General features: G+C 32.7%; 221 protein-coding genes and 8 tRNA genes (1 of these 229 cut by a window edge). 100 read left to right on the top strand and 129 right to left on the bottom strand.

Annotated elements, in window-relative coordinates; translation table 11 throughout:
• The 4 genes in view from DKT72_RS01155 to DKT72_RS01140 are tightly spaced (at most 2 nt apart) and all read left to right on the top strand, a layout consistent with a single transcriptional unit that may run on beyond the window.
• Window positions 1–492, top strand: partial view of a TetR/AcrR family transcriptional regulator gene (locus DKT72_RS01155; protein ID WP_111306880.1) — the 3' portion only. 183 nt of this gene lie to the left of the window's left edge; only the last 492 of its 675 coding nucleotides appear in the window; the start codon falls outside the window, past its left edge; the stop codon is at window positions 490–492.
• A gap of 2 nt (window positions 493–494) precedes the next feature.
• The gene (locus tag DKT72_RS01150; RefSeq protein WP_111306879.1) at window positions 495–2,165 is read left to right on the top strand and encodes a peptidase domain-containing ABC transporter; all 1,671 of its coding nucleotides are present in this window, start codon (window positions 495–497) and stop codon (window positions 2,163–2,165) included.
• Window positions 2,158–3,519: an HlyD family secretion protein gene (locus DKT72_RS01145; protein ID WP_111306878.1), complete on the top strand. Its 1,362-nt coding sequence runs from the start codon at window positions 2,158–2,160 to the stop codon at window positions 3,517–3,519. The genes DKT72_RS01150 and DKT72_RS01145 overlap by 8 nt, the downstream gene beginning before the upstream one ends.
• A complete protein-coding gene (locus DKT72_RS01140) occupies window positions 3,516–4,913 on the top strand; it encodes a TolC family protein (protein ID WP_111306877.1) in 1,398 nt (465 codons plus the stop codon). The genes DKT72_RS01145 and DKT72_RS01140 overlap by 4 nt, the downstream gene beginning before the upstream one ends.
• 73 nt (window positions 4,914–4,986) lie before the next feature.
• On the opposite strand, the gene DKT72_RS01135 is transcribed toward DKT72_RS01140, so the two are convergent.
• Both DKT72_RS01135 and hemN read right to left on the bottom strand, forming a co-directional pair.
• Complete coding sequence (locus DKT72_RS01135) at window positions 4,987–5,820, bottom strand: universal stress protein (protein ID WP_111306876.1); 834 nt, start codon at window positions 5,818–5,820, stop codon at window positions 4,987–4,989.
• A gap of 15 nt (window positions 5,821–5,835) precedes the next feature.
• Entirely contained in the window at window positions 5,836–7,200 is a 1,365-nt protein-coding gene (gene hemN / locus DKT72_RS01130; protein WP_111307041.1) for an oxygen-independent coproporphyrinogen III oxidase, read from the bottom strand.
• 126 nt (window positions 7,201–7,326) lie between these two features.
• On the opposite strand from hemN, the gene DKT72_RS01125 reads away from it, so the two are divergent.
• From DKT72_RS01125 to DKT72_RS01110, 4 genes are all read left to right on the top strand, one after another.
• Window positions 7,327–7,896 (top strand): superoxide dismutase family protein, encoded by a 570-nt coding sequence (locus DKT72_RS01125; RefSeq protein WP_111306875.1) that lies wholly within the window; start codon window positions 7,327–7,329, stop codon window positions 7,894–7,896.
• Window positions 7,897–7,986: 90 nt separating this feature from the next.
• Window positions 7,987–8,517 carry an RNA polymerase sigma factor gene (locus tag DKT72_RS01120; protein WP_111306874.1) on the top strand — a complete coding sequence of 177 codons (531 nt, stop codon included), beginning with the start codon at window positions 7,987–7,989 and terminating at the stop codon, window positions 8,515–8,517.
• Between the two features lies 1 nt (window position 8,518).
• Window positions 8,519–9,322 (top strand): anti-sigma factor, encoded by an 804-nt coding sequence (locus DKT72_RS01115; RefSeq protein WP_111306873.1) that lies wholly within the window; start codon window positions 8,519–8,521, stop codon window positions 9,320–9,322.
• 458 nt (window positions 9,323–9,780) lie between these two features.
• On the top strand, window positions 9,781–10,599 hold the full coding sequence (locus DKT72_RS01110; RefSeq protein WP_111306872.1) for an alpha/beta hydrolase: 819 nt from the start codon (window positions 9,781–9,783) through the stop codon (window positions 10,597–10,599).
• Between the two features lie 176 nt (window positions 10,600–10,775).
• Here DKT72_RS01110 and DKT72_RS01105 read toward each other — a convergent pair whose 3' ends face one another.
• Window positions 10,776–13,010, bottom strand: a complete 2,235-nt coding sequence (locus tag DKT72_RS01105) for a TonB-dependent receptor (RefSeq protein ID WP_111306871.1) — start codon at window positions 13,008–13,010, stop codon at window positions 10,776–10,778.
• A 412-nt stretch (window positions 13,011–13,422) separates the two neighbouring features.
• On the opposite strand from DKT72_RS01105, the gene DKT72_RS01100 reads away from it, so the two are divergent.
• A complete protein-coding gene (locus tag DKT72_RS01100) occupies window positions 13,423–14,595 on the top strand; it encodes an LETM1-related biofilm-associated protein (protein WP_111306870.1) in 1,173 nt (390 codons plus the stop codon).
• A gap of 185 nt (window positions 14,596–14,780) precedes the next feature.
• On the opposite strand, the gene DKT72_RS01095 is transcribed toward DKT72_RS01100, so the two are convergent.
• Window positions 14,781–15,236, bottom strand: coding sequence for a hypothetical protein (locus DKT72_RS01095; protein WP_111306869.1), 456 nt, complete (start codon window positions 15,234–15,236; stop codon window positions 14,781–14,783).
• Between the two features lie 349 nt (window positions 15,237–15,585).
• Between DKT72_RS01095 and lpxD the strand changes: the two genes are divergently transcribed.
• On the top strand, window positions 15,586–16,581 hold the full coding sequence (gene lpxD, locus DKT72_RS01090) for a UDP-3-O-(3-hydroxymyristoyl)glucosamine N-acyltransferase (RefSeq protein WP_111306868.1): 996 nt from the start codon (window positions 15,586–15,588) through the stop codon (window positions 16,579–16,581).
• A gap of 59 nt (window positions 16,582–16,640) precedes the next feature.
• Here lpxD and DKT72_RS01085 read toward each other — a convergent pair whose 3' ends face one another.
• Window positions 16,641–19,409: a M16 family metallopeptidase gene (locus DKT72_RS01085; protein WP_111306867.1), complete on the bottom strand. Its 2,769-nt coding sequence runs from the start codon at window positions 19,407–19,409 to the stop codon at window positions 16,641–16,643.
• Window positions 19,410–19,619: 210 nt separating this feature from the next.
• Here DKT72_RS01085 and DKT72_RS01080 point away from each other — a divergent pair, with 210 nt between their 5' ends.
• From DKT72_RS01080 to DKT72_RS01045, 7 genes are all read left to right on the top strand, one after another.
• Window positions 19,620–20,384 carry a ParA family protein gene (locus DKT72_RS01080; protein WP_111306866.1) on the top strand — a complete coding sequence of 255 codons (765 nt, stop codon included), beginning with the start codon at window positions 19,620–19,622 and terminating at the stop codon, window positions 20,382–20,384.
• Between the two features lie 3 nt (window positions 20,385–20,387).
• Window positions 20,388–21,299, top strand: coding sequence for a ParB/RepB/Spo0J family partition protein (locus tag DKT72_RS01075; protein WP_111306865.1), 912 nt, complete (start codon window positions 20,388–20,390; stop codon window positions 21,297–21,299).
• Entirely contained in the window at window positions 21,289–21,903 is a 615-nt protein-coding gene (locus DKT72_RS01070) for a DUF5683 domain-containing protein (protein WP_111307040.1), read from the top strand. The genes DKT72_RS01075 and DKT72_RS01070 overlap by 11 nt, the downstream gene beginning before the upstream one ends.
• Before the next feature lie 5 nt (window positions 21,904–21,908).
• Window positions 21,909–22,613 carry a 4-hydroxy-tetrahydrodipicolinate reductase gene (dapB, locus tag DKT72_RS01065; protein ID WP_111306864.1) on the top strand — a complete coding sequence of 235 codons (705 nt, stop codon included), beginning with the start codon at window positions 21,909–21,911 and terminating at the stop codon, window positions 22,611–22,613.
• A 66-nt stretch (window positions 22,614–22,679) separates the two neighbouring features.
• The gene (gene lepB / locus DKT72_RS01060) at window positions 22,680–24,260 is read left to right on the top strand and encodes a signal peptidase I (RefSeq protein ID WP_111306863.1); all 1,581 of its coding nucleotides are present in this window, start codon (window positions 22,680–22,682) and stop codon (window positions 24,258–24,260) included.
• 405 nt (window positions 24,261–24,665) lie between these two features.
• Window positions 24,666–25,289, top strand: coding sequence for a WbqC family protein (locus DKT72_RS01050; RefSeq protein WP_111306862.1), 624 nt, complete (start codon window positions 24,666–24,668; stop codon window positions 25,287–25,289).
• A complete protein-coding gene (locus tag DKT72_RS01045) occupies window positions 25,289–25,597 on the top strand; it encodes a DUF6122 family protein (protein ID WP_111306861.1) in 309 nt (102 codons plus the stop codon). The genes DKT72_RS01050 and DKT72_RS01045 overlap by 1 nt, the downstream gene beginning before the upstream one ends.
• 8 nt (window positions 25,598–25,605) lie before the next feature.
• Here the strand turns inward: DKT72_RS01045 and DKT72_RS01040 are convergent, their stop codons facing one another.
• From DKT72_RS01040 to DKT72_RS01005, 8 genes are all read right to left on the bottom strand, one after another.
• A complete protein-coding gene (locus DKT72_RS01040; RefSeq protein ID WP_111306860.1) occupies window positions 25,606–26,631 on the bottom strand; it encodes an endonuclease/exonuclease/phosphatase family protein in 1,026 nt (341 codons plus the stop codon).
• Between the two features lie 3 nt (window positions 26,632–26,634).
• The gene (locus DKT72_RS01035; RefSeq protein WP_111306859.1) at window positions 26,635–27,504 is read right to left on the bottom strand and encodes a rhomboid family intramembrane serine protease; all 870 of its coding nucleotides are present in this window, start codon (window positions 27,502–27,504) and stop codon (window positions 26,635–26,637) included.
• Window position 27,505: 1 nt separating this feature from the next.
• Entirely contained in the window at window positions 27,506–28,324 is an 819-nt protein-coding gene (locus tag DKT72_RS01030; RefSeq protein WP_111306858.1) for a rhomboid family intramembrane serine protease, read from the bottom strand.
• Between the two features lie 3 nt (window positions 28,325–28,327).
• Entirely contained in the window at window positions 28,328–30,181 is a 1,854-nt protein-coding gene (gene mutL / locus DKT72_RS01025; RefSeq protein WP_111306857.1) for a DNA mismatch repair endonuclease MutL, read from the bottom strand.
• A 3-nt stretch (window positions 30,182–30,184) separates the two neighbouring features.
• Window positions 30,185–30,472, bottom strand: coding sequence for a riboflavin synthase subunit beta (locus tag DKT72_RS01020; RefSeq protein ID WP_111306856.1), 288 nt, complete (start codon window positions 30,470–30,472; stop codon window positions 30,185–30,187).
• Between the two features lie 18 nt (window positions 30,473–30,490).
• A complete protein-coding gene (locus tag DKT72_RS01015; protein ID WP_111306855.1) occupies window positions 30,491–30,727 on the bottom strand; it encodes a hypothetical protein in 237 nt (78 codons plus the stop codon).
• A 308-nt stretch (window positions 30,728–31,035) separates the two neighbouring features.
• Window positions 31,036–31,521: a 6,7-dimethyl-8-ribityllumazine synthase gene (gene ribH, locus DKT72_RS01010; RefSeq protein WP_111306854.1), complete on the bottom strand. Its 486-nt coding sequence runs from the start codon at window positions 31,519–31,521 to the stop codon at window positions 31,036–31,038.
• 1 nt (window position 31,522) lies between these two features.
• Window positions 31,523–32,293, bottom strand: a complete 771-nt coding sequence (locus DKT72_RS01005; RefSeq protein ID WP_111306853.1) for a tetratricopeptide repeat protein — start codon at window positions 32,291–32,293, stop codon at window positions 31,523–31,525.
• A 133-nt stretch (window positions 32,294–32,426) separates the two neighbouring features.
• On the opposite strand from DKT72_RS01005, the gene recF reads away from it, so the two are divergent.
• From recF to DKT72_RS00980, 5 genes are all read left to right on the top strand, one after another.
• Window positions 32,427–33,506, top strand: coding sequence for a DNA replication/repair protein RecF (gene recF, locus DKT72_RS01000; protein WP_111306852.1), 1,080 nt, complete (start codon window positions 32,427–32,429; stop codon window positions 33,504–33,506).
• Window positions 33,507–33,520: 14 nt separating this feature from the next.
• On the top strand, window positions 33,521–34,201 hold the full coding sequence (locus tag DKT72_RS00995) for a 2'-5' RNA ligase family protein (protein ID WP_111306851.1): 681 nt from the start codon (window positions 33,521–33,523) through the stop codon (window positions 34,199–34,201).
• A gap of 31 nt (window positions 34,202–34,232) precedes the next feature.
• Window positions 34,233–34,529 (top strand): DciA family protein, encoded by a 297-nt coding sequence (locus DKT72_RS00990; protein ID WP_111306850.1) that lies wholly within the window; start codon window positions 34,233–34,235, stop codon window positions 34,527–34,529.
• A 100-nt stretch (window positions 34,530–34,629) separates the two neighbouring features.
• A complete protein-coding gene (locus DKT72_RS00985; RefSeq protein WP_111306849.1) occupies window positions 34,630–34,821 on the top strand; it encodes a cold-shock protein in 192 nt (63 codons plus the stop codon).
• A gap of 116 nt (window positions 34,822–34,937) precedes the next feature.
• Window positions 34,938–35,129 carry a cold-shock protein gene (locus DKT72_RS00980; RefSeq protein ID WP_111306848.1) on the top strand — a complete coding sequence of 64 codons (192 nt, stop codon included), beginning with the start codon at window positions 34,938–34,940 and terminating at the stop codon, window positions 35,127–35,129.
• A gap of 94 nt (window positions 35,130–35,223) precedes the next feature.
• Here the strand turns inward: DKT72_RS00980 and DKT72_RS00975 are convergent, their stop codons facing one another.
• Window positions 35,224–35,643, bottom strand: a complete 420-nt coding sequence (locus tag DKT72_RS00975; RefSeq protein ID WP_111306847.1) for a nucleoside-diphosphate kinase — start codon at window positions 35,641–35,643, stop codon at window positions 35,224–35,226.
• A 180-nt stretch (window positions 35,644–35,823) separates the two neighbouring features.
• On the opposite strand from DKT72_RS00975, the gene DKT72_RS00970 reads away from it, so the two are divergent.
• The 6 genes from DKT72_RS00970 to DKT72_RS00945 all read left to right on the top strand — a co-directional run bounded on the left by DKT72_RS00970 (window position 35,824) and on the right by DKT72_RS00945 (window position 41,489).
• Complete coding sequence (locus tag DKT72_RS00970; RefSeq protein ID WP_111306846.1) at window positions 35,824–36,843, top strand: DHH family phosphoesterase; 1,020 nt, start codon at window positions 35,824–35,826, stop codon at window positions 36,841–36,843.
• Window positions 36,836–37,381 carry a gliding motility-associated peptidyl-prolyl isomerase GldI gene (gldI, locus tag DKT72_RS00965; RefSeq protein ID WP_111306845.1) on the top strand — a complete coding sequence of 182 codons (546 nt, stop codon included), beginning with the start codon at window positions 36,836–36,838 and terminating at the stop codon, window positions 37,379–37,381. Before DKT72_RS00970 ends, gldI begins: the two co-directional genes overlap by 8 nt.
• Before the next feature lie 3 nt (window positions 37,382–37,384).
• On the top strand, window positions 37,385–38,509 hold the full coding sequence (locus DKT72_RS00960; protein WP_111306844.1) for a peptidylprolyl isomerase: 1,125 nt from the start codon (window positions 37,385–37,387) through the stop codon (window positions 38,507–38,509).
• Window positions 38,510–38,515: 6 nt separating this feature from the next.
• Window positions 38,516–39,445 carry a prolipoprotein diacylglyceryl transferase gene (lgt, locus tag DKT72_RS00955; protein ID WP_111306843.1) on the top strand — a complete coding sequence of 310 codons (930 nt, stop codon included), beginning with the start codon at window positions 38,516–38,518 and terminating at the stop codon, window positions 39,443–39,445.
• 2 nt (window positions 39,446–39,447) lie between these two features.
• Window positions 39,448–39,936, top strand: coding sequence for a DUF192 domain-containing protein (locus DKT72_RS00950; RefSeq protein ID WP_111306842.1), 489 nt, complete (start codon window positions 39,448–39,450; stop codon window positions 39,934–39,936).
• Between the two features lie 251 nt (window positions 39,937–40,187).
• Window positions 40,188–41,489, top strand: coding sequence for a PorP/SprF family type IX secretion system membrane protein (locus DKT72_RS00945; protein WP_111306841.1), 1,302 nt, complete (start codon window positions 40,188–40,190; stop codon window positions 41,487–41,489).
• A gap of 15 nt (window positions 41,490–41,504) precedes the next feature.
• Here DKT72_RS00945 and DKT72_RS00940 read toward each other — a convergent pair whose 3' ends face one another.
• From DKT72_RS00940 to ychF, 5 genes are all read right to left on the bottom strand, one after another.
• Complete coding sequence (locus DKT72_RS00940; RefSeq protein WP_111306840.1) at window positions 41,505–44,180, bottom strand: DNA gyrase/topoisomerase IV subunit A; 2,676 nt, start codon at window positions 44,178–44,180, stop codon at window positions 41,505–41,507.
• A gap of 308 nt (window positions 44,181–44,488) precedes the next feature.
• The gene (locus DKT72_RS00935) at window positions 44,489–46,339 is read right to left on the bottom strand and encodes a DNA topoisomerase IV subunit B (RefSeq protein WP_111306839.1); all 1,851 of its coding nucleotides are present in this window, start codon (window positions 46,337–46,339) and stop codon (window positions 44,489–44,491) included.
• Window positions 46,340–46,529: 190 nt separating this feature from the next.
• Window positions 46,530–47,438, bottom strand: a complete 909-nt coding sequence (locus DKT72_RS00930) for a DMT family transporter (RefSeq protein ID WP_111306838.1) — start codon at window positions 47,436–47,438, stop codon at window positions 46,530–46,532.
• 74 nt (window positions 47,439–47,512) lie between these two features.
• Window positions 47,513–47,965 (bottom strand): SRPBCC family protein, encoded by a 453-nt coding sequence (locus tag DKT72_RS00925; protein ID WP_111306837.1) that lies wholly within the window; start codon window positions 47,963–47,965, stop codon window positions 47,513–47,515.
• 99 nt (window positions 47,966–48,064) lie between these two features.
• The gene (gene ychF / locus DKT72_RS00920) at window positions 48,065–49,159 is read right to left on the bottom strand and encodes a redox-regulated ATPase YchF (RefSeq protein ID WP_111306836.1); all 1,095 of its coding nucleotides are present in this window, start codon (window positions 49,157–49,159) and stop codon (window positions 48,065–48,067) included.
• Window positions 49,160–49,368: 209 nt separating this feature from the next.
• Here ychF and DKT72_RS00915 point away from each other — a divergent pair, with 209 nt between their 5' ends.
• A complete protein-coding gene (locus DKT72_RS00915) occupies window positions 49,369–50,850 on the top strand; it encodes a carboxypeptidase-like regulatory domain-containing protein (RefSeq protein WP_111306835.1) in 1,482 nt (493 codons plus the stop codon).
• Between the two features lie 51 nt (window positions 50,851–50,901).
• Here DKT72_RS00915 and DKT72_RS00910 read toward each other — a convergent pair whose 3' ends face one another.
• The 11 genes from DKT72_RS00910 to DKT72_RS00860 form a co-directional block, all read right to left on the bottom strand.
• Complete coding sequence (locus DKT72_RS00910) at window positions 50,902–51,357, bottom strand: SRPBCC family protein (protein ID WP_111306834.1); 456 nt, start codon at window positions 51,355–51,357, stop codon at window positions 50,902–50,904.
• A gap of 95 nt (window positions 51,358–51,452) precedes the next feature.
• The gene (locus DKT72_RS00905; protein WP_111306833.1) at window positions 51,453–52,550 is read right to left on the bottom strand and encodes a hypothetical protein; all 1,098 of its coding nucleotides are present in this window, start codon (window positions 52,548–52,550) and stop codon (window positions 51,453–51,455) included.
• Window positions 52,531–53,775 (bottom strand): DNA cytosine methyltransferase, encoded by a 1,245-nt coding sequence (locus DKT72_RS00900; protein ID WP_220628056.1) that lies wholly within the window; start codon window positions 53,773–53,775, stop codon window positions 52,531–52,533. The genes DKT72_RS00905 and DKT72_RS00900 overlap by 20 nt, the downstream gene beginning before the upstream one ends.
• Complete coding sequence (locus DKT72_RS00895; RefSeq protein WP_111306832.1) at window positions 53,768–54,106, bottom strand: helix-turn-helix domain-containing protein; 339 nt, start codon at window positions 54,104–54,106, stop codon at window positions 53,768–53,770. The genes DKT72_RS00900 and DKT72_RS00895 overlap by 8 nt, the downstream gene beginning before the upstream one ends.
• A gap of 268 nt (window positions 54,107–54,374) precedes the next feature.
• The gene (locus DKT72_RS00890) at window positions 54,375–54,812 is read right to left on the bottom strand and encodes a VOC family protein (protein ID WP_111306831.1); all 438 of its coding nucleotides are present in this window, start codon (window positions 54,810–54,812) and stop codon (window positions 54,375–54,377) included.
• A 27-nt stretch (window positions 54,813–54,839) separates the two neighbouring features.
• On the bottom strand, window positions 54,840–55,211 hold the full coding sequence (locus DKT72_RS00885) for a DoxX family protein (RefSeq protein ID WP_111306830.1): 372 nt from the start codon (window positions 55,209–55,211) through the stop codon (window positions 54,840–54,842).
• A 12-nt stretch (window positions 55,212–55,223) separates the two neighbouring features.
• The gene (locus tag DKT72_RS00880; protein WP_111306829.1) at window positions 55,224–55,640 is read right to left on the bottom strand and encodes a VOC family protein; all 417 of its coding nucleotides are present in this window, start codon (window positions 55,638–55,640) and stop codon (window positions 55,224–55,226) included.
• 24 nt (window positions 55,641–55,664) lie between these two features.
• Window positions 55,665–55,940 (bottom strand): DNA-directed RNA polymerase subunit alpha C-terminal domain-containing protein, encoded by a 276-nt coding sequence (locus tag DKT72_RS00875; RefSeq protein ID WP_111306828.1) that lies wholly within the window; start codon window positions 55,938–55,940, stop codon window positions 55,665–55,667.
• Between the two features lie 6 nt (window positions 55,941–55,946).
• Window positions 55,947–56,369 carry a VOC family protein gene (locus tag DKT72_RS00870; RefSeq protein ID WP_111306827.1) on the bottom strand — a complete coding sequence of 141 codons (423 nt, stop codon included), beginning with the start codon at window positions 56,367–56,369 and terminating at the stop codon, window positions 55,947–55,949.
• The gene (locus tag DKT72_RS00865; RefSeq protein WP_111306826.1) at window positions 56,369–56,812 is read right to left on the bottom strand and encodes a VOC family protein; all 444 of its coding nucleotides are present in this window, start codon (window positions 56,810–56,812) and stop codon (window positions 56,369–56,371) included. The genes DKT72_RS00870 and DKT72_RS00865 overlap by 1 nt, the downstream gene beginning before the upstream one ends.
• Before the next feature lie 49 nt (window positions 56,813–56,861).
• Window positions 56,862–57,311, bottom strand: coding sequence for an SRPBCC family protein (locus DKT72_RS00860; protein ID WP_111306825.1), 450 nt, complete (start codon window positions 57,309–57,311; stop codon window positions 56,862–56,864).
• A 139-nt stretch (window positions 57,312–57,450) separates the two neighbouring features.
• Here DKT72_RS00860 and DKT72_RS00855 point away from each other — a divergent pair, with 139 nt between their 5' ends.
• The 9 genes from DKT72_RS00855 (at window position 57,451) to DKT72_RS00815 (ending at window position 65,320) form a co-directional block, all read left to right on the top strand.
• The gene (locus DKT72_RS00855) at window positions 57,451–58,425 is read left to right on the top strand and encodes a GlxA family transcriptional regulator (RefSeq protein ID WP_111306824.1); all 975 of its coding nucleotides are present in this window, start codon (window positions 57,451–57,453) and stop codon (window positions 58,423–58,425) included.
• A 619-nt stretch (window positions 58,426–59,044) separates the two neighbouring features.
• The gene (locus DKT72_RS00850; protein WP_162623210.1) at window positions 59,045–59,251 is read left to right on the top strand and encodes a hypothetical protein; all 207 of its coding nucleotides are present in this window, start codon (window positions 59,045–59,047) and stop codon (window positions 59,249–59,251) included.
• A 118-nt stretch (window positions 59,252–59,369) separates the two neighbouring features.
• A complete protein-coding gene (locus tag DKT72_RS00845; RefSeq protein ID WP_162623209.1) occupies window positions 59,370–59,756 on the top strand; it encodes a hypothetical protein in 387 nt (128 codons plus the stop codon).
• Window positions 59,757–60,062: 306 nt separating this feature from the next.
• Complete coding sequence (locus DKT72_RS00840; RefSeq protein WP_111306821.1) at window positions 60,063–60,458, top strand: hypothetical protein; 396 nt, start codon at window positions 60,063–60,065, stop codon at window positions 60,456–60,458.
• A 227-nt stretch (window positions 60,459–60,685) separates the two neighbouring features.
• On the top strand, window positions 60,686–61,294 hold the full coding sequence (locus DKT72_RS00835; RefSeq protein ID WP_162623208.1) for a hypothetical protein: 609 nt from the start codon (window positions 60,686–60,688) through the stop codon (window positions 61,292–61,294).
• 333 nt (window positions 61,295–61,627) lie between these two features.
• Complete coding sequence (locus tag DKT72_RS00830; RefSeq protein ID WP_111306819.1) at window positions 61,628–62,971, top strand: MutS-related protein; 1,344 nt, start codon at window positions 61,628–61,630, stop codon at window positions 62,969–62,971.
• A gap of 335 nt (window positions 62,972–63,306) precedes the next feature.
• Window positions 63,307–63,882 (top strand): hypothetical protein, encoded by a 576-nt coding sequence (locus tag DKT72_RS00825; RefSeq protein WP_162623207.1) that lies wholly within the window; start codon window positions 63,307–63,309, stop codon window positions 63,880–63,882.
• Window positions 63,883–64,187: 305 nt separating this feature from the next.
• Window positions 64,188–64,706: a hypothetical protein gene (locus tag DKT72_RS00820; RefSeq protein ID WP_111306817.1), complete on the top strand. Its 519-nt coding sequence runs from the start codon at window positions 64,188–64,190 to the stop codon at window positions 64,704–64,706.
• A 20-nt stretch (window positions 64,707–64,726) separates the two neighbouring features.
• Window positions 64,727–65,320, top strand: a complete 594-nt coding sequence (locus DKT72_RS00815) for a GrpB family protein (RefSeq protein ID WP_111306816.1) — start codon at window positions 64,727–64,729, stop codon at window positions 65,318–65,320.
• A 52-nt stretch (window positions 65,321–65,372) separates the two neighbouring features.
• Here the strand turns inward: DKT72_RS00815 and DKT72_RS00810 are convergent, their stop codons facing one another.
• Window positions 65,373–65,726 carry a 4Fe-4S dicluster domain-containing protein gene (locus DKT72_RS00810; protein WP_111306815.1) on the bottom strand — a complete coding sequence of 118 codons (354 nt, stop codon included), beginning with the start codon at window positions 65,724–65,726 and terminating at the stop codon, window positions 65,373–65,375.
• A gap of 128 nt (window positions 65,727–65,854) precedes the next feature.
• Here DKT72_RS00810 and DKT72_RS00805 point away from each other — a divergent pair, with 128 nt between their 5' ends.
• The 8 genes from DKT72_RS00805 to DKT72_RS00770 all read left to right on the top strand — a co-directional run bounded on the left by DKT72_RS00805 (window position 65,855) and on the right by DKT72_RS00770 (window position 73,441).
• Window positions 65,855–66,913 carry an acyl-CoA reductase gene (locus tag DKT72_RS00805; protein WP_111307038.1) on the top strand — a complete coding sequence of 353 codons (1,059 nt, stop codon included), beginning with the start codon at window positions 65,855–65,857 and terminating at the stop codon, window positions 66,911–66,913.
• Between the two features lie 77 nt (window positions 66,914–66,990).
• A complete protein-coding gene (gene serC, locus DKT72_RS00800; protein WP_111306814.1) occupies window positions 66,991–68,055 on the top strand; it encodes a 3-phosphoserine/phosphohydroxythreonine transaminase in 1,065 nt (354 codons plus the stop codon).
• A gap of 125 nt (window positions 68,056–68,180) precedes the next feature.
• Window positions 68,181–69,131: a D-2-hydroxyacid dehydrogenase gene (locus DKT72_RS00795; RefSeq protein WP_111306813.1), complete on the top strand. Its 951-nt coding sequence runs from the start codon at window positions 68,181–68,183 to the stop codon at window positions 69,129–69,131.
• 97 nt (window positions 69,132–69,228) lie between these two features.
• A complete protein-coding gene (locus DKT72_RS00790) occupies window positions 69,229–69,870 on the top strand; it encodes a DUF937 domain-containing protein (protein WP_111306812.1) in 642 nt (213 codons plus the stop codon).
• 216 nt (window positions 69,871–70,086) lie between these two features.
• Window positions 70,087–70,524: a DUF6146 family protein gene (locus DKT72_RS00785; RefSeq protein ID WP_111306811.1), complete on the top strand. Its 438-nt coding sequence runs from the start codon at window positions 70,087–70,089 to the stop codon at window positions 70,522–70,524.
• 35 nt (window positions 70,525–70,559) lie between these two features.
• Window positions 70,560–70,862 (top strand): DUF6787 family protein, encoded by a 303-nt coding sequence (locus DKT72_RS00780; protein ID WP_111306810.1) that lies wholly within the window; start codon window positions 70,560–70,562, stop codon window positions 70,860–70,862.
• Window positions 70,862–71,200: a hypothetical protein gene (locus DKT72_RS00775; protein ID WP_111306809.1), complete on the top strand. Its 339-nt coding sequence runs from the start codon at window positions 70,862–70,864 to the stop codon at window positions 71,198–71,200. The genes DKT72_RS00780 and DKT72_RS00775 overlap by 1 nt, the downstream gene beginning before the upstream one ends.
• 57 nt (window positions 71,201–71,257) lie before the next feature.
• Entirely contained in the window at window positions 71,258–73,441 is a 2,184-nt protein-coding gene (locus DKT72_RS00770; protein WP_111306808.1) for a TonB-dependent receptor, read from the top strand.
• 39 nt (window positions 73,442–73,480) lie between these two features.
• Here the strand turns inward: DKT72_RS00770 and DKT72_RS00765 are convergent, their stop codons facing one another.
• From DKT72_RS00765 to msrA, 3 genes are read right to left on the bottom strand one after another with little or no spacing between them, the layout of a single operon-like run.
• Window positions 73,481–73,762, bottom strand: coding sequence for a hypothetical protein (locus DKT72_RS00765; protein WP_111306807.1), 282 nt, complete (start codon window positions 73,760–73,762; stop codon window positions 73,481–73,483).
• A 51-nt stretch (window positions 73,763–73,813) separates the two neighbouring features.
• Window positions 73,814–74,401: a GTP cyclohydrolase I FolE gene (gene folE, locus DKT72_RS00760; RefSeq protein WP_111306806.1), complete on the bottom strand. Its 588-nt coding sequence runs from the start codon at window positions 74,399–74,401 to the stop codon at window positions 73,814–73,816.
• A 3-nt stretch (window positions 74,402–74,404) separates the two neighbouring features.
• Window positions 74,405–74,950 (bottom strand): peptide-methionine (S)-S-oxide reductase MsrA, encoded by a 546-nt coding sequence (gene msrA / locus DKT72_RS00755; RefSeq protein ID WP_111306805.1) that lies wholly within the window; start codon window positions 74,948–74,950, stop codon window positions 74,405–74,407.
• Window positions 74,951–75,146: 196 nt separating this feature from the next.
• Between msrA and DKT72_RS00750 the strand changes: the two genes are divergently transcribed.
• Window positions 75,147–75,812, top strand: coding sequence for an ABC transporter ATP-binding protein (locus tag DKT72_RS00750; protein ID WP_111306804.1), 666 nt, complete (start codon window positions 75,147–75,149; stop codon window positions 75,810–75,812).
• Between the two features lie 11 nt (window positions 75,813–75,823).
• Complete coding sequence (locus tag DKT72_RS00745) at window positions 75,824–76,588, top strand: TIGR02757 family protein (protein WP_111306803.1); 765 nt, start codon at window positions 75,824–75,826, stop codon at window positions 76,586–76,588.
• Window positions 76,589–76,650: 62 nt separating this feature from the next.
• Here the strand turns inward: DKT72_RS00745 and DKT72_RS00740 are convergent, their stop codons facing one another.
• The gene (locus DKT72_RS00740) at window positions 76,651–78,543 is read right to left on the bottom strand and encodes a M61 family metallopeptidase (protein ID WP_111306802.1); all 1,893 of its coding nucleotides are present in this window, start codon (window positions 78,541–78,543) and stop codon (window positions 76,651–76,653) included.
• Between the two features lie 85 nt (window positions 78,544–78,628).
• Between DKT72_RS00740 and DKT72_RS00735 the strand changes: the two genes are divergently transcribed.
• The 5 genes from DKT72_RS00735 (at window position 78,629) to DKT72_RS00715 (ending at window position 83,905) form a co-directional block, all read left to right on the top strand.
• On the top strand, window positions 78,629–79,636 hold the full coding sequence (locus DKT72_RS00735; RefSeq protein ID WP_111306801.1) for a glycosyltransferase family 2 protein: 1,008 nt from the start codon (window positions 78,629–78,631) through the stop codon (window positions 79,634–79,636).
• Between the two features lie 96 nt (window positions 79,637–79,732).
• Complete coding sequence (locus DKT72_RS00730; RefSeq protein ID WP_111306800.1) at window positions 79,733–81,661, top strand: vWA domain-containing protein; 1,929 nt, start codon at window positions 79,733–79,735, stop codon at window positions 81,659–81,661.
• On the top strand, window positions 81,658–82,914 hold the full coding sequence (locus DKT72_RS00725) for a dihydroorotase (RefSeq protein WP_111306799.1): 1,257 nt from the start codon (window positions 81,658–81,660) through the stop codon (window positions 82,912–82,914). The genes DKT72_RS00730 and DKT72_RS00725 overlap by 4 nt, the downstream gene beginning before the upstream one ends.
• Complete coding sequence (locus tag DKT72_RS00720) at window positions 82,911–83,249, top strand: hypothetical protein (RefSeq protein WP_111306798.1); 339 nt, start codon at window positions 82,911–82,913, stop codon at window positions 83,247–83,249. Before DKT72_RS00725 ends, DKT72_RS00720 begins: the two co-directional genes overlap by 4 nt.
• Window positions 83,249–83,905, top strand: coding sequence for an alpha/beta hydrolase (locus tag DKT72_RS00715; RefSeq protein WP_111306797.1), 657 nt, complete (start codon window positions 83,249–83,251; stop codon window positions 83,903–83,905). The genes DKT72_RS00720 and DKT72_RS00715 overlap by 1 nt, the downstream gene beginning before the upstream one ends.
• Window positions 83,906–84,008: 103 nt before the next feature.
• Here DKT72_RS00715 and DKT72_RS00710 read toward each other — a convergent pair whose 3' ends face one another.
• The 14 genes from DKT72_RS00710 to DKT72_RS00645 all read right to left on the bottom strand — a co-directional run bounded on the left by DKT72_RS00710 (window position 84,009) and on the right by DKT72_RS00645 (window position 96,861).
• The gene (locus tag DKT72_RS00710) at window positions 84,009–84,257 is read right to left on the bottom strand and encodes a LysR substrate-binding domain-containing protein (protein ID WP_262510057.1); all 249 of its coding nucleotides are present in this window, start codon (window positions 84,255–84,257) and stop codon (window positions 84,009–84,011) included.
• 123 nt (window positions 84,258–84,380) lie between these two features.
• Window positions 84,381–85,082, bottom strand: coding sequence for a response regulator transcription factor (locus tag DKT72_RS00705; protein ID WP_111306795.1), 702 nt, complete (start codon window positions 85,080–85,082; stop codon window positions 84,381–84,383).
• Between the two features lie 5 nt (window positions 85,083–85,087).
• Window positions 85,088–86,659 carry a sensor histidine kinase gene (locus tag DKT72_RS00700; RefSeq protein WP_220628055.1) on the bottom strand — a complete coding sequence of 524 codons (1,572 nt, stop codon included), beginning with the start codon at window positions 86,657–86,659 and terminating at the stop codon, window positions 85,088–85,090.
• Between the two features lie 70 nt (window positions 86,660–86,729).
• Window positions 86,730–87,323: a dephospho-CoA kinase gene (coaE, locus tag DKT72_RS00695; protein ID WP_111306793.1), complete on the bottom strand. Its 594-nt coding sequence runs from the start codon at window positions 87,321–87,323 to the stop codon at window positions 86,730–86,732.
• On the bottom strand, window positions 87,320–88,219 hold the full coding sequence (locus DKT72_RS00690) for a YbbR-like domain-containing protein (protein ID WP_235841574.1): 900 nt from the start codon (window positions 88,217–88,219) through the stop codon (window positions 87,320–87,322). Before DKT72_RS00690 ends, coaE begins: the two co-directional genes overlap by 4 nt.
• 62 nt (window positions 88,220–88,281) lie before the next feature.
• Entirely contained in the window at window positions 88,282–89,289 is a 1,008-nt protein-coding gene (locus tag DKT72_RS00685) for a glycosyltransferase family 2 protein (protein WP_111306792.1), read from the bottom strand.
• A gap of 77 nt (window positions 89,290–89,366) precedes the next feature.
• Window positions 89,367–90,185, bottom strand: a complete 819-nt coding sequence (locus DKT72_RS00680; RefSeq protein WP_111306791.1) for an enoyl-ACP reductase FabI — start codon at window positions 90,183–90,185, stop codon at window positions 89,367–89,369.
• A gap of 92 nt (window positions 90,186–90,277) precedes the next feature.
• Window positions 90,278–91,930 (bottom strand): DNA repair protein RecN, encoded by a 1,653-nt coding sequence (gene recN / locus DKT72_RS00675; RefSeq protein ID WP_111306790.1) that lies wholly within the window; start codon window positions 91,928–91,930, stop codon window positions 90,278–90,280.
• 63 nt (window positions 91,931–91,993) lie between these two features.
• Window positions 91,994–92,884, bottom strand: coding sequence for a type IX secretion system protein PorD (gene porD / locus DKT72_RS00670; RefSeq protein ID WP_111306789.1), 891 nt, complete (start codon window positions 92,882–92,884; stop codon window positions 91,994–91,996).
• Window positions 92,877–94,088 (bottom strand): bifunctional phosphopantothenoylcysteine decarboxylase/phosphopantothenate--cysteine ligase CoaBC, encoded by a 1,212-nt coding sequence (coaBC, locus tag DKT72_RS00665; protein ID WP_111306788.1) that lies wholly within the window; start codon window positions 94,086–94,088, stop codon window positions 92,877–92,879. Before coaBC ends, porD begins: the two co-directional genes overlap by 8 nt.
• 8 nt (window positions 94,089–94,096) lie before the next feature.
• Entirely contained in the window at window positions 94,097–94,426 is a 330-nt protein-coding gene (locus tag DKT72_RS00660; RefSeq protein WP_100612303.1) for a DNA-directed RNA polymerase subunit omega, read from the bottom strand.
• 12 nt (window positions 94,427–94,438) lie between these two features.
• Window positions 94,439–95,254 (bottom strand): outer membrane protein assembly factor BamD, encoded by an 816-nt coding sequence (locus tag DKT72_RS00655; RefSeq protein ID WP_111306787.1) that lies wholly within the window; start codon window positions 95,252–95,254, stop codon window positions 94,439–94,441.
• Between the two features lie 207 nt (window positions 95,255–95,461).
• Window positions 95,462–96,340 carry a 4-hydroxy-tetrahydrodipicolinate synthase gene (dapA, locus tag DKT72_RS00650; RefSeq protein ID WP_111306786.1) on the bottom strand — a complete coding sequence of 293 codons (879 nt, stop codon included), beginning with the start codon at window positions 96,338–96,340 and terminating at the stop codon, window positions 95,462–95,464.
• Window positions 96,337–96,861, bottom strand: a complete 525-nt coding sequence (locus DKT72_RS00645; protein ID WP_111306785.1) for a DUF6913 domain-containing protein — start codon at window positions 96,859–96,861, stop codon at window positions 96,337–96,339. The genes dapA and DKT72_RS00645 overlap by 4 nt, the downstream gene beginning before the upstream one ends.
• Window positions 96,862–96,933: 72 nt before the next feature.
• On the opposite strand from DKT72_RS00645, the gene DKT72_RS00640 reads away from it, so the two are divergent.
• Window positions 96,934–97,692, top strand: coding sequence for a 5'-nucleotidase C-terminal domain-containing protein (locus tag DKT72_RS00640; protein ID WP_111306784.1), 759 nt, complete (start codon window positions 96,934–96,936; stop codon window positions 97,690–97,692).
• A 12-nt stretch (window positions 97,693–97,704) separates the two neighbouring features.
• Window positions 97,705–98,622 (top strand): bifunctional metallophosphatase/5'-nucleotidase, encoded by a 918-nt coding sequence (locus DKT72_RS00635; RefSeq protein ID WP_111306783.1) that lies wholly within the window; start codon window positions 97,705–97,707, stop codon window positions 98,620–98,622.
• On the opposite strand, the gene DKT72_RS00630 is transcribed toward DKT72_RS00635, so the two are convergent.
• Window positions 98,619–99,380, bottom strand: coding sequence for a hypothetical protein (locus DKT72_RS00630; RefSeq protein WP_111306782.1), 762 nt, complete (start codon window positions 99,378–99,380; stop codon window positions 98,619–98,621). The genes DKT72_RS00635 and DKT72_RS00630 overlap by 4 nt on opposite strands.
• Before the next feature lie 159 nt (window positions 99,381–99,539).
• Between DKT72_RS00630 and DKT72_RS00625 the strand changes: the two genes are divergently transcribed.
• Window positions 99,540–99,920: a DoxX family membrane protein gene (locus tag DKT72_RS00625; RefSeq protein ID WP_111306781.1), complete on the top strand. Its 381-nt coding sequence runs from the start codon at window positions 99,540–99,542 to the stop codon at window positions 99,918–99,920.
• Here the strand turns inward: DKT72_RS00625 and DKT72_RS00620 are convergent.
• The 4 genes from DKT72_RS00620 to DKT72_RS00605 form a co-directional block, all read right to left on the bottom strand.
• Entirely contained in the window at window positions 99,917–100,627 is a 711-nt protein-coding gene (locus DKT72_RS00620; protein ID WP_111306780.1) for a hypothetical protein, read from the bottom strand. The two genes, DKT72_RS00625 and DKT72_RS00620, sit on opposite strands and share 4 nt — an antisense overlap.
• Before the next feature lie 92 nt (window positions 100,628–100,719).
• The gene (gene ligA, locus DKT72_RS00615; protein WP_111306779.1) at window positions 100,720–102,717 is read right to left on the bottom strand and encodes an NAD-dependent DNA ligase LigA; all 1,998 of its coding nucleotides are present in this window, start codon (window positions 102,715–102,717) and stop codon (window positions 100,720–100,722) included.
• Window positions 102,717–103,577, bottom strand: coding sequence for a peptide chain release factor N(5)-glutamine methyltransferase (gene prmC, locus DKT72_RS00610; RefSeq protein ID WP_111306778.1), 861 nt, complete (start codon window positions 103,575–103,577; stop codon window positions 102,717–102,719). The genes ligA and prmC overlap by 1 nt, the downstream gene beginning before the upstream one ends.
• Window positions 103,574–104,065, bottom strand: a complete 492-nt coding sequence (locus DKT72_RS00605) for a GNAT family N-acetyltransferase (protein ID WP_111306777.1) — start codon at window positions 104,063–104,065, stop codon at window positions 103,574–103,576. The genes prmC and DKT72_RS00605 overlap by 4 nt, the downstream gene beginning before the upstream one ends.
• A gap of 22 nt (window positions 104,066–104,087) precedes the next feature.
• On the opposite strand from DKT72_RS00605, the gene ribD reads away from it, so the two are divergent.
• From ribD to DKT72_RS00590, 3 genes are read left to right on the top strand one after another with little or no spacing between them, the layout of a single operon-like run.
• Window positions 104,088–105,092: a bifunctional diaminohydroxyphosphoribosylaminopyrimidine deaminase/5-amino-6-(5-phosphoribosylamino)uracil reductase RibD gene (gene ribD, locus DKT72_RS00600; RefSeq protein WP_111306776.1), complete on the top strand. Its 1,005-nt coding sequence runs from the start codon at window positions 104,088–104,090 to the stop codon at window positions 105,090–105,092.
• A complete protein-coding gene (locus tag DKT72_RS00595; protein WP_111306775.1) occupies window positions 105,085–105,699 on the top strand; it encodes an HAD family hydrolase in 615 nt (204 codons plus the stop codon). The genes ribD and DKT72_RS00595 overlap by 8 nt, the downstream gene beginning before the upstream one ends.
• Before the next feature lie 4 nt (window positions 105,700–105,703).
• Complete coding sequence (locus DKT72_RS00590) at window positions 105,704–106,312, top strand: IMPACT family protein (RefSeq protein WP_111306774.1); 609 nt, start codon at window positions 105,704–105,706, stop codon at window positions 106,310–106,312.
• Window positions 106,313–106,314: 2 nt separating this feature from the next.
• Here the strand turns inward: DKT72_RS00590 and DKT72_RS00585 are convergent, their stop codons facing one another.
• Window positions 106,315–106,713 (bottom strand): acyl-CoA thioesterase, encoded by a 399-nt coding sequence (locus DKT72_RS00585; protein ID WP_111306773.1) that lies wholly within the window; start codon window positions 106,711–106,713, stop codon window positions 106,315–106,317.
• A gap of 188 nt (window positions 106,714–106,901) precedes the next feature.
• Here DKT72_RS00585 and dnaA point away from each other — a divergent pair, with 188 nt between their 5' ends.
• From dnaA to DKT72_RS00570, 3 genes are read left to right on the top strand one after another with little or no spacing between them, the layout of a single operon-like run.
• Entirely contained in the window at window positions 106,902–108,329 is a 1,428-nt protein-coding gene (gene dnaA, locus DKT72_RS00580) for a chromosomal replication initiator protein DnaA (RefSeq protein ID WP_111306772.1), read from the top strand.
• A gap of 11 nt (window positions 108,330–108,340) precedes the next feature.
• Window positions 108,341–108,793 carry a low molecular weight protein-tyrosine-phosphatase gene (locus DKT72_RS00575; RefSeq protein ID WP_235841572.1) on the top strand — a complete coding sequence of 151 codons (453 nt, stop codon included), beginning with the start codon at window positions 108,341–108,343 and terminating at the stop codon, window positions 108,791–108,793.
• Between the two features lie 54 nt (window positions 108,794–108,847).
• Entirely contained in the window at window positions 108,848–109,564 is a 717-nt protein-coding gene (locus tag DKT72_RS00570; RefSeq protein ID WP_111306771.1) for an SAM-dependent methyltransferase, read from the top strand.
• 11 nt (window positions 109,565–109,575) lie between these two features.
• Here the strand turns inward: DKT72_RS00570 and DKT72_RS00565 are convergent, their stop codons facing one another.
• From DKT72_RS00565 to dapF, 4 genes are all read right to left on the bottom strand, one after another.
• On the bottom strand, window positions 109,576–110,244 hold the full coding sequence (locus tag DKT72_RS00565; RefSeq protein ID WP_111306770.1) for a peptidoglycan-binding protein LysM: 669 nt from the start codon (window positions 110,242–110,244) through the stop codon (window positions 109,576–109,578).
• A gap of 771 nt (window positions 110,245–111,015) precedes the next feature.
• On the bottom strand, window positions 111,016–112,059 hold the full coding sequence (gene mltG, locus DKT72_RS00560; RefSeq protein WP_111306769.1) for an endolytic transglycosylase MltG: 1,044 nt from the start codon (window positions 112,057–112,059) through the stop codon (window positions 111,016–111,018).
• Window positions 112,060–112,584, bottom strand: a complete 525-nt coding sequence (locus DKT72_RS00555; protein WP_111306768.1) for a GNAT family N-acetyltransferase — start codon at window positions 112,582–112,584, stop codon at window positions 112,060–112,062.
• Entirely contained in the window at window positions 112,581–113,354 is a 774-nt protein-coding gene (gene dapF, locus DKT72_RS00550; RefSeq protein WP_111306767.1) for a diaminopimelate epimerase, read from the bottom strand. Before dapF ends, DKT72_RS00555 begins: the two co-directional genes overlap by 4 nt.
• A gap of 122 nt (window positions 113,355–113,476) precedes the next feature.
• Between dapF and DKT72_RS00545 the strand changes: the two genes are divergently transcribed.
• On the top strand, window positions 113,477–114,877 hold the full coding sequence (locus DKT72_RS00545) for a trypsin-like peptidase domain-containing protein (protein ID WP_111306766.1): 1,401 nt from the start codon (window positions 113,477–113,479) through the stop codon (window positions 114,875–114,877).
• Window positions 114,878–115,096: 219 nt separating this feature from the next.
• Window positions 115,097–115,717 (top strand): tRNA (guanine-N1)-methyltransferase, encoded by a 621-nt coding sequence (locus DKT72_RS00540; RefSeq protein ID WP_111306765.1) that lies wholly within the window; start codon window positions 115,097–115,099, stop codon window positions 115,715–115,717.
• Between the two features lie 88 nt (window positions 115,718–115,805).
• Here the strand turns inward: DKT72_RS00540 and DKT72_RS00535 are convergent, their stop codons facing one another.
• The 5 genes from DKT72_RS00535 to DKT72_RS00515 form a co-directional block, all read right to left on the bottom strand.
• On the bottom strand, window positions 115,806–116,006 hold the full coding sequence (locus DKT72_RS00535) for a hypothetical protein (RefSeq protein WP_162623206.1): 201 nt from the start codon (window positions 116,004–116,006) through the stop codon (window positions 115,806–115,808).
• A gap of 164 nt (window positions 116,007–116,170) precedes the next feature.
• Complete coding sequence (locus DKT72_RS00530) at window positions 116,171–116,857, bottom strand: peptidoglycan DD-metalloendopeptidase family protein (RefSeq protein ID WP_111306763.1); 687 nt, start codon at window positions 116,855–116,857, stop codon at window positions 116,171–116,173.
• A 30-nt stretch (window positions 116,858–116,887) separates the two neighbouring features.
• Window positions 116,888–118,342: a hypothetical protein gene (locus DKT72_RS00525; protein ID WP_162623205.1), complete on the bottom strand. Its 1,455-nt coding sequence runs from the start codon at window positions 118,340–118,342 to the stop codon at window positions 116,888–116,890.
• 11 nt (window positions 118,343–118,353) lie between these two features.
• Window positions 118,354–118,923 (bottom strand): hypothetical protein, encoded by a 570-nt coding sequence (locus DKT72_RS00520; RefSeq protein ID WP_111306761.1) that lies wholly within the window; start codon window positions 118,921–118,923, stop codon window positions 118,354–118,356.
• The gene (locus DKT72_RS00515; RefSeq protein WP_111306760.1) at window positions 118,907–119,458 is read right to left on the bottom strand and encodes an RNA polymerase sigma factor; all 552 of its coding nucleotides are present in this window, start codon (window positions 119,456–119,458) and stop codon (window positions 118,907–118,909) included. The genes DKT72_RS00520 and DKT72_RS00515 overlap by 17 nt, the downstream gene beginning before the upstream one ends.
• 178 nt (window positions 119,459–119,636) lie before the next feature.
• Between DKT72_RS00515 and DKT72_RS00510 the strand changes: the two genes are divergently transcribed.
• On the top strand, window positions 119,637–120,212 hold the full coding sequence (locus tag DKT72_RS00510) for a DUF2911 domain-containing protein (protein ID WP_111306759.1): 576 nt from the start codon (window positions 119,637–119,639) through the stop codon (window positions 120,210–120,212).
• Window positions 120,213–120,374: 162 nt separating this feature from the next.
• Window positions 120,375–122,351, top strand: a complete 1,977-nt coding sequence (locus tag DKT72_RS00505; RefSeq protein ID WP_111306758.1) for an LTA synthase family protein — start codon at window positions 120,375–120,377, stop codon at window positions 122,349–122,351.
• A gap of 6 nt (window positions 122,352–122,357) precedes the next feature.
• Here DKT72_RS00505 and DKT72_RS00500 read toward each other — a convergent pair whose 3' ends face one another.
• The 9 genes from DKT72_RS00500 to pyrG all read right to left on the bottom strand — a co-directional run bounded on the left by DKT72_RS00500 (window position 122,358) and on the right by pyrG (window position 133,125).
• Window positions 122,358–122,927 (bottom strand): phosphatase PAP2 family protein, encoded by a 570-nt coding sequence (locus tag DKT72_RS00500; protein WP_111306757.1) that lies wholly within the window; start codon window positions 122,925–122,927, stop codon window positions 122,358–122,360.
• A gap of 33 nt (window positions 122,928–122,960) precedes the next feature.
• On the bottom strand, window positions 122,961–123,188 hold the full coding sequence (locus DKT72_RS00495) for a DUF8828 family protein (RefSeq protein WP_111306756.1): 228 nt from the start codon (window positions 123,186–123,188) through the stop codon (window positions 122,961–122,963).
• A gap of 8 nt (window positions 123,189–123,196) precedes the next feature.
• A complete protein-coding gene (locus DKT72_RS00490; RefSeq protein ID WP_111306755.1) occupies window positions 123,197–124,573 on the bottom strand; it encodes an MATE family efflux transporter in 1,377 nt (458 codons plus the stop codon).
• Between the two features lie 255 nt (window positions 124,574–124,828).
• Window positions 124,829–125,770: an NAD(P)H-dependent flavin oxidoreductase gene (locus DKT72_RS00485; protein WP_111306754.1), complete on the bottom strand. Its 942-nt coding sequence runs from the start codon at window positions 125,768–125,770 to the stop codon at window positions 124,829–124,831.
• The gene (locus DKT72_RS00480; RefSeq protein ID WP_111306753.1) at window positions 125,770–127,380 is read right to left on the bottom strand and encodes a S8 family serine peptidase; all 1,611 of its coding nucleotides are present in this window, start codon (window positions 127,378–127,380) and stop codon (window positions 125,770–125,772) included. The genes DKT72_RS00485 and DKT72_RS00480 overlap by 1 nt, the downstream gene beginning before the upstream one ends.
• A 26-nt stretch (window positions 127,381–127,406) precedes the next feature.
• Window positions 127,407–128,594 (bottom strand): tRNA 2-thiouridine(34) synthase MnmA, encoded by a 1,188-nt coding sequence (mnmA, locus tag DKT72_RS00475; RefSeq protein ID WP_111306752.1) that lies wholly within the window; start codon window positions 128,592–128,594, stop codon window positions 127,407–127,409.
• 151 nt (window positions 128,595–128,745) lie between these two features.
• Window positions 128,746–129,402 carry a toxin-antitoxin system YwqK family antitoxin gene (locus DKT72_RS00470; RefSeq protein WP_111306751.1) on the bottom strand — a complete coding sequence of 219 codons (657 nt, stop codon included), beginning with the start codon at window positions 129,400–129,402 and terminating at the stop codon, window positions 128,746–128,748.
• Between the two features lie 109 nt (window positions 129,403–129,511).
• Window positions 129,512–131,407: a membrane protein insertase YidC gene (gene yidC / locus DKT72_RS00465; protein ID WP_111306750.1), complete on the bottom strand. Its 1,896-nt coding sequence runs from the start codon at window positions 131,405–131,407 to the stop codon at window positions 129,512–129,514.
• 77 nt (window positions 131,408–131,484) lie between these two features.
• Window positions 131,485–133,125 (bottom strand): CTP synthase, encoded by a 1,641-nt coding sequence (gene pyrG / locus DKT72_RS00460; RefSeq protein ID WP_111306749.1) that lies wholly within the window; start codon window positions 133,123–133,125, stop codon window positions 131,485–131,487.
• Between the two features lie 484 nt (window positions 133,126–133,609).
• On the opposite strand from pyrG, the gene DKT72_RS00455 reads away from it, so the two are divergent.
• Both DKT72_RS00455 and DKT72_RS00450 read left to right on the top strand, forming a co-directional pair.
• A complete protein-coding gene (locus DKT72_RS00455) occupies window positions 133,610–133,855 on the top strand; it encodes a hypothetical protein (protein WP_220628054.1) in 246 nt (81 codons plus the stop codon).
• 383 nt (window positions 133,856–134,238) lie between these two features.
• Window positions 134,239–135,096 (top strand): carboxylesterase family protein, encoded by an 858-nt coding sequence (locus tag DKT72_RS00450; RefSeq protein ID WP_111306747.1) that lies wholly within the window; start codon window positions 134,239–134,241, stop codon window positions 135,094–135,096.
• A 13-nt stretch (window positions 135,097–135,109) separates the two neighbouring features.
• Here DKT72_RS00450 and gldC read toward each other — a convergent pair whose 3' ends face one another.
• Together gldC and gldB are read right to left on the bottom strand one after the other, a co-directional pair.
• Window positions 135,110–135,445, bottom strand: a complete 336-nt coding sequence (gene gldC, locus DKT72_RS00445) for a gliding motility protein GldC (protein WP_111306746.1) — start codon at window positions 135,443–135,445, stop codon at window positions 135,110–135,112.
• Window positions 135,445–136,425 (bottom strand): gliding motility lipoprotein GldB, encoded by a 981-nt coding sequence (gene gldB, locus DKT72_RS00440; RefSeq protein WP_111306745.1) that lies wholly within the window; start codon window positions 136,423–136,425, stop codon window positions 135,445–135,447. The genes gldC and gldB overlap by 1 nt, the downstream gene beginning before the upstream one ends.
• Before the next feature lie 74 nt (window positions 136,426–136,499).
• On the opposite strand from gldB, the gene nadE reads away from it, so the two are divergent.
• Together nadE and DKT72_RS00430 are read left to right on the top strand one after the other, a co-directional pair.
• Window positions 136,500–137,288 carry an NAD(+) synthase gene (gene nadE, locus DKT72_RS00435; protein ID WP_111306744.1) on the top strand — a complete coding sequence of 263 codons (789 nt, stop codon included), beginning with the start codon at window positions 136,500–136,502 and terminating at the stop codon, window positions 137,286–137,288.
• 103 nt (window positions 137,289–137,391) lie between these two features.
• Window positions 137,392–138,018 carry a response regulator gene (locus DKT72_RS00430; RefSeq protein WP_111306743.1) on the top strand — a complete coding sequence of 209 codons (627 nt, stop codon included), beginning with the start codon at window positions 137,392–137,394 and terminating at the stop codon, window positions 138,016–138,018.
• Here DKT72_RS00430 and dnaG read toward each other — a convergent pair.
• The gene (gene dnaG, locus DKT72_RS00425) at window positions 138,013–139,971 is read right to left on the bottom strand and encodes a DNA primase (RefSeq protein ID WP_111306742.1); all 1,959 of its coding nucleotides are present in this window, start codon (window positions 139,969–139,971) and stop codon (window positions 138,013–138,015) included. The two genes, DKT72_RS00430 and dnaG, sit on opposite strands and share 6 nt — an antisense overlap.
• Window positions 139,972–140,272: 301 nt before the next feature.
• Between dnaG and DKT72_RS00420 the strand changes: the two genes are divergently transcribed.
• The 4 genes from DKT72_RS00420 to DKT72_RS00405 all read left to right on the top strand — a co-directional run bounded on the left by DKT72_RS00420 (window position 140,273) and on the right by DKT72_RS00405 (window position 143,966).
• Window positions 140,273–141,007: an acetylxylan esterase gene (locus DKT72_RS00420; protein WP_111306741.1), complete on the top strand. Its 735-nt coding sequence runs from the start codon at window positions 140,273–140,275 to the stop codon at window positions 141,005–141,007.
• A gap of 43 nt (window positions 141,008–141,050) precedes the next feature.
• Window positions 141,051–142,505 (top strand): family 43 glycosylhydrolase, encoded by a 1,455-nt coding sequence (locus tag DKT72_RS00415; protein ID WP_111306740.1) that lies wholly within the window; start codon window positions 141,051–141,053, stop codon window positions 142,503–142,505.
• Window positions 142,506–142,813: 308 nt separating this feature from the next.
• Window positions 142,814–143,593: a HipA family kinase gene (locus DKT72_RS00410; protein ID WP_111306739.1), complete on the top strand. Its 780-nt coding sequence runs from the start codon at window positions 142,814–142,816 to the stop codon at window positions 143,591–143,593.
• Window positions 143,583–143,966 (top strand): DUF3037 domain-containing protein, encoded by a 384-nt coding sequence (locus DKT72_RS00405; protein WP_111306738.1) that lies wholly within the window; start codon window positions 143,583–143,585, stop codon window positions 143,964–143,966. Before DKT72_RS00410 ends, DKT72_RS00405 begins: the two co-directional genes overlap by 11 nt.
• Before the next feature lie 183 nt (window positions 143,967–144,149).
• Here DKT72_RS00405 and DKT72_RS00400 read toward each other — a convergent pair whose 3' ends face one another.
• Together DKT72_RS00400 and argS are read right to left on the bottom strand one after the other, a co-directional pair.
• Window positions 144,150–147,548, bottom strand: a complete 3,399-nt coding sequence (locus DKT72_RS00400) for a ThuA domain-containing protein (RefSeq protein WP_111306737.1) — start codon at window positions 147,546–147,548, stop codon at window positions 144,150–144,152.
• A gap of 151 nt (window positions 147,549–147,699) precedes the next feature.
• Entirely contained in the window at window positions 147,700–149,475 is a 1,776-nt protein-coding gene (gene argS / locus DKT72_RS00395; protein WP_111307035.1) for an arginine--tRNA ligase, read from the bottom strand.
• A 462-nt stretch (window positions 149,476–149,937) separates the two neighbouring features.
• Between argS and DKT72_RS00390 the strand changes: the two genes are divergently transcribed.
• Window positions 149,938–152,007, top strand: a complete 2,070-nt coding sequence (locus DKT72_RS00390; RefSeq protein ID WP_111307034.1) for a tetratricopeptide repeat-containing sensor histidine kinase — start codon at window positions 149,938–149,940, stop codon at window positions 152,005–152,007.
• Between the two features lie 2 nt (window positions 152,008–152,009).
• Here DKT72_RS00390 and ctlX read toward each other — a convergent pair whose 3' ends face one another.
• The gene (gene ctlX / locus DKT72_RS00385; RefSeq protein WP_111306736.1) at window positions 152,010–152,945 is read right to left on the bottom strand and encodes a citrulline utilization hydrolase CtlX; all 936 of its coding nucleotides are present in this window, start codon (window positions 152,943–152,945) and stop codon (window positions 152,010–152,012) included.
• 108 nt (window positions 152,946–153,053) lie between these two features.
• On the opposite strand from ctlX, the gene lacZ reads away from it, so the two are divergent.
• Both lacZ and DKT72_RS00375 read left to right on the top strand, forming a co-directional pair.
• Window positions 153,054–156,173, top strand: coding sequence for a beta-galactosidase, LacZ type (gene lacZ, locus DKT72_RS00380; protein WP_111306735.1), 3,120 nt, complete (start codon window positions 153,054–153,056; stop codon window positions 156,171–156,173).
• Window positions 156,174–156,306: 133 nt separating this feature from the next.
• Window positions 156,307–159,045 carry a hypothetical protein gene (locus tag DKT72_RS00375; RefSeq protein WP_111306734.1) on the top strand — a complete coding sequence of 913 codons (2,739 nt, stop codon included), beginning with the start codon at window positions 156,307–156,309 and terminating at the stop codon, window positions 159,043–159,045.
• Window positions 159,046–159,096: 51 nt separating this feature from the next.
• On the opposite strand, the gene guaB is transcribed toward DKT72_RS00375, so the two are convergent.
• Both guaB and DKT72_RS00365 read right to left on the bottom strand, forming a co-directional pair.
• Window positions 159,097–160,569, bottom strand: coding sequence for an IMP dehydrogenase (gene guaB, locus DKT72_RS00370; protein WP_111306733.1), 1,473 nt, complete (start codon window positions 160,567–160,569; stop codon window positions 159,097–159,099).
• A gap of 71 nt (window positions 160,570–160,640) precedes the next feature.
• The gene (locus tag DKT72_RS00365) at window positions 160,641–161,504 is read right to left on the bottom strand and encodes a hydroxymethylglutaryl-CoA lyase (protein WP_111306732.1); all 864 of its coding nucleotides are present in this window, start codon (window positions 161,502–161,504) and stop codon (window positions 160,641–160,643) included.
• 226 nt (window positions 161,505–161,730) lie between these two features.
• Between DKT72_RS00365 and DKT72_RS00360 the strand changes: the two genes are divergently transcribed.
• Window positions 161,731–163,686 (top strand): T9SS-dependent choice-of-anchor J family protein, encoded by a 1,956-nt coding sequence (locus DKT72_RS00360; RefSeq protein ID WP_111306731.1) that lies wholly within the window; start codon window positions 161,731–161,733, stop codon window positions 163,684–163,686.
• Between the two features lie 2 nt (window positions 163,687–163,688).
• Here DKT72_RS00360 and DKT72_RS00355 read toward each other — a convergent pair whose 3' ends face one another.
• Window positions 163,689–164,729: a quinone-dependent dihydroorotate dehydrogenase gene (locus DKT72_RS00355; protein WP_111307033.1), complete on the bottom strand. Its 1,041-nt coding sequence runs from the start codon at window positions 164,727–164,729 to the stop codon at window positions 163,689–163,691.
• A 138-nt stretch (window positions 164,730–164,867) separates the two neighbouring features.
• Between DKT72_RS00355 and pepT the strand changes: the two genes are divergently transcribed.
• The 10 genes from pepT to DKT72_RS00305 all read left to right on the top strand — a co-directional run bounded on the left by pepT (window position 164,868) and on the right by DKT72_RS00305 (window position 174,353).
• Window positions 164,868–166,106, top strand: a complete 1,239-nt coding sequence (gene pepT / locus DKT72_RS00350) for a peptidase T (protein ID WP_111306730.1) — start codon at window positions 164,868–164,870, stop codon at window positions 166,104–166,106.
• 6 nt (window positions 166,107–166,112) lie between these two features.
• Complete coding sequence (locus DKT72_RS00345; protein ID WP_111306729.1) at window positions 166,113–166,748, top strand: MOSC domain-containing protein; 636 nt, start codon at window positions 166,113–166,115, stop codon at window positions 166,746–166,748.
• Window positions 166,749–166,811: 63 nt separating this feature from the next.
• A complete protein-coding gene (locus DKT72_RS00340; RefSeq protein ID WP_111306728.1) occupies window positions 166,812–168,995 on the top strand; it encodes a B12-binding domain-containing radical SAM protein in 2,184 nt (727 codons plus the stop codon).
• Between the two features lie 141 nt (window positions 168,996–169,136).
• Entirely contained in the window at window positions 169,137–169,598 is a 462-nt protein-coding gene (locus DKT72_RS00335) for a mobile mystery protein A (RefSeq protein WP_111307032.1), read from the top strand.
• Window positions 169,589–170,185, top strand: a complete 597-nt coding sequence (locus tag DKT72_RS00330) for a mobile mystery protein B (protein WP_111306727.1) — start codon at window positions 169,589–169,591, stop codon at window positions 170,183–170,185. Before DKT72_RS00335 ends, DKT72_RS00330 begins: the two co-directional genes overlap by 10 nt.
• A 41-nt stretch (window positions 170,186–170,226) precedes the next feature.
• Window positions 170,227–170,802 (top strand): Crp/Fnr family transcriptional regulator, encoded by a 576-nt coding sequence (locus tag DKT72_RS00325; protein WP_111306726.1) that lies wholly within the window; start codon window positions 170,227–170,229, stop codon window positions 170,800–170,802.
• A 66-nt stretch (window positions 170,803–170,868) separates the two neighbouring features.
• A complete protein-coding gene (locus DKT72_RS00320; protein ID WP_111306725.1) occupies window positions 170,869–171,309 on the top strand; it encodes a carboxymuconolactone decarboxylase family protein in 441 nt (146 codons plus the stop codon).
• 235 nt (window positions 171,310–171,544) lie between these two features.
• Window positions 171,545–172,393: a sce7726 family protein gene (locus DKT72_RS00315; protein WP_111306724.1), complete on the top strand. Its 849-nt coding sequence runs from the start codon at window positions 171,545–171,547 to the stop codon at window positions 172,391–172,393.
• Window positions 172,394–172,396: 3 nt separating this feature from the next.
• A complete protein-coding gene (locus DKT72_RS00310) occupies window positions 172,397–173,326 on the top strand; it encodes a sce7725 family protein (RefSeq protein ID WP_111306723.1) in 930 nt (309 codons plus the stop codon).
• Window positions 173,327–173,330: 4 nt separating this feature from the next.
• On the top strand, window positions 173,331–174,353 hold the full coding sequence (locus tag DKT72_RS00305; protein WP_111306722.1) for an RES family NAD+ phosphorylase: 1,023 nt from the start codon (window positions 173,331–173,333) through the stop codon (window positions 174,351–174,353).
• An 84-nt stretch (window positions 174,354–174,437) separates the two neighbouring features.
• Here the strand turns inward: DKT72_RS00305 and DKT72_RS00300 are convergent, their stop codons facing one another.
• The gene (locus tag DKT72_RS00300) at window positions 174,438–175,295 is read right to left on the bottom strand and encodes a bestrophin family protein (protein ID WP_111306721.1); all 858 of its coding nucleotides are present in this window, start codon (window positions 175,293–175,295) and stop codon (window positions 174,438–174,440) included.
• 120 nt (window positions 175,296–175,415) lie between these two features.
• On the opposite strand from DKT72_RS00300, the gene DKT72_RS00295 reads away from it, so the two are divergent.
• Entirely contained in the window at window positions 175,416–176,654 is a 1,239-nt protein-coding gene (locus DKT72_RS00295; RefSeq protein WP_111306720.1) for a DEAD/DEAH box helicase, read from the top strand.
• A 50-nt stretch (window positions 176,655–176,704) separates the two neighbouring features.
• Here DKT72_RS00295 and DKT72_RS00290 read toward each other — a convergent pair whose 3' ends face one another.
• Window positions 176,705–177,118 (bottom strand): hypothetical protein, encoded by a 414-nt coding sequence (locus DKT72_RS00290; RefSeq protein WP_111306719.1) that lies wholly within the window; start codon window positions 177,116–177,118, stop codon window positions 176,705–176,707.
• Complete coding sequence (locus DKT72_RS00285; RefSeq protein WP_111306718.1) at window positions 177,099–177,686, bottom strand: RNA polymerase sigma factor; 588 nt, start codon at window positions 177,684–177,686, stop codon at window positions 177,099–177,101. The genes DKT72_RS00290 and DKT72_RS00285 overlap by 20 nt, the downstream gene beginning before the upstream one ends.
• 142 nt (window positions 177,687–177,828) lie before the next feature.
• Between DKT72_RS00285 and DKT72_RS00280 the strand changes: the two genes are divergently transcribed.
• Entirely contained in the window at window positions 177,829–178,170 is a 342-nt protein-coding gene (locus DKT72_RS00280; protein WP_111306717.1) for a DUF6249 domain-containing protein, read from the top strand.
• Window positions 178,171–178,226: 56 nt separating this feature from the next.
• Here DKT72_RS00280 and DKT72_RS00275 read toward each other — a convergent pair whose 3' ends face one another.
• Window positions 178,227–178,892 carry a M15 family metallopeptidase gene (locus tag DKT72_RS00275; RefSeq protein WP_111306716.1) on the bottom strand — a complete coding sequence of 222 codons (666 nt, stop codon included), beginning with the start codon at window positions 178,890–178,892 and terminating at the stop codon, window positions 178,227–178,229.
• 780 nt (window positions 178,893–179,672) lie between these two features.
• Here DKT72_RS00275 and DKT72_RS00270 point away from each other — a divergent pair.
• Together DKT72_RS00270 and DKT72_RS00265 are read left to right on the top strand one after the other, a co-directional pair.
• Window positions 179,673–180,371 (top strand): DUF4369 domain-containing protein, encoded by a 699-nt coding sequence (locus tag DKT72_RS00270; protein ID WP_111306715.1) that lies wholly within the window; start codon window positions 179,673–179,675, stop codon window positions 180,369–180,371.
• Window positions 180,372–180,428: 57 nt separating this feature from the next.
• Window positions 180,429–182,735, top strand: coding sequence for a transglycosylase domain-containing protein (locus DKT72_RS00265; protein ID WP_111306714.1), 2,307 nt, complete (start codon window positions 180,429–180,431; stop codon window positions 182,733–182,735).
• Window positions 182,736–182,886: 151 nt separating this feature from the next.
• Here the strand turns inward: DKT72_RS00265 and DKT72_RS00260 are convergent.
• Together DKT72_RS00260 and DKT72_RS00255 are read right to left on the bottom strand one after the other, a co-directional pair.
• Window positions 182,887–182,960 (bottom strand) — tRNA-Thr (locus tag DKT72_RS00260).
• Between the two features lie 62 nt (window positions 182,961–183,022).
• Window positions 183,023–183,292 (bottom strand): hypothetical protein, encoded by a 270-nt coding sequence (locus DKT72_RS00255; protein ID WP_111306713.1) that lies wholly within the window; start codon window positions 183,290–183,292, stop codon window positions 183,023–183,025.
• A 434-nt stretch (window positions 183,293–183,726) separates the two neighbouring features.
• On the opposite strand from DKT72_RS00255, the gene DKT72_RS00250 reads away from it, so the two are divergent.
• Window positions 183,727–184,092, top strand: a complete 366-nt coding sequence (locus DKT72_RS00250) for a hypothetical protein (RefSeq protein WP_111306712.1) — start codon at window positions 183,727–183,729, stop codon at window positions 184,090–184,092.
• 90 nt (window positions 184,093–184,182) lie between these two features.
• On the opposite strand, the gene DKT72_RS00245 is transcribed toward DKT72_RS00250, so the two are convergent.
• Together DKT72_RS00245 and idi are read right to left on the bottom strand one after the other, a co-directional pair.
• Window positions 184,183–184,593 (bottom strand): 6-pyruvoyl trahydropterin synthase family protein, encoded by a 411-nt coding sequence (locus DKT72_RS00245; RefSeq protein WP_111306711.1) that lies wholly within the window; start codon window positions 184,591–184,593, stop codon window positions 184,183–184,185.
• The gene (gene idi / locus DKT72_RS00240; protein ID WP_111306710.1) at window positions 184,577–185,116 is read right to left on the bottom strand and encodes an isopentenyl-diphosphate Delta-isomerase; all 540 of its coding nucleotides are present in this window, start codon (window positions 185,114–185,116) and stop codon (window positions 184,577–184,579) included. Before idi ends, DKT72_RS00245 begins: the two co-directional genes overlap by 17 nt.
• 206 nt (window positions 185,117–185,322) lie before the next feature.
• On the opposite strand from idi, the gene DKT72_RS00235 reads away from it, so the two are divergent.
• Window positions 185,323–186,909 carry a peptide chain release factor 3 gene (locus tag DKT72_RS00235; protein ID WP_111306709.1) on the top strand — a complete coding sequence of 529 codons (1,587 nt, stop codon included), beginning with the start codon at window positions 185,323–185,325 and terminating at the stop codon, window positions 186,907–186,909.
• A gap of 77 nt (window positions 186,910–186,986) precedes the next feature.
• Window positions 186,987–187,223: a (4Fe-4S)-binding protein gene (locus DKT72_RS00230; RefSeq protein WP_111306708.1), complete on the top strand. Its 237-nt coding sequence runs from the start codon at window positions 186,987–186,989 to the stop codon at window positions 187,221–187,223.
• Between the two features lie 62 nt (window positions 187,224–187,285).
• Here the strand turns inward: DKT72_RS00230 and DKT72_RS00225 are convergent, their stop codons facing one another.
• The 24 genes from DKT72_RS00225 to DKT72_RS00110 form a co-directional block, all read right to left on the bottom strand.
• Window positions 187,286–187,603: a DUF3467 domain-containing protein gene (locus DKT72_RS00225; RefSeq protein ID WP_111306707.1), complete on the bottom strand. Its 318-nt coding sequence runs from the start codon at window positions 187,601–187,603 to the stop codon at window positions 187,286–187,288.
• Between the two features lie 88 nt (window positions 187,604–187,691).
• The gene (gene rpoC / locus DKT72_RS00220; protein WP_111306706.1) at window positions 187,692–191,993 is read right to left on the bottom strand and encodes a DNA-directed RNA polymerase subunit beta'; all 4,302 of its coding nucleotides are present in this window, start codon (window positions 191,991–191,993) and stop codon (window positions 187,692–187,694) included.
• Window positions 191,994–192,072: 79 nt separating this feature from the next.
• Entirely contained in the window at window positions 192,073–195,885 is a 3,813-nt protein-coding gene (gene rpoB, locus DKT72_RS00215) for a DNA-directed RNA polymerase subunit beta (protein WP_111306705.1), read from the bottom strand.
• Between the two features lie 123 nt (window positions 195,886–196,008).
• Window positions 196,009–196,389 carry a 50S ribosomal protein L7/L12 gene (gene rplL / locus DKT72_RS00210; protein ID WP_111306704.1) on the bottom strand — a complete coding sequence of 127 codons (381 nt, stop codon included), beginning with the start codon at window positions 196,387–196,389 and terminating at the stop codon, window positions 196,009–196,011.
• Window positions 196,390–196,455: 66 nt separating this feature from the next.
• The gene (gene rplJ, locus DKT72_RS00205; RefSeq protein WP_111306703.1) at window positions 196,456–196,977 is read right to left on the bottom strand and encodes a 50S ribosomal protein L10; all 522 of its coding nucleotides are present in this window, start codon (window positions 196,975–196,977) and stop codon (window positions 196,456–196,458) included.
• A gap of 19 nt (window positions 196,978–196,996) precedes the next feature.
• Window positions 196,997–197,686 carry a 50S ribosomal protein L1 gene (rplA, locus tag DKT72_RS00200; RefSeq protein ID WP_111306702.1) on the bottom strand — a complete coding sequence of 230 codons (690 nt, stop codon included), beginning with the start codon at window positions 197,684–197,686 and terminating at the stop codon, window positions 196,997–196,999.
• A gap of 20 nt (window positions 197,687–197,706) precedes the next feature.
• Window positions 197,707–198,144, bottom strand: coding sequence for a 50S ribosomal protein L11 (gene rplK / locus DKT72_RS00195; RefSeq protein ID WP_111306701.1), 438 nt, complete (start codon window positions 198,142–198,144; stop codon window positions 197,707–197,709).
• 75 nt (window positions 198,145–198,219) lie between these two features.
• The gene (gene nusG, locus DKT72_RS00190) at window positions 198,220–198,774 is read right to left on the bottom strand and encodes a transcription termination/antitermination protein NusG (RefSeq protein ID WP_111307031.1); all 555 of its coding nucleotides are present in this window, start codon (window positions 198,772–198,774) and stop codon (window positions 198,220–198,222) included.
• 10 nt (window positions 198,775–198,784) lie between these two features.
• The gene (gene secE, locus DKT72_RS00185) at window positions 198,785–198,982 is read right to left on the bottom strand and encodes a preprotein translocase subunit SecE (RefSeq protein ID WP_111306700.1); all 198 of its coding nucleotides are present in this window, start codon (window positions 198,980–198,982) and stop codon (window positions 198,785–198,787) included.
• A gap of 129 nt (window positions 198,983–199,111) precedes the next feature.
• Window positions 199,112–199,184 (bottom strand) — tRNA-Trp (locus DKT72_RS00180).
• Between the two features lie 61 nt (window positions 199,185–199,245).
• On the bottom strand, window positions 199,246–200,433 hold the full coding sequence (gene tuf, locus DKT72_RS00175) for an elongation factor Tu (RefSeq protein ID WP_111306699.1): 1,188 nt from the start codon (window positions 200,431–200,433) through the stop codon (window positions 199,246–199,248).
• 66 nt (window positions 200,434–200,499) lie between these two features.
• A tRNA-Thr gene (locus tag DKT72_RS00170) sits at window positions 200,500–200,571 on the bottom strand.
• A gap of 70 nt (window positions 200,572–200,641) precedes the next feature.
• Window positions 200,642–200,714, bottom strand: a tRNA-Gly gene (locus tag DKT72_RS00165).
• 154 nt (window positions 200,715–200,868) lie between these two features.
• Window positions 200,869–200,950, bottom strand: a tRNA-Tyr gene (locus DKT72_RS00160).
• A 33-nt stretch (window positions 200,951–200,983) separates the two neighbouring features.
• Window positions 200,984–201,057: transfer RNA gene (locus DKT72_RS00155), tRNA-Thr, on the bottom strand.
• A gap of 100 nt (window positions 201,058–201,157) precedes the next feature.
• Window positions 201,158–201,460 carry a ribosome hibernation-promoting factor, HPF/YfiA family gene (gene hpf / locus DKT72_RS00150; RefSeq protein WP_111306698.1) on the bottom strand — a complete coding sequence of 101 codons (303 nt, stop codon included), beginning with the start codon at window positions 201,458–201,460 and terminating at the stop codon, window positions 201,158–201,160.
• 27 nt (window positions 201,461–201,487) lie between these two features.
• Window positions 201,488–202,378 (bottom strand): tyrosine-type recombinase/integrase, encoded by an 891-nt coding sequence (locus DKT72_RS00145; protein ID WP_111306697.1) that lies wholly within the window; start codon window positions 202,376–202,378, stop codon window positions 201,488–201,490.
• A 118-nt stretch (window positions 202,379–202,496) separates the two neighbouring features.
• Window positions 202,497–202,694: a 30S ribosomal protein S21 gene (rpsU, locus tag DKT72_RS00140; protein WP_111306696.1), complete on the bottom strand. Its 198-nt coding sequence runs from the start codon at window positions 202,692–202,694 to the stop codon at window positions 202,497–202,499.
• Window positions 202,695–202,776: 82 nt separating this feature from the next.
• Window positions 202,777–203,943, bottom strand: coding sequence for an acyl-CoA dehydrogenase family protein (locus DKT72_RS00135; protein ID WP_111306695.1), 1,167 nt, complete (start codon window positions 203,941–203,943; stop codon window positions 202,777–202,779).
• Window positions 203,944–204,037: 94 nt separating this feature from the next.
• Window positions 204,038–204,901 carry a ComEA family DNA-binding protein gene (locus DKT72_RS00130; protein ID WP_111306694.1) on the bottom strand — a complete coding sequence of 288 codons (864 nt, stop codon included), beginning with the start codon at window positions 204,899–204,901 and terminating at the stop codon, window positions 204,038–204,040.
• Window positions 204,902–204,918: 17 nt separating this feature from the next.
• Window positions 204,919–206,598 carry an alanine/glycine:cation symporter family protein gene (locus DKT72_RS00125; protein ID WP_111306693.1) on the bottom strand — a complete coding sequence of 560 codons (1,680 nt, stop codon included), beginning with the start codon at window positions 206,596–206,598 and terminating at the stop codon, window positions 204,919–204,921.
• Between the two features lie 106 nt (window positions 206,599–206,704).
• Window positions 206,705–207,727 carry a potassium channel family protein gene (locus DKT72_RS00120; RefSeq protein ID WP_111306692.1) on the bottom strand — a complete coding sequence of 341 codons (1,023 nt, stop codon included), beginning with the start codon at window positions 207,725–207,727 and terminating at the stop codon, window positions 206,705–206,707.
• Window positions 207,728–207,732: 5 nt separating this feature from the next.
• Window positions 207,733–207,960 (bottom strand): PspC domain-containing protein, encoded by a 228-nt coding sequence (locus tag DKT72_RS00115; protein ID WP_111306691.1) that lies wholly within the window; start codon window positions 207,958–207,960, stop codon window positions 207,733–207,735.
• Window positions 207,961–208,051: 91 nt separating this feature from the next.
• Window positions 208,052–209,326 (bottom strand): DUF2851 family protein, encoded by a 1,275-nt coding sequence (locus tag DKT72_RS00110; protein ID WP_111306690.1) that lies wholly within the window; start codon window positions 209,324–209,326, stop codon window positions 208,052–208,054.
• Between the two features lie 114 nt (window positions 209,327–209,440).
• On the opposite strand from DKT72_RS00110, the gene DKT72_RS00105 reads away from it, so the two are divergent.
• Entirely contained in the window at window positions 209,441–209,845 is a 405-nt protein-coding gene (locus DKT72_RS00105) for a DUF2721 domain-containing protein (protein ID WP_111306689.1), read from the top strand.
• A 2-nt stretch (window positions 209,846–209,847) separates the two neighbouring features.
• On the top strand, window positions 209,848–210,402 hold the full coding sequence (locus DKT72_RS00100) for a DUF3237 domain-containing protein (RefSeq protein WP_111306688.1): 555 nt from the start codon (window positions 209,848–209,850) through the stop codon (window positions 210,400–210,402).
• 48 nt (window positions 210,403–210,450) lie between these two features.
• Here DKT72_RS00100 and DKT72_RS00095 read toward each other — a convergent pair whose 3' ends face one another.
• The 6 genes from DKT72_RS00095 to porV form a co-directional block, all read right to left on the bottom strand.
• Window positions 210,451–211,131 carry an SDR family NAD(P)-dependent oxidoreductase gene (locus tag DKT72_RS00095; RefSeq protein ID WP_111306687.1) on the bottom strand — a complete coding sequence of 227 codons (681 nt, stop codon included), beginning with the start codon at window positions 211,129–211,131 and terminating at the stop codon, window positions 210,451–210,453.
• Window positions 211,124–212,068, bottom strand: a complete 945-nt coding sequence (locus tag DKT72_RS00090; protein ID WP_111306686.1) for a M28 family metallopeptidase — start codon at window positions 212,066–212,068, stop codon at window positions 211,124–211,126. The genes DKT72_RS00095 and DKT72_RS00090 overlap by 8 nt, the downstream gene beginning before the upstream one ends.
• Window positions 212,069–212,169: 101 nt before the next feature.
• Window positions 212,170–213,819: a pyruvate dehydrogenase complex dihydrolipoamide acetyltransferase gene (locus DKT72_RS00085; RefSeq protein ID WP_111306685.1), complete on the bottom strand. Its 1,650-nt coding sequence runs from the start codon at window positions 213,817–213,819 to the stop codon at window positions 212,170–212,172.
• Between the two features lie 3 nt (window positions 213,820–213,822).
• Entirely contained in the window at window positions 213,823–214,821 is a 999-nt protein-coding gene (gene pdhA, locus DKT72_RS00080; protein ID WP_111306684.1) for a pyruvate dehydrogenase (acetyl-transferring) E1 component subunit alpha, read from the bottom strand.
• Between the two features lie 163 nt (window positions 214,822–214,984).
• Window positions 214,985–215,467: a cytidine deaminase gene (cdd, locus tag DKT72_RS00075; protein WP_111307030.1), complete on the bottom strand. Its 483-nt coding sequence runs from the start codon at window positions 215,465–215,467 to the stop codon at window positions 214,985–214,987.
• A gap of 186 nt (window positions 215,468–215,653) precedes the next feature.
• Window positions 215,654–216,901 (bottom strand): type IX secretion system outer membrane channel protein PorV, encoded by a 1,248-nt coding sequence (gene porV / locus DKT72_RS00070; RefSeq protein WP_111306683.1) that lies wholly within the window; start codon window positions 216,899–216,901, stop codon window positions 215,654–215,656.
• A gap of 622 nt (window positions 216,902–217,523) precedes the next feature.
• Here porV and gldJ point away from each other — a divergent pair.
• Entirely contained in the window at window positions 217,524–219,218 is a 1,695-nt protein-coding gene (gene gldJ, locus DKT72_RS00060) for a gliding motility lipoprotein GldJ (RefSeq protein WP_220628053.1), read from the top strand.
• A gap of 87 nt (window positions 219,219–219,305) precedes the next feature.
• A complete protein-coding gene (locus tag DKT72_RS00055; RefSeq protein ID WP_111306681.1) occupies window positions 219,306–220,586 on the top strand; it encodes a UDP-N-acetylmuramoyl-tripeptide--D-alanyl-D-alanine ligase in 1,281 nt (426 codons plus the stop codon).
• A 5-nt stretch (window positions 220,587–220,591) separates the two neighbouring features.
• On the opposite strand, the gene DKT72_RS00050 is transcribed toward DKT72_RS00055, so the two are convergent.
• From DKT72_RS00050 to DKT72_RS00015, 8 genes are all read right to left on the bottom strand, one after another.
• Window positions 220,592–220,666 (bottom strand) — tRNA-Val (locus DKT72_RS00050).
• Window positions 220,667–220,746: 80 nt separating this feature from the next.
• Window positions 220,747–220,821 (bottom strand) — tRNA-Val (locus DKT72_RS00045).
• Window positions 220,822–220,883: 62 nt separating this feature from the next.
• Window positions 220,884–222,101, bottom strand: coding sequence for a bifunctional folylpolyglutamate synthase/dihydrofolate synthase (locus tag DKT72_RS00040; RefSeq protein WP_111306680.1), 1,218 nt, complete (start codon window positions 222,099–222,101; stop codon window positions 220,884–220,886).
• 3 nt (window positions 222,102–222,104) lie between these two features.
• Entirely contained in the window at window positions 222,105–222,953 is an 849-nt protein-coding gene (locus tag DKT72_RS00035; RefSeq protein WP_111306679.1) for an energy transducer TonB, read from the bottom strand.
• A 118-nt stretch (window positions 222,954–223,071) separates the two neighbouring features.
• Window positions 223,072–223,467 carry an ExbD/TolR family protein gene (locus tag DKT72_RS00030; RefSeq protein WP_111306678.1) on the bottom strand — a complete coding sequence of 132 codons (396 nt, stop codon included), beginning with the start codon at window positions 223,465–223,467 and terminating at the stop codon, window positions 223,072–223,074.
• A gap of 1 nt (window position 223,468) precedes the next feature.
• Complete coding sequence (locus tag DKT72_RS00025) at window positions 223,469–224,170, bottom strand: MotA/TolQ/ExbB proton channel family protein (protein WP_111306677.1); 702 nt, start codon at window positions 224,168–224,170, stop codon at window positions 223,469–223,471.
• Between the two features lie 52 nt (window positions 224,171–224,222).
• Entirely contained in the window at window positions 224,223–225,620 is a 1,398-nt protein-coding gene (nhaD, locus tag DKT72_RS00020; protein WP_111306676.1) for a sodium:proton antiporter NhaD, read from the bottom strand.
• Between the two features lie 139 nt (window positions 225,621–225,759).
• On the bottom strand, window positions 225,760–226,824 hold the full coding sequence (locus tag DKT72_RS00015) for an anhydro-N-acetylmuramic acid kinase (RefSeq protein WP_111306675.1): 1,065 nt from the start codon (window positions 226,822–226,824) through the stop codon (window positions 225,760–225,762).
• 92 nt (window positions 226,825–226,916) lie between these two features.
• On the opposite strand from DKT72_RS00015, the gene DKT72_RS00010 reads away from it, so the two are divergent.
• Window positions 226,917–228,059: an acyl-CoA dehydrogenase gene (locus tag DKT72_RS00010; RefSeq protein WP_111306674.1), complete on the top strand. Its 1,143-nt coding sequence runs from the start codon at window positions 226,917–226,919 to the stop codon at window positions 228,057–228,059.
• Here the strand turns inward: DKT72_RS00010 and DKT72_RS00005 are convergent.
• Window positions 228,056–230,512, bottom strand: coding sequence for a helix-turn-helix domain-containing protein (locus DKT72_RS00005; RefSeq protein ID WP_111306673.1), 2,457 nt, complete (start codon window positions 230,510–230,512; stop codon window positions 228,056–228,058). The genes DKT72_RS00010 and DKT72_RS00005 overlap by 4 nt on opposite strands.
• Between the last annotated feature and the right edge of the window lie 174 nt (window positions 230,513–230,686).

The raw sequence follows: 230,686 nt of genomic DNA, 5'->3' as shown, positions 1-230,686 counted from the left end.
ATTTATCGCTATTTTGAGAGTAAACACAAACTACTTTTATATATATCTTCTTGGTATTGGGCATGGGTAGAGTACCAATTAGTTTTTGAAACTCATAGTATTTCTAATGACAAAGACAAGCTAATAAAAGCCATCGAAATTGTTTGTAGGACCATTAAAGAAGACATCATCTTTCCACATATTAATAAAGGTGCCCTAAATAATATTATAATAAATGAAAATTCAAAATCCTTTTTAACAAAAGAAGTTGATCAAGAAAATAAGGAGGGCTATTTCATTATATATAAGCGTATTGTAGAAAGAATAAAGGACATGATATTAAATGCTGCTCCAAATTATGAATTTGCATCTTCTTTAGCAAGCACAATTATAGAAGGTAGTTTACATCAGCATTTTTTAAAGGATCATTTCGCATCAATAACCAATTGCAACCAACATATAACCCCTTCTGTGTTTTTTATAAATCTTGCCATAAACACTTTAAAATTATAATTATGGGAGAACCTAAAACAACACCTTGGCAGCGTTTAATTGGATTAATAAAATTAGAAAAAAGGGATATTCTACAAATATTTTATTATGCAATTTTCTCAGGTATTGTTGCCTTATCACTTCCGTTAGGAATTCAAACAATTATTAATTTAATACAAGGTGCTCAAATATCCACATCATGGATAGTACTCGTGATTTTGGTAACCCTGGGTGTCGCTTTCTCTGGAGCTTTACAACTCATGCAACTGCGTATTATTGAAACCATACAGCAACGTATTTTTACACGCTCTTCCTTTGAGTTAAGTTATAGATTCCCGAAAATTAAAACAATAGAATTACGTAATTACTATCCCCCAGAATTAGCAAACCGCTTTTTCGATACTTTAACTATTCAAAAAGGGTTATCTAAAATACTTATTGATGTACCAACGGCTCTTTTGCAAATTTTGTTTGCATTAGTATTGTTATCGTTTTATCATCCTTTTTTTATCATTTTTGGGATATTATTACTTCTTCTGATATTCATAGTTTTCAAATTTACAGCCAAAAGAGGTTTAGAGACTAGTTTAATGGAATCTAAAAACAAATACAAAGTTGCTCATTGGATTCAAGAAATTGCCCGAAGTGTTACCAGTTTTAAACTTTCAGGAAATACAAGCTTGGCATTAGGCAAAAACGATTATTTGGTATCTAATTATTTAGAATCTAGAGAAAGTCATTTCAAGGTTTTAATGATGCAGTTTATTCAAATGGTTAGTTTTAAAGTAATTGTTACAGCAAGTTTACTACTAATTGGTGGAGCATTAGTTCTAAATCAACAGATGAATATTGGGCAATTTGTAGCCGCAGAAATTATTATCTTATTAATCATTGCATCTGTGGAAAAACTGATTCTTGGGCTAGAACCTTTCTATGATGTTTTAACATCTATTGAAAAATTAGGAGAAATAGTTGATAAAGACATAGAAGACCAAAAAGGCGAAAAACCAATTTTTAAAGGAGATATTAATATAGAACTAAATGAGGTTTCATATAGAGTTGCAGATAGAGATAGCCCTATACTTTATAATATATCTTTAAATATAAATTCAAAAAGTAGAATTTTAATTTTAGGCGAAAGTGGATCGGGTAAATCTACTCTATTGCGTCTTATTGCTGGTATTACAGAACCAACCGCTGGCTATATTTATATTAACAATCTATCCTTAAACAGCTTAAATTTAAATCATTATCGCGCAGAATTAGGCTTGTCGCTAACGGAAGAATCACCATTTGATGGTTCCATAAAAGAAAATTTAACTTTTGGAAACCCAAACATAACTGATGATGCCATTTTTGATGTTTTAAAGAAAGTTGGGCTCATGGACTTTATAAAAGAACAAACTAAAGGCTTACAAACAATTTTAAATGCTGATGGAAAACAGATGTCTCATACCGTATCTAAAAAAATTATTTTAGCCAGAGCTATTTTAAAAAAACCTAAATTACTTATTCTAGAAGATGCCCTAGACAGATTTAATCCAACTGAAACTAATGCTATTATAGATTATATATCACATCCAGACAGACCTTGGGCACTTATCGTAGTTAGTGGCAACGCTAGTTGGAAATCTAAATGCTCACAAATAATTCAATTAGAAAAAGGTGAAATTAAAAACATAGACTATGCTTAATATATCTCACAATACGATAAACCATCATGTGGATTTAGATAAATTTAAGTCTACCCAACATATATTTAACAAACCTTATTACAAACAATTCAACAAATTCTTACTAGCTATTGCTATTATTGTTTTAATCGTCCTTTTTTTACCCTGGACACAAAATATTACTGGGCAAGGTCAAGTAACGACTTTAAAACCCAATCAACGTCCACAAACCATACAATCTCAAATACCTGGCCGTATAGAAGAGTGGTTTGTAAATGAAGGTGACTTTGTGAAAGAAGGAGATACTATACTACGAATTTCAGAAATTAAAAGCGAATATTTTGATGAAAAATTAGTAGAAAGAACTAATGAGCAGATTATAGCAAAATCATCTTCTGTAGATGCTTATCAAGGTAAAGTACAAGCATTAAATAGGCAAGTTTCTGCTTTATTAAGTGAGCAAAAACTAAAGTACCAACAAACACAAAACAAGTTGATGCAAGCCCATTTAAAGGTAAAAAGCGACAGCATAGATTTTCAAGCCGCTAAAACAAATATAGAAATTGCAGAACGCCAATTCAATCGTACACAAACTTTGCAAGAGGAAGGTCTAAAAGCTGTTAAAGATGTAGAAGAAAAACGTCTAAAACTTCAAGAATCTCAAGCTAAATTAATCTCACAAGAAAACAAATATTTAGCAAGTAAAAACGAAATAATCAATGCACAAATTGAATTATCTAGAATTAACGCCGAATATGCCGATAAAATTTCGAAAGCACAAAGTGATATGTTTACAGCAAAATCTAGCGGATTTGATGCCCAGGCACAAGTTACAAAATTAGAAAACGAGTATACAAATTATACAAAACGAAACAGCTTATTATACATTACTGCGCCACAAAGTGGCTATATAAATAAAGCATTAACAGGTGGTATCGGTGTTAACTTTAAAGAAGGAGAAGCATTGGTAGGCATCATGCCTAAACAATTTGATTTAGCCGTAGAAACCTATGTAAGACCTATTGATTTGCCCCTTTTGCATATTGGAGAAAAAGTGCGTGTTCAGTTTGATGGTTGGCCTGCTATTGTATTTAGTGGTTGGCCCAACGCAAGCTATGGAACTTATGGTGCTAAAATAGTAGCCATTGAAAACTTTATCAGCAGCAATGGCAAATATAGAATATTATTAGCCCCAGATGAAACTGATTACAAATGGCCTGAAGCAATACGTGTTGGCTCTGGAGCGCGCACTATTGCACTTTTAGAGAATGTACCTATTTGGTTTGAACTATGGCGACAAATAAACAGTTTCCCCCCCAATTATTACCAACCCCAAGGCAATATTGAAACCACCTCTAATAAAGATAAAAAATGAGAGTTTTTTTATTAACTATATGCTTTTCTTTTAGCCTTTTCTCATTTGCTCAAAACGATAGTATATCTATAATTAGCCTATCGGAATATTTGGGTTATGTAAAGTCTTTTCACCCCATTGTAAAGCAAGCTAATTTACGTATTAATGAAAGTGAAGTCAAGCTTATGAAGGCTCGTGGAGCATTCGACCCCAAACTGGAAACAGATTATGATCGAAAAAAATTCAAGGATACCGAATATTATGATAAGTTGAATGCCACATTTAAAATACCTACTTGGTATGGCGTTGAACTAAAAGGCAGTTTTGAAGATAATAAAGGTGTTTATTTAAGTCGAGAAGCTACCGTTCCAGAAGGCGGTCTGTACAGTGCTGGTGTTTCTATATCATTAGCCCAAGGACTTTTGGCCAACAAACGCATGACAATTTTAAAGCAAAGCAAATTATTTGTAGAACAAGCCAAAACCGATAGGCAATTATTGGTAAACAGTATTCTATATGATGCTACTCTAACCTATTTTAATTGGCTTAAGACCTATAATGAAAAACGTGTTTATGAAGATTTTTTAGAAAATGCCAACATGCGGTTTAATGGCATTAAAAAGAATTTTGAAGTAGGAGAAATGCCTGCAATTGATACTTTAGAAGCACGTATAGCATTAAATAATAGAAAATTAAATCTTGAAAAATCAAACATTAAATATATCAAAGCCTCTTTAGAGCTATCTAATTATTTATGGGTTGATGACAATACACCTATTGAAATTAAGGACCACGTTATCCCCGATATTAACTCTTTTGAGACTATTGATGAAACACTTAATACATCCTTACTAAATATTGAAGATTTAGATTTCGAGAATCATCCAAAGCTACAATCCCTAAATTATAAAGTTAAAAGTTTGACTCTGGAAAAACGTTTACAATTAAACAATTTACTTCCTAAAATAGATTTGCAGTATAATTTTTTATCACAAACCCCTGAAGTCGGTCAATCCTTTAGTACCTCTGCCTATAAAACCGGTTTGAATATTAGCTTTCCTCTATTTCTAAGAAAAGAACGTGCTGATTTAAAATTAGCCAAGCTTAAATTGTTAGATACAGAATTTGAAATTTTATCAACTAAAATCAATCTAAAAAACAAAATAGATGCAATTACCCAAGAACTAAATTCATTTATCAAACAAAATAACTATACTAAAACCATTGTTGCAGATTATAACACTATGCTCAATGCCGAGGAACGCAAATTCTTTTTAGGCGAAAGCTCTCTATTCTTGGTAAATTCAAGAGAATCCAAACTCATAGATGCTAAACTAAAAGCGATAGAACTAGAATATGATTTTTTTAAAACAAAGGCTACATTATTGAATATATTAGCACCCCCTATAGAATAAAAAAGAGCTATTATATCTCATTTCATATAATAACTCTTTTCTCAAAATTAAATTAACTAACCAACAAGTTAATTTAAATCTTAAATGTCATAACGGGAAGTTTGGAATGGTTTGCAATATCTTCACCTATACTACCTTCAAAAAAGTTTGATAGTCCTTTTCTGCCATGGGTTGGCATAATAATTAAATCAGCTCCAATTTTGTTAGAAAAGTTTAAAACGCCTTCTTCAACCGTATAATCAGAAACATACCGAACATCGTTCATTCTATCTAGATTCCTATCAGCCTTAGTAAAAAAATTAATTACAGTTTTTTCTATTTCAGTCGAACTTTTAAAGCTATTGTTAGGTAAGTTTACATGAACCATATGAAGTTTACATTTTAGCTTTTGCATCATATTAACGGCGTTTAAATAAGGTTTTATTGCTTCTACCGAAAAATCGCAAGCTAAAACAGCGGATTTAAAATTCACATTCAATAAATCTTTTTTCACAACCAAAACAGGTACCTCTGCATGTCTTACCACACGCTCTGTATTAGATCCAACAAATAAATCCAAAACACCACTTGTTCCATGAGAACCCATAACTATTAAATCGGCATCATGGCTTTTAACGATCTCATTAACTTCACTAAACACTTTAAAATGCTTAATAATTGGGGTTATTTTTATGTCTTTTAAATAATCTTTTTTAAGAAATGTTTCAAACCGTTGTTCTGCCAATCTAAAAAAGTATATGGTTTTTTCATCTATGATACCTTCAGAAGAGGTTAGCATAACATCTGCCATTTCCAACATATGTAATGCTAAAATTTCTGCTTTGTATGTTTTTGCTAACTTAGCTGCTGCTTTAAGAGCATATTCTGAATGCTCTGAAAAATCTATGGGAACTATAATTTTTTTCATGTGTCATTTTTAAAGTTAAACTGTCATTGAAAACAAATTGGTATTTGGTTGATTCCGTTGTAATAGCAAATCGAAAGCCATACAAATGTTTCTAACAAAAGGTTGACCTTTTTTTGTAACTTCGATACTATCTGAATTTATACGGATCAATCCATCCTTCTCCATTTCTTTTAAACGGGAAATAACCTCCGGAAGTTCCTTAAAATTAAAAGCTTTTGAAGACCAAGATGTTTTAAAACGGCTCATTAAGTTAAGAATATGCTTTCTAATAACCAAATCTTCTTCACTTAAAATATGGCCTCTATTTACTGGTAACATATTTTCTTTTAGTAAATGATAATAGGACTCAATACTTTTTTCATTTTGAGAAAAAGCATACAAACTATCACTAATAGCAGACACACCTAAGCCAATCATAACTTGTGTTTTTGATGGCGTATAGCCCATAAAATTTCTATGTAATTCCCCTTCAACCATCGATTGATATAAGGTATCGGTTGGCAATGCAAAATGATCCATGCCAATTTCGGTATACCCGACTTGTGTAAGTAACTTTTTACCTAATTCATATTGCTTACTTTTAATCTCTGGCGTTGGCAAATCTTCATCATTAAATCCACGCTGTCCATTACCTTTAACCCAAGGTACATGGGCATAACTATAAAATGCCAAACGGTCTGGTAGCAATTCCTTGGTTTTAAAAATAGTTTGTTCGACATTTTCTATGGTTTGAAAAGGCAATCCAAAAATAATATCATGGCTAATAGAGGTATAACCTATCTCTCTTGCTAGTTCCGTAACGTTCTTTACAGCTTCAAAAGACTGTATTCTATGAATGGCTTTTTGTACTGTTTCATTATAATCTTGGACGCCATAACTTACACGTCTAAAACCCACATCATATAAGGTTTGCAAATGCTCGCGTGTTGTGTTATTGGGATGACCTTCAAAACTAAATTCATAATTAACAGCTCGTTTTGAATTCATTAAAATGCCTTCTACCAAACGTTTTAAATTATCAGGACTAAAAAAAGTTGGGGTACCACCTCCAAGATGCATTTCTTTAATAATGGGCTTTTCATCAAATACATCTAAATATAAACTCCATTCTTTTAAAACGGCATTGATATAAACATCTTCCACATCATGTTGTTTAGTAATACGTTTATTGCAACCACAAAAGGTACACATGCTTTCACAAAAAGGCAGATGAATATAAATGCTTATACCTTCTTTATGGTTACTTTCGTTAAAAGATTTTATTAAAGACGACTTCCATTTCTTTAACGAAAACGTTTCCTGATTCCAATAAGGTACCGTTGGATAACTGGTGTATCGAGGTCCTGCTATATTATATTTTTGGATTAATGAATTTCGCATACCTAACATTTTATAAAATCAAAAGTAAAAGAGCTTAAGCTTTAAAAATATGATATAAGTCATATATAAATTTGTAATTGGATTTATAAAACAGTAATTTTAACGTAAATAATAAAAATATATAAAATGAGAAAATTAAGCTATATAATAATCTTAACGACCTTAAGCTTAGCTGCTTGTAAAAACGCAAAAAAAGAAGAACCTGTTATGGAAAGCGAAACTGTTGAAACAGAAACTTCTATGACCAAAGAATTAAGTGTTACACTAAACCCGAAAAGTGACAGCAATGTATCAGGCACAGTAACCTTTACTGAAGAAAACGGGATAGTGAGTATGCATGCTATGATAACTGGTTTAGAGCCAGGAGTACACGCTATCCATCTACACGAATCATCTGATTGTTCATCACCAGACGGAAAATCTACAGGAGGTCATTGGAATCCAACAAACCAACCACATGGTAAATGGGATGCCGAGACGGGGTATCATAAAGGTGATATCGGGAATTTTACCGCCGATGAAAATGGAAATGGCATGGTTATGTTCTCTACAGACGAATGGTGTATAGGATGCGAAGATGATACTAAAAACATTATTGGCAAAGGTATTATTGTACATGCAGGAACAGATGACTTTACAACCCAACCAACTGGCGATGCTGGTGGTAGAGTAAGTTGTGCTGGAATTATTGAATAATTAAATTATTGTCTGTAAAATTTAAAAGCTACTTTTTCGAGTAGCTTTTTTACTTAACATTCATTATTTTCGGAAATCTAAATTCTTTAAATGCAATTAGAAACCCTAGTAGAAAAATTTAAACAAAAAGACGAGAAAGCTTTTGAAGCTTTATACCATATGTACAGCAAAAGTATGCACGGCGTTATTTATAATATTGTTAGAGATAGCGATATTGCCGAAGAAGTTATGCAAGATGTTTTTGTTAAAGCATGGCATAACTCAGCAAACTACTCGTCTGAAAAAGGACGTTTTTTTACTTGGATACTCAATATTTCTAGAAACGCCGCCATCGATAAAACACGCTCTAAAAATTTCAAGAACTCAAAACAAAACCTTAATTCTGATTTTTTCGTAGATATCCTTGAAACCAGTGAAAGTTTAGACAATACAACCGACTCCATAGGTATTAAAAAGTTTGTGGGTAAACTTGCAGAAAAATGTAAACAAGTCATTGAACTTTTATATTTTAAAGGTTATACACAATCAGAAGTATCCGAAACACTTAATATGCCTATAGGAACTGTTAAAACAAGAAACAGACAGTGTATTCAAGAACTTAGAACCTTAGTATTAAAATAAAATGGATATTAAAGCATACATAGAATCGGGAATTTTAGAGCTATACGTAGCAGGTGCACTTTCTGAAAAAGAAAATAAAGATGTGTACAAGCTGATGCTAGAGCATCCCGAAATTTCACAAGAAGTTCTTGAAATCGAATCCGCTGTTATTAAATTAACTGAGTCTGTCTCTCAAAATGACATTACCAATCGCATTAACACTATTAAACAAAACTTAGATTTTGGCAACGATGATGTTAAAGTTGTCCCTATAGCTAAACCTAAATACAATTGGATTACTTATTCAGGTTGGGCAGCTTCCATTATTTTGGCAGCAGGCTTATTATGGACAACGAACCAAAACAAAGCATTAGAATCTAATATACAAACTGTTGAAACACAAAAATCTCAACTAGAAATCGAGGTTGAATATTCAAAAAATAATTTAAACCACGCCAAAACACTTATTTCTGTATTGCGGGATGAAACTATAACACAAGTACCATTAGCTGGGCAAGGTAATTTTGCAAGCACTCATGCTAAAGTGTATTGGGATAAAAATACTAAACGCATCTTTTTAGACGTAGAAGGTTTACCTGAACCACCAAAAGGCAAGGTATACCAAGTTTGGTCATTAACTTTAAATCCGCTTACACCTGTAAGTTTAGGAACACTTGACAATTTTACTACAAAGGAGAATAAAATTTTCGAAATTGAGAATTTAAACGAAAGCCAAGCTTTTGGCATTACTTTAGAGCCTACTGGTGGTAGTGAATCACCAACTATGGAGCAGCTTTATACTTTGGGAATTGTGGCTGCCACATAATATTTTTTCCATATCTATAAATTTTTTCATTAGTTAAGAAAAAAAAGCAATTTAGGTTGATTTTAAAACAAAGTTTCATCATATACCTCCCTTATTTTTGAAATTTCTATCACCTATTCTTATAGCTTTGTTTACAACAGCTTTACCTTTCTCTTTATTTAGGCTTTTACATCTATACTGTGTATGTACAATGGACTCCCATTCATTTGTTCATTTCACAAATCGCTTTAGCCTCGCCCTTATCGTTCTCAATCTTGACAACCGCCTTTTTGATAAGTATAAACACCTCTTTAATAATGTCTATTCCAAAAAATTTCCGTGTTTTATTCATAAGTACTAAATTTTGAAAGAAAGGCTACTTTTATTTCATTAACTTAAAATCGAAACCCTGGTCTTCCTGTATATAAAAAATCACTATTTTTAAACTTCTAAAAATTTTTTAACCAAAAGAACCAACTATGACCAAATTAAAAACGACACTTACACTTATAATCATTAATTTATTTCTTGTAACTACAGCAACGTCTCAAGTCGACACGTTATTGGTTTTCAGTAAAGCCATGAATAAAAATGTGCCCAACATGGTTATTACTCCAGAGAATTATGCAAGCAAAAATGAGAAGTTACCTGTATTGTATTTACTTCATGGTGCTGGAGGAAATTTTACCGATTGGATTTCTAAAGTACCCTTAGTACAAAAATATGCAACTGATTTTAATATGATAATTGTATGTCCCGATGGAGGTATTACCAGTTGGTATTTTGACAGCCCTATCGATAATACCATGAAGTATGAAACCTATGTTTCTAATGAATTAATTGCAGCTATTGATAAAAAATACAAAACCATACCCAACAAAAATGGTCGCGCCATTACGGGATTGAGTATGGGTGGGCATGGTGCTTTATATCTTGCTTTTAAACATCAAGATGTGTGGGGTACCGCTGGAAGTATGAGTGGTGGTGTCGATATTCGTCCGTTTCCTAATAACTGGGATATTAAAAAGCGCCTGGGAACTTACCCTGAAAACAAAGAGAATTGGGAAAAAAACAGCGTTATTAATTTAGTGTATTTACTTGATGGTGATTTAAAAATAATTATAGATTGTGGATATGATGATTTCTTTTTTGAAGACAACAAAAGACTCCATGAAAAATTGATAGAGAGAAATATCGCTCACGATTATATTGAAAGACCTGGTGTACACAATTGGAATTATTGGTCAAACTCTATTAAATACCAACTTGTTTTCTTTAATGATGCCTTTAAGCGATAGTTTAAATTTAACAATTCACTAGTTTTAGTAAAAAGAAAGTGTCCAATTATATTTCCACAATTGGACACTTTCAAACTAATAAAAAAGCAACATTAACATTTTAGGTTACCTTAAAATTAACTTTACACTTCATAAATTAATTCTCTCAAATTAATAGCCAACCACTATAAGTTTGTTTAAAATGTATAGGATATACTTCCTTTTATAAAAAAAGGGGTACCTGGTGTGAAATGAATTTCCTCTACAGATTGCACTTCATTTTGAAGTCGCGATTCTGTAGCAAACTGGGTTTCATTCCATTCTGTATTAAATACATTTTCTATAATGATGCTTAACGTTACATTTTTAATACTATAATTAGTATTAAAATCTGTCACAAAATACCCTTTAGCTACTATGCTATTATCTTCATTAGCAGGTCTATTATCAATATATCTATATCTTAAACCTCCAGAAAAACCATTCAGGTTATTAACCGAAATACCCCCTGCCATGGTAAAATCCGGAGCTAATGGTATATAGTTTTGTCCTTCTGGATCTTCTATACTTCTAGCTCTTGTGAATGTAGCATCTGTATCAAAAAATAGCCAATCATTAAATTGATATCTTAAACCTAAATCAGCACCATATCGCTCTGTTTTTCCACTTGGCTCAACAATACCTGCATCTCCAACATACACAAATTCTTGTTCTAGAAATAAATACCATAAAGCCGTATTAATAAATAATTTCGGGATTGGTTTCCAAACATCTCCAATATCTAAACCATAAGCTTTTGGCAAAATATCTTTACCCATATTGTTTACCACTACCCTAGTATCGTTGGAATGAAAACCTATACCCGATTTTAAGTAAAGTTGTAAATTGTCTTTGGCATCGTAGAAAAAATTAAGTTTTGGGCTTAAAATTGTTTTGTCTTCAGTTTGAGATTTATAACTAGTTTGCAATTTATCATTATACAGAAACTTAAAATAATCGAGTCTTAAAGCTGGAGCAACTCTTAGTTTGCCAAACTCGAATTCAGCATTTACAAAACCACTCATATTTGTTTGATTGATATCTCCCAACTGAATATTTTGCAATATTGTTGTTCTATTCAATGTTTTTGAAAGCTCTGTACCATTCATCATATCATATCTAAAGCCTAAACCACTCGTAAGTTTTAATGAAGTTTTGCCTAAAAATATATCGTAAGTTAAAGTAGAATTAAAACCAAAAACATCTCTGTCTTCTTTCTGTTTAATCTGATCGCCATTAATAGGATCCTCTAAAAAGAATGTAAAATTAGAGTACAGCTCAAAATCATAATGAGAATAAAATACATCAGTATTTAACGTTGTTCTTTCACTTACATATTTATTATAATCTATATTGAAATTGGTACGAGATGTATTACCGCCTTCAGTATCATCAATAGATCCAAACCTAGAAATATTACCGTTATCAACTTCGCGTTGTGGTATTTGTCCTGAGGCATCCCATCTACTAGTAAAATGAGAAAATGATAATGAAAGTTTATCATTTTCAGGTGAAAACATCATATATTTTCCAAAAATATTTAAGCGATTAAAATTTTGTGGCGACTCAAAAGGACCATCATTTACTAAATATTCTAGAGCTACATAAGCATTTTGATCTTTAACATCTTCTAAAAGATTAAACATTCCTAGGGTTCTTAATGAATTAAATTGTCCTATAGAAAGTGATATAGAACTTTCTTTAAGATAATCTTTAGTTGAAAAATCTACATAAGCCGCTGTGTTAAAATCACCTTTTTTGGCATAATATGGTCCTTTACCAAAATCTATATTATTAACAGTTTCTGGAATTAAAAAGTGTAAATCACTATACCCTTGCCCATGAGCATGAGATACCATATTTACTGGCATACCATCAACAGAAATTGAAATATCTGTTCCATGATCAATATCAAATCCTCTTAAAAAAAGTTGTTCCGCCTTACCACCTCCTGCATGTTGACCAATAATAAGTCCTGGAACTTTTCTCAATACTTCTTGAGATGAATTAACAGGGTTTGTATTTAAATCTAATTTAGAAATAGAACTTAAAGCATTTAATTGTTCTGTAATAACCATTTCTTGTAGTTGAAATGTTTTTTCTTGCAATACTATTTTGACTTTAGATTTGAAAGCTAATGAATCTAGTAAGATTGTTTTGCTTTCATAACCTAATAAGCTAATCCTCACACTATCATTAACTTTACTGTCATCAAGAATAAACGAACCATTTTCTAAAGAATGGGCATGGGTTTTAGAATTTAAATTATAAATATATACTGACTCTAATGGTTTATTGGTTTCATCAATTATAAAGCCATTTATTTGTTGTGAAAATGTAAAGCATGAAGCTAACAAAATCATAACAAATAGCAGCCGTTTAAAAATTTTCATGGTTACTGTTTTATTAAATGTTATGGATTTTTCGTCCCATTAACGGAACTAATTCAAAAGTACATTTTAATAATTCTCCTTTCAAATTTACAGCTTTCTTTATCCTAACATTTCTTTTATAAACCCAAGGCAAATAAAATAACACTTCTGGATGACAGGTTGTATTTAAACACATACTATGGTATAATTTGTAAAATTCCTTAATTCTAAATACACATCAAAATCATTTTTTATGTTTCTGAAATATTTATTTTATGGCACATAGTCTTACATTTTGTGTTCCCAGTAAAGAGAACAACTTCGCAAAATACTTACGAAATAATGAAAAGCCGGTTTTGTTAAAATCTTGTAAAAGTAAAAATTTGCAAATTTCATTCTGAAAGCATTACTTTTACTGCAAAAGAAATAAGCCATGAATCCTTCAGCTAATGGTTGGATAAAAAAATTACTCAAGGAAGTCGATAAAAACAATTCATTCTTGAATCTTCGTGAAATTGAATTTTATGATGCTTTAAGAACCAGTGGTTTTATTTATGGTAGTAACGTAGAAGTGATTGCTAATACCATTAAAAAAAATGATCTTACAGAAGAAGAGCTTTGTAAAATCAATTTACTCCTATCCTTTCTTTACATATATAACAGTTCTAATTCAAAACTTCCTGTTTTAGATACCATTGTAAATTTTTACAAAATCATTAATGAGCATAAAACATCCTTTTTTAGAGATTTTTTGGGAGATAAAAATTCTAATGAACTTCTTGAAAAAATAATAGATAAACGCATTCAAATTGATACGAATGTTATCACTAAAAACTTTAATTATTTTATCATTAATGCTTTACTTTATATAGATATATTGGCGTATCAAGAATATTTAAAAAACAAAAGCATTTCTATTAACCATATTAAAAATCTAGAAGCCTCAATTGCTTCCATTTCATTAGATACCTTAAATTCTAAAAAAATTAAAAATGATTATGACGAAAGTTTGATTAAACTTTTTGATTCATCATTACGCTATCAAGATGAAAAGCACTTAACATATACCGAGTCCATTGAAAACATAAGGAATACAACAGAAAAATATTATGTTTTAGATTTGGCATGTATGGCGACATGGAGTGATAGAAAAATTGATAAAAAAGAACAGCTGTTTTTAACCCAATTGGGAACAGATTTAAATATTGATAGCGAACTAATAAATAAATCCATTTCAGCTGTAAATCATTTTTATACCATTCACAAAAACGATATAGCATTATTGAGTTCTAAAAACATAGTTCATAGTTTTTACGACAACTCAAGTAAAATGGTAAAAAAATTAATTACAAGAAACAGCAAACGCCTATACCAAGAACTTAAGGATAGTAAAGAACTCATGGTATTACTCTCTCAGTCTACTTTAAGGGATTTAACCCCTAGTGAACAAAAAAAGGTACAAGAACAACTTTTAGATATTTTTAAATCCATCCCCAGCCTTGCTATTTTTTTGTTACCCGGCGGTGCGTTATTATTACCTTTAGTAATAAAATTTATACCTAAATTATTACCATCTGCTTTTGATGATAATAGAATTGAAGAGTAATATTTTTATATTTCCATTTATTTTGTTTGTAAATCTTATCTTTTAAAAAGATATATTCCCGAATTTGAATTTGAAATATTAATCTGTTTTTTTTTGTTACATCCAACATGATTTCCAACTAAATCAAAAATACCGTCTTATATATAATGACGGTATTATGGCAATCCATTATAACGTCATTGTTGTTAAAAACGAGATATTTCCGTATAACCAGAAGTATTAAAAAAATAGGTTCCTTCTTCAATTCCAGTCACTTTAACATTAAAATTGGAACCAGAAATTTCAGTTATTAAATACGTTATTCCATCTACCACAATATACCCAAGATTATAAAAACCTATAGTAATAGCTTTTCCTTTTGGATAGCAAACATTACCCGATGGGCCTAACCATATCACCATTTTTTTTCCATCTGCATCTTTGCCCAAATATTCGTATTGAAAATCTTTAGTATTTAAAAATTGCTTCTTATTTCCTGTCTTTTTAAAATTCGTATGGAATTTACTACTAAAAGAAGCTTCATTCAAATCATTGAAAATTGTGCCATAGGGCATTTTTATTTTCCACTTATTCCCCTCTGCAATGGTATATGAAGTATGTTCGTTCTTTTTAATGAAGGTATTCATTTGGATTTCCTTCATTTCTCCTTGGCAAAGTTGTTGCCAACTTTCATTAGGCAGAAAACTTTCTTCGGCTTGTATATTATGGAAATAATATCCTGATCCTTTAAAATCGTCGGTATTGCCCTGAAAAGAAATACGTTTTGCAGTATATATTGTTTTCTATAAATCATATGTTTTAATTCATTTTCTATGAAAATAGTGCTTTATATTTCCCACAAATTATAACTCATAACACTTAAATATATCTCCTCCATACATCTTTTTTCTTTTTGATAAAAACGTAATTAAATCTTTGTTAATTAGATTGTTCAATTATTTCCATTAGATTTACAACGACCTAACCAAACTTATATACAACAATACAATTATGAAGTCTTATACAATTAATGAAATTAATGACGTTTTAAAAGGCGAATTAATTGGACATACTACCCAACAAATTACAGGTCCGGAACACCTGAAAAAAGCGACAAAAAATCAAATTACTTTTATAGGAAGCTCAAAATATATCAAACATTGGATTACATCTGAATCCTGTGTTGTAGTTATAAACGATAATTTAATTTTAGAACCAAAAGAAAACTGTGTTATTATTAAAGTGAAAAATGCGGATTTGGCTATGGCTAAAATTTTAGAATTATTTAATCCTTCTCCGCCCGTGTTTGATAAAAATATTCATTCAACAGCTATTATTCATGAAACTGCCATTATAGGAAATAATTGTAAAATAGGTGCCCATTGTTATGTGGGCAAAGATGTGATTTTAGGCAATGGAGTGACATTATATCCGAATGTTTGTGTGTTTGACGAAACTATTATTGGTGACTTTACGGTTGTTTGGTCTGGAACTGTTATTAGAGAACGATGCATCATAGGAAATCACTGTATATTTCATACTAATGTAAGCATTGGTGCTGACGGATTTGGATATAGACCAAGTGAAGATGGTAGAGGATTAGTTAAAATTCCGCAAATAGGTAATGTGATCATTGGACATTATGTTGAAATTGGAGCTAACTCTTGCGTTGACAGAGCTAAGTTTAGTTCAACCATTATAGGAGATGGTTGTAAAATTGATAATTTGGTTCAAATAGCGCATAATAGTATTATGGGACGTTCTTGTATTATGGCAGGACATAGTGGATTAGCAGGCTCTGTAACGTTGGGAGATGGTGTTATTATTGGGGGAAGTGCTTCTATAAAAGACCATACAACCATACATTCTGGTGCTACGGTTGGTGCTGGTTCTGGTGTCGTAGGCGATGTACCAGCTGGGCAAACCGTTCTTGGCTATCCTGCACAGGAAGCAAGAGGAATGCTAAAACAATGGGTAACTATGCGAAAGTTGTGTAATAAAAGTTAGAAAAAGCATAAAAAAACCAGTTTATAATTATAAACTGGTTTTTTTTAATTACCTGATAATTAATCTACTTTTTTATCTATGTTTTTTATTTCAGCATCTTCAACAAAATCTCCAGCATTAATAACGGTCCAATTATCAAATGTTTTAAAGTATTTTTTTATAACCTTATTTACATCTTCAACAGTTAAACTGGTTAATTTGTCTTCAACTTGTTTATGAAACATCATATCTCTATCATAATATAAGTTATTATTGATAGTTTCCGTAAGTTCTCCATCTTTGGCTCTAGAAACATTTTCACCTTGAACCCAGCTTGTAATAGCTACTTTTAATTCGTCTTCTGTAATTCCATCTTTAATAAAACGAGCTATTTCTTCATTAAATCCAGTTTGAACTTTTACTGCATTTTCAGGAGCATATATCGCATATACTAATATTGAAGAGTTTTTGTCATTTTTATCTATATCAACACTAACTTGTGCGCCTGCACCATAGCTAACACCATCTTTTTGTCGCAACCTACTGGCGATTCTTGAATTTAAAAAACCTCCTCCTAAAATTTCTCCTGCAATTTGTAATGCTGCATAATCAGGACTATCTTGACTAACTTCAGTTTTTAATACACCAATGCTTATAGCATTCTTTTTATCTGGCGTTTTTATTTTTTTATTTACAACGGTATTTGGCATGAATTTGTTAGCTATGGGCGTATAGGGTTTATTAGATTTAAAATCTGAATATTCCTTTTCAAAATAATCTTTCAGTTTTTTTTCATCTATATTACCTATTGAAACTAATGTAGCACTATTAGAAATACCAAAAAAATCATTATAATAATCTTGTAATTTTTCAACAGTGACATCATTAATAGCTTCTATATCTTCTTCGATGGTTGTGGCATGTAGTGGATGGCCTTTGGGATAGTTTTGATTTAACAAACTCAATTCTTTACTTGCTAAAAACTGTGGATCTGTTTTGTTTTCCTCTATGGCCGCTAAATCTTGGGTCTTTAATTTCTCCAATTCTGCAGCGTCAAATTTTGGGTATTTTAACATATCGGTCATTAAAGCTAGGGCTTCCATTACATGTTCTTCCGTTGTATTAATCGTAGATGCTACTTTACCGTTTGAACCATTAAAAAAAACAGATGATTTTATAGCACTTAATTTATCTTCAATATCTTGTCTTGAATTATTTTGCGTCCCTTTGTTCAACATTCTTAAAGTATAATTAGCTACCTTACCTTTATTCATAAAATCATCTACATTACCATTTCTAATCATAAACCTTAAAGTGACACTCTTTCCGCGATTATCTTTTTTAATAAAGCCATATTCAATGGGTGTTTTTGAAAGCGTTCCAGAATCTAATCTGTTCTGGATATTTTCATAAGATACATCAAAGGCTTCACCAGCACCATAACCTTCTTTTCCTTTATAATTGGAAACCAATGCCTCCAACCCTTCGGTATGTTCAATCTCCACCCGAATTGGTTTTTTTGCAGGAACAAAATTACCAACTGTTCTATTGGTATTTATAAAATAACGCTGAATGGCATTATTAACTTTCTCTACAGTCATTTTTTCAACTCTGTCTCTAAGAATGAATGACAACCGCCAATCTCCAGCACCAATAAACTCACTCATATAGGTACCTAGATAAGAAGAGTTTCTAGCTATTTGGTCATATTGTTTTAATAAATTAGATTTAGCTCTGTTTAATTCTTCCTCTGTTATTGGGTTATCTTTTAATCCATCCAATGCAGATAACAAAGTGGTTTCTGCTTCAGATAAAGATTTGTCCGAAGGCACATCCACATTAAAATATATAAAAGAAGGTTCCTTTGTAAATGGTGAAAAAGACCAAATGGAAGATGCCTTTTTGCCATCAATTAATGTTTTGTATAATCTTCCGGAAGGTTGATCTGTTAAGATTTGTTCAGCAACGGCTATGGCCGCATAATCTTCATGTGAACCTGCAGGTGTATGATATAAAGCAGATAAAATTTGTAAATCTCCCACACGACTCAATGTGACTCTTTTTTCACCATCTTGAGCTGGTTCTACTGTAGGAACATCTCTTAAAGGCACATTTGGATTTTTAATAGCTGCAAATTTCTTTTCAATTAATGCTAAAACTTTATCTTTTTCAAATTTACCGGTTACCATTAGTACCGCATTATCTGGGCGATAATACTTTTTATAGAACGCCTGTAAGTTTTCTATTGGAACCCTCTCTATATCTGACTTATTACCAATTGTTGTGTTTCCATAATTATGCCACAAATAGGCTGCATTAATTACCTCATCCATTAAAACACTGGATGGTGAGTTTTCGCCGCTTTCAAATTCGTTTCTTACAACAGAAAACTCAGATTCTAAATCTTTTTTAGCAATATAGGAGTTCACCATTCTGTCCGCTTCCAAATCCAATGCCCATTCTAAATTTTCATCGTTGGCATTAAACGTCTCAAAATAATTAGTTCTGTCGTACCAAGTGCTTCCGTTAGGCCTGGCGCCATGGGCTGTTAATTCTTTGGGAATATCTGGATGTTTAGGGGTTCCTTTAAAAACCATATGCTCAAGTAAATGAGCCATCCCTTTTTCTCCATAACCCTCATGACGCGATCCTACCAAATAAGTCATATTGACTGTAATAGTTTGCGATGAATTATCAGGAAACAATAGCACTTTCAAACCATTTTCCAGTTTGTATTCTGTAATACCTTCAACCGATGCTGTCTCTTTAATTTGAGAATAAGTGATCGATGTAATTACCAGTGTAATACCTAGTATAAAACACTTGATTTTTTGATTGATGTTTTCCATAATAGTATGTTTTTTTTGGTTTAATAAATATAAAACTAAAATCTTTTATAGAGAACGGAAATATGAATTTTATTACATTCAGCTAAAAAAATTATCTCTTTGAAATGCCTTAAGATTTAGAGTTTTAAAAAACTCGTTCAATAAAAATAAGTTCAGTTTTTATTACTCATAAATAATCGTATTTTTACGGCTAATAAAACCAAATCATTGATGGGTAAAATCATTGCAATTGCAAACCAAAAAGGAGGTGTTGGCAAAACAACAACATCTATTAATTTAGCTGCTTCCCTTGGTGTTTTAGAAAAAAAAGTGTTACTTATTGATGCTGACCCTCAAGCAAATGCAACTTCTGGCATAGGAATAGATGTTGAATCTATAGAAATAGGAACATACCAACTTTTAGAACATTCAAATACAGCTAGAGAAGCCGTAATAAAAACCAATACACCTAATTTGGATATTATTCCATCTCATATAGACTTGGTGGCTATTGAAATTGAGCTAGTAGATAAAGAAGAACGTGAGTATATGCTAAAAAAAGCATTGAAAGACATAAAAAACGATTATGATTATATTATCATTGATTGTGCGCCTTCTTTAGGTTTATTAACGCTGAATGCCTTAACAGCAGCAGACGCTGTTATTATCCCTATTCAATGTGAATATTTCGCCCTGGAAGGTTTAGGTAAGTTATTAAATACTATTAAAAGTGTTCAAAAAATACATAATACTGAATTAGACATAGAAGGCTTACTACTTACAATGTATGATGCACGTTTACGACTATCAAACCAAGTTGTTGAAGAGGTTCAAAAACATTTTAATAACATGGTGTTTCAAACCATTATTCAGCGTAACGTAAGATTAAGTGAAGCGCCAAGTTATGGCGAAAACATAATTAATTACGACGCAGCCAGTAAAGGCGCAAGTAATTACTTAAGTTTGGCAAAAGAAATTATTGATAAAAACTCTTAAATTATGGCTAAGGCACTCAAAAAACAAGCTTTAGGCAGAGGTTTGTCCGCTCTTTTAAAAGACCCTAGTAACGACATACAATCTGTTCAAGATAAAAATGCCGATAAAGTAATAGGCAGCATTATTGAATTGGATTTAGATGCTATTGAGGTCAACCCATTTCAGCCAAGAACCAATTTTAGTGAAGAATCGCTTTTAGAATTGGCCTCTTCCATTAGGGAATTAGGCATCATACAGCCTATCACCGTAAGAAAATCAGGTTTTAACAAATACCAATTAGTTTCTGGAGAACGCCGTTTTAGAGCTTCTAAAATTGTTGGATTGGAAACCATTCCTGCTTATATTAGAATTGCTAACGACCAGGAATCGTTGGAAATGGCTTTGGTTGAAAACATTCAACGTCAAGATTTAGATGCTATTGAAATTGCCTTATCCTACCAACGATTAATTGATGAGATTAATTTAACCCAAGAACAAATGAGTGAACGTGTTGGTAAAAAACGTTCAACCATTACCAATTATCTACGTTTACTTAAATTAGATCCCATTATCCAAACAGGCATTCGAGATGGCTTTATTTCCATGGGGCATGGTCGCGCCATTATTAATATTGACGATCAAAAAATTCAGTTAGATATTTACGAAAAAATATTAGAAAAGCAACTATCTGTTAGAGATACCGAAGCCCTTGTTCGCAATTTTAATGTATCTAAAGAAATTGAAATACCATCAAAAAATAGTAGCAATCAAGACATCCCTAATTTCGTAAAAAATGGCATCTCTGTATTCTCTGAATACTTTGGACATAAAATAGACGTTAAAGTTTCTAGCAATGGCAAAGGAAAAATAACCATTCCTTTTCATTCTGAAGAAGATTTTAACCGCTTAAAAAAATTAGTTGAAGGTGCTAAATAGATCGCTAGCAATCTGTGTGTTTTCATGTTTGTTTTGTCTTTCATTGATCGCTCAAGAAAAAGAAAACACAATAATAACTCCAAAAAAAGAGGTTGTTACAGATTCGCTTGTAGTAATTAGTAAACCCATCGACGCATTAGCACCAGCGAAAGCTGCTTTTTATTCGGCAGTCCTGCCTGGTTTAGGACAAGCTTACAACAAACAATATTGGAAAATCCCTATAGTGTATGGTGCTTTAGGAGCCGGTATATACTTTTACACTTCTAATAATAAAGAATACAATAGGTATAGAGATGCTTATAAAAGCAGGTTAGCTGGTTTTAAAAATGATGAATTTTATTTTGATGTAAATGGCAATCAGCTACAAGAGCCAAGAGTAACTACTGATGGTTTACAGCGTGGACAAAAATTTTATAGAAGAAATAAAGACCTGTCCCTGTTAATAACAGTAGGCATTTATGCCTTAAACATAATTGATGCCAATGTAGGTGCCCATTTAATGCAGTACAACATCAACGAAAATCTTTCCTTAGTACCCCATTACTATTTAAATAACATTGATGGAAAAGGTAATACGGGCCTAACTTTAAACTTTAATTTTTAAAAGAAATGAATATTGCTTTACTTGGATACGGAAGAATGGGACAAACCATTGAGCAAATTGCTATAAAACGTGGCCACAAGATAGTATTAAAAGTCGATAAAGACGATACCCATTATGATATTACAAAAGCCGATGTCGCCATAGATTTTAGTATCCCAGATGTCGCTTTTAATAATATTTCCATGTGTTTAAACAATCGAGTTCCTGTTATTTCTGGTACGACGGGTTGGTTGGAAAATTATGAAAAGGCGGTCGCTCTTTGCAAAGAAAAAAAGGGTGCTTTTATTTATGCTTCAAACTACAGCTTGGGTGTTAATATTTTTTTCGAACTTAACAAAGTACTTGCCAAAATGATGAGCAACCTAAACCAATATCATATTTCTTTAGAAGAAATTCATCATACAAAAAAACTGGACGCTCCTAGTGGAACGGCTATTTCTTTAGCTAATGATATTATTTCAAACCATCATGCCTATAAAAATTGGGCATTAGATTCTGGTAATGAAACCATCATTCCAATAAAAGCTAAGCGAATAGAAGACGTTCCTGGGACTCATACTATAACTTATAAAAGTGATGTAGATACCATTACTATGGAGCACATCGCACATAATAGAGATGGTTTTGCTCTTGGTGCTGTTATTGCTGCTGAATGGATTGTTGGAAAAACCGGTATATTTACCATGAGCGATGTGTTAAATATTGGTTAATACCTTACAAAGATGTAACATGCTTATATGACTAAACACTAACTTTATAAATTAAAAATTACGATTATGACGTTAACACAATGGTTTATATTTATTTTAATTATTCAGGTGATACATGGATTTGGCACCTGGAAATTGTACCAAAAAGCAGGTAGACAAGCTTGGGAAGCTTTTGTTCCTGTTTATAATGGTGTCATATTAATGAAAATAATAAACAGACCATGGTGGTGGGTTATCTTATTGTTCTTACCTATAGTGAACCTGATTATGTTTATAGTCGTATGGGTAGAAACCGCTAGAAGTTTTGGAAAAAACCAGCCTATCGATACGTTTCTAGCTATTATAACTTTTGGATTTTATAATTATTATTTGAATTACTTCACCGATGTTGAGCATATAAAGGACAGAAGTTTACACCCAAAATCTAGTTCTGGCGAATGGGCAAGTTCCATTTTATTTGCCATCGTAGCAGCTACTATAGTTCATACTTATTTTATCCAACCCTTTACCATTCCATCATCGTCTTTAGAAAAATCGTTGTTAGTTGGCGACTTCTTATTTGTTAGCAAATTTCATTATGGAGCGAGAGTCCCTATGACAACAGTGGCTGCTCCCATGGTTCATGATACCATTCCGAAATTAAACATAAAATCGTATTTATTTGATGACCACAAAGGAAGTGATTCGTGGATGAACAAATTACAACTCCCTTACTTAAGAATTCCGGGGTTTCAAAAAATAAAGAGAAATGACATAGTCGTGTTCAATCAACCAGCAGATACACTGCTTGATATGAATAATTTTCATCCCGACAGAAATTATTATAAGCCCATCGACAAAAAAACCAATTTGGTAAAACGTTGTGTAGGTATTCCTGGTGATTCCCTTGAAGTGCGTAATGGTTATGTATATATTAATGGCAAACAAAATGTATTACCTGACAGAGCACATTTGCAGTTTAGCTATTTTGTTCAGCCAAAAACAAATGAGTTTAACCCCATGTTTTTGGCTAATAGATATGATATAACGGATAGAATTCAGTATATACCTTCTCAAAGAACTTATTATTTCTCAGCCATTTCGGATGAAGCTTTAAAAACTTTCAAAAACAATCCTAACGTTGTTAGTATTACCCCTATAAAAGCAGAAAAAGGCGAAAGAGACCCAGCTATATTCCCTCATGATCCACAATATAATTGGAATAATGATTTTTTCGGCCCTTTATACATTCCAGAAGCAGGAAAAACCATCGCTCTTAATTTAAAAGTGTTACCTCTTTACAAACGTGCTATTTCAGAATATGAAGGTAATACATTGCAAGTAAAAGGCAATCAAATATATATTAATGGTCAAGTAGCAACTAGTTATACCTTTAAACAAGATTATTATTGGATGATGGGAGACAATCGCCATAATTCTTTAGATGCGAGAGCTTGGGGCTTAGTCCCATTTACCCATGTCGTTGGAAAACCTGTGTTCATTTGGTTTAGTTGGAATAGTTTCGGACAAGGATTTAACAAAATTCGTTGGGAACGTTTGTTCACAACTGTGAATGGTAGTGGAAAAGCCACCTCTTTTTTCATACCTTTTTTAGTAGTGTTATTTGGTTTTATTGGTTTTAATAAATGGAGAGCTAGAAAGAAATAGTTGATTTGTTTATTTGTTGATATAACGGTTGAAAATGTACACTTATAGTTTTAAAAAATTAGAAGTTTGGGTTGAAGCAAAAAAGCTTTCAAAAGATATTTATACCGTTACCAGTAAATTTTCACCTGACGAAAAATTTGGTTCAATTTCTCACTTAATAAGAATTTCATTTCTATTTGTTTAAATAAAAACGGAAGGTTCTGCGTGATAAACCAATAAAGATAAATCCCATGTCACAATTATGGCTTTTAGCTCTGCTGTTGAAGTTTTAAGTCAAAATATAGTTTCTTATGAAATAGATTCTTTAATTTAAAAGAATATACTGCTTTAAGAGAACAAATTGAAAGTATAACTAATATGAATGCGTTAAAAAAGTATCGAATAAACAAATAAACGCATCAACAAATGAACATTATATTACATCCAACATACTTTCCAAACATCGCACATTTTGTGGCTATAGTAAATGCTGAAGAAGTCGTGTTTGAGGTGGATGACAATTTTTTAAAACAAACCTATAGAAATCGCACATACATTTACGGAGCGAATGGAAAGTTAGCTTTAAACATTCCGGTAATCCATACTCAAAAAAATCGCCAGAAATATAAAGACGTTAAAATTTTTAATGAAGAAAAATGGCAAGACCACCATTGGAAATCATTACTCTCAGCATATAGAACCTCTCCTTTTTTTGAATATTATGAAGATGAACTTTTGCCTCTATTTCAAGAAAAAACAAATTATATATTAGATTTTAATGTTAAGTGTTTTGAAACTATCTGTGAGTGCCTACAATTTGAACTAAACACATCAAAAACAGAAGTTTATCAAAAAGAAATCGAAAACATAGAAGATTTCAGGTTTCTAGTAAATGCTAAAAAAGAGTTTTTAAAACCGTTTGACAGGTACAATCAAGTATTTCAAGAAAAACATGGCTTTATAAATAATTTAAGTATTTTGGACTTACTCTTTAATGAAGGCCCAAACGCATTGAATTATTTAGAATCCCAAATAATATCACCTCTATAATGTTACAGACGTTTGCTCATTACGGATGCCATTTATTTTTGCCTCTTTTTGTAGCTTTGATTTGGTATAAATCACAATGGAAACGTGCGTTTTTAATTATGCTGGCAGGTATTTTAATTGATTTAGACCACTTATTGGCTTCACCGATTTTCGATCCTAACAGATGCAGTGTTGGCTTTCACCCGCTTCACTCCTACTTTGCTATCACCTTTTATTTATTTCTTTTAATTCCAAAAAAATCTAGATTAGTAGCTTTAGGCTTAGTAATTCATATCATAGCCGATTTGGTAGATTGTGCTTTTATGTAAAAAGTCAATTAATTCTCCAAACTCAACTTCGTCATAATTGGATAATGATCGGAATAGTGCTCATTATAAGTCTTAAATCCGTTCACAGAAAATGCTTCATCTGCAAGCATAAAGTCGATTCTAACAGGGAAAAATTTAAAATCGTATGTCCGCCCAAATCCATTTCCAGCTTCAATAAACGTATCGTTTAAATCACCTTTAATTTTTCTATATACATAAGAGTAAGCTGTATTGTTAAAATCACCCGAAATAATCATTTTGTATCTACACTTTTGTTTGTGCGCTAAAAACAATTCTGTTTGACTTTCCTGCATTTTAAAAGTAGAGCCTACTCGGTTAAAAAGATGCGAAGTGGTTTCTTGTTTGAGTTTTTCCACATTCGGATCAATTTTTAAAGATTGAAGATGAATATTATAAATTCTAATGGTGTCTTTGCCTTTAACAACATCGGCAAATATGGCATTATTAGCCGTATTTGGAAAATCCAAAGACCCAGAATTAATGATCGGATATTGAGAAAAAATAACTTGTCCACTTTTTAATTTCTTCCCAGATAGCTTTTCATACTTATACTTAAAAAAAGAAAAATCTATATTGGGATTAGGATGATAATCTTGAATATTTAAAATATCTGGTGCTTCCTTTTTAATAAATTCAGCAATTTTAATTTCAATATTTTTTTTGGGAATCCATTCATATAAATTAAATAACCTTACGTTATAATTCATCACTTTAATGTTGTTGGCATGCTCTACGTTTCTAGAAGATGAAAACTTATATAAAGAGCCATAAGTAACGTAACCAATTAAAAGCACACTTAAGGATAGTAAGAGTTGTTTTTTTAATCTAAACAACCAGTACATAAAAAATACAACATTCACTAAAATAAGGACGGAAACGCCTAAACTCAGTACCGAAAGAACAAAAAAAGCCTTTGGCTTTAAATAAGGTAAAATATAAGATAGCAATAGTAATATAGCCCCAATGACATTTAAAACAAATATAATTTTATCAATAAGGCTTAGTTTTTTCATAACCTATTTGCCAGCTCTAAACAAAAATTCCTTTTCTTCTGCAGTTAAACTATCATAACCACTTTTACTGATTTTATCTAAAATAACATCAATTTTCTTTTGATGATTAAACTCATCAAAATCAGCTTTAGTATAACCACCTACTTTACTTTTGTTTTTATGAACTGTTTTTAAAGGCGATTTTTTTGAAAAACTAAAAAAACTAATGCAAGCATCCATAAATTTGCCAAACCCTCTTCCTATATCATTCCCTTTTAAATATTGCTTAGCATACATATACCCCAGCAATGCACCACCTAAATGCGCCAAATTACCCCCCGAATTAACTCCAAAAACCCCTATGACATCAAAAACGATGATGGCTAGACCAAAATACCATAATTTTATATTGATTGTAAAAAAACGAATATCTTTATTGGGCATGTAGGCACAAAGAAAGATAAGTAAGGCTCTTACAGAAGCAGATGCACCGACTAAATACGACTTCCCGAAAATACTGGGAAATAAATTGTACCCTAACATAAAAAGCCAGCCGCCACAAATAGCTCCTAAAAAATAGACGTTTAATGCCAGTTTTGGACTAAATAAATTTAAAAACCACTGTCCAATAATATACAACCAAAGCATATTAAAAAGAATATGCAAAAAATCGTAATGTATAAAAGCATAGGTAATAATAGACCAAGGTTTTAAAATAAATGCTCCGAAATCACTTGGCAATTCTAACCAACGCAAACTAATCCCACTTGAATACCCTAATATTTGTGATAAAACAAAACCAAAAAGAAAAACAACCACATTAACAACTATGATTTTTTCTAGCACATTAAGGCGAGCCAACTTATACTTGAGGTCTTGAGAAAGTGATGTCATTTTAATTCCAACGGTTTTTATTAAATTGATTTTTTTTCCAATACCACATAATTAAAAATCCTGTTAATGCACCACCAACATGCGCCATATATGCTGTATTACTTGGGCTGAAAAAAGACTGACCAGTAACCCCTGAAATTAAATCTAAAATTATAATCCCTGGAATAAAATATTTAGCTTTTATAGGAATGGGCAAAAAAATCATCATGAGTTCCGCATTGGGATTCATCATACCAAACGCTGCCAAAATACCCATAATACAACCAGAGGCACCTACCATGCTATTTCTAGCTATAACATTCATGTCAAATAATGACTTAAATGCATTACCATCTATTAAATCTGGATTAAAATTATATGACTTTAAAATTGGCAACATTTGTTTGCTTAAGATTTCTCCTTTTATATATTGACCATCACTAGCATCAATTGAAACTATTTTTCTCAACATTTCACTATTAATACCCAAATCTGCGATACCTCTATAAGCACTATAAAATTCATAATAATAATATCCAACTTGTAATGCAACTGCTCCCAATCCTGCAGAAAAATATATAAATAAGAATTTTTTACTTCCTAAAACATTTTCAACAGGCGTACCAAACATCCATAAAGCAAACATATTAAATAAAATGTGGGTAACACCGCCATGCATAAACATATGAGTCATTATTTGCCAATAACGAAATGATTCATTTTCCGGGAAATGCATTGCAAACAAATCATAAAAAATACCATTCCCAATACTCAAAGTACCCACAAACATAATCACATTAATGATTATTAAATGCTTAACGGTTTCTGAAATCCTCATCATAATCTATATAAATTTTTTATCCAATTCATCAACGCTCATGGTAATAAACGTTGCTTTATTATTGGGTGATACATTAGGCTCTTTACATGCAAATAAGCTGTTTACCAAATGCTCTTGTTCATCTTTTTTAAGGGATTGTCCGCGTTTGATAGCTAAACTTTTCGCCATGGATTTTGCCAATAAATCGGTGGCACTAAAATTACTATCTGGCACTTCATTTTCCACATCACTTATTAAATACTCTAAAATACTAATAACTTCTTTCTCTGGAATATTTACAGGCAAGCCTATGATTTCAACACCTTCGTTATGAATATTTGAAAATACAAAACCGGCATGTTCCAAATCGTCTTTTAACTGTTTAATAATCTCTATATCTTTTGTTGAAAAATGAAGTTCTAACGGAAACAATAACTGCTGACTCATCCCTTCTTTTATAGTCATACACTTGAGAAAATCTTCATATAAAATACGCTGATGTGCTCGATACTGATCTAAAATAAGCATTCCAGATTTAATGGTGCTCACGATGTATTTATTATGAAGCTGATAGGTTGTCTGAGCCTGTTCTACTTGTGTATCATTATCAAAAATAGATTCGCTCGATTCTTCGCTTTCAAAATGAACTTCACTAAATTCTTGTTTAAAACTGTTTCCTTTAGATTCCAATCCCACATACAAACTATCCCAATGATTCGACGTTTCGTTTTTAAAAGTTGTAGTGTGTTGTCTGCTAGAATTACCACTTTCTTTAAATGGATTAAAACTTCTATCCACCTCAATAACAGGTGTATTGGCATGTATGTTTTTATAACTATATGGTGTATCTAAATTAGGATCATGTTCAAAATCAAGTACTGGAGCGATATTAAACTGACCTAAACTATGTTTTACCGCCGATCGTAACAAGGCGTACAATGTATGCTCATCATCAAATTTAATTTCTGTTTTAGTAGGATGAATATTGATATCTATTGTTTGCGGATTTACGGTTAAATATAAAAAATAACTAGGATGTACTCCGTTTTTTAATAAGCCATCAAATGCAGAGGAAATAGCATGATTTAAATAACCACTTTTTATAAATCTATCATTCACAAAAAAGTATTGTTCACCTCTGGTTTTCTTAGAAAATTCGGGTTTGCCTACAAAGCCTGATATTTTTAAAACCTCGGTGTTTTCTTCAACAGGCACCAATTTTTCATTGGTTTTATTACCGAATATATTAACAATACGCTGCCTGTAATTACCTGGTGGAAGATTAAAAACATCGCTTCCATTATTATAAAATGAAAATGAAATATTGGGATGCGCCAACGCCACCCGATGAAATTCATCCATAACATGACGCAATTCTACGGTATTTGATTTTAAAAAATTACGTCGAGCTGGAATATTAAAAAATAAATTTTTCACCGCAATGGAGGTCCCTTTTGGAGTAACCACCACATCTTGGGACACCATAGTACTTCCCTCTATAATAATAACATTACCAACCTCATCATTTTCTTGTTTGGTTTTTAATTCTACGTGGGCAATAGCAGCAATACTTGCCAATGCTTCTCCACGAAATCCTTTAGTATGAAGCTGAAATAAATCGTCTGCTGTACGGATTTTAGAAGTCGCATGACGCTCAAAACTCAGTCGGGCATCGGTAGTACTCATCCCCTTTCCATTATCAATGACTTGAACAAGGGTTTTTCCTGAATCTTTTATTATAAGTTTAATAAGAGTAGCCTCAGCATCAATAGCGTTTTCCAAAAGCTCCTTAACAACAGAAGCTGGACGTTGTACAACCTCTCCAGCAGCAATTTGGTTAGCCACATGATCTGGCAAAAGCTGTATAATGTCTGCCATGTATTACTTTGAAAAGAAAATAGATAAATCGAACCCAATGATAAAAAGACATATAAGAAGCAGAATGGCTGCAATAATCAATATACGTCTATTAGCGTCTTTATCTGGGTTTGTTTTAAAATCATCTATTGCATTATTAAATTTGGTTTTCAGTCCGTTATTACTTCCTACCGTTTTTCTAAAATCGTCAAATTTATGTTTAATCTCAAAAGGATTGCCTTCTCCTTTATCATCAAAATAACGAGGTGTATAACTGAATTTTTTGTTTTTACGTAATTTCAAAAGTCCCATAATTACTTAGTTTTTAAGTTACATGTATTTTTTTTCCAATACATACATACAAATCAATAATAATACCAAAATCAATATGAGTATTCGCATTGACATGCCTGCTTTTACTTTACGTTTATTCAAATGGCTATCATGCTTCCATTTAGAAATAAAATCTCTTGATTTAGAAGTGTCCTCCAGATTGGCATCTGAATCTGTTTCTCTAGAAAATCTAGGTTTATAATTGAACGATTTATTCTTACGCTGATTAAACAAAATAATTGGATTGCTAACTCATCAAAAATACTTAAAAATAGGTAGAAACTAAGAAAGGAATTGCTAAAAATTGTTAACAGTTGTTTTAAAGCTATTTAGTGTCAAAGTTACAGAGTTGCCAAGTACAGGGTTAAAGAACGGCACAATTTAAAAGTTATAAAGTAAAATTCTGAAAAGTAAAAAAAGCTTAGAGACGTTTAATAATTGTTACTTTAAGCCTTCAAATTATTTTCACTTTGTATCTCAGAAACTTTTTAAGCTTAGTCACTTCGATTATTTGCCTCTTAGAAACTAAGCAACTTATGTCTCTAACTATTCTTGCTTAGAAAAGCCATTTTTATAGCAGCAATGGCAGCTTCTGTACCTTTATTGCCATGTTTACCACCAGAACGGTCTATGGCTTGTTGCAGCGTATTATCTGTAAGTACACAAAAAATAACGGGCGTATCGTGTAATATATTTAAATCTTTTATGCCTTGGGTAACGCCTTCACATACAAAATCGAAATGCTTGGTTTCGCCTTGAATAACACTACCTATGGCAATGACAGCATCTACTTTTTGTTCCTGCATCTTTTTACAACCATAAATAAGTTCAAAACTACCAGGAACATCCCATTTTATAATATTGTTTTGTAAAACACCGTTTTCAATTAAGGCATTATATGCCCCTTGAAATAATCCTTCGGTAATGGAGTCATTCCATTCTGAAACAACAATCCCAAACCGAAAACCTTTCGCATTTGGGATTGTTGATTTATCGTAATCGGATAAGTTTTTATTAGCTGTTGCCATATTATTTGTTTGCCAACACTTGTGCTTTTCCTATAAACACATCAATAGTAGCTGCTTCTGTAGAATTAGGAAATTCATCTTTAATTTTTTGAAAATGACTTAATGCTTTATCAGCTTTTCCAAGTTCTAAAGCAATGGTACCTGCTTTGTATAAATACATAGGTGCTGTGTACCCATTTGTTCTCATATTGGCTGCCTGCTCGTAATAATCCAAAGCATCTTCTGGCTGATTTAATTGTACAAAGGCATCACCAATATTTCCTTTTGCTAACGGTGCCAATATTTCATCATCACTTTTAAAATCACTTAAATGCTCTACTGCTTTTTTATAATCTTTCAATCTTAAATAAGCTGTTCCTGCACAATAATTAGCTAAATTGGCTGCTGGAGTACCATTGTATTCTTTTATAATATCTAGGAAACCATATTTACCTTCACCCCCATTTAATGCCAAATTGAATAAAGAATCTTTTTCTACACCATTTATTGCTTCATTAAAATATTTTTGGGCTTGAAACATTTCATTCATGGCTTCTACTTGTTTTGGTTTAGCGATATATTCTTTATATCCTAGATATCCCAATACAATTGCTGCAACAAGACCAATTATAATAAAAATGAATTTTTGGTTTTTTTCAACAAATGCTTCTGTTCTTGAAGCCGATTGATCAAGTGTATTAAAAACCTCTGCTGTTGTAGAACCCTCTTCAATATTGTGTTCTATCTCTTCCTTTGTTCTTGGTTTATTTCCTTTTTTACTATAAGTTGCCATGTATTGTATTTTAATGCGCCGCAAAAATATAATTTTTCTTCATAACTAAAAGGGTATTTATTTGATATTTTTCAATAATTTGCAGTTCTTTTTACGAGTTTGCACTCCAAACACCCTATAAGTTGTTATTTATATGATTTTAAAATCGCTTTCACTTCTTAATTATAAAAATTTTGATAGCAAATCATTTGTCTTTAATGACAAAATAAACTGTATTGTAGGTAATAATGGGATAGGGAAAACCAATGTTTTAGATGCTATTTATCATTTATCCTTCGGAAAAAGCTATTTTAATCCTGTAGCCACTCAAAATATTAAACACGACGAAGATTTTTTTGTAATAAATGGAGATTATCATAAAAATGATACTACAGAAAAAGTCGTTGTTAGTTTAAAACGTGGACAAAAAAAAGTAATAAAGCGCAACGGAAAAATATATGAGAAATTTAGCGACCATATTGGTTTGCTGCCCTTAGTTATTATTTCGCCAGCCGATAGAGACCTTATTATTGAAGGTAGTGAAACTCGTCGAAAATTTATTGATAGCGTGATTTCACAAAGCGATAAAGCTTATTTAACAGACTTAATTAAATACACTAAAGTATTGGCTCAACGCAATGCTTTATTAAAGTATTTTGCTTTAAACCATACCTTTAATGCCGACACGATTGCTGTATATAACACACAATTAACCGAGTATGGCACTCGGATTTTTGAAAAGCGTGATGCTTTTTTAAAGGCATTTATCCCCGTTTTTAAAGCACGCTATAAAGTAATAAGTAACGAGAATGAAGTGGTAGAATTAACTTATGAAAGCGATTTGTTTGAAAACAACCTAAACGTTCTTTTACAAAAGAACATTCATAAAGATAAAGCCCTACAATATACCAATGTAGGCATTCATAAAGACGATTTAAGTTTTAACATTGAGGAACATCCCATTAAAAAATTCGGAAGCCAAGGACAGCAAAAATCGTTTTTAATTGCTTTAAAACTGGCACAATTCGATTTTATAAAAGCTCAAAGTGGTGTCAATCCTATTCTATTATTAGATGATATTTTTGATAAATTAGATGAAAATCGTGTCTCACAAATCATTAAGTTAGTCAACGATGAGCATTTTGGTCAGCTTTTTATTAGCGACACCCATGCCGAACGCACAGAACAGGTTATAAAACAAGTGCATCAATCTTATGAAATGTTTAAATTGTAATCATTAATAATTGAATGGATTTAAAAACACATTACAATATACTGTATACCGATTCCATTAGAAAAATCAGGAATGATGATTATGAGATTGACCCTCTAATTAACTCGTCTTCAGATAACAGATTTGGAATAACCCTCCTTATAAGACCACCAGATGACATTAAAAATAACATTCAAAAATTTTTAAATGAATTTAAATCTATAGACCCGAAACAATATTATTATCAAAATTCAGATATCCATATTACCGTAATGTCTATCATTTCGTGCTATGATGGATTTGAGTTAGAGCGTATAAATATTTCAGAATACATTGATGTAATATCAAAGAGCTTAACTAAAAACCCTAAAATTAACATTGATTTTAAAGGTATTACGGCATCAACCTCTTGCATCATGATTCAAGGCTTTATGAATAACGAGTCTTTAAATATTATTAGAAATAATTTAAGAAAGAACTTTAAAAACAGTAACTTACAACAAAGTATAGACAAGCGGTATTCCATACAAACGGCGCATACTACAGTTATTAGATTTCAGGAAAAATTAAAGAATAAATCAGACTTTTTAAACGCAATTGAAGCCTACAAAAATTATGAGTTTGGTTCTTTTGAAGTAAATGAGTTAGAATTGGTTTATAATGATTGGTATCAAAAAGAGAAACTTGTAAAGAAATTACATGAATTCAATATCTAAACTATAGTTTGTTAGATTCTAAATAAAAACAATGGCAAAACGCAATAACGAACATATTAGCATTGCAGATGCACTCAAAGAATTTGTTGAAACCAACAAATTAGAAACGGGTTTAAATAAAGTAAACGTTGCAGATGCTTGGGCGAACTTAATGGGTAATGGGGTTAATAACTACACAACCTCTGTACAATTAGAACGCGACATTCTTTATATACAATTGAGTTCCAGCGTACTTCGTGAAGAACTAAGCTACGGTAAAGAAAAAATTATTAGCATGCTAAATGAAGAGCTTGGAAAGCCCATAATTAAAAAATTAGTGCTACGATAATGAAAATCAATAAATTAAATAAAAAATATAAAACAAAAAATCACTAGTTATTCCCAATTATAATACTATCTTTGGCACTTAATTTTTTATATTTATAACAATGAGTAAAGGTACCGTAAAATTCTTCAACGATTCTAAAGGTTTTGGATTCATCACTGAAGATGGCAACAACAAAGAACATTTTGTACACATTTCTGGATTAGTAGATGAAATTCGTGAGGGTGATGCAGTAGAATTCGATTTACAAGAAGGTAAAAAAGGTCTAAATGCAGTAAACGTAAAAGTAATCTAATATATACTTTAACAATTTACAATGTAAAAGCCTGTCAATTAATTGATAGGCTTTTTTGTTGGTTCAATAACTTTTTCTATTATATTTGTTACAATAACAAATATAATATTTTTAATATGAGTAAAGGAACAGTAAAATTCTTTAATGATTCTAAAGGTTTTGGATTCATTGTTGAAGAAGGTTCGAAAAAAGAGCATTTTGTTCACATTTCTGGATTAGTTGACGAGATTCGCGAAGGCGATACCGTTGAATTTGATTTACAGGAAGGTAGAAAAGGTTTAAACGCAGTAAACGTAAAAGTCATCTAATATATATCTATTATCTATTATTTTAACTTTTGAGAAATTTAAAAGCCTGCTAAATTTAGCAGGCTTTTTAATATAAATAATTCTATAAATGTTTTTAAAACATCTCTCTACCTGAAAAATGAAAAGCCCCTTCAATAGCAGCATTATCATCACTATCACTACCATGCACTGCATTTTCACCTAAAGAAGCCGCATACATTTTACGTATAGTACCCTCGGCAGCATCCGCAGGATTTGTAGCACCAATCAAGGTTCTAAAGTCTTCAACAGCATTGTCTTTTTCTAAAATAGCAGCTACAATAGGGCCACGAGTCATATACTCAACCAATTCACCAAAAAACGGGCGATCTTTATGAATTCCATAAAAAGTTTCTGCATCGGCCTTTGTCATTCGTGTTAATTTCATTGCTACAATTTTAAATCCAGAAGCTGAAATTTTTTCAAGTATCGCACCAATATGCCCTTTTTCAACAGCATCTGGCTTTAGCATAGTAAATGTTCTATTTGTTGCCATTTTTTTATTTTAAATTTATTCCGTTTTTTTAATAATTTGATAAATACGTTTTCATGAGATAACAAAAATAAATTTTCAGAAAACAGACTCACAAACTTCTTTTAATTTTGGTGCAAAAGTAACATATTTCTTAATAAAACAAGCCTTTCCAATTTTAAAAAAATTGTATATTCGCTTCCTATGACACAGCAAGACATTAACGATATTAAACAATTATTAGGCTCTCCAAAAAAAATTGTTATTGTTCCACATAAAAACCCAGATGGTGATGCCGTGGGTTCTACACTTGGTTTATATAATTATCTTAAAAAATTCAATCATAAAGTTACTGTCATTACACCTAACGATTATCCGGATTTTTTAAAATGGCTACCAAGTGAAAATACTGTTTTAAAACACGATTATCAAACTAAAGAATCCAATGTTTTAATACAAAATGCCGACATTATTTTTACTTTAGATTTTAATGCACTGCATAGAGCCGGTAATATGGAAACTGTTTTGGGCGAAAGTAAAGCCATTAAAATCATGATAGACCATCATCAAGCACCAGATGACTATGCTGCTTATATGTTTTCCGATGTTAGCATGAGTTCTACTTGTGAAATGGTATATCATTTTATAGATATGTTGGGAGATATCCACAAGGTTGATACAGATATTGCTACCTGTTTATATGTTGGTATTATGACAGATACTGGCTCATTTAGGTTTTCCTGTACAACAAGTAATACCCATCGCATAGTGGCCAACCTCATTGATAAGGGTGCCAACAATTCGCAAATTCATAACGATGTTTATGACACCAATACTTATGAAAAACTTCAGCTTTTGGGTTGTGCACTTAGTAATTTAAAGACAATACCAGAATCCCGAACAGCTTATATCACCTTATCTCAAGAAGAATTGAATACATATAATTATAAAAAAGGAGATACTGAAGGGATTGTTAATTACGGCCTGTCATTGAAAAACATTGTACTAGCCGCTATTTTTATAGAAGACAAGCAAGAAGGTATTATCAAAATATCATTACGCTCTAAAGGACATTTTTCTGTTAATGAGTTTTCCAGATCTCATTTTGAAGGAGGCGGTCATACAAATGCAGCGGGTGGCAAAAGCCATTTATCTTTAAAAGATACTGTTGGAAAATTTATTAGTATATTGCCTGATTATAATAAAGCCCTAAATAATGAATAAATTTCTAACCCTAACCCTACTGTTTTTGGCTATTATTAGCTGTAAAACACCAGAAGCCAGAAGACCTGTTTCTGTAAAAACAGGCTCGTTTATTGATGCTTCTGTGGAAAGAAATAAAAAGTTAAACGCTAAAGAACAAGCCACCATTAAAAAATTAATGGCAAAAGAAAAGAAAGATTACATTGCTTCTAAAAGTGGTTTTTGGTACTATTACAATACGAAAGTTGATATTGATTCGCTAAAAACACCAGAGTTTGGTGATATTATTAAATATGATTACGATGTTAAAACCTTAAATGGTTCTGTAATCTATTCCAAAGATGATATTAAAAAGAAGACCTATGCCATGGACCGTGAAGAATTATTTACCGGACTTAGGGAAGGGTTAAAACTTATGAAAACAGGAGAAACCGTTACCTTTCTGTTTCCATCTCAAAAAGCCTATGGCTATTATGGTGATGAAAATAAAATTGGAACCAATATCCCTTTAATATGCAAAGTTACTGTTCATTCAATTAGTGAAAATCAATCCCATTAATTTATGAAAGTCTTTAAACAGGTTATCAGTTTATCTTTAATATTTATCCTGAGTTTTTCATCGTGTAAAGCTCAGTATCCTGATTTAGAAGATGGTATTTATGCTGAGTTTGTGACTACAAAAGGCACCATGGTTGCTAAATTGTTTTATGATAAAACTCCCATAACCGTGGCCAATTTTGTATCCCTTGCCGAAGGAACTAACACCATGGTTGATAAAGAGTATAAAGATAAAAAATTCTATAATGGTACTATTTTCCATCGTATTAAGAATAATTTCATGATTCAAGGTGGTGATCCCCTAGGTACTGGATTGGGTAATCCTGGCTATAGGTTTAATGATGAATTTTATGCAGATTTAAAACACAATAAACCGGGAATGTTATCTATGGCCAATTCAGGTATTAACAGTAATGGCAGTCAATTTTTTATAACCGAAAATGCCACGCCGTATTTAGATAATGTGCATACTGTATTTGGGGAACTTCTTTTAGGTTTAGATGTTTTAGATTCTATTTCAAATGTGAAGACAGATGCTAACGATAAACCTTTAGACGATGTTGTTCTAAAAGAATTGAATATTATAAGAAAAGGTAAAGACGCTAAATCTTTTGATGCTCCAAAAATTTTTAAAAACCATTTTGCTGAAATTGAACGTTTAGCTAAAGAGAAAGCTGAAAAAGAGAAGCTGATTTTAAAAGCCACAAACGATAAATTTCAAAAACAAAAAGAAAAAGCGATAATTTTACCTTCTGGCTTACAGTATATCATAACAGAAAAAGGTACTGAAGAAGCATTCAAGGACACTGATAAAATTTTAATGAATTATAGTGTTTATTTTGAAGATGGCAAACTTCTTGGAACTAGTAAAATAGAAACCGCAGAAGCACTTGATGCGGTTAACCAACGTCAAAAAGCAGCCAATGGTTACAAACCTATTATTGCTGAAATTGGTCCGGATGCGAAACTGATTCCAGGATTAAAAGAAGGCATCAAACAATTACATGTGGGTGACAAAGCGACTTTGTTTATCCCTTATCATTTAGCTTATGGTGACAGTGGAAATAGAGATGTTCCTCCAAAAACCAATATTATTTTTGAAGTTGAAATTTTAGAAATTTTGAAATAAGAATCTATGTATTTATTAAAATTTGATTGGAATCCGATATCGTCTATTAACATTGTAGGCAACTTTAATCTACACTTTTACAGCCTTATGTGGGTTGTCGCTTTCATTTTAGGTTGGTACATTATGAAGCGTATTTTCACCAAAGAAAATATAAACTTAGACTATTTAGACCCGCTTTTTATATACACTGTTTTAGCAACTATGATTGGGGCGCGTTTAGGCCATGTGTTGTTTTACCAATCAGAACTTATTTCAGAAGATTTTTTTAGTATTTTCTTGCCATTCAGTTTCAAAAACGGTATTGAATTTACTGGTTTTCAAGGACTAGCAAGCCATGGTGCTGCTATAGGCATTATTATTGGCATGTATTTATACCGAAGAAAATATAAATACAAATCCTTGCTTTGGATATTAGACAGAGTTGTCATTTCGGTGGCATCTGGTGCTGTTTTTATTAGAATCGGAAATTTTATTAATTCTGAGATCATAGGTAAAGTAACTGATTCAGACCTCGGTGTTCGTTTTATTCAAGATTATTATAATAAATACGAAATCGTTAAATTAACAGGAATCAATGACATCCAAAAAGCTTATAATGCCATTACGGAAAACCCACAATTTGCTAGTTTGTTAGAGGCCGTTCCATATAGACATCCCGCTCAATTATATGAATCATTCTGCTATATTTTTGTGTTTTTAATATTATGGTTTGTATACTCCAAAACCTCAAAAAGAGACCAAACTGGATTTTTATTTGGTTTATTTTTAATTTTACTTTGGACCATTCGCTTCTTTGTAGAGTTTGTTAAAGAACCTCAAGGTGATGAATATATCAATTGGTTTGGATTGAACACCGGCCAATGGTTAAGCATCCCTTTCATTATAATTGGTCTTTATTTCATGTTTGTTTATAAACCAAAAGTTCCAGTAGCATAGATATGTGGTTAAAAAAATATATTGTTATTTATTTAGGCTTGGGAGTGCTATTCCTAAGCACGTCATCTTGCAAAGAAGAGAAAAAATCTGTTAAGCAAACAGAAGTTACTTTCAATAAGGAAGGCGAACTTACGATATTCAAAATTACTACAGATTCCACTAAAATTAAACTCGACATTGAAATCGCCGATACAGATTACGATATTCAAACGGGGTTAATGTACAGAAACTCCATGAAAACAAATCAAGGTATGTTATTTGTTTTTGATGATGTTACTGAGCGCTATTTCTATATGAAAAACACACAAATTCCTTTAGATATTATCTATTTAGATGCCGACAAGAAAATTGTGAGCTATCAAAAAAATGCAAAGCCTTTTGATGAAACCTCTTTACCATCAAATGTTCCTGCTAAATATGTTTTAGAAGTTAATGCTGGGTTGGTAGATACTTGGCAACTTAAGGAAGGTGATAGTATTTTCTATAAATAAGATGACCCTATCGCTTTAATACAAAGACTTTAGTTTAAAACACTTGCATTCACTTAAATACCTGTATTTTTTCCATATATAATTAGAATCAAGGTTATAAATGTTAATTTTTAAAACATTTTATCGAATATATACGCATTTAATCGTTATTCATGTAAAACTTATTAGTTTTGAATATCACATAAAGTACTTATTATAAGCTGATTATTAATTATCATAACATATTAAAAAAGCAATAGAAGCAACAACCTATGAAAATAGTCATTAGCACAACAGTATTTATATTATTTACGCTATCTATGTTCGGTCAACGTATTGTTTTTCCTGGGCAAAATCAGTTATACCGTTTTCTTGAAGACCCCTCTTACATATCAAGTAATGGCGAATATAATATGACCGGATTACTACAAGTATCAGATTCAGATATCGCTCAAACCTCCCAATACTTAGCGGCTCAATTATCCTTTTTTGATAATATTGCGTTTGGTGTAGATTATTCTAGACATAGCTTTGATTCTTATCGTTATTCCCATATTCTTTTTTCTAGCCGCGTACGATTGGGATTAGGAAGCGAGTTTCATTTTTTTAACCTAGGTTTTTCTATAGGTCCTGACAAGTCTAATCAAGTTGGCTCTGCAATAGAAAATAACATTACGACATCATATCGTTTAGCTGGGCATTACACCAATTTCAACCTTACTATTGGAGGATTTTTGAATCGCTACCAGCTTCAAAACGAGTCATTAATAAACAATAACACGCAAATCCCCACAACAACAGATGGCTATTCCATCTATGCATCTTATCATATAACCCTTTCAGATAATCTTCGATTAACACCTACAGTAAGATATAATTCCTATGACGATTTATCTTTTGTTGAAGGTATTGCTATGTTTAACTATAAAGGTAAGGTTGAGATGGCTATTTCATATAAAAATGATTATTCCATAAATCCGGAATTAAGTGCCAGAATATTCAAAAGAATTAAATTAAGTTATTCTTTTGAAAAGTCGATGGGTGCACAAAATTTTAATGATGTACATGCATTAGGCCTTTCAGTTAATTTAGGCTCTAAAGAAACTGATGCCCCTGAATGGTTAGCGAATGTGAAGAAAAAAAACACCAAAATTCAAAGTATTAAAAAGAAGAAAACCGAAGCCGTTGAACCTGTAGTAACAGAAAATCATTTGGATGAAGAAAAAGTTGAAGACATTAAAGAAGAATTACATGATGACAGTGTAGTCGTTGCTAAGACAGACCTTATCAAACCAATGAGTCAAGATGATCCAGAAGACACCTTAGACAATCATTTAAAACCAGGAAATTATATTGTATTGGGTAGTTTTAAAGTATTAGAAAATGCAACCAAAGAAGTTGAAAGGCTAAAACGTAAAGGCTATTATGCCAGAATTGGTAAAAAGAATGCCACAGATGATTTCAATTATGTATATGTTGATAGATATACAGATAGAAACGTTGCATTAGAGAGAATTAAAGAAATCCAGAAGCAAAAAGGCCTAGAAAAAACATGGGTACTTTCTATTGAATAATAGCTTTAAAAGCTATTAAAACAATGTGATTTGACCTTCTCCTCCAACTTTAAAATCATCTTCGTCATCCTCTTTTTTGGTTGGAACATCACTATTCTTAGATGTTATTTCGGTTGAAATATTGTCGTCGTCAGTAAAGGTTTCTTCATCAACAACTTCAATTTCATCGGCATGTACTTCTTCTGGAGCTTCGTATGCTAAAGGTTCTAATAAATTAATTTGTTTTATTTTTTCAGTGGTAAGCTGATTTCCAATAGCTTTAATGCCTTTTATGGCAATAAAATCTTCAAGATTTACAATTTCGTTATCTTTTGGATCTTTACCTTTTTGTTTGGCATAAATAACTTCTGCCATAGGTCGACAATCTGTAGAAACAATTTCTAATTGTGACTTGTCGTGGTCTGAAATAAAAACCTCTTCTTTATTTTCATTTTCAATTAAAAAACGCTTTACATAATAGCGTTCTTTTTCTCCATCATAATAAATAGCGGAAATTGGTTTTTTAGGAATCCATTTTTCCAGAACGATCATGTCGTCATCAAAATGTGCCGTAATTTCAGGAATAATGGTTTTAACAACACCTGACTGATTGATAATAAGAATGCGGTCTTCTCCTCTAAACTCTCCAATCAACTCACCTCTACCATCTACATTTAAACGTTGCACAGCATCATCAAACCAAATTTTCCTAGGTTTTAAAGTCGATAATCCTTTCTCTTTAAGTTCCACTTTCTTAATAGGATACTTAGTTACCAAATTACCTTTTGAGCCCCTTCCTTTAATAAGAATATCTGAAAAATCAATATCCCACTTTAATTTTTTTATACTGCCTGCTTGACGCAACAAAATGGTAATAACCTCTGCTTCACCATTATGATTAGCTGAAAAATATAAAACAGTCGATAATTTATTACCGTTGGTTAAATCGTATTCTTTGTCTCTGGTTATGCCTGTTACTGCAAAACGTTTTATATAAGAGGGACCACCTTTGCCATCTCTATAAATCATGTTATAAATGGTTCTGTTGTCCTTTTTATTAAAAACATCGACGTGAATAATGTCTTTACCTACAAAAGTTTTAGCATCTACTTTTGTTACCATCATTTTACCTTCGCCTGTAAATACAATAATATCGTCTATATCGCTACAATCGCATACATATTCGTCTTTTTTAAGCGACATTCCCACAAAACCTTCTGCCCTATTGACATATAATTTCGTGTTACGAATAACAACTTTAGTCGCATCTACATCATCAAATGCTCTAATTTCTGTTTTACGTTCACGACCTTCTCCATAATCTTTTTTAAGTCTTGTAAAATAAGTTACAGCGTATTCAATAAGATTGGCTAAATGATGTTTAATTTCTGCGATTTGATCTTCTAAAGCCTCAATTTTCTGTTGTGCTTTGTCAATATCAAATTTAGAAATACGTTTGATTCTAATTTCTGTTAAACGTACAATGTCCTCTTCGGTTATGGCACGTTTTAAATGTTTTATATGTGGCTGAAGTCCTTTGTCGATGGCACGAATAACACCTTCCCAGGTCTCTTCCTCCTCAATGTCACGGTAAATTCTTTTTTCAATAAAAATCCGTTCCAAGGAAGCAAAATGCCATTGTTCTTCTAGCTCGTCCAGCTTTATTTCTAAATCACTTTTTAAAAGCTGAACGGTGTTATCGGTTGAACGACGCAACATTTCGGTAACACCAATAAACAATGGTTTATTATCTTCAATAACACAGCCTAACGGCGATATAGACGTTTCGCAACTTGTAAAAGCATACAGGGCATCAATCGTTTTATCTGGTGAAATCCCTGCAGGTAAATGCACCAAAATTTCAACATCGGCAGCCGTGTTGTCTTCTATTTTTTTAATTTTTATTTTGCCTTTGTCGTTGGCCTTTAAAATAGAGTCTATTAAAGTAGTTGTATTGGTTCCAAAAGGAATTTCGGTAATAACAAGCGTGTATTTATCCAACTGGGATATTTTAGCCCGGACCCGAACGCGACCACCTCGCAAACCATCATTATAATTTGAGAAATCGGCAATTCCAGCCGTCGGAAAATCCGGTAATATTGTAAACCGTTTTCCTCTTAAATGCTTTATGGAAGCATCAATAAGTTCTATAAAATTGTGGGGTAATATTTTTGTTGAAAGCCCCACCGCAATACCTTCACCTCCTTGAGCAAGAAGCAAAGGGAACATGACCGGTAAATTTACAGGCTCTTTACGCCTACCGTCATAAGATGCTTGCCATTCGGTGATTTTAGGATTGTAAACAACATCTAAAGCAAATTTTGATAAACGTGCTTCAATATAACGTGATGCTGCTGCACTATCACCTGTTAAGATATTTCCCCAGTTTCCTTGGGTGTCTATCAACAAATCTTTTTGACCAATTTGTACCATAGCATCGGCAATACTAGCATCTCCATGGGGATGGTATTGCATAGTATGCCCTACAATATTGGCCACCTTGTTGTAACGCCCATCATCCAAATCTTTCATAGAATGCATGATGCGGCGTTGTACAGGTTTAAAACCGTCTTCTATAGCTGGGACAGCACGTTCTAAAATAACGTAAGATGCATAATCTAAAAACCAATCTTTATACATTCCCGTAATTCGGGTAATGGTTTCTTTAGGTTCGTCTTGTTCGTTAATTAAATCGTTACCGTCTTCAATCATTAATTTTTACTATATTTTTGGCCTCCCAGTAAGCATGGTCTTTCCTGAGAATTTAGTTTTTACTTTTGTTATGTTTCTGTTAAATGCAGTTACAAAATCATAAACCTCTCTTCTTACTAATTTAGTTTCTTTTGAATATAACATATCTGTTTCGTTTTAAACCTGAATCGTCAGGTTATATTAATTTTACTTTTTCGCTGCAAATTTACGCCTAAACTTCTATATTATAATTCTTTTTTAACTAAATTTTATATCAAATTCTTATTTTTTACCCCTTAAAATACGAAGTAGATAATTTTAGATACTCATTATTCAATAATATCCAATTCTACTTTCAAATTATCTATAATAAACTCTTGTCTATCAGGTGTGTTTTTACCCATATAAAACTCCAATAAATTCTCAATAGACATGTTATCGTCGAGCATGACAGGATCCAAACGGATGTTCTCTCCAATAAAATGTTTAAACTCATCTGGTGAAATCTCACCCAACCCTTTAAATCGTGTAATCTCTGGTTTTGGTTTTAATTTTTCGATAGCATCTTTACGTTCTTCATCAGAATAACAATAAATAGTCTCCTTTTTATTTCTAACCCTAAACAAAGGGGTTTGTAAAATATACAAATGGCCTTCTTTTATAACTTCTGGAAAAAACTGTAAAAAGAAGGTAATAAGCAACAATCGAATATGCATACCATCTACATCGGCATCGGTGGCTATTACTACATTATTATATCTTAAATCTTCTAAAGATTCCTCTATATTCAACGCCGCTTGAAGCAAATTAAATTCTTCATTTTCATAAACAATTTTTTTGCTTAACCCATAACAGTTGAGCGGTTTTCCTTTTAAGCTGAAAACGGCTTGCGTATTAACATCTCTTGACTTTGTGATACTTCCCGATGCGGAATCTCCCTCGGTAATAAATAAGGTAGACTCTAAACTTCTATCATTTTTAATATCGCCAAAATGCACACGGCAATCACGTAGTTTTTTATTATGAAGACTGGCTTTTTTCGCTCTGTCTTTTGCTAATTTCCTAATACCAGACAATTCTTTGCGCTCGCGTTCTGCCTGAAGAATTTTTCTTTGGATTTTATCTGCCGTTTCTGGATTTTTATGTAAATAATTATCCAAATAGGTTTTTAGAAAATCGTTTATATAAGTTCTTACCGTTGGAAGATCGCCACCCATATCGGTAGAACCTAATTTGGTTTTAGTCTGACTTTCAAACACAGGCTCCATGACTTTGATAGCAATAGCAGACACAACAGATTTACGCACATCTGAAGCATCATAATTTTTACCATAAAACTCACGGATGGTTTTTACCAAGGCTTCTCTAAATGCCGCCAAATGCGTCCCTCCTTGTGTCGTATTTTGTCCGTTTACAAAAGAATGGTACTCTTCACTATACTGTGTTTTACTATGGGTAAGAGCGACTTCAATATCGTCACCTCTTAAGTGAATTATTGGATAGGCTCTGTCTGATTCATTAATATTTTCACTTAATAAATCTTTAAGTCCGTTTTCACTAAAATATTTTTCACCGTTATAAACTATCGTTAAACCTGGATTTAGGTATACATAGTTTTTGAGCATTTTTATAATATACTCATTCCGGAATTTGTATTTTTTAAAGATAATTTCATCAGGAATAAAAGACACCTTTGTGCCTTTTCGTCTGGATGTATCATCCAACAAATCTTGATTGATTAAGTTCCCTTGTTCAAATTCTGCAGAGGCCGACTTATTATCTCGTGTAGATTCGACCCTGAAAAATGATGATAAGGCATTCACGGCTTTTGTACCGACACCATTTAACCCTACTGATTTTTTAAACGCTTTGGAATCGTACTTCCCACCGGTATTCATTTTAGAAACTACATCCACCACTTTTCCTAAAGGAATCCCACGGCCATAATCTCGGACGTTTACTTTGTTCCCTTGAATGGAAATTTCAATGGTTTTTCCTGCTCCCATAACATACTCGTCTATGGAATTATCTAAAACCTCTTTTAAAAGTATATAAATACCGTCATCTGGAGAAGAGCCATCGCCCAATTTACCTATATACATCCCCGGACGCATACGAATATGTTCTTTCCAGTCTAACGAACGTATGTTATCTTCGGTGTAATTGGTTTGTTCAATCATATATCTTTAGCATGTTCTATGAGGGAACGCTAATATAGTATTTCGGTTTAAAAAATGAAACTACCATGACACAAAGTAATTAACAATATTTTTTGATAAGTTGGTTGGTTAGTATTTGTGTTCTGGATGTTGATTTGTTTAATTATTTGTCGTTTAGTTTAAGTAACCTTTAACTTTCAACTTTTAACCCCTAACTCTTAACTTTCTTAAGCGACACCAATAGGATACCAAAAATAACAACCAAGGCACCAAATAACTGTAGCCATGTTAATTGTTCCCCTAAAAAAATGCCTGCTAAAATAATGGTTGAAATAGGTCCTGCACCAGCTACAATAGCAAAATTTGAAGAATCTATCATTTTTATGGATATGGACACTAAAAATGAAGGTATCACTGTAGCAAAAACAGCTATTAAAAGGCCAAAAAGATACACTTCCCATGGATAGCCCAAGATACTGGTTTCGCTACTTATCAAATAATGAATAAATACCGAAATACAAGACACGATCATGGCATAAGATGTAAATCTCATAACTCCAAATTTCGGAATTAACCAACCACTACCTACTAAATAGGATGCATACGTTATGGCGCAAAGAAAAATTAAAAAGCCTCCTAAATATAGATGACTTCCCGATACAACATCTTCTCCCCAAAAGGTAATTATAATCCCAAAGTAGGTAAGCCCTATAGCGAGTACCTGTCGTGTGTTGACAGGTTTTTTTAAAAATAGCTTGTTTAATATAATAATGATGGTAGGATATAAAAACAAGATAATGCGCTCTAAACTAGCTTTAATATATTGAAGGCCCACAAAATCAAAATAACTGGACAAATAATAGCCTACCAACCCAAAAAACACCACCCAAGCATAATCACTTTTTAAAATGACATGGGTATTTTCTTTTCTAGCATAAATGATGGCAATAACGACATAAAAGGGAAAGGAAAACAACATTCGCAGCAGCAACAGGCTTAATGCATCCACTTGATATTGGTAAGCTAACTTGACCATAACCGCTTTAGATGAAAATAGCACGATACCTAAAAGGCCTATTAAAACACCATAAATAAATGTTCTTGATTTTTTTGTTTCCATGCAGCCAAGATAGCCTTGTATTGTATACTATTTATACAAAAACCTTACCGATTACGATGTTCAATGAATAAAACTCAAAGAGATTCTGCCCGTTCTTTGATATATATATTTCTGGTTGTTAAAAGATTGGTCATATATCTTTTAAGAAACAACCAATTAGCAAATTTACCTATAACCCCATAGGGAGATTCAAAATCAAACGCATCAACCATTATGGTTTTATCCCCATCTTTTTTAAAACTATGCTTATGCTTGAAAGATTTAAAGGCACCATAAACCATTTCGTCTACAAAATAGTTAGGGGAATCAAATTCGGTAATCCTCGATGTTAAATGCTGTACAAATCCAAAATGTTTAGCTTCCCAGCTCACCCATTCTCCCAAGCCTATCAATCCGGAAATTTTACCTGCGATAGCCTTTTCTTGAGATTTACTTAAGGATTCTTGATGGACATCAATATTCCTTGCCAAGTCAAAGCAGGTTTTTAAATCGGCTTCAATAGTCGTTTTAATTTCGATTAGTGGCATTAAGCAAACATTTGTAAAACAAAAATAATTATTAATAATCCAAAAGGCAGATCCTTTTGTGTATATATTCAAAATTAATCTGTTGCCGCTATTTTAAATCTATACGTTAAACAAGAAATGCATCACATCGCCATCGTTCACGATATAGCTTTTCCCCTCCACACGCATTTTTCCGGCTTCTTTAACTTTAACCTCGCTACCGTAAGTCACATAGTCGTTATAGGCAATCACCTCAGCTCTAATAAATCCTTTTTCAAAATCGGTGTGAATCACCCCTGCTGCCTGTGGTGCGGTAGCTCCTATATCGATTGTCCAAGCACGAACTTCTTTCACGCCCGCCGTAAAATAGGTTTGTTGATTTAAAAGTTTGTAGGCAGAGCGTATTAATTTTGCCGAACCTGCTTCATCCAACCCTATATCCTGTAAAAACATTTTACGCTCTTCATAATCTTCCAACTCATTGATATCGGCTTCAATGGCAACGGCCAACACCAATACTTCGGCATTTTCATTTTTTACGGCTTCTTTAACTTGCTCTACATATTTATTACCTGAAACAGCCGAACCTTCATCTACATTACAAACATACATTACTGGCTTGTCTGTAATAAACTGTGCTGGACTTACAAAATCATTATACTCATCTTCACTAAATTCCAATGCGCGTATCGAGATACCTGCTTCCAGGTTTTCTTTTATTTTCATTAAAACGGCTTCTTCTTTTTGAGCCTCTTTATTGCCTGTTTTAGCCGCTCGTTTTACTTTTTCAAGCTTTTTATCTACCGTTTCCAAATCTTTCAACTGCAATTCCATATCGATGGTTTCCTTATCCCGAATAGGATTCACATTCCCATCAACATGTACAATATTATCATTATCAAAACATCTCAATACGTGTAAAATGGCATCTGTTTCTCTAATATTAGCTAAAAATTGATTGCCCAAACCTTCTCCTTTACTAGCGCCTTTTACCAATCCTGCGATATCTACAATCTCCACAGTGGCTGGCTGTACCCTAACTGGTTTCACCAATTCGGTCAGTTTTTCCAATCTGCTATCTGGCACGTTTACAACCCCTATATTAGGTTCGATAGTACAAAATGGAAAATTGGCACTTTGTGCTTTGGCATTAGACAAACAATTAAATAAGGTTGATTTTCCAACATTAGGCAATCCTACAATTCCTGCTTTCATTTTTTTGACATTTTGGTCTTTCCCGCTTTAACAGGAACTCGTTTTAAATACTGTTTTTTGCGAGTGCAAATATATACTATATTAACAGTAATTTATAATTTTTTTCTTTTCAAATAGTTACATTTATCAAGGCTGAAATTTATTCGTTTTTTTAAAGTTGCCTTGTAACAAATTCACCTGCAAATCGTTTTTATATTGAATCTATTTTTATGAAAAACACTTTATTTCTTATCATCACTTGTATCGGTTTACAAATTATTTCAGCACAACCTATTACTGCCAAACTCATTGATAAAAATACCCAAGCCCCTATTCCCTTCGCTGCCATACAAACAGGAGCATTTAGCGGCATCATCTCTAACGAAGAAGGTTATTTTACCTTATCGTCCCCAGAAGAGACGAGCAGCTTAACTATATCAAGTATTGGTTACAGCACCAAAACACTTACCGTCGCCGATATTAAATCGTTAAATTATATCATTGCTTTAGAGACCGCCATCAATCAGTTGGACGAAGTTTATATAAGCAACAAAAAGCCTCATGTAGATTCTATCATTGCCAGAGTGAAACGCTATTCCAAAAAGAATTACAATAGCACCTTAAGACAATACGACATCTTTAGAAGAGTTGCCGATTATGTCAATTTTGAAAACCTGGATTTTGAAATCGATAAAGCCTCTCATGTTAAAAAGCAACAATTGGACAAAGTGAATACCGATTTACAAGCCTTGACCAAAGCTATTAAGACGAGCAACATCGTGAACTATCAAGATTTAAAAGGATCGCTTTATACACAAACCCAAGACTCCTCTAAACTCACCGTTAGCAAAGTGACTCTACTGTTAGACCATGATAAAGATTTCTCTATAGATAATATACAACAGCGTGCTAAAAACATCATGTTGCGCTATTTAGACACCACCAAAACCTACAAAGTAAAAACTGGTCTCTTTAAAATTGAAGATTCCTTATCGTTTGCAGAAATAAAAAAAGAGCAAGAGAAAGCCAAAAAAGAAGAATTCAATTCAAAAGACCTCAAACAATCGACCAGACGCACCCTAAAATATTCGCAGTTTTACGATAATTCATTTTTAATGAATGTATTGGACACCCGCTTATACGATTACACCCTAGACGATATCACCGTTTACAACCAACAGCTTACCTATATTATAAGCTACGAGCCCAGAAAAGGGAAAGCAAAATATAGTGGTAAATTATATGTCACCGATAGCGATTATGCCATTACCAAAGCCACCTATAGCTATTATGAAAACAGACATGGCAGCAAACTGAATCTAAAACTTTTGCTTGGTGTGAAGTATGAAGAAAACCTCAGCTCTGGCTTAGTGCTTTACCAAAAACAAAGCGATAGCACCTACCAGCCTAAATATATCAAGCACGAAAGCGGCAGTTATTTTTACGTGAGTCGCGATGTAACCCTTATTGAAAACAGTAAAGACCGTTATAAATTAAGCACCGATTTTACCCTTGAGGGCAACAACCGCACAAAAACGGAACTCTTAATAACCGCCAACAATCCGATAACCCTTAACGATTATAACGCCATTACCCAGCCTAAAAAAGTGCCATACCAAAGTCTTAAAAAGTTTGACACTGCCATTTGGGGAGATGATGAGACTTTAGCGCCTTTGCAGGAAATGAAGGCTTTTGGGAATGAGGGGAATTGATTTTTATCCCTAGGTGTTATTCGGAGTTTTATGGATTTGAATCTTGGCTTATCATTTCTTGCCCTCTAACATCACGCGTAGTTCCCGCTCCAACCTATCAAAGTTTTCTTCATTTTTAGGCACTACAAAAGCTTTCATTTTATGGCACTCACCAACCGTATTAAAAATCATGCGGAAAGTTATGTTTGTTTTTGAGGGGTTGATTTCTTCAAAAGCCACTTCCATGTCAAACAGCGGTTGTGACAGCCGTGTCCAAGCCACTAATTTATGTGGAACAACCGTTTTAAATACAGAAGCATTTTCATAATTCCCCTTTTCGGGGCCGTGCATGGTTAATAGCCACTTGCCTCCGGGTTGCAAGTCAAATTCGTGTATGGTATTGGTAAAGCCTTCTGGACCCCACCATGTTTTTAAATGTAATGGATTGGCAAAGGCTTCATACACCATTTCTACGGGTGCGTTTAATGCTCTGGAACTGTAAATTTCTTTGTCAGTATGGGTGCTCATATACTGGTTTGTTTAAATCTATTTTTGTTTTATAACTGATTCCTCTAAGTTGGCAATCGTTACAAATGAGCGCTAGAAGAGGCTAATAGGGGACATTACATTGCTGAAATTATTTCATTCCATTTTTTCTTGTGCTCATATTTCAACGCTGTGTCAGACTCTATTAAGTTTACATAGTTAGATATAAATTCAGACGTCTCTGATAGAAGACGTAAATAATACTTCAGAGAGTTTATAAGTCCATTCGCTATGACGTGACAACCGTGAATGTTCTTTATTCTTTCGATTTCTTCTTCGATATTTTTCGATTCACTTGGGTCTATATCAGCTGTTGACAATAAATAATATCTATTTACCTGTGTTGTCTTAAATTTTTCAAAAGCATCTTTTACTAGCTGTGCATTAATTTGTATTCCGTGCTTAACTTCAACTGCCTCGAACTCTTTGCCTTTGTCATCCACAATATCAATATCTCCAATCCTTCCACTTCTAGTATCTGCTGAAGTATGACTTTCGATATTAAGAAGAGTTTTTCCTTCAAATCTTTTAGCTTCTTTCATTAGGCACTCATAGGCAGCAAACAAGGCTAAAACAGGAAGACGAGAAGCTCCGTCGGCAATATATTTAGCATTGAAGTGGTTTGTAAGTAATTGGATTATTGTTGAAATTGGAAGATTTAAAGGTTTTGCCAAGTCAATTTCTTGATTGTTTCTTTTGATGATTAATCCCTGCATTAAATAGCTCAAGCATTTGTCCAAGTCTTTACCTTTTTGAACAAAATCAATAGTTTCTAAAAATGATGTTTTTAGTGTTTCTGGCCTTATTGCTCCTGAGTAATTTTTATCATAAGGAACTTTTTGCTCAAGAGAACGTGTCAACCAACCGCTTTCAGCCATTGAAGGAAACTTTACGTTTTTTAGAAATGGTGTAATATACTTTGCATCAAATGTTCTACCGGAGTATCCGTTATCAATGCTCGTTTGATGATTTCTAATATCCTGTGCTGGGTTTAGAGTTTTATAGACTAAGCTAGTAAGAATAACGGTTAGCACTCCTTTTGATGATTCTGAATTACTAAGGATTACATCTAAGTGCTTTGTTATTGCCTTTGGTAAATCCGACTTAATTTTGTTATCAGAACCAACCAATTTCATTGATTCATCAAATGTTTTTTTAAGAAATGTATTCGGCATCTTTTATTTTGATTGATGTAATTAATTGTTTTTTTATTTGGGTAGCTACTTCCTTAATCATTGGAACAGCAACTGAATTACCTACTTGTCTATACAATTCTGACTTATTGTTTATCAGTTTAAATTTTTTAGGAAAACCCATAATTTTATAACATTCTTGAATAGTGAGTTTTCTAACTTCATTTTCGTGATATATCCAAAATCTTCCCGATGATTCTTGAGATGGTAATGCTGGATGAACACCATCTGTAGAGTATATTCTATTTGGTTGCTTATGAACACGGGACAAATGCTCTGTATTTGGTCGAACACCTGCTTTCCGTATCGTTTTATTTCTATAACCTGCAAATATTAAACCTGAATCCTGAGTTTTCATATCCTCAAGAATAGTATATGGTTCCTCTAAAAATTCAAAGTCATTTTCTTTATCTAAGAAGGTTTTTAAAACAGGTTTAGGCTTTATTTTCAATTTAGAGAAATCGAACTTTTTATTTTTATGCCCTACTATTATTATGCGTTCTCTGTTTTGAGGAACACCAAAATCCGATGCATTTAATACCTTTTTTGAAACTTTGTATCCTAATTCTTCTAAATGTTGAATGATTGTGGTTAGAGTTCTTTTTTTATCGTGGTACAAAAGATGTTTTACGTTCTCTAATAGCACTACCTCTGGTTCTCTTTTTTCTATAATCTTAAAAACGTGATAAATCAAAGTTCCTCTTGTATCTTCAAATCCTTTCATTTTACCTGAAATACTAAAAGGTTGACAAGGAAAACCTGCGCATAATATATTATGTTTTGGCACAACGTTTAAGTCCAGTTTAGTTATATCTCCAAATGGAACTTCTCCAAAATTCAATTCGTAGGCTCTCTGAGCGTGATAGTTAAACTCAGATGAAAACACACATTTCCCTCCAATTTCTTGCATAGGAATTCTAAATCCGCCAATTCCTGCAAAGAGATCAATAAAAGTAAACTCTGGATTTTTAGGGCTTGGAAATGGAATATCCCAATTAATAGGAAGCATTGCTTGCAACTCTGGTTCAGAAGCAATACTTAAGTTGTTATTTTGTTGATTATAATATTCAACTGCTCTTTTCTTAAATGATTTAGAAACACCATTAGTGTGATTGTGAAGATAATGAGTAAAAAAGGCTAAATCCTCAGCATTACCATTCATATTTTCAATATCTAAGACCTTGCGAATTTTTGAATATTTAAGCATTTTTAAAATCTATTTTTTCTTGTTTCAAATTTGTCAGTTTTTTATACTCTGCCTTTTGTTCAGCAAGCTTTAGAAATTCACTTAAGTTTTCCTTTGGATAAATCATTTCAGCGATTTTTTCACTGAAATATTCTTTTTCCAACTGGTCAATATCTAAATTGAAAATCTCAGCTAATTTAGGAAGAATCTCCTCTTGAATATTTCTCTTTCCGTTTTCAATTTTAGACAAGGTTGATTGATCTATGTCTAGAGCTGCTGCAAGTTTTGTTAGAGTCAGTGACGCTTCTGTCCTTAGTTTATGAATATACTCTCCAAATGTTTCTTTCATCATCTTGAATATTTTACCTTGACAATTTTGTCAAATATAAAGAAATTTATTCGGATTATTAAGAATATAGCGTTGGGGAAATTTAGGTTATTTGGTTTTTATAGCAATAGATTTCTGCATCAACAAAAACCGAAAACGCTAAAACCAACACATTAAACAGCAATGACAAACAAAAAATCCCAAGCCGCAAACTCAGGATTTTTTAAATCTGGTAAAAGCAGAGTCCTACAGAAAATAAAACACTGCTCTATTATCAGTCCATACTTTTATATCACACCTTCCCTTTATACTTAGGGTCATAATCCACCGTCCATTCAATACCATATTTATCTCTAAACATGCCGAAATAGGAACCCCAAGGGCTGTCGCCAATAGGCATTTCTACTGTGCCTCCAGCAGAAAGCCCTTTAAATATGCTATCGGCTTCTTCACGGCTTTCGGCACTGACAGCGATCTTAGACCTGTTTTCGTTTTCATTGACACGTCCCATTATTTCGGGAACATCATTCGCCATTAATACGTTGTTGCCAATAGGCAGAGCAATGTGCATGATCTTATCGGCTTCTTTTTCAGACACCTGAAAACCAGCGTTTGGCATATCTTTAAAACGCATTACCATGGCGAACTCGCCGCCAAATACCGATTTGTAAAAATGAAATGCTTCTTCGGCATTTCCGTTAAAATTGATGTAAGGATTAATAAGTGCCATATCTTTTATTTTTAAGTTGTTTGATGTTTAAATTTTCGAAGCGTTTAGTTTATGGTAATAGACATAAGACACCATTAAAATAGCCAAAACAATTAATGGAAAGAAGGCTTGAAAGTCAAAGCCATCTACAGCCGCATGACTGATGGTTGCAAAAATAAAGTCGAAGGCAAAACCGGCATAGGCCCATTCCTTAACGCGTTTAGGGATTTGAGGAATCACCAGGGCCAATACGCCCAACACTTTAAAAACAACCAAAGCGTTTCCAAAATACTCTGGATACCCCAAATGGCGTATGCCTTCTTTAGCTAATTCAGTTTGTGAGGTCAATGCAGGCATCACGCCTTCAAATAAGGCGATGAGGATGGTCGCCGTCCAAAAAATAATTCTGTTTTTTTTCATTGTAGTTAGATATTAATGATTAGAGTTTTTGTTAAAATTAAGGATCCAATGATGCCCATACTTGTCGGTTAGGTCACCAAATAAGGCACCCCAAAACGTGTCTTCTAGCGGATGGTCCGCTTTACCTTCTGCTGAAAGTTTTTCGTAAACCATTTTTAGTTCTGCCTCACTGCTACAATTTAAAGACAGGGACACGGCATTTCCTTTTACAAGCCCCATTTGAGGCACCATGTCTGAGCCTTGCAGTACCAAAGCATCTTTTGTAAGAGTAGCATGTAATATACAGGCTTTCATGCGCTTTGGCATGTTTTTAGAAAGAGGCGACTCCCCTATGGTTTGAAAAACAAGGTCGCCACCTAAACAATCCTGATAAAACATCATGGCTTCCCTACAATTTCCATTAAAGGAAAGGTATGAATTTATTTTCATCTGTTAGTTGTCTTCTTTAAACGTTCAATCAACCGCTTTTAACAATGCTTTTAGTTTAGGAACAGAAGACTTTCCCAGACCATGCAACGGTAATAATACTTTTTCACTATAGCTGGAGAGCTTTTTTAGGGTATCAATTCCTTCTTTTTTTAATGCCCTTCTTGCTGGTGCTGAAAGTGACGACCTCAAATCGTTTTCAAATTGGTTTTCAGCTTCACAAATAGGGCACACAGTGCAGTCACTGCTCTTGTAAAAAGAATGGCCATTTTTACAAATTCTTAAAGCTTTCTTCCTAGTCATTTTACATTAAGCATTTATTAGCTTTTCAATGTCAAATTTTTTCATTTGCATAAATGCTTTAACGACTCTTGGTCTTTTTTCGGGGTCTGCCATGAGGGTACTTAATATGTTAGGCACTACCTGCCAAGACACCCCGAACTTGTCATCCAGCCAACCGCATGGGTTATGGACGCCACCTTCGCCCAATTTGAGCCAATAATAGTCTATGTCTTCTTGGGTGTCACATGCAATAACATATGAATTTGCTGGTGAAAATGTATACATGGGGCCACCATTTAAGCCCATAAAGGGTTGTCCATTCAATTCCCATTTTACAACCAGAGGGTTTTCATCTGTAATTCTTGAATTGCTAAATATGGAGCAATAAAACTCGGCGGCGGCTTTGGCTTGTCCGTCAAACCACAAACACGGATAAATGGCATTTTTCATTACTTACTGTAGCTATCATTCATAACATTAAACATCCAACGGATGCCAAATGGATCTAAACAACAGCCCCAATAGCCCCAAAACTCATCATGCGGAGGGGCTTTATCGCTTCCACCTTCAGACAGGGCTTTATATAACCTATCCGCTTCTTCTTTAGAATCTAATTGCAGACTGATGGTGGTGTTATTTCCAACAATGAGTTTTTGTCCCATAGATTCCAACATATCCGTTCCCATTAATTCCGTACCTCCAATGATAGGTAAGGCTACATGCATGACGGCATTCTTATCAGATTCAGATAATTTAGGACCATTAGGGTCTGGAGGCAAATTCCCCATACGCATAATAGGTGCAGAGAACGCTGTTCCAAACACAGATTTATAGAAATTAAAGGCGGTTTCTGTGTTGCCTTGAAAATTTAAATATATGGCTACTGAACTCATGTGATGATGTTTTTAATTCTTGATTCTTATTTATAAAACAGATGTTGTTTTAAGCATCTGGAATGTTGGGCTCCACAAGTCTTTTTAATTTATCTAATGACTCTTGCCAACCTAAATAGCACATCTCTGCTGGAATGGCTTCCGGAATGCCTGCTTGCTCAATATTGATTTCAGTACCACACATCACCGTTTTCATTTGAACCGTCGTGATCATGTGTCCTGGCAAATTAGGATCATCAAATACGTCGCTGTACTTAATTAATTCATTAGGTACGATGTCTAAATACTCCCCTCCAAAGGAATGACCATGCCCTGTTGAGAAATTTGTAAAAGACATTTTGAATGTCCCTCCAATGTTCACATCCATATGATGCACTTTACAGACGAAACCGTAAGGTGGTATCCATGACGCCATGGCATCGGCATCTGTAAAGGCTTTAAATACTTTTTCTACGGGGGCTGCTAATACCCTATGCAGCTTGACGCTATTGGTTTTCATGTGTTTATTTTTTTAAATGGTAGTTGATATTACAAAGATGCAAAGACATCTCGATATGTTACATGTGTAAAAATGACAACAAAAGGGTGATTTACGACAACTATTTTATTTACATTTATGGTATTAATGACCAATCATTATGATGAACGTAAGTATTCTTGTTCCTGAAAACTCGGTGATGCAGGCCATTGCCGACCCACAATATTTACTATCTGCCGTGAATCAATTTATGGCAGTAGCAGGCAAAAAGCCGCTGTTTCATGTGGAATTAGTGGGGTTGAAAAAACAGGTAAAAATTAATGACGGCTCGTTTTCCATAAACACATCACAGCTTTTAAAAGATGTTAAAAAAACAGATTTGGTCATCATCCCGGCCCTGTTTGGCGATATGAAAACAGCCATTGCATCTAATAAAAAAGCATTACCCTGGATAAAAGAACAATATAAAAATGGTGCCGAAGTAGCGTCCTTATGTGTTGGAGCTTTTCTATTGGCCTCTACCGGGTTACTCCATGGTAAAAAATGTTCCACCCACTGGGGATTTCAAAATGAGTTTAGAGAACTTTTTCCAGATGTTGAAGTGGTAGAAGGCAATATCATCACCGAAGAGCATGGCATTTACTCCAGCGGGGGTGCCAACTCCTATTGGAATTTATTGTTATACCTGGTGGAAAAATATACCGATAGAGAAACCGCCATCCTGGCTTCCAAGTATTTTGCCATAGATATTGATAGAGAGAGCCAAGCTACTTTTGCCATGTTTAACGGACAAAAAAACCATACGGACGCTGCCGTTTTAAAAGCACAGGAATATATTGAACAGCACTTTCAAGACAAAATAAGCATTGATGATTTAACGGACTTGGTTTCGGTAGGGAGACGGAGTTTTGAAAGACGGTTTAAGCTAGCCACCAATAACACGGTTCTGGAATATATCCAAAGAATAAAAGTAGAAGCCGCCAAAAGAAGTTTTGAGAATAGCCGAAAAAACATGAACGAAGTGATGTTTGATGTTGGCTATACCGACACCAAAGCATTCCGAACGGTGTTTAAAAAAATCACAGGACTGACGCCTATTGAATATCGCAATAAGTATAATAAAATGGCGGTTTAGCCGTATCATAAGGTATTTTTTTTGACAGTCAGTTTTTTGGACTGTCTTTGGCAACCTTCCTATAACCTATCTCCATCCGTTTCTGCACCTTTAAAGTGCTAACCTACCCCTATTCCACAAGCCTGGGTGTTTTACCTATGCTTTACAGGGTATTGGATATTCATACAAGTGCTCCATAGCGTCCTTTAAAAAAACAGGTTACCCTACCCATCGCATCCCTCTATTTTTAGGATTTCTGCCGAATGCTGCTCGATGAAAATCAATAAAAAATGCATAATAAATCCATAACAAGTCCATATTGAATATGGACTTGTTATAGACCTGTTATGGACTTGTTATGGACTTACTCCCTAAAAAAAGTGGATTTGACCATATTACAATAACTAACACAAAGCCGTTTTATGTTTTTTAACATGTGATGTGTTATCCCAATCAAGTACGTAATAAAATAATGTGATAAAACGTATTTTTGTAAGTATTTTAGTTATTTTTGGATAGCTATATAGAAAATATATAGTTACTGGTAACTATATACCTACGTTGTGCGTCATTTATGAAAAACTGGATTCAAATATCAATTCTGACAATTATAATATTCATTATTATAACATTATTGGCAATGAAAATTCAAACACCATTTGATGGAAATGACACTTATGGTTTTCCTTTTACTTTTCATATCAAATGGAGTGGAATGTGTTTTGAATGCCCAGAAAACCCAACGGAAACATACTTCGGATACTTACTTCTAGATTTTATAATTGCTAGAATATTATCTTTTGGGATATGGAATTTGTACAAGAAACACAAAAGTCAAAATGGATAATAAGTACCATATAAAAATTGAAGAAATAAAAAACCGAATTGAGTTTTGGTTCTTTAAATATTACGGGAAAACCAAATCGGACTTTAATGGAAATGAAATTTTTACTCTTTTTGACTTATTGGATTCACAAAAGCAAAATGAAATAATAAAACAACTGAATTTAGCCAAAAACGAAATTCCAGTTTTAATTTTAAAAATCTCTGCATCGGAATTCATAATCAATACAACTAAAAAATTTGCAAGAATTAACAGGTCAATACCAGATTTTATTGATTATTCAGATTTCGAAAGGCATAATGGATTTAAATTAATCGGAGCTGAAACTGAAAAAAGTAAAAAAAACATAGGAATTAAAACAAACGGATACATTGCCGAATTTGGATTGAGAAAACGAAATGGAGAAATAATTTTCTGGAAAATACCAACTGGAGAACCTGGTTTTGGATTTTGGAATGTGACCAAAAAGTGTGAAATAATTGGACGGAAATTTATATTAACCGAATAAAAAAACGAACGCCCAAGCCGTATATAAAAAATTGCTATTTTTAGCTAAACCAATGGTAGTTGCTGGCTTGTGGTTTTGATTGATTGTAAGAAAGGTTAATATGGTTGGTGTTGTAAGCATTTGAAAAATAAACAAAAAAATAAGCGGAAGAAGACATGGTAAAACTTGAGCATATCTTGTCAATTTGGTTGGATATGCTGAAGAAAGTTGTGTATATAAATAAGTTAGCGTGCAAGCCGAGAAATGAACTTAAATACAATAATTCTAACTCTATTTTTGACCTTTAATTTGAACTCTCAAACAAAAATGGAATTTAAAAGCGGAATGATAAATATTACGACTGACCTAAATATAGAAACGGAAAAACTGACAATAAAGCTGGTCGAAGGATTTGGTTGGAATATTATTCTTTACGACTTGTTCCGAGAAAATAAAATCGTGAAAAATAACTTTCCGAAAGAAAAGGGAATTTATACTTTGGTCATTAATTACTCTGAAAATCTGGTTTATACGGAATTAGTCCTTTACAAAACCGACCCGAAAAATGAACATTTAGAATTTGATTTCTACAAAGAAAATAATAGAATATTTTGCCGAATAAAATCTGATTACGCAACAGAACTGAATAAAGAAATTGTGATGAACGAATTAGACTCTCAAATGAAAAAAATATTGGAATCAATAAAAACGGAAAAAAATTAATAGCCTACACACAACCAAGAACTGAGTTGAAAAATTGCTAGTTTTAGCTAAACTAAAGCAGTTACTTGTTTGCTAGCTTCTGATTTTCCTTCGGAAAATCAGAAGCTAGCAAAACCTTACTATTATACAAACGCGTCATGCTACATTTAAATCCTAGAAGTAATTACATAATAATTTTAGTTTTTTTATTTATTAGTTGTCAAAACAAGACGACTAAAAAAAATAATGTGGAATTAATTCAAACGGAATTACAATTTGAAGAAATTGACACGTTAATCAACACAGCCGATTATTTAATAATTGGAAACAAGAAAGCGGAAATCAAAATTGTTAATGATAAAGACAGTTTGAATTTTCCAAACTTCAAAGTTGTCGACAAAAAAAATAACATTTTAATTATTGCTAAAAATCTTGATGAAACAAAGTTTAAAGTTTACGAAAAGCTAAATCCAAAATATAATTTTGATAAATACCAATCAGAAATATATAATGGAAAATTAGCTGAACCTGATTTCAATTCTTATCCGGAAGCAAAAAGATATATTACAAGGATAAAAGAGGAATGTAAAAACGGAATAAATTTTGCTGGAAAATATACTTTAGTAATTTGGGGTTGTGGTTCATCCTGCCAAAGTGGGGTTATTGTCGACAGAATAAATGGAAAAATTTATGGTGACTATTTATCTGCATTGGGTTCGGAATTTAGAAAAGATAGCCGAATGATAATATTAAATTCTGGTTTAATTGACGAAGAAACAGAATTGATAAACTTCCATAATATGGCTGAATTGAGTGTTAAGTTATGGAACGGTTCGGAATTTATAAAAGCGGAATAAAAAAACGTAGCTCAACCCCAGTATTCATTACACAAGCCAATAACAGACTTCGATAACTGCCTGCCTTTTAAGGTGGTTCTTTTTTTAGATGACTTTTATAATTAGTTATTTTAAGGTTACTTAAAAACAACCTTCCGAGCTTGTACATACTCTTTTACTAAAAACAATAGCTAGGTTCTCGCCTACTTGTAAACAACATTTTAATGTTTTTCTAACACCTATGGTGTTAGCGTATTGCTGGCGTTAATAAAATAATATGATATTATGTGTTTTTGTAGGTATTTTGGGTATTTTTGGGTAGCTATGTAACGGGCAACACCAAGAAACCAACAAATGATAGAATTTGATTTAGATAAACAAACAATAAAAGACTTAGAAATTTTTGCTGATGTCAGTTCTGATAATTCTATTTCAAACTTCTATAACCAAACAAAAACAATTGGAGGTAAGAGTTTTTTATACCAGTTAATGAAAAATCCAATTACTGATATTAATGAGTTAAGACAAAGAACGGAATTAATTCAGTTTATATTGGAAACAGATTTTGAGTTAAAAATAAATTCAAGTCAGTTAGAATTCATTGAACATTATCAAAGACTAAATATTGCTCCTCTAAGAAATAATTTTTTTGATGCTTTCTTGCAACATCTATCTTATAGAATCACTCCTACCAATAATTATTACATTATAAAATCGGGTGTTCAGCAATTAGCTTATTTGTTGGTTGAACTTAAAGAAAAAATTGAAGCATTAAATAAATCAGACATTCCCTTAAAACTTACTGAATATCAGAAAAATATTTCAAAATTAATTGACAACCTAGATTTTAAAGACTTATATGATAAAAGACCAAAAATAACTTATACCAAGCTCAACAAATTGGACAATCTATTTCGCGAAAAACATAAAAATGAATTACGAGAAATTATTGATTTAGTTTACAATCTGGATGCATTTATTTCAATTGCGAAAGTTGCGAAACAAAAAAAACTCTCTTTACCAAGTTATTCAAATCTAACAACACAATCTCTTTCAATTGAAGAATTTTACCATCCATTGTTAAATAATGCTGTTCCTTATTCCATTGAAATTGATGAATCTTCTAACTTGTGTTTTTTGACTGGTCCGAACATGGCTGGTAAATCAACCTTTCTAAAATCAGTTGGACTATTAGTTTATTTAGCTCATATCGGATTTCCAATTCCAGCTAAAAAGATGACAACGACCATTTATAATGGAATTGTTACTACAATAAACTTAACAGATGATATTAATTTAGGGTATAGTCATTTTTATAGTGAGGTCAACAGAATAAAGGAAACAATATTGAAAATCAAAGAGAAGAAAAAACTTTTTGTAGTTTTTGATGAATTATTTAGAGGCACAAATGTAAAGGATGCTTTTGATGGATCCTTACTGATAATAAAATCTTTTTCCAATATTTTGGATAGCTCCTTCTTTATTTCAACTCACATTACTGAAGTAGCGGAAGAAGTAAAGAATTTAAGAAACATTCAATTCAAATCATTTGGTTCAAAATTAGTTGATAATATTCCCACTTATGAATACAAATTAGAAAATGGAATATCTCATGAAAGGCTAGGCATGTATATTCTAAAAAATGAAAAGATTATTGAAATTTTGGATTCTATGACAAATAAAAAGTACAGTCTGTAACACCATTAACCAATTTGCACAAGCCCATAAATTTCAATAACCGTAAAGGCAGTTTCTCTTTTTAGATCATTTTATAATTAGCTATTTTAAAGTTCCTTAAAAACAACGTTTCGAGCTTGTACATACTCTTTTACTAAAAACAATAGCTAGGTTCTCTCCTACTTGTAAACAACATTTTAATGTTTTTCTAACACCTATGGTGTTAGCGTATTGCGGGGGTTAATAAAATAATTTGATAATCTTTATTTTTGTAGGTATTTTATTTATTTTTGAATAGATATATGGTTACTGGTAACTATATTCTTCTATATAACTACAATATGATAAAACTGACTATGACACAAACCTTCCTTTTAATTTTAGTCATTGGAATTGGATTGTTTTATGCCAACAAACATGGTAATAAATCGAAAAAAGATATAGCCGAATATCAGCAGGTTGGAAAGAAAACTGAACAAAATCATTACGCTGAAATGAGAAAAATGGCGTTTTCGGTTACTGCTGAACAATTGGGTTTGAATACAATTGAAAAGGATAAAGTTTACGGAATTGTGTCTGAAATGGATATGGAAGGAACTACTGTGACTGTTGTAACATTTTTAACTGGAGACACTAGTATTTATATGAGTTCAGGTGCTATAATTATTGGAGCTGGACAACACGAAAGCACTAAAAAAGTAGTAACTAAATTTGTGGAAAACGGACAAAAATATTTAGACAAAGCAACAAAAACTAAAAAAATGGATTTACCGAAAAGTGGCATGACTAACTTCAATTTTCTGACTGAAAATGGAAGTTATATCATTTCTCAAAGTTTAAGCGGACTTGAATCTGGGAAATCGGAATTTTCTAATCTGTTTGCCGAACTGAATAAAGTAATTACGGAAGTAAGACTGAAAAGTGAAAAATAAATACTGTGGGTAACGTATATAAAAATTGCTATTTTTAGCTAAACCAATGGTAGTTGCTGGCTTGTGGTTTTGATTGTTTGTAAGAAAGGTTAATATGGTTGGTGTTGTAAGCATTTGAAAAATAAACAAAAAAAATAAGCGGAAGAAGACATGTTAAAACTTGAGCATATCTTGTCAATTTGGTTGGATATGCTGAAGAAAGTTGTGTATATAAATAAGTTAGCGTGCATGTAAAAATGAACAGAACTATACTCATATTGACAATTATTCAATTGCTTTTTGCTTGCGGTCAAAAACCAAACTCCATGGACATAAATGAAAATAGAACGGACGAAAAATTCGAACTAACCTATAAACCCGAATCATCGACATTTTCAGGAAATCAATTAAAAATTATCCCAACAAAACCGAATTATGAACCTTCAACAGAACAACAAAAGGAAGTAATAAAATATTTGGCAACTGAATTTTCGGAAAATGAGATAAGGTCAATCCTAATGAAAAATATTGAGTTCATAGACTCGGGCGAAAATTTTGAATCAGTACGTTGTAACCATTGTGGACAGAAAATTGAAATCGAAAACTGGCAAGAAGCGATGGACAAAGCCTATCAAAATTCTTTTGCCGACCTGACCTTTTTAACACCTTGCTGTCATAAACAGACATGCCTTAACGACTTAGAATATGAAATGCCTTCGGGATTTTCAAAGTATATAATAGAGTTAATTAATCCTAACATTAAAGACAATCAAAAAGCTGACTTGATTAAAAATCTCAATGAAATACTTGGTCAAGATATGGAATTGATTTGGGCACATTATTAAAATAAAAAAAACAAAATACAATGAAAAAGACTTTATATGATTTAACCAAGGAGGATTGGAATACACTTTTTCCCATTGAGTTGGTTGACCATAATCCGGAATGGAAAACTATTTACCAAATTGAAAAAGAGAGAATTATAGAAAAAGTCGGGAATGATATCATCTTGCGAGTAGAGCATTTTGGAAGTTCATCAATTCCTGGTATCAAATCAAAACCATATATCGATTTGATGATAGAGATCCCAAAAGAAACCTTATTTGACGAAAATCTAATCGCCAATTTTACGGAATTAGGATACTCTCATTTTGTGGTTCCTGCCCGAGACCATATCGAGGCGTACTCATCTTTCGGGAAAGGATATCATATTGATGGTAAAAAGGAACAGATTTTTCATATACACATGTGCCCAAAAGACAACGTAATGTGGAAACAAATTGACTTTCGGGACTTTTTAAATTCAAATCCTAAAAGAGCCAAACAATACGAAAATCTAAAACTCGAATTAGCAACTAAATTCAAAAACGATAGAGGTTCTTATGTCCTTGGAAAGACCGATTTTGTAAATGAAACTTTAGACATCATCAGCGGAAAAGCCAGCGCACAACACATATAAAAAAATCCTGAGCTATTAACTCAGGATTTAAATATCAATCGATGTTTGTAGATTATTCTTCAGGGTGCATAAAACGTTGTTTAGCCAACAATGCTTCTTCAGTCTCCACATGGTCTTCGTCTGGCACACAACAATCTACAGGGCAAACGGCAGCACATTGCGGCTCGTCATGAAACCCTTTACACTCTGTACATTTATCTGGCACAATATAGTAAACCTCATCACTTACAGGTTCTTGGGCTTCATCGGCATCAACTTCTTTACCATTGGTTAATACCACTTTACCTTTTAAGCTTGTCCCATCTTTATAGCGCCAATCATCGGCACCTTCATATATTGCTGTATTTGGGCACTCAGGTTCGCAAGCACCGCAGTTTATACATTCGTCTGTTATAATAATTGCCATAGCTTTTCTTTTTAATTGATTCTTTTTAAACTTTTTATAAAAGTGAGTTTAAAAAAAGGTCGTTCATTACATTTTTCTAACTTTGCATGGCAAAAATAACGCCAAAACCATTCATAACCAAACTTAGAATGAATTTACAGCAAAGAATTAACGCTTTTGTAAAATTAGGAGATTTTTTAAGGCAATTTTCTAACGAATCTATCCATATAAAGAATAATGAAGAACCTCATAGTTTGTTTTTCGATGGCTTTAAACAGCAAATAAGATTAGCCGAAGAGCATAATGGTTGGTTTACAAAAGAGAATATATTATTTGCTTTGGAAGGTTGGGCAAATTTACTAACCGAAACTAATTTAAATACTTGGTTAAAAGCCTATGCTATTGAAACCAAAAACCCAAAATTGGTAGCAATTATCATGGCTGGAAACATTCCGTTAGTGGGATTTCATGATTTTTTATCGGTATTGATTTGCGGACATAAGGTTATAGTAAAACAATCGTCAAACGATAAACAACTACTTCCCTATTTGGCAAAATATTTGGAATATGCTGAACCTGGTTTTAAAGAACACATCATTTTTACAGAAGGAAAACTAGAACATTTTGATGCTGTTATAGCCACCGGAAGTAACAATACGGCCCGTTATTTTGAATACTACTTTAAAGACAAACCATCCATCATTAGGAACAACAGAAATTCGGCAGCTATTTTACTTGGCACAGAAACAGAAGAAGATCTTAAAGAATTATCGAATGATATTTTTAGGTATTATGGTTTGGGCTGTAGAAATGTTTCTAAATTATTTGTTCCAAAAAACTATGATTTTAACGCTTTCTTTGAAGCTGTTTACCATTGGCACCCTATTATCCACAAAGCCAAATATGCCAACAATTACGATTACAACAAAGCTGTTTATTTAATGAGTGAATTTGACATGCTAGAAAATGGCTTTCTTATGATTAAAGAAGATGAAAGTTTATCGTCTCCTATTGCGACTGTATTTTATGAGTTTTACGATTCTTTAGATGCATTGAAAAAAACACTTAGCACTAAAAAAGACGCTATACAATGTATTGTTTCAAAAGGATTTATTGAAAACGAAATCCCGTTTGGTAAAACTCAGAAACCAGAACTTTGGGATTATGCCGATAACGCAGATTCTATTGAATTTTTATTATCGATTTAGCGAAAAAATTATTGAATTTATACCACAAAATATACAATTAATTAGCAACTTTGCATCTCTAAAATTTATATATAGTAATGAAAAAACATAACTTTAGTGCAGGACCAAGTATTTTACCACAAGAGGTAATCATCAAGTCTTCAGAGGCTGTTCTTGATTTCAACAACGATGGTTTATCTATATTAGAAATATCACATAGAAGCAAAGCTTTTATTGATGTTATGGAAAAAGCAAGGTCCTTGGTATTGGAATTAATGGGGCTTGAGGGCAAAGGTTATAAAGTATTGTTTTTACAAGGTGGTGCAAGCACCCAATTTTTAATGGTAGCCATGAATCTTTTGGAAAAAAGAGCGGGTTATCTAAACACGGGTACTTGGAGTGCCAAAGCCATTAAAGAAGCTAAAAAATTAGATGACATTTATGAAGTAGCTTCTTCAAAAGAGGCAAACTTTAATTACATTCCTAAGGCTTACGATATTCCTGAGGATTATGATTATTTCCACTGTACTTCAAACAATACTATTTTCGGAACACAGATAAAATCATTCCCTAACTCACCCATCCCAATGGTGTGTGATATGAGTAGTGATATTTTTTCTCGTCAGTTAGATTTTTCTCAATTCGGATTAATTTATGCTGGGGCACAAAAAAACATGGGCCCTGCTGGAACCACATTGGTCGTTATTAAAGAAGATATTCTTGGTAAAGTATCTCGCAACATTCCGTCAATTATGGACTATAAAATCCATATTGAAAATGGTAGTATGTACAACACGCCTCCAGTATTCGCAGTTTACACATCTATGTTAACTCTAGAGTGGATCAAAAATTTAGGAGGTATAAAAGCTATTGAAGAATTGAACGAGAAAAAAGCAAGAGTGATGTATTCTGAAATTGATTTGAATCCTTTGTTTAAAGGGTTTGCGGCAAAAGAAGACCGTTCAATCATGAATGCTACCTTTACTTTAGAAAATGAAAATTTAAAAGAAACCTTCGAAACCATGCTTAAAGAAGCTGGCATTAGTGGATTAAACGGACACAGAAGTGTTGGTGGCTATAGAGCATCTATGTACAATGCCTTACCTATAGAAAGTGTAAAAGCACTTGTAGAAGTGATGAGCGAATTGGAAAGTAAAGCATAAATAAATTTTCACTGGTAGATTTCAGTGGCCTACTCAAACTCATAAAAAATAAGATTAATCTGAAGTGAAAAGTATAATCGTTCTTAAAACTTTTAACTTTTTACTTTTAACTTTTAACTAAAAAAATGAAAGTATTAGCAAACGACGGTATTTCACAAAGTGGTAAAGATGCTTTAGAAAAAGGTGGCTATGAAGTGATTACCACAACTGTAGCACAAGAACAATTAGCAAACTATATTAACGAAAAAGACATTGCTGTACTATTGGTACGCAGCGCAACTACGGTTAGAAAAGACCTTATCGATGCTTGCCCAAGTATTAAAATTATTGGTCGTGGTGGTGTTGGTATGGACAATATTGATGTAGATTATGCGAAGTCAAAAGGTATTCATGTAATTAACACGCCTGCATCATCTTCACATTCTGTTGCAGAATTAGTGTTTGGTCATTTTTATGGTTTAGCACGTTTTTTACACCAATCCAATAGAGATATGCCTTTAGAAGGTGATGCCAATTTTGGCAAACTTAAAAAAGCATACGCTAAAGGTGTTGAATTAAAAGGTAAAACTCTAGGCGTTATAGGTTTTGGTCGTATTGGTCAAGCAACCGCTAAAGTTGCTTTGGGAGCAGGCATGAAAGTAATTGCATTTGATCCTTTTATGGAAAATGTTAATTTAGAATTAGACTTTTTTGATGGTCAAACTGTAAATTTTAATATTAAAACCATTTCAAAAGAAGACGTTATAAAACAATCAGATTTTATTACTTTACACGTACCTGCTCAAGATGGCTACGTTATTGGTAAAAAAGAATTTGACATGATGAAAGATGGGGTATTTATTGCGAATGCTGCGCGTGGTGGTGTGATTGATGAAGTAGCCCTTGTTGAAGCTATTATGAGCGGAAAAGTGGCTGGTGCCGCTTTAGATGTTTTTGAAAAAGAACCTAAACCAGAAATCACATTGTTAATGAACTCTAGCTTATCATTAACGCCTCATATTGGTGCGGCTACAGAAGAAGCACAAGACAGGATTGGAACTGAGCTAGCTGCTCAAATAATTGGCATATTAGGTTAATAACCAAATAAATATAACTTTAAATTAAAACTTCTAGCAGAAATGTTAGAAGTTTTTTTTGTACTTTCAAATCCGTTATTTATAAAAAATAAAATTTATGTCTGGAATATTAGATTTGCTAAACAGCGATTTAGGTAAAACAATCATTAGTGGTGTTTCAAATGAAACCAATCAACCACAGAACAAAACACAGGATGTTTTAACTATGGCATTGCCCGTTTTAATGGCTGCTATGAAACGAAATGCTTCAACGCCTCAAGGTGCTGAAGGTCTTTTAAACGCTTTAAGCAATAAACATGATGGCAGTATTTTAGATAATCTAGGGGGCTTATTTAGTGGTGGCGTTGATTCTGATGTTATGTCTGATGGAAGTAAAATATTAGGACATGTTTTAGGTGGCAAACAAGAACAGGTACAAAACGCATTAAGTGCCAAAACGGGTATGGATGCTGCTTCTGTAGCTCAAATATTAAAAGTTGCCGCTCCTATTTTATTAGGTATGTTAGGTAATCAAGCTAAAAAACAAAATGTAAGCAACCCTAGTGGACTAGATAGTATGCTCAGTGGTATGCTTGGAGGTAGTTCTGCAAAGCACGAACAAAGCTTTTTAGAATCTATTTTAGATGCCAATGGAGATGGTAGTGTCATTGATGATGTAGCGGGCATGGTTCTTGGAGGAGGCCATCAAAAGAAAGGCGGTCTTGGTGGCCTTTTAGGAGGGCTTTTCGGAAAAAAATAACTCTTAATTTTATAAATATAACAAACACCAAACATCTAGATGTTTGGTGTTTGTTATTAAAAACATTCATAGACAACCATTTAAGGAATGATTTTTGTAACTTTAGGTATATAGATTGCGGGGTTTACTAAACGAAAACAAGTATTGACTCATTATGACTTTCTAAATAAAAGATGGGAAGGTAATTTTGATAATATATCATAAAAAATAACAACGATGAAAACAATTGTATATATATTACTGGTTTGTGGTTTTATAATAAGCTGTAATTCGACTAAACCCATGGCTTCAAAAACCAATAACATAGTGGCAAATACAAAAGTAAGTGACACTGTTAAAATTGAGAATGATTCCTTAGAATATCAAATCATTATTATAGAGCCCGGTTTTAATGCTTGGCTTGCCTCTACTGCCAGACCAGAAGGCTATTACTCCCAAAACTATTTGGAAAACAGAAATATTATTTATGTAAACGAGTGGAACAATAGAGCAGCACAACCTCTACGTTATAATCCTAATCTCTATGAAATGCCAATCGATTACCGATCTGGAATAGATTATGGATATGAGGTTAATTATAAACTATACAATTATTTTATTTATTTTCAATTGACCTATAATCAGAAATTAGCAGGATTTAACGTTAGAATTTAATCACTTTCCTTATTTTTGCATTATAAATAGCATCTGTGAATAAGTTAAAAGAACGTTGGAACATACAATCTAATTTTCAAATCGTAATCATCTTTATTGTTTTTGCGATTACTGGTACCACAGCATCTTTGGTTGGAAAACCCATTCTTAGACATCTGCAAATAACTCCAGAAACCTTTCACGTCATTATATATTGGGTGATTCGCATTTTATTACTCTTTGTTGTTTACCAATTTTTACTTGTTTTTTATGGTTGGCTATTTGGGCAACACAAATTTTTCTGGAATTTTGAAAAGAAAATGCTCCGTAGAATAGGACTAAAACGTTTTGTTGATTGATGCAGGCATTCAAAAAGCATATGGTATTTAAAATGTTAGCCCTTAGTCTGGCTATAACTCTGCTTACCCCTACGTTTGTAAAGTTCAATCATATTTTCGCCCATCACAAACATGATATTTGTTTAGGCGAAAAGTATACCCATTTGCACACATTAAATGTTGATTGCGACTTTTATAAGTTTCATTTAAATAGCGAATATACCTTTTCATATTTTGAATTTCAATTATTCATACCTAAAGAACCCACTTTAAGTATTGTATCGCAATATCATTTTATAAGTAAGTATCAACGCTTACAAATTGCCCTTCGGGGACCTCCTCAAATTAATTTAGTATAACAGATCTTCTGAATCATTTCAGAAAGTAACATTCTTAAATTAATTTAAAACAATCACATGAAAATATTCTTTAACATGCTGCTATTACTAGCAGTATCATCTATGTATTCGCAAGCGGATTTAAAAGGTACTATAACAGATAAAAACACCAATGCGCCTATAGCTTTTGCAAATGTTTACATTCCACAATTAGAAAAAGGTGCCACTAGCGATGAAAAGGGGAACTTTAAAATCACTAATATTCCTAACGGAACTTATAAAATAGTCATTTCATATATTGGTTACCAAACCTTATCCCAAACCATAAAAAGTCCATATACTGACTTTTTGAACATTTCATTATCTGCATCTGCTATTGAAATGGAAGACGTTATTATCTCAACGCCTTTTCACAAACTACAAAGCGAAAATGTTATGAAAGTGGAACAGGAAACGGTTGCTAATTTAAAAGCCAATGGAGCCGTAAGTTTAGCCGACGGTATTACAAATATTGCAGGAGTAGAAAGCGTTACTACTGGTGTAAGCATTGGGAAACCTGTAATTAGGGGATTAAGTTCCAATAGGGTTTTGGTTTATACTCAAGGCGTTCGCTTAGAAAATCAACAATTTGGTGATGAACACGGTTTAGGCCTTAATGATGCTGGTATAGAAAGCGTTGAAGTCATCAAAGGCCCTGCTTCTTTACTGTATGGTAGTGATGCTCTGGGTGGCGTGTTATATTTTAATCCTGAAAAATTTGCTGCTAATAATACATCTGCAGGAGATTTTAGTGGAAATTATTTTAGCAACACGCAAGGCTATAACACCACTGCTGGTTATAAATCATCTGACGAGCATTTTAAATTTCTATTTAGAGGAAGTTTAGCAGAACACTCTGATTATAAAACTAAAGATTATAGGGTAACCAATACACGTTTTAGAGAACAGGATTTTAAAGCTGGTATGGGGTATCAAGCCAATAGGTTTAAAACAGAATTAAGGTATAATTTGAATAATTCTAAACTGGGAATTCCTGAGGAACTAGGCGAACAATCCACCAATAAAGCACCTTTAATTCCTTTTCAAGAAATTACCAACCATGTGTTTAGTTCTAAATCGCATGTGTTTTTAAACAATTCCAGTTTAGATATTAATTTAGGGTTTCTTTATAACGATAGAAAAGAGTTTGCAGAAGAACCAGAAGTTGGCAACGACCCAGAAGCAGAATTACATTTAAAGCTAAAAACCTTTAACTACGATGTAAAATACAATCTACCAACGCTTGGAAAATTTGAGACCATTGTAGGTGTTCAAGGTATGAACCAAGTGAATACCAATTATGGTCCCGAAGAATTGATTCCTGATGCCACAACAAACGATGTAGGGGTTTTGGCCGTTTCCCACATTCATTTTGATAAAGCGGATATACAACTTGGCGCGCGTTATGATAATCGTAATATTAATGTTGCGTCTGGCGTAAAAAAAGACTTTAATAGTTTTAATGGGGCTTTTGGTGTTAAAACCGATATCGCAGAGAATCTTACGGCAAGAGTGAATTTAGCAACAGGTTTTAGAGCGCCTAATTTAGCTGAATTAACATCTGATGGTGTTCATGAAGGCACCAATAGATATGAAATTGGAAATATCGATTTAACAAATGAACAAAACTTTCAATCGGATTTAGCTCTGGAATATAAAAATAAACATGTCGAGTTTTATGTAAATGGGTTTTATAACAAAATCAATAATTATATTTTTCTGTCTCCTAACGGCACCATTATTGATGGAAACCCTGCTTTTACTTATTTACAAAACGATGCTAATTTATATGGAGGTGAAATTGGTTTGCATATACACCCACATCCTATAGATTGGTTACATATAGAATCCAGTTTTGAAACTGTAACAGGAAAACAAAAAAATGATACCTATTTACCATTAATTCCTGCTAATTCAGTATCGAACATGATTCGGATAGAATTTGAAAAAACATGGTTGAAAAAAGGCTATGCTTTTGTAAAACTAAAATCAACATTCGCACAAAACAATGTAGGCACCTTTGAAACGACTACCAATGGCTATAATCTATTGAGTGCGGGATTAGGTGGTACGTTTACTTTATTTAAAAATGAAGCAACCGTAACATTATCTGGAACTAATTTAACAGATGAAACCTATATAAATCATTTGTCTAGATTGAAACCAGATGGTATTTTTAATATGGGAAGAAATATAAACATTGGATTTACCTATAGTTTATAAAAAACAGAAAGTCCCTTTCAAGTTTGAAAGGGACTTTTTTTATTTAATCTCCATGGCAGTTTCCTGTTTACTGAACACATAGGTATAAATCCACATAAGCGTGAACGATGGTATGACATCAAAACCTGGTAGCGCTTCTTCAATAAACGTTATAACTCCAGCAATTTTACCTGCTTTTCCTTTATATAATCTTGTCATTAACCATCCAGAAAGTGGTGCCCAAACAATATCTGAGAATTCCCCAATTCCTGGAATTAAAAAAGACACATAACCAATCGCATCAAATACGATTCCTAATACTAATTTTGTGTGCTTATTCATTCTCCAATTTAAAATTTATCATGATTCAAATAACAATAAATATACCAAAATCTATTTTCCAATGAGCTTTAGAAATTCATTTCGGGTTTCAATTTTCTCAAACTGTCCTCTAAACCCAGATGTTGTGGTTATTGAGTTTTGTTTTTGTACACCACGCATCATCATACACATATGGGATGCTTCAATAACAACAGCGACTCCTTGGGGCTTTAAAGTATCATTGATACAATCTAAAATTTGTTCTGTTAAACGTTCTTGAACCTGCAATCGTCTGGCAAAAATATCAACGACACGTGGTAATTTACTAAGACCTACAATATGTCCATTAGGAATATACGCAATATGGGCTTTTCCAAAAAAAGGCAACATATGATGTTCGCAAAGTGAATATAACTCAATATCCTTTACAATGACCATTTCATTATAAGATTCTTTAAACATAGCGCTTTCAAGCACTTTCACAGGATCTTGCTGATATCCTTGGGTTAAAAATTGCATAGCTTTAGCAGCACGTTCAGGTGTTTTTAACAAACCATCTCTTTCGGTGTTTTCACCCAAATCTTTAATAATACTTTTGTATCTATCTCTAACATCATCTGTCACCTGAATGTTATACTCTTCAAATTTTCTATATGGCATAACTTAAATGGTTTTTAATTTGTTAGAATAATTTGCTCTTAACTTTTTCAACTTCGGATTTATAACAAACTGGCAATAGCCTTGTTCACTATTTTGATTGTAATAGTTTTGATGATAGTCTTCAGCATTATAAAATGGCCCTAACAGCTCGATTTCGGTAACAATGGGGCTGTCAAAAATTTGTTCGTTTTCAAGATATTTAATAAAATCTTCAGCTGACTGTTTTTGAATATCATTATGGTAAAATATAGAAGAACGGTATTGGGTTCCTATATCATTTCCTTGTCTATTTAATGTGGTGGGATCGTGTGTTGCAAAGAAAATTTCTAAAAGTTCTTTATAACTGATACGGTTTTCATCATAAAAAATCTGAATCGCTTCGGCATGTCCGGTGCGACCTGTACAAATTTCTCGATAAGCAGGATTTTTTATGTGTCCGCCAGTATATCCTGAAACGACTTTTTCAACACCTTCAAGTCTCAAAAAAACAGCTTCTGTGCACCAAAAGCACCCGCCAGCAAATGTGGCAACTTGTAAATTATCATTCATATAAATACGTATTGTTTTTAAAGGTCATGTGGTATCGCTTTAAAGTTAGGTAAATTTTAGTAGGAACATATAACTTAACCTTACATTGTTATACTTTCAAAATAAATTATGCTTTATAGAGACTCAGGAATAAAAACAAAACTTAATTGTACATAACATCTTAAAGTGGTAAATTCACGGCTGTTATTTATTACACATGATTCAAGCAAAAAATATTCATAAATACTACAATGATTTACACGTTTTAAAAGGTGTTGACATTCATGTAAAAAAAGGTGAGATTGTTTCAATAGTTGGTGCTTCAGGTGCAGGGAAAACAACCTTGCTACAAATATTGGGTACTTTAGACAGAGCTTCGTCAAAAGACGATTATAATCTTGCCATAAATGACATTAACATAACTGGATTAAGTGATAAATTGTTAGCAAAGTTTAGAAATGAACATATTGGTTTTATTTTTCAGTTTCATCAATTATTACCAGAATTTACAGCTTTAGAAAATGTATGTTTGCCTGCATTTATAAAAGGCACAAAAAAAGCCGAGGCAGAAACTAGAGCCAAAGAACTGTTGGATTTTTTAGGATTATCCCATCGCTACAACCACAAACCAAACGAATTATCTGGTGGTGAACAACAACGTGTAGCTGTAGCCAGAGCATTAATTAATAGTCCAGAACTTATTTTTGCCGATGAACCTTCTGGAAATTTGGATAGCGAATCTGCCGAAAATCTACATAACCTGTTTTTTAAATTGCGAGATGAATTTGGTCAAACATTTGTAATTGTAACGCACAACGATGAGCTTGCAGATTTAGCTGACAGGAAATTAACCATGGTGGATGGTAAAATAGTTAATAACTAGCATTTTACGTTTTGAATAAAACAGAACTAAAAGACTTTCTCGACACCAAAGTTGAACAATATAATAATCCCAAGTTTATAGAAACGGATCCTATTCAAATACCACATGTATTTAGCAAAAAAGAGGATATTGAAATCGCTGGATTTTTAACAGCAACGATAGCCTGGGGCAATAGAAAAAGCATCATTAATAATGCTAAACAACTGGTAACTTTAATGGAAGATGCGCCTTTTGATTTTGTGATGAATCATTCTGAAAGCGATTTGGAAAAACTATTACCTTTTGTTCACAGAACGTTTAACGGAAGCGATTTTATACAGTTTACTAAATCCCTTAAGCATATCTATCTAAAACATAACGGATTGGAATCTGTCTTTGTGAAATATGCAGAACACAACTCACTACAAAACTCCATTTCAAAATTTAAAAGTATTTTTTTTGAAATAGATCATTTATCCCGAACTCAAAAACACATTAGTGATCCTTTAAAAAATTCGGCAGCCAAACGTATAAATATGTTTTTACGTTGGATGGTAAGGGATGATAAAACAGGCGTTGATTTTGGTATTTGGAAACAGCTATCCCCTAGCCAACTATCTTGTCCTTTAGATGTTCATTCAGGGAATGTGGCACGTAAATTAGGCTTGTTGAACAGAAAACAAAACGATGCCAAAGCTTTGCTAGAACTCGATAATTCATTAAGACAATTAGACATTAAAGACCCTGTTAAATATGATTTTGCTTTATTTGGCCTTGGCGTTTTTGAAGGATTTTAATTGGACAAAAAAAAGACTGATAAAAATTATCAGTCTTTTTAATTTATATAAATTATGTGGTATTATCCTTTTAACCAAGCTTCACGTAGATCTATTTGTTGCTTTGTAGCATCTGCTTTGGCTTTTAACACTTTACCTTTGGTATAAGATTGAACAGTAGTTGTTTTTATAACAATGTCCTCTCCTTTTCTATTAAGTTTTACTTCTATATCTTGCCCAGGCTTCCATTGAAACACTTGTTGCAAGATGTTGTTAGCATTTTGCATGGTTAAATCTGTTCCGTTAATATTTTTAATAATATCACCAGATTGAACTCCTAAATCGTTCCAGAAACTATTGTCTTTAACAGCCTCAGTAAAAAATATAGTGCCAAATTGAGGGTTTCCTGCTATAATTAATGTAACTCCGTTTAAAATAAAATTAGTTTCAATTTTGTCCTCTCCAAATTCCAAACCTACTTTATTAAAAAATTCCGTATAGTCTATGGGTGTTGTTCCTTCAACATGTGTTTTTAAGAATTCACCAATGGAAGGATAGGTCATAGCTGTTATTTCATCTATAAGTTTATCGTCTTCAAATGGTTTGTTCACACCATATTTATTTGACAATTCTTTCATTAAAGATAAAACACCTCGTCGTCCGTTGCTCTCTTCACGCATTAAAATATCGATACACATACCAATTAAAGCACCTTTTTGGTAAACATTTAAGTATTGATCGGAATACGGTTTATCAATAACATTTTCACTCATTACCGTAAAACTCATGGTATCATCAAGCTGTAAGGAGCGTTCTATTTTATCCATAATTTTAGCGAAGAACTCATCTTCAGACACTAAACCTTGATTCACTTGAAATAAAGTGGCAAAATATTCGGTTACACCTTCATACATCCACAAATGTTTTGAAAATGTAGGATTGTTATAATCGAAATAATGAACATCTTCTGAATGCACACTTAAAGGCGTTACAATATGAAAAAATTCATGTGACACCACATCTATCATTCCTTCAGCTAAATCTTCTTCAGTATCATTTTCTGGCATAACAACCATAGTAGATTTATGGTGTTCTAAAGCACCAAATCCTTTGGGAGCTTTTTCACTTCCATCCGATAAATAAAGAAAGATATCATATCTAGGTGTAGAGTTAATGGCACCTAAAAAGGCTTTTTGAGCCTCCATCATTTTAAACATAGCTGGTTTTAATGATTGAGCTGAATGCAATTTATTTGGAGAATACACACTTAATACAATTTTAATGTCTCCTACTTTAAATTCTTCAACGCTAAGTTTACCATACATCATCGGGTTATCTGTAATGTCAAAATATCTTGGAGCAAAATAATTGGTTGTAATGGTTTTCCCATCAGAACTTTTTGTACTTCCAGTTTCTTGCAGTGCTGAAGAACGTACAAAATCTGAAGGTGCCGTAACATCCAGCTTGTACTGATTGTTTTTTAGAGAATCAAAATAGCCTATAAACCCATGTAAATTCAACACATAATCATCTGGCTCAATATTGGTTCCAGAAGGTGAAAAAGGTTGTTCTTTACCAATACCTCCTTCTTCTTCCATATCAAAGGTATCATTTACTAAATAGGTGATTTTATCTAATTGTTTTGCATTGGCAATAGTCCAAGTATTGTCATCGGTTTTTACAGCAGATAATTCATGTCCTTTATAATCGTAAGCTTTAAAATCATCAATATATTTACCGAAATTACTGATAGCATAGGTTCCTTGAACAACTTTTGGCAATCTATACGTTATGTTGTCAATATCGAATCTTCCAGGGTTAATAGTTACTGGAACTTTATCATTTTCAACTTTCGTTAAATCTATTGAAGTTGTTATGGGCAACGAGGTTGCCAAATCATTAGTCATTGTTTTAGTTGAACCACAACTAGCCAATAACATGACCGCAAATAATGCGGATAAAAGTCTTGTTTTCATGTAATTTTTTTAAAATCTTTAAATTGACGCTAAAATTAAGATTATGTTGCACGTCCCTTTCACAAGGTTATGTTAAATTAGCACCATGCAACAGCCTTTAATAAGTATTCTTATTCCGTTCAAAAATACAGAAATTTATCTTACAGACTGTTTAGAGTCTATTTTAATTCAAACCTACAAAAATTGGGAGCTTCTAATAGTTGATGATGGCTCAACAGACTCTAGTTTTTCACTAGTTGAATTATTTTCCTTAAAAGACGACCGGATAAAACTTTTTAAAAACACTGGAAACGGCATTATTGATGCGTTAAGATTAGCATTTGAAAATAGTACAGGCGATTTTATTACAAGAATGGATAGTGATGATATCATGCACCCCAATAAACTCGCCATATTGGCTAATAATTTAATTACCTACGGAACAGGACATGTTGCCGTGGGTTTGGTGAAATATTTTTCAGATGAAGGCATTCAAGAGGGTTATAAAACTTATGAAGATTGGTTAAATAAACTAACTCAAACTGGTGATAATTATTCTGAAATCTATAAAGAATGTGTCATTCCTTCACCTTGCTGGATGATTCATAGAGATGATTTAGTGGCTTGTGGTGCCTTTAATTCAAATATATATCCAGAAGATTATGATTTAACATTTCGGTTTTATAAACACCATTTTAAATGTATTCCTTGCCATAATGTTTTGCATTATTGGCGCGATTATAGTACACGGACTTCCAGAACCCACATTCATTACGCACAAAACCATTTTACACCAATAAAAATCCATTATTTTTTAGATATTGATTATAACAAGAATAAAACACTTACTATTTGGGGTGCTGGCACCAAAGGAAAATTAACAGCAAAAATATTAATAGAAAAAGGAATCGATTTCGAATGGATTTGTAATAATCCCAAAAAAATCGGCAAAGATATTTACGGAAAGGAATTAAAGGGTTTTGAGGTTTTAAAAACTATTGAAAATCCGCAAACTATCATCACCGTAGCCAATAGAACATCTCAAATGAAGATTAGAACATATTTGAATACATTACACTTAAAGCCAACTGAAAATTATGTTTTCTTTTGTTAATGCACATATATTGTGTGATCAAATAACCAAGGAAATTATTTTCCATTGTATTCAATAATAAAAAAAAATATGTAGTTTTGACAAATCTAAAACGAAATGCAGTTTAAACACCCAGAACTTCTTTACGCTCTACTTTTACTGCTAATTCCTATTATTGTTCACTTATTCCAATTACGTAAATTTCAAAAAGAAGCATTTACAAACGTCGCTTTTTTAAAAGAAGTGACGTTACAAACACGTAAAAGTTCTCAATTGAAAAAGTGGTTAACCTTATTAACCAGATTGTTGTTACTGGCTTGTATCATTCTAGCCTTCGCCCAACCATTTATAGCAAAAACCAATGCATTTAAAACCGTAAGTGAAACCGTAATTTATTTAGATAATTCCTTTAGCATGCAAGCTAAAGGGGATCAAGGCGAGCTTTTAAAACGTGCCGTTCAGGATATTATAACCAATGTTCCTGAAAACAATAGGATTTCTTTAATTACAAACGATAATACGTATAAAAATACCACAATAAAAGCTATTAAGAACGACTTGCTTCAGCTTGATTATTCGGCCAAGTCTATGTCTTATGAAGCCATTCTATTAAAAAGCCAAACCCTTTTCAGTAAAGACAAAAATCGTTTAAAAAACATTGTTTTTATTTCAGATTTCCAACAACAAAACTCCAATTTCAATCCAGAAAAAGACTCGCTTACCAACATACTCGCTGTTCAACTTAAACCTGTAAACATTAATAATGTGTCTATAGATAGCGTCTATATTTCTAACACGACTGCTTCTAATTATGAACTTACTGTCCTGTTAAAACACTCAGGAACATCCATAGAAAATTTACCAGTTTCATTGTACAACGATGATTTACTAATTGCAAAAACGTCTGTCTCTCTTAATAATGAAACCAAAACTATATTTTCAATACCAACAAACCGTATTATTAATGGTAAAATAAGTATTGAGGATGCTAATTTACAATACGATAACAACCTATTTTTTAATATTAATAAAGTTGAAAAAATAAATGTTTTAAGCATTAATGCCGAAAATGATTCCTTTTTAAAACGCATTTATACAGAAGACGAATTTAATTACACCTCTACAACCGAAGATCAATTAAATTTCAATGATTTAGAAAAACAAAATCTGATTATTTTAAACGAACTTAAAACGATTCCAAACACATTGGTTTCTGTATTAAAAACCTTTACTAACCAAGGTGGTTATGTAGTTGTTATTCCGCCATCTAAAGATATGGCTACGGCTTCATATAGCGATTTATTACAAAGTTTCAATACCACTTTCAAGGATATAACTCAAACTAAAAAACACATCACCAACATTAATTATTCACATCCTTTATACAACAATGGTGTGTTTGAAAAAGAAGTTAAAAACTTTCAATATCCACAAACAAATAGTTTTTATAATATATCAAATACAGGCGGTTCTTTTATTTTACAATATGAAGATGGCAAACCCTTTTTACTTCAGAATAAAAATGCTTTTATATTTACTTCTGCTTTAAATGACGACCATTCTAATTTTAAAAATTCGCCTTTAATAGTACCCACATTATACAACATGGCGAAAAGCAGTTTTAAAGTCCCTGTTATTTATTATACTATTGGAAATGACAATAGTTTTGATGTGAATGTTCACTTAAATCAAGACGATATTTTATCAATGGTGCATGCTGATGTAAACATCATTCCTAAACAACAGTATTTTAATAATAAAGTTTCTATAAACACAATTGAAGTGCCTTCTATGTCTGGTATTTACACTCTAAGAAGCAAAAATGAAAGTTTGCAAAATGTAAGCTATAATTATAACAGAGCCGACAGCGAATTGATTTATCAAGACATTTCAAATTTAAAAAACATAACACATAGCAATTCTATAACCGATAGTTTTGATGTTATAAAAAGTGACACAAATGTTAATGCCTTATGGAAATGGTTTGCTATTTTTGCACTAGTGTTATTGATTATTGAAATGCTCATCTTAAAATACTTTAAATGAACACACTTATAAAGTCTGCAACAATTATTGATCCTAAAAGTGAGTTTCATAATTCTACTCAAGACCTATTAATTGAAAACGGTGTTATCACCAACATTGGAAATAACTTAAAAAACCCAAAAAACTATCAAGAAATCTCATTAGAAAACCTTCATATATCGCAAGGTTGGTTTGACAGTAGTGTGTGTTTTGGTGAACCTGGTTTTGAAGAACGCGACACCATTGCGAATGGACTTAAAACGGCAGCCGCATCAGGATTTACAGCAGTTGCAATGAATGCTAACACGCATCCTGTTTTAGATACGAGTTCTGACATTGAATTTGTAAAAGCCAAAGCCAAGAACAGTCCAGTTACATTATTGCCTATTGGCGCTTTAACCAAAGATGGAAAGAGTGAAGATTTAGCAGAATTGTATGACATGACTAGCGCTGGTGCGGTGGCTTTTTACGATTACCAAAAACCGGTTAGCAATCCTAATCTGTTGAAGATTGCCTTACAATATGCCATGAATTTTGGTGGTTTGGTTTTTTCTTTTCCACAGGAAAGCAAAATTTCTGGCGCAGGCGTTATGAATGAAAATATAACTAGCACCTCGTTAGGTTTAAAAGGAAATCCAACCCTAGCCGAAGAATTACAAGTAGCGCGCGATTTATTTTTACTGGAATATACAGGCGGAAAATTGCATATCCCAACCATATCGTCTGCAACATCGGTAGCATTGATTCGCGAAGCGAAAAAGAAAAAACTGGATGTTACTTGTAGTGTTGCCATTCATAATCTATATTTTACAGATAACGTTTTAACCGACTTTAACACGCATTTTAAAGTATTGCCACCATTAAGAACGCAGAAAGATATTGATGCCTTAATTGAAGGCTTAAAAGATGGCACGATCGATATGGTAACCAGTGACCATAACCCAATGGACATTGAACATAAAAAGATTGAATTCGATTATGCCGCTTACGGAACTGTAGGCCTAGAAAGTGCTTTTGGTGCCTTACAAACCATTTTCACTTTAAAGAAAACCATCGATATTTTAACTAAAGGGAAATCTAGATTTGGTTTAGAGCAAACCCCAATAAATATTGGTAATACAACAAATATTACACTATTTAATCCTGATACAAAATATACATTTTCTACAAAAAATATTTTATCAAAATCAAAAAACAGCATTTTTGAAAATGAATCTTTAAAAGGAACCGTTTACGGAATCATTTCGAATAATCAAGTAGTAATAAAGTCATGACAGAACAGGAAATTGAAAAGGGACGTAAAAATGCCATTATTAGTTATTTAACTATTATAGGCGTTATCATTGCATACTATTTGAATAATGAAGAAGAAAATAAAAGTGCTTTTGCCGGTTTTCACATCAGGCAATCTTTAGGCCTATGGCTTACGTTTTACGCCCTTGGTTATATGATAGGAAATTTTGATAGTTGGCTGGTAACCTCCAGTTTTTATGTATTTTTTGCTGTTCTTTTTATTTACGGATTTATAACCGCATTGAATAGAAAAACACAAGCCGTTCCATTATTGGGTACATTTTATCAAAAATTATTTAAAAATTTCGCTAATTAATGAGTCATTCCTCGCCATCGTTATATCACATTGTTAGAAAATCAATATTACCTGAAAACGCTCCACTATTAATATTACTGCATGGCTACGGCAGTGATGAAAATGATTTGTTTTCGTTTGCTAGTGAATTACCCAAAGAACTTTTTATAGTTTCTGTTAGAGCTCCTTATGAAATGCAACCTTACGGAAACGCTTGGTATGCCATCAATTTTGATGCTGAAAAAGGGAAATGGAGTGATAATGAACAAGCCAAAGCATCCAGAGATTTAATAGCTAAATTTATTGATGAAACGGTTAATCATTACCCTGTAGATAAAAATAAGGTAAATCTGTTAGGATTTAGTCAAGGAGCTATTTTAAGTTATGCGGTAGCTTTAACTTATCCTCAAAAAGTAAAAAATATTATGGCCTTAAGTGGTTATATAAATAAAGATATTTTTCCTAAAAATCTTGAAACCAAAGACTATTCTAATCTCGATTTTTATTGTTCCCATGGTAGTGTAGACCAAGTAATTCCTGTGGATTGGGCTAGACAAACTGCTCCGTTTTTAAAAGCCCTAAATATTAAATATACTTATTCTGAATTTCCTGTGGGGCATGGTGTAGCACCACAAAATTTTTATCAATTTAAAGAATGGTTGATTCATAGAATGTGATAAACCTCAATACTATATTAAAATCTTCTACATTTTTGTTTTAATTCTGGTATAAACCAATTAAAATGTTTTTATATAATTAAAGTTATGCGTAAGCTCCAGATTAAACCAATAAAAACGAAATCGCAGAATATGTACTTTCTGATTCATCGCTATAATGTGTTGCCAGCAAAACATCGGTTGAAAAATTATTATCTAAATCTAAAAATGATAATTCTAGATATATATGAATCTTTTTCAAACTACTTGGCACAATAGAAATACCTAAACCATTTCTGACCAATTGAATTATAGAATTGATATTATTTGATTGGTGAACAACATTGGGCATAAATCCATAATGTGAACAAATTTCAATAAAAGAGAGTTATGGGAAGGTTATAATAATTGCCTACAAACCTTTAAAATTTTCATTAAATAACAGCATAAAAAAGCCAGCTATTAAGCTGGCTTTAATTCTAGGTAAATCTTTAAATTAGTTAACAACCAATCTAAAGCCTTCTCCGTGTATGTTTAGTATTTCTACGTTTTCATCTAGTTTTAAATACTTTCGTAATTTGGCAATATAAACGTCCATACTACGAGAAGTAAAATAATTATCGTCCCTCCAAATTTTGGTAAGTGCCAATTCACGCGGCATTAAATCGTTTTCATGTAAGGCTAACAAACGTAACAATTCGTTTTCTTTTGGAGATAATTTAATAGCCTCCCCTCCTTTATAACGTAAAAAACGTAGTTTGGAATTCAAATCAAAACCTCCAATTTTAAATTCAAACTGTTTACTATCAGAAACGGTTTCTGTGGCTTTGCGTTGAATAATGGCTTTAATTTTCATTAAAAGCACTTCACTATCAAAGGGTTTATTCAAATAATCGTCTGCACCAACTTTATAGCCTTTTAAAACGTCTTCTTTCATGGCCTTTGCCGTTAAGAATACAATAGGCACATCGGCATTTTTCTCTTTTATTTCTTTGGCTAAAGTAAACCCATCTTTATAAGGCATCATAACATCTAAAATGCACAAATCGAAATCGTCTTTCTTAAACTTTTCAAAACCTTCCATACCATTTTTTGCATGAACAACATCATAATCATTCATCATTAAATAATCTTTAAGAACGGTTCCGAAATTTGGATCGTCTTCAACTAATAAAATTTTCTTTTTTTGTTCTTCCATAGTTTCTATGATATTAAGGGAAGCTTTATGGTAAAAACACTTCCTTTGTCTTTTTCACTTTCTACACTTACATAACCTTGATGGTCGTCTACAATCCGCTTTACATAGGCTAAACCTAACCCATGGCCTTTTACATTATGTATATTTCCTGTATGTTCCCTATAAAATTTTTCGAACACACGCTTGGTAGCTGCTTTACTCATACCACTACCTTGATCTTTAATTTTTAATAAAATATTTGTTCCTACATTTTCTGTATAAACATCTATTTTGGGGGCATCTGGAGAATACTTAATAGCATTATCCAATATATTAACGATCACATTTGTAAAGTGTGTTTCATTTGCCAACACGGTCGATTTTAAAGCCTCTAAATGTGTTTTAATATAACCCTGTCTGTCTTCAACAATAAGCTCTACATGGGTTAAAGCATCCTCTACTAAGTCGTGTAAATCTACTTTATCCTTACTTATGTTAAGTTCGTTCTTTTCTAGTTTAGATATTCTCAATACATTTTCAACCTGAGCATGCATGCGCTTGTTTTCTTCCTTTATCATATTAAGATAACGAAGCACCTTATCTTTATCATCAATTATTTTAGGATTCTTTATGGCATCTAACGCTAAATTTATAGTAGCAATAGGGGTTTTAAATTCATGCGTCATGTTATTGATGAAATCTGTTTTTATTTCAGATATTTTACGCTGTTTTAGCAATTGGTACAGAGCGCTAGAATATGTCAATAGAATTATAAATGTAAAAATAACAGACAATATAATCATACTGGAAATGGATGAAAAAATGAATTTTCTATCATCTGGAAAATTCACTAAAAGCATATAATTACTTTGATTATTTTCATCATAAAAAACAGGTATACTATACGTATCCAACTTGTTATTTTCAAAATTATCACTATGCACTTTTGTCGCTAAACCGTTACTGTAAATAGCGAATTCATAATGAATATCGACATTATTTTCCTTTAACTTTTTAGATAGCAAGCTATCTATTTGTTGTTGCGAAACACGCTTGTATATGGGTATTGTCTTTAAGTAAGCTTTTAAATTTTTATCAAAATAGTTTCTTTCAGCTTCACTTAACCGACTGCTATTAACGATATTCAAAATGGGGGTTTTGCTTATATCTTTATCAGATCGATCTGAATTTTTATAAACCTCTATCTTAGAACTTCCAATAATGTTTTTAATAGCAAAACTATCTAAACCGATGTCAAAGAGCGGCGAAGAATACTTATAGTTTTCTTCTAATATAATTTGTGTATAATTTATTGTTTCATTTGTACTTTTATTTAATTGAGACGTAAATAACTGGGAAACAATCGCTGTATCAATCCTTTTTTCACTATCTAAACTTTGAAACTTCTCAAAATAGCTATCTGATTCATTAGTTTCGATGGCATTAGACACATTTGCTAATGTCTTTTTCACATTAGACTCAAAACGTTCTCTTTGGTTTAATTCTGCATCTTTAATATAATCAGCTTGCAATAAAATAATGCCCGTTAGAGATAAACTCATAAAAATAATTAACAGAACAAATATCTTTTTACTCATTGCTCAAAATTAACATTTTAACATTTAGAACTCTCGCCTTTTAACCTTACATTAACAAAAATGTTAAAATTCAAAGTTTTCCATAATGTTTTAAGATTTCATGGTGGATTTTTAACACTTGCTCTTTTGTATCTTCTAAATCTATATTTTCAATAACAAAATCGGACAGCTTAACTTTATCTTCATCTGGCCATTGGTTGTTCATCACGGTTTCTATCTTTTCTCTTGTAGTAGGATTCCTTGTTAATAACCGTTCTATCTTTACATCTTTTGGTGCCGTTACTGTAATAACAAAATCGCACTGTTTGTATCCATTATTTTCAAACAAAATAGCCGCTTCTTTAATAACATACTCTGTGTGTTGTTTTGATACCCATTTTTTAAAATGGGTCGCTACTTTGGGGTGTACAATAGCATTCATTTTTTGCAAATACGTTTCATTTTTAAAAATAATATCAGCAATAAAAGGTCTATTCAATTCATTATTAACATAAGCGTTTTCCCCAAATAACCCAAGAAGTTGTTTCCTTATAATTTTAGATGTATGCATGAGCTTTTTAGCTTCCTCATCTGAAATATAAATAGGAACCCCTAACATATGGAACGCTTTAGCTACCGTAGTTTTCCCACTACCTATACCTCCTGTAAGACCAACTACTATCATTCTAGAATTATAAATTCAATACGTTGTTGATTCACTTTAGCGTTTTTAACCAACTTAGATGTTTTGGTGAGTTTTGGTATCAAATAAGCTTGTTCTTTTTCAATGGTGTTAAAATCGCATTCAACAGCAAAATCTTTTGCGGTAACATTCTTAAAATCCTTTAAACTGGTATAATACGTCACGTTTACTTCCTTTGGAAAATAATTCAATGTCATCTCTTTGGGCACGTTTACAACGGTAACAGGAATCTTCAATGTGCCTTCTGTGTATTTTTCTATAGTTGCAGATACTTCGATCTCGCTAGCTGAAAATTTTAAATCTTGATTGTTTTTTGGTAATTTAAGTTTAATCTTACTTAATATATTTGATTTCACATCATTTAAAATCAATTTTTCTGTTTTAATGTTCTTTATTTTTGATGCTATTATTTTTGGACCGATGACAACTATCGAGTCTGGATTCAATTTATAATTGTCTGTTAAGTCAAACCCGGATGCAAACTTCACATCCGTATTAAGTATAACTGGTATTTTTTTTACTAAATTAACATCGTACCTAAATAACAAAGTATCGGGAAATATATTAAATATTTCTACATTATCACCAAATTGCTTATCGCTATACATATAGGCTTTCGCCTTGTCCCAAATAAACACAGATTTAGTTTTCTTTACATCTTTAGAAAAGTCTATAGTTATTTTTGGTTCAAAAAAGTAATAGCTTAACCATTTAAAACCATGTGTTTTTAACGTGACTTTTAATTTAGCATTGGAATCGTTAAGAATCACATTTTCTTGAGGAACGTTTATTTTGTTGATATTAAATGTGATTGTATTTGTATAGTCTTTGGATAGTTTTGTGAAAATTAGAATAATAAAAGCCAATAATAGAAACAAAAAAAAGATATTTATTTTTTTGTTTCTAATAGAGAGAAGTATTTCCTTTTTTAATTTTCTTATCATGTTCTTTTAAAAAATAATTTTGGAAAAAATTGTTTGGGATCTTTTTTTAAAACAGCAACAATACAAGTTGATTTTAAAAACCCAAAGCCATATCCAAAAAACTGTATTATTATAGCTATTATAGAAAATAGCGCAACCATAACATTTTTAGTGGAAAATAAAGCCCAAATAAATGCTATTATAAAATACAAAATATATAGCTCTAGAAAAAATTTAATTTTAAAAAAATAAAGCAAACAAGCAGTTAAAAAACCCAAACAAAATAACGTAGGAAACCAATAGGTTACTTTTTTTGTTTTAGGATGCCACACATTTAAAATAGGTCTAACCAATCCAAATTTATACACTTGCTTGTAAAATTTATTCCAAGAAATTCTGCGCTTATGGTATACATAAGCCTCAGGTATAAGCTTGGTGTTATAGCCTAAATCCCATAACCTGATCGATAAATCCGGATCTTCCCCAGGATGGATATCCCCAAAACCTTTGGACTTTTCAAATGCTTTTTTTGAAATACCCATATTAAAACTCCTAGGTTGAAATGCGTCTACACTATTTTTATTTCCACGAATACCACCTGTGGTAATAAAGGAAGTCATAGAGAAATTAATAGCTTTTTGAAGATTTGAAAAGGATTCATGAGCCGCGTCTGGTCCACCAAAACAATCTACATAATCAGTATTCAAGCTTTTTACAACTTCATCTAAATAGTTTTTAGGTAAAATACAATCACTATCTAAAATAATAAAGTAATTGCCTTTTGCATGTAGCATACCAAAATTTCTAGAATCTCCAGGACCGGAATTCTCTTTAAAAAAATAAGATATATGCAGTTTGTCTTTATAGACATCGATAATACCTTTTGAAGGAATTGTAGAGCCATCTTCAACAATTACAATCTCAAATGCTTCGTTTGCTTTTAACGCTAAGAAACTTTGCAAAAGCTCTTGTATTTCGTCTGGACGATTATAAACAGGGATTATAAATGAAAACTGTAACTGCATAGCACAAATGTAACCAATCCACACAAAAAAAGCCACCGTTTTATGGGTGGCTACTTTATCTTCTATATTAAAATATATTATTCTTCTCCCATAAAGGTTGACATCACAGCATCACTCACACCCATATTACTAAAACCTCCATCGTGGAATAAATTTTGCAAAGTGACACGTTTAGTTAAATCACTAAATAAGGATACGGTGTAATTAGCACAATCTAAAGCGGTTGCATTACCAAGTGGTGACATTTTATCGGCATAAGCAATAAACCCATCAAAGCCTTTAACGCCATTTCCTGCAGTCGTTGGCGTTGGCGATTGTGAAATGGTATTCACTCTTACTTTTTTATCTCTCCCAAAAAAATAGCCGAAGCTACGCGCAATACTTTCTAGATACGCTTTATTATCTGCCATATCATTATAATCCGGAAACACACGTTGCGCAGCCATATAGGTTAATGCAACAATGCTTCCCCACTCGTTCATAGCATCACTTTTATATAATGTCTGCATTACTTTATGAAAAGACATCGCAGACACATCGGTTCCTTTTTGCGTCCATTCATAATTTTGGTCAGTATAATGTTTGCCTTTACGCACGTTAATAGACATACCTATTGAATGCAATACAAAATCTATTTTACCACCAAGAATCTCCATAGATTTATCAATTAAGTTTTGTAAATCTTCAACCGAAGTAGCATCAGCAGGGATAATTTGAGAACCAGTCTTTTCGGCCAACTCATTAATTTGCCCCATTCGCATAGCTACTGGCGCATTGGTTAATACAAATTGACCGCCTTCTTCATGAACTCGCTCAGCAGTTTTCCAAGCGATAGAGTTTTCGTCTAAAGCACCAAAAATAATTCCCTTTTTTCCTTTAAGTAAATTGTATGACATAATGCGTTAATTTGTTGATTCGTTTAGCTATTAAATTTAAAAAGCCAAAAATACTAAACTTTTAACTTTTAACTTAACACTTTTATTTTTTTTCAATTTAATAATTCTTTAGCGTGAGCAATAGCAGATGATGACATCTCCAACCCACCTAACATTTGAGCTATTTCTACGATACGTTCATCATGATTCAATTTAACCAAATTCGTCTGAGTAACCTCATTGACATCTTCCTTAAACACTTTAAAATGCGAATGTCCTTTTGCTGCAATTTGCGGTAAATGTGTAATAGAAAATACTTGCATCGTCTTGCTCATTTCCAACATAATGTCGCCCATTTTATTAGAAATTTCCCCGGAAACTCCTGTATCAATCTCGTCAAACATAATAGTCGGTAACTGAATATATTTCGATAAAACCGACTTTATAGCCAACATAATTCTTGATAATTCTCCACCAGAAGCTGCTTTTTTCAATTCGTTAAAACTACCGCCTTTATTAGCTGAAAACAAAAAGGACAACTCATCTTTTCCATTAGTAAAATAATGATCGGCGTAACTTAGGTCAATTTTAAATTGCGCATTTGGCATGCCCAAACTCATTAAAATATCTTGTAATTGTTTTGTTAATGTTGGAATAACTTCTAACCGTTTATCATGAATATTCTTTGAAATAAGGTTTAAATCTTTTTCCTTCTTTGATATTTCTAATTGTTTTTTTTGAATGGTATCATCTAAATTTTCAGTATAAGATACTTTTTCTTCTAAATTATTTTTGATGTTTATTAATTCCGAAACCTCTGCTGTAGCATGCTTTTGCATCAAATTATGAAGCTTTTGCAACTTCATATTAACGGCTTCCAGTCTATTTGGATTTGCTTCTAAATGCTCTTGAAACACATCTATTTCTCCAAAAACATCATCTAAATCAATTAAGCTACTGTTGACTCTATTAAATAAATCTTCATATTTAGACGACATACTTGCTAATTTTTGAAGGCTATTTTTCAACAGGGTTAATGTTGAAATAACACCTATTTGCTCTTCGCCCAAAAGTTGATGGGATTCCGCCAATTTCTCCTTAATAGACTCGACATTATTTAAGGTTTCGTATTCTTCTTCAAGTGATTCCAATTCGCCAACAACCAAATTAGCATCAACCAATTCTTTTAATAAAAATGAATTATAATCGTACTCTTTTATCGCTTCTGTTTGAAAATGAACCAATTCATTTAATTGTTTCTGAAGTACTTTATGTGCTTTTAATTCAGTCTTATAATTTTCAAGTTCCTGGTCATTATTTGCCAACGCATCAATAATTTGAAACTGAAAATCGTTACTTGTCAATTCTAGTGTTTGGTGTTGTGAATGTATGTCAATCAGCCTTTCACCTAAAAGCTGTAAACTATTTAAATTAACTGGAGAATCATTTACGAAAGCTCTGGATTTACCAGAAGGTAAAATTTCTCTTCGGATAATCGTTTGCTCTTCATAATCAAAATCTTCTGCTTTAAAAAGAGATTGTAAATGATAGTTAGAAATACTAAAAGCTGCTTCAATCACACATTTTTCATCGGCATTTTTTAAACTACTTAAATCGGCACGCTTCCCTAAAACCAAAGACAAAGCCCCCAAAAGTATGGATTTACCTGCTCCAGTTTCACCAGTAATAACAGAAAAACCATCATTAAAGTTCACCTGAAGATTATCGATTAAAGCATAGTTTTTTATAGAAAGTGATATTAACAAAAGTGCCTTGGGATTTAAAAAATTATTGAAATAAATATACGCGAGTTTTAAATTGAATACAACTTAAAACTTAATATTTTGCCATTTGCTACTGTGCATAGGAGCCACTTTTTGAAGCGTTTCTTTAACACTAGCAATATTTACATTAGGACCTCCAGTAAAAATTTGCTCAATTTCATCAGCTTTTGAATCAAAAAACGTACGTAATAAAAAAGAGTTAGGTCGTCTGGAATTCATCGTTTCAAACTGTTTTAAGGCTGTAGCAATTTTTTCTTTTGCTAACTTAGGGTTTTCACTCATCAAATCTAAACCTTCTCTATGATAACTATAAACGACATCTCTAAATTCCTTGAAGGTTGTAGATAAAACGTTGTCAATTAAAGCAAACCTGCTTTGTAAACCATCTTCTAATTTCCAGCCTTTATAATTTTCTTGTCTAGAATAATTAGCAATGGTTTGAGCTTGTTTATAGTAAGATTGCCCCCCCTCTTTGGCAAAGGAATCGGCATCTAACGCTAAAATCATATATACATGAAATGCTATAACCGAAACTAAATTAGATTGATATTGATTAGGATTAAAAATTAAGTTTTGAAATTCTAAATACCTAAAATTAAAATCTTTATCATTAAAATTATAGATTGGTGAGGTATATGATGACCCATAAACAGGTCGAGAAGATTGCACTTGTATGGTTCCTTGAAATGATTCTCCACTATAATCTGAAATAGTCAAAGTCATACTACAATTAATACGTTCTTGTGAGGAGAACGTTTTGCTTGTCCAAGTTGTATTATTTACAAACTCAGTCAATTGATTCTGAAGGGTTTTAAATATTTGCAAATTTTCATTTCCTGTTTGGCGGGCATTAACCACAACATTACAGTTTAACTCCTGAGAAAATCCTGAAAAAGTTATAAAAAATGAAACTAAAAGAACTATTATACTACGCATTTAGTTGTTTTATTATTTCGTTTAATAAGTCTGTGGCAACTTCAGCTTTAGACTTTAATTGAAATTCGGTTATTTCGTTTTTATCATTTATAAAAGTGACTTTATTGGTTTCGGTTTTAAAACCAGCACCAGAGTCATTTAACGAATTTAACACAATTAAGTCTAAATTTTTTCTTTTGAGCTTATCTTTTGCATTTTCAATCTCATTGTTGGTCTCTAAAGCAAAACCTACTAAGAATTGATGGGTTTTAATAGCTCCTAATGATGCTAAAATATCCTTGGTTTTTTCCAGCTCTAAAGTCAACGTATTGTCAGATTTTTTTATTTTTTGGGAAGCTACTTCTTTTGGCTTAAAGTCGGCTACAGCTGCCGATAAAATTGCAATATCACTATTTTCAAAATACCTGTGAACTGCATTGTACATGTCTTCTGCACTTACAACAGGCACCATATTAATTAACGCATGTGATACTTTTTCGTGAGTAGGACCCGTAATTAAAATAACCTCAGCACCTAAATGGGCTGATGCTTTAGCAATTTCAAAGCCCATTTTACCACTAGAATGGTTTCCTATAAAACGAACAGGATCAATAGCTTCATATGTTGGGCCTGCTGTAATAAGAATTCTTTTTCCTTTAAGCGGTAACTTATTAAGGATATCATTTTCAATAAATTGTAAAATATTTTCTGGTTCCGCCATTCTTCCTTCACCAACTAAACCACTAGCTAGCTCACCACTTGTAGCTGGAATCATAATGTTTCCATAGCTTTTTAATGTTTTAAAAGAGTGTAAAGTACTTTCATGCTTGTACATATCTAAATCCATGGCAGGCGCAAAATAAACAGGACATTTAGCAGACAAATAGGTTGCTAACAATAAATTGTCACAAATGCCATTTGCCATTTTAGACATGGTATTGGCTGTTGCTGGAGCAATAAGAAAAATGTCTGCCCAAAGGCCTAAATCGACATGACTGTTCCATATAGCATTGTCATCTTCTTCATTTGTAAAAGATGAGTATACAGGATGCTTTGAAAGTGTCGATAAGGTTAGTGGAGTAATAAAGTCTTTAGAAGCAGGTGTCATAACGACTTTTACGCTAGCACCAGTTTTAACAAACAATCTTACCAGGGAAGCTGTTTTATAAGCGGCAATACCAGCGCTTATGCCTAGTAATATGTTTTTGCCGCTTAATATTGACATTTTAAAAATTATTCCTGAGAATCGTCCTCAGTATTTCTAAAATAAATTTTGTCTGTTAACCATTCTTGAACAGCTAATGCATGAGGTTTGGGTAATTTTTCGTAAAATTTAGAAACCTCGATTTGTTCTTTGTTTTCAAAGATTTCTTCAAGACTGTCATTGTAGGTTGCAAATTCTTCCAACTTATCAATTAATTCTCTTTTAATCTCTGTATTAATTTGCTCAGCACGTCTTGCAATGATAGAAATTGATTCGTAGATATTCTCTGTTGGCTCATCAATTTGATTTCTATCGTAAGTTATAGTGTTAACTGGAGCGTTAGTTCTTTTTAAATCCATTGTTATTGTTATTTAACTTTTATTGCTGTAATTTTTTAATTCTTCTTCTAACATAAATGCCATTTTATCGGCATCTTGAATGTATTTTGAATCTGAATATATTTTTTTAAAGGACGTATAATACTCTTTAGCTTGTTTTAACCGGAATTCTTTTTTATACTCCACACTATTCATGGCTTGTTGATAAGCAGCGTCAAACTTATAAAATAAAGCATCCTCTCTTAGTTTGGATCCTGGAAATTGAAAAACAAAATTATCAAAAGATTTTATAGCGGCATTAAAATCTTTAGTATAACCAGGTGCAATTAAAGCATACTGCTTAGCTATTTCAAATGCTTTTTTCTCTAATTTAAAATCCAATTCTTTAAAAAGCTGATTGGCTTCGGTCGCATATTCAGACTCCGGATATAAATTGAGGAAATTCTGTAATTTTTCAATAGCATCTACCGTTTCTTTTTGATCTTTAGAAAATATCGGAGATAACATATAATAACTTTTGGCACTTAAAAAAGCGGCTTCTTCTACTTTTTCACTTTTAGGATAGCTAGCTACAAAGCGTTCCAATTGATAACCAGCCGTATAATACTCTTTCAATTTATAAAAAGAAATGGAATATTGATACATCAATTTTTCAGCCTGTGGTTTTCCTTTATAACTTGGTACAATTTGAGCAAAAAGCTTATTAGCCTTTTCATATTTACCTTGGTTAAAAAGAGAATCTCCCAATTTAAACTTTGTTGCTATATCTTCAGACTTTAAAGCCTTTTGATACTCGCTACAAGAGCTTAATACGGAAAGTAATAGTACTATATAAAGAAAATGTTTCATCAGTTTGTCTTCTCGCTTCTTATCTGTCAGATATAATTCGCTTAATTAACATTAAAGTTTTATTATCAAAAACATCAACTAGGCTCATTTCATAAATTTTAAACAGGAGGCAAAATTAAGTTATTATAATGGATTTTAAAAATATAATTTTTTTACTAAAATAGCCTCTAAAATACAGTAACAATAAGGTTTAAGTTATATTTAACACTAATATTGATTTACAAAATCTAAAATTTTGGCCTTCAAATTATCAGATGCTGGAACCAAAGGCAACCTAACCGTATCTTGACATAAATTTAAAGCTTCAAAAACAGCTTTAATACCTGCGGGATTATTTTCCTCAAAAATATAGCCAATAACATCTATTAATTTATAATGAAGTTTAAAAGCTTCTTTAGACTCGCCTTTTAATCCTAAACGAATCATATTTGAAAAATCCTTTGGAAATCCTTGACCTATTACAGAAATAACACCAGCACCACCAGCCAAAACAACTCCAAGGGCTAAATCATCATCTCCCGAAATAATTAAAAAATCTTCTGGCTTATCTTTTAATAGTTTATAATATTGAACAATATTATTCCCGGCCTCTTTAACTCCTATAATATTTTTAAAATCTTTGGCCAATCTTAAAGTAGTCTCTGGCTCCATATTCTTTGATGTGCGACCAGGCACGTTATATAAAATAACAGGAATAGGAGACGCTTCAGAAACAGCCTTGAAATGTTGATAAACGCCTTCTTGTGTTGGTTTTGTATAGTAAGGAGATACCGATAAGATGGCATCGATTCCACTTAAATTGGTTGTTTTTATTTCTTCAATAACTTGCAGGGTATTATTCCCACCAATACCCAAAACCATTGGTACGCGCCCTTTATTAGCTTTAGAAATAGTTTCTATTATATCTTTTTTCTCTTGCTTTGTAATGGTTACACTTTCTGCAGTTGTACCACAAATAACAAGATAATCTATTCCATTATCTATATTGAAGTTAACGATGTTTGTTAACGCCTCATGATCTACACTTAAATCTGATTTAAACGGTGTAACCAAAGCAACTCCAGTTCCTAGAAACTTACTATTCATTTTTTAATTTTATTTAATATAGTTAGGTATTTAAAAACCTCATTTTCAAATACATCAAATTCTTTTAAATTGGTGTTAATAATTAAATCATTTAACCTAGGGTCATTCTGCAAAATCCCCACTTTAAAATGAGCTTTAGATAGGGCTGTCATCAATTTTAATTCTAAATCTTCTGCCAAATAATAACTAATTAAAACATCGAATTTTTTATCTAGAAAAGCTTGCAATTCCACATTTTTAATCTCTCCTTTCCATCCAAAGTCATCTTCATTAAAACATAAGTCCCAAGTATTTAAATTGGTTTTTTTATCTTTAGTAAATCCTATCACCTTAAAATTATTGGGGTGTACTTTTATTTTTTCGGCTAAATTTTTAAACAACCCAAAATTTTCAATTTCGTCCATATTAAAAACCACACCCAAGCTTTCAATCTTACTATCATCAACGTTCACATAACGTTTGGATAACATTTTATTTAAATACTTTTTATTTGAATTTACTTTAAAAACCCTTAAAAACATTTATCTTTATACTTTGCGCAAAGGTAACAAAAGTAGATTCAAAATATTAGCAAAATTTCACAAGTATCTGTTATGAATTTTAAACCTCTTTTTTTTTATTTGTTTTTATTATTGGTTTTCGGATGTAAGGAATCTCATTTATATTTAGAAAAAATAGAAGGAAAACAAATTTCTATTTCGGATAGCTTACCTGTTAAAAGTGACATTGAAGCATTTATAAAACCTTATAGAGCACACATACAAAAAGATTTAGATAGCGTTTTAGCCTATTCAGCAGATACTTACACAAAATCTGATGGCGAATTTAATACGGCTATCGGCAACTTTATGGCTGATGCTGTTTATGATGAAGCCAACCCCATTTTTAAAAGCCGAACAGGTAAAAATATAGATATGGTTTTGTTAAACCATGGAGGTATTCGCTCCATCATCTCAAAAGGAAATATCACTACCCGAACTGCTTTTGAATTGATGCCTTTTGAAAACACACTATTAGTAGTTGAAATGAAAGGAAGTCAATTGGATAGTCTGGTTGACTATTTAAGCAAATCTAAAAAAGCGCATCCAATATCAAAATTAAAATTAGTTATCAATAAAGATTTCAATATTGTTGAAGCCACCATAAACAGAAAAGCCATTGAAAACAACAAAACCTATTATGTAGCTACCAACGATTATTTGTTTAATGGAGGTGATAACATGAATTTCTTTAAACCAAATGATAGTGTTTACAACTTAAATTATAAAATCAGAAATGCTTTGATAGATAACTTTAAAAAAGTAGACACCATAAAACCTGTTATTGATGACAGATTCATTCAAATAAAATAAAGATTTCACAACATGAAACGTAGAGATTTTTTACAAAAAACATCCGTAGCAACTGGTTTATTGACACTTGGCGGTTTGGGTTTGCAATCGTTTTCAACTGCTCCAAAGACTTCTAAAATCACCATTTTACACACGAATGATGTACATAGCCATATAGACGTTTTTGGCCCAGAAGATGGCAGAAATGCTAATAAAGGCGGTGTTGCTAGAAGAGCCAGTCTGATAGAGTCTATTAGACATGAAAATCCAAATACCTTATTATTAGATGCTGGCGATATTTTTCAAGGAACCCCTTACTTTAATTATTATGGAGGAGAACTAGAATTTAAGCTAATGAGTATGCTGAAATACGACGCATCAACCATTGGCAATCATGATTTTGACAATGGCATAGATGGCCTATATGCACAATTGCCACATGCTAAATTTGATTTTATATGTTCAAATTATGATTTTTCAAATACAATTATGGACACACACACCAAGCCTTATCGAGTGTTTAAAAAAGACAATATTAAAATAGGCGTTTTTGGTTTAGGGATTGAATTAGATGGATTAGTAGACAAGAACATGTATAAAGAAACCAAATATCTGAACCCTTTGGAAACAGCACAAGAAATGAGTCGAATTTTAAAAGAAAATGAGTCCTGTGATTTAATTGTTTGCCTATCTCATTTAGGCTATGATTACAAAGACAATCCCAATAAAATAAGTGATTTAAAATTAGCTGCTGCAACAAAAGATATTGATTTAATTATTGGCGGTCATACACATACTTTTTTATCTAAACCAGCTATCGTTAGCAATATAGAAGGCAAAAATATGCTCGTAAACCAAGTAGGCTGTTATGGTATCAATTTAGGCAGGATTGATTTTTATTTTGATTCTGAAAAAAATAAAACAGCTAATGGAACCTCCATCGTTATTTAAGCCATAATATTATCTCCAGAATAAGCCTCTTCTCTTACATTTCTTCTGATATATGTTTCTCTTTCCGTGTTGTTAGTTTCAATCACATACTTGAAAGCAAAGAACAGACCTGTGACATATAGCAATCTATCAATCATCAAAATACTCCAATTATAAATATAATAGTGAACTACGTAATTTAAAATATCAGAGAAAGCAAAACATATAGACATTATTAAAAAAAGAATGGATGCTTTTGTTTGTTTACCAAGATATACTGCAAAAGAAATAAATACTAAAAATATTAATGCCATACTTTTAGCTCCAAACAAAACCATTTCTGTACTGTCTACTATTACAGCTTTTAAAATACCACATAAGGTGCATAAAAAATAACCATTTATTAATAAAATTCCCAGCAAGTAAAAACCAACTACCTTATCAACATCCGCAAGTTTAAACTTAGAAATAGATATAACAATCAACACTAAATATCCAAACAGGTACATAATATTTGAAGTATTAGTATTAGAATCATTTAGTAAGAATAAAGTCGAAAAGTCTCCAAAAAAAGAAAACATCAAAAAAGCAGCAAAAGCTAAATTCAATCTTTTATTCTTAATAAAGAAAACTATTAAAAAACATGGAATCAATATGGCTTTAAACGTATTTAAAAACAAAGCATCTTCACTGTACGCTGTATAAAAATTCACAGTTAATAAAGACAATAGTGCTAAAAAAAACACAGCATTATAACTTATTTTAAATATATTTTTCATGGTTGATTTATAAGTAGGGGCTACAAATGTAATAAATTACATCGATAAAAACAAGCATTTCATCGATTATATTGTTAAATTTCAATTTAATTAGTGATTAGCGAAACGAACTAGCGATAAGTCATGACCAATTATTCGTCTAACAATTAAAATACATCTATGAAAAAGCACCTACCTCTCATCCTAAGAATTATTGTTGCCGTTATTCTAATTCAAACATTACGTTTTAAATTTACCGCACATCCTGATAGTGTTTACATTTTTACTAAAGCTGGCTTAGAACCAGTAGGAAGAATTGTTATTGGAGCTATAGAACTTATAGCTGGCATTTTTTTATTCATTCCAAAAACAATATGGCTTGGAACAGTATTGACTTTAGGAATTATTGTCAGTGCTATATTTATGCATTTAACAAGATTGGGCATTGAAATAAATGGAGACAGAGGCATTTTATTCTATACAGCCATATTAACTTTTATACTTGCCGCAATTATTCTTTATTTATATAGAAAAACAGTCCCTTTTTTAAAAAGAAATTAATTAATCATCATGTGATTTATTCGCTCTTCATCCTTAAGCTTAGACTGTTGGTAAAAGAAATAAAAAGCTAATAGAGAGAGGGAAACAGCTAAAAAATTCAATAGATTTTGCTTTGTAACATACAGATAAGCTACACTTATTACTTCAGAAAACACTATGCATAAAGAACCTACAAATAAATATAAAGACTTTTTGTTATCTCTATAAAAATAATTTAAAAGAGAACTAGACAATAATAACAATACAATAATATTATAAAACATCTCAACAAAATATTCATAGTTTAATTCCACATGAGGATCTATAATGTGCTGCAAAACATAAACAATGTAAACATTTAAAGCAGTTAAGACGACTAAATGCATTTTGAAATTTTTAAGAAGATGAATCAAACTAATCGATTTACAAATATTAATAAGCAGCATTAAATAAGCAAAAATGTATAATGAGTTACCTAAAAAATAATCTACATCACTACTTAATTTATCTGAAATTAAAGCTAAAAGCTCTGATATAGAATAAAAAATTAAAAACAAATTAAAAAAGATCGACCTTTCTCTAACAGTAACAAAATACATTAAAGCAAAAAAAGGAAAAATCAAAGATCTTAAATAAAAAGCTATTAAATCATTTCCCCTAAATTCAAAAATAGCAAAAAGTACATAAATCAATAACAGTAAACCAACCAAGATTTTAAACTTGTTCATGAGAGACATAAAATTGTTACTTTGCAAATATAAACATTATTTTTACAATTAAACGATAAAAAAATACATTTTATCGATAAAATGATTACTTTTTATTTTATTTTTTGAAGAAATTCACTTTCATTTATCAATAGAATATTTAAATCTTCTGCTTTTTTCTTTTTACTTGGCCCCATATTTTCTCCTGCTACAATAAAGCTTGTTTTTGATGAAATGGAACTACTTACCTTACCCCCATTGTCTTCAATAAGTTTTTTGAGCTCATCGCGCGAAAATCTTTCAAAAACACCTGATATGACGATACTCTGACCTTGAAGAATATTTGTTTGCCCCATTAGTTGTTCTGCAGACATTTCTAATTGAACACCAAATTGTTTCAAACGCTCTATGATAAACTTGTTTTTTTCTGAATTAAAAAACTCAACGACACTCTCTGCTATTTTGATTCCTATTTCATCTACATTTACTAAATCTGTTACCGAAGCATGAGCAATCGCAACTATATTCTTATAATGTTTTGCTAATTTTTTGGCGACCGTTTCTCCTACATAACGAATTCCTAAAGCATACACAACCCTTTCAAATGGAATATTTTTTGATTGTTTGATCCCATAAATTAAATTGTCGGCACTTTTTTCAGCCATGCGTTCCAAAGGAATAATCTGTTCTTTGGTTAATTCATATAAATCTGAATAGTCACTAATTAAGCCATTATTTACAAGAAGTGCCACGGTTTCTCCACCCAACCCTTCAATATCCATGGCTTTCCTGGAAATGTAATGCTGAATACGTCCAATAATCTGAGGCTTACAACCATTATAATTAGGACAATAATGTTGCGCTTCGCCTTCTTGTCTTACCAATAGAGTACCACATTCAGGACAATTAGAAATATATTGTGTTGGTTGAGAATGTGAAGGACGTAAATTCAAATCTACGGCTATTATCTTTGGAATAATCTCGCCACCTTTTTCAACAAACACCTCATCACCTACCCTAATATCCAACTTTTCAATTTGATCGGCATTATGCAAAGAGGCCCGTTTCACAATGGTTCCTGCCAACTCAACGGGTTCTAAATTAGCAACGGGTGTAATTGCTCCAGTACGCCCCACTTGATATGAAATACTGTTCAGCCTTGTTGACACCCGTTCTGCTTTAAACTTATAAGCTATCGCCCACCGGGGAGATTTAGCGGTATAGCCCAATTCTTCTTGTTGGTCTAAATTATCAACCTTAATAACCACACCGTCGGTTTCGTAAGGCAAATTATGGCGATGCACATCCCAATATGAAATGAATTCCAAAACCTCATCCATTGAAGATACCAACTTGGATGCCATAGGAACTTTAAATCCCCACGCTCTAGCTTTTGTTAACCCTTCAAACTGCGAATGAACTCCTAAATTAGTTCCGGTTAAATTATAAAGCAAACATTCCAATGGACGTTTTGCAACTTCTGCACTATCTTGCAATTTTAAACTTCCCGAAGCTGTATTTCTTGGATTTCTATACGGCTCTTCACCAATTTCAATACGTTCTTCATTCATTTTATTAAAACCATCAATTGGTAAAATAATTTCGCCACGAATGTCAAACTTGGGAGGATAATCACCTTTTAATCTTAAAGGAACCGATTTAATGGTTTTCACATTGGCCGTGATATTATCTCCCTGAAAACCATCACCTCTCGTAACGGCTTTAACCAATAGACCATTTTCATAAGTTAAACTAATGGAAGCACCGTCGTATTTTAATTCACACACATACTGAATATCACCATCAATCATCTTTTTTAACCGACTTTCCCAATCGAATAAATCTTCTTTAGAATAGGAATTGTCTAATGAATACATACGGTACTCATGAGGAATAGTCTCAAAATTTTTAGTGATTTCCCCTCCTACACGTTGTGTTGGCGAATGGATATCAAAAAATTCTGGATGTTGATTTTCAAGTTCTTGAAGTTCTTTTAGCTTCAAATCAAATTCTAAATCTGAAATCGTCGGATTGTCCAATACATAATAATTATAATTATGCTCGTTTAGTTCATCCCTAAGCTTTAATATATGTTCTTGAATACTATTCATCATGCTATTTGCCCTTTAATCATTCTATCCTTTTTAAAAATATCTTGTTTTAATTCAATATTCATAAAGTTATGGTCTTTCAATAATTGTACCATGTCGCCGCCAAGATATTCATTAATTTCAAAAAAAAGCAACCCATTATCAGTCAAATTATTAACAGCGAACTTTGTGATAGCTTTATAAAATTGCAACGGATCCTCATCTTCTACAAATAACGCCAAATGAGGTTCGTTATTTAAAACATTGGCTTTCATTTGTTCTTTTTCTTTTTCCCTAACATAGGGCGGATTGGAAACAATAATATCGAATTTAAAATCAGTCACCCCTTTTCTCTCTTCAATCTTCAAAATATCAACTTCCATAAATCCGACTTCAGCTTCATTTAATTTCGCATTTAGCTTAGCAACATTTAATGCCTCACTGCTAACATCTAAAGCATACACCTTTGCTTTCTGCATATGTTTAGCTAACGAAATAGCAATACAACCACTCCCAGTTCCAATATCCAATATCGTTAGTTGGTGATTGGTGGTTGGTGGTTGGTGGTTTAGTACCCAATCTACCAATTCTTCAGTTTCTGGTCTTGGTATCAAAACGTTTTGGTTCACTTTAAAAGGCAATCCAAAAAACTCGGTGTCACCTATGATGTACTGAATAGGCTCTTCATTTTTTAAACGCTCCAATCCATTAAGAATTTTTTCCATATCATCAATAGCTAGCTCTGGATTCATAGCTAATTTGATTCTAGTGATATTATAAAAGGATTCAGCCAAAATGAAAAAGAAACTGTCCACTTCATTTGGATCATAAATGGCATCTAATTCTTGATGGTATATATATTGAATAGCTTTCAGTTTCATAACGCTTTTATCATCCAAACACCACAAGAATAATGTCCTGTGCTTCCCAATCCACCTTTCAAATGTTTAAACCCATAACCTTCATATATGTGAATGGCGGCTTTAAGTTGTGGTGCAGATTCTATATAGCTTTGTTTATAACCTAAATCTTTTGCTGCTTGTAAACATCTTTCAAATAATAATTTACCATAACCTTTTCCTCTTATTTCTGGTGAAAAATACATTTTTTGTATTTCACAAATGTCAGTTTCAAAATCTTTTAAAGGTTTCACACCTCCGCCACCTAAAACTTTACCATCGCCTTCAATAACAAAATACACATCATTGTCATTTTGATAAGATTCATACATGCGAGTCGTTTCAACATCTGCATAGGCTGTGCCTTCCAAAGGAATTTTAAATTCATGGAAACAGGCTCTAATAATAGCTTCTATTTGCTTGTTATCCTTGGGTTGAATTTCTCTTATAACGATATTGTTTATACCCATTAATTAATCTTATTTTTGTGCTGTGAATATACATGAAAAATATATAAATCGTTGTATTGAAATCGCCAAAAATGGTTTAGGAAGCACTCGCCCCAATCCTATGGTGGGCAGTGTTATTGTTCATAATCACACCATTATTGGCGAAGGTTTTACCAGCTCTTATGGTGGCAATCATGCCGAAGTCAATGCCATAAATGCCGTTGTTGATAAACATTTATTAAAAGAATCGACCTTATATGTGACTTTAGAGCCTTGCTCCCATTTTGGAAAAACACCACCTTGTAGCGACCTAATTGTTGAACATAACATCCCCAATGTGGTTATTGGATGTATGGATGATAATATTAAAGTAGCTGGAAAAGGCATTGAAAAACTTAAAAATTCTGGTTGCAACGTCACTGTAGGTATTTTAGAAGCTGAATGTAGAGAACATCACAAACGATTCTTTACATTCCACAACAAAAAACGTCCTTATATCATTTTAAAATGGGCAGAAAGCTCGGATGGTTTTATGGCGCCAGAAACCAAAAATGAACAAAAACCAGTTTGGATTAGCAACGACTATTCCAGACAATTAACCCATAAATGGCGTGCCGAAGAACAAGCCATTTTAGTAGGTACCAATACGGTCTTACAAGATAATCCGAGCTTAACTGTTCGAGATTGGACAGGACAAAATCCAATCAGAATTGTTTTGGATAAAGATGTAAAACTATCTAAAAAGCTGGCAGTTTTTAACGAAGAAGCTCAAATAATTCTCATTTCAAAAAACGACTTGGATTTCTCAAAACAAGTCGCTAATAAAATTTGTAATATTTTATTTCAAAGTGATATAAACTCAGTAATTATAGAAGGTGGCAGACAGATGCTTCAAACTTTCTTAGATGAAGATTTATGGGATGAAGCCAGAATCTTCATAGGAAGTATTTCTTTTAATAAAGGTATTGAAGCTCCACATTTAAATGGCAAATTAACTTCTAAAGAATGTATCATGGGTGATATTCTTAACATTTACAGAAATGATTAAAACTATTATTTTCGATTTTGGCGATGTATTTATCGATTTGGATATTGAAGGTTTCACACAAAATGCCTTTAACCATTTTAAAATCGCTTCTTTCTCTGAAGAGATGTTAGCTTTTAACAGTCTTTATGAACAAGGCTTAATTTCAACTGATGAATTTTTAGAATTTTACAGTGAAAACTTTCCTGAATTTCCCAAAGAAGCACTTATTAACATTTGGAATTTCATACTGAGAGATTTTCCAAAACATAGACTTGAATTTTTAAATGAATTAAAGAACACTTCAAAATATAAATTGATTCTTTTGAGCAATACCAACGAACTTCATATTGATTGGATAAAAAAGCATATTACTTTTTATGAAACTTTTAAAAATTGCTTTGATGCTTTCTACTTATCTCATGAGATTCATTTAAGAAAACCAAATAAAGATATTTTTGAGTTTGTTTTGCATACAAATAACTTAAATGCCAAAGAATGTTTATTTATTGACGATAATAAAGACAACATTAAAACTGCCAATTCTTTAAATATTAATACGTGGCATATTAATCCTAAAACTGAAGACATTACTACTCTTTTTAAAGTAAAAAACAATCTATTCATTTAATTTTTTGGCGGAAAAAGATACATACAAAACTATTGAAACTAGCACCGAAGATGTTTTGTTTAAAGACAAAAACAGTAAATTTTACGGCTATGCTTTTCCTGTTCTAAATGAAGATGATATTAAAACCCATATTGAATTATTAAAAAAGAAACATCATGCAGCGAGACATTGGTGCTATGCATACCAATTAGGGACTGAGACTTTAATTTTTCGTGCTAATGATGACGGCGAGCCTAACAATTCTGCGGGCATGCCTATTTATGGTCAAATTCAGTCTTTTGATGTTACTAACATCTTGATTGTTATAGTTCGTTATTTCGGCGGCGTTAAATTGGGCGTTGGCGGCTTAATACAAGCATACAAAACAACCGCCCAGCAAACTCTAGAAGCCTCTCAAATAGTTGAAAAAACGATAAATATTGAGTATTGTATCACATTCGATTATAAGAACATGAATAAAGTTATGCGTATTATAAAAGAGAACAACATTAATATTACCAATCAAAAATTAGAATTGAATTGTGACATTTATATTTCAGTAAGAAAAAAAGATGCCCAATACATTTTTGACATATTTGACACTCTTTTTGAAATTAAAATAACACCTATATAAAATTAATCATCCAAGGCATCCAATATATATTGTGGCGCTTTAATGGGTCTATTCGTATTTTTATCAATAAATACCAAAATGGTACTAGCAGTTGTTAAAATGTCTCCTTTTTCATTGGTGATTTCATAGTCAAATTCAATCTTCGCTGTGGGCTTATTTTTGAGTTGTGTTTTTACATTAATTACATCATCATAACCCGCTGATTTTTTATAATTTATATTAAGGGAAACTACAGGCAACATGATGCCATTTTCTTCCATGCTTTTATAAGAAATCCCCAGCTTGCGTAACCACTCAATACGCCCCATTTCAAGGTATAATGCGTAGTTTCCGTGATAAACAACTCCCATTTGGTCGGTTTCACCATATCTCACTCTTATTTGTATTTTGTCGAATTTCATAAGGTTTATTAAATAATTTTTTGTAGTTTCGGCTAGAGGTTAAACATGGGAAAAAAATTCCGAAAATTCTATACCATTTCATTTTTTTTTTAAGAATTTTGTTCACATATTTGCCAAACAATTAAAGGGGAAAAGAGATATTCACATCTCTTTGGTAACTAACTAACAAACAAACCATAATTATAAAAATGAGTGTAACTGCGCAATCGGTATGGAATAACTGTCTTGAATTCATAAAAGATAATATACAACCGCAAGCGTATAAAACTTGGTTTGAACCTATCATTGCCATTAAGCTTACAGATAATGCTTTAAGCATTCAAGTACCCAGTAAATTCTTTTACGAATGGCTTGAAGAACATTATGTAAAGATCCTTAAAGTATCGTTAACTAAAGAGTTGGGAGAAAAAGCAAAACTTGTTTACATTATAAAAATGGAAAACACCTATGGCAACAAGCATCCTTTCACCGAAAAAATCCCAAGTTCCAATAGAACTGGCATGAAATCTCAAGAAGTTGATATTCCACTTCAAAATAAAAACCCAGAATTACGCAATCCATTTGTGATTCCAGGCATTAGAAATGTAAAAATTGAATCGCAATTAAACCCTAATTATAGTTTTGAGAATTTTCTTGAAGGCGACTCGAATCGTTTGGCAAGAAGTGCTGGGTTAGCGGTTGCCGCAAAACCAGGGGGCACCTCCTTCAATCCATTATTAATATTTGGTGGCGTTGGTCTAGGTAAAACGCATTTAGCACATGCTATTGGTGTTGATATTAAAGATAAATATCCAGAAAAAACCGTTTTATATATTTCAGCGGAAAAATTCACACAACAATATATAGATTCGGTAAAAAAGAACAACAGAAACGACTTTATTCATTTTTATCAAATTATTGATGTACTGATTATTGACGATGTTCAATTCCTGTCTGGAAAGTCTGGAACTCAAGATGTGTTCTTCCATATATTCAACCACTTGCATCAAAATGGCAAACAGGTTATTTTAACCAGTGACAAGGCACCGGTTGATATGCAGGATATTGAGCAACGCTTATTATCTCGTTTTAAATGGGGTCTTTCGGCTGAATTGCAAAACCCTGATTTTGAAACCCGTGTTTCTATCCTAAAAAATAAATTATATCGTGATGGCGTGGAAATGCCAGATGATATTATTGAATATGTTGCCAAAAACATTAAAACAAATGTTAGGGAGCTAGAAGGTGCTATTATATCATTAATCGCTCAATCATCTTTCAACAAAAAAGAAATCACCATTGATTTGGCCAAACAAATTGTTGAAAAATTTGTTAAAAATACCAAGCGTGAGGTTTCCATAGACTATATACAAAAAATTGTATCAGACTACTTCCAAATGGACATAGACACCTTGCAATCTAAAACCAGAAAGCGTCATATTGTTCAAGCTAGGCAACTAGCCATGTTTTTTGCTAAAAAATTCACAAAAGCATCCTTAGCAAGTATTGGTTCTCAAATTGGTAAACGTGACCATGCTACAGTGCTTCATGCTTGTAAAACTGTTGATAATTTATCTTCAACAGATAAGCAATTCAAAAAATATGTTGAAGACATAACAAAAAAACTTTCTGTTTAAATTTCTTTTAAATGACTAAAATTTTAATGGTTTGCTTAGGTAACATTTGCCGATCACCATTAGCTGAAGGCATTTTAAAATCCAAACTTCCACAAGACAAATTTATAGTAGATTCCGCAGGAACATCAAATTATCACATGGGAAGCCCTCCAGATAAACGCTCGGTTGCTGTTGCTAGAAAATACGGATTAGATATTTCTAATTTAAAAGGCAGACAATTTAGTGTGGCCGATTTTGATGCTTTCGATTATATATATGTTATGGATGAATCTAATTATAATAATGTGATCTCTTTAGCAAGAAACAAGCAAGATAAAGAAAAGGTTAAATTTATTTTGAATGATGTTTACCCAAATCAAAATTATAACGTTCCCGATCCTTATTACGGGGGAGATCATGGTTTTGAAAATGTTTACAAAATGTTAGATGAAGCTTGCTCTATAATTGCAAAATCATTGATTTAAATTATTTTATCGATATTTATATTTTTAAAAATAACCATTCACATAAACTGATATATGAATTCTTCAAAAGGTAAACTCTACCTCATCCCCACGACCTTAGGAGACAATGAACCTTTAGAAGTTTTACCCCTAACAATAAAGAAAATAATTGAGCAAACTAATATTTTTATTGTTGAGAATGAAAAAACGGCTAGAGCCTTTATTAAAAAAATTAGTCCTGAAACATTACAATCCTCATTAGACATACATCTTTTAAACAAATATACAGACAATAGCGAATTACCGAAGTTTTTAGAACCTTGCCTAAATGGGGTTAATGTAGGATTAATGTCTGAAGCGGGCTGTCCAGGTGTTGCCGACCCAGGTGCTGATGTTGTTAAATTAGCGCATCAAAAAGATATTAAAGTAGTACCACTAGTAGGACCATCTTCTATTTTAATGGCCATAATGAGTTCTGGAATGAACGGACAGAGCTTTACTTTTAATGGTTATTTACCCATTGATAAAGATGAAAGAAAAAAAGAGATTAAGCGTTTAGAACGCATCTCTTTTGAATTAAATCAGTCCCAAATTTTTATTGAAACACCATACAGAAACAATAAAATGCTAGAAGACCTGTGTAGTATTTTAGATAAAAACACCAATATTTGTGTATCTTGTGATATTACGCTACCAACAGAATTTATTAAAACGCTAACTGTGAATGAATGGAGCAAAAAAAAGGTAGACCTCCATAAGAGACCTACCATATTCATCATTCATAAATTATAACAGTCACCTTCCTAAATAGAAGCTGCTTTGGCTTTTTTATTTGGCTTTAAAAAAGAGGTGTCATAACCAGAAAACTTTTTCATGTAATACTTAACCGAGGTTCCATAACTATCCTCATGGTCTTCAACCCCATAACTCCTTAAGTAATTTTTCACACTTCCTGGTCCTGCTAAATGAGCGGCTGCCAAAATACCAGATTCCGTAATAACAACTCCATTGATTTTTTTTCCAACAAAATTTTTAATATCGCGTCTTAAAATCCACTTGTTCCGTTCAGAGTTAGCAATAAATGCTTTTTCTTGAAGCTCTGGGTTGCTTAAAAACTGAGCTGGGTTATAAATGCCAATCATCTTTAAGGTCTCCATCCCAAATTGGTATTTCCCTAAATGACCCAGCGTATTAACCGAAGAATAATCTCCTCTGGATTCTTTAAAAGCCAAAGCTTCTTTAAAACCAACGAAAGATTTACCTAGGTAAGGGGAAAACAATCTGTTAGCATCATTAAAAGCTAAATCATTCTCATGAGTGTTTGTTGGCTCTTGGCTTACCGTATAATTCAACTCTAAGCCTTTTGTAGAATACTTACTTAAATCAATCGTGTCTTTTGATGACAGCGAAACATACAATAGAACACATATTGTAAGTGATAAAATCAAATAACTTGCAATACTTTTCTTCATAATTTTAAAATTTCTTCAGCATAAATTATTAAAATATATACCTGAAAATTTGAGGGTGCAAAATTAGGCATTTTAATAGTTAATTCAAAATTACTCGTTTATGTGCCCTTTTTAATAGTAGAATAGATGAAATACACTCCTATTTTCACTAAATTGTATGGCTTGAAACGCTCCTTAATTACGTTAAAAACGTCGAATACGGATTTCAACACATACGATTTTGTTTCAGTCTTCTTCAAATTTAAATCAAAACTCAAATAGAACTACCGACTCTACATATTACTTGTTAACAACTGATTGTCAACATCTTTAACTCATAAAAACATGCCGTCAGCCCCATAAACTATTGACAAATCAAGCCTTTTATGCATTTCTATTTCCTTAAAAAAGAATGCAAATTTATATCCAGCTACTAGGTCTGTTCCTACACCCCTTCAAAACTTGTTCCAAAAGTTATCTCCAAGCTTATCTGTCTTGTTTAAAAATGTATGTAGCGTGATGAAATGAGACCTTTAGCATGATGTACCGTTCATTCCTTAATAATTCTTGTCTTAAATATACCATACTATGTCAGTGGCATTTTAAAAAATGCCAAAGCTAGAAAAGCCCCTTGCTTATGAACCTTCATCAAGTAACACACACGAAAAGCTTATATAATATCAACTCAATTTAACTATGTTTATAACTATGACTTGAAGTTAAAAAACCTTCATATAGGATTGATAAGAAGACAAAAAGCAATTAAAATTTATTTTAAACGAATACACTTGATTACTTGTTAATACCTTGAGAAGATAAATACATTTGATATTCTCTAGCATTTACATTATGCTGGGCTAATGTTTTCGCAAATTTATGGTAGCCGAAACGTTTAGCATCGGCTGCAAAATAGAGATAATCATGCTTTTCACAATTTAAAACAGCATCAATAGCAGATATATCTGGCATGGCAATGAGCCCTGGTGGCAACCCTAAATTTTTATAAGTATTATAGGGTGAATCAATTTCTTTATGAATGTTTAAAACTCGTTTTATAACAGTATTTTTATATTTTGGGAGTTGATAAGCCGCAAATTTAAGTGTTGGATCTGCCTGTAGCGGCATCCCTATTCTCAACCTATTAATATAAACACCAGCAATTCTGGGTTGCTCGTCTACCGCTTTAGATTCTTCATGAACAATCGATGCTAGTGCAATTACCTGACTTGGGGTTAAATGGATCGCTTTGGCTTTGGCTTTACGGGTATCATTCCAAAAACGATTATATTCCTTGAGCATTCTATCCCTAAATTGTTCGGCAGATGTATTCCAAAAAAACTCATAACTATTAGGGATGTACATGCCTAAACTTGTCGCTAAACTCAAGTTATTTTTTTTTAGAAAACCCACATCTTTCATCACTTTTAGTAAAGACACACTATCTGCTTCAATTTGAACACTTATGCGTCCTGCCAGTTTTTCGAGTGATTCTTGATTGTTAAAAGATAATTTTATCGGTAAATTTTCACTTCTAATAGAATTAATAATATCATTATTATTCATGCCTTTTTTAATAGCAAATCGTCCTGCTTTTATATTGGCAATATATTTTTTTTGTTCGGCTAAAGCATCGAACTTATTAATGTCTTTTAAAAGTGGTATCAGTTGTTCTCTTACATCGGTATAAGTTCCATTCGTTGGCACATACACATAAGCGACATCATTATTAAAGTTTGTATTACTTACAAACATGGCATTATAAACATAATAAGCAAAATAGGCCACTACCGCTAAACCAATGAATACAATGGCCAAAAGTATTTTTTTTATATACATTTAATTATTTATAAGCTGAAATAAATATTCATTTTTATAAGAACGATTAACGTAGTTCCAATCTTTTTTAAGTCCGATATTTTGAAAACCTTGATTTGTAAATAATTTAATACTGGCTTTATTTTCTTCGGAAATGTTACAATATAATTGATGCAATCCTAAATGGGAAAAACTATAATTAATTAGCAACTGCAAAGCTTCCCTACCGTAACCTTTATCTCTATCTTTTTCGTCTTTAATCAAAATCCCAATACCAGCCCTTTTATTTTTGAAATCGAAATCGAAAATATCAATCAAACCTAAAGTGTCATTGTTATAACTTGAAATAACCAATCTTAATTGTTTAACTTCAAAAATATCTTGATGGGCATTTTCTAAATACTGTTTTATCAAAAATTTAGAATACGGTGTTTGAGTATGGCTAATTTCCCAAACAGATTCATCATTTTCAAGAGCATACACAAATTCTAAGTCTTCAGGTTCTAAAGCTCTTAAATAAATCTCACTACCTTTTAATGTTATCATAATTCACCCTTATAAACAAATGTTGCTGGCCCTATAAGCCAAACATTTTTATAAACGCCATTATCCACATCAAAACTAACCTGTAATTCACCGCCTTGAACCTGTAAGGTTATTAGATTTTTATCCGTTTCATTAAGAGCATGCATGGCCAATGCTACAGCAGTAACACCAGTCCCGCAAGACAATGTTTCATCTTCTACTCCACGCTCATAGGTTCTTACAGCAAAAATTTGATCGTTTATTTTTTTAACAAAATTCACATTGCTGCCCGCTTCGTTATATGGTTCTCCATATCTAATTTGAGCCCCTTTTTCTTTAATATCAAAATTTTCAATCTGTTCTTCAAATTGTACATGGTGGGGAGAACCTGTATTTAAAAAAACATGTTTAGAGTGTTTTTCTATAGTAGTAACATCTTGCATTTGCAATCTCACTATATCGCCATCAATAATGGCATGATGTAAACCATCGATAGCTTCAAAAACGGCATGTTGCGTAATTACACCTAAGTGTTTAGCAAAGGCTACCAAACAACGTCCACCATTGCCACACATACTACTTTCATTACCATCGGCGTTATAATACACCATTTTGAAATCTAAATCGGGATGATTTTCAAGCAAAATTAGTCCATCTGCCCCTATACCAAAACGTCTATCGCATAAGAATGCGATGTGCTTGGTGTCTTTTTTGTTGAATGTTTCTTGACGATTATCAATCATCACAAAATCATTCCCTGTTCCTTGATATTTATAAAAAATTTGCTGCATAATCGAGGACAAATATATAAATATTAAACTGTTTTTTCCATTGTTAAATAGTCGTTAAAGTTGAAATTTCCATTCAATAAATTTTTAATTTTAATCGTTATTTTAAATAAACACTGAAAATTATGAAGAAGATTTTATCATTAGTACTGGTTTCAGCATTAGGTGGCGCATTAACACTTGGTGCCTATAAATTATTTTTAGAAGACGACAACAAGTTTATTGTAACAACGGAACAATCCAACCCAGCTTTTGTACAAACAAGCAATGCGAGTACCATGAAAGCTTTTGAAAACCAAGATTTTACCGTAGCGGCCGAAAATGCAGTGAATGCAGTTGTACACGTGAAAAATGTATCTATTAGTTCTGGACAAATGACATTGCAAGATTTATTTTCTGGAAGAACAACACCTCGTGCACAAATGGGAACAGGTTCAGGGGTTATTATTAATGCTGCTGGATATATAATTACAAATAACCATGTTATAAATGACGCCGATGAATTATCGGTAACACTTAACAATAACAAAACCTATAAAGCTGACATTGTAGGTTCTGACCCAAAGACAGATATTGCTCTTTTAAAAATTGATGCTGACGAAGATTTACCTTTTGTAACGTTTGCAGATTCCGATGAGGTTAAAATTGGGGAATGGGTCTTGGCCGTTGGAAATCCATTTAACTTAACATCTACCGTTACAGCTGGTATTATAAGTGCAAAAGCTAGAGATTTATCTGGTACAAGTTCACAGTCATTCATTCAAACAGATGCCGCAGTTAATCCAGGTAATTCTGGTGGTGCCCTTGTAAATAGTCGTGGACAACTTATAGGCATAAACACGGCCATCACATCACAAACCGGTTCTTATGTAGGTTACTCTTTTGCCGTACCTAGTAACATTGCCCGTAGAGTGATTGAAGATATTATAGAATATGGTAATGTACAAAATGGTATTCTTGGTATTAGCGGTGGAGCTTTAAATACTGAATCTTCTAAAGAATTTGGCGTTAATGATACTCAAGGTATTTATGTTAATAGCGTAGTAGAAGATTCTGGTGCAGAAAAAGCAGGTATTAAAAAAGGAGATATTATTAAAGAAATTGATAATATCAAAGTGTCAAAATTTGCTGATTTGACAGGACATATTAGTGCGAAACGCGTTGATGATGTGGTAACCCTTAAAGTTTCTAGAGATGGAGATTTAAAAACCATACCTGTTACCTTAACTAGAAATGAAACAACTATTTTACCATTGGTTGGACAGGTTAAAAACGCCAAAAAAGATGATTTAAAGAAATACAATGCAACTAGCGGCGTTAAAATCGTAGAATTCAACAAAGAATATGAAGATTATTGGAAAAACAACAATGTTAAAGAAGGTTCTATTATAACAACTATTAACGATACAAAAATAAACAATGTGGATGATGTACAGGAAGCTTTAAAAAACAAATCCCGTTACGAGCCTTTAAGAATTGAACTCATGAATTCTAATGGGGAAAAAGAACGTTATAATTTTAGATAAATATCATATACATGTAAAAAACAAAACCTCGGAATATTCCGAGGTTTTGTTTTTTTATTTCAATCCATAATTTATAAAATGTATGGACATCCAATAAAAATTTCTGTTCGTATATAACTTAACCCTATATAAATTGAGGCTTTTTTATAAAAAAATCCCTTTTAAACCATAATTTTTTTAACTTCGTAAAGCGAACATAACCATTTTAAATCTACTTAAATGAAATGTATTAAATATCTTGTAGTTGCCATTATTTCTTTAACTTTCTCTTTTACAGCATTTTCACAAAATGACCCCGAAGACAACAAACTCTCTTTAGATGAGGGTTCTATAGACAATCAATTTGAATATGTTATAAGACGCTCTAACAACTACCAAGATTTTAAAGTAGTAAAAAAAACTTGGCTTTATACTCTTAAAGCCCACACCATAGATTCCTTAAATGCCATACATAAGAATCTAGCAGATACTCAAATTCTTGTTAATACACAGGCCAAAGAAATATCAGATTTAAAATCAAGTTTAGAAAGTACTAAAACCAATTTAGAAACTACTCGAAACGAAAAAGATAATATAAGCTTGTTTGGAATACAAATGAGCAAAGGCAGCTACAAAACGATTATGTGGTTTATTATTGCTTGCTTATTGGCCTTATTAGGGTTGTTTATTTACAAGTTTAAAAATAGTAATGCCATTACCCGAGAAGCTAAAAAGAGTTTGGCAGATATTGAAGAAGAATTTGAAGAACATAGAAAAACCGCTGTTGAACGTGAACAAAAAGTAAGACGTCAATTGCAAGACGAAATAAACAAACAAAAAGCGACTAAAAGCACTAAATAATGTCGCATAAAAAAGCCTGTAATGTGAATTACAGGCTTTTTTACGAATTATATTTCCGAAAAAGATAACTATCGTGCTGAATTTTTAATTAATCTTTTACTTTAACTTCCGTTTTTTTATCTCCTTTTTTGGTAGAGAATTCTACGCCATCACCATCTATACTTAATGAAGTTCCATCAGTTTCCTCTTTTACTTGGGGTTTTTCTACTTCTTTTTCAACAACAATCGTTTTTGTTTTCTCTTCATCTCTGCAACTTGTAGCAGAAAAAAACACTACTGAAAGAAACATTGCAAAAGTTAAAAATTTACCGATTATAAATGTTCTATTTTTCATCATATCTGTTTTTATATTAATATACCGCAATTTACACTAGACTTAAACAAACTAAATTACAGCAATTTTAATATATGTTACACAATTACCATTTAAGTTAGAAACATTCATCAAGACACTTAAAACCTCAAGAGCAATCCTGGATTTGGACAATTATCTAAATAAAATTCTAAATCTTTTTTGTTACAGACACCTTGATAATCTCCTTCAAACCCTTGCATGTCTTTTATGACTTGAAAATGCAGATGTGGTGGGTAATTACCATTTACAGTTTCGTTTCCTAAAGATGCAAAAGTCTCCCCTCGTTTTATAGATTTTCCAATGGTTAAATTTTTTAGAGAAGCTAAACTCAAATGTCCATACAACGTATAAAATTGAAAATCTTTAATTTTATGTTGTAAAATTATTGTGGGGCCATAATCCCCAAAATTAGTGTTGTTTTTAAAACTGTGTACAATGGCATTTAATGGGCAATAAATAAGTGTTTCTGCTTCAATCCATAGATCAACACCAATATGAATATTACGTTCTGTAAATTCATTTTTATTAAAATGGTGGCTCCTTTTGTAAATATTTCTAACCTCATTATAACCACCATATCCTACCAACCCATTTTGTTCATTTATTTGATTTTGAATATAATCTTGCAATAAATCAACCTGACTGACATCTACGCTTTTGAGTTGTGTATTATTTACCGAAAGGTCTATTGGAATGTATTTAGATTTTGGAATGCCTGCATCAAGTACTGGAAGAGACTGGGGACTGATGCTTTTTAAAAATTCTGGAAAGTTATTTGAGGACATATAAAAAAGGCTTTCCTCAAAAATAGAAAACTATTGCATAATTACATTGCTGTACTTAGCATTTACTACGATTGTCTTATTGGTATTTGAGTTGTTGGTTGAAAAGGTTGACACACCATCGCTAGATGTTTTTTTAGGATGCTTCAATTTTGAACGCGTGCCTTTATACTGAAAATTATAATCTACTTTAGGAAGCGTAATAAGGGCATCACTATTTTGAAGCGTTACATTTAAATTAGTGAATGACTCATGTATATTTAAAATTTTTAAATTACCTATACTACCATCAATAATGGCATTTTCTAATAAATTTTCAATTTTAATATTTGATGAATTTGATGTTAACACCAAACGTTTGACATTCTTCAATTCAGCATTTTTTACAAAATCCAAATTAAGCTCACCTAAATTCCAATACGCTACATTTACTGGTGAATAAGAAGCATTAATGGAAGTTTTACTTCCATTAATGCTATTTGCGATAAAGTTGGTATAAGATAAATTAGCTTTAAGATTATCAACATTTGATGCAAATTTAAGTTCGCCATGCTTAACATCAACCTTAATTTTAGCATCTTTTGGTATTTTTATCTTAATAGTTTTTTTAACGTTTGAATTACTGCCTTTGGTCATTATTTTCTCAACAAAACCCCATCTTTCATTAGCTAATTTTTCACGTTCATCAGCTATTTTTGAACGCTCATTTTCTTGCGCTGCCCTTAATGACATAGCACTTTCTCTCTTTTCTTTTTCATGCTCTATTCTAGCTGCATTAGCTTCCAGTTGCTTTGTCTTATGTTCACCCCAGGCTTCCATTTGTTTACCCCAGGCCTCCATTTGTTTACCATATTTTTCACCCCATGCTTGACCAAATTTTTCGCCCCAAACTTCCATTTGTTTACCATAATCGTCACCAAACTTGGACTCAAAATTTTTAGACCATTTTTCCATATACTTATCTCCATCCTTTTTATATGCATCATAATCAAATTGCATGTTATAAATGCCTTCTGGTAATTCTGGTAATTCCGGCATCTCTGGTAATTCCGACATCTCTGGCAATTCTGATAATTCAGGTAATTCTGATGAATAAGCCAAATTATATTTTAACTCATCAAGGATAGCGTTAACATCTCCAGTAAAATCGCCAGAATTATAGCTCCAGGCAGCCGAAGTTCCATTACCTTTTGTAGTTATTGAAATCTCTTTTGATGTGGCATCTACCTTAACACCCCATGATTTTAAAGCTTTTTCTAGTTCTTCCTTTGAAAGTTTTTCACCCTCAATATAGGCTTCAATCTCAACAGTATTTTTATTCCAAGTATCGAATTCAATATTGCAATAGCTGGTGTTTAAGTTTAAAATAACATCCTTATCAACTTTAATAGATTGGGATAATTTTGTTAATTTTTGTTGAGCCATAATGCTGCCAACTATAAAAAGGCAGAGCATACATAATAATTGTTTTTTTATTTTACTATTCATTTTTTGATTTTTTAGATTGATTTTGATGCATTATCAACGGCATCTGATTTTAAGTCTTGTAATTGCAATTTTAAACGATACAAAAGATTTAAACGAAGCTTTAAATTGTCAATTAAAGCATTAACTGTTAATTCATTAGGCCCAGATTCAGTTAATTCTACAGACAAGCGTTGGTACTCTTTATTAAGTCCATCCAACTGTTCTAAATAGCCATCAAACAAATCTTTGGTTTCTGGAGTATATGTCATTTTAGATAACTCTAAATTGATACTCGCCAAATAATAATCCTCTACTTTTTTAAGTCCTGGGGATACATCACCCAGTGTTTTTAATTCAACAGGTTTGGTAGTTGCTGTAGTAGTAGTTATCGATGGGTTTACTTTAAAAAAAGTATAAGCCCCAAAAGACAAACCTAAAAGTAACACAACCGTTGCTGCTATTTGAAGCCAATTAAATTTATGCTTGGCCGAAACAGGTAGGGCCTTGTCTAATTTTTCAAGAAATGTATCTTGATGGGTCTCAGACATGCTTTCATGCTTGATTTGTTCATCTTTAAATAAGTCTCTAATATCTCGTGCCATTTTTTTTAGGTATTAACAGTTCTTGTAATTTTGCTTTACCTCTAGATAATTGTGTTCGCGAGGCGACTTCTGTAATCTTTAAAATTTCTGAAATTTCTTGATGGTCATAGCCTTCAATTAAATAAAGCATGACTACGTATTGATACGTTTCAGGTAATTTTTTAATCGCTTCTTTTACATCGTTTAAAGTAATGTCGTCGTTTACCAACCATTTGTCATCGTTAGCCGTATCAACAATTTTCAGGTGCACCTCATCTATTTCAACCAATTGTTGCTTTTTAGATTTTAAAAAATCGATACTTTTATTAATAACAATACGTTTTAACCAAGCACCAAAAGTAACTTCCGCTTTGTATTGATCTAGTTTAGAAAAAGCCTTAATAAACGATTCTTGCACTACATCTTCAGCATCCGCAGCATCATTTAAAAATCGTTTGGCAACAATATACATCCCGTTGCAGTACTGGTTGTATACCTGCAATTGTGCTTTCCGATTGTTTTGTTTACATTGTTCTATAATGTCAACTTTAAACATGCTGGTTTTACTTTTGGTTATCAGTTAGTTCATTCAAAAGACGATAAAAAAAGAGGAGTGTTGCAAAAAACGTATTTTTTTTCATGCTGATATATCAAAGCTAAAGAAATCTACGTTTGCATTTTATAATTCATTACTTTTTAAAGTATCTTTATCTCATTAAAATAAAACATTGTTTATGAACACCTTTTTGAAAAGACTTTTGATTTTTTTATCACTTATAACCTTATGCTTACTTTTATACTGTGTTTTTGTAGAAAACATTTTCGCCCCTCGCTTGAGTCCAAAAGATACCATCGCCTTTAAACTTAATGACTTAAAGCTTGAAGTTTTCTATAATAGACCTTATAAAAAAGGGAGAGATATTTTTGGAGGCTTAGTTCCTTTAAATGAAGTTTGGCGTACGGGAGCTAATGAAGCTACGACTTTTGAAACTAATAAACCTCTTGAAGTTGATGGTTATCCATTACCAGCAGGTAAATATACTTTATGGACGGTACCTAAAGACACTGTTTGGACTGTCATTTTTAATTCTAAGCAATATTCTTGGGGTGTTGATAAAGAAATGAAACCTATGTGGGATCCAAATTATGATGTTTTAGATCTTGAAGTACCTGTTCACAAACTCAACAAAACGGTAGAGCAATTTACTATTGCTTTTGATAATACCACAGATGATCTATCTTTAACCATGGCTTGGGACAATGTAAAAGTGGCTGTTCCATTAGAAGAAATACCTGAGACCAAGGAGTAAATCCTTCGATATTTAAAGTATTAAAAAGTTATGGCTTGCAGAAATTTAGTCAATATTATTATTGAAAAAAATTATAACATTGCTCAATAACAATAGATTAAAATATAGTTATACCATAAAATTCTCGCTTATATTTGTTAACATCATGCTTCGCTAAATATTATGACAACTAATCTTTTTCCTAAGCGTTTTTCTTTACTAAAAACGTATATTTTATTTTACTTATTACTCTCGTTTTTAATAAGAATTATATTTTTAATCTGGAATTTCCATGAAGTAGATACATCCTTTTTTAAAATAGTATACACATTTATTATTGGTTTTCTATTTGATGTGGGAACAGTTTCTTTTTTTTCCGTACCCTATGCTATTTATTTATTAATAATCCCCAAGAAGCTTCACGGAACGTTATTCGATAAAATAATCACCTATTTCGCTTACTCCCTAGGACTTACTATTTTTTTATTTTCATTTTTTGCTGAAATCACTTTTTGGGAAGAATTTCAACGCCGTTTTAATTTCATAGCGGTTGACTATTTAATCTACACATACGAAGTTGTAAAAAACATTAATGAATCTTATCCTCTACCAATCTTAGTTAGTGGGATCATTTTAATAATTATTCTACTATTATATATTACAAAAAAAAGAAATGCTTTTGAAGAAACATTTAAAAGTAACACTACCTTTTTATCAAAATTAAAACCAACTCTAATTTTGATAGCCATAGCTTTAGTTTTTGGATTATTTATAAATAACGAATATGCAGAACAATTTGAAAATAGATATAATAATGAAATAGCTAAAACTGGTATTTATTCTTTTTTTGCAGCCTTTAGAAATAATGAACTATCCTATACGGAATTTTATAAAACCATTGATGATAATCAAGCTTTCAAAAACGTAAAAAACACGTACTTATTAGAAGGAAACCACTTTGTTAACCCCAATAATAGAGACATACTTAGAAATATATCTAATTCTGATAGCATAAATTTACCAGTAAAACCTAATGTTATTTTTATTTGTATTGAAAGTCTAAGTGGTAAATTCTTAAATAGTTTAGGCAACCAATCAAACATAACTCCCACTCTAGATTCCTTAGCAAATAATAGCATCTTTTTTACCAATATTTTTGCTACTGGTACCAGAACGGTTCGCGGTATGGAGGCTATAACCTTGTCTATACCACCCACGCCAGGACGCAGTATAGTAAAACGAAAAAATGACACAGGTTTATTTACCATTGGAGAAATTTTCAATCAACAAGGCTATGAGCGTAACTTCTTTTATGGTGGTGATGGATATTTTGACAATATGAATAATTATTTTGGGGGAAATGGTTTTAATATTATTGATAGAGGAAGAGGATTTTTATTAGATTCTGATATTGAGACAAAAAGAACTAATATAGATGATCATGAAGTGACTTTTGAAAATGCATGGGGAGTTTGTGATGAAGACATTTATAGCAAAGCATTAAGCGAAGCCGATAAAACTTATGCTACTGGCCAACCATTTTTTGACTTTATCATGACCACATCAAATCATCGTCCATATACTTACCCTGATGGAAAAATTGATATTCCATCGGGAACAGGTCGAGATGGTGGCGTAAAATATACCGACTATGCAATCAGAGAGTTTTTAAAACAAGCAAAAACCAAACCTTGGTATGAAAATACAGTATTTGTAATTATGTCCGATCATTGTGCCAGTAGTGCTGGTAGATGGGCTTTAGATGTAGATAATTACCATATAGCAGGGTTCATTGTAAATGCTCCTAACACAAAACCTCAAAAAATAAGCAAACAATGCTCACAAATAGATATGTTTCCAACGCTTTTTGGCATACTAAATTGGGACTATGAAAGCAATTTATTTGGCAAAAATATTTTAAAAATGGAAGCCAAAGACGAAAGAGCATTCATTGGAAATTATAGAAAATTAGGGCTTTTAAAAGGAGACAAACTAACCATTCTTAGCGACCAAAAACAATCAGATTTTTATATTTGGAATAAGAAAGATAATAGTTTAAAAGACATGTCAAATAATACTGCTTTGCTAGAAGAAACCATTTCCTTTTACCAAGTGGCAGATTATTTGTATAGAAACAATGGTCTTAAAGTTAAAGAATAATTGAAATCATTCTTTAACAAATCTCTTTATCAAGTACAGACTTAATTTGTAAAACAGAAATCCAGCCATGGCTCCAAAAGCCAACCCGCAAACAATGTCTAATGGATAATGGACTCCAACATAAATTCTACTATAAGCTACGACTATACTCCAAAACAATAAAATAAAGATGAGTTTTTTATAATAGGGCTTTAATAATAAACCAGCAAACACCGCAGCTGCCATTGAGTTTGATGAATGACCCGAGAAAAAACCATACAACCCACAACGCTTTGCAACAAAACGCATATGTTCCATAACCCCTTCAGTTCTACAAGGTCTAGGTCTTTCAAATGCTCGTTTAAAAACATTGGTTATTTGGTCTGTAAATGTTATCATAACAGCCACAACCACCATAAAAACAAGTAAGGATTTTAATCCAAATTTTCTATATAATAAAAATAATAATATAGAGTATAAAGGAATAAAGGTTAATTCATCTGTGATAATCAACCAAAAATGGTCCCATCTTAAAGAACCTAGATTGTTTAAAAATAAAAAAAGTTCCTTATCGTATTCTATAAGTTTATCAATCATTTATAGTGTTTGAAGAGTTAATATCGAGATTAATTATTCCTCGTATTTTGAAATTTCATTGTCGTAGAATTCGGTTGCAAGTTTTATGGCATTGGCCGTTTCCGTTTCAAGTTCCCCTTCATCGTCTTCATCAAAATCTTCAAACCATTCCACCTCATCGTCTTCAAGATTAATAATAAATCTAGGAAATTCAGTATGAATCACATAAATAGCATTTGGATAATCGGAATTATCACCAAGAATAAATTTTGGAAGTCCCATTTTTAATATTATTTGTTAGACAAAATTAAGTTTTTTGTCAAATAATTAAATCGAATATACAATAAAATAGCGGCAGTGGATAATCCTGCCAATAAACCCAACCAAATCCCAAAGCTTCCGTAAGCATCTTCTTTTCCTAAAAACCAACTTATCGGAAAACCTATAAGCCAGTATGAAATAAATGTAATAACGGTTGGCATCTTAACATCCTGAAGCCCCCTTAAAGCTCCTAAAAAAATAACTTGTGCGCTATCGCTTATCTGAAAAATAGCAGCTGCAATTAATAATTTTGAGGCAATGCTGACGACTTCGGTATTATCGATTAAATTTTCGGCATCATTATAATCTACGTACAACCTAGGCAAATACTCATGTAAACTAAAAAATAATAAGGCAAAGCCAAAAGCGAAAATAATTCCAAGTAGAAAAATTGAAAAGGCAATGCGTCTTAAATCAACATAATTCTGTAATCCTTTTTGATTACCAACACGAATCATGGAAGCCACACTTAAACCCATGGCAATCATAAAGGTCATAGATGATAAATTTAAAGCAATTTGATTTGCTGCTTGTGGATTTTTACCTAATAAGCCACTTAGCCAAACTGCAGATGTAAAAATGGCGACTTCAAAAAACATTTGCATAGCACTAGGGGCACCAAGATTTACAATTTTTTTAAGCATTGCTTTTTGTAAAACAAAAAACTTGAGATGGGTTACAAAGGCTTTAGATTTTTCTTTGTTTTTTAAAATCCACCATAAAAACCAAACCATCACAATTCTTGAAATCAAAGTGCCATAAGCCGCTCCTACAATACCTAATTCAGGGAAACCAAATTTTCCAAAGATGAGCAAATAGTTGAAAATAACATTTAAAGCATTTGCTAAAATGGTCGCATACATAGGGTAACTGGTCATCGACAACCCATCACTGAATTGTTTAAATCCTTGAAAAATAATTAATGGAATTAATGAGAATGCTACCAAATCTAAATAAGGAATTGCCAACTTAACCACCTCTTCTGGTTGTTGCATTAAATACATAATTGGTTTAGCAAAAAACACTATTAAAAAAAGCAAAACACCCAAAACTGTACATAAAAACAATCCGTGCTTAAATGATGATTTTCCCTTAATAAAATCGTCTTCCGAATCTGCCTCTGCAATTAATGGCGTGATAGCTGTTGAAAAACCGATTCCCAAAGACATCGCTATGAACATAAAACTGTTGCCTAAAGACACGGCCGCAAGCTCTGCAGTGCCCAACTGGCCTACCATAATATTGTCTATAAAACTAACAAATGTATGCCCTAACATACCTAACATAACGGGTGCTGCCAGTTTCCAATTATATTTAAATTCTTTAGTGTAATTTGTTAATTGCATGCGGCAAAAGTAAGTTTTAAACTTTGTTTTTTTAATTAAAAAATGTTTTAGATTAAATCTAAAAACTAACAAATATTTATAATCTTAATATTTTTACACACTATGTAAGTTCTTTTTTATAAATTCGCAGCACTCTAATAAACCCTTTAAAAAGGTTTCTTAGCATTTATAGAAACATTTATATTCATTTCAAGGGATCAAAATTATATTTTAGAAGTTTTTTTTAAAAGGGGAATTAAATTCCCCTTTTTATTTTTATAATTCCATGATCTTATTCTTAGCCTGATCAAATTCAAATAATAAATCCGCTACAATTTTAGCAACAGGCTTTATATCATGTATTAATCCAGAAACCTGACCAATCTCTAGTTCACCTTCTTCTAAATCACCTTCAAACATGCCTTTTTTTGCTCGTCCCTTACCCAATAGTACCTTAAGTTTTTCTTGAGTTGGTGTTGTTTTATAAAGTTCCTCTAGTTCATTATAAAACTTATTTTTCATTAATCTTACAGGCGCCAATTCTTTTAAAGTCAAACATGTATCTCCTTCTTTAGCATCTACCACTAATTTTTTAAAGTTTACATGAGCGGAACTTTCTTCACTAGCTACAAATCTACTTCCAACTTGTACACCTTCTGCACCTAAAACCATAGCCGCCAACATAGCCTGACCAGTAGCAATGCCACCAGCAGCAATTAATGGAATTTGGATGTATTCTTTAACCATAGGAATCAATGTTAATGTAGTAGTTTCATCCCTTCCATTATGTCCGCCAGCCTCAAAGCCTTCAGCCACCACCGCATCTACTCCAGCCTCTTGTGCTTTAAGAGCAAACTTTACACTACTAACAACATGAACAACCGTAATCCCTTTTTCTTGCAACCAAGATGTCCACGTTTTAGGATTTCCTGCAGATGTAAACACAACCTTTACCCCTTCTTCAACAATAATATCCATAATTTCCTGAATGCTAGGATACAACATTGGCACATTAACTCCAAAAGGATTATTGGTCGCTTTTTTACATTTTTGAATATGTTCTCGCAAGACTTCAGGATGCATAGAGCCAGCACCAATAAGTCCTAAAACACCTGAATTACTTGATGCAGAAGCGAGTCGCCAACCACTATTCCACACCATACCTGCTTGAACTATAGGGTATTTGATATTGAACAATTCCGTGATTCTATTAGCCATTACTTTTTAATAAATTTGAAATTTTTTGAAGTTTTTCGCGATTCAATCTTTAAAATATAAACACCTTTTACCAAAGCGGACACATCAATTGGATTGGTATTATCTAAAATTAAAAACTTATTGACTTGCCTTCCTAGCATATCATAAAAACTTAATGCCCATGCATTTTCTTGTGAAGGTAATTTTAAATAAATATCTCCCGAAGTTGGGTTTGGAAACAACAAAATCTCTTCTAAATTTTCCTCATTATTATCATCAAGGGAAAGTCCTGTATTTAATGCGGCTAGCAAATTAGGAATGCCATAACCCAAGTAATAATCTGGGCTGTTATATTGGGATGCCGATTCACGCACCAGCTGCATAATTTCTGCATTTGTTTTATTTGGCAAAGCTTGCCATAAACATACAATACCACCCGCCAAAATGGGAGAACTAAAAGAAGTTCCATTTAATGTTCCAATAACATCATTAGTATCTACTACATAACTTGCTAGGCCTTGAGCCACCACATCGGGCTTTTGTGTGGGTTGAAAAGCACTTCCCACAGAACTGAAAGAAGCATAAGTCCCCATGGGATTTACCGCCCCTACAGACAATACATTAGGGGAGTCTGCAGGGGCATTAGTTCCAGCATTACCTTCATTTCCTGCTGAATTAATTAACAACAAACCTTTTTCAAAAGCAATATTTGCTCCTTTAGTTATAAAAGCAGTTTGTCCATCTAAATTAGCATTTGTATAGCTATAATTAGAATTATCGTAGGCTTTATAGCCCAAAGAGGTGTTAATCACATCAACCCCTAAACTATCTGCCCGTTCAGCCGCTTCAACCCAATAACTTTCTTCAACAGGATTTTCACTTAAATCGTCTTCGGTTATAAATAAATAATAAAAGGCATCAGGAGCGGTTCCCACAAATTGATTTTCAACATAACCCGCCATGGTGCTTAACACCCATGTGCCATGTTTACTAGTGGTATTGGTATAGACATCATGATCTCTACCTACAAAATCATAAACATCTAAAATATGTCCAGCATTTCTTAATCTTTGGAAAGCAGCCATGGTATTAACGCTTGGGAAACCGGCATCTAAAACGGCAACCGTCATACCCGTTCCCGTATAGTCTAAAAGGTGCAACTCATCCCCACGAATCATGTTTATTTGATTAAAAGCATTACCATAGCTGAAGTCGATTAATTTACTTTCAAATTTAGAAGATTCTTTTTGGTTAACTTTTTTGCTGGTATTTAAACTTTTATCTGCAAAATCTATGGAAGTAACAAAACCTAAACTAGCAAGGGCATCAATATCTATTTTATTTCCTCTTACATGAACTGCATTAAACCATTTAGATTTTGCCATAACGGTTATTCCCATAGCATTTTTTAATTGTGTAATGTAACTTTCGTTTACAGGCACATCACGTTCGTCAATAGTGACATTATGATTATTTTTTCTATCAATGGCTTTTTGAGTAAGAATAATAATGGGATTAGCAATGGAAGTCTCTACATTTTGTTTATCAGTTAAATACACCCAAGCATCTTGTTGAGCATAAACAAAAATCTGAAAGAACAGCAATATCAAAAATAATAGACCTTTTTTCATTGCTTATCTTTAAGTTATTCGACAAATTACGAAATTACTCCAGACCCCACTAACTCATCATCTAAATACCACGCAACAAATTGTCCTTCGGTTATAGCCGATTGTGGCTCTTGAAACTCAACATATAATCCACGATCCACTTTATAAAGAGTTGCTTTTTGTAATGGTTGTCGATATCTAATTCTAGCCATCACTCGCATGGTTTCATCTATTTTAAGAATTAAATCTTCACGAATCCAATGCAACTCTTCATTAGTTACAAATAATACTTTTTTATATAAACCAGGATGTTCTTTTCCTTGACCTGTATAAATTATATTATCATCTACATTTGTTTCAATAACAAATAAAGGTTCTACAGTCCCTCCAACAGCCAAACCTTTACGCTGTCCTTTTGTGAAATAATGAGCTCCTTGATGTTTACCTACTATGATTCCATCATTCAGTTGATATTCAATTTTTTGGGTAAAATATTGAAGTTCATCTTGCTTTGAATGAAACTCAGGAATACTTTTATTATAAATAACATTTTCTTTTGGCACCTCTACAATGACTCCTTCTTTAGGTTTTAACTGCTGTTGCAAAAAATCCGGCAATTTAACTTTCCCTATAAAGCAAAGTCCTTGAGAATCTTTCTTTTCTGCAGTCACTAAATCTAACTTTGTAGCAATTTCACGAACTTGAGGTTTGGTTAATTCGCCAATAGGAAATAATGATTTTGCTAATTGTTCTTGTGATAACTGACATAAAAAATAAGATTGGTCTTTATTATCATCAACACCTTTTAATAATTGATAGATGTCTTTACCATTTTTTTGTATGACGCCTTTTCTGCAATAATGACCTGTAGCTACATAATCTGCTCCCAGTTCCATTGCTATTTTCATAAATACATCAAATTTGATTTCCCTATTACAAAGCACGTCTGGGTTTGGGGTTCTGCCTTTCTCATATTCATTGAACATATAATCTACAATGCGTTCTTTATATTGTTCGCTCAAATCTATAGTTTGAAAAGGAATCCCTAATTTATCAGCAACCAACATGGCATCATTACTATCATCTAACCATGGGCATTCATTAGAAATGGTCACAGAATCATCATGCCAGTTTTTCATAAACAAGCCAATAACTTCATAACCTTGCTCCTTTAATAAATAAGCAGCAACACTAGAATCTACACCTCCAGAGAGTCCAACTATAACACGTTTCACTATACAAAAATTAGGTTACAAAGATACATATATTTAAGATTACGAATTGCAAAACTGTAATTTCAATGTTTTTAAAGTCTCTAAAAACATTCATTCATTACAAAAATAAACTTCTTAAAATTTATATCCTGTTTAATTATTTAGACGTTTTTTATTCTGAAATTTTGCCATTTTCATAGTATTTCCAAACGCCATCTTTCTGTCCATTCTTATAAAAACCCTCAGTTATTAATTGACCTTTAGCATCATAAATTTTTGAAGGCCCATTCAACTCTCCATTACTATAGCTAAATTCTTTTATAACAATGTTGTCTTCGGAATACCAAACAGAAAGACCTTCTAGTTTTCCATTTTTATAATTTTCTTTTTGAGAGATTTGTCCATTTTTATAATATACTAAACGTTCTCCTGTTAAATGTCCCTCATCATTATAATGTTCTAAAGTCAGTAATTTATTAGACTCTTTTTGATAGTATTTCCATTCGCCGACATACATTTTACCATTCATTTCACCTTCACTAATTAATTTACCGTTTGATGCAAAGAATTTAACACTTGCTTTTGTATCATTTTTAAAAAACTCTCTAGTGGCTGTTAGAACTGCTTTTCCATTAATATTTTGATAAAACTTGAACAGGCCTATCTCTTTACCATGGTCAAACGCTCCTTCAAATCTTAAAACATTTGTACCGTCAAAATTCTTTTTCCAAATACCATCTCGCTTACCATTTTCATCTAATTGGTTTATGTTTTGGGCTGAAACAGAAAAAACCAACACTGATAATAAACATGCTAATATGTACTTCATAATAAATTATTGAATTTTTTAAAACAATTTCAAACTATATATAACAAATAAGCTGCCAAATTATTTTGACAGCTTACAGAATTAATTTTATAATATTGATTGTTAAAACTTATTTTTTCTTTTGCTGCATTTGTTTTTGTTTTTCTGCCTGCTCCATCATTTCAGCCATTTTTCTTTGAAAACGGTTTTCTTTTTTAGGCTTCTTTTTATTTTCTTGAATCTGTGCATGAATTTTATCTTCATCAAGAATGAAGTTTTTAATTACTAAAATAATACCTATACTAATTAAGTTAGAAATAAAATAATACAAACTCAATCCAGATGCATAATTGTTAAAGAAAAACAACATCATAATTGGCGAAAAGTACATCATATACTTCATCATTTTAGCCATATCAGGCATCCCATCTTGAGTTGGTTGTGATGCCATTTGTTGTCCTGTGGTTAATTGCATATAAAAGAAAATAGCAATAGATGCCAGTATGGGAAACAAACTTACGTGATCTCCATAAAATGGTACATGAAATGGTAATTCTGCAATAGTATCATAAGAGGACAAATCTTCTACCCAAAGGAAACTTTTTTGACGCAAATCAAACGCCGATGGAAAAAACTGAAACAAGGCATAAAACACAGGTAACTGTATTAAGGCCGGTAAACAACCTGCCATAGGACTCGCCCCTGCCTTGGTTTGTAAAGCCAAGGTTTCTTGTTGTGCTTTCATTTTATTGTCTTTGTACTTCTCACGTAAAGCATCTAATTCTGGTTTAAGAATCTTTAGTTTTGCTTGAGACAAAAATTGTTTATACTGTACAAAAGACATTAATAACTTGATAGAAATTGTCATCACAATAATGGCAATTCCCCAAGGTAAAAAACCTCCTAAAAACGCAAAAAATGGTATAAATACATATCTGTTTATCCAACCAAAAATACCCCAACCTAATGGAACAATCTCATCTAAATTTCTATTGTATTTATCTAAAATTTTATAGTCACTTGGGCCATAATACCAATCCATTTGTTTATTAATCTCACCTCCTGAAAGTTCTAAAGGCAATTTAGCAGCAAAGGATTTTGTATATAAAGTATCAATCTCTTCATCTTTTACCAGATTCTTAGATACTAATTTAGCACTTTTAAAAGGGGTATCTGCCAACAAAACAGACGTAAAAAAATGTTGTTTAAAAGCTATATATGTTACATCTTCCGCAACATCTTCGGATAGTTCACGTTGCCCTAGATAATTATCTTTTCCGCCTTCATACTCATAAACTACCTCAGTATATCTATTTTCATAAGTAACACTTTTGGCATGGCGATAGGTTTTTAAATCCCAATCTAAATCAATTGGTTGAGAGCTATTAATCACATCACTTAACCCTTGTGATTTAATACTGAAATCCATCATATAATCGCCTTCTTTCAGCTCGTAGCGATACTCTAAAAATTTATTTTCAGACACTTTTAGTTTCATGGAAACTATAGTATTACTACCATTTTTAGTAACCGTTGGTTGAAAGTATAAATCTTTAGTGTTTAAAATTCTGCTATCAGTCGTTCCAAAATGAATATTAAAAGAGGCATTATTGTCTTTTACCAAATAAATAGGTTTCCCTTTGAAATCCACAAACTTTTTAAGTTTAACTTCAGAAAGATAACCTCCTTTATTATTGAATTTTAACGCCAATAAATCACTTTCAACAACCGTTTCTTCATCAGTTACATTGGTGGCTGAATAAGCAAAAGCTCCAAATTTATTTTTCAGTCCTATGAGTTTAAGAGAATCTGTTGTGGCTCCTGTAGAAAAATCTTCAGTAGTTGTTACTTTGGTTTGCTCTACACTATTAGCGTTTTTCTCTGCTTCAACCTGTTCTTGCTTTGCTTTTTCTTGGGCTTCAAGTTCTTCTGGCGTTGGTTGATTTTGCCAAAGCATGTACATTAATATTCCGAAAATTAGGACAAAACCCAATATCGAATTAATATCTAATTTTTTTTCTTCCATGTATTCTTAATAGTATCTCTTAAAAAATTTCTGTTTTAAACGGAATGATAAATAGCTAAGCAATAAGTTATCCAAAATTAATTTTGTGACACCTTGGCATCTTTCTTACTTTTTTTATGAGTTAATGACGCCTTAACAAACGCCACAAAAAGTGGATGTGGATTGGCAACAGTACTTCTATATTCTGGATGATATTGAACACCAACAAACCAAGGATGATTAGTGATTTCGACAATTTCAACCAATTTTGTGTCTGGATTAAACCCTGTCGCAATCATACCGGCAGCCTCCATTTGTGCTTTATAAGCACTATTAAATTCATATCTATGCCTATGACGTTCTCTAATTATGTCAGTTTTATAGATTTTACTTGCCAAACTATTACTTTTTAGTTCGCAATCCCAAGCACCTAATCTCATAGTACCACCTTTGCGAGTGATTGTTTTTTGGTCTTCCATTAAATCTATAATAGGATTTGGAGTATTTGCATCCATTTCTGTTGAATTGGCATTACTTATACCTACAACGTGTCTTGCAAATTCTATAACTGCCATTTGCATACCCAAACAAACACCTAAAAATGGCACTTTATTTTCACGAACATATTTTACGGCTGTAATTTTCCCTTCAATACCACGTTCACCAAATCCTGGAGCGACCAATACACCATCTAAATGACATAACTTTAATTTGATGTTGTCTTCATTTAAATATTCAGAATGAATGGATTCTATATTAACCTTCACTTCATTTTCTGCTCCAGCATGTATAAAAGCTTCTAAGATAGATTTGTATGAATCTTGTAATTCTACATATTTACCAATAAGCCCAATGGTCACTTCTGTTTTAGGGTTTTTATGTTTAAATAAAAATTGATTCCATTTGGTAATATCTGGAACACTAGAATGTAATGCTAATTTTTTTAAGACTACTTTATCTAAACCTTCTTTCAACATTAAATTTGGTACATCATAAATAGTGGATGCATCAATTGATTGAATAACGGCTTCTTCCCTAACATTACAAAATAGGGCCAATTTTTTTCGTAAATCGTTAGGCAAATGATGCTCCGTTCTACAAACCAAGATATCTGCCATCACCCCACTTTCCATAAGTGTTTTAACACTATGCTGGGTTGGTTTTGTTTTTAACTCTCCTGCTGCCGATAAATAAGGTACTAACGTTAAATGAATCACAATACCATTATTATCGCCTAAATCCCAACGTAATTGACGAACTGCTTCTATATATGGTAACGATTCTATATCTCCAACGGTTCCTCCTATTTCAGTAATAACAATATCATAATCGCCAGATTTACCAAGAATTTGAATGCGATGTTTAATTTCATCAGTTATATGAGGAACTACTTGCACCGTTTTTCCTAAAAACTCACCACGGCGTTCTTTATCAATTACACTTTGATAAATACGACCTGTAGTGACATTGTTTGCTTGACTCGTTGGTACATTTAAAAATCGTTCGTAATGCCCTAAGTCTAAATCTGTTTCAGCACCATCTTCAGTAACATAGCACTCGCCGTGTTCATAAGGGTTTAAAGTCCCTGGATCTACATTTATGTAGGGATCTAATTTTTGTATTGTTACTCTATAGCCTTGAGCCTGAAGCAATTTAGCCAGAGATGCGGCTATAATTCCTTTACCTAGAGAAGACGTAACCCCGCCGGTTACAAATATGTATTTTGCTGTAGTTGTCATGTTGCGCTTATAAACGCAGGCAAATTTACAAAATTAAAACAGTTATTAACGAATAGTTTTTTAGTTATTTAAACGGTTGTTATCAACAACAAACAGATTTAAGATAAAGTATTGTTAAATGATTTTTCACGGCAAAATTTTCAACTATTTTCGGCAAAATTACTTACAACCCAAGCACATAGGAATTTATATGTCTATACACAAATTTATTTTTGAACCCAATACACTAAACAGACACACTCTCACCTTACTTACAGTCTTTATAATCTCTTTATCAAATAGCTTATTTTCTCAAAATAAAACGAATGACTTTCACATGCCAACAGAATTCGAACAGCAACAGGCCGTTTGGTTTGCTTGATTAAAAAATAAAAACAAACATCTAATCAATAGTTATAATAGGATGCATGAAAATTATGAAATATCAAAAAATCCAGATCAAAACGTTAATCCTTTCAGAATTATAAAAATTCTGCTTCCATCTATGATAGAAAAAGCAGGACGCATGGAATTTAATAAAGCGAGAGCAAATGAACGACTTGCTATTGAAGATCAAAAATCCATAGGGAAGCAAATAAAACGAGTAGCTTCGGTATCTTACTTAAATTCCCTAGTCTCTAACGGGGTTATTATAAATACATCTTATACAAATCATGCTACATCTAGAGAACATGAATATAAAGTGAAAGCCATATTTAAAAATGTTTTTGCTAACTTAGAACAAGTATAAATTGATGCATTACCTCTTAATCGTAATGGCGAAGGCATACATTGCGTTACACTGCCAGAACCATTACAAAATAAAAACAAAAAATCTATGATTCCTTAATGCGAATGGCGATTAATAAAATTTAATTCTGAAAAATACAACTACTTTTTCAACTTTAAATTTTCAGCAAAATAACCCTAAAACATTTCATCATATTAACCTTTTTCTTACCAAGAGTTGCTTCACTAAACCAATAATAATTAGCGACTAAGTTTCAATAAAAAAACCATATCATCTTCACGAATATTTTTGGCCCTAAATGCATGTCTAGCATTTTTTTTATTTCAGCATCCAAATGAATATCTAGAACGTATATTTATATAAACAAACAAACAAACCCACTTATGAAAACTTTGATTAATTCAACACTTATCATATTGTACTTTTCTCTTTTAAGTTGCTCTAATTCTAATGAAGATATTAATAATTCTAGGGAAGATATCAATTCTAATCAGAATGATTTGGAGTCCTTACCAAAAGATGGAGGTGGTGTTCAAAAAGCAAACATACTTGGATCTACAAATGCTATTTATGGACATTATATATATACACCAAGTAATTACAGCAACAATTCACCTAATTACCCATTACTTGTTTATCTACATGGTTCAGGACAAGTAGGTAACAGCCAAACAAATCCCGACGAACTAAAAAAAGTAATAATTACAGGTGTCACAAAATTAATTGATCAAAAAAAATGGTCTCCAAAATTCCCTATGATTGTGGCTTCTCCACAACTAACATCTGGAAGCTGGAATGCAGATGACTTACATAGTTTTATAAGTTATTTAATAGCAAATTACAATATTAATGTTAATCGAATCTATATTACCGGCTTTAGTCTTGGTGCCTTTGGATGCTATAATTATATCTCCAAATATGGAGATGAATCATATGCAGCAGCGATTGTTCCTATTGCAGGAGGAGGCAATACAAATTCTGGAAGCAAATTCACCAATACTGCTGTTTGGGCATTTCATGGAGATATTGATACTACCGTTTCAAAAAACGGATCTATCGGCATGATAAATGCTATTAATGCTGCGAATCCTAAAACAAGAGCTAAATTAACCATATACCCTGGAATTGATCACGGTAGCGATAACAGAACTTTTGACGGTAGTGGCATGGGTACAGAAAGTAGTGATTATGATGCTTTTAATATGACTATATACGATTGGATGTTTTTGTATGAAAAATAATCATTAAACATGATTACTTTTTCAACTCCAACTTTTCCGCAAAATAATCACAGAAATCTTTCATGGTAGCTGTCATTTTCTCGTCTTGCGTAGCTCTATTAAAGGTATCGCTCATACCTACCAAAGTTTGATGAAAAAATACTTTCATATCATCAACGGGCATATCCTTGGTCCACAAATCAATTCTTAATGTTTCTTTATCTTTAGGATCCCAAACAGAAAGCATCATTGCTTTAGCTTCTTCATTTGTTATTCCCCCATCCTCAGCCGTCCAATGTAATTTTTCGGGAACTCTATTCTCGTCAAGTCTTACGGTTAATTCTATTTTAGATGTTATTTTTTTTGACATTATTTACGTGGTTTAAACTTAGTATTTGTAAAAATTTCTTCGGTACTGGCATCAAACATATGTATTAAGGACACATGGTTCTGATCCATGTAAGCCCTTACTATTTGCCATCCTATAAATTGCCCCAATTTGTCTGGTGATTCTGCATCTATTTGTTCTAAATAGAATTTAGAAAATGGTGCTGGAATTATAAATCTACCTGGTAATTTCGAATCTGTACTGTAAAGCAATTCCCTTTCAACAAAATAGCGCCATATTAAACTTTCATTAGCAATTGCCCAATCTAATTGTTCTTGCGTGTAGGCTATGCGCTCTGCTTCTGTTTTAAAAGGAATCATCATGTCTTTAAAATACAGTTGTTTTCCATAATAAATCATTTCATCCAAAAGGGTATTGTTTTGCGGACGATAAATATATCTCTGAGCATAAGCATCTGCAAGATCAACCACAATTTGGCCTTTATTCATATCTGCAGTAATATATTGTTGAATGCCTTGGTAAAACTCATGATCGCTTCCTAAATAGGTGTCTAAAGAAATAATATCGATTGTATCTGTAACAATTACCTTATGCCTGTAATCTACATCACTAGTTGTAGTAATTACTCTTGGTACCTTAAAGGCTGGGAAATAATATTTAAGATGGTTAAATAATGATTCTATTTCTTGTTCACTTTCATCAAAGTTTGGAAATGCTTTTTCAACCTCAAAAAACAATTGCTTTTGTAAGGTATCATTCAGCTTTTCAATCCAAAACGTATCGCTATATTTTTTGGAAAACATGAATGGATATGCGATCTGCAATTTTTTCAAATCGCTTTCTGATGACTCAGCAAATAGCTTATCAAATCGTTCTACCTGAATATCCGTTCCTATTTTAGCTATATCCTTTTCTAATTGGCTTTCTTTTTTACAGGAAATCACAACCATTAAGACTAGAAATAGATACAATAAACGGTTTAAATAAAACTTAAACGGCATAAATTTTTATTAATTAAGTGTTTGGTTTATTTTTGTTTACAAAGGTACTATTCTTGAATTTAAATTCATTTAATATGCAAACAGAAAAAGTTGTAAATCATATTGTAGATTGGTTAAAAGACTATGCTACTAAAGCGAGCGTCAATGGTTTTGTTATTGGAATTTCTGGTGGTATAGATTCTGCCGTAACCTCAACACTATGTGCAAAGACTGGATTAAACGTTTTATGTGTGGAAATGCCCATACATCAAGCACAAAGCCATGTAACAAGAGCCCAAGAACACATTAAACAATTAAAAAGCAGATTCGGTAATGTAAGTGACACCCAAGTAAATTTAACCCCTGTATTTGAATCATTTAAATCTGAAGTACTTTCTGAAGGCGATCAAGCCACTATAGATATGGCATTAGCAAACACAAGAGCACGACTCCGTATGACTACACTTTATTATTATGCTGGACTTTACAAATTGCTAGTAGCAGGAACTGGAAATAAAGTTGAAGATTTTGGGGTCGGTTTTTACACTAAATATGGCGATGGCGGTGTTGATTTAAGTCCGATTGCAGATTTATTAAAATCACAAGTTTATGAGCTTGGAACGTATTTAGAAGTACCTGATTCTATAATGAAAGCAGCACCTAGTGATGGCTTATTTGGAGATACCAGAAGTGATGAAGCACAAATTGGAGCTTCCTATCCAGAGTTAGAATGGGCTATGACAATGCACGATTTAGGCAAGAGCGAAAAAGACTTTTCTGGTAGAGAAAAAGATGTTTTTAACATATATAAGCGCTTCAATACAGCCAACAAACACAAAATGCTTCCTATACCAGTTTGCAATATCCTTAAAGAAATGTTATAAACCTTGCAAAATATTTAAAAAAATCCTACATTTGCGACTTAGGAAACTCTCTCAGCATAACACTCTCTAAAATATGTTATGTTTATCTAAAACCTAAAAATATATGATAAAATTATTAATAGCAGATCCGCACCCTATTGTAAGAAAGGGGCTTGAACATCTATTTTCTAGTTCTACTAACATTAAAATTGTTGGAAGTGTAGATAATGGCGAAGACATTCTTGAATTTCTAAAAAAAGAAACTGTAGACATTATTTTGTCTGAAATTGATTTACCAAAACTGAATGGTTTAACAGTTTTAAGATACTTAAAAACTGACTACCCAAACGTAAAAGCTGTCATGTTTAGTTCTCAACCAGAAGAAGTTTATGGTTTAAATGCCATAAAAGCTGGTGCCTTAGGGTATATTTCTAAAAATGTGAACATTATTACAATCAATGAAGCCATTATGAAAGTTCATGAAGGTGGTGTTTATTTAAGTAATGAATTAACACAACAGTTAGCTTTTGGTAGTAGAGTTAATAAATCTGGTTCTTTTTTCAAGAAATTATCGACAAGAGAAACTGAAGTTTTAAAACTTCTAGCAATAGGAAAGAAAAACAAAGAAGTTTCAAAAGAGTTAAATATTAACGAGAAAACAGTGAGTACTTACAAAGCACGTTTGATGAGAAAACTAAAAGTAACTAATATGGTTGATTTGGTAAATCAAGCAAAGCTGATGGACTCATAGTACACGATTAAGTTTTCTTGATAATAGCATTTTTAATCCAGAATAGTCTTTGACTTCTTCGAGAACTTCTCTGTTAATTTCCGATATGTTTCTCAATGTTTCCTGTTGAAATTCTAAGACTTTCTGTTCTATTAAAAAGCATCTTAAACTTAAAATGGTTTCACTAACTAATTGGGCAACGCTTTGTTTTTTACCTTTCGGATAAATATTCATGCGTTCCCAATTATCTAGTGAATATCGCTCATCTTCCATTAAAATAGTGGTAATCTCATTAGACAATTCTCCATCTACCGTATTTACGAACGTATTTAATTCAAAATTAGGATTTTGGTTTAGGGCATCAATGATGGTGTAATATAAGGTTTTGAATTGTGGATTTGAAAATTCCATCTCATCTTCCTGTAAATCTAAAAACACTTTTTCAAATACTTTTGCTGTTTGCTTAATAGGCTCTAAAACCAATTCATTTTTATCATTTTCCTTTAAGATTAAATCTTCAAAATCCTCTGTTTTATTTCCGTAAAGTAATAATACTTCTATTATTTTTCGTTCTAAAATATACTGAACATCTACTTTTTTTACGGGTTGCTGGTTTTTTATAACATCAAAAGCTTTTTGATTTGCTTTATACTGTGTATTAGCTTCTTGAAAATCTTTCTTATTAATCTGCGCCAGTGTACTAAATAAAACTTCTTCACTAATATCCATAATTCTAGCACACTCTTGAATATAGATTTCTTTTTTAATACGATCAGGAATTTTAGAAATGCTATTTACAATATCCCTTACCGTTTCTGCTTTTTTAATCGGGTCATTTTTAGAATCCTCAAATAATAAAGAGGCCTTAAATTGAATAAAATCTTTAGCATTTTCCTCAAGATAAATTGTAAGTTCTTCCAGTGTGTTTTTTCTAGCAAAACTATCAGGATCTTCACCTTCTGGAAAGGTACACACCCTAACGTTCATCCCTTGTTCTAAAATTAAATCTATACCACGAATGGACGCTCTCATCCCTGCGGCATCACCATCAAACAAGACCGTTATGTTTTTTGTCAGTCTATTTACTAATCTAATCTGTTCTGGTGTTAATGCAGTACCTGAAGAAGCTACCACATTTTTTATTCCTACTTGGTAAAACTGAATGACGTCTGTATAGCCTTCAACTAAAAAGCAATTATCTTCTTTGGCTATACTTTGCTTCGCATGAAAAATACCATATAGCACATTACTTTTATGGTACACTTCACTCTCTGGTGAGTTTACATACTTAGCTGCTTTTTTGTCATTGATTAATATACGTCCACCAAAACCTAAGACACGACCACTCATACTTTTTATGGGAAACATGATACGTCCTTTGAACCTATCAAAATGTTTATCGTCTTTAACAATGGTAAGCCCTGTTTTTTCTAGGTAATCAATATGATAACCTTGTTTTAATGCCTCGTCTGTAAATGCTTGCCAAGCATCTAACGAATAGCCCAAATCAAATGTCTTTATAGTTTCTTCGGTAAAACCACGTTCTTTAAAATAACTTAAACCAATAGATTTACCTTGATCGGTTTTATGAAGCGTTTTTTGAAAATAATTATTCGCAAACTCATTTACCAAATACAAACTTTCACGTTCGTTGGCATGTTCTTTTTGCTCATTACTCTGTTCGGTTTCTTCTATTTCTAGATTATATTTTTTAGCTAAATATTTAATAGCTTCTGGATAGGTAAAATGCTCATGCTCCATTAAAAATGCTACTACATTGCCTCCTTTTCCACTACTAAAATCTTTCCATATTTGTTTTACTGGCGATACCATAAAACTTGGAGAACGCTCATCGCTAAATGGGCTCAAGCCTTTAAAGTTACTTCCTGATTTTTTTAATTGAACAAAATCACCAATAACCTCCTCTACTCTGGCAGTTTCAAACACTAAATCTATGGATGCTGGTGAAATCAAATTGTTCTGTCATTCCTGTGAATGCAGGAATCTATTAAATAAACTATTATATACCTTGTGGATTCCTGCCTTCACAAGAATATCCATGTAAATGTAATATAAACTATTGATTATTGAAATTTAAAGTTATTTACAAATTTTAATTTGGTTAATATTTTCAACCAATTTCACATAAAATTTATACCATTATTTAGTTCCAACATTTAACAATCAAGCTCCTAATAACGAAGATTCTTTTTGTAATTTTACAAAAAGAATCTTTCTTTTTCAAAAACAACAACTAAAACTATTAAGATTTATTATGAACATTAAACACAAAACATTCTTACCAGCGATGAACTTTGTCTTTTTGGTAGGATTGTCATTATTCAGTAGCTCTGCAACAGCACAAAGACAAGCTGATTATGCCACAAAACTTGACACCGAACGTAGCATAGCTCCTTACTTCACTCCAGCCACAACAAAAAAAATGACTCCAAATGAAGATGGATTTATTCAACGGTGGCTACTCTTAGAACCCATTAACAAACCTAACCGCAGCAATACTGTTTTTACAGATAGTTACCTTAGAAAAGCATTTGACACTTTATATTTTAAAAATCAATTTACCGTTTTACCTAAACATGGAGACAAAGTAAAAGTTGGAAATCAAGAACTAAAGTGGCACGCCTTGGAAAGCACAAACTTTAATGTGAAATTATTTCGTTTCGCCTTTGGGTTAGACAAACAGATTTATGGTGTTCTTTTTTGGGCAGTAACTGTTGTTAATAGTCCAGAAGAAATGAAAAACGTTAGAATGGCCGTAGGATCTAATTCTGCATCTATGTGGTGGGTAAATGGAAAAGAAGCAGCACTACTTTCTGGAGACAGACGTATGGTTATGGATGATGTGGTTTCACGCCGCTTAACACTTAATAAAGGGAAAAATATTATTCGTGGCGCAGTCATTAACGGTCCGGGAATGAGTGATTTCTGTGTGCGCTTTCTTGATGAAAAAGGAGAACCGATAAAAGGCATCACAATTAGTTATGAATAGAATTAGTTCCTATTCAATATCAATTATAAAAAATTATTTACTGATGAAATTAAGCATTAAAAAGATAAGCATAACAGCCATATTATTAGTATTGTTATCCAGTACATTAATGGCACAAGTAGGAAAACCATTTATTCACGATCCCTCAACAATTATGGAATCTGACGGGAAATATTACACATTTGGCACTGGCGGCGGCGGATTAATCTCCGAAGACGGCTGGACGTGGAACGGTGGCGCAGAAAGACCAGGTAGAGGTGCCGCTCCCGATGCTATAAAAATTGGTGATCGTTACCTTATTGCCTACGGCACTACTGGTGGTGGTCTTGGAGGTGGCCATGATGGTAAAATAAATACCATGTGGAACAAAACACTTGACCCAAAGTCTCCTGACTTTAAATTTACAGATCCTATCGTGGTGGCAGAATCTAAGAATATGGAAGATAATGATGCCATCGACCCAGGGCTTTTATTAGACCCAACTGATGGGCGTTTATGGCTATCTTATGGAACCTACTTTGGAAATATTCGCCTTGTGGAACTGGATCCAAAAACAGGAGAACGTGTAAAAGGAAATGAGGCTTTAGACATCGCTATTGATTGTGAAGCTACAGATTTAGAGTATCGTGACGGATGGTATTATCTTCTTGGAACACACGGAACTTGTTGTGACGGCTCAAACTCAACCTATAACATTGTTGTTGGTCGCTCCAAAAAAGTAACAGGCCCTTATCTTGACAATATGGGACGAGACATGTTGAAAGGTGGCGGAAAAATGGTAGTATCATCAGGCGGAGGAAGAGTTAATGGTGCTGGACACTTCGGACGTACAGTTCTTGAAGATGGTGTTGAAAAAGTGTCTTTACATTATGAAGCTGATTTAGATCAAGGTGGTCGTAGCGTATTAGCAATAAGACCATTATTATGGAAAAATGGATGGCCTTATGCTGGCGACAATGTTAAAGAAGGCACTTATGAAATTGAATCTGAAAGACGTGGATATGGCTTAGAATTGATAGTCGACTTTGTAAGAATGCCACGAACAACACGAGGATTTGGTGCCGCTTCTGACGAACCAATCGTATCGGTGCCTTCACAACAATTATCAGATGTGATCAATACGTGGCCAACTGGAAATATTGATGTTAGAATAGGAGACTATATAGCACGTCCACATCAAAAATGGACCGTTACGCCAGTTCCTGACGTACCAGGTTTCTTGGGAACTCCTTCTTATAAAATAGTAATTGCAGGAACAGAAAGAGCATTGGCAGCAACAGCGGATGCTGAATTAGTGACGGTCCCAAAATTTACTGGAGCTCCAGAACAATTATGGAGAATCGATCAATTGACTGATGGAACCTATAGAATCATGCCTAAAACTATTCCTAATTCAAACAAAAAGTTAGCACTAATATCTGTTGGGGATAGTACACCAACACTTGGAGAATTTGATATGAATAGTGATAATTCCAAATGGAATTTTAAAGCTGATTAAAAAAATATTTCTTTATTAAAGCGAAAGACACACGTTGATTTAACGTGTGTCTTTTTTTATAAAAATTCTGACTTCTTAGATTTTTTATCTTTCCCTATGAGAAATAAATACTAAATCTGTGAATCTGCCCATATAAATGTATCTCAGTCCTACGAAGGTAGGAATGACAGAACAATTTAATGTCTAAATTATTTAGAAATTTGATTTTGCAAACAATTCCATATCATTATAATCGTCATTTATCCAGGATGACTTAAAACACATAAAAAAAGCAGTCTTCTTTAAATATTTTTATCATTTTTGTGTTTATGAAAAAAATCGATATTAGAACAGTAGATGTTGTTCAATATTTACAACCATTACGAGAAGGCGGCTCCCTTCCTGCTATTGTGAAAGCAAACGATGATTTTTTGTATGTGCTAAAATTTAGAGGAGCTGGCCAAGGAAAAATGGCACTGATAGCAGAATTTATTGGTGGTGAACTTGCTCGTGCAATTGGTTTAAAAGTTCCTGAATTGGTATTTATGAATCTAGATGAGTCGTTTAGCAAAACCGAACCCGATGAAGAAATTCAAGACTTGCTTAAATTTAGCGTCGGTTTAAATCTAGGTTTACATTTTTTATCAGGGGCTATAACATTTGATCCTTTAGTGACAAATGTAGATGCTTTAACTGCTTCAAAAGTGGTTATGCTAGATAGTCTTATTAGCAATATTGACCGAACAGATAAAAACACCAACTTATTATACTGGAATAATGAGTTATGGGTTATTGACAATGGGGCTAGTTTTTATTTTCATCATAACTGGGAAAATTGGAGATCTCATCTCACTAGAACATTCCCTCTCATTAAAGATCATGTCCTTTTAAAAAAAGCAGATAAGCTAACAGAAGCTGCTGTAGAAATTAAACAATCACTAAGTATTGATAAGATTACAGATATTATATACTCTATTCCAGAAGACTGGTTGAATAACGAATCTGATAGTATGAATTCCGATGCCATGCGAGCTGCTTATATAGAATTTATAACTATCAAACTTTCAAATATTGATGTATTAGTAAAAGAAGCGGCCGATGCAAGATAAATTTACATTTAAATACACCATTATCAGAATTGTTCCAAAAGTGGAACGAGAAGAGTTCTTTAATGTGGGCGTCATCCTTTTTTGTAAAAGAAAAAAGTTTTTAGATATCAAATATCATATTAGTGAAGCCAAATTAAATGCCTTTTCTTCTGAAATAGAATTAAAACTATTAAATGATTATTTAAATGCATGGAAACTAATATGTAAAGGTGATCCTTCTAGTGGGAAAATAGGTCAACTAGATTTATCTGATCGATTTGGATGGCTTACTTCTTGCAGAAGCACTATAATTCAAAGCTCTATAACGCACTCTGGGTTCGACAGTGATCCCCAAAAAGCATTAGAGGATATATTTGAAAAGCATGTTTTATAAAGGTGCTTGGGTTTAATAAACTAAGCGTAAAAACAGATATAAAAAACCATTATTGCTAGTAAACACTACCCATTTTATTCAGAAACCGTCAAACGAAACTTAAAAATAAAGTTTTAAAAACTTTAACTATACCACATAAAAAAGCCCGCATATGCGGGCTTTTAATTTTATAGATTAGCAATACTAATTAAAACTTGCATTAGATAACATTAATTGCGAAGGTTCTTCTTCTGTAACACCTGGTGCGGTATATAAAATATATAAATTGGCCTTTTCTTTTTGGGCTCTAATTGGTATATTAATCATCACGCTACGCTCTCCCGCTTTTGGTTTTGGCATAGAGCCTCTACCTAAAACTGGCCCATCTGGTGCATTCAATCTTACCTCAAAAGCATATTGTGCCTTTGGTGGTTGTCTAAAAAATCTAGCATTTAAGGCTACAGATTTCACTCCTGTTAAATCGATATTTTCTAATGCAAACCAACCTTTGGACTGATCTAAAATAACCATGCCATTACCATTAAAATTTCTAACATTGGCACCTTCTTTTTTCATATCTTCTTTAAAAGACACGGTGCTACTTGGTAATATTACCGATTTAGAACCTATTAATGGCATAGTGCCTGTTTCTCCCTCATCTGTGTAAGTGGCAGTAATACGCATTAATTGTCCAGGGTTTTTAGGCTCGGCTTTCACTTTTCCTTTAGCTGGCAATGATTTATTATTAGCTCCATCATCTGCTAATGATAAAATATAAGACACTATTTGTCTCGATTCATCTTTAGTAATGTTAGGATGTGCTGGCATCATCACTTCTCCCCAAACACCAGAACCACCAGATTCAATTTTGCCTTGTAAATAAGCCATAGCTCCACTTTTATTTTTATATTTCTGTGCTACATCTATATATTTTGGCCCTACAGATGCTTCAGCTTCTTTATGGCAAGCTTTACAATCCATAGATTGTGTTAATGCTTTGCCTGTTGCTGTTACCGATGCTTCTTGATGACCTAAGTATGCTTCTTCATTATCAACCTGCTCTAAATAATCTACACTTACAAAAATATTATCTTCAATAACTTTTTCGTTACCATCTGGATCGGTTACTGTTGCATTATACTCAACAGATTGTCCTGGCAAGAAGAAAGAACTATTCCCTCCAATAATATCTATTTTAACCTCTGGTCTAGAATTACCAGCAACAATCAATAAAGACTCACTGGATGCTGACTCTCCTTTATCATCTTTAACGTCGACAGAAATTTTATAAGATCCAGCTTTATTATAGGTATATGTTAATTCGGGGACTTTAGTTTCTTTGGTTTCACCATTTCCTAAGTTCCATGTATAAATCATTGGATCTTTTTCTCTTTCTCTAGCCTCAACTTTAGCCGTTATTTTTAAAGGCAATTTACCATTATTAACATCTACAGATATACCTTCCACGACAGGTGGTCTGTTACCTTCTTTATATTGAATATAACTTAAACCAGAATCTGCATTTTGGGTAAACCAACCATTTCCATATTCTAATAAATAAATTCTACCATCAGGGCCAACTTCCATATCTATTAAAGCATTCAGTTTAATATCTGACGCAAAAGGCTCCATTTTACTATAACTACCATCCTCATTTAAATGAACTGCAAACATCCAACCACGTACCCAATCATAAATGATTGGCATACCATCATAATAGCTCGGTATTTTTTCGGTTCCTTCATACATATCGGAATAATAAGTAGGTCCTGCCATAGCATTTCTACCACCTGAAGCCAATTGTGGAAAATCTGCTGAATTTCCATAGTCATAATAAATAAGTGCAGGCTGAGCACTTGGAAGTTCCGTTAAACCTGTATTGTTTCTAGAATTATTTATTGGCTTATCAGGATTGAATGGCTCTCCAGATTTCCCTGTTTCATAATCATAGTCCACATAAGGCTTATTATCTGCAATAAACAAAGGCCATCCATAATTTCCTGCTTTTTGTGCCTGATTTATTTCATCATATCCTCTAGGACCACGAGTTTTCAAACTATCTGCTCTTGAGTCTGGTCCGACTTCACCCCAATACAAGTAGTTTCTTTTCATATCTATGGAAATACGGTATGGATTACGATGACCCATTGTATATATTTCTGGTCTGGTTTTAGGAGTACCTACTGGGAATAAATTTCCTTCAGGAATACTGTAACTACCATCTTCATTCATTTTTATTCTCAATATCTTTCCTCTTAAATCATTGGTGTTCCCTGATGATCTTCTAGCATCATATTGCATATGACCGGGAATATCATTCAATGGCGCATAACCATTACTAACATATTTAGCATCCCTTTCGTTAAAAGGTGTCGAGTTATCTCCTGCCGACACATAAAGTAAACCGTCAGGTCCAAAAGCTATAGAACCGCCCGTATGACAACAGATTTCCCGTTGACTAGCTACATCTAAAATAACTTGTTCAGAAGACAAGTCGAATACATCATTTTTAAACTTGAAACGTGATAGTCTATTGACACTTTCACTACCTGCAGGAGAGTAATAGACATATACCCAATTATTTTTTATAAAATCTGGATCTTTTTGCATACCTAAAACTCCCTCTTCAGCATTTACTCCGGGTGCACTTGAGGAAAAATAAACATCTAATTTTGCGACCTCTTTAAGTTCTTTCGTATCAGCTTTATAAAGCATTATTTCACCTCTTCTTTGTGAAATAAGCACATCACTATTTGGTAGCACCGTCATTTCTGTTGGCTCATAAAACTTACCTTCAGTTAACATCACTTTAGAAAAACGGTCTGCTGCTGGCGGAATTTGAGAAGTCACTTTTTTATAGTTTAAATTCTCATTTTCACCAATGGCATATTTAATACCACCTAAAAGATGTTTTAAAAATAATTCTTCTGTATAGCTTTCATCGGTATGACCTGCACCAGTATAAAACGCTCTACCTCCATCAAAATCATGATACCATGAAATAGGATGAAAATCACCATTTAAACCACCTTTATAAGATGATTCATCTAAAGTCATTAATACATGGACATCTGGATTTATTTTTTTGTAGTTATACAACTCATCAGTACGATGCCAAATAGTATCTGTAAAAAATTCAGTCGCTATAAAATTTTTGTCTTTAATTATAAAATCAGCTTCAGGTGTGCCAAACGGATGACTTAAAAATTGAGCACCTACCAATTTGTTATACCATCCCCAATCATATTCGGTATCTGCAGCAGCATGTATTCCTACAAAGCCACCACCTGCTTGTATATATCGTTCAAAAGCAGCTTCTTGATAATGATCTAAAATATTACCTGTGGTGCTTAAAAAGATGACCGCTGCATATTGTTTTAAATTGTCTTCGTTTATTAATTCGGCATTTTGGGTTGTATCAACTACAAAACCATTTTCCACACCCAATTTTTGAATAGCTGCAATACCAACTGGAATAGAAGCATGCTTAAATGCTGCTGTTTTAGAGAATACTAATACTTTTGGAGCTCCTTCTCTTTTATTACTACAAGAATTTAGGGACAAAATAGCCCCAATTAACAATACGGTTAATACCTTTTTCATTAGTTTAGTTATCTTATTTTTTAGTTTGGGCGATAAAGTAAACTATTTGAAAAGTTTAAAACAAAAGTTTAACTTTAATATTAACATATTCTTAACTAATTCAAGAATAATCTTAAACTATTAACAAAACCTCATTAAATAAGATAAAAAATCACATTCTTTCTGGAACCTGAATTCCTAAAACATGAAATGCCATTTTTATGGTAGAAGCTACCTTTTTAGATAATTGTACTCTGAAAATTTTTTCATTTAAATCAGCGGCTCCTAAAATAGAAACATTTTGATAGAATGAATTAAATTCCTTTACCAATTCATACGTATAATTGGCAATCAACGCAGGACTATGTTGAGATGCTGCATTTTGAATCACTTCTGGAAATAATTCTAGCTGCTTTAATAATTCCTTTTCTTTTTGATGCAATGATAATTCAATATCAGCAGATAAATCGAAATCTGCTTTTCTTAATATAGCTTGAATTCTGGCATAGGTATATTGAATAAAAGGCCCTGTGTTCCCTTGAAAATCTATAGACTCTTTAGGATCGAATAAAATACGTTTTTTGGGGTCAACCTTTAATATATAATACTTTAAAGCCCCTAAACCGATGGTTCTATAAAGTGATTGTTTTTCATCTTCAGAATAACCATCTAGTTTACCCAACTCTTCTGAAATTTCCTTAGCAGTACTGGCCATTTCATCAATTAAATCATCGGCATCTACAACGGTTCCTTCTCTACTTTTCATCTTTCCGCTAGGCAAATCAACCATCCCATAACTTAGATGATATAAATTTTTGGCCCATTCAAAGCCTAATTTTTTCAATATTAAAAACAGCACCTGAAAATGATAATCTTGTTCATTCCCAACAGTATAAACCATGCCGCCAACATCTGGAAAATCTTTGATACGTTGTATAGCCGTACCAATATCTTGCGTCATATAAACGGCGGTACCATCACTACGCTGTACAATTTTTTTGTCTAATCCATCGTCGGTTAAATCACACCAAACTGAACCATCTGCTTCTTGAAAAAAAACGCCGGATTTTAAACCCTCACCAACAAATTCTTTTCCTAACAAATAGGTGTTACTTTCATAATATAAGGTATCAAAATCAACACCCAGATTTTTATAAGTTTCATTAAAGCCTTTATAAACCCAACCATTCATTTTTTCCCAAAGCTCAACAACATGTTTGTCTCCAGCTTCCCATTTTTGGAGCATTTGTTGAGCTTCTAATAATATAGGTGCATTCTTTTTAGCTTCTTCATCAGATTGTCCTTTATTAACTAAGTGCTCTATTTCCTTTTTATATTCTTGGTCGAACTTTACATAATAATTCCCAACCAACTTATCGCCTTTTAACCCTGTACTTTGTGGAGTTTCTCCATTTCCAAAACGCTCCCAAGCCAACATACTTTTACAAATATGAATACCTCTATCATTTATAATTTGGGTTTTATATACTTTTTTACCAGATGCTTTTAAAATTTCAGCTACGCTATACCCTAAAAGATTATTTCTAACATGTCCTAAGTGCAAAGGCTTGTTCGTATTTGGCGAAGAATATTCAACCATCACAGCTTTTTCATTTGCATTTCGTTTTACAAAACCGTAGGATTCATCATCTTTAATTGTATTGAAAAAATTGATATAATAAGCATCAGATATTTCAACATTCAAAAAACCTTTAACAACATTGAAAGCTTTAACTTCAGCTACATTTTCAACCAAATAATTTCCAATAGTTTCACCTATTTGAACTGGATTACCTTTTACAACCCGTAACATTGGAAAAATAACAATGGTTATATCTCCTGCAAATTCTTTTCTAGTTGCTTGAAATTCTACCGTTTCCAATTCGACATTAAAAGATGCTAAAACGGCTTGTTTTACTTGGTTTGACAAAGTCTCTTGAAGGCTCATTAAGGGTGTTTTTTTGGTGAACAAAGATAAAACTTTTATCAAAGCTTTATTGTAAAAAAACATTGACTTATAATACTTAGGAAGAATTACTAAACAATTGATTATTAAACACTAGAGGAAAGATGCTTTTTAAAGGATAAAAAAGAGATTATCAAAACCCTCAAAATTTTAACGATATTTCAACGAAAAACAACTGTTTTTCTATGTTTTTTGCCGTTCATCTATTCATCGGTTTTTTGCAAAAAAACCCAATAACTCTTTATCTAATATTTTGGTATTAAAACGCCGAAATTAGATTTTAACTTAGCTTTTTCCAACTTTTGTTATGTAAAGCTATTACTCAAAATAAAATTGAATTTTTTTTAACGTCAACAACCTAAATAAAATTCAATAAAAACATCTTTGTTTCCCTCAACAAGATGTTATATCATAATGGGTTTAAAGCGCATTATAACTAATTGTATGAGGAAAATAATTGTTTTAATTATTTTTATGTTTTTTTTTAAATCTGGTTTTTCGCAAAACTCAGACATAGATAGCCTATCCATACAATTAGCGTTTCAAAATGCAGATACTTCAAAGGTTAACACATCTCTTAAACTTATTGAGAAACTTTACGAAATCAATGATTTTGACAGAGCCCTCAAGTACATTATAGAGAGTGAAAAATTATCTTCTACACTAGACTACAAAAAAGGTATAGCAGAGATTATATATTACAAATCCTTAATATATGCACAAAAAAATGATTATATCAATGCCATAAACGGTTATAAAAAATCTAAAGACATTTTCAACCAATTAAAAGACACCTTAGGCGTTGCAAAAGTTAATAACAGCATTGGTGTTATAGAAATTAATAGAGGTAATTATATTAAAGGTTTACAATATTCATTATCTGCCATTAAAGAACTTGAAAAAAGAAATCTTAAAAACGATTTACGTTTAGCTTATAGCAATTTAGCTAAAGCCTATTATAATATTAAAGATTACGATGCTTCCATAGAATTTTATTTAAAAGCCTTGCATATACAAGAGTCATTAAATGATAAAAAAGGTATTGATATATCTAATAGTCAATTAGCTGAACTTTACTCTATGAAGAAAGAATACAGAAAATCTATTGACTACTATGAAAAAGTTTTAGCCAACAACCCTACCAATAATGATTCTATACAAAGTATAATTTATCCTAAACTTGGTGGGGAATATCTACAATTTAATGATTATGATAATGCTACAAGATATCTTGAACAAGGATTAAACATTAATAGACGCATTAATAACAAGCAAGGTTTGCTAGCCTCTTTAATTAATCTGGGAAATTTAAACTTGCAGCAAAACAAATTAGCAATTGCGGAAGTACAGATTCTTGAAGCAGGCGACATTGCCAAAGAAACCAACAACAGAACAGAGCTATTAAAGCATTACAAGCTAATGAAAGCCTTGGATTCTATTAGAAATAAATTTGACAAAGCATTTGTTTGGCAGCGTAAGTATTATGACTTAAAAAACAGTCTTATTGAAAATAATGCCTCTAGTAATGAGGATACCATTGAAGAATCTGAGTTAGATTTAAGTTTAAACTTTGACCAGAAATTATCACAAGAAGATAATAACGTTACCAAGAAAGCCGAAATTTCAAAAACCAAAAAAGATCTTGATAGACTTCAGTTAATTTTTTATGCTTTACTAGCCACTCTAGCTATCGTTTCTACGTTTTTAATATTAATTTATATAAAACGTAATAGTAGTTTAAAATATGCTCAAGAATTAGAAGAAAAAAATATTAAGATAGAGCTACAAAACGAAGCCTTTCAAGAGCAGACAAAACACTTAGAAAACGTAAACCATGTTAAAGACAAATTGTTTTCTATCATTTCACATGATTTAAAAGATTCATTATCATCCATAAATAGTTTTATTGATTTATTAAAAGACGGTTCGCTAACCAGAGCTGAGTTTGATAATTTAATACCAGAATTAAGTGAAAATGCCAATAATGCTTCTTTATTATTATTTAATTTATTGAACTGGTCTAAATCTCAAATGCAATCTCTTAAGCCAAGCCCTAGTTTATTTGATGTTCAAGAAATTTTTGAAGGCAAAGTAAGACTTATAGAACAGCGTTTAGAAAGCAAAGGCATCGAATTGATAGATCATTCTTTAAGAGATTTTGCCTATGCTGATAGAAGTATGGTAGAAATCGTCATTCAAAATTTACTTGCCAACGCATTAAAATTCTCTAAAAAAGGAGATACCATCACCATATCCAATCACATAAGCAACGGTCATTGTATTATTAGTGTTGCCGATACCGGGATTGGAATTCCCAAACAAAATATTGAAAAACTTTTTAAAAACAATACATTTACTACTGTTGGTACAAACAATGAAAAAGGAACTGGATTAGGATTATCTATTTGCAAAGAATTGGTAGAATTAAATGGTGGTAAAATTTGGGTTGAAAGTACTGTAAATGTTGGAAGTACTTTTTATGTACAATTACCAAAATCGAAACCAACAAACTAGCATCATATTTTTGGCAAGAACACTTCCGCCATCATACAACGGGCACTTCCACCTCCACACGCTTCAATAGTATCTAAAGAACTAGTTACAATACGATTATGCTTTTTAAGAATTTCTATTTGATTTGTTGTTAGCGCATTATATGCCGCTTGACTCATAACTAACAAAGGCATATCATCAGCTCCTTTTACTTGAAGCATATTACCGGCAAAGCTAGTTACTTGATTTTCTGTTATTGCTATGATTTCTTTACCATCTTGTTTTAAATGACTAATAACATTTTTACGCTCAGATTTATCATCGATACAATCTAGGCAAACAACTGCAAAACGTTCCCCTACGCACATCATGACATTCGTGTGATATATAGCCTTTCTCTGTTTATTTATTGTTTGGTTCGCTGAAAAAATAACTGGAGTGTATTCAAAATCTTCACAAAATTCTATGAACAAATCTTCATAGGCACGAGGAGATAAAGCACAATAAGCTTTTTGATTTACTCTATCTAAAACAATACTTCCCGTACCTTCTAAAAAAACATGTTCTTCTTCTGCACTTGTGTAATCTACTATATTATTAATTACAAAATCGTTATCCTCCAATATATTTAAAACATCCTCCCTGCGTTCCAAGCGTCTGTTCTCTGCAAACATAGGATATAAGGCAACTGTTCCGTTTTCGTGAAATGACACCCAATTATTTGGGAAAATAGAATCTGGCGTATCGTAGTCCAATCTATCATCAATCACAATCACATTAACGCCTACACTTTTAAGTTTAAAAACAAAATCGTCAAACTCTTTTTGTGCTTTAGCATTAACCGTTTCTGGCAGTACATGATCCAAGATCTTTTGATAATAATTATTTACAGCCGTTTGTTCATTCATCCTAAAATTTACAGGACGAATCATTAAAATTGTATTTGTAATTTGTTGCATGATAATTAATGATAATAAACAAAATTATAACTTTTAAAAACAAAAAACATATTGACAGAGTCATAAAAAAAACCGAACTTAGCTTCCTTACTTTTTATTCGTTTACATATGAAACCTTTTATTTTCTTTATCATTGCCTTAAGTTTTTTTCAACTCTCATTCAGTCAAAACGATTGGGAAAATCCTGAAATATTTCAACAAAATAGAGAAAAAGCCCGTGCTTCTTTTTTTACATATTCAACATTAGAAAAAGCAAGACTTGATAACCCAGAAAATGAAGAATTCATTAAGTGTTTAAATGGAAAATGGAAGTTTAACTTCACCGACCATTCAGACCAAGGTATCCCCAATTTTCAGAACATTGGTTTTGATGACAGTAAATGGGACGAAATTCCCGTTCCAGGCAATTGGGAAATGTATGGCTATGGTTATGCTCATTACACGAATGCAGCATATCCTTTTAAATCGAATCCTCCTTTTATTCAAGATTCGCAAAACTCAATAGGGTCTTACATAACCTATTTTGAGGTTGATGAAAATTGGTTGAACAGAGAGGTTTATATTCAATTAGGTTCAGTAAAATCGGGTTATTACCTATGGATAAATGGAAAAAAAGTGGGTTACAATCAAGACTCCAAGCTTCCTGCCGAATTCAATATCACTCCTTATTTAAAAAAGGGTACTAATAAATTGGCTGTAAAAGTTTTCAAATTTACAGATGGCAGCTATTTAGAGGATCAAGATTTCTGGAGATTGTCCGGCATTCAACGCGATGTGTATCTTTTTGCCAGACCAAAAACACATATAAGTGATTTTTTTGCAAAAGCCTTATTAGATGCTAATTATGAAACTGGTGAATTCTCTTTAGAAGCTGTTGTAAAAAACACCTCCAAAAAAGCATCTAATTTAAAACTCCAATATCAAATTTTAGACGCTGATGGCAATAATATATTATCAAACGAAAACGCATTAAAAAGCAATGCTTTTAGTATAAAAAATGTCAGCTTTACGGGTGAAATCCCGAAAGTTCATACATGGTCTGCAGAAAATCCATATTTATATACTTTACTATTGAATCTAAAAGATAGCAAAGGTAAAACTATCGAAGCCACTTCAATTAAATTAGGATTTAGAACTACCGAAATTAAAGGAGGCCAATTATTGGTCAATGGAAAACCTATTCTTTTAAAAGGTGTGAATCGTCATGAACACAACGAAAATTTTGGACATGTTGTTAATGAAGAAAATATGTTGGCAGACATCAAAATGATGAAGTTGAATAATATCAATGCCGTTCGAACTAGTCACTATCCTAACGATCCGCTTTGGTATAAATTATGTGACCAATATGGTTTATACATTTATGATGAAGCCAATGTGGAATCCCATGGTATTGGCTATGACCCAAAAAATACTTTGGCAAATAAACCACAATGGAAAGCCGCGCATGTAGAACGCATTCTTAACATGGTTGAACGTGATAAAAATCACCCATCGATCATTGTTTGGAGTATGGGAAATGAGGCAGGAACGGGCTCTAATTTCTTAGAAGCCTACAAAGCCGTTCATGCTCGTGATAAAAACAGACCTGTCCATTATGAACGTGCCGAGAGAGAAACAGATATAAAAGAACACCATACCGATATTATTGCAAACATGTATGCACCTATTGATTGGGTGTCTAATAGATGGTTGGGAACTGATGCTGAACGTCCTTTTATTTGGTGCGAATACTCGCATGCCATGGGTAATAGTTCTGGTAATTTTAAAGAATATTGGGATTTGGTGCGTAACAACAGACAAATACAAGGTGGCTTTATTTGGGATTGGATGGATCAAGGGTTAGTAAAGTATAATGATGAAGGCACTAAATTTTGGGCTTATGGAGGTTATTTTGAACCTGAAGGCGTTTACAACGATGGTAATTTTTGTTTCAATGGTTTAGTGAATCCAGACTTAACACCACATCCAGGTTTGTTTGAAGTCAAAAAAGTCTATCAAAATATTCATTTTAAAAACCTGAATATTTCTGAAGGCACTATAACTATTATGAATGAGCATTTTTTTAATGATTTAAATAATTATTTGATTCATTGGAATATTATTGAAAATGGTAAAGTTATCCAAACAGGTAGATTTGAACCCATAGGCGTTTCACCTCAAACAGAAAAAGAGTTCAACTTAGGTTTAAAAGATTTTAACCCTAAAAATGGTAGTGAATATTTCTTAAATATCTATGCCGCACAAGGGAAAGACACTTATATGATTCCTTTTGGACATATGGTTGCTTCTGAGCAGTTTGCTTTATCAACTTTTAAAAATATGTTTGTTAAACCAACAACTTCAAGTAAGATGATGGTTAAAGATACTAACGAGGCTATTTTAATTACTGGCGAAAATTTTACTACCATTATTTCTAAAAAAACAGGAGCCATCACATCATACAAATTGAATAATTATGAATTGATGAATAATCCTTTAGTGCCTACGTTTTGGAGAGCTCCAACAGATAACGATTTTGGAAACAACATGCCTCAACGTGCCGAAGTTTGGAAAGAAGTTATGAATAATGCTACATTAGAAAGTATAACGTCTAAAATCGTATCTCCTTCTGAATTATCGGTAAATACAACACTTAAATTACCAACCATAGAAGGTGAAATAGAAATCGTTTATAGTATTTATGGTGATGGAACCATCAATGTAAAGTATAAATTCGAGGCTAAGAAAACTGATTTATCTGAAATTCCACGAATTGGTATGGTGTTTAGAATGCCCAAAGAATTCAGTAATCTACAATATTACGGTCGCGGGCCTTGGGAAAATTATATAGACAGAAATACAGGTGCATTTATTGGGCTTTATCAATCTATAGTAACAGAACAATATGTTGCTTACGGTAGACCTCAAGAAAATGGACACAAAACGGATACCAGATGGCTCAGTTTAACAAATCAATTTGGATTGGGTTTTAACATTCAAGCAAATGGACAGCCGATAGAATTCAATGCCTTGCACCATAGTACTGAGGATTTTGACCCTGGAAAGGAAAAACTTTTAAAAAGTCCGGCCGATATAAAAGATAGGGATTTTGTTGAAGTGCATCTAGACAACAAAATGATGGGCGTTGGTGGCGATAATAGTTGGGGTTCTAGACCGCATAAGCCTTATATGTATTATACGGATAAGGTTTACAATTATAGTTTCACCATAACTCCTGAATTTTAAGGAATAGCAAATTGAATTTATAAGAAAATTTTTATAAATTTATTAACTCGATTTTTAAATTATTTGCGTTAATTACAATAAAAATATTAATGCACTATAGTATTAACGTTCGATTAAAAATCAGTTTTAATGAATGGATAAATCAATAGCAAAACAAAAAAACTTAAAACTCTGTAAAATTTATTTTGCAATACTGTTGTTTTTATCCATACCCTCTATCAAGGTGCATGCACAAACAAATAGTCATATTATTTCTAATGGCTCTTTAGCAGAAAAAATATATTTACAACTAGACAAAGACCTTTATACCACAGGGTCTACAATATGGCTTAAAGCTATCCTCACAAAATCTTTTGACAATGTTCCATCTAATCTAAGCAAGATTTTATATATAGAACTTATAAATTCAAAGGAAAGTATTATTGAAAAAAAACTCATTAAAATTGACAATGGCATAGGTCAAGGTTATTTTGATTTACCTTCAGCATTAACTAAAGGAACCTATCTTATTAGAGCTTATACAGAATGGAATAAAAATTTTGACCCTGATTTTTTCTTTGAAAAATATATTCAGGTATTTACTCCGCTTGATAATAACTACCAAGAAAATGCTATAAGTAATGTCACATTAATTAAAGATCCAAATGGAGATAACCATTTAAAGGCTATTCTCAACCCTTTTGTTCTAGATAGCCTTCATAAAAACAAGTTGAGTCTTTATATTAATATTGATAATGTAAAGGATTCTGTTTCCATTAAAAAAGAAAAGGGCGATAGTTACCAAATCGATTATATAGTTCCTAAAGAAAGTGAGTTAGCAACTCTGGAACTTATCACTTCCAATCAAAAAAAATATTCCAAAACCATTGTTTTAGACGAAAATTTTATTGATTTACAATTCTTTCCTGAAAGTGGCGAATTAGTCCATGGATTATCCAGTAAAGTGGGCTTTAAAGCATTGGATGCTTATGGTAAAGCAATTATAGTGGAAGGCGATATTCTTGATAGTTCTAATACGGTTGTTACTTCTTTTAAAAGCAACAACCTAGGCATGGGTAGTTTTGAATTGAACCATGTAGATAGTAACCAAAGTTATTATGCCAGATTGAATAAAAATTCGAATGAAACTGAAACCTTATATCCTTTGCCTAAAGTCGTCTCTACAGGCAATATAATAACTATTCAAGAAAAGGACAAAAACATTTCTGTGAATGTCTCTTCTAGTTATTTAAAAAACGATAGTATTTTTTTAAATGTATCTTTTAGAGGTGTCACACTTTATGATTTAAAAGCTAAATTGAAAGATGGCAATCTAAAATTTCTGTTTTCGAGCAATGAACTTCCCGAGGGCATTATTGTTTTCAAAATGATGAACCAATCAAAATGGACAGTTGCTGAACGACTTTTTTTCAATAAAAGACTAGGAAAAAACCTAAATGTAAAAACAACTACTGATAAGCCAAATTATGAAAAACGAGAATTAACTAATATATCTATTGAGACCTTAGATATAAATAATAAACCAGTACATGCCAGCACTTCTGTTTTAGTCATAAATAAAGAGCAATTGGGAGACATGCAAAATATGCGAGATAACATAGTATCTTATTTTTTGCTGAGTTCTGAATTGAAAGGACAAATAGAAAACCCTGGATATTATTTCAACAACAATCCAAACATGTTCTCTGATTTAGATGCCTTGATGCTTACCCAAGGTTGGAGACACTATAAGTACACGAAGCCTTTTGACACACTGTCTTTTAAACCAGAGACTTCTTTAAATGTTTCTGGATACGTTACCAGCCAACTATCCCAAAGCAAAAGAAAACTTGCTGAAATTACCATGATGACATTTGGTGAAAGTTCTAATTTTTACTCACAAGCAACGGACAGTCTTGGCAATTTCCAATTCAATCTATCTGATGAATTTGGAAAAGACATGGGCATTATACTCCAAAGCGCTAAAGAATCTGGAAAAAAAGTCAATTATAACTTTTTTATAAATAGAGAGAAATCTCCCAACATCACTTTTAATCATAAAAAATCTGCAGAAAAGTTAGATAGCATCTCCAAAATATTTGTTGACAAAGAAGCAGAACGAAAATTTGCCTACAATGACTTCTCATTAAATTCAGACGATATCATTCTAAATGAAGTCGTTATAGATGCTTACAAACTAACCCCGAACCGTAAAAAGGTAATAGACCGATTTGGAAAACCTGATTTGGTTATAGAAGGTAAAGATGTTGCTGAAAAAGAAAAAAAATGGTCTTATGGTCTTTACAGCGTGCTGATGTTTAGTTTTTCTGATAAACTTACAGTTAGAGTGGGAGACAATGGTAATTTATACGCAACAGCATTTAACAATGAGCCCACTTTGGTTGTTATAGATGGTATTCCTGTAAAAGAGAATGAATACGAGTTTATTCAAAACATCCCCCCGAGTGAAGTAAGCAGTGTCGAAGTCATTGAATATGCAAAAAACTTCCCTATTCTTTATTGCGAAGTATTTCCTCAAAGATGTAATCCACCACCGGCCTTTGGAAACATTATCGCCATATACACCTACGCTCAACAGGGTGTATTGGGTGCAAAAAGTCCAAAAGGCATTATGAAAACATTTATTCCTGTGTTGGCGCAAACAAAAGAATTTTATGCCCCTAAATATGATCACACAAACCAAAATGATTTAGCTAAACCCGATTTAAGAGCTTTAATCCATTGGCAACCTATATTAAAAACTGATGATTCCGGTAAAGCTAAAATATCATTTTATAATGCAGATTTAACAGGAGACATGATGGTTGTTATTGAAGCTATTACAGAAAATGGTGATATTGGTTATCAAGAATACACTTATAAAGTTGAATAAAAAAATCCAACCTTTTCAGGTTGGATTTTCTATTATATATATTTTTAAAATTTATCTCGAATAATTAGGAGATTCATTAGTAATAGTCACGTCGTGTGGATGACTTTCATTAATACCACTAGACGTTATTTTAACAAACTGCCCTGTTTCTTTTAGGGTTTCAATGTCTTTGGCACCACAATAACCCATCCCGGCACGCAAACCACCAACAAACTGATGGATGCTTTCATATAAATCTCCTTTATAAGGCACACGACCCACAATACCTTCTGGTACTAATTTTTTAATATCATCTTCCACATCTTGAAAATAACGGTCTTTACTACCTTCTTTCATAGCTTCCACAGACCCCATACCACGATAGGATTTGAATTTTCTACCTTCATAAATTATGGTCTCTCCAGGCGATTCTTTAGTACCTGCTAAAAGCGAACCTAACATAACCGAATCGGCTCCTGCTGCAATCGCCTTAGGAATATCTCCTGTGTAACGAATGCCTCCATCTGCGATTACTGGTACACCAGAACCTTTAATAGCTGCGGCTACCTCTAAAACTGCAGAAAATTGCGGAAACCCAACACCTGCAACCACACGAGTGGTACAAATAGAACCTGGACCAATACCTACTTTTACAGCGTCGGCACCAGCTTCAACCAAATATTTAGCAGCGGCACCAGTCGCAATATTCCCAACAATAACATCCAACTCAGGAAATTTAGCTTTAATTTGTTTTAAAACGGTTACCACACCTATAGTATGGCCATGTGCCGTATCAATAACCACAGCATCTACACCAGCATTTACCAAGGCTTCTGCTCTTTCTAAAGCATCCGCTGTAACACCTATGGCAGCAGCCACACGCAAGCGTCCATATTGATCTTTATTGGCATTTGGTTTCTGAGTGAGTTTTGTGATATCCCTAAAGGTTATTAACCCCGATAATTTATAATCGTTATCTACAATTAATAACTTTTCAATTTTATGTTCCTGTAAAATGATTTCTGCGTCTTTTAAAGAGGTGCCTATGGGTGCGGTTACTAAATCTTTACTAGTCATAACCTCAACAATAGGCCTACTTTTTTTATGTTCGAAACGCAAATCCCTATTAGTTACAATACCTTTTAAAATTCCGTCTTCATCAACAATTGGAATACCTCCAATACCATGCTCTGCCATAGCTAATTTAGCATCCAGAACTTTTGCTGTAAGCGGTAAGGTTACAGGATCTATGATCATGCCACTTTCCGCACGCTTTACCTTTCTTACTTTTAAAGCTTGAGCTTCTATCGACATATTCTTGTGTAATACACCAATACCTCCTTCTTGCGCCATGGCAATGGCCATTTTGCTTTCTGTTACCGTATCCATAGCCGCAGAGACAATAGGTACGTTAATCGTAATATTTTTTGTGAATTTTGTTTGAATACTAACTTCTCTAGGTAAAACTTCTGAAAAAGCTGGAACTAAAAGGACGTCGTCGTAAGTAAGGCCTTCCCCTACTATTTTGTTTTGATGTGCAGTCATGGCAATTACGTTATAATTGCGTGCAAATTTACGCTTTTTTCGTTTAACTGAGGTAAATAATGTTATTTCTTTTAATGATAAGAACTAAAAATCTTAGTAGCTTCATTATGTGCACTTTCAAAACTCAAAGCATTTAAATTATTTACTTTTTTAGATGTAAAATAAGACAGCATTTTTTCAGTGGGCATATTACCTGTTAACTCATCCTTTGCCATAGGGCACCCTCCAAATCCTTGGATAGCTCCATCAAATCGTTTACATCCTGCGCTGTAAGCAGCATCAACTTTTTCAAACCATGATTCATAAGTAGTATGTAAATGAGCTCCAAATTCTATATCGGGGTATAAAGAGATTAAATTTGAAAACAAATAATGAATGTTTTCTGGATTTGAACTTCCAATAGTATCACTAAGCGATATTATTTTCACGCCCATTTTAGATAACTTATAGGTCCATTCTCCTACAATATCAACATTCCAAGGGTCTCCGTACGGATTTCCAAATCCCATGGATAAATAAGCAACCACTTCTTTATTGGTTTTTTGGGAGATATTTAAAATATCATCTAATATTAAAACTGACTGCGCTATGGTTTTATGAGTGTTTCGCATTTGAAAGTTTTCTGAAATAGAAAAAGGGTACCCTAAATAATCAATTTGCGAGAATTGTGACGCATCCATTGCGCCTCTTTCATTAGCGACAATGGCCAATAATTTACTTTTTGTGTTACTCAAATCTAATTGAGATAAAACCAAAGCAGTATCGAACATTTGTGGAATCGCTTTCGGTGATACAAAACTACCAAAATCAATGGTATCAAAACCAACACGCAATAATGATTGTATGTATTGAACTTTAGCTCCTGTTGGAATTAATTTTTTTATGCCCTGCATAGCATCTCGAGGGCATTCTATGATTTTAATTGGACTTGGCATACATCATTCAAAATATAAGATGATAAAAATACTATTATTTTTTGGAAGCTTTAGTGATTAATTAAACCCTAGATTTTAAATTAATTTGACAATAAATCTTTGATACATAAAACAATGCTCAAAAAAATGATGTAATTGTTAAATAATCGATAAAATCAACGCTATAACGTTTTTATTGTCCTACCGTTCTAATTAAGAATACATTTGAAAAAATGTTTGGTCCCAAATGAATATTTTTACTTCAAAATTCGGCATTTTAATTCTAACGATATTTTTATCATCAACTTGCTATATCTCATCTCAAAGCATTTCAGAGCCAATTTGTGGGACCGTGACATCCTCTGAATCTATTGAATTTTATAATAGTTTGAAACCTCAAATTAAAAAGTACGAAGAACAATTTAACACCATATCATCATCTTCTACTTATAGTAAGTCTAATTCAAAAATTGTTAATTCAATTCCCATTAAAGCACATATTATTAGAAACTCTAATGGTAACGGTGGCTTAAGTGCTAATGATTTAAACTTAGCCATTAATGAAATGAATAGCATCTACGCAAACGCTTACCTAGAATTTTATTTGAGTGGAGGCATAGATTATATTGACAATAACAACTTATGTCATTTTAATAAAGCCAGGGAAGCCGCCCTCATTAGCAGCTATTATACTCCAGGTGTATTGAATATTTACTTTTTTGATTACATAGAAAATGAAAGTAACATCAACATATGTGGTTATACTAATAATGTTGGTAAATTAGATATTATTGTGATGCAAAACAGCTGTGTCCTAAATAGCTCTTCTTTATCTCATGAAGTTGGGCATTTCTTTTCATTAATACATACACAAGGCCCCCAAAGTGAAGGATTAACTACAGAATTGGTAAATGGCAGTAATTGTGACACAGATGGGGATGGTATATGCGATACACCAGCCGATCCGACATTAAGCAATTCAAATGTTGACAATTTTTGTAATTATATAGGAAATGAAGTGGATGCCAATGGCGATCATTTTCATCCAGACACTCAAAATATCATGTCCTATTCTTTAAAAGGATGTCGCTCTCATTTTTCAACAAAACAATTTGCTAGAATGTTTGCATTTTATAAAACAGCAAAAAACTATTTAGCAGACCATTCATTTAATGCCAATATTATTGCAGATGTTAATCAAACCTGTGATGATAAATTAACCGTCCAATTTAGCAACAACAGTCTAAATGCTACAAGCTGGAAATGGGATATCGATAGTGATGGTATTATAGATTATAAAACACAAAACCCCATACATACTTTTGAAAAGGGAACTTATGATGTAACACTGACCATTTCCAATAAATCAAACACCATAACCAAAACATTTTACAACTATATAAAAGTAGGCACTCTAAAAACAACCCCTTTGGTCGAAAATTTTGAAAGTTTAGAAACCGCAAACGATACCGGTTGGACAACCACAGATGTTTCTGGAAATGGATATAATTGGTTTATTAATTCAGGCAACACTGATTCTGAAGGTACTGGACCAATAACCGATAACACAACTAAAACAAAAAAAGGTTCTTACATTTACACTGAAGCTTCTGGCTCACAACCTGGTGACACTGCAGAATTCCTATCACCTTGTATTGCTATTAAATCATCCAGCTCAAAATTAAAATTTGCCTATCATATGTTTGGTCCCCATATTGGAGAACTGCATGTAGATATCCTAACAGACGAAGGTGTTATTAATGATATTATTCCCGTTCTATCAGGAAATAAGCAAACAAATCAAGAAGATGACTATACACTTCAAACGGTTGATTTATCTGCTTACACAAATCAAACCATTAAAATTAGATTTAGAGCTGTAAGAGGTTCTAGCTGGGAAGGAGACATTGCCATTGATGACATTAGTATAACTGGTAATGAAATTCCTAAACCTACAATAAATAAAGGAGGCATAGCAAATGCGACCATCTATCCAAATCCCGTAAATGGAGGAACACTTAATATTTCTTCAGAGGTTATGAATAGCTCTATCCATTATGAAATATCAAATCTATACGGACAAGTATTATCTAAAGGTATGCTTAATAGCAAGCAAATTAATGTTGGTAATTTGCCTGAAGGAACTTATATTTTGAGTATTAATGATGGTACTAGCTGGGCTATTAAAAAATTCATCAAGTAAGATTACTTTTTAATTAAAGCCTTATTGATATCTTTAATAAGTTTTGGCCCTTCATATATAAATCCAGTGTAGAGTTGAATTAAATCGGCTCCAGCTTCCATTTTTTCCATAGCATCTTTTACCGTATGAATTCCACCGACTCCTATAATCGGAAATGCCTTGTTACTTTTCTCGGCTAAAAACCGAATGACTTCAGTAGAACGATTGGTTAATGGTTTTCCACTTAATCCGCCGATTTCCACTTTACTTTCAGATGTTAAACCGTCTCGGGAAATGGTGGTATTGGTCGCTATAACCCCATCAATCTTAGTATCTTTTATAATATCAATAATATCCAACAATTGTTCATTGGTTAAATCTGGAGCGATTTTTAATAATATAGGCTTCTTTTTTATATGGTTTGAATTTTCAATCTGTAAATCCTTTAAAAGATTGGTTAATGGCTCTTTATCTTGTAAAGCTCTTAAATTGGGTGTGTTGGGGGAGCTGACGTTTACCACAAAATAATCTACATAATCAAACAATGTATTGAAACAGATTTTATAATCATCCACGGCATTCTCATTAGGAGTCACTTTATTTTTCCCAATGTTACCTCCAATTAACACATGCTTCCCTGTCCTGAGCGTAGTCGAAGGATTCTTTTTTAATCGCAATACAGCGTCTTCAACGCCGCCGTTATTAAAACCCATGCGATTAATAATTGCAGAGTCTTCCTTTAAACGAAACAATCGTTTTTTAGGATTGCCTGGTTGCGCTTTGGGAGTCAAGGTGCCTATTTCAATAAAACCAAATCCGAGATTGGACAATTCATTAAACAATTTGGCATCTTTATCAAATCCAGCTGCCAAACCAATAGGATTTTTAAATTTCAATCCGAATAATTCTTTCTCTAAAGAAACATCTTCAACACGATACATGTTTTTAATAATACCAGATACTAAAGGAATTTTATTTACTAAGCGAATCAATGAAAATGTAAAATAATGCACATCTTCAGGGTCAAAGAAAAATAAAATAGGACGGATAAGTAATTTATACATAGCGAAGTTGAATTGCGTCACAAAAATACCATTCATTTCACAAAAAACAGCATGAAGCATTTGAAAATTAATAGTATTTTTGATGTGAAAAATAGCAAATCATTACCACTTTAAAAATCTTAAAAAAAATCAATTAAAATGATTGATAAACAACACATTATAAACAGATTCATTAGTTACGTTACCATAGACACTCAATCAAATCCTGATAGCGACACCACCCCAAGTACCGAAAAACAATGGCATTTGGCAAATAAATTAGTCGATGAATTAATTGCCATTGGCATGCAGGATGTTAGTATTGACGACAACGCTTACATCATGGCGACCTTACCTAGCAACGTTACCCACAACGTGCCAACAATCGGGTTTATTTCCCATTTTGACACCTCACCAGATTTTTCAGGAACCAACGTAAAACCTCAGATTATTGAAAAATATAACGGAAAGGATATTGTTTTAAATGCCGCTGAAAATATTGTGTTATCCCCAGATTATTTTGAAGATTTACATCTTTACAAAGGTCAAACTTTAATCACTACCGATGGCACAACGCTTTTAGGAGCCGATGATAAAGCAGGAATTTGTGAAATCATGACGGCTATGGAATATTTAATCAATCATCCTGAGATTAAACACGGCACTATTAAAGTCGGTTTTACGCCCGATGAAGAAATAGGCAGAGGTGCCCATAAGTTCGATGTGAAAAAATTTGGAGCTGACTATGCTTACACCATGGACGGCAGTCAAATCGGAGAACTAGAATATGAAAATTTTAATGCTGCGGGTGCCAAAGTTCGCATCAAAGGCGTGAGTGTGCATCCAGGCTATGCTAAGGGCAAAATGGTGAATTCCATATACATTGCTACCGAATTCATTCATTCGTTACCACGCTTAGAAACACCTGAACACACCGAGGAATATCAAGGATTTTTCCATTTACACACTATAAAAGGCGATGTGGAAGAAACTGAGTTGCAATACATCATTCGCGACCACGATAAAGGCCATTTTGAAGCTCGTAAAGATATGATGCTTAAGCTGACGGATGAGCTTAACTCACAATATGAAGATGATGTTGTAAGTATTGAGATTAAAGACCAATACTATAATATGAAAGAAAAGGTAGAACCTGTGATGCATATTGTTGATATTGCTGAAGAGGCTATGAAACAATCAGGTATTAAACCCCTTATAAAAGCCATCCGTGGGGGTACGGATGGGTCTCAACTTAGTTTTATGGGATTACCGTGCCCGAATATTTTCGCTGGTGGTCATAATTTTCACGGACGTTATGAATACGTGCCTGTAGAAAGTATGATAAAAGCCACCGAAGTTATTTGTAAAATCGCGGAGTTAACAGCTTTAAAAAAATAATATGTTATGTACGTCACTTCTACCAATATAGCCAAACCACAAACCATTATTTTTAGAGGTAAAAAAGTGACGACCGGTATTTATAAAACACCTACCATCCAACCTATTTATTTAGGAAAAAGCGACGTTAAAGATGATGAAGTCACCGACCGAAGGTATCATGGTGGCGAATTTAAAGCCTGTTATTTGTTTTCTGAAAATCATTATGATTATTGGAAAAACCTCTATCCCCATTTAGATTGGAATTGGGGCATGTTTGGCGAAAACCTAACTATAAATGGATTGGATGAAACCAAGCTCCACATTGGAGATATCTATAAAATTGGCAAAGCCTTAGTTCAAATAACCCAACCCAGAGAACCGTGTTATAAATTAGGCGTGAAGTTTAGTTCACAAAAAGTTGTCAAGCAATTTTTGAACCATGGATTCCCAGGGACCTATGTTCGTGTGCTAGAAGAAGGTTTTGTTAAATCTGGTGATGCCATGTCGCTTATAGAATCTGCCCAAAACAGTCTAACCATCCATCAATTTTATAATCTGCTATTTTCCAAAGATAAAAACCAGGAGCATTTAGCCTTGGCTGTTATAAATGAGGCACTTCCTTTAAGAAAAAGGGAGAAACTTCAAGCATTTATCATATAAACCCCCTCCCTAAAATCGCAATAACTTTTCAACTATCTTTGTTACCAAATATTTTGTAGCATTTTGAAAGACCTTTTACTCATCACGCCTCCGTTTACGCAATTAAACACGCCCTATCCAGCCACGTGCTATTTAAAAGGCTTTTTGAACACCAAAAATATTAGTTCCTTCCAAATGGATTTGGGTATTGAGGTCATTTTAGAACTCTTCTCAAAAAAAACATTCCAACATCTTTTTGAACTAGCCTTTAAAAACAACAGCATCATTTCTGAAAATGTACAACGTATTTATGCGTTACAAAACGCTTATTTACAGCCTTTAGATGATGTCATCGCCTTTCTGCAAGGCAAAAAACCAACCTTTGCCAGACATATTTGCACAGAGAATTTTTTACCACAAGCCTCCCGTTTTGACCAATTAGATGAACTCGATTGGGCATTTGGAAGTATGGGCATGCAAGATAAAGCTAAACATTTGGCCACCTTGTATTTGGAAGATTTATCCGATTTTATTATAGAATGTATCGATCCTAATTTTGGGTTCAGTCGTTATGCGGAACGTTTGGGTTTGAGTGCCAACTCGTTTGATGAGTTATACGAACAACTACAAAACCAACCTACCTATATTGATACGATTACCCTAAAGATTCTTGAAGAAAAATTAGAAACCACACAGCCAAAACTGGTCTGTTTTTCGGTACCATTTCCAGGGAATTTATACAGTGCATTTCGTTGTGCTCAATATATAAAGACCAACTACCCAAACATAAAAATTGTGATGGGTGGCGGATTCCCCAATACCGAATTACGGTCGGTAACCGACGCTAGGGTCTTTGAATTTTTCGATTTTATTACCTTAGATGATGGCGAATTGCCTATTGAACTATTGGCCTCACCCAACCCCTCCGAAAAAAGGGAGTATAAACGCACGTTTCTTTTAGAAAACGGACACGTTGTTTATAAAAACAACAGTACCAAACCAGATTACAAACAAAGTGAGGTAGGCACCCCTGATTATTCCGATTTACATTTAGATACATATATTTCCGTGATAGAAATCGCCAACCCCATGCATAGCTTATGGAGCGATGGACGATGGAACAAACTCACCATGGCACACGGTTGCTATTGGGGCAAATGTACCTTTTGCGATATTTCGTTGGATTATATTAAAATTTACGAACCCATTGCTGCCAAAACCTTGGTAGATCGCATGGAACAACTCATGGAGCAAACAGGCGAAACAGGATTTCATTTTGTAGATGAAGCCGCTCCTCCTGCCCTTATGAAAGCTGTGGCTTTAGAAATCATCAAACGTAAACTCACCGTCACGTGGTGGACCAACATCCGGTTTGAAAAAAATTTTACCAAAGATTTGTGTCTGCTACTCAAAGCATCGGGGTGTATTGCGGTTTCTGGCGGACTGGAAGTGGCTTCCGATAGATTATTGGCACTTATTGACAAAGGCGTTACCGTGGCACAAGTGGCTCAGGTGACTAGAAATTTTACCGAAGCCAACATCATGGTTCACTCGTATTTGATGTATGGTTACCCCACACAAACCGTACAGGAAACCGTGGATAGTTTAGAAATGGTACGTCAGTTATTCGAAATCGGCGTGTTGCAATCTGGGTTTTGGCATCAGTTTGCCTTAACGGCGCATAGCCCGATTGGCTTAAATCCTTCTGAATACCATATTATTCCCAACACCAAACCCATTACGTTTGCTAATAATGATATCGCGTTTACTGACACTACGGGCATAGACCACAATTTGTTTAGTTTCGGACTCAAAAAATCGCTTTTTAATTATATGCACGGTATTGGTTTTGAACTGCCGTTGCAAGATTGGTTCGATTTTAAAATCCCGAAAACTACCATTAAAAACGATTTTATTTATAACTGCTTAGAAACTGAAACGCAATTTAACACTAAACCCAATACAAAAATAGTGTGGCTAGGCACAAAACCTTTTGTTAGCGAAACTTCCAAAACCAAAAAAGGACAAACGTATTATACTTTACAAGCCACGTTTCACAGCACTACGGACACCTTTACCATCGCTTTAGATAAACATCATGGCACTTGGTTTTTAAATGTATTGGAAAGTTTAAGTCCGAACAACACGCAATTACCATCTTTTTCAGACTTAAAAAAAGATTTTGAAACCAAGTTTGATGATTTTGAGTTGTTTTGGTTTTCAAAACCGATGATGGTTTTACGAGAGAATGGGTTGTTGGTGTTGTAGTGAATTCAACTTTTAATTTATTTTGCAAACTTATGCGTTTACTTTTTATACAATTTGTAAACTTATATGTTTACTTTTTTATATATTTGTAACAATATAAGTTTACTTTTTAATTTAATTGTAAACTCAATTGATTACAAAATGAGAAATAAAAGAAAGCTTTTAATTGAGCAATTAGACCAAAAGCTAAAACCATTTCAAAAAACAGAAATGGTTTTGATTCCTGATAAAGGATGGATTCATACTATCCGTACGGCCCTCAATATGACTATGAATCAACTTGGAAACAAACTCAAAACCACCAGACAAGCTGTGAAAAGGCTTGAAGACAATGAAGTAAAAGGCTCCATCACCATTAAATCCTTAAAAGAAGTTGGCGAAGCCATGGATTTAAAATTTGTGTACGGTTTTGTTCCCAAAAACGGAAGTTTTAACGATTTGATTAATATCAAAGCTGAAAAATTAGCTCAGAAAATAGTTTTAAGAACCAATCAGAATATGAAATTGGAAGGTCAAGGTATTGGTGACGAAAAATTAAATGAAACTATAAAAGATTTGGCGAGTGAGATAAAAAGAGATATGAGGAAATCGTTATGGGATTAGAATTAGATTATAAAGATGGCCAAACGCCTATAAATGAAGAAGAAAAAGAAGGCCTCAAAATAAAATCAATAACAACACAAGGCGAATTAGATGAATTTGAACAGCTAAATATTGAAAAAGCAATGGAATGGACTATCCATACCAATTTAAAGCAAGACAGAATATTAACTGAAAAATTCATAAAAGATTTACACAAAAAAATGTACAGTGATGTTTGGAAATGGGCTGGGGAGTTTAGGAAAACCGATAAAAACATTGGAATAAAATGGACACAAATAGGCTTAGAATTAAAAAAACTTATTGACGATACTATATATTGGATACAAAACAAAACGTATTCAGATGAAGAAATTGCAATCAGATTTAAGCATAGGCTTGTAGCCATTCATTGTTTTTCGAATGGAAATGGTAGACACTCCAGAATGATGGCTGATATCATTATCGAGCGTATTTTTGGAAAGCCCATTTTTAGTTGGAACAAATCAAATATGGTTAAACCGGATGAAACACGAAAAATGTATATCTCCGCATTAAAAAAAGCTGACAATGGTAGCATACAAACCTTGCTTAAATTTGCTAGAAACTAAAAAGTAATATTTTTGCTCATATTTAAAACAAACTCCAAAACATGTCCGAGATTCTAAAAGCACATATAAATAAATTCGTTACGGTAAATGACGAAGAGTTTGAAGCCATTCTTTCCTATTTCCAATTTAAAAGGATATCAAAAAAAGACAATCTTCTGGAGGAAGGACAAATATGTAAGTCCAATTTATTTGTGTTACATGGCGTTCTCCGTAAATTTTTCATCAATGACAAAGGCACGGAACAAACCACTGAATTCGCCATAGAACAGTGGTGGATGAGCGACACGTTTTCATTTATAAACCAATCGACTACAGAATTTTATATTCAAACGGTGGAGAATACCGAACTTTTATATATAGACAAGGTAGATTATGAAAAACTTTTGGAAACCCATCCTGTTATGGAAAAACATTTCCGTTGTATTTACCAAAAAGCCTATGCCGCCGCACAAATGCGTATTAAATTCCTTTATGATTATTCCAGGGAAGAACTCTATTATCATTTCCTAAAAGCACAGCCTGAATTTTTACAGCGTGTGCCACAATACCTCATCGCTTCTTATTTAAATTTCACACCAGAATATTTAAGTGAAATCCGTAAAAAAGGGATTTCTTAAACCAGTTTAAGTTTTTCCCGTTGGCAGTTTTCCAATTTTGTAATGTTAAATTAAAACAACAAAATCATGGAAAAACGTATCAACATCAATCAAGTAGAGCCACAAGCCTATAAAGCGATGTATGCTTTAGAAGGGTATTTAGCAAACATAGACATCTCTAAAACCTTAAAAGAACTTATTAAAATCCGTGCCTCGCAAATCAATAATTGTGCGTACTGTATTGATATGCACACTAAAGACGCCCTAAAATATGGAGAAACCAACCAACGTATCTTTTTGGTGAGTGCCTGGAGAGAAGCCACTAAATTCTTTACGGAAGAAGAACAAACCGTTCTAGCTATGACTGAAGAAATCACTTTGATTCATCAAAACGGTTTAAGTAAAGACACCTACCAAAAAGCGGCTGGATTTTTTACAGAAACCCAAATAGCACAAATTATTATGGCCATTGTAACCATTAATGCTTGGAACCGTATTGCGGTAAGTACCCATCAAGAGATTGAATGATTTTTAACCACGAATGCACTGATATTTTTATTGGTGTATTTGTGGTTTTTTTATGCTTTCTTATGAGATTAATATTTTAAATGGAAGTTCGTTTTGTCAGAAAAAAATTCTAAATTCGTTTAAATATCGTTAAATAAGAATTGAAACTTTTTTTATCTTGATAGTTATCAGTAATGCTAAAAAGCCACACCATATTGAAAACGGCAAATATTTTTGCTACTTTTACCCGAAAAAAATGACATTCACTTCACACCAACTAAGAGATTTTTCAACACTTTTTTCGAGAAGTGAGGTAAATCGTTGGTTAAAAGGTGATTTTGAATCTATAGACGTTAAGCTTGAAAGATATAACCTTACTGAACAAAATAAGGGAAACACATACTTAAAATTCCTTCGAAATACTTACCATATTCTTGAAAACAATTATCCTAATGAATATGTTTTAAAAAATGAATTTTTAAACAAATGGCTAAAAAGCGAACTAGGAACGAATAATTCTGTCATATTTAATGAATTCAGAATCGGCAAAGCCATTGCTGACTTGGCAATGTTCAATGGAGTTTCCAAAGCTTTTGAAATCAAAACCATTTTAGATAAAGAATATAGATTATCAAACCAACTTCAACAGTATAAGAAAATCTTCAATGAAGTTTACATTATTATTCCAAATATACACATATCGAAATATTCAAGTTTTGATAATTCAGTTGGTATAATTTCTTTCGACTCTAGTTCGAAAAAATTCGAACTCATTAAAAAAGCAGAAAGAAAAGTTGATATTGACACGAATACATTAATGGAAATTCTTCACACGAAAGAATATCTAGAGATTTCAAAAGCATATTTCGGAGGACTTCCTAAAATAAATGCTTTTAATCAATTTGAAATATGTAAAGAACTGATATCAAACATACCAAAAAACGATTTGAATAAATTATTTCTAAATGCTATGAAAAAAAGAAATATTAACAATCAATTTTTCAATAAGGTAAATAATGAATTCAACCAGATATGTCTTTCTCTGAATTTAAAAAAACAGGAAAGAGATAACCTAATTAATAGTTTAAAAATAAACACTATTTAGATTATGTATTTCCCCTATTTAAGAGCAAGACAATTTGAATTAATTAGTTTAAGGGAACTGGTTAGCGAAGATAAATTACAAAACATAACCCCTGTTTTAGAACCCGTAAAGCAGAGTTTTAATAATCTTAATTTAGCGCATAAAGTATTTCAAGAAAAAGACTTTAATGCTTATTTAATTGTAAATCCATTTCAAGGAGAAATGCCCGGAGATACAGAATTCTTTCTTACTTACATTTCAGAATTAGAAAATAAAAAATTTTTACACGCATTTCATTATTCTGATAACGCAGATTATATCTTATCAAATATTGAAAAATACAATTTAGAAGACTGCTTAATAATTTGTCTTGATAATTTTTCAGATGAAGAAAGCCTAAAACAATTGTGTTCAATTGATAAGATTAGTAAAATTATGCTTTTAGAACCTCACAAGTATAGAAGCTTAGACAGACACATTAAAAGTCTTGGGAAGCTTTATATAAGATTAGATGACATATTTGAAAAGCAACAAAAAAATGCTGATTTTTTGAATATTCAAGCTCATAAATTTACAGAAGAGCATTTGTATTATGGTCAAGATAGTTATCAAGCATTTGCTGACTTTACTGTATTACCAAGTGAATTTGTAGATGGCGGCAGTACACCAAGAGCTGTTGCTATACATCTTACTTATTTAAATGCAGAGTTTGAAAATCAAATTTGGATTAGACATTTTACTTCCACATCTAATGATTCGATTGCGAACGTACAGGGCAAATTTGCAGAAGCAGCAACAAAAGCGGTAGATTTCTGCATTAATTTACCATTATTAAATTCTGCTACAAATGAATTAAAAAAATACTTGGATGAGGCTAGATATCCTGGTTTAGGGACTGTTAAAAAGATTTCTATCAAAAATCATTTACTAATTGTAAGTGACTTTCTAAATTAGCATTATGCAATACGTTTGCAAAAATTGCTTCACTGATAAAGAACTGAATGGGTTTATCATTTCTCAAGGAAAAATGGGAAATTGTGATTGTTGTAAAAGTGAAGATATTGAAACTATTGAATTAATAGAACTTTTAGATTTCTTCAAAGAATTATTTGATAATTTCCAATTGAAAGCTGATGGCAAGAGTTTAATTTCTTCTATTCAAGGCAATTGGAACTTATTCAGCAATTTAGATTGTGGTCACAAGATACTTAATGAAGCTCTAAATCAAACAGCATCAGCAATTAATAATTCAGATGATTTAGTTGATTTTAGTGATGAAATTCTCGAAAATATAAATTATTGGTCTGTATTGAAAGAGCAATTAAAATGGGAACGAAGGTATTTCACTAACATTGAAAAATTGACAGAAGATTTAGGTTGGGATAGTTTTTTTGAAAGTAAAACTACAATAAATAATGACGAAACTTTTTATAGAGCTAGATTACATCAAAATTCGCAAGAAGAGACTTACCCAATTGATAAAATGGCTTCTCCACTTGCGATATATGCTTCAGCTGGACGTGCAAACCCAATAGGTATTCCTTATTTGTATTTAAGTGATAATGAAGAAACTATTCTATATGAAGTTAGAGCATCGTATTTAGACGAGGTATCTGTTGCAACTTTTACAAAGAATGAAGAATATCAAAGTGAAATTATAATTTCTGATTTCACAGAAATACCAACATTATATCATCCTAATTGGGTTAACAAAAAGATTAAATCTACATTATTAAAACAATTAATTAGTCGAGATTTATCAAAACCAATGAGGAGATATGATTCTGAAATAGATTACATTCCAACTCAATTTATTTGTGAATTCATTAAAACATTCACTAATGTTCAAGGAATCAAATTCAGAAGTTCACTTCATAATATCGGCTCTAACTTAGTCCTTTTTAATCAAGAAACTATGAAATGCAGAAATGTTAAAAAAGTGCAGATTTTAAAAGTTCACATTAAATCTAGAGACTTATAAAAGCACTAACGATATCAGCCGTTTTCAAACCGACAAACCAATAAGTGGTAAATTAAAAAACCTAACCCTCAAAAACAAAGATCCCTAAATAATCTCTTCCACATGCTTTTTAATATTTGCCGAAATCTTTTCAATAGGCAAATCGTTAGCATCAAAGCCAAAAGGGTCTTCTATTTCTTCGGCAATCAATTCTAAACTTGCCAAGACGTAAAAGACAAAAATAACCACGGGTACGGCATAATATCCCAAACTAAACACATACCCAAAAGGCAAGGTCATCACATAAAAAAAGATGAATTTTTTAATAAACGCACTGTAAGAATAGGGAATGGGCGTGTTTTTAATCCGTTCGCAAGCGCCACAAATATCTGTAAACGACTGTATTTCGGCATTTAAAACAATCAATTGGTCACCCGAAATTTTATGCTGTTCATGCAAATCGTGCAGCTTTTGAAAAATCATTTTAGCCACTTGGTTGGGGCGGTGTTTATGGTGGTCGATATCGAGGCCTTCATACAATTGCAAACTGGTTTCTACATCGCTTAAATGTTTAGACAATATGGAGGCATAACCCGGAATTAATTTCCTAAAATATATACGGTCATGTTCTTCCTTCAACATAACACTGAGTTTCATGGCTAAATTTCGGCTATTATTAACCAAGGCTCCCCACAGTTTTCGACCTTCCCACCAACGGTCGTAAGCCGTATTGGTTCTAAACACCAACAACAAAGAAATCACAAAACCCAACATACTGTGCATCACAGTAATGTTTGACAAATGGTTTTTCTCGGACAGTTTCCAGTACTCCAATTCCAAATAGCCAACACCATAGGTATAAAGTCCTATAAAAATCATCATAGGAATGAGTTTCCGAAACGTATCCGATTTATGAAATCTAAAAATAAATGTGATCCAGTCTTTGGGATTGTATTGTACCATGCAGAGTCGTGTTAAAATGAGTTATGGGTAAAATTAAAGAATGTTTTATCTATATACTTTAAAATTTATTAAAAAATGACCAGACTACTTTTATGTATCTTTGCAACAAATTTATGATTCATGTCGTTTAAAGACTTACAATTAAACAAACCCATTTTAAGAGCCGTTGCAGAAGCCGGTTACGATAACCCGACCTTGGTTCAAGAAAAAACGATTCCGCTGGTATTGGCTAAAAAAGACGTGATTGTTTCGGCTCAAACAGGCACAGGAAAAACGGCTGCCTTTGCTCTCCCTATTTTGCAATTATTGTTTGATAAGCAAGACGCTAGCAAAAAAGGCAAGAAAATAAAAGCCTTGATAGTAAGTCCGACGCGCGAATTGGCCGTTCAAATAGAAGAAAATTTTAAAACATACAGTGCTTACACCAATTTAAGAACCACCGTGGTATATGGAGGTACCTCTATTGAACCTCAAAAAGAGGTGCTTAAAAAAGGCGTTGATATTTTAATTGCAACCCCCGGCCGTTTATTGGATTTACACAAACAAGATGTTGCAAACTTAGATTATGTTGAGATTTTGGTTTTAGATGAAGCCGATTTAATGCTCGATATGGGTTTTATTGATGATGTGAAAAAAGTGGAACGTTTGTGCACCAGAGAAAAACAAATTTTGTTGTTTTCGGCAACCATTCCGTTTAAAGTGGAACAACTAGCGAATACTATTTTAAATGAACCCGAACGTGTGGAAGTAGCTCCTAATTCATCCACATCTAAAAACGTGAATCAGGTTTTATATTACGTCCCAAAACGCAATAAAATAGAATTGTGTTTGCATTTATTACGAAACAGCATCAAAGGCAGTATTCTTATTTTTAGACGTACCAAATTTGGTGTTGAGAAACTGGAACAAACGCTGATTAAAAATGGTTATAAAGTGGAAAGTATCCACGGTGATAAGAGTCAGAACCTACGTCAAGAAGCTTTACAGAAATTCAAAAATAAAGAAGCCAACATTTTAATAGCTACCGATGTGGCGGCTCGTGGTATTGATATTGATAATTTAGATGCCGTTGTCAATTTCGATTTACCAAATGTGCCAGAAACTTACGTCCACAGAATTGGTAGAACGGCCAGAGCTGGAAATTCCGGAACGTCCTATTCCTTTTGTTCAGCAGATGAAAAAGCCTATGTGACTACCATTCAACAACTCATCAACATGCAATTGGATGTAATTGAAGACCACCCTTATCCATTGGACCCAAAAGCAAAAAAGGAAATCCATAAAACCCCAGGCAAAAGCAAGCATAAAAAAGGGCGCAAAAGTGAAGGCTCCAAAAAAAATAAGAAACGCTGGTATTAGGTTAGATTTTTAGACTGCTTGGCTTTTAGATGATTAGATTCAAGACCTGTTTAATTCTCAAACCGTTTATCCATATATTTTTTTAAGACAGAAACCTGTATTAAAAGCATGAAGACCAATAATACACAGGCATATGCAGCTGTTTTTGAAAAATGAAAATCAGCCAATGGGTTTTTAATGTCATACGTTGGCAACATATCTACATGCAAACTAGTTAACCAACCTGCACTTTCGGTTTGTGTTCCAAAAATGGTATATATAACTAAAGCGACCACGCTTAAAGAAATAACAGCCCATGCTTTTTTAGATATAAGAGGTTGATAGGTGGTTACCTTACTATCTTCTAACGCATCGATTTGAGACATCACTGAAGCTGTAAAATTAAAAGAAGGACTTTCTACGGCCGTATTTTTAATGACTTTTTTAGATAATGTATCTAAATATTTATCTGTTTGCTCGTTCATAAATTTCAATTATTTCTGGTTGTAAGCGCTCTTTTAAAATAGTCGCTAGCTTTTTCCGACTTCTAAATAACTTCACTTTCACATGATTTGGGGTTAAGTTCATGACTTTGGCTATCTCATCTAAACTCTGTTCATCAAAGTAATATAAAGTTAACAAAAAAGCATCTTCACTTGGCAATAATGTGATGCAATCTTGAATGGCCTTATCACGCTCATTATGTTCTAAAGTATCTAAAGCATTGTCAATGTTTTTTACTTGATGTTCCGTAAATTCATCTATTGGCACATCATTAAAATACTTTTTATTCTTTTTTAATCTATCTAAACAGGTATTATAAGCCACTCTATAAATCCATGTTGAAAATTTAGAATCACCTTTAAACGTATTCAAAGACTTATACACTTTAATAAAAGTATCTTGCGCAACTTCTTCGGCCTCTTCCCTATTTTTAAGCATTTTCATAGTCAACGAAAACACTAAATCCTTATAGCGATCTACCAATACAGAAAAAGCACTGGTATCGCCATCTATAATTAAGCTAATATAATGTTGGTCGTTGGTTGTCATGCATTACTAAGACGACATTACATAAAACTAGGTTACAGTATTATTTAAAATAAATAAATAAAAATTAGTGTAACCTAAAATCAAAACCTATCGTCATAAGCTATGAACACATTAAAAACAATCAATTAAAAAACAAATAATCATGGAAGAAGTTTTAATACCAATTAGTTTATTCTTGACCGTTTTCGGAATCGTATATTTATACTTATCTACAAGAAACAAAGAACGCTTAGCGCTTATTGAAAAAGGAGCCGATGCGAGTATTTTTATGGGCGACAGAAGCAATTCTTCACCCATCAGGAAAGTGATACTATTAAATTTAGCGTTGTTGCTCATGGGAATTGGTGTCGGCATATTCCTAGCATCTATACTTGAGAATGTTGGAATCCAAGAAGATGTTGCTTACTCAGGAACTATTTTCTTAATGTCCGGGGTTAGTTTATTTATTGGATTTAATATGACTAAAAATTTAGATAAAAAATAAAAATCACATCATCAATCAAAGCATAAAAAACCTAGACTTTTAAAAGTTTAGGTTTTTTACTTTATAGGAAAATCAAAATAGGTATTAGGAAAAGGTTCATCATATAAAGTAAAATGCCACCATTCCTTTAAGTAATTTTTAAATCCATATTTCAACATAACCGTTTGTAAAAGCTGTCGATTTGCTTTTTGTTCTTTTGAAATACCATCATAGGTAATCCACGATTCTTTTCCAAAAAAATCGAAGGCACTTCCCATATCCAAAGGCTTGTTTGTATTACCATCAATAATGGTTAGGTCTACGGTACTTCCTTTACTATGACCAGATCTTGTTGCTATATAATCTTCAGCAAATAAATTGGCTTTTTTTACATTTGGATAAAAACTCTCCTTGTTAATCGTGTCATTCCAATTTCTCGCCCATTCCATAAAATGGTTGACTGCTTGTTGTGGTCTGTAACCGTCGTACACTTTTAAACATAAATTTTTACTTTGCAATTCTTGTTGAACTTGCTTTAATGCTAATGCTGTTTGTTTTGTTAATATAAGTTGATTGGAGAGATAACCCTTTATGGGTTTCCCAACAAAATTATTGGAGCCATTATACCTTAATTCAACATCTAAATCTGGAATGATATCTTTCACATACACAAACCCTTCTGGCAATTGAGCAAAAAATTTAAAACCAATAAATAAAAATAAAAACGCAACTTTATACTTCATAAACATTTCAATTTATGCTAATTTATAGAAAAATACATTTTAAACATGAGCTATCCTTGGCATTTATATATAATGGTCGTGCTTTAATGAATCTTTGCTATTAATCCCTATAAAGTTTATACTCATGTACTGGGCTTACTCCTATCTTAGTTTTCAGAAATTAAAATATTGGGATCGAAAATATTTGGCACAAAAAAACCGAGTTCCCTCAAACTCGGTTTCTTCTCATTTGCTTTTTATATTATGAAGCTAGATTTAGGGCTCCTATATCAACAACATAATGCAAATATTAATTAATTAATCCATTGAACTAAAAAGTATGTTATTTAGTACACTTCAAAAGTAAAAATATAATTGAATAACAACGATAAAAAACATATTTATTCGTTGAAATACATTTAATTTTAACAATATCTGTCAAAATAATGCATTTAAACGATGAAAAGCACATTTACAAGCTTATCAACGACAAAATTAGAAAGCAAAATTGGTCTATCTTAAAACAAGATAAAAACAAAAAACATCCCAGTGGGATGTTTTTTCTCTAACTAACTAACCAAAAATATGATTGCAACTAATAAGTTTAAAGTAACCACTCAATAAACTTTTGAACATGATTGCAACAAAATTACTATCACAATTATTGTGCCAAAGTTTAAATAATATAATTTTTAATGCTATTTATTATAAAAATTTAAAAAGTTGTAAAATATAAAATACTGCCATTAGAATTTAAAGTATAATTATAAGATATTTGCGACTCTAAAATTTTAATTATAAATGAAAAAACGTCTATTATTAGTCTTATTAGTTGTAATCGTTGCTTGCGGAAAAGAAACACCCGATTTAATTGTTAAAGGAAGCATTAAAGGATTAAAAAAGGGAACTATCTATCTTAAAAAAGAACAAGACACAGCAATAGTTACAGTTGATTCTGTCATTATTAATGGTGCTCCTGATTTTGAATTACACAGTAAGATAGAATCTCCAGAGGTGTTTTTTCTGTATTTAGATAAAAATTCCAGTGAAAATGATAGGATTGCTTTTTTCGCTGACAAAGGCATTACAGAAATTAATACCAGCATGAAAAAATTTGTGTTTGATGCTAAAATTAATGGATCGGCACAACAAAAAGTCTGGGAAGAATATAAACTCATGATGAGCAAATTCAATGAAAAGAACTTGGATTTAATTAAAGAAAACTTAGAGTCCCAACAAGCCGGTGATACTTCCAGAATAAACAAAACAGAAAAAGATTATGATAATAATTTAAAAAGACGCTATTTATATACCGTAAATTTTGCCTTAAACAACAAAAACAGTGAAGTAGCTCCTTATTTAGCATTAACAGAAATCTATAACGCCAACATTAAATATTTAGATACTATTAACAAATCGCTATCGCCAGAAGTAAAAGCCTCAAAATACGGGAAAGAACTTCAAAATTTTGTTGATAAAATTAAGTTAGAAGAAAAATAGAAAGAAAGTAGAGCGTCTATATCTATTTTTCATTCGTAAATATACCTATACATCGCTATGCTTAAAATTAAATTTCTGAAAAATAAATGGGTAAAGATTATTCTTAAATCCTTCCTATTTTTAACCCTGCTCTTCATTTTATTTTATAGCAGTATTTATTTTGGTATGTGGGGCGAAGTCCCTTCTAGGACATCTTTAGTAACCCTAAAGCAAAGTCAAGCTACAGAAGTTTTAGACAGCAATAATGATTTAATAGGAAAGTTTTATGTATATGATAGACAATCCATTGCCTACAAAGATTTTCCTCAGCATCTTATAGACGCATTAATTTCTACTGAAGATGTCCGGTTTTATAATCATGATGGTGTTGATAATAAAAGTCTCCTTCGGGTATTTTTTAAAAGCATTCTACTTTCAAATGAATCATCGGGAGGAGGTAGTACCATCACTTTGCAACTTGCAAAAAACCTTTTCGGAAGGAAAGATTATGGTTTTTTGGGCATTGTAGTTAATAAAATCAAAGAAAGCATTGTAGCCACCAGAATTGAGAAAATTTATTCAAAAGAAGATATTCTTAAGTTATATCTCAACACCGTTCCTTTCCCAGATAATACCTATGGCATTGAAAGTGCTTCAAAAAAGTTTTTCAATGTACATACCAAAGATTTAAGTATTTCACAAGCAGCTACACTTATTGGATCTCTAAAAGCCAATAGTTATTACAACCCTAGAGTACATCCGGAAAAAGCACTTTCAAGAAGAAATGTAGTGATTCGCCAAATGGAAAAATATGGTTACTTAACGGCTGAGGACGCTGAAAAAATTTCAAAAGAAAAGATTGTTTTAGATTATCGCTATTACGCACCAAACCAAGGATTAGCGCCTTACTTTAGAGCCGAAATCAAGCGACAACTCGACACCATTCTTCAACTAAAAAAATTTAGAAAACCAAACGGCGATGTATATAATATATTTCAAGATGGTTTAAAAGTTTATACAACTCTAGACAATAAACTTCAAAATTATGCTGAAAATGCGATGAAAAAACACATGGCAGCTTTACAAAAGCAATATGAAAAAGCTTATGGAAAACGTGCGCCTTGGTTGAAAAACAAACAAGCTTATGTCGCTGCTAAAAAACGTTTGGATATTTATAAAAAACTGAAGGAACAAGGCTTGACTGAAAAAGATATAGAAAGCAAGTTAACCCAAAAACATGATGTGGAATTGTTTAGCTGGGATGACACGAACATTAAACAGCTTTCTACATTAGACAGTTTAGAATATTACTTAAAATTCTTAAATGCAGGCATGATTTCAATGGATCCTTCATCTGGTGCGATAAAAGCCTATGTAGGCGGTATTGATTATCGTTTTTTTCAATTCGACCACATATCGCAAAGTAAACGCCAAGTGGGCTCTACCTTTAAGCCAATCGTTTATACGGCCGCTTTAGAAAAAGGCATGGAGCCTTGCACCTATTTCCCCATTAAAGCCATTACATATACAGATGTTGATGATTGGACACCAACTAATGCTGGTGGAAATTATGACGATGATTTAAACTATTCTTTGGAATATGCCTTAAGCAACTCGATTAATACGATTGCTGTAAAAGTTTTGTATGAAACGGGCATTCCTGAAGTTATCAATCAGGCAAAAGCCATGGGAATTCGTAGTGATATTGAAGAAGTCCCTTCCATCGCTTTAGGCTCAGCAAATCTAAGCGTTTTAGAACTCGCTAAAGCTTATACATCTTACGTTAATCATAGCATCCCTTCTAGCCCCATATTTATAACAAAAATTGAAGATAAAGACGGGAACTTGATAGTATCTTATGATGATTTAAATCCTAAAAAGAAAACAGAAAAAGCTTTTAGTGATAATACGCGCCAAATAATGCTCGAGTTTATGAAAGCAACCGTAAATAGCGGCACGGCTCAAAGATTACGCTCGCAATATGGCTTTAACAATGATTTGGCTGGCAAAACAGGAACTACTCAAGACAACAAAGACGGCTGGTTTGTAGCCATTATGCCCAATTTAGTGACTGTGACTTGGGTCGGTAACGATAACCAGCAAATTGGTTTTAGCAATACATCCATTGGACAAGGAGCTAATTCTGCTTTACCCATATTTGCCAATTATTTACAGCAACTAAACCTGGATTCTAATTATTCTAAGCTAGTTTCCGCTTCTTTTGAAACACCTGCAAACGACGTGTTAGAATCCTTAATTTGTGAACCATCTAAAAAAGATGGCTTTTTTGAACGTTTATTTGGAAATAAAAAAGACACCAAACCATTTAACAAAGAAAAATCTAAAGGTGGTATTTTCTCTTGGTTTAGGAAAAAGAAAGAATGATTTAAAATAAAAAAAATCAACCGCTACATGTGACTCAGATCTCATTGAGCTGATGGAGGGGCTCCCTTAGACACTAGGCTCAGTATAAACTTCTCACCCAAAAAAAGCAAACAAAAAACCCCAACCACTATATGTGATTGAGGTTTTATTGAGCCGATGGAGGGGCTCGAACCCACGACCTGCTGATTACAAATCAGCTGCTCTAGCCAACTGAGCTACATCGGCAATTTTTGATTCGGCAAATATAATTCTTAGTTACATATTTGCAAATCGTAATTCATAATTTTTTATCCTAAAGCATTAATTTTTTCTATTAATGCCTTTCCTTTAGTTTCAAGCTCATTTGAAATAGCTTTAAAGTGTGATTTTTTGTTAACTACTTTTCTATCGTTAACTTTTGCTATAAGCAAATCGAAGGTTTCAATAGCTTCGTCTATAATTGCCTCACCCTTTTTAGCATCTTTATCTTTATTTGTGTATTCCCAAAGGTAAACCGCCTCAATAATATCACCTAAAACATAGTTTATATCCTTTTTTAAATCTCTAACGTTAGCCATAATTATTTTATTTATTTGATGCAAAATTACATTAATCTATTCAAAATTCTCGAAAAAGATTATTGTTTTCGAAAAAAAATATTTTATATTTGTTTGAAATGAATTCAAAAAAGATGTCATATAACCAAATTAGCGACCGTATGTTCCAACAGAATATGTCGGCCTTATTTGTATGTCTTAAAACGAAGTCCAATTATATGCATCTTGAATAAACGTTAATAACATAATTATATATAACAAATCAAGGTGCTTTAAAAAAGCACCTTTTTTATTTTAAACCAATTTAAATTTTAAAAACCATGAAAACATTTAAGTCTATCACACAAAATCTTCAGTTTATAATTAATGTAAATACCTGTAACAAAGTCATGTCCCGTGTATTTGATACGCACCATTTGTCTCCCTTATTGTTATACCCTTAAAAAATTAAAACCATGAAAACACATCATATAAACACCTCATTTACAATAACTAAAGATATAAGTAATGCAAATGGCTTTTTATTACCACATGTACTTTACGATAAAATAAAAGCTGCTGCCAGTTATCCCATTAAAGAATTTTATTTACAAGAAATCCCTGATATTGAAAATTTCAAATTTAAAATGTATAAAAATGCCGTTGTAAACGATACGTTAACTATTCAGGCTCAATTAGTAAAACAAAATGAAAGAAGTTTTTGGGTAAACATTATTGTTACTAAAACGAAAGCCTCAACAAATCATCAAGAACGTATTTCCAGTGCATTTTTTGACTTCCCCAGAGAAATTAGAAATTTTGATATGAAAAGAACAGCTTGATAAATAAAATTCCCAAGTGCATTGCTTGGGAATTTTTTATTTAGAAAGACATCACTCTATAAATCGACAGGGAGTACGCTTATATATTTTTCACTCTCCAGAATAACTTACAAAATTACGAGGGGTTTCGTAAAGGGTAATTTCCAAATCTAGATTTGGTTTTAATTTTGGTTTTATTTTGTTGTAAATAACAACAGCTATATATTCTGCTGTCGGATTTAATTCTTTAAATTCTGCTACTTCCACATTTAAGTTTTTATGGTCGAAAGCATCTTCAACTTCAGATTTTATAATATCCTTTAAAAACTGAATATCAATCACATAACCGGTTTCTTTATCAATATCGCCAGTAACGTTAACAATTAATTCATAATTATGACCATGAAAATTCGGGTTACTACATTTACCAAAAATCAAACTGTTTTTTTCGTCAGTCCAATCTTTTCTATATAATCTATGAGCTGCATTAAAATGCGCTTTTCTACTAACCGTTACTTTCATTTTCAGAGATATTTATGTGTCCGTAGAATTTATCAAATATAATTTTAAACCATTCGGTATAAAGCTCTGGTTTTTTTAGCATATCATTTTTCACAGTTTCAAGAGTCATCCATTTCCAACTGGCTACTTCCTCTAAATTAATAATGGGTTCATCATTATAAGTACCAATCAAAATATGGTCGAATTCATGTTCCGTTAGCCCATTATCAAAGGGGGCTTTATAAATAAACGAGATAGATTCTTGTAAATCGACCATAAATCCCATTTCTTCAAATAAACGTCTTTTACCAGCTTGAATATTGCTCTCCCCTTCCCGTTGATGACTACAACACGTATTGGTCCAAAGCCCAGGAGAATGATATTTAGTTAAGGCTCGCTGTTGAAGCATTAATTCATTTTTATCATTAAAAATAAATACAGAAAAAGCTCTATGCAATAAAGCCTTTTCATGCGCTTCCATTTTTGGCATTAAACCAATTTGTTCGTCCTTTTCGTTTACAAGGATAACTTGTTCTTCTTTCATCTGTGCAATTTTACTTTTTTTTATTCAGATGCAATTCGCATAGAATGTTTTAATTAAAGACAACATATTGGACTATGCTCATTTCATAGTTTCACAAAAATACCAAGTAAAATATTAATACTATCAATCTTAACAAGAATTTCTAAAATCCAAATTCCTAAATCATAATTATAAAGTATCTTTGCGACCCATTTGCATTTAACATTATGAGTTTTTTAAAAGAAATACAACGCAGACGAACCTTTGGCATCATTTCCCATCCAGATGCTGGTAAAACAACTTTAACAGAAAAATTACTTCTTTTTGGTGGCGCTATTCAAGAAGCTGGAGCCGTAAAAAGTAACAAAATAAAAAAAGGAGCGACCAGTGACTTTATGGAAATTGAGCGTCAACGTGGTATTTCGGTAGCAACATCTGTTTTGGCTTTTGAATATAATGGTATTAAAATAAATATTCTAGATACCCCTGGACATAAAGATTTTGCTGAAGACACCTTTAGAACCTTGACCGCTGTAGACAGTGTTATTGTAGTTATTGATGTGGCAAAAGGTGTTGAAGAACAAACTGAAAAATTAGTCGAAGTTTGTCGTATGCGCAATATTCCTATGATTGTTTTTATCAATAAAATGGATAGAGAGGGAAAAGACGCTTTCGATTTGCTGGATGAAGTGGAACAAAAATTAGGATTAAGCGTCACGCCATTAAGTTTCCCAATTGGGATGGGATATGATTTTAAAGGCATTTACAATATTTGGGAAAAGAACATCAATCTTTTTAGTGGTGACAGTAGAAAAAATATTGAAGAAACTATTGAAATTTCCGATTTAAATGCCCCAGAATTAACCAAGTTAATTGGTGAAAAAGCAGCAAACACACTTCGTGAAGAAATAGAATTAGTGGAAGGCATTTATCCACCATTTGATAAAGAAGCATACTTAAACGGACAATTACAACCCGTATTCTTTGGGTCTGCCCTAAACAATTTTGGGGTCAGAGAGTTACTGGATTGTTTTATTGAAATTGCACCAAAACCGAGGCCTAAACAAAGTGAAGAACGTTTAGTGAAACCCGATGAAGATAAGTTTACTGGGTTTGTGTTTAAGATTCATGCCAATATGGATCCAAACCACAGGGATAGGCTTGCGTTTGTAAAAATTGTTTCTGGTACTTTCGAAAGAAACAAGCCTTATCTACATGTTAGACATGGAAAAAAGCTAAAATTCTCTAGTCCGAATGCCTTTTTCGCTGAAAAAAAAGAGATTGTAGATATCTCTTATGCAGGAGATATTGTTGGTTTACACGATACCGGAAATTTTAAAATTGGTGATACTTTAACAGAAGGTGAAGTTATTAATTATAAAGGGGTTCCCAGTTTCTCTCCGGAGCATTTTAGATATATAAATAATGCCGACCCATTAAAGTCCAAACAGCTTTTTAAAGGAATCGACCAATTAATGGATGAAGGTGTGGCTCAATTATTTACATTAGAACTCAATGGCCGAAAAGTTATTGGAACTGTTGGTGCATTACAATATGAAGTTATTCAATATAGATTAGAGCATGAGTATGGAGCGAAATGTACTTACGAAAACTTAAACGTTTATAAAGCATGTTGGGTAGACCCAAAAAACTCCAAAACGGAAGAGTACAAAGAATTCATAAGGGTAAAACAACGGTTTTTAGCAAAAGACAAACAAAACCAATTAGTATTTTTAGCAGACTCTCCTTTTTCTTTAGAAATGACTCAGCAAAAATATCCAAGTATAAAATTCCACTTTACCTCAGAATTTTAACGAAACGACGATTTTATTTCTATTACAATACCATATTAAAGACTTTTGATTAAAGTTTAACCCCAAATTGAACTACCATGAAAAATACTGATGACAACGAATTCAGTAATAAAGATATTACTGTAACATTTGAACCCAATATCTGTGTTCAATCAGGAAAATGTGCCAAAGAATTATCAGATGTTTTTAGTTTCTCAATCATTCCTTGGATTAATTTAGAGAATGCTGAAACAGAAAAAATCATCAATCAAATTAAAAGGTGTCCCTCAGGAGCTTTAAAATTTAAGATAAACGACATTAAAAAAGCTAGCTAAATTTAACGATACTTCTATTTAACCAAAAAGCCCTTTGAAATAATTTCAAAGGGCTTTTTAATTTATGCTTGTCCAGTTGGACCAAAATTTAAAGGAATGGGCGGTTGCTCATAATCTTTAATTTCACCATGATTACTTTCAAATCGTGCTACATTATCGGCTAAAGCTTTCAATAACCGTTTAGCATGTTGTGGAGTTAATATTATTCTAGACTTTACTTTACTTTTAGGAACACCTGGCATGATGCTAACAAAGTCAACAACAAATTCAGATACTGAGTGATTGATAATTGCCAAATTGGAATAGATTCCTTCGGCGACATTTTCGTCCAACTCAATATTAATTTGCCCTTGTTTGGGCTTATCTTTTTCGTTTGACATAATGATTTAATTTTAAATATAAAAGCCTTCAAGTTAATTTACATGAAGGCTTTAGTTTTAAAGATTCCTACCTCCGCAGGAATGACAATTAATTATAATTTAATTCTTTTTTTACTTGCATCATTTCGTCAAACTCCTCTTTAGAACCTACTATAATATCAGTATAACGACGCATACCAGTTCCTGCTGGAATTCTGTGTCCTACAATAACATTTTCTTTTAGTCCTTCTAAGTCATCTATCTTACCTGCAACTGCCGCTTCGTTAAGAACTTTGGTTGTTTCTTGGAAAGATGCCGCTGAAATAAACGATTTTGTTTGAAGCGATGCTCTAGTAATACCTTGTAATATTGGCGTAGCAGTAGCTGGTCTAGCATCTCTAGCCTCAACAAGTTGTTTGTCTTCTCTACGTAAAAGAGAATTCTCATCTCTTAGTTGTCTTGGAGTTACCATTTGACCTGGTTTAAGGTTCACTGAATCTCCAGCATTTTCAACTATTTTCATTCCGAAAATTTCATCATTTTCTAAAATGAAGTCATCTTTATGAGCCAATTGATCTTCTAAGAAAATAGTATCCCCAGAATCAATGATTCTAACCTTACGCATCATCTGTCTTACAACAACTTCAAAGTGTTTATCGTTAATTTTCACCCCTTGTAAACGATATACTTCTTGTACTTCGTTCACTAAATATTGTTGAACCGCAGATGGTCCTTTAATATCTAAAATATCATTAGGAGTGATTGAACCATCAGATAAAGCCATACCAGCTTTTACATAATCGTTTTCTTGTACAAGAATTTGATTAGATAATTTTACTAAGTACTTTTTAACTTCTCCTAATTTAGATTCAACGATAATCTCACGGTTACCTCTTTTTATTTTTCCAAAAGATATAACACCATCAATTTCACTTACTACCGCTGGATTTGAAGGGTTACGAGCTTCGAATAACTCGGTTACACGTGGTAAACCTCCTGTAATATCTCCAGATTTAGATGATTTTCTTGGTATTTTAACTAATATTTTTCCAACAATAATCTTCTCGCCATTATCAATCATTAAATGAGCACCTACTGGTAAGTTATAAGAACGAATGATTTCTCCTTTTGCATCTTCAATATGAAGTGTTGGGATTAATCGTTTGTTTCTAGACTCAGAAATTACTTTTTCTTGGAAACCAGTTTGCTCATCAATCTCGACTTGGTAAGTCATACCTTGTTCAATATTCTCATATCTGATTTTTCCAGCAAACTCAGAAATAATGACACCATTGTAAGGGTCCCAAGTACAAACCACATCACCTTTGGTTAATTCTTGACCATTTTTAACATAAATGGTTGAACCGTAAGGAATATTATTAGTACTTAATGTGATGCCTGTTTTCTTATCTATCAATTTGATTTCAGATGTACGGGAAATAACGATATCAATATCATTTCCTTCACTATCTTTACCTTTAACTGTTTTTAAATCTTCAATTTCAGCAATACCATTGAATTTAACAGCCAGTTTATTTTCTTCAGAAATGTTTCCAGCAATACCTCCTACGTGGAACGTACGAAGTGTTAACTGTGTACCTGGCTCTCCAATAGATTGCGCTGCTACAACTCCTACTGCTTCACCACGTTGAACCATTTTTCCGGTTGCTAAGTTACGTCCGTAACATTTAGCACAAATTCCTTTTAATGCCTCACAACTTAATGCAGAACGTACTTCTACACTATCAATTGGAGATTCTTCAATAGCTTTAGCAATATGATCTTCGATTAATTGACCAGAAGCTACTAACAACTCTTCAGTTAATGGATTGTAAACATCATTTAAAGATACACGACCTACAATTCTTTCTTCAAGAGTTTCAACAACCTCGTCATTTTTCTTTAATGCTTCCACTTCAACACCTCTCAATGTTCCACAATCTTCAGTATTAATAATAACATCTTGTGAAACGTCAACCAAACGACGTGTTAAATAACCCGCATCGGCTGTTTTTAATGCAGTATCGGCAAGACCTTTACGAGCACCGTGAGTAGAGATGAAATACTCTAAAATGGAAAGACCTTCTTTAAAGTTAGAAAGAATTGGATTTTCGATAATCTCTCCACCACCTGCATTCGATTTTTTTGGTTTAGCCATCAAACCACGCATACCTGTAAGCTGACGAATCTGTTCTTTAGATCCACGAGCTCCAGAATCAAGCATCATATATACCGAGTTGAATCCTTGTTGATCTTCACGAATACGTTTCATTGACAACTCTGTCAATTCAGCATTTGTAGAAGTCCAAATATCAATAACTTGGTTATAACGTTCGTTATTTGTAATAAGACCCATGTTATAGTTAGCCATAATGCCATCAACTAAACCATTAGCCTTATCAATCATTCCTTGTTTTTCTGGTGGAATAATAATATCACCTAAACTAAATGATAAACCACCTTGGAATGCAAACTTAAATCCTAAAGTTCTAATTTCATCAAGGAAATCAGCTGTTTCAGGAACAGATGTGAACTTAAGAATGTTTCCAATAATATCCCTTAAAGACTTTTTAGTAAGTACTTCATTTATATAACCTGCTGCTTGTGGCACTTTTTGGTTAAATAATACACGACCAACTGTTGTATTGATAATGGTTGGTGCTAACTTACCATCTGCATTAATATCTAAAGTCCTTACTTTGATAGAAGCATTTAAATCTACTTTCTTCTCATTAAAAGCAATCTCAACCTCTTCTGGCGCATAGAATGTTAACCCTTCACCTTTAACTGGCGCATCCGGTGTAGATTTACGTTCTTTGGTCATATAATATAAACCAAGAACCATGTCTTGAGAAGGTACTGTTACTGGCGAACCGTTTGCTGGATTTAAGATATTATGGGATGCCAACATTAATAACTGACACTCTAAAATAGCTTCTGGTCCTAATGGTAAATGTACCGCCATTTGGTCACCATCGAAATCCGCGTTAAACGCTGTACAAACTAAAGGGTGCAACTGAATCGCTTTCCCTTCAATTAATTTTGGTTGAAATGCTTGAATACCTAGTCTGTGTAACGTAGGAGCACGATTTAAAAGTACTGGATGTCCTTTTAAAACATTTTCTAAAATATCCCAAACTACAGGTTCTCTTTTATCTATAATTTTCTTAGCAGATTTTACAGTTTTTACAATCCCTCTTTCAATTAATTTTCTAATTACGAAAGGTTTGTAAAGTTCTGCTGCCATGTTTTTTGGCAATCCACATTCGTGTAATTTTAATTCGGGTCCAACAACAATCACAGAACGTGCAGAATAATCAACACGTTTTCCTAAAAGGTTCTGACGGAAACGTCCTTGTTTACCTTTTAATGAATCTGATAATGATTTTAACGGTCTGTTAGAATCAGTTTTTACGGCCGAAGATTTACGTGTATTATCAAATAATGAATCAACTGACTCTTGAAGCATACGTTTTTCATTACGTAAAATAACTTCAGGAGCTTTGATTTCCACCAATCTTTTAAGACGGTTATTTCTAATAATTACACGACGGTATAAATCATTTAAATCTGATGTAGCAAAACGACCACCATCTAACGGCACTAACGGACGTAATTCTGGTGGGATAATTGGAATCACCTTCATAATCATCCACTCAGGACGATTTTCCCTATTTTGATTAGATTCACGAAGTGATTCAACAACTTGTAAACGTTTTAAACTCTCTGTTTTACGTTGTTTAGATGTTTCTGTGTTTGCTTTATGACGTAATTCATAAGACAATGCTTCTAAATCTATTCTAGATAACAATTCAATCAAACATTCAGCTCCCATTTTAGCAAGAAACTTATTAGGATCATGATCGTCTAAATATTGATTGTCTTGTGGAAGTGATTCAAGAATGTTTAAATATTCTTCTTCAGTTAAGAAGTCCATGGTTTGTAATGGCTCTCCATCTTCATTCTTAGCATTACCTGGTTGAATAACTACGTAACGTTCATAATAGATAATCATATCTAATTTTTTAGACGGTAAGCCTAAAAGATATCCTATCTTATTTGGTAATGAACGGAAATACCAGATATGAGCAATTGGCACCACTAAATTGATGTGTCCTACTCTATCACGACGTACTTTCTTTTCAGTTACCTCTACACCACAACGGTCGCAAACGATGCCTTTGTAGCGAATTCTTTTATATTTACCACAAGCACATTCATAATCCTTAACTGGACCAAAAATACGCTCACAGAATAAACCATCTCTTTCTGGTTTATGGGTACGATAATTAATAGTTTCTGGTTTTAAAACCTCGCCTCTAGACTCTGCTAAAATAGACTCTGGCGATGCTAAACCAATAGTGATTTTGTTAAATCTTTTTACTGTATTCTTATCTTGTTTTCTTGCCATGATATATGGTGATATCGAATTATTTGTAAACTTTATATAGATTTTTTCGCTCTAGCTTTACACTAGAGCGAAAAATTCATTATTCTTCTAATCTAATGTCTAAGCCTAAACCTTTAAGTTCGTGCATTAATACATTAAATGATTCTGGTAACCCAGGCTCTGGCATTGGCTCTCCTTTAACGATAGCTTCATAGGTTTTTGCTCTTCCAATAACGTCATCAGATTTTACAGTTAAAATCTCGCGTAATGTAGCAGAAGCTCCATAAGCTTCTAAAGCCCAAACCTCCATCTCACCAAAACGTTGACCACCAAATTGTGCTTTACCACCAAGAGGTTGCTGAGTAATTAACGAGTATGGTCCTATAGAACGTGCGTGCATTTTATCGTCAACCATATGTCCTAGCTTTAACATATAGATAACCCCAACAGTTGCTGGTTGATCGAAACGTTCACCTGTTCCACCATCATATAAATATGTATGACCATATCTAGGAATTCCAGCTTCATCAGTTAACTCATTAATTTGGTCAATGGTTGCTCCGTCAAAAATTGGGGTTGCATAAGTGCGTCCTAGTTTTTGTCCAGCCCATCCAAGAACCGTTTCGTAAATCTGACCAATGTTCATACGGGAAGGTACACCAAGTGGATTCAACACAATATCAACAGGTGTTCCATCTTCTAAGAAAGGCATATCTTCTGCTCTTACAATACGAGCCACAATACCTTTATTACCGTGACGACCTGCCATTTTATCACCTACTTTTAGTTTACGCTTTTTAGCTATATAAACTTTAGCCAATTTTATGATACCCGCTGGCAACTCATCCCCTACAGAAATAGTAAACTTCTCACGTCTTAAAGACCCTTGTAAGTCGTTTTCTTTAATCTTATAGTTGTGGATTAAGTCAGCCACCAATTTATTGGTATGATCATCAGTAGTCCATTTTCCAGACACTAAATGTGCATAATCATCAACAGCATTTAACATTTTTTGAGTGAATTTTTTACCTTTTGGCAACACTTCTTCACCTAAATCATTAAAGATTCCCTGAGATGTTTTTCCATTAACGATGTTGAATAATTTGTCGATTAAAATGGCTTTTAAGTCTTCAAATTTAGCATCATAAATAGCTTCTAGATGTGTAATATCATCTTTATCTTGTACTCTCTTACGTTTGTCTTTTACAGCACGAGAAAATAATTTCTTATCAATGACAACACCATTTAAAGATGGAGATGCTTTTAAAGACGCATCTTTAACATCACCTGCTTTATCACCAAAGATGGCACGTAATAATTTCTCTTCTGGAGTAGGATCACTTTCCCCTTTTGGAGTAATTTTACCAATAAGAATGTCGCCAGGTTTTACTTCTGCACCAATGCGGATCATTCCATTTTCATCTAAATCTTTAGTAGCTTCTTCAGAAACGTTTGGAATGTCATTAGTTAATTCTTCATTACCTAATTTAGTATCTCTAACTTCTAAAGAATATTCATCAACGTGAATAGATGTGAAAATATCCTCACGAACCACTTTTTCAGAAATCACAATCGCATCCTCAAAGTTATAACCTTTCCAAGGCATGAAGGCCACTTTCATGTTTCTTCCTAAAGCTAATTCTCCTTTTTGGGTTGCATAGCCTTCACAAAGAACTTGACCTTTAGTTACTTTATCTCCTTTAACCACAATTGGTTTTAAGTTGATACTTGTACCTTGATTGGTTTTTCTGAATTTTACTAACGGATATACTTTAACATCGCTATCAAAACTTACCGCAGCTTCATCTTCAGTACGATCGTATTTTATTTTTATTTCATTTGCATCCACATAAAGTACTTCTCCACTTCCTTCCGCATTAATTAATACGCGAGAATCTGAAGCTACCTGTCTTTCCAAACCAGTTCCAACAATAGGCGCTTGAGGTAATAATAATGGTACGGCTTGACGCATCATGTTAGATCCCATCAAGGCACGGTTCGCATCATCATGCTCTAAGAACGGAATTAAAGAAGCCGAAATAGATGAAATTTGGTTTGGTGCCACATCTGTAAAATGAAGACTAGAAGGATCAATTACTGGGAAATCACCTTCCATTCTTGCAATTACTTTATCATGTAAAATAGTCCCTTTTTCATCAACTTTTACAGTAGCTTGAGCTATTAATTTACCTTCTTCTTCTTCTGCACTTAAATAAATTGGCTCATTTTTAATATCAACGACACCTTCAGTTACAGGACGATAAGGCGTTTCAATGAATCCCATAGAATTCACTTTAGCAAATACCGAAAGTGAAGAAATCAAACCAATGTTTGGTCCCTCTGGGGTTTCAATTGGACATAAACGACCATAATGGGTATAGTGGACGTCACGAACCTCAAAACCTGCTCTCTCTCTTGATAAACCTCCTGGCCCTAGTGCTGATAAACGACGTTTATGTGTAATCTCAGCCAATGGATTGGTTTGATCCATGAATTGAGATAACTGATTGGTTCCAAAGAAAGAATTAATAACCGAAGACAAGGTCTTAGCATTAATCAAATCTATAGGCGTAAATACCTCGTTATCACGAACGTTCATACGCTCACGAATGGTACGAGCCATACGCGCTAAACCAACACCAAATTGTTGTGACAATTGCTCACCTACTGTACGTACACGACGGTTAGATAAATGGTCAATATCATCAATCTCAGCTTTAGAGTTGATAAGTTCAATTAAATATTTTATGATAGTAATGATATCTTCTTTGGTCAAAACTTGTTTGTCCATTCCAATATCAAGATTCAATTTTTTGTTCATTCTATAACGACCTACTTCACCTAAAGAGTAACGTTGGTCACTAAAGAATAATTTATCTATAATACCACGAGCAGTTTCCTCATCGGGCGGTTCTGCATTACGTAGCTGTCTGTATATATGTTCAACAGCCTCTTTTTCAGAGTTTGTTGGATCTTTTTGAAGTGTGTTATGGATAATAGCATAATCACCTTGTTGAGCACTTTCTTTATGTAAAAGAATTGTTTTTACATCAGCGTCAATAATTTCCTCAATATTATCTTTATCTAAAATGGTATCACGATCAAGCACAATTTCATTACGCTCAATAGAAACTACCTCACCAGTATCTTCATCCACAAAATCCTCATGCCATGTATTAAGAACACGCGCAGCAAGTTTTCTTCCTTGATATTTCTTTAACCCAGATTTAGAAACTTTAATTTCTTCAGCTAGATCAAAAATTTCAAGAATGTCTTTATCACGTTCAAACCCTATAGCTCTAAATAATGTAGTAACAGGAAGTTTTTTCTTTCTGTCAATATAAGCATACATTACTTGGTTGATATCTGTAGCAAACTCGATCCAAGAACCTTTAAATGGAATGACCCTTGCAGAGTAAAGCTTAGTTCCATTTGCATGGAAAGATTGGCCAAAAAACACACCTGGTGAACGGTGTAATTGAGATACTACTACACGTTCTGCACCATTGATAACAAATGTACCACTTGGCGTCATGTAAGGTATCGTTCCTAAATACACATCTTGAACAATGGTCTCGAAATCCTCATGTTCAGGGTCTGTACAATACAACTTTAACCTTGCCTTTAATGGAACGCTATAAGTAAGACCTCTTTCTATACACTCATCTATGGCATATCTTGGCGGGTCTACAAAGTAATCTAAAAATTCTAAAACGAATTGATTACGTGAATCGGTAATAGGGAAGTTTTCCATGAAGGTATTATATAAACCTTCATCACCTCTTTCTTCAGATTTAGTTTCTAATTGGAAAAAATCCTGGAAGGATTTTATCTGAATATCCAAGAAATCTGGGTATTCTGTTCTATTGACAATAGACGAGAAATTTAATCTTTCAGCTTGTGTTGATAACATCAATGGACGGAATTATGATTAAAAAATAATAATTGGCGTATCTTATGATTATATACGCAAAATGGTTTAGGTCTGGAAGCACTTACTTCAGACCTAAACCTTGGTATTGTTTAGTTGTTAAGCTTATTTAAGCTCAACCTCTGCTCCAGCTTCTTCTAAAGATGCTTTTAAGCCTTCAGCTTCATCTTTAGTAACACCCTCTTTAATTGGGCTTGGTGCATTATCTACTAATTCTTTAGCTTCTTTTAATCCTAAACCAGTTAATTCTTTAACTAATTTAACAACTGCTAATTTAGAAGCACCAGCTGCTTTAAGGATAACGTTAAATTCAGTTTGAGCTTCAGCAGCATCATCTCCACCACCTGCAGCAGGACCAGCAGCAACTGCAACAGCAGCAGCAGCAGGCTCGATGCCATACTCATCTTTTAATATAGTAGCTAACTCGTTTACTTCTTTTACTGTTAAGTTAACTAATTTTTCTGCGAAATCTTTTAAATCTGCCATTTTTCTATCGTTTTTAATAAATTTTTAATTTTAATATAATTGTAATATAGTGCGTACTATGTGATACTATCCTTCTTTTTCAGATAGTGTTTTTAGAATACCAGCTAGTTTTCCACCACTTGATTTAAGTGCAGAAACAACATTTTTAGCAGGAGATTGTAGTAATCCTATAATCTCACCTATCAACTCTTCTTTAGACTTGATATCTACTAACATATCTAATTGGTCATCTCCAATATAAACTGATTCCTCAATAAACGCTCCTTTTAATAAAGGTTTGTCTGATTTTTTACGGAAGGTTTTAATTAACTTAGCTGGGCCATTACCAGATTCAGAATACATTACAGAAGTATTACCTTTTAAAATTGTAGGTAAATCTCCGAATTCTCTATCTGAAGCTTCCATTGCTTTTGCAAGTAATGTGTTTTTAACTACAGCTAATTTTATGTTCGCTTTAAAACAAGCACGACGTAATTCTGAAGTCGTTCCTGCATTTAATCCTGAAATATCTGCTATATAAATATTAGCATTGTTAGCTAGCTCTGCAGTTAAATCTTGAATTACTTGTGATTTTTCTTCTCTTGTCATAATAAAAGTTTTTAACTAATTAACCAACTTTAGGATCAACAGCTACGCTAGGGCTCATAGTACTAGATATATGAATACTTTTCACATAAGTACCTTTAGCAGCGGTTGGCTTTAGTTTTAATAATGTTTGAATTAATTCAGTTGCATTTCCTGCAATTTTATCAGCTGAAAAAGATGCTTTACCAATAGCAGCGTGCACAATACCTGTTTTATCAACTTTAAAGTCAATTTTACCAGCTTTAACCTCTGCTACAGCTTTACCAATTTCCATGGTTACTGTGCCTGTTTTTGGATTTGGCATTAAACCACGAGGGCCTAATACACGTCCTAATGGACCTAATTTACCCATAACACTAGGCATTGTTACAATAACATCTACATCTGTCCAACCATTCTTGATTTTATCTAGATATTCGTCTAGTCCAACATAATCAGCACCAGCTTCTTTAGCTTCTGCTTCTTTATCTGGAGTTACTAATGCTAATACTTTCATATCTTTACCAGTACCATGAGGAAGAGATACAACACCTCTAACCATTTGGTTTGCTTTTCTTGGATCTACACCCAAACGAACAGCAATGTCTACTGATGCGTCAAACTTAGTACTAGTAATTTCTTTTACTAATACAGAAGCTTCATCAAGAGAGTAAACTCTCCCTTTTTCTATTTTTGCTAAAGCCTCTTTTTGCTTTTTTGTTAATCTTGCCATTTCTTAATGTCTTTTATAGATTAATAAGGAGCGTTTCCGGTCACGGTTATTCCCATAGACCTTGCTGTACCAGCAACCATTTTCATAGCTGAGACTAAAGTAAATGCATTTAAATCTACCATTTTATCTTCTGCTATTGCTTTGATTTGATCCCACGAAACTTTAGCTACTTTTTTTCGGTTTGGTTCTCCTGAACCCTTTTTTAATTTGGCCGCTTCTAATAATTGTACCGCTGCAGGAGGAGTTTTGATTACAAAATCAAATGATTTGTCTTTGTAAACAGAGATAGCAACTGGTAATACTTTACCAGGCTTATCTTGGGTTCTAGCATTAAACTGCTTACAGAACTCCATGATATTAACTCCAGCAGCTCCTAAAGCGGGTCCAACCGGTGGCGACGGATTCGCAGCACCTCCCCGAACTTGTAACTTAACTACTTTAAATAATTCTTTTGCCATTTTTAATAATTTAAGTTTGATATACTTCTAAAATTGGAAGCCTAGTAGTACATCATTTATATAGTGTAACAATTATTATACTTTTTCAACTTGCATATAACTTAATTCCAACGGTGTTTTTCTTCCGAAAATTTTCACCATAACCTCAAGTTTACGCTTCTCTTCATTTATATTTTCAATGGTACCATCAAATCCATTAAATGGACCGTCAATTACTTTAACTGTTTCACCTTTAGTGAATGGTATCATGACGTTTGCACTTTCATCAACAGACAATTCATCAACCTTACCTAACATTCTGTTAACTTCAGATAGTCTTAACGGCACAGGATCTCCTCCTTTAGTTTCTCCTAAAAAACCTATCACATTAGTAACAGATCTAATAATATGAGGTATTTCGCCAGTTAAGTTTGCTTGTATCATTATATATCCTGGGAAATAAACTTTTTCTTTATTTATCTTTTTCCCATTTCGAATCTGAATCACCTTTTCTGTTGGAACTAAAACTTGATCAACATAATCTTGAAGACCTAATCGAGCAATTTCATTCTCTATATACGTCTTAATCTTGTTTTCTTGACCACTTACAGCCCTAACAACATACCATTTTTTTTCACCTACTTCAGACATAAAATTTGTTTTATCCATTAATCCATTGAAAATATAATGCTATGACTTTACTAAAAATTGTATCTACACCCCAAATAGCAAGTGAAAATATAATTGAAAATACAGCAACTAAAACTGTTAAACTTTGAGCCTCAGCCCATGATGGCCAGGTTACATTGTTTTTTAGTTCTCCAAATGATTCTTTTATATAATTTACAAATCCAGCCATTCTATAATTTATTTTTTTATATGGATTAAAATTTTCCTTTTCTAATATTTTAAAATCAAATCAGGCACATTTTAACACACTTTAAATCTAATTTAAAAAGTTACTTTAAACAGTAATCTTATATTTTAGCACGGGTTGGGAGACTCGAACTCACGACACCTGGTTTTGGAGACCAGTGCTCTACCAACTGAGCTAAACCCGTAAACATAAGTCAAGGTATTCCGAAAACGGAATACCTTAGCTTATCTATTTATTGAACTTTATTAGTCTAAAATTTCAGTAACTTGACCAGCTCCTACTGTTCTACCACCTTCGCGGATTGCAAAACGTAAACCTACGTTCATCGCAATTTTTTGGATAAGCTCTACAGTAATAGTAAGGTTGTCTCCTGGCATAACCATCTCAACACCTGAAGGCAATGAAATGTTTCCTGTCACGTCAGTTGTACGTACGTAAAACTGAGGACGGTAGTTGTTATGGAACGGAGTATGACGTCCACCTTCTTCTTTTTTAAGGATATAAACCTCAGCTTTAAATTTAGCGTGTGGAGTTACAGAACCTGGTTTTACAATAACCATACCTCTAGAGATTTGAGTTTTCTCAATACCTCTTAATAAGATACCTGCATTATCTCCAGCTTCACCTCTATCTAATATCTGACGGAACATTTCGATACCTGTGATAGTAGACGTTAATTTCTCAGCTCCCATACCAATAATCTCAACTGGATCTCCAGTTTTAGCGATACCTGTTTCAATACGACCTGTAGCAACAGTACCACGACCAGTAATAGAGAAAACGTCTTCGATAGGCATTAAGAAAGGTTTGTCGATTTCACGAGTTGGCTCTTCAATCCATGAATCACAAGCTTCCATTAATTTCATTACGGTATCAACCCATTTAGCTTCACCATTAAGGGCACCTAAAGCAGAACCAGCAATAACAGGACCATTATCCCCATCATATTCGTAGAAAGATAATAAATCTCTAATTTCCATTTCAACCAACTCTAATAACTCTTCATCATCAACCATATCCACTTTATTCATGAATACAACCATACGAGGAATTCCTACTTGACGACCTAATAAGATGTGCTCACGAGTTTGTGGCATAGGACCATCTGTAGCGGCAACCACTAAAATGGCACCATCCATTTGTGCAGCACCAGTAACCATGTTCTTTACGTAATCCGCGTGACCTGGACAGTCAACGTGAGCGTAATGACGATTTGCTGTTGCATATTCTACGTGTGATGTATTAATTGTAATACCTCTTTCTTTTTCTTCTGGTGCGTTATCAATCTGATCGAATGATTTCGCTTCTGATAAACCTGCATCAGCTAATACTTTAGTAATAGCAGCAGTTAAAGTTGTTTTACCGTGATCTACGTGTCCAATGGTACCAATGTTTAAGTGTGGTTTTGAACGATCGAAAGTTGCCTTTGCCATGTTTTTAAATAATTTAAATCTTAGTTATATAATAATATTAGTGTATTCTATTTTTAATCAAATTAGAGCCAATGACGAGAATTGAACTCGTGACCTCTTCCTTACCAAGGAAACGCTCTACCCCTGAGCTACACCGGCGTTTCATTTACGATTTGCCGATTTCAGATTTACGATTGACAAATCGTAGGTCGTAACTCGTAAATTTTAGAGCGGGAGACCGGGTTCGAACCGGCGACATTCAGCTTGGAAGGCTGACGCTCTACCAACTGAGCTACTCCCGCAATTATAATATGAAATCTCCATTAAAAAGAAATTTCAATCCATTTTTTTTAAGAACGTATTAAATATTGATTGTTCTAACCTAAACAATTAGAACAATCAATATTTAAGATTCCTACTCTAACTGCCACTAAGCAGGTTTGTAGGAATTTTTTGTGGGGAGAGCAGGATTCGAACCTGCGAAGACGTAGTCAGCAGATTTACAGTCTGCCCTCGTTGGCCGCTTGAGTATCTCCCCAATGCATTTAATTCACTAACAAAAGAACTTCTGAGCCGATGGAGGGGCTCGAACCCACGACCTGCTGATTACAAATCAGCTGCTCTAGCCAACTGAGCTACATCGGCTTTTTTCTAACTTTTTAGCACAAAAAAAGCCCGCTATTTCTAACGGACTGCAAATGTATAGATTTATTTATTTATTCAAAACATTTTTTGATAAATTTTGTCACAAATTTGATCTTAATTTTTCTTTTCTCTTTTTTAGTTGTCTTTCAAGCGAAGCAGTTGCCATATCTGCGCCTTCTTCAAATGATTTACATTGTTTCTTTACAACGAAGCTATCTCCAGGCACACTGACGCGTGCTTCAAAAATTTTATTCTCTTTATCACTGGTGTTCTCCAACTTTAAATAAACATCGGATTGTATGACCTTATCATAAAACAAATCTAATTTATCCATTCGTTTTTGGATAAAATTAATCAACTTTTTGTCAGCGTTGAAATTAACGGATTGCGTGTTTACTTTCATACTTAGGTGTTTTGGTTATACAATATTTCATTTTTTACTTCTAGGGTGTGCGTTAATATGCACTTTCTTCAACTCAGCTATGCTATTATGAGTATACACTTGTGTAGCAGCTAAACTTGAATGTCCCAAAAGTTCTTTAACAGCATTTAAATCCGCACCTTGGTTAAGCAAATGTGTTGCAAAAGAATGACGCAAAATATGCGGACTCTTTTTTACTTTTGAAGATGCTTTACTAAAATAATCATTTATTATTCTGTAAACAAGTGTTTCATATATTTTAACGCCACTTTTTGTTAAAAATAAGTTATCAGTATCGACAACGGTTTTCAACTCTTGTCTTGATTTCAAATAACAATGCAATGATTGAATGACTGAATTTAATAACGGCACCAATCGTTCTTTATTTCTTTTTCCCAATACTTTTAACGTGTTGTTTTGAAAATCAATACTATTTAGCTTTAATTCAACCAATTCGATTCTTCGTATGCCCGTTGAATAAAATAATTCAATCATTAATTTATCACGAACACCTTCAAAACTATCTTCATAATATAAATCATCTATTGCTGTATTGATTTCCGCTTCTGAAAAAGGTACTTGAATTTTTTTACTGGTTTTTAATGCCTTGTGCTTTATCAGAGGGTTTAATTTAATATCCCCAACTTTTTGAAGAAATTTAAAGTACGTGTTTAAAGCCGATACTTTTCTATTGATACTTCTATTGGAAACATTTTTTTCTACCAACGAAACAATCCAACTTCTTATTTGCGAATAGTTAACATTGTGAATTGACGCTTCATCAAACTCACTTTTCAGAAACTCTATAAAACTTTGTAAATCGGTTTGATATGCTTTTACGGTCAAGGCAGAATACTTTTTCTCAAGTAATAAATAATCTGTAAATTTTTTTAAAGACATATTTTATAAAGTTACAAAGTTAAAAGTACAAAGATTTAAGAGTCCATATACTTAAATTTAAGACAAAAAAAAATTCCCGCAAGTTGCGGGAATTCATTTTATATGATTTAGAAGCTAATTAAATATTATCTTCTGCATCTCTTAAACCTTGAATGTATTGTGCTTTTTGTATTTGCGCTCTACGTTCTACTGAAGGCTTTGTAAACTGCTTTCTGTTTTGTAACTGACGTTTAATGCCCGTTTTGTCAAACTTACGCTTAAAACGCTTTAGCGCTCTATCGATGTTTTCTCCTTCTTTAATCGGTATTATTAACATAGTGTCTTAACCTCCTCTCTTTTAGAATTTCAGAGTGCAAATATAAAAACTAATTGATTATCTGCAATAAATAATCAATAATTTATAAAATTGGCTTATAATCTTTTTTGTCAATTATAATTTTGGCTAGTATCTCTCTAAGAATTTCTGAGGTGCCACCTCCAATGGGCCCTAAGCGACTATCCCGAAACAATCTAGCCAACGGATAATCTTCCATATAGCCATAGCCGCCTAAAAATTGAAGACATTGGTAAATAACCTCATCGGCCATTTTGGTGCACTTTAATTTAGACATGGTGGCTTCTTTAACTACATATTCGCCTTTATTCAGTCTATGAGTGACTGAATAATTGAACTGTTTACACATTTCCATATCTGTATACAAATCGGCAATCGTATGTCTTAATGCTTGAAATTTATCTATAGACTTCCCAAAGGCTTCTCTTTGGGACATATAATTTAATGTATATTCAAGGGCAAATTCTGCACGAGCATGGGCGTTTACACCCATGACCAAACGCTCTAAAGCGAAATGTTGAAGTATGTATCCAAAACCTTTATTTTCTTCACCTAATAAATTACTTGCAGGAATCTTTACATTATCAAAGGCAATCTCACCTGTATCGGAGGCTCGCCAGCCTAACTTATCTAATTTGGTTGCCGATATGCCGGGAACGTCTCTATCCACTACAAAAATACTGATACCCTTGCTTCCCAATTCTGGATTTGTTTTAGCCGTTACAATTAAATAATCGCTATAAACCCCGTTAGTAATAAAGGTTTTAGAGCCATTAATAATATAAAAATCGCCTTCTCTAACCGCTGTTGTTCTTAAACCAGCGACATCACTACCACCGAATGGCTCTGTAATGCATAAACACCCTACTTTCTCACCCGTAATACTAGGTACTAAATAGTGTTGTTTTATATCCTCACTGCCTTCTGCGTTTAGGTGGGTCATTGACAAATACACATGCGCCCAAATAGCTGCGGCAAAACCTCCTGAATTTATTTTTTGAAGTTCCTCTAAAAGAATAATAGTATAGAAAAGATCTAAATTTAATCCGCCATAAGCCTCAGGATAGTTAATCCCTAAAAAGCCCATATCCCCAAATTTCTTCCAGATATTTTTATCAATAACACCAGATTGTTCCCATTTTTCTATATGTGGAACTACTTCTTTTTTTAAAAAATCTTGAAGGCTTTTTCTAAAAAGATGATGTTCTTCAGTGAAGTACATACTATTCATGTCTCTTAATTATTTTCTTTCCTGTAAAATGGAACATCCAAAATCAATTTATTGTTATTTACAATTTTATTAAAGATATTTCAATTACAATTTTTTAATCGAGGGACAAATATAATTTAATTATATCTAATTTATTTATTGGAAAGTCCTTAACTTTTATTAATTCATCCATCGACTTAAATCCGTTCCTTAACTTTCTTTGTTCTATAATATCATGAGCCAAATCATAATCTACATAAGGAATGGTAACAAGTTGATCAACAGTTGCCAGATTTAAATTTATTTTATTAATAGACCTTGAGGATTTTACTGTGAACTCTTTTTTAATGTTTTCAATAATGTCTGGTCCTAAACCATATACATCTTGAAGTTGACCATCGGAAATAAAACCACCTTTGAATTTACTTCGGTATTTTATAATACGTTGTGATAACGCTTCTCCTACACCATATACTTTTTGAAGTTGTAGCGCAGTTGCTGTATTCAAATCTTGCTTTTGGGCAAAGGTTTTAGGAATATTGTTGTAATTTGAAACTGGTTTTGAAACAGAATTTTCCAACCAATCAGGAAACTTAAAATAAGGTGAGATTTCATTTAAAAGGGAATCTGAAATTTTAGTAACGTCTTGAAATTGTTTAGCCGAATTAATCCATTTATTTTGTTTTCTAAAAGCAAATAATCTATCTATTTCTTCATTACTCATGCCTAAAGAAGCCCCTTTATAATCGGTAATATAATTGGGATTGAAAGGATTAATTATTGGCTTTGTGGCTTCAAGCTTTACTAATTTTAGTGAATCGATTTCGTTATTATATTTTGCTAATAACTCTTGATTTACAATGATTTTTTTTGGTAAAAACTCAGCTAAAAGATAAACACATTGAAGAACTATGATTAGTATTATCAATAAAAAAATCCCATTTCGCTGACTTTTAGAAAACGTAAAATGGGATTTCATATACTTTTTTTTTAAAATTACATATGCTTAGTGATATCATGAGCCCCATCTTGGATAGCTTCTTTCTTAATAGAAATGGCATTAAGATAACGCTTCATTTCTTGTTTTACTTTTGGGAATAAGAATAATAAACCTACCATATTTGGGAATACTAACGCCAGTATCATAGCATCAGAAAATTTAATCACAGCATCTAGAGTTGCAGCTGCACCTATAACCACAAAAAACAAGAAAAGTATTTTATAAACTAAGTCGGCCGTTTTACCTTTTCCAAACAAATATTTCCATGCTTGTAATCCGTAATAAGACCAAGAAATCATGGTCGAAAAAGCAAATAATACAATTGCTACAGTTAATACATAAGAAAAATGAGGAATTACAGAGTCAAATGCCAAAGACGTTAAATCTACACCACTTATTGGTAATGATGTTGATTTTAAAATCACACTACTTCCATGTTGTGCGGTGTAATCAAATATGGATTGCGGATCAGTTCCATTGATATTAAAGAAAATAATAACCAATGCGGTCATAGTACAGATAACTACTGTATCTATAAAGGGTTCTAAAAGTGCGACAACCCCTTCTGATGCTGGATATTTTGTACGTACAGCTGAATGCGCTATGGCTGCTGATCCTGCTCCTGCTTCGTTAGAAAAAGCGGCTCTTTGAAACCCAACGATTAATACACCAACAAGACCACCAAGGCCAGCCATTGGTGAAAAGGCACCATCTATAATTAACGAGAATGCTAATCCGATGTCACTAATATTAGCAAAGATAATGACCAATGAAGCCAAAATATAAAGTCCTGCCATAAAAGGTACAATTTTTTCGGTAATTTTAGCAATACGCTTAATCCCCCCTATAATAACGATACCTACTAAAATAGCTAATACAATTCCTATGACAACACCATTGGAGCCTCCTTCTAAATTTAATAATGTACTTATTTGAACAGCCGCTTGATTGGATTGAAATGCATTACCTCCACCAAACGAAGCACCCACACAAAGCACAGCAAATAGAATACCTAACACTTTACCAAGGTTACCAAAACCTATTTCCTTCATCCCTTTAGATAAATAATACATAGGCCCTCCATAAACAGTTCCATCCTTCCCTATATCTCTATATTTAACTCCAAGAGTACATTCTACAAATTTGGTTGACATTCCTAATAATCCACAAATAATCATCCAAAACGTAGCTCCAGGCCCACCTAGTCCTATAGCTACAGCAACCCCTGCAATATTCCCAAGACCTACAGTACCGGAAACAGCCGTAGCTAATGCCTGGAAATGAGACACTTCACCATGCGCGCTTTCATCCCTTATTGTATTAGGAATGTCTTCCAGTGCTAACGCTTCATCATTATTATACAGTTTATCTACACCATGTTTTTCTATATCAATATATTTACCTCTGACAGTACTTATTGCTGTCCAAAATTTGGTTATACTCGGAAACTTAAAATAAATTGTAAAAAACGAAGCTCCTAAGACTAAAAGAAGCACTACAAATGGGATTTGATATTCTCCAATTGGAACTTTGGTTAAAATTAAACCTTCCCACCAATTCGCAAAAGGCATAAAAGCATCATTGACTTTTTCATCAAGTCCTTTTTTGGTTGTTTCCTGTGCGATTGTTAAAAATGGTAATAATAAAGTTGAAAATGAAAGAATGTACTTTCTCATATATTGGTTGTTAGGTTATTTAATTTGAATAATATTTACTAAAAGCAGGCAAGATGCTAAAAAAAAATGGCTTTTTAGAACATCTGTTGTTAAAAATATAAAAATGCTAATTTATATTATATTCTGAATTCAGATTTTCTATCTGTTCTGGTCTTCCTAATACAATTATTTTTGAATGGGGGGCCAATTCAATTTCTGCCTCTGGATTTACTATGTATTCCCCATTGGCATTTTTATATCCTATTACGGTACACCCTGTTTTTTTTCTGAGATCTAAATCTTTAATGGTTTTAATGTCTTTCGTATCATATAATTTTTCAACAGCTATTTCTTCAATATTGATATTTGATTTTCCAACTATTGATAAATTATCTATAAATTCCATTAACCCTGGAACGACAACAAGCGATGCCATATGATCTCCTCCTATTTTGTCTGGCAAAATCACATTATTAGCCCCCGCAAATTTCAACTTATCATAAGATGATTCATGGGATGCTCGACTTATAATATTAATGGTTTTATTTATTTGCCTTGTAGATAACACTACAAATAAATTATCGGCATCGTTAGGTAATGCTGAAATAAAACTAGACGCACGATGTACTCCTGCCTGTACAAGAATATCATCCTCATTGGCATTACCTATGACATAAGGCACATTATCAAACTGAAGTCGCTCTTCTATATCTTTATTTTTCTCAATAATAACAAATGGCTTTTTATAGGCCAAAAGTTTTCTAGCCGCCTGTTTACCATTTCTACCATACCCACAAATGATAATATGGTTTTTAAAACTATCAATTTGTTTTTGCATCTTTTTATGTTTTAATTCTTCAATATTATTTTTACTCAAAATATATTCTGTTATTACAGATAGTGCATAACCTACAATAACCACACTAGCTATTATTAAAAATATCGTAAAAATTCTAGCAGTTTCATTAAGAGGCGATACTTCTCCAAACCCAACGGTCGTCATAGTAATAACCGTCATGTAAAGGGCATCTATAAATGTATAACCAGAGAAATACATATAACCAGCAACCCCAGTAAACACAATACCTAACAATAAGAGAATTGCCGTATATATTTTGGTTCTAAAAAAATTTATAATGGGATTCATCATATAATTTACAAATCAAAAACAGATGATCTTTTTGTATAAAGTAAATCTTTTATACGCATCCAAAAAGCCAAAAACAAGTATAATGCAAAGCCAAAACCTAAGGTTACAAATGTTAAATACATAAAGGTGGTTCTAACGACTTTAGCTCTAATTCCTATCCTATCTGCAATACGTTGGCAAACATAATAGCCACGCTTTTGAAAATATAGTAGTGCTTTATAAAATATATTCATTTGCTATGTCTTCTTATTTAAAAATCTAATTCGCCGTTTACTATTTTAGCAAAATAAATCTTTATTTGAGTGATTTTATGCTGCAAGTTAATCAATTAGTATGTAAAATTGAACTACCTATAACACATTGCAAACACTTATTTTTATTGCAATACTCATTTTTTAGCTGAATGAGTCCTTGGGATTGTAAAGCAGATTTTGAAACCAATTTTAATGAATTGAATTTTTCTATAATACTGTTTTTTTCCGAAGCTATAGCCTCTATGAGTTTTATTATAGAATCGTCAATATTATATCCTTGAAATTTCGCATAGCTAAATTTTAACGGTATAATAGTATTGATTAATAGCAGATCAATAAATGACTTCGTTAGTGTTTTCTTGGACATTTTTGAATACTTACCGAATGTATAATGCGTTTCCCAAAAAGTTGAAGTTGCCACAGCAAACAAATCATAAAAATCATCCAATGTATTTATTTCTATAATTTTTGAAAATAAATTCTGGTTTTTATAATATAACGTTGCCAATTGCGACAATCGAATGGTGGGAAAATTAGGCGGACGCAATCTGAAAAACTGAATAGGCATTACATTTGTGTTTGATAAAGTAAATTTTTTCTGTAAAAACTCATATTCTCTCAACAACTCTAAAAAATAAGGTTCTTGAACATCTTCTTCCAACAATCCTGCTTGACCAAAAATCAAAGCTTCTAAATTGGTTTTGTTGGTTTGCGTTTTTCTAACAATTGAAAAATCAATGCTATTTGCTAAACTTAAAAACGCCTCTCCATTTACTTTTAATCCAAAATTTTTAGCAAGCATTTTAAACAAAACAGCTTCCCAATCATTTTTTGAAACCATCAGCAATGCATTAATATCTTCCGTTTTTCGCTCTAAACGTTCAAAATACAAACGTTCCAGCCAATTAGTAATCTCAAAATCACTAACACTGGAAAAATCATGTTCGCAATTAATCCATTTATTAGATTTTGAAAACAGCTTGTCGTAATTATACAATGCCATTTTAGAAACATAATGTTTTAACTCTAAAGTAGGAATCTTGGAATTATCTTTTCTGAACACATCCGTGTCATGTTCCCAAACCACATGCAAAATCACATTATCATAAGCTTTATCCAATTCATGATTGTGCAAAAACCAATCGGAAGATTTCACATGAATCTCAACATTACCGGCCCAAAGTTGAGTATCGATTTCTAATCGAGCATTAAAAAAATCGGGGCCAGAATTTAAATTATGTTGTCCAACTGAATGGACATTCACAATTTCATTCTCTGTAGTTTTAATATCAGAAAGATCAAGCTTTTTATGCTTCCATATATAATGTAAAAAATCTTCTTTCATACTTCTAAAGTAGGAAAAGTTTTAAAAATACAGATGATTTATCCTTAAATTTATCACATAAAAAATCACTTTATTTAAAAAGTTCTTTAACTTTATAAGAAACTTAATATTTCCATGGAAGAACTCACTCTTACAACACCAGCTGTTTTATTTTCAGCCATTTCATTAATCATGTTAGCCTATACCAACCGATTTTTGGCTTATACAGCCGTAGTTAGAAGTTTGCATGACAAATATCTTGAAAAAAAAGATGCTCAAATAATTAAGCAAATAGAAAATATAAAGAAGCGCTTGTACCTAACACGCTCCATGCAAATTTATGGCATTAGCAGTTTGCTATTATGTGTATTGACCATGTTTCTAATTTACATACAACAATACACAATAGCGGTTTGGATATTTGGTGCCGCTTTAGTGTTATTAATCATTTCTCTAGCTTTATTGATCAAAGAAATACAAATTTCAGTAAAAGCTTTGGAACATCATATAAGTGATATTGAGAATAATCCCAATAATTAAAAATGAAAAAAACAACAACCAACATTCATTTAGTATTATGTCTTTTATTTTTGGGCATTAATAATTTACAATCTCAAAATATATCTCGTAGTGATGAAGACGCTATCTATAAAAATTTTAAAACCGAACATGTTTGGGATGCTAAAGTTACCATTGCCAGTCCTATTAGTTTAGGTGATAGTAAATATGGCGGCAGAAATATCATCCCCATAACTGGAGGGACTTTTAAAGGCCCTAAGATAAGTGGTGAGGTTTTACCTTACGGGGCAGACTGGCAATTGGCAAGACCAGATGGTGATATTGAATTCAACGCCCGTTATTTATTAAAAACCACTGATGGATTTACCATACAAGTTATAAATAAAGCATTGATGCATAGTGAAACAATCGACAAAAAAACAGACACCTATATAAAATCCGTCATAGACTTAGAAGCACCAAAAGGCAGTCCTTATGCTTACTTAAACCATGCTATATTTTTAGGCACTCTTACTATACCAACTTTAAAGACTGATGAAACGCCTTATGTCATTATTGGGGTTTATAAAGTTTTATAAAGCCTCGTTATTGACTTGTCTTATAAGCCAAATAAACAAACCTTTAAATTATGGCGTAGAATTAGAAACCTGCAATAATTTTCCATTATAATATTTTTGCCCGTTCAAGGAAAAATCAAGAATATATTGTGCCATATCTAAAGCTGAAGTCGATGCTTTATATCCTGGAAAAGCTTCTTCAAGCATTTCAGTTTGCACAGCACCTAATGCCAATACATTGAATGAAATACCTGAATCTTTGTATTCTTCCGCTAATAATTCAGTTAAATTAATAACAGCTGCTTTGCTAGAACTATATGCCGCCAAGCCTGGAAACTTCATACTGCCTTGTACACCTCCCATAGAACTAATAGTAACTACATGACTTCCTTTTCTCATAAATGGCATAACAATTCTGGTTAACTCAGCCACTCCAAAAACATTGGTTTTGTAAACGGTTTCAAAATCTGCGGTAGTCAGTTGCGAAAATGGTTTGTTGATTAACATCCCGGCATTATTAATCAATACATCCACTTGTTTCCAATTGGAATTAATAAAATCTTCTATTTTTTTATAATCATTTACCTCACTTAAATCAAAAGAAATTGCTGTAACATATTCAAGTTTCAAAATTTCTATAGGGTTTTCATTTCTTGAAAGCGCCAACACTTGATGCCCTGCTTTAGCAAATAATTTTACCAACTCAAAACCAATACCTCTGCTAGTACCTGTTATAATTATATTACTCATTATTTAATTTTATTTCCTTAGTTGGTGTATTACAAATGGTTTTAATAGCTGGTATCATTTTGTTAACGAAATCTGCCATATGATTAAAATCCAACTTATCTACTTCATCATCAACATGGTGATAATAATCGTAATTGGATAAATCACTACATGAAATAGTTTGACAAGGCACTTTAAATGCTTCATAAAAAAAATAATTATCTGATCGTTTAAACAACTCTCTCTCTTTTGAAATCTTTGACATCCCAGTTAGTTTATAACCACTATATTCATTTATTTTATCAGACATGTTTGATAATTCATAACCTGTAATGAACGCGGTATAGTCTCTATCTTTAAATGGAACTCCAATCATTTCAAAATTAAGCATGGTGTATAAATTTATATTTTTTTCTTTAAGCGTTTTTGCTAAATGGTTAGAACCAACCAATCCTTCTTCTTCTCCAGAAAACAAGACAACCATAATGCTCCGTTTATTACTTTTTTTTGCAGCAAAATACTGAGCCATTAACAAAACGGCACTAGTTCCTGAAGCATTATCGTTTGCTCCATTAGCAATATCATCATCGCCCACTTTCTTTGCCATTCCAATATGGTCATAATGCGCACCAATAATAACTACTTCATTTTTAAGTTCAGGATCATTACCCTCAATATATCCAACTATATTATAACCATCTACTACCCCCCATTTAAAATGATTTCTATATGTTTCAAAATAAGGTTTAATATTGTTTTTTTTAAATACCGCTTCTATATAACCAGCGGCTTTTTCTATACCTACACTTCCTGTTTCCCTACCTTCCAATTCATCAGATGCCAAATAGGATGTCACAACTTTTAATTGTTCAGCAGAAACATAATCTTTTTTAAATACTTTAAAGATTACAAACCCTATTAAAAGTAAAAACGGAATAATTAAAAGAATTTTCTTCATATAATTTAATTTCTTTTAAATAAAGATAAAAAAAACCTGCTTCAAACATATGAAACAGGTTTATATTATAAAATACTGAATACCAATGTTCAGCTACATTATTAAACTAACATAGTCACAGGGTTTTCAATATATCCTTTTAATGTTTGAAGGAATTGAGCCCCTGTAGCGCCATCGACGGTTCTGTGGTCGCAGGCTAAAGATAGTTTCATCGTATTACCAACTACAATTTGCCCGTTCTTAACGACCGGTTTTTCAACAATATTTCCAACAGAAAGAATAGCTGAATTTGGCTGATTAATTATAGATGTAAAGGTATCTATCCCAAACATACCTAAATTAGACACTGTAAACGTACTGCCTTCCATTTCTTGAGGAGTCAATTTTTTATTTCTAGCTTTACCTGCAAGATCTTTAACAGCAGCTCCAATTTGTGGTAATGTTTGTTCGTTGGCAAATTTCACTACGGGAACAACCAAACCATCTGGAACCGCTACGGCTACTCCAATATGGACATGATTGTTTAATCTCATTTTATCAGGAAACCATTGTGAATTTACTTGTGGATGTTGTTTTAACGCCAAGGCACATGCCTTAATTACAATATCGTTATAAGAAATTTTAACATCTGGAATAGAATTAAACTGAGTACGGAATGCTATAGCATTTTCCATATCAAATTCTACGCTTAAATAGTAATGTGGTGCTGAAAACTTAGAATTAGTTAATGCTTTAGCAATAGCTTTACGCATTTGAGAATTTGTAACGTCTTCAAAATCTTCTTGGCCAGCTGGTATGAATTTACCAACTGTCGCAGCTGCAGAGGGGGTATAATTTTCTATGTCGCTTTTAACAATACGTCCGTTTTCGCCAGACCCTTGTACTTGTTGTAAATTGATTCCTTTTTCTTCTGCTATTTTTTTGGCTAATGGAGATACAAATAACCTTCCACTATTAGAAGCAACAGTAGTCGATGTCTTTGCTACCTTAGGAGCTTCTTGTTTTGGTGCTTCTTTAGGCGTTTCTTCCTTAGGAGCTTCTTGTTTTTTGGGAGCTTCTTCTTTTTTAACTGAAGATCCCTCTGTTTTAAAATTAGATGCAACCCCAGACACATCTGTTCCTGCAGGTCCTATAATGGCCAACAATGAATCTACTTTTGCCGATTCACCTTCTTGTAAGCCTATATATAATAAGGTACCAGATTGAAATGATTCAAACTCCATGGTCGCCTTATCCGTCTCTATTTCTGCTAAAATATCGCCTTCACTTACTTTATCACCAACTTTTTTCAACCAAGTTGCAACCGTACCTTCTTCCATGGTATCACTTAAACGAGGCATAGTCACGACAACAACCCCATCAGGCACATCTGCACTTGCAGGCGTTTTCTCTTCAGGCTCCGCTTTGGGTTTATCATCAACTTTGGGTTCAGCAGACTCTTTTTCTGCTTTTTTACTGTTGTCAGAAGCTGGTTCACTACCACTTCCGTTTAATAATCCTGAAATATCTTCGCCCTCATCACCAATAATTGCCAAAAGTTCATCTACTTTAGTGGTTTCACCTTCTTGAACCCCTATATAGAGCAATGTTCCTTCGTTAAAAGACTCAAACTCCATAGTGGCTTTATCAGTTTCTATTTCTGCTAAAATATCGCCTTCACTTATTTTGTCACCAACTTTTTTTAACCATGTTGCAACAGTTCCTTCTTCCATGGTGTCGCTTAAACGCGGCATATTTACTACTATTGCCATATCTTATAATTTATGTTGAATAAATGGATAATCTTCTTGCTCGTAAACCACATCGTATAGTTGCTGTGTCTCTGGAAATGGAGATTCTTCTGCAAATTTCTCACATTCTGCAACCAAATCTTTAACACGCTTATCAATGGCTTTAATGTCATCTTCAGTGGCGTATTTCTTTTCAAGAATAATATCTAATACTTGCGTAATAGGATCGATTTTCTTGTATTCTTCTACCTCCTCTTTAGTTCTGTAATGCTGGGCATCACTCATGGAATGACCTCTGTATCTGTAAGTTTTAAGCTCTAAGAATGTTGGACCATCACCACGACGTGCTCGTTGAATTGCTTCATCGAAAGCTTCGGCTACTTTAATCGGGTTCATACCGTCAACTGGCCCGCAAGGCATTTCATAACCTAAACCTAATTTCCAAATATCTGTATGATTTGCAGTACGTTCTACAGATGTTCCCATAGCGTAACCATTATTTTCACAAACAAACACTACAGGCAACTTCCAAAGCATAGCTAAGTTGAATGATTCATGTAAAGACCCTTGGCGTGCTGCTCCGTCTCCAAAACAACAGAGTGTTACAGCATCACTACCGTGATATTTATCTCCAAAAGCAATACCTGCTCCTAAAGGAATTTGACCCCCAACGATACCATGACCCCCATAAAAACGGAATTCTTTAGAAAAAATATGCATCGATCCTCCCATCCCATGAGAAGTACCCGTTGCTTTTCCATAAAGTTCAGCCATAACACGTCTTGGATCTACCCCCATACCTATTGGTTGAACGTGATTTCTATAGGCAGTAATCATTTTATCTTTTGTCAGGTCCATAGCATGTAAAGCACCTGCCAATACAGCTTCTTGACCGTTATATAAGTGAAGAAACCCTCTTACTTTTTGTTGAATGTATACGGCAGCAAGTTTGTCTTCAAACTTTCTCCAGAATAGCATATCTTCATACCATTTAAGGTAAACCTCTTTTGTGATTTTTTGCATCGACTAATATAATATTAGATTTTACTTAAGCGAGATACAAAAGTAATACATTGCTAGGGATTGCAAAAACGTAAATTCATTAAAGTAGAAAAAATATTGAAATTAAAGGTCATTTAGAAGAATTCTAATTATTTGAGATTTTTATAAATAATTAAGACAACAATCACAACACTGCCTTATCAAAAACTAATGGCAACAAGTTTTGTAAAGAATTAGATTTCATAATAGGCCCAATTTCTCCCATAAAATAAATTTCTATGGGTGATTCCTGTTTGACTTCATACTCCGCTATGGCTTGCCTACAAGCTCCACATGGCGAAATTGGACTTTTTGTTTTTTGATTACTCGAGGCTCCCGTAATGGCCATTTTTAATATTTTAGAATCTGGGTACTGAGATCCCGCATAATATATGGCCGTCCGTTCTGCACACAAGCCAGATGGATACGATACATTCTCTTGATTGTTTCCTGTTATTATTTCACCATTGTCTAATAATAATGCAGTCCCTACCCTAAATTTAGAATATGGAGCATAGGCTTTGTTTCTAGTCTCAACGGCTTTATTCATTAATAAGAAAATCTCTTTTGGAAGTTCACTTAAATCATCATAAACCTGAAATATAGATTCTATTTTTAGTTCTTTCATGTGGTATGTCATTGTTTATTAGGTCGCACATTACATTCATTTAATCATTTTATCTGAAACACAATTTACATCATGGATGCTTTTAATAAAACTATTTTCAATAAAGTTACGATAGTATTCTAAACAAAAAAAAACTATTGTGGTTTACAATAGTTTTCTAACATTATTATGCCTTATTCTTTTTTATTAATATTCTCTGTACTCTCCTGCTCCAATATTAAATGTTAAAGAGAAACGCAGCGTACTTTCTAAAGGACTTTGCACCTTAGAAGCAGAGAATAGGTATGACAAATCGATGTTAACCACATTATATTTAAAACCAGCACCTAATGCCAAAAATTTCCTAGCTCCTTTTTCTTCACTTTCATTAAAATAACCTGCTCTAAAAGCAAACGAATCTTGATAAGTGTATTCAGCTCCTAATGACCACGTAAACTCTTTTAATTCTTCACTAAAACCACCTGGCGCATCACCAAATGATTGAAAAATACCAGATAAAAAATTCACATTAGGATCTTGTCCTTTATAAATAACCCCTTCTTGAACCAGAGTTGTTTCTTCTCCATCATCGTAAACACCATTATCATTGGCGTCAACATAATTATATTCATTACCATAAATTGGAGGTGTAGGAACCAACAGTTTAGCAACCTCTGCCGTAACAGCCAATTTATTATAATCATCAAAAATAAAATCAAAACCAGTTCCGATGCGTAGTGTCGTAGGTTGAAAATTTTCTTGACCTGCTTCTGCGTATTTAAATTTGGGACCTAAATTTTGAAGAGCAAATCCCCCTCTCCATCGTCCATTAAAATCACCGTACACTTCTTCTTCACTTTGATAATATCCTGAAATATCTACACCAAAGGTATTAGCCGAAGTAGGATCTGTATCAACCCCACTAAGTTGCAAATCAGAACGCAAATAACGCATAGCAACCGACATAGCAAACTGATCAGATAATTTTAAAGCATAAGATAAATCTATCGTCAATTCATTTGGCCGTTCTATTAGAGGCATAAGGTTTCCAGAATCGGCTTGAGCTTGAGTTATAAACTCGATATCTCCCAAAGAAAAATATCTAAAACTAGCAGCAAATGCACTACGTTCATCCAATCGATTGAAATAAGTAACATTTCCTAAAAAAATATCGTTAACCAATTTACTTAAATACGGCGTATAACTTACAGCTATCCCCGATTTGTTCTCAGAAAATGCATATTTTGAAGAATTCCATTGTTGTGAAAAAGCATCAACCGAAGTGGCCACCCCCATATCACCCATAGAAGCTGCGCGTGCATCTGCTGCTATTAAAACAAAGGGCATCCCTGTTGTTATGACTCTAGAATCATTAGCATTAGGAATGATAGTAGTTTGTGCACTTATATTAAAAACAGTTCCAAACGCAATAAGTAGATATATTTTACTCTTCATGTATCAGTTTTATTTAACAAATATAATTTTTTATTATTGTATTACAAGTTTCTCAATTTTTCCACTCATGTATAGATTTGTACTCAACCGTTAGTTTATAAATATAAACGCCTTTTTCTATTATATTACCAAAATCATCTCTTACATACCATATAATATTTCTAGACACGAACTAGACACAATATCTACTCCAATTATTTGACCATTTATAGAGTTCCAATCAGCTTCTCTGAGATAGATAATATTTTGTATAGAAACGTATAAAGGGCCGCACTATTGTGATTAAACCAAAATTTGGCATAATTTACAATCGGATTTTGATCATCCAACACATTCTGTATTCCTAATTTCGGATCTCTATAACACGTAATAATTTGAATTTCAGCCATTAAATAATTATTATAACCCTCTTAAAATAACAAGTCAAAAATACAATAATAATAATGATATAGACGTTAATATTGAACAAAACTATGGTAAAAAAACCTAAAAACATCGGTGTAACGACAAAAAAATAGGGTGAAATACACTTTTTTTTCGTCAAAATGCAAAAAATCGCTTGTGTTGTTCGGTTTAATTACTATATTGCAGCACCAAAAATATTATTAGCTTACTTAAACGCATGGATATGAAAAAAGTAGTGACATTCAAAGTTTTATTAATCCTGACATTATCTGTAGGCTTGATTGGTTGTAAAAAATCATCAAGTTCGAAGAATAGCTCAAGAGCCACAGGGTGGAACATCAACGACAAAGAAGGAGGTTTTCAATACAATACTAGCTTTAAAGAACAAGAAACCTCACCTGGTTTAGTTTTTGTTGAAGGTGGCACTTTTACTAAAGGTAGAGTACAGGACGATGTTATGCACGATTGGAATAATTCACCTAGCCAACAACACGTTCAATCTTTCTACATGGATGAAACAGAAGTTACCAATATGATGTATTTAGAATACTTAGATTGGATCAAAAGGGTTTATCCACCATCTGAAGAAAATTTTAGAGCTATTTATAATGGTGCTTTACCAGATACATTAGTTTGGAGAAACCGTTTAGGGTTTAATGAAATCATGACAGAAAACTATTTACGTCACCCAGGCTATGCTGAATACCCTGTTGTTGGTGTTAGTTGGATTCAGGCAGTGGAATTTGCTAATTGGAGATCTGATCGTGTTAATGAATACAACTTAGAAAGTGCAGGTTATTTAAAACGTGATGCCAAAACAACGGATGTGAACGCTGAATCTACATTTAGTATAGATACTTATATTAATGCCCCGACATTAACTTATGGTGGAAATGAAGAAGTTATTAACCCTGACAACAGAAAAAGAAACATACGTACAGATGCCGATGGAAACCCTGTAGGCATATATGCTACCAGAGAAACTGGAATTATTACTCCAAAATACAGACTCCCAACCGAAACAGAGTGGGAATATGCAGCTCTAGGTTTAAGTGAAATAAGAAGTTACAATTTATACCGTGGACGTAAAAAATACCCATGGGATGGACAATATACCCGTTCAGGAAAACGTAAAACGCGTGGTGATCAATTAGCTAATTTCAAACAAGGTAAAGGTGATTATGGCGGAATCGCAGGATGGTCTGATGATGGTGCCGATATTACTAATAAAGTAAAATCTTATGATCCAAACGATTTTGGACTATATGATATGGCTGGAAATGTAGCAGAATGGGTGGCTGACGTTTATAGACCTATTGTTGATGATGAATTTAATGATTTCAATTACTACAGAGGGAATGTATACACCAAGAATGCCATTAATGAAGATGGAACTGTAAAAATTGTTACTTCCGAAAATATTGTTTATGATACTTTATCCACTGGTAAATTGGTTGCAAGAAATCTGCCTGGAGAAATATTACAAGTTCCCGTTGATGAAAATGAAACCTATTTAAGAACAAACTTTGATAAAAGCAACGAGATTAACTTTAGAGATGGAGACAAACGTTCGTCTAGATATTTTGAAAGTTTTAACGATGATGAAACTGAAAATGGAAACCTAAAAGATGCTGAAACCAGAAAAATGTATAATGCCCCTAAACATTCTGTAACTAGAGATTCTTTGGGCAACATTATTAGAGAGTACGACAAGAGTAACAATAGAACTTCATTAATCAATGATGAAGTAAGAGTTTACAAAGGCGGCTCTTGGAAAGATAGGGAATATTGGTTAGACCCAGCTCAAAGACGCTACTTCCCTCAAGATATGGCAACAGATTACATCGGATTTAGATGTGCTATGTCAAGAGTAGGCTCTAAAAGCAAAGAAAAAAATAAAACGAAGAATTAATAAATCTTCTAATAATATTAAAAAGTCCTAGCAAATGTTAGGACTTTTTTTATACATTTAATTTTATAACTAAAAAGACTTTTACTCTTGGAAATTCAACAATTACATTCCCTTTTTTTAGAGTGCTATTCAGCCTGCACAGATACAAGAAAACTTAAAAACAATGATATGTTTTTCGCCCTTAAAGGCGATAATTTTAATGGAAACACCTATGCCGAGCAAGCTATAAAATCTGGGGCAAAATATGTTGTTATTGATGACGACGAGTTTTATAAAGCTCCCCATACTATTTTAGTGAACAATGTTCTTGAAACACTTCAAGAATTGGCATCATTTCACCGAACATATTTAAATATACCCATTATATCATTAACAGGTAGTAATGGAAAAACCACCACTAAAGAATTAATTAACGCTATTCTCTCAAAAAAATTTAAAACTGTTGCTACAGTTGGTAATTTGAACAATCATATTGGAGTTCCATTAACGCTCCTTTCTATGAATAAATTCACCGAAACAGGTATTGTGGAAATGGGAGCCAATCACTTAAAAGAAATTGAGTTTTTATGTAACATGGCCAAACCAGACTATGGATACATTACCAATTTCGGAAAAGCACACCTCGAAGGTTTTGGAAGTGTTGAAGGTGTTATAAAAGGGAAAAGTGAAATGTATGAGTATTTAATAGCAAACAATAAAACCATTTTTGTAAATCTTAATGATGACATTCAAACTGAAAAGACAAAAAAAGCCAATACCTATAGTTTTGGAAATAAAAATTCAAAGGCAGATGTAAATGTTGATTTTATTGGAGCACTACCATTTGTAAAATGTCAATTCAATAATCTTATCATGGAGAGCCAACTTATAGGCGATTATAATTTCAATAATATTGCTGCTGCAATTACAATAGGAAATTATTTTAAAGTTGATGATGTTGATATGAAAGAAGCTATAGAGAACTATGTTCCAACCAATAATCGTTCTCAGATAATTCAAAAAAACTCAAATAAAATCATTTTAGATGCTTATAATGCCAACCCAACTAGCATGACGGCAGCATTACTTAATTTTGAAAAACAGACGGGGAATAAAATCGTCATTATTGGGGATATGTTTGAGTTAGGTTCTGACGCAAAAAATGAACATCAAAACATTGCTGATTTAGCGGTATCATTAAATATCAATCAATTATTTTTTATAGGTGAGAACTTTTACCAAACCAAAATTGATTCTAAAAAAACAAGTAAATACAAATCTTTTCTAGACTTTAAAAATGCTTATCAGCCTTCTCTAATTAATAATTCAATATTGTTAATTAAAGGATCTAGAGGCATGGCCTTAGAACGGGTTTTAGATTTGTTATAGGATTGTGGGTCATACTGGATTCGAACCAGTGACTTCCACGTTGTCGACGTGACACTCTGAACCAACTGAGTTAATGACCCTAATTTAAACCAAAGACTTTTTTTAAATCAATCTTATAAAAATAAAAAATCCTAAAGTATTTTCTTTAGGATTTTTTTTGTGGGCGACAAGGGATTCGAACCCCTGACCCTTTGGGTGTAAACCAAATGCTCTGAACCAGCTGAGCTAGTCGCCCTTCAATTAGGTGTGCAAATATAAGCTAGATTTTTAATTTGCAAAAACTTTTTTAATAAAAATTTAAACTATTTCTGCTACCACAAAAGTACTTCCTCCAATATAAATGCAATCTTGTTGAGTTGCTTTCATTTTTGCCGCCATATATGCTTCTTTTACAGAACCATAGACCTCTCCAACAAATCCGTAACTAATAAACACATCTCGTAGCTTATTAGCGTCTAATCCGCGTGGAATGTCTGGTTTACAAAAATAATAGATGGCTGTTTTGGGTAATAAAGGTAATATAGAGATAACATCCTTGTCATTTACAACTCCAAAAACCATATGTAGAACATGGTAAGGCTCATTTAAAAGCTGTTTCATTACATACCTTAAGCCTTCTTTATTATGTGCCGTATCACAAATTACTTTTGGATTTTGTTGTAAAACTTGCCAACGCCCCATCAATCCTGTATTTTTAACGACTTGCAACAAACCCATTTCAATATGGTTTTGATTTATTTCAAAACCCTTTTTCTTTAATTCTTTTATAGTTTGTAAAACCGTCTTTATATTCTTTTCTTGATAAATGCCTTTTAAATCACTCTTAAAAACATCTATAATTTCTTTATCTGCAAAAGTTATTTTAGCATTATTCTTAGAGGCCAAATCCATAAATACCGATTTAGTCTCTACTTGTGTTTCACCAATAACAACAGGTATATTTTGTTTTATAATGCCGCCTTTTTCAAAAGCTATTTCTCGCAAAGTGTCACCAAGAAACTGGGTATGATCTAATCCGATATTGGTAATCACCGAAATTTCCGGAGTTATAATATTTGTAGAATCCAATCTACCACCTAAACCTACTTCAATTACAGCGACATCTACTTTTTGTTTAGAAAAATAATCGAATGCCATACCTACTGTCATTTCAAAAAACGATAAGGCATTGGTTTCTAAAAACGATTTATTTCGCTTAATAAAATCCGTTACAAATTGTTTGCTTACAACTTGTCCGTTAATCTTAATGCGTTCTCTAAAGTCTTTTAAATGGGGTGATGTATACAATCCAACTTTATAACCCGCTTCTTGTAAAATAGAGGCTAGCATATGGCTCGTAGAACCTTTTCCATTGGTGCCTGCTACATGTATAGATTTAAAATTCTTTTCAGGAAAATTTAAATATTCGGATATTTTTAAGGTATTGGATAAATCTTTTTTAAATGCTGAGTTACCCTGTCTTTGATACATTGGCAGTTGAGAAAACATCCAATTTAAGGTATCTTGATACGTCATTTTCTACTGACCTAACTGGAAATTAACTTTCACAAAACCTATTTGCTTAGTTGGAGCATTAGGGTCTGGTTGCCATTTATGTGATAAGGCAATTTTTTTTGCTGGTTCCAATAAACATGCCGCTGTATTAGTCGTTCCTTTGACTCCTGGTTCAGCTTCAATGACATTACCATTTTTATTAACTGTAATCCTAACTATAACAAGTCCAGACTCATTGCAATCTTGCTTTAAAGTAATGTAAGTAGCTCTACCTCTTCCATTTAATCCATAACCAACGCCACCACTGCCAGAACCACCTGAACCAAAATAACTTGGTGCATACGGATCACCATCTAATTGTCCTTTATCCCCCGCTTTATTATCATTGCCTTCACCACCAGTAGCAGTGCCTTCAGATTTGCTGACGCCTCCTATTAAAGCATCCAATTTACGCTTCTTATCTTCCTGTACTTGCTTTTCTTTAGCAATTCTATCGGCTTCTGCTTTGGCTTTGGCATCGGCTATAGCCTTAGCATTTGCTTCAGCTTGCTTTTGCTTTTTTATAGCAATGGCTTCTTCATTCTCTTGAGTTAAGACTTCTTCTTTTGCTTCTGAAGCTTTGGTAGGTTCAGCTTTGGATACCTCTGGTTGATAAGGTTGATTGATTTCTTTAGGCTCGGATTTTATTGGTTTTAATGGCTGAATATCTCCTTTACCAAAATCTGATGTTCCGAAATTTACGGCCACACCATATTCTATTGGTGGATCCATATAAGGGGCACCAACCACAAATAATAACAAAATTAATATCACTGTTATTAACGTTGTTAATTTCGCAGAATCTCTTTCATGTTTTGTTTCGAAATATTTCATCTGTTGGAACTTATTATTTTTTTATAGTCAGATGTAATTCGCATGGTTAAAATATGTATGAATTTAAAATCTTTAGAATGGCTCATTTCATCAGAAATAAAAATCTAATTCTGAAGAATTAATTGCTTGGTTTAACCGCTAAGATTACTTTGAACTTATTACGGTTAGCAATGTCCATTACTTTAACTACATTTTCAACGGGCACCGATTTTTCAGCCCGTAAAACAACCGTTGGTTTTTCTTCATTTGAAAGCGCTGCTATCAATTCGCTCTCTAACACACTTTCTCCTACTCGCTTTTCGTCTATATAATATGTTAAGTCTTTCTTTATACTTACAGCAATAGATTTCTTATTCTCAGTTTTCCCGCTTGCTTTTGGTAAAATAATATCAATAGCACTAGTAGAAACCAAAGTAGAAGCTATCATAAAAAATATAAGCAGCAGAAATACAATATCTGTCATAGAAGACATATTGAATTCTGGAGATACTTTATTTCTTCCTCTAATGTTCATATTAAGATGGTTCGTTTAAATGATCTAGAAATTCCAATGAATTTGCTTCCATTTGATAGACTACTTTGTCGGTTTTTACTACCAAGTGATTGAATGCCATAAAAGCTACAATTCCAACTATTAAACCTGCAACAGTTGTAGTCATAGCTGTGTAAAGCCCGCTAGCTAAAACATCCATTTGTATAGTTCCACCCGCATTTGCCAATTCAAATATGGCTAAAATCATGCCGATTACGGTACCTAAAAACCCTATCATTGGACCTGCTCCAGATATGGTAGCCAACATACTTACATTTTTTTCTAGTCCATAAATTTCTAATCTTCCCGCATTTTCTAAAGCTGTATTAATATCTGCCAATGGCTTTCCAATTCTAGAAATCCCTTTTCCTATTAATCTTGAAACCGGTGTATTTACTTGGGCGCAAAGTATTTGAGCGGCATCAATTTTCCCATGACTTACATGGTCTTTTATTTGATTCATAAAATTTGAATCTACTTTTGATGCTGCTTTAATCGCAAATAAGCGTTCGAAATAAATATAGATTGCAAATACAAGCATTAAAAACAACACAGCTATTATTATTTGTCCAGCAAGGCCTCCACTACTTATTAATTCAATTATTGAAAGTGATTTCTCAACAGGTTCTCCATCTGTAAGCAACTCTGCGCCTTCTTGCGTAGTTTGTATTAAGGTATTTAGCATATAAAATTATTTTCTTGAATTGTATAACGTTTATTTTTTTGTTAAAGTATATTTAAAATAATGTTCTTGTTACCATAAATGCTGCAGATCCCACTAAAAACCCTATAAGTGCCATCCATGAAATTTTCTTTAAGTACCAGAAAAAGTCAATTTTTTCCATTCCCATAGCTACAACACCTGCAGCAGAACCAATAATTAACATACTTCCTCCCGTACCTGCTGAATAGGCTACAAAATGCCAAAGCTCATTATCCATCGGCTCATGAAACATACCTAAACTTGCCGCCACTAAAGGCACATTATCAATAACTGCAGAACCTACACCTAACAATAATACTACTAAATCTGACACACCCTCACCTGCATGTATCTCGGTGCCCAGCATAGGCATCGTTTTTTCTAAAGTTCCCGCTAAATCAAATAATATCCCTAAGGACTCTAAAGCTGCTACTGCCATTAAAATTCCTAAAAAGAATAAGATACTAGGCAATTCTATTTTCGATAAAGAATGATGGACTGGACTATGGTGTGCATGGGCATCACTTTCTTCACTATCAAATTCTGTCATACTAAATTTAGAACTACTATATATTTCAGCAAAAACAGCAACAACACCTAGAGACAGCATCATACCTACATATGGAGGTAAATGGGTGATCATTTTAAAAACAGGCACAAACACAATAGCTCCAAGGCCAAGGTATAACATGGTGGCGCTAAATTTATTTTTCTTTATTTCTTCTTGATTTTCTTCAACCTCTAAATTCCCTTTAAATATTGGTAGAAAAGAAGCTATCAAGGAAGGTACTGCCATACACAAGAATGACGGGATAAACAAATAACCAATTAAATGTCCTGTACTTACCTTTTTACCAATCCAAAGCATCGTCGTTGTCACATCTCCAATGGGAGACCAAGCTCCTCCAGCGTTTGCAGCAATAATAATTAACCCCGCATAATACAAACGTACATTTCTATCTTTAACTATTTTTTGAAGGATGGATATTAAAACAATCGTAGCTGTTAAATTGTCTATGATAGCCGATAAAACAAACGCTAGTATAGAGAACACCCATAAAATCTTTATTTTATTTTTTGTTTTTACAAAGTTTTTTATTGTTGAAAACCCATCAAAATAATCTATAATTTCAACAATGGTCATCGCTCCTAAAAGGAATACTAATATTTCGGCTGTTTTTCCTAAATGATGAAGAAGTGTTTCTTCCATTAATTCTAATTTTTCTTCAGAAGTAAAAGAACTAAAGCCTTCCAATAACGTGTGGTTTGCGGAATCAAACCATTGTGAAAAACCATCTAAACCTAAAGAAATTAATGCCCAACAAATAGCCATCATAACCAACGCTGGAATTAACTTATCTATTTTTAAATTATGCTCTAAAGTAATGGCTAAATATCCAAATACAAATACCAAAATAATTGCTGTTCCCATAAAATATTTATTGTTTAACCGGTTAAACCGATTTTATACTATGTGCTTTTTTAATTGTTTGCGAATGATTAATTATCAAAAATTTATATTTAACAAATATAAAAAACTATAATCCTTAAACTTTAATTTAACATTATTTTTAAGAATGAAAAACCTTACCAGAACAATGGTTTTTTATAACCCCAGTAACACTTTTTAATATATTCACCTCATTTCTAAGTCTTAATACACCTAAAAAACCAAAAATCAAGGCTTCTTTAAATTCAATAATATCTTTTGATGGAATTATAATATCATTATTGGTATGCTTTTTCAAACTTCTAATAAGAAATTCATTATAAACCCCCCCCCCAGTAATATAAACTGAAGTATTATTTTTCTTATTAATTTCTTTTGAAATTTGAATAGCAATATGCTCAACAAATGTGTTTAAAATATCTTTTGTTTCTAGATGATATGAATCAATTATGGGAAAAACATGAGTTTTTACCCATTCCAATCCTAAAGATTTTGGATAAGATGCTTTATAAAAATCTAAATCATTTAATTTTATTAATAAGGATTCATTAATAGTCCCTTTTGATGCCAAAACTCCCTTATCATCATAATTCAGCCCTAATGGTTTAATATAATGATTGAGAACAATATTAACCGGACAAATATCATAAGCTATTCGTTCACCATCAATATTGGTCGAAATATTTGCAAATCCTCCTAAATTCAAACAAAAATCGTAATTAGAAAAAAGAAGCTCATCTCCAATAGGTACAAGAGGCGCTCCTTGTCCACCCAGTTCTACATCTTGAACCCTAAAATCGCAAACCACTGTGTTTTTGGTTAAATGTGCTATGGCTGGTTTATTACCTATTTGGTAGGTAAGTTTATTTTGCGGTTGATGTAAAGCCGTATGGCCATGAGAACAAATAGCATCTATAGCTTGTATATTATTCGTTTCAATAAAATCATTAATAACATTAGCTAGATAGTGTGTGTAATCATTATCTATTTTTTTCAAATCTTTAACAGACATAGACACCAAACTTCCGAGCTTCTCTCTCCAAAGGTCATTATATTCAAAGGTTTGTGCCTTTAAAAGAACAAAAGTCCAATTCTTTTGTTTACGAAACGTCACATATACTAAATCGATCCCATCAAGTGACGTTCCAGACATGACACCAATAATGTTATATTCCGTTTTTATCATATTAGGTAAAAATAATAATACTCATTGAAAATCTCCCATTAAAAAGTTATATTTGATATGATGCCAAACAAATAATTATATAAATAAAAATTATGGATTTTAGTTTTAGTGAAGAACATATTATGATACGAGATGCAGCAAGAGATTTTGCTCAAAACGAGTTACTCCCTGGGGTTATTGATCGTGATGAAAACCAACATTTTCCTGACTCTTTGGTTAAAAAAATGGGAGAACTCGGGTTTATGGGCATTATGGTTGACCCTAAATACGGAGGAAGTGGTATGGATACCATCTCGTATGTGCTAATTATGGAAGAATTATCTAAAGTTGATGCTTCTGCATCTGTCATGGTCTCAGTAAACAATTCACTTGTTTGCTATGGTATTGAAACATATGGAAGCGAGACACAAAAACAAAAATATCTAACCAAATTAGCAACCGGGGAGTTTGTTGGAGCTTTTTGTTTAAGTGAACCCGAAGCAGGAAGTGATGCTACATCACAAAAAACAACAGCTATAGATAAAGGAGACCACTATATAATTAATGGCACAAAAAACTGGATTACCAATGGAGGAAGAGCAGATGTGTATTTGGTTATGGCTCAAACAGATCGAGATAAAGGCTCTCATGGTATCAATGCCTTTATTGTTGAAAAAGGCATGGAAGGTTTTCATATAGGACCCAAAGAAAATAAACTAGGAATCCGTGGAAGCGATACACACACTTTACAGTTTAATGATGTTAAAGTTCCAAAAGAAAATCGAATAGGCGAAGACGGTTTTGGTTTTAGATTTGCTATGAAAACCTTGTCTGGGGGTAGAATTGGTATTGCATCTCAAGCCTTAGGGATTGCTCAAGGCGCTTATGAATTGGCTTTGAAATATTCCAAAGAACGTAAAGCTTTTGGAACAGAAATTTCCAATCATCAAGCCGTTGCTTTTAAATTAGCAGATATGTATACTGAGATTTCAGCAGCAAGACATTTAGTAATGAAAGCAGCTTGGGATAAAGATCAAGGTAATAATTATGATATATCCAGTGCCGTTGCCAAATTATACGCTTCGAAGGTAGCTATGGAACATACAGTTGAAGCTGTTCAAATTCATGGTGGCAATGGTTTTGTAAAAGATTACCATGTGGAAAGGTTAATGCGCGATGCCAAAGTTACCCAGATTTATGAAGGCACTTCAGAAATTCAAAAAATCGTGATTTCTAGAAGTATTTTGAGGGATTAAGATTTATCTTTTTTAGAATTTAGAGCTTCAGCTTCTAAAACCAATTTCAATTCGCCATAACTGTATTTATCATCCAGTTGACTTTTTAAATCGGATAGATTCTCAAATATCTTTTGAGGAATAAGTTCCTTTAATGCTTGATAATTTTCAATTGACATTAAATCGGTAATTTTCACCTCTCCTGAAGATATAAAACTAGCTAAATGACCAAAAATGGTATTCTCATTTAATTCACGCTGAAAGGCTATCTCTTCAATCGATTTACCAGATTTAAATAATTCTAAAGACAATTTCTTAGTGTCAATTTTATCTTTTTTGGGCTTCACTTCTTCTAAAATACTTTCATCGTTTGTAGTGTCTATGTCATTTTCCTCACAATACGTTTTTATCACTTCTAAAATAGCCTCACCATATTTCTCTACTCTTGTTTTCCCCATACCATTTACTTTTAGCAACTCTTTCTTTGTTAATGGCAAAGTTTCACACATTTCATATAAAGCCTTTTGGGTAAAAACTTGAAAGTGTACTAAATCATTTTCGTTTGCAATCTCATTTCTAAGCACTCTTAAAAGTTCGAACAACTCTATATTTGTGGTTCCATCAATAGCTGCTTTTCTGGTTTTTTTTGGTTTTTCTTTGGAAATAAATACAGACTTTGCTCTTAACTCTAAAAGTTTTTTTGTGGAAAAACCTTCACTTAAGCCATTAAAATATAAAAGTTTAGTTTCTAGTAATTCTTCTATAATATCTAGATTTTTAGTTATATCGGCACCTATCGCTTTATTATCCGTAGTAAAACCAAATTCATTTAAAGGAGTAACCAAATTAGTGTCTGTTTCTGTTTTAAAATATGTTATAGCCTTTTTAAAACGTTCTTGAATTAAATTACTTAACTCAGGTAACGGCTCACTTTCAGCAAGTTGCTTTAGTTGAGAATTAAAACCATTACTCACTTTTAAAAAATTGGTAATCGTGTTTTTTAAAGTCAACATGGGGTTTTCAACTTTTCCTTCAATGCTTGTTCGGTTTTTGTAATAAATATCAAGAATTCTATTTACAGGATATAAAAACTCATAAAATCCAAAAACTTCAGCAATAAGATCCAACTGAAACGTTTTTTGTGAACTTTCTAAAATGGCATTATCTGGTTCATTGGCTTCAGCATGTTTATTAAACGAAATAACATGACTATCACTAATAATTTGGCTGGAATTAATTTTACTTTTTAAAACCAAACCTTCCATTGATTTACATCTACTTAATGCTACATAAGTTTGCCCATGAGCAAACGCACCCTGCGCATCAATAATTGCTTTTTCAAAAGTTAAGCCTTGGCTTTTATGAATGGTAATAGCCCAAGCCAAACGTAATGGTATTTGTGTAAACGCGCCTATTCTATCTTCTGTAATCGCTTTTGTTTCCGCATCAACTGCATAATTTATATTCTCCCAAACTTCTGGAGTGGTTATAATATTAAAATCATCATCAGGACAATGGACCACCACTTCATCTTTTTCCAAATGCACAACTTTACCTATTTTTCCATTAAAATAACGTTTATCAGGACTAGCATCATTTTTTATAAACATGACTTGAGCCCCCACTTTTAATGAAAGGACTTCATCATTAGGGAAAGAAAATTCAGGAAACTTACCTTCTATTTTAGCTTTATATGTAAATACTTTAGTATTGAGTTTGTCTAATTCTACTTTATTAGTAGCCTCTGCTTTATTATTATGTGTGGTCAATGAAATATAACCAGCATCTCGTTCAGGTAAGAAATCTGGAATAAAACGTTTATTCAATTCAGCAGCTGAAACTTCGCTAAGTACATTATTTCTAATCTCATTTAGAATCTGAATAAACTTAGGATTTTCTTGTCTATAAATATGTTTCAGTTCTATAGTAACTGCATGACATTGTTGGTATGCTTGACTACTAAAAAAGAAGCCGTTACTATAAACATGCTTTAATAATTCCCATTCATTTTCTTTAATGACAGGAGATAATTGCTGCAAATCTCCAATCATAAGGACCTGAACACCTCCAAAAACTTTATCCCTATTTCTAAAACGACGCAAGGTTCTGTCAATACCATCTAGTAAATCGGCACGTACCATACTAATCTCATCAATAACCAATAAGTCCATGGACTTAATAATATTGATTTTCGTTTTGTTGAATTTCCTATTAAAACTACTAGGATTATTTAAATCTGTATCAGGCAAAATAGGGCCAAAAGGCATTTGAAAAAAGGAATGTATGGTTACGCCTTTAGCATTAATAGCAGCCACTCCAGTAGGCGCAACAACTACTAATCGCTTTAAACTATTCATTTTTAATCGATGCAAAAACGTTGTTTTACCTGTTCCTGCCTTACCCGTTAAAAAAATAGATCGATTTGTATTATTTACAAACTCCCAAGCTAATTCCAGTTCTTTATTTACAGCCATGAAGTACTATTAAAAATAGAATTTGAAGATACTACTTTTGAAGTTTTATTTAGTTATTTCTTGTAAGAAAAAAATCAACTTATTTAAAATATGGTAACTATACAAACAAAAAAATCCCCTTCATAAAAAATGAAGGGGATCCCAAGAAAGGCAACGACCTACTCTCCCACTTTC

This window comes from Confluentibacter sediminis (assembly GCF_003258355.1).
GTDB classification, from domain to species: Bacteria; Bacteroidota; Bacteroidia; order Flavobacteriales; family Flavobacteriaceae; genus Confluentibacter; species Confluentibacter sediminis.
Note: the sequence above shows the minus strand (reverse complement) of the source record. Positions and strands in the feature narration are given on the sequence as shown.

Bases quoted from the DNA above. Each gene is read 5' to 3' on its own strand.
- gldJ (WP_220628053.1), top strand. From the start codon at position 217,524: ATGGATATGAAAAAAGTAGTGACATTCAAAGTTTTATTAATCCTGACA.
- DKT72_RS00125 (WP_111306693.1), bottom strand. From the start codon at position 206,598: ATGAGAAAGTACATTCTTTCATTTTCAACTTTATTATTACCATTTTTA.
- DKT72_RS00520 (WP_111306761.1), bottom strand. From the start codon at position 118,923: ATGGCACGAGATATTAGAGACTTATTTAAAGATGAACAAATCAAGCAT.
- DKT72_RS00480 (WP_111306753.1), bottom strand. From the start codon at position 127,380: ATGAAAAAAGGTCTATTATTTTTGATATTGCTGTTCTTTCAGATTTTT.
- gldC (WP_111306746.1), bottom strand. From the start codon at position 135,445: ATGTCAAAAAAAATAACATCTAAAATAGAATTAACCGTAAGACTTGAC.
- coaE (WP_111306793.1), bottom strand. From the start codon at position 87,323: ATGATAGTAGTTGGTCTTACAGGAGGTATAGGTAGTGGGAAAACTACG.
- DKT72_RS00890 (WP_111306831.1), bottom strand. From the start codon at position 54,812: ATGGCACTTATTAATCCTTACATCAATTTTAACGGAAATGCCGAAGAA.
- DKT72_RS00820 (WP_111306817.1), top strand. From the start codon at position 64,188: ATGGACATAAATGAAAATAGAACGGACGAAAAATTCGAACTAACCTAT.
- DKT72_RS00995 (WP_111306851.1), top strand. From the start codon at position 33,521: ATGGATTTAAAAACACATTACAATATACTGTATACCGATTCCATTAGA.
- DKT72_RS00685 (WP_111306792.1), bottom strand. From the start codon at position 89,289: ATGCAGTTACAGTTTTCATTTATAATCCCTGTTTATAATCGTCCAGAC.
- prmC (WP_111306778.1), bottom strand. From the start codon at position 103,577: ATGAAACTGAAAGCTATTCAATATATATACCATCAAGAATTAGATGCC.
- DKT72_RS00770 (WP_111306808.1), top strand. From the start codon at position 71,258: ATGAAAATATTCTTTAACATGCTGCTATTACTAGCAGTATCATCTATG.
- DKT72_RS00680 (WP_111306791.1), bottom strand. From the start codon at position 90,185: ATGTCATACAATTTACTTAAAGGAAAAAAGGGAATTATTTTTGGTGCT.
- DKT72_RS01030 (WP_111306858.1), bottom strand. From the start codon at position 28,324: ATGATGAGGATTTCAGAAACCGTTAAGCATTTAATAATCATTAATGTG.
- hemN (WP_111307041.1), bottom strand. From the start codon at position 7,200: ATGCGAAATTCATTAATCCAAAAATATAATATAGCAGGACCTCGATAC.
- DKT72_RS01035 (WP_111306859.1), bottom strand. From the start codon at position 27,504: ATGACATCACTTTCTCAAGACCTCAAGTATAAGTTGGCTCGCCTTAAT.
- DKT72_RS00005 (WP_111306673.1), bottom strand. From the start codon at position 230,512: ATGGCTGTAAATAAAGAACTGGAATTAGCTTGGGAGTTTGTAAATAAT.
- DKT72_RS00910 (WP_111306834.1), bottom strand. From the start codon at position 51,357: ATGAGCACCCATACTGACAAAGAAATTTACAGTTCCAGAGCATTAAAC.
- DKT72_RS00795 (WP_111306813.1), top strand. From the start codon at position 68,181: ATGAAAGTATTAGCAAACGACGGTATTTCACAAAGTGGTAAAGATGCT.
- DKT72_RS00705 (WP_111306795.1), bottom strand. From the start codon at position 85,082: ATGGAAGAACAAAAAAAGAAAATTTTATTAGTTGAAGACGATCCAAAT.
- DKT72_RS00660 (WP_100612303.1), bottom strand. From the start codon at position 94,426: ATGGATTTAAAAAGAACTAACGCTCCAGTTAACACTATAACTTACGAT.
- DKT72_RS00335 (WP_111307032.1), top strand. From the start codon at position 169,137: ATGAGAAATAAAAGAAAGCTTTTAATTGAGCAATTAGACCAAAAGCTA.
- DKT72_RS01020 (WP_111306856.1), bottom strand. From the start codon at position 30,472: ATGGGACTTTTGAAATTACGTAAAAACAAAAAATTCAGTTATACACCT.
- DKT72_RS00500 (WP_111306757.1), bottom strand. From the start codon at position 122,927: ATGATTGATAAACTTATAGAATACGATAAGGAACTTTTTTTATTTTTA.
- DKT72_RS00725 (WP_111306799.1), top strand. From the start codon at position 81,658: ATGAACACACTTATAAAGTCTGCAACAATTATTGATCCTAAAAGTGAG.
- DKT72_RS00485 (WP_111306754.1), bottom strand. From the start codon at position 125,770: ATGGCTAATAGAATCACGGAATTGTTCAATATCAAATACCCTATAGTT.
- DKT72_RS00490 (WP_111306755.1), bottom strand. From the start codon at position 124,573: ATGCAATTAACAAATTACACTAAAGAATTTAAATATAATTGGAAACTG.
- DKT72_RS00495 (WP_111306756.1), bottom strand. From the start codon at position 123,188: ATGGGACTTCCAAAATTTATTCTTGGTGATAATTCCGATTATCCAAAT.
- DKT72_RS00100 (WP_111306688.1), top strand. From the start codon at position 209,848: ATGAAAAAAACAACAACCAACATTCATTTAGTATTATGTCTTTTATTT.
- DKT72_RS01115 (WP_111306873.1), top strand. From the start codon at position 8,519: ATGGATATTAAAGCATACATAGAATCGGGAATTTTAGAGCTATACGTA.
- DKT72_RS00830 (WP_111306819.1), top strand. From the start codon at position 61,628: ATGATAGAATTTGATTTAGATAAACAAACAATAAAAGACTTAGAAATT.
- DKT72_RS00320 (WP_111306725.1), top strand. From the start codon at position 170,869: ATGGAAAAACGTATCAACATCAATCAAGTAGAGCCACAAGCCTATAAA.
- DKT72_RS01095 (WP_111306869.1), bottom strand. From the start codon at position 15,236: ATGAAGGAAATCCAAATGAATACCTTCATTAAAAAGAACGAACATACT.
- DKT72_RS00030 (WP_111306678.1), bottom strand. From the start codon at position 223,467: ATGAACATTAGAGGAAGAAATAAAGTATCTCCAGAATTCAATATGTCT.
- rplL (WP_111306704.1), bottom strand. From the start codon at position 196,389: ATGGCAGATTTAAAAGATTTCGCAGAAAAATTAGTTAACTTAACAGTA.
- DKT72_RS00430 (WP_111306743.1), top strand. From the start codon at position 137,392: ATGATAAAATTATTAATAGCAGATCCGCACCCTATTGTAAGAAAGGGG.
- DKT72_RS01045 (WP_111306861.1), top strand. From the start codon at position 25,289: ATGTTACAGACGTTTGCTCATTACGGATGCCATTTATTTTTGCCTCTT.
- DKT72_RS00505 (WP_111306758.1), top strand. From the start codon at position 120,375: ATGACAACTAATCTTTTTCCTAAGCGTTTTTCTTTACTAAAAACGTAT.
- DKT72_RS00880 (WP_111306829.1), bottom strand. From the start codon at position 55,640: ATGAAAATAAATTCATACCTTTCCTTTAATGGAAATTGTAGGGAAGCC.
- DKT72_RS01100 (WP_111306870.1), top strand. From the start codon at position 13,423: ATGAATCCTTCAGCTAATGGTTGGATAAAAAAATTACTCAAGGAAGTC.
- DKT72_RS00145 (WP_111306697.1), bottom strand. From the start codon at position 202,378: ATGTCTTTAAAAAAATTTACAGATTATTTATTACTTGAGAAAAAGTAT.
- serC (WP_111306814.1), top strand. From the start codon at position 66,991: ATGAAAAAACATAACTTTAGTGCAGGACCAAGTATTTTACCACAAGAG.
- DKT72_RS00790 (WP_111306812.1), top strand. From the start codon at position 69,229: ATGTCTGGAATATTAGATTTGCTAAACAGCGATTTAGGTAAAACAATC.
- dnaA (WP_111306772.1), top strand. From the start codon at position 106,902: ATGAGTGTAACTGCGCAATCGGTATGGAATAACTGTCTTGAATTCATA.
- DKT72_RS00375 (WP_111306734.1), top strand. From the start codon at position 156,307: ATGGATAAATCAATAGCAAAACAAAAAAACTTAAAACTCTGTAAAATT.
- DKT72_RS00545 (WP_111306766.1), top strand. From the start codon at position 113,477: ATGAAGAAGATTTTATCATTAGTACTGGTTTCAGCATTAGGTGGCGCA.
- DKT72_RS00255 (WP_111306713.1), bottom strand. From the start codon at position 183,292: ATGGCTAACGTTAGAGATTTAAAAAAGGATATAAACTATGTTTTAGGT.
- DKT72_RS00750 (WP_111306804.1), top strand. From the start codon at position 75,147: ATGATTCAAGCAAAAAATATTCATAAATACTACAATGATTTACACGTT.
- DKT72_RS00555 (WP_111306768.1), bottom strand. From the start codon at position 112,584: ATGATAACATTAAAAGGTAGTGAGATTTATTTAAGAGCTTTAGAACCT.
- DKT72_RS01075 (WP_111306865.1), top strand. From the start codon at position 20,388: ATGGCTAAGGCACTCAAAAAACAAGCTTTAGGCAGAGGTTTGTCCGCT.
- DKT72_RS00930 (WP_111306838.1), bottom strand. From the start codon at position 47,438: ATGGAAACAAAAAAATCAAGAACATTTATTTATGGTGTTTTAATAGGC.
- DKT72_RS01110 (WP_111306872.1), top strand. From the start codon at position 9,781: ATGACCAAATTAAAAACGACACTTACACTTATAATCATTAATTTATTT.
- yidC (WP_111306750.1), bottom strand. From the start codon at position 131,407: ATGGAAGAAAAAAAATTAGATATTAATTCGATATTGGGTTTTGTCCTA.
- DKT72_RS00970 (WP_111306846.1), top strand. From the start codon at position 35,824: ATGACACAGCAAGACATTAACGATATTAAACAATTATTAGGCTCTCCA.
- DKT72_RS00105 (WP_111306689.1), top strand. From the start codon at position 209,441: ATGGAAGAACTCACTCTTACAACACCAGCTGTTTTATTTTCAGCCATT.
- hpf (WP_111306698.1), bottom strand. From the start codon at position 201,460: ATGAAAGTAAACACGCAATCCGTTAATTTCAACGCTGACAAAAAGTTG.
- DKT72_RS00950 (WP_111306842.1), top strand. From the start codon at position 39,448: ATGTGGTTAAAAAAATATATTGTTATTTATTTAGGCTTGGGAGTGCTA.
- DKT72_RS00310 (WP_111306723.1), top strand. From the start codon at position 172,397: ATGTATTTCCCCTATTTAAGAGCAAGACAATTTGAATTAATTAGTTTA.
- DKT72_RS00975 (WP_111306847.1), bottom strand. From the start codon at position 35,643: ATGGCAACAAATAGAACATTTACTATGCTAAAGCCAGATGCTGTTGAA.
- DKT72_RS00235 (WP_111306709.1), top strand. From the start codon at position 185,323: ATGAGTTTTTTAAAAGAAATACAACGCAGACGAACCTTTGGCATCATT.
- DKT72_RS00300 (WP_111306721.1), bottom strand. From the start codon at position 175,295: ATGGTACAATACAATCCCAAAGACTGGATCACATTTATTTTTAGATTT.
- DKT72_RS01105 (WP_111306871.1), bottom strand. From the start codon at position 13,010: ATGAAAATTTTTAAACGGCTGCTATTTGTTATGATTTTGTTAGCTTCA.
- DKT72_RS00850 (WP_162623210.1), top strand. From the start codon at position 59,045: ATGAAAATTCAAACACCATTTGATGGAAATGACACTTATGGTTTTCCT.
- DKT72_RS00280 (WP_111306717.1), top strand. From the start codon at position 177,829: ATGGAAGAAGTTTTAATACCAATTAGTTTATTCTTGACCGTTTTCGGA.
- DKT72_RS00270 (WP_111306715.1), top strand. From the start codon at position 179,673: ATGAAAAAACGTCTATTATTAGTCTTATTAGTTGTAATCGTTGCTTGC.
- rplA (WP_111306702.1), bottom strand. From the start codon at position 197,686: ATGGCAAGATTAACAAAAAAGCAAAAAGAGGCTTTAGCAAAAATAGAA.
- DKT72_RS01120 (WP_111306874.1), top strand. From the start codon at position 7,987: ATGCAATTAGAAACCCTAGTAGAAAAATTTAAACAAAAAGACGAGAAA.
- ribH (WP_111306854.1), bottom strand. From the start codon at position 31,521: ATGGCAACAGCTAATAAAAACTTATCCGATTACGATAAATCAACAATC.
- rpoB (WP_111306705.1), bottom strand. From the start codon at position 195,885: ATGTTATCAACACAAGCTGAAAGATTAAATTTCTCGTCTATTGTCAAT.
- DKT72_RS00805 (WP_111307038.1), top strand. From the start codon at position 65,855: ATGAATTTACAGCAAAGAATTAACGCTTTTGTAAAATTAGGAGATTTT.
- DKT72_RS00775 (WP_111306809.1), top strand. From the start codon at position 70,862: ATGCAGGCATTCAAAAAGCATATGGTATTTAAAATGTTAGCCCTTAGT.
- DKT72_RS00355 (WP_111307033.1), bottom strand. From the start codon at position 164,729: ATGTATAAATTACTTATCCGTCCTATTTTATTTTTCTTTGACCCTGAA.
- ctlX (WP_111306736.1), bottom strand. From the start codon at position 152,945: ATGCAACAAATTACAAATACAATTTTAATGATTCGTCCTGTAAATTTT.
- DKT72_RS00530 (WP_111306763.1), bottom strand. From the start codon at position 116,857: ATGTCCTCAAATAACTTTCCAGAATTTTTAAAAAGCATCAGTCCCCAG.
- DKT72_RS00915 (WP_111306835.1), top strand. From the start codon at position 49,369: ATGAAAAACACTTTATTTCTTATCATCACTTGTATCGGTTTACAAATT.
- tuf (WP_111306699.1), bottom strand. From the start codon at position 200,433: ATGGCAAAGGCAACTTTCGATCGTTCAAAACCACACTTAAACATTGGT.
- ychF (WP_111306836.1), bottom strand. From the start codon at position 49,159: ATGAAAGCAGGAATTGTAGGATTGCCTAATGTTGGAAAATCAACCTTA.
- DKT72_RS00345 (WP_111306729.1), top strand. From the start codon at position 166,113: ATGTACGTCACTTCTACCAATATAGCCAAACCACAAACCATTATTTTT.
- lacZ (WP_111306735.1), top strand. From the start codon at position 153,054: ATGAAACCTTTTATTTTCTTTATCATTGCCTTAAGTTTTTTTCAACTC.
- lpxD (WP_111306868.1), top strand. From the start codon at position 15,586: ATGAAGTCTTATACAATTAATGAAATTAATGACGTTTTAAAAGGCGAA.
- DKT72_RS00285 (WP_111306718.1), bottom strand. From the start codon at position 177,686: ATGACAACCAACGACCAACATTATATTAGCTTAATTATAGATGGCGAT.
- DKT72_RS00655 (WP_111306787.1), bottom strand. From the start codon at position 95,254: ATGAAACATTTTCTTTATATAGTACTATTACTTTCCGTATTAAGCTCT.
- DKT72_RS00120 (WP_111306692.1), bottom strand. From the start codon at position 207,727: ATGATGAATCCCATTATAAATTTTTTTAGAACCAAAATATATACGGCA.
- DKT72_RS00625 (WP_111306781.1), top strand. From the start codon at position 99,540: ATGAAAAAGCACCTACCTCTCATCCTAAGAATTATTGTTGCCGTTATT.
- DKT72_RS00785 (WP_111306811.1), top strand. From the start codon at position 70,087: ATGAAAACAATTGTATATATATTACTGGTTTGTGGTTTTATAATAAGC.
- porD (WP_111306789.1), bottom strand. From the start codon at position 92,884: ATGCGTAGTATAATAGTTCTTTTAGTTTCATTTTTTATAACTTTTTCA.
- DKT72_RS00935 (WP_111306839.1), bottom strand. From the start codon at position 46,339: ATGATTGAACAAACCAATTACACCGAAGATAACATACGTTCGTTAGAC.
- DKT72_RS00575 (WP_235841572.1), top strand. From the start codon at position 108,341: ATGACTAAAATTTTAATGGTTTGCTTAGGTAACATTTGCCGATCACCA.
- DKT72_RS00900 (WP_220628056.1), bottom strand. From the start codon at position 53,775: ATGCTTAAATATTCAAAAATTCGCAAGGTCTTAGATATTGAAAATATG.
- DKT72_RS00980 (WP_111306848.1), top strand. From the start codon at position 34,938: ATGAGTAAAGGAACAGTAAAATTCTTTAATGATTCTAAAGGTTTTGGA.
- DKT72_RS00365 (WP_111306732.1), bottom strand. From the start codon at position 161,504: ATGCCAAGTCCAATTAAAATCATAGAATGCCCTCGAGATGCTATGCAG.
- DKT72_RS01005 (WP_111306853.1), bottom strand. From the start codon at position 32,293: ATGGCAACTTATAGTAAAAAAGGAAATAAACCAAGAACAAAGGAAGAG.
- DKT72_RS00895 (WP_111306832.1), bottom strand. From the start codon at position 54,106: ATGATGAAAGAAACATTTGGAGAGTATATTCATAAACTAAGGACAGAA.
- mutL (WP_111306857.1), bottom strand. From the start codon at position 30,181: ATGGCAGACATTATACAGCTTTTGCCAGATCATGTGGCTAACCAAATT.
- DKT72_RS00990 (WP_111306850.1), top strand. From the start codon at position 34,233: ATGGCAAAACGCAATAACGAACATATTAGCATTGCAGATGCACTCAAA.
- DKT72_RS00295 (WP_111306720.1), top strand. From the start codon at position 175,416: ATGTCGTTTAAAGACTTACAATTAAACAAACCCATTTTAAGAGCCGTT.
- DKT72_RS01125 (WP_111306875.1), top strand. From the start codon at position 7,327: ATGAGAAAATTAAGCTATATAATAATCTTAACGACCTTAAGCTTAGCT.
- secE (WP_111306700.1), bottom strand. From the start codon at position 198,982: ATGGCTGGATTTGTAAATTATATAAAAGAATCATTTGGAGAACTAAAA.
- DKT72_RS00265 (WP_111306714.1), top strand. From the start codon at position 180,429: ATGCTTAAAATTAAATTTCTGAAAAATAAATGGGTAAAGATTATTCTT.
- DKT72_RS00765 (WP_111306807.1), bottom strand. From the start codon at position 73,762: ATGAATAAGCACACAAAATTAGTATTAGGAATCGTATTTGATGCGATT.
- DKT72_RS00330 (WP_111306727.1), top strand. From the start codon at position 169,589: ATGGGATTAGAATTAGATTATAAAGATGGCCAAACGCCTATAAATGAA.
- DKT72_RS00870 (WP_111306827.1), bottom strand. From the start codon at position 56,369: ATGAAAAATGCCATTTATCCGTGTTTGTGGTTTGACGGACAAGCCAAA.
- DKT72_RS00015 (WP_111306675.1), bottom strand. From the start codon at position 226,824: ATGATAAAAACGGAATATAACATTATTGGTGTCATGTCTGGAACGTCA.
- coaBC (WP_111306788.1), bottom strand. From the start codon at position 94,088: ATGTCAATATTAAGCGGCAAAAACATATTACTAGGCATAAGCGCTGGT.
- lgt (WP_111306843.1), top strand. From the start codon at position 38,516: ATGTATTTATTAAAATTTGATTGGAATCCGATATCGTCTATTAACATT.
- DKT72_RS00275 (WP_111306716.1), bottom strand. From the start codon at position 178,892: ATGAAGTATAAAGTTGCGTTTTTATTTTTATTTATTGGTTTTAAATTT.
- DKT72_RS00700 (WP_220628055.1), bottom strand. From the start codon at position 86,659: ATGAGTAAAAAGATATTTGTTCTGTTAATTATTTTTATGAGTTTATCT.
- DKT72_RS00315 (WP_111306724.1), top strand. From the start codon at position 171,545: ATGACATTCACTTCACACCAACTAAGAGATTTTTCAACACTTTTTTCG.
- DKT72_RS00525 (WP_162623205.1), bottom strand. From the start codon at position 118,342: ATGAATAGTAAAATAAAAAAACAATTATTATGTATGCTCTGCCTTTTT.
- DKT72_RS00085 (WP_111306685.1), bottom strand. From the start codon at position 213,819: ATGGCAATAGTAGTAAATATGCCGCGTTTAAGCGACACCATGGAAGAA.
- DKT72_RS00515 (WP_111306760.1), bottom strand. From the start codon at position 119,458: ATGTTTAAAGTTGACATTATAGAACAATGTAAACAAAACAATCGGAAA.
- cdd (WP_111307030.1), bottom strand. From the start codon at position 215,467: ATGAAAGAACTAAAAATAGAATCTATATTTCAGGTTTATGATGATTTA.
- ligA (WP_111306779.1), bottom strand. From the start codon at position 102,717: ATGAATAGTATTCAAGAACATATATTAAAGCTTAGGGATGAACTAAAC.
- pdhA (WP_111306684.1), bottom strand. From the start codon at position 214,821: ATGCAAAAAATCACAAAAGAGGTTTACCTTAAATGGTATGAAGATATG.
- argS (WP_111307035.1), bottom strand. From the start codon at position 149,475: ATGAGCCTTCAAGAGACTTTGTCAAACCAAGTAAAACAAGCCGTTTTA.
- DKT72_RS00875 (WP_111306828.1), bottom strand. From the start codon at position 55,940: ATGACTAGGAAGAAAGCTTTAAGAATTTGTAAAAATGGCCATTCTTTT.
- nadE (WP_111306744.1), top strand. From the start codon at position 136,500: ATGCAAACAGAAAAAGTTGTAAATCATATTGTAGATTGGTTAAAAGAC.
- rplJ (WP_111306703.1), bottom strand. From the start codon at position 196,977: ATGACAAGAGAAGAAAAATCACAAGTAATTCAAGATTTAACTGCAGAG.
- mltG (WP_111306769.1), bottom strand. From the start codon at position 112,059: ATGTATATAAAAAAAATACTTTTGGCCATTGTATTCATTGGTTTAGCG.
- nhaD (WP_111306676.1), bottom strand. From the start codon at position 225,620: ATGGGAACAGCAATTATTTTGGTATTTGTATTTGGATATTTAGCCATT.
- DKT72_RS00565 (WP_111306770.1), bottom strand. From the start codon at position 110,244: ATGAAGAAAAGTATTGCAAGTTATTTGATTTTATCACTTACAATATGT.
- DKT72_RS00410 (WP_111306739.1), top strand. From the start codon at position 142,814: ATGAAAAAAATCGATATTAGAACAGTAGATGTTGTTCAATATTTACAA.
- DKT72_RS00840 (WP_111306821.1), top strand. From the start codon at position 60,063: ATGGAATTTAAAAGCGGAATGATAAATATTACGACTGACCTAAATATA.
- DKT72_RS00305 (WP_111306722.1), top strand. From the start codon at position 173,331: ATGCAATACGTTTGCAAAAATTGCTTCACTGATAAAGAACTGAATGGG.
- DKT72_RS00230 (WP_111306708.1), top strand. From the start codon at position 186,987: ATGAAAAATACTGATGACAACGAATTCAGTAATAAAGATATTACTGTA.
- DKT72_RS00420 (WP_111306741.1), top strand. From the start codon at position 140,273: ATGAACATTAAACACAAAACATTCTTACCAGCGATGAACTTTGTCTTT.
- idi (WP_111306710.1), bottom strand. From the start codon at position 185,116: ATGAAAGAAGAACAAGTTATCCTTGTAAACGAAAAGGACGAACAAATT.
- DKT72_RS00865 (WP_111306826.1), bottom strand. From the start codon at position 56,812: ATGAGTTCAGTAGCCATATATTTAAATTTTCAAGGCAACACAGAAACC.
- DKT72_RS00605 (WP_111306777.1), bottom strand. From the start codon at position 104,065: ATGGGTATAAACAATATCGTTATAAGAGAAATTCAACCCAAGGATAAC.
- DKT72_RS00985 (WP_111306849.1), top strand. From the start codon at position 34,630: ATGAGTAAAGGTACCGTAAAATTCTTCAACGATTCTAAAGGTTTTGGA.
- recF (WP_111306852.1), top strand. From the start codon at position 32,427: ATGATTTTAAAATCGCTTTCACTTCTTAATTATAAAAATTTTGATAGC.
- pyrG (WP_111306749.1), bottom strand. From the start codon at position 133,125: ATGACAACTACAGCAAAATACATATTTGTAACCGGCGGGGTTACGTCT.
- nusG (WP_111307031.1), bottom strand. From the start codon at position 198,774: ATGTCTGAAGTAGGTGAAAAAAAATGGTATGTTGTTAGGGCTGTAAGT.
- DKT72_RS00885 (WP_111306830.1), bottom strand. From the start codon at position 55,211: ATGAAAAAAAACAGAATTATTTTTTGGACGGCGACCATCCTCATCGCC.
- DKT72_RS00940 (WP_111306840.1), bottom strand. From the start codon at position 44,180: ATGATTGAAGACGGTAACGATTTAATTAACGAACAAGACGAACCTAAA.
- DKT72_RS00415 (WP_111306740.1), top strand. From the start codon at position 141,051: ATGAAATTAAGCATTAAAAAGATAAGCATAACAGCCATATTATTAGTA.
- DKT72_RS00405 (WP_111306738.1), top strand. From the start codon at position 143,583: ATGCAAGATAAATTTACATTTAAATACACCATTATCAGAATTGTTCCA.
- DKT72_RS00740 (WP_111306802.1), bottom strand. From the start codon at position 78,543: ATGAAAACAAGACTTTTATCCGCATTATTTGCGGTCATGTTATTGGCT.
- DKT72_RS00810 (WP_111306815.1), bottom strand. From the start codon at position 65,726: ATGGCAATTATTATAACAGACGAATGTATAAACTGCGGTGCTTGCGAA.
- DKT72_RS00825 (WP_162623207.1), top strand. From the start codon at position 63,307: ATGACACAAACCTTCCTTTTAATTTTAGTCATTGGAATTGGATTGTTT.
- DKT72_RS00130 (WP_111306694.1), bottom strand. From the start codon at position 204,901: ATGAAATCCCATTTTACGTTTTCTAAAAGTCAGCGAAATGGGATTTTT.
- msrA (WP_111306805.1), bottom strand. From the start codon at position 74,950: ATGAATGATAATTTACAAGTTGCCACATTTGCTGGCGGGTGCTTTTGG.
- DKT72_RS00090 (WP_111306686.1), bottom strand. From the start codon at position 212,068: ATGAAGAAAATTCTTTTAATTATTCCGTTTTTACTTTTAATAGGGTTT.
- DKT72_RS00360 (WP_111306731.1), top strand. From the start codon at position 161,731: ATGAATATTTTTACTTCAAAATTCGGCATTTTAATTCTAACGATATTT.
- DKT72_RS00450 (WP_111306747.1), top strand. From the start codon at position 134,239: ATGAAAACTTTGATTAATTCAACACTTATCATATTGTACTTTTCTCTT.
- DKT72_RS00730 (WP_111306800.1), top strand. From the start codon at position 79,733: ATGCAGTTTAAACACCCAGAACTTCTTTACGCTCTACTTTTACTGCTA.
- rpsU (WP_111306696.1), bottom strand. From the start codon at position 202,694: ATGTTAATAATACCGATTAAAGAAGGAGAAAACATCGATAGAGCGCTA.
- DKT72_RS00025 (WP_111306677.1), bottom strand. From the start codon at position 224,170: ATGCTAAATACCTTAATACAAACTACGCAAGAAGGCGCAGAGTTGCTT.
- DKT72_RS00540 (WP_111306765.1), top strand. From the start codon at position 115,097: ATGAAATGTATTAAATATCTTGTAGTTGCCATTATTTCTTTAACTTTC.
- DKT72_RS00135 (WP_111306695.1), bottom strand. From the start codon at position 203,943: ATGAATAGTATGTACTTCACTGAAGAACATCATCTTTTTAGAAAAAGC.
- DKT72_RS00945 (WP_111306841.1), top strand. From the start codon at position 40,188: ATGAAAATAGTCATTAGCACAACAGTATTTATATTATTTACGCTATCT.
- DKT72_RS01040 (WP_111306860.1), bottom strand. From the start codon at position 26,631: ATGAAAAAACTAAGCCTTATTGATAAAATTATATTTGTTTTAAATGTC.
- DKT72_RS00715 (WP_111306797.1), top strand. From the start codon at position 83,249: ATGAGTCATTCCTCGCCATCGTTATATCACATTGTTAGAAAATCAATA.
- gldB (WP_111306745.1), bottom strand. From the start codon at position 136,425: ATGCCGTTTAAGTTTTATTTAAACCGTTTATTGTATCTATTTCTAGTC.
- DKT72_RS01145 (WP_111306878.1), top strand. From the start codon at position 2,158: ATGCTTAATATATCTCACAATACGATAAACCATCATGTGGATTTAGAT.
- DKT72_RS00225 (WP_111306707.1), bottom strand. From the start codon at position 187,603: ATGTCAAACGAAAAAGATAAGCCCAAACAAGGGCAAATTAATATTGAG.
- DKT72_RS00535 (WP_162623206.1), bottom strand. From the start codon at position 116,006: ATGTTTCTTTCAGTAGTGTTTTTTTCTGCTACAAGTTGCAGAGATGAA.
- dapF (WP_111306767.1), bottom strand. From the start codon at position 113,354: ATGCAGCAAATTTTTTATAAATATCAAGGAACAGGGAATGATTTTGTG.
- DKT72_RS00855 (WP_111306824.1), top strand. From the start codon at position 57,451: ATGATGAACGTAAGTATTCTTGTTCCTGAAAACTCGGTGATGCAGGCC.
- DKT72_RS00630 (WP_111306782.1), bottom strand. From the start codon at position 99,380: ATGAAAAATATATTTAAAATAAGTTATAATGCTGTGTTTTTTTTAGCA.
- DKT72_RS01050 (WP_111306862.1), top strand. From the start codon at position 24,666: ATGAACATTATATTACATCCAACATACTTTCCAAACATCGCACATTTT.
- DKT72_RS00390 (WP_111307034.1), top strand. From the start codon at position 149,938: ATGAGGAAAATAATTGTTTTAATTATTTTTATGTTTTTTTTTAAATCT.
- DKT72_RS00400 (WP_111306737.1), bottom strand. From the start codon at position 147,548: ATGAAAAAGGTATTAACCGTATTGTTAATTGGGGCTATTTTGTCCCTA.
- lepB (WP_111306863.1), top strand. From the start codon at position 22,680: ATGACGTTAACACAATGGTTTATATTTATTTTAATTATTCAGGTGATA.
- DKT72_RS00115 (WP_111306691.1), bottom strand. From the start codon at position 207,960: ATGAATATATTTTATAAAGCACTACTATATTTTCAAAAGCGTGGCTAT.
- DKT72_RS00595 (WP_111306775.1), top strand. From the start codon at position 105,085: ATGATTAAAACTATTATTTTCGATTTTGGCGATGTATTTATCGATTTG.
- DKT72_RS00325 (WP_111306726.1), top strand. From the start codon at position 170,227: ATGTCCGAGATTCTAAAAGCACATATAAATAAATTCGTTACGGTAAAT.
- DKT72_RS01085 (WP_111306867.1), bottom strand. From the start codon at position 19,409: ATGGAAAACATCAATCAAAAAATCAAGTGTTTTATACTAGGTATTACA.
- guaB (WP_111306733.1), bottom strand. From the start codon at position 160,569: ATGACTGCACATCAAAACAAAATAGTAGGGGAAGGCCTTACTTACGAC.
- DKT72_RS00735 (WP_111306801.1), top strand. From the start codon at position 78,629: ATGCAACAGCCTTTAATAAGTATTCTTATTCCGTTCAAAAATACAGAA.
- DKT72_RS00960 (WP_111306844.1), top strand. From the start codon at position 37,385: ATGAAAGTCTTTAAACAGGTTATCAGTTTATCTTTAATATTTATCCTG.
- DKT72_RS00645 (WP_111306785.1), bottom strand. From the start codon at position 96,861: ATGTTTTTAAGGGTTTTTAAAGTAAATTCAAATAAAAAGTATTTAAAT.
- gldI (WP_111306845.1), top strand. From the start codon at position 36,836: ATGAATAAATTTCTAACCCTAACCCTACTGTTTTTGGCTATTATTAGC.
- DKT72_RS00925 (WP_111306837.1), bottom strand. From the start codon at position 47,965: ATGCCACTAATCGAAATTAAAACGACTATTGAAGCCGATTTAAAAACC.
- DKT72_RS00470 (WP_111306751.1), bottom strand. From the start codon at position 129,402: ATGAAGTACATATTAGCATGTTTATTATCAGTGTTGGTTTTTTCTGTT.
- DKT72_RS00640 (WP_111306784.1), top strand. From the start codon at position 96,934: ATGAATTTTAAACCTCTTTTTTTTTATTTGTTTTTATTATTGGTTTTC.
- dapB (WP_111306864.1), top strand. From the start codon at position 21,909: ATGAATATTGCTTTACTTGGATACGGAAGAATGGGACAAACCATTGAG.
- porV (WP_111306683.1), bottom strand. From the start codon at position 216,901: ATGAAGAGTAAAATATATCTACTTATTGCGTTTGGAACTGTTTTTAAT.
- DKT72_RS01150 (WP_111306879.1), top strand. From the start codon at position 495: ATGGGAGAACCTAAAACAACACCTTGGCAGCGTTTAATTGGATTAATA.
- DKT72_RS01080 (WP_111306866.1), top strand. From the start codon at position 19,620: ATGGGTAAAATCATTGCAATTGCAAACCAAAAAGGAGGTGTTGGCAAA.
- DKT72_RS00290 (WP_111306719.1), bottom strand. From the start codon at position 177,118: ATGAACGAGCAAACAGATAAATATTTAGATACATTATCTAAAAAAGTC.
- dapA (WP_111306786.1), bottom strand. From the start codon at position 96,340: ATGAATAGTAAGTTTCTAGGAACTGGAGTTGCTTTGGTTACACCGTTT.
- DKT72_RS00905 (WP_111306833.1), bottom strand. From the start codon at position 52,550: ATGCCGAATACATTTCTTAAAAAAACATTTGATGAATCAATGAAATTG.
- rpoC (WP_111306706.1), bottom strand. From the start codon at position 191,993: ATGGCAAGAAAACAAGATAAGAATACAGTAAAAAGATTTAACAAAATC.
- DKT72_RS00720 (WP_111306798.1), top strand. From the start codon at position 82,911: ATGACAGAACAGGAAATTGAAAAGGGACGTAAAAATGCCATTATTAGT.
- DKT72_RS00585 (WP_111306773.1), bottom strand. From the start codon at position 106,713: ATGAAATTCGACAAAATACAAATAAGAGTGAGATATGGTGAAACCGAC.
- DKT72_RS00455 (WP_220628054.1), top strand. From the start codon at position 133,610: ATGATAGAAAAAGCAGGACGCATGGAATTTAATAAAGCGAGAGCAAAT.
- DKT72_RS01135 (WP_111306876.1), bottom strand. From the start codon at position 5,820: ATGAAAAAAATTATAGTTCCCATAGATTTTTCAGAGCATTCAGAATAT.
- DKT72_RS00860 (WP_111306825.1), bottom strand. From the start codon at position 57,311: ATGAAAACCAATAGCGTCAAGCTGCATAGGGTATTAGCAGCCCCCGTA.
- DKT72_RS00035 (WP_111306679.1), bottom strand. From the start codon at position 222,953: ATGAAATATTTCGAAACAAAACATGAAAGAGATTCTGCGAAATTAACA.
- DKT72_RS00635 (WP_111306783.1), top strand. From the start codon at position 97,705: ATGAAACGTAGAGATTTTTTACAAAAAACATCCGTAGCAACTGGTTTA.
- DKT72_RS00250 (WP_111306712.1), top strand. From the start codon at position 183,727: ATGAAAACACATCATATAAACACCTCATTTACAATAACTAAAGATATA.
- DKT72_RS00110 (WP_111306690.1), bottom strand. From the start codon at position 209,326: ATGAAAGAAGATTTTTTACATTATATATGGAAGCATAAAAAGCTTGAT.
- DKT72_RS01140 (WP_111306877.1), top strand. From the start codon at position 3,516: ATGAGAGTTTTTTTATTAACTATATGCTTTTCTTTTAGCCTTTTCTCA.
- folE (WP_111306806.1), bottom strand. From the start codon at position 74,401: ATGCCATATAGAAAATTTGAAGAGTATAACATTCAGGTGACAGATGAT.
- DKT72_RS00570 (WP_111306771.1), top strand. From the start codon at position 108,848: ATGAATTCTTCAAAAGGTAAACTCTACCTCATCCCCACGACCTTAGGA.
- DKT72_RS00245 (WP_111306711.1), bottom strand. From the start codon at position 184,593: ATGAAAGTAACGGTTAGTAGAAAAGCGCATTTTAATGCAGCTCATAGA.
- DKT72_RS00815 (WP_111306816.1), top strand. From the start codon at position 64,727: ATGAAAAAGACTTTATATGATTTAACCAAGGAGGATTGGAATACACTT.
- DKT72_RS00095 (WP_111306687.1), bottom strand. From the start codon at position 211,131: ATGAGTAATATAATTATAACAGGTACTAGCAGAGGTATTGGTTTTGAG.
- DKT72_RS00010 (WP_111306674.1), top strand. From the start codon at position 226,917: ATGGATTTTAGTTTTAGTGAAGAACATATTATGATACGAGATGCAGCA.
- DKT72_RS00620 (WP_111306780.1), bottom strand. From the start codon at position 100,627: ATGAACAAGTTTAAAATCTTGGTTGGTTTACTGTTATTGATTTATGTA.
- rplK (WP_111306701.1), bottom strand. From the start codon at position 198,144: ATGGCAAAAGAATTATTTAAAGTAGTTAAGTTACAAGTTCGGGGAGGT.
- pepT (WP_111306730.1), top strand. From the start codon at position 164,868: ATGATTGATAAACAACACATTATAAACAGATTCATTAGTTACGTTACC.
- DKT72_RS00040 (WP_111306680.1), bottom strand. From the start codon at position 222,101: ATGACGTATCAAGATACCTTAAATTGGATGTTTTCTCAACTGCCAATG.
- DKT72_RS00510 (WP_111306759.1), top strand. From the start codon at position 119,637: ATGAACACCTTTTTGAAAAGACTTTTGATTTTTTTATCACTTATAACC.